Annotated in this window: 216 protein-coding genes, 5 tRNA genes, 5 pseudogenes and 1 riboswitch (2 of these 227 only partly in view); of the genes and pseudogenes, 74 read left to right on the top strand and 152 right to left on the bottom strand. The window is 71.8% G+C overall.

All coding sequences use genetic code 11. The features are described 5' to 3' along the window. Positions 1-304, top strand: the 3' portion of a protein-coding gene (locus tag ACFYXS_RS03370) for an aminotransferase class V-fold PLP-dependent enzyme (RefSeq protein WP_389243253.1). It extends 809 nt beyond the left edge of the window; 304 of the gene's 1,113 nt are visible here — the last part of the coding sequence; its start codon lies off the left edge, out of view; it ends in the stop codon at positions 302-304. Positions 305-321: 17 nt separating this feature from the next. Here the strand turns inward: ACFYXS_RS03370 and ACFYXS_RS03365 are convergent, their stop codons facing one another. Genes ACFYXS_RS03365 through ACFYXS_RS03355 form a run of 3 tightly spaced genes read right to left on the bottom strand, consistent with a single transcriptional unit; the run spans position 322 to position 2,894 of the window. Then, complete coding sequence (locus ACFYXS_RS03365) at positions 322-1,290, bottom strand: ATP-binding cassette domain-containing protein (protein WP_389243251.1); 969 nt, start codon at positions 1,288-1,290, stop codon at positions 322-324. A 7-nt stretch (positions 1,291-1,297) separates the two neighbouring features. After that, positions 1,298-2,101, bottom strand: a complete 804-nt coding sequence (locus ACFYXS_RS03360) for an ABC transporter permease (protein ID WP_389243249.1) — start codon at positions 2,099-2,101, stop codon at positions 1,298-1,300. After that, positions 2,094-2,894, bottom strand: coding sequence for an ABC transporter permease (locus ACFYXS_RS03355; protein ID WP_389243247.1), 801 nt, complete (start codon positions 2,892-2,894; stop codon positions 2,094-2,096). The genes ACFYXS_RS03360 and ACFYXS_RS03355 overlap by 8 nt, the downstream gene beginning before the upstream one ends. A gap of 290 nt (positions 2,895-3,184) precedes the next feature. On the opposite strand from ACFYXS_RS03355, the gene ACFYXS_RS03350 reads away from it, so the two are divergent. Next, positions 3,185-5,431, top strand: a complete 2,247-nt coding sequence (locus ACFYXS_RS03350) for a transglycosylase domain-containing protein (protein ID WP_389243245.1) — start codon at positions 3,185-3,187, stop codon at positions 5,429-5,431. A 24-nt stretch (positions 5,432-5,455) separates the two neighbouring features. Here ACFYXS_RS03350 and ACFYXS_RS03345 read toward each other — a convergent pair whose 3' ends face one another. The 3 genes from ACFYXS_RS03345 to ACFYXS_RS03335 all read right to left on the bottom strand — a co-directional run bounded on the left by ACFYXS_RS03345 (position 5,456) and on the right by ACFYXS_RS03335 (position 6,551). Next, positions 5,456-5,776: a DMT family transporter gene (locus ACFYXS_RS03345; protein WP_389243242.1), complete on the bottom strand. Its 321-nt coding sequence runs from the start codon at positions 5,774-5,776 to the stop codon at positions 5,456-5,458. Positions 5,777-5,810: 34 nt separating this feature from the next. Then, a riboswitch (guanidine-III (ykkC-III) riboswitch) is annotated at positions 5,811-5,872 on the bottom strand. A gap of 6 nt (positions 5,873-5,878) precedes the next feature. Continuing rightward, positions 5,879-6,181, bottom strand: a complete 303-nt coding sequence (locus ACFYXS_RS03340) for a GroES family chaperonin (RefSeq protein WP_389243518.1) — start codon at positions 6,179-6,181, stop codon at positions 5,879-5,881. 46 nt (positions 6,182-6,227) lie between these two features. Then, entirely contained in the window at positions 6,228-6,551 is a 324-nt protein-coding gene (locus ACFYXS_RS03335) for a DUF3618 domain-containing protein (protein WP_389243240.1), read from the bottom strand. A gap of 100 nt (positions 6,552-6,651) precedes the next feature. On the opposite strand from ACFYXS_RS03335, the gene bcp reads away from it, so the two are divergent. Beyond that, complete coding sequence (gene bcp / locus ACFYXS_RS03330) at positions 6,652-7,119, top strand: thioredoxin-dependent thiol peroxidase (RefSeq protein ID WP_389243238.1); 468 nt, start codon at positions 6,652-6,654, stop codon at positions 7,117-7,119. Positions 7,120-7,150: 31 nt separating this feature from the next. On the opposite strand, the gene ACFYXS_RS03325 is transcribed toward bcp, so the two are convergent. From ACFYXS_RS03325 to ACFYXS_RS03265, 13 genes and pseudogenes are all read right to left on the bottom strand, one after another. Beyond that, a complete protein-coding gene (locus tag ACFYXS_RS03325) occupies positions 7,151-7,795 on the bottom strand; it encodes a class F sortase (protein ID WP_389243236.1) in 645 nt (214 codons plus the stop codon). 5 nt (positions 7,796-7,800) lie between these two features. Then, on the bottom strand, positions 7,801-8,757 hold the full coding sequence (locus ACFYXS_RS03320; RefSeq protein ID WP_389243234.1) for a hypothetical protein: 957 nt from the start codon (positions 8,755-8,757) through the stop codon (positions 7,801-7,803). Between the two features lie 109 nt (positions 8,758-8,866). Continuing rightward, the gene (locus tag ACFYXS_RS03315) at positions 8,867-9,646 is read right to left on the bottom strand and encodes an HAD-IIA family hydrolase (RefSeq protein WP_389243232.1); all 780 of its coding nucleotides are present in this window, start codon (positions 9,644-9,646) and stop codon (positions 8,867-8,869) included. A 77-nt stretch (positions 9,647-9,723) separates the two neighbouring features. Further along, a pseudogene (locus tag ACFYXS_RS03310) lies at positions 9,724-10,020 on the bottom strand (nucleotide pyrophosphatase); the annotation flags it as partial. A gap of 55 nt (positions 10,021-10,075) precedes the next feature. After that, on the bottom strand, positions 10,076-11,194 hold the full coding sequence (locus tag ACFYXS_RS03305; protein WP_389243230.1) for a 2-aminoethylphosphonate ABC transporter substrate-binding protein: 1,119 nt from the start codon (positions 11,192-11,194) through the stop codon (positions 10,076-10,078). Further along, the gene (locus tag ACFYXS_RS03300; RefSeq protein ID WP_389243228.1) at positions 11,191-11,988 is read right to left on the bottom strand and encodes an ABC transporter permease subunit; all 798 of its coding nucleotides are present in this window, start codon (positions 11,986-11,988) and stop codon (positions 11,191-11,193) included. Before ACFYXS_RS03300 ends, ACFYXS_RS03305 begins: the two co-directional genes overlap by 4 nt. Next, positions 11,975-12,835 (bottom strand): 2-aminoethylphosphonate ABC transporter permease subunit, encoded by an 861-nt coding sequence (locus ACFYXS_RS03295; RefSeq protein ID WP_389243226.1) that lies wholly within the window; start codon positions 12,833-12,835, stop codon positions 11,975-11,977. The genes ACFYXS_RS03300 and ACFYXS_RS03295 overlap by 14 nt, the downstream gene beginning before the upstream one ends. Then, on the bottom strand, positions 12,828-13,889 hold the full coding sequence (locus ACFYXS_RS03290) for an ABC transporter ATP-binding protein (RefSeq protein ID WP_389243224.1): 1,062 nt from the start codon (positions 13,887-13,889) through the stop codon (positions 12,828-12,830). The genes ACFYXS_RS03295 and ACFYXS_RS03290 overlap by 8 nt, the downstream gene beginning before the upstream one ends. A gap of 1 nt (position 13,890) precedes the next feature. Beyond that, positions 13,891-14,562 carry a phosphonatase-like hydrolase gene (locus ACFYXS_RS03285; protein ID WP_389243222.1) on the bottom strand — a complete coding sequence of 224 codons (672 nt, stop codon included), beginning with the start codon at positions 14,560-14,562 and terminating at the stop codon, positions 13,891-13,893. Between the two features lie 5 nt (positions 14,563-14,567). Next, entirely contained in the window at positions 14,568-15,689 is a 1,122-nt protein-coding gene (locus ACFYXS_RS03280; RefSeq protein WP_389243220.1) for a TIGR03364 family FAD-dependent oxidoreductase, read from the bottom strand. Positions 15,690-15,833: 144 nt separating this feature from the next. Then, a complete protein-coding gene (locus tag ACFYXS_RS03275; RefSeq protein WP_389243215.1) occupies positions 15,834-16,586 on the bottom strand; it encodes a GntR family transcriptional regulator in 753 nt (250 codons plus the stop codon). A 139-nt stretch (positions 16,587-16,725) separates the two neighbouring features. After that, on the bottom strand, positions 16,726-17,736 hold the full coding sequence (locus ACFYXS_RS03270; protein ID WP_389243213.1) for a hypothetical protein: 1,011 nt from the start codon (positions 17,734-17,736) through the stop codon (positions 16,726-16,728). A gap of 105 nt (positions 17,737-17,841) precedes the next feature. Then, positions 17,842-18,960, bottom strand: coding sequence for an ROK family transcriptional regulator (locus ACFYXS_RS03265; protein WP_389243211.1), 1,119 nt, complete (start codon positions 18,958-18,960; stop codon positions 17,842-17,844). 56 nt (positions 18,961-19,016) lie between these two features. Here ACFYXS_RS03265 and ACFYXS_RS03260 point away from each other — a divergent pair, with 56 nt between their 5' ends. Further along, complete coding sequence (locus tag ACFYXS_RS03260; RefSeq protein WP_389243209.1) at positions 19,017-20,087, top strand: Gfo/Idh/MocA family oxidoreductase; 1,071 nt, start codon at positions 19,017-19,019, stop codon at positions 20,085-20,087. 637 nt (positions 20,088-20,724) lie between these two features. Here the strand turns inward: ACFYXS_RS03260 and ACFYXS_RS03255 are convergent. From ACFYXS_RS03255 to ACFYXS_RS03245, 3 genes are all read right to left on the bottom strand, one after another. Then, positions 20,725-21,273 carry a hypothetical protein gene (locus ACFYXS_RS03255; protein ID WP_389243207.1) on the bottom strand — a complete coding sequence of 183 codons (549 nt, stop codon included), beginning with the start codon at positions 21,271-21,273 and terminating at the stop codon, positions 20,725-20,727. 131 nt (positions 21,274-21,404) lie between these two features. Beyond that, positions 21,405-21,770 (bottom strand): STAS domain-containing protein, encoded by a 366-nt coding sequence (locus tag ACFYXS_RS03250; protein WP_389243205.1) that lies wholly within the window; start codon positions 21,768-21,770, stop codon positions 21,405-21,407. 75 nt (positions 21,771-21,845) lie between these two features. Beyond that, positions 21,846-22,583, bottom strand: a complete 738-nt coding sequence (locus ACFYXS_RS03245; RefSeq protein ID WP_389243203.1) for a GAF and ANTAR domain-containing protein — start codon at positions 22,581-22,583, stop codon at positions 21,846-21,848. A 168-nt stretch (positions 22,584-22,751) separates the two neighbouring features. Here ACFYXS_RS03245 and ACFYXS_RS03240 point away from each other — a divergent pair, with 168 nt between their 5' ends. Then, entirely contained in the window at positions 22,752-23,783 is a 1,032-nt protein-coding gene (locus tag ACFYXS_RS03240; RefSeq protein WP_389243201.1) for a glycoside hydrolase family 6 protein, read from the top strand. A 45-nt stretch (positions 23,784-23,828) separates the two neighbouring features. On the opposite strand, the gene ACFYXS_RS03235 is transcribed toward ACFYXS_RS03240, so the two are convergent. From ACFYXS_RS03235 to ACFYXS_RS03210, 6 genes are all read right to left on the bottom strand, one after another. Beyond that, positions 23,829-25,757: a galactose oxidase-like domain-containing protein gene (locus ACFYXS_RS03235; protein WP_389243199.1), complete on the bottom strand. Its 1,929-nt coding sequence runs from the start codon at positions 25,755-25,757 to the stop codon at positions 23,829-23,831. Next, positions 25,754-27,568, bottom strand: coding sequence for a glycosyltransferase family 2 protein (locus ACFYXS_RS03230; RefSeq protein ID WP_389243196.1), 1,815 nt, complete (start codon positions 27,566-27,568; stop codon positions 25,754-25,756). Before ACFYXS_RS03230 ends, ACFYXS_RS03235 begins: the two co-directional genes overlap by 4 nt. 395 nt (positions 27,569-27,963) lie before the next feature. Continuing rightward, positions 27,964-29,037 (bottom strand): PP2C family protein-serine/threonine phosphatase, encoded by a 1,074-nt coding sequence (locus ACFYXS_RS03225; protein ID WP_389243194.1) that lies wholly within the window; start codon positions 29,035-29,037, stop codon positions 27,964-27,966. 125 nt (positions 29,038-29,162) lie between these two features. Continuing rightward, a complete protein-coding gene (locus tag ACFYXS_RS03220; RefSeq protein ID WP_389243192.1) occupies positions 29,163-31,259 on the bottom strand; it encodes a SpoIIE family protein phosphatase in 2,097 nt (698 codons plus the stop codon). Positions 31,260-31,411: 152 nt separating this feature from the next. After that, positions 31,412-31,484, bottom strand: a tRNA-Lys gene (locus ACFYXS_RS03215). Then, entirely contained in the window at positions 31,447-31,683 is a 237-nt protein-coding gene (locus ACFYXS_RS03210; RefSeq protein WP_389243516.1) for a hypothetical protein, read from the bottom strand. The genes ACFYXS_RS03215 and ACFYXS_RS03210 overlap by 38 nt, the downstream gene beginning before the upstream one ends. On the opposite strand from ACFYXS_RS03210, the gene ACFYXS_RS03205 reads away from it, so the two are divergent. The 4 genes from ACFYXS_RS03205 to ACFYXS_RS03190 all read left to right on the top strand — a co-directional run bounded on the left by ACFYXS_RS03205 (position 31,625) and on the right by ACFYXS_RS03190 (position 37,059). Further along, entirely contained in the window at positions 31,625-32,179 is a 555-nt protein-coding gene (locus ACFYXS_RS03205; protein WP_389243190.1) for a hypothetical protein, read from the top strand. The two genes, ACFYXS_RS03210 and ACFYXS_RS03205, sit on opposite strands and share 59 nt — an antisense overlap. A gap of 616 nt (positions 32,180-32,795) precedes the next feature. Then, positions 32,796-32,963: a hypothetical protein gene (locus tag ACFYXS_RS03200; RefSeq protein ID WP_389243188.1), complete on the top strand. Its 168-nt coding sequence runs from the start codon at positions 32,796-32,798 to the stop codon at positions 32,961-32,963. 240 nt (positions 32,964-33,203) lie between these two features. Next, positions 33,204-36,905, top strand: coding sequence for a S8 family serine peptidase (locus ACFYXS_RS03195; protein ID WP_389243186.1), 3,702 nt, complete (start codon positions 33,204-33,206; stop codon positions 36,903-36,905). 81 nt (positions 36,906-36,986) lie between these two features. Then, positions 36,987-37,059: transfer RNA gene (locus tag ACFYXS_RS03190), tRNA-Lys, on the top strand. Between the two features lie 55 nt (positions 37,060-37,114). Here ACFYXS_RS03190 and ACFYXS_RS03185 read toward each other — a convergent pair. The 5 genes from ACFYXS_RS03185 to ehuB all read right to left on the bottom strand — a co-directional run bounded on the left by ACFYXS_RS03185 (position 37,115) and on the right by ehuB (position 41,146). After that, on the bottom strand, positions 37,115-37,870 hold the full coding sequence (locus ACFYXS_RS03185; RefSeq protein ID WP_319661561.1) for an IclR family transcriptional regulator C-terminal domain-containing protein: 756 nt from the start codon (positions 37,868-37,870) through the stop codon (positions 37,115-37,117). A 216-nt stretch (positions 37,871-38,086) separates the two neighbouring features. Next, a complete protein-coding gene (gene ehuA, locus ACFYXS_RS03180; RefSeq protein ID WP_389243184.1) occupies positions 38,087-38,893 on the bottom strand; it encodes an ectoine/hydroxyectoine ABC transporter ATP-binding protein EhuA in 807 nt (268 codons plus the stop codon). Next, positions 38,883-39,518 (bottom strand): ectoine/hydroxyectoine ABC transporter permease subunit EhuD, encoded by a 636-nt coding sequence (gene ehuD / locus ACFYXS_RS03175; RefSeq protein ID WP_389243182.1) that lies wholly within the window; start codon positions 39,516-39,518, stop codon positions 38,883-38,885. Before ehuD ends, ehuA begins: the two co-directional genes overlap by 11 nt. After that, on the bottom strand, positions 39,518-40,216 hold the full coding sequence (ehuC, locus tag ACFYXS_RS03170; RefSeq protein WP_389243514.1) for an ectoine/hydroxyectoine ABC transporter permease subunit EhuC: 699 nt from the start codon (positions 40,214-40,216) through the stop codon (positions 39,518-39,520). Before ehuC ends, ehuD begins: the two co-directional genes overlap by 1 nt. Positions 40,217-40,228: 12 nt before the next feature. Further along, positions 40,229-41,146, bottom strand: coding sequence for an ectoine/hydroxyectoine ABC transporter substrate-binding protein EhuB (ehuB, locus tag ACFYXS_RS03165; protein WP_389243180.1), 918 nt, complete (start codon positions 41,144-41,146; stop codon positions 40,229-40,231). Between the two features lie 142 nt (positions 41,147-41,288). On the opposite strand from ehuB, the gene ACFYXS_RS03160 reads away from it, so the two are divergent. Next, on the top strand, positions 41,289-42,773 hold the full coding sequence (locus ACFYXS_RS03160) for an NAD-dependent succinate-semialdehyde dehydrogenase (RefSeq protein ID WP_389243177.1): 1,485 nt from the start codon (positions 41,289-41,291) through the stop codon (positions 42,771-42,773). Positions 42,774-42,823: 50 nt separating this feature from the next. Here ACFYXS_RS03160 and ACFYXS_RS03155 read toward each other — a convergent pair whose 3' ends face one another. Together ACFYXS_RS03155 and ACFYXS_RS03150 are read right to left on the bottom strand one after the other, a co-directional pair. Beyond that, on the bottom strand, positions 42,824-43,915 hold the full coding sequence (locus ACFYXS_RS03155; RefSeq protein WP_389243175.1) for an LLM class flavin-dependent oxidoreductase: 1,092 nt from the start codon (positions 43,913-43,915) through the stop codon (positions 42,824-42,826). Positions 43,916-43,983: 68 nt separating this feature from the next. Then, positions 43,984-45,816, bottom strand: a complete 1,833-nt coding sequence (locus tag ACFYXS_RS03150) for a putative bifunctional diguanylate cyclase/phosphodiesterase (RefSeq protein WP_389243512.1) — start codon at positions 45,814-45,816, stop codon at positions 43,984-43,986. Between the two features lie 564 nt (positions 45,817-46,380). Between ACFYXS_RS03150 and ACFYXS_RS03145 the strand changes: the two genes are divergently transcribed. Beyond that, on the top strand, positions 46,381-47,541 hold the full coding sequence (locus tag ACFYXS_RS03145; RefSeq protein WP_389243173.1) for a M6 family metalloprotease domain-containing protein: 1,161 nt from the start codon (positions 46,381-46,383) through the stop codon (positions 47,539-47,541). A gap of 3 nt (positions 47,542-47,544) precedes the next feature. Beyond that, complete coding sequence (locus ACFYXS_RS03140) at positions 47,545-48,843, top strand: M6 family metalloprotease domain-containing protein (protein WP_389243171.1); 1,299 nt, start codon at positions 47,545-47,547, stop codon at positions 48,841-48,843. On the opposite strand, the gene ACFYXS_RS03135 is transcribed toward ACFYXS_RS03140, so the two are convergent. From ACFYXS_RS03135 to ACFYXS_RS03105, 7 genes are all read right to left on the bottom strand, one after another. Next, positions 48,844-48,919 (bottom strand) — tRNA-Lys (locus tag ACFYXS_RS03135). A gap of 72 nt (positions 48,920-48,991) precedes the next feature. After that, entirely contained in the window at positions 48,992-49,519 is a 528-nt protein-coding gene (locus tag ACFYXS_RS03130; RefSeq protein WP_389243169.1) for a bifunctional DNA primase/polymerase, read from the bottom strand. Positions 49,520-49,663: 144 nt separating this feature from the next. After that, a complete protein-coding gene (locus ACFYXS_RS03125) occupies positions 49,664-50,032 on the bottom strand; it encodes a hypothetical protein (protein WP_389243167.1) in 369 nt (122 codons plus the stop codon). Positions 50,033-50,119: 87 nt separating this feature from the next. Beyond that, positions 50,120-51,460 carry an AAA family ATPase gene (locus ACFYXS_RS03120; protein ID WP_389243165.1) on the bottom strand — a complete coding sequence of 447 codons (1,341 nt, stop codon included), beginning with the start codon at positions 51,458-51,460 and terminating at the stop codon, positions 50,120-50,122. Continuing rightward, on the bottom strand, positions 51,457-53,019 hold the full coding sequence (locus ACFYXS_RS03115; protein WP_389243163.1) for a hypothetical protein: 1,563 nt from the start codon (positions 53,017-53,019) through the stop codon (positions 51,457-51,459). Before ACFYXS_RS03115 ends, ACFYXS_RS03120 begins: the two co-directional genes overlap by 4 nt. Next, the gene (locus ACFYXS_RS03110; protein WP_389243510.1) at positions 53,010-54,065 is read right to left on the bottom strand and encodes a hypothetical protein; all 1,056 of its coding nucleotides are present in this window, start codon (positions 54,063-54,065) and stop codon (positions 53,010-53,012) included. The genes ACFYXS_RS03115 and ACFYXS_RS03110 overlap by 10 nt, the downstream gene beginning before the upstream one ends. A 115-nt stretch (positions 54,066-54,180) precedes the next feature. Further along, positions 54,181-55,110 carry a phosphatase PAP2 family protein gene (locus tag ACFYXS_RS03105; protein WP_389243161.1) on the bottom strand — a complete coding sequence of 310 codons (930 nt, stop codon included), beginning with the start codon at positions 55,108-55,110 and terminating at the stop codon, positions 54,181-54,183. A gap of 242 nt (positions 55,111-55,352) precedes the next feature. Between ACFYXS_RS03105 and ACFYXS_RS03100 the strand changes: the two genes are divergently transcribed. Beyond that, positions 55,353-56,051, top strand: coding sequence for a TetR/AcrR family transcriptional regulator (locus tag ACFYXS_RS03100; protein ID WP_389243159.1), 699 nt, complete (start codon positions 55,353-55,355; stop codon positions 56,049-56,051). A gap of 97 nt (positions 56,052-56,148) precedes the next feature. Here the strand turns inward: ACFYXS_RS03100 and ACFYXS_RS03095 are convergent, their stop codons facing one another. The 4 genes from ACFYXS_RS03095 to ACFYXS_RS03080 form a co-directional block, all read right to left on the bottom strand. After that, on the bottom strand, positions 56,149-57,642 hold the full coding sequence (locus ACFYXS_RS03095; protein ID WP_389243157.1) for a cellulose binding domain-containing protein: 1,494 nt from the start codon (positions 57,640-57,642) through the stop codon (positions 56,149-56,151). Positions 57,643-58,392: 750 nt separating this feature from the next. After that, a complete protein-coding gene (locus ACFYXS_RS03090; protein ID WP_389243155.1) occupies positions 58,393-59,598 on the bottom strand; it encodes a glycoside hydrolase family 3 N-terminal domain-containing protein in 1,206 nt (401 codons plus the stop codon). A gap of 54 nt (positions 59,599-59,652) precedes the next feature. Continuing rightward, positions 59,653-61,041 carry a sensor histidine kinase gene (locus ACFYXS_RS03085; protein WP_389243153.1) on the bottom strand — a complete coding sequence of 463 codons (1,389 nt, stop codon included), beginning with the start codon at positions 61,039-61,041 and terminating at the stop codon, positions 59,653-59,655. Further along, positions 61,038-61,715: a response regulator transcription factor gene (locus tag ACFYXS_RS03080; RefSeq protein ID WP_319661545.1), complete on the bottom strand. Its 678-nt coding sequence runs from the start codon at positions 61,713-61,715 to the stop codon at positions 61,038-61,040. The genes ACFYXS_RS03085 and ACFYXS_RS03080 overlap by 4 nt, the downstream gene beginning before the upstream one ends. Positions 61,716-61,825: 110 nt before the next feature. Here ACFYXS_RS03080 and ACFYXS_RS03075 point away from each other — a divergent pair, with 110 nt between their 5' ends. Beyond that, on the top strand, positions 61,826-62,392 hold the full coding sequence (locus tag ACFYXS_RS03075) for a hypothetical protein (RefSeq protein WP_389243150.1): 567 nt from the start codon (positions 61,826-61,828) through the stop codon (positions 62,390-62,392). A 22-nt stretch (positions 62,393-62,414) separates the two neighbouring features. On the opposite strand, the gene ACFYXS_RS03070 is transcribed toward ACFYXS_RS03075, so the two are convergent. Together ACFYXS_RS03070 and ACFYXS_RS03065 are read right to left on the bottom strand one after the other, a co-directional pair. Then, positions 62,415-63,269 carry a spermidine synthase gene (locus ACFYXS_RS03070; RefSeq protein WP_389243148.1) on the bottom strand — a complete coding sequence of 285 codons (855 nt, stop codon included), beginning with the start codon at positions 63,267-63,269 and terminating at the stop codon, positions 62,415-62,417. A 30-nt stretch (positions 63,270-63,299) separates the two neighbouring features. Then, entirely contained in the window at positions 63,300-63,770 is a 471-nt protein-coding gene (locus ACFYXS_RS03065) for a hypothetical protein (protein WP_389243146.1), read from the bottom strand. A 155-nt stretch (positions 63,771-63,925) separates the two neighbouring features. Here ACFYXS_RS03065 and ACFYXS_RS03060 point away from each other — a divergent pair, with 155 nt between their 5' ends. Then, positions 63,926-65,269 carry a tetratricopeptide repeat protein gene (locus tag ACFYXS_RS03060; protein WP_389243144.1) on the top strand — a complete coding sequence of 448 codons (1,344 nt, stop codon included), beginning with the start codon at positions 63,926-63,928 and terminating at the stop codon, positions 65,267-65,269. Between the two features lie 8 nt (positions 65,270-65,277). On the opposite strand, the gene ACFYXS_RS03055 is transcribed toward ACFYXS_RS03060, so the two are convergent. The 4 genes from ACFYXS_RS03055 to ACFYXS_RS03040 are packed head-to-tail and all read right to left on the bottom strand — an operon-like array spanning position 65,278 to position 68,885. Next, the gene (locus ACFYXS_RS03055; RefSeq protein WP_389243142.1) at positions 65,278-66,177 is read right to left on the bottom strand and encodes an SUKH-3 domain-containing protein; all 900 of its coding nucleotides are present in this window, start codon (positions 66,175-66,177) and stop codon (positions 65,278-65,280) included. Further along, positions 66,174-66,554 (bottom strand): YwqJ-related putative deaminase, encoded by a 381-nt coding sequence (locus tag ACFYXS_RS03050; RefSeq protein WP_389243140.1) that lies wholly within the window; start codon positions 66,552-66,554, stop codon positions 66,174-66,176. Before ACFYXS_RS03050 ends, ACFYXS_RS03055 begins: the two co-directional genes overlap by 4 nt. Before the next feature lies 1 nt (position 66,555). Beyond that, a complete protein-coding gene (locus ACFYXS_RS03045) occupies positions 66,556-67,059 on the bottom strand; it encodes an SUKH-3 domain-containing protein (protein ID WP_389243138.1) in 504 nt (167 codons plus the stop codon). Then, a complete protein-coding gene (locus ACFYXS_RS03040) occupies positions 67,056-68,885 on the bottom strand; it encodes a YwqJ-related putative deaminase (RefSeq protein WP_389243136.1) in 1,830 nt (609 codons plus the stop codon). Before ACFYXS_RS03040 ends, ACFYXS_RS03045 begins: the two co-directional genes overlap by 4 nt. Before the next feature lie 182 nt (positions 68,886-69,067). Between ACFYXS_RS03040 and ACFYXS_RS03035 the strand changes: the two genes are divergently transcribed. From ACFYXS_RS03035 to ACFYXS_RS03025, 3 genes and pseudogenes are all read left to right on the top strand, one after another. After that, positions 69,068-69,838, top strand: coding sequence for a GNAT family N-acetyltransferase (locus tag ACFYXS_RS03035; protein WP_389243134.1), 771 nt, complete (start codon positions 69,068-69,070; stop codon positions 69,836-69,838). Between the two features lie 51 nt (positions 69,839-69,889). Next, a pseudogene (locus tag ACFYXS_RS03030) lies at positions 69,890-70,704 on the top strand (Scr1 family TA system antitoxin-like transcriptional regulator). Beyond that, positions 70,701-70,922 carry a DUF397 domain-containing protein gene (locus ACFYXS_RS03025; RefSeq protein WP_389243132.1) on the top strand — a complete coding sequence of 74 codons (222 nt, stop codon included), beginning with the start codon at positions 70,701-70,703 and terminating at the stop codon, positions 70,920-70,922. The pseudogene ACFYXS_RS03030 and the gene ACFYXS_RS03025 overlap by 4 nt, the downstream one beginning before the upstream one ends. Before the next feature lie 3 nt (positions 70,923-70,925). On the opposite strand, the gene ACFYXS_RS03020 is transcribed toward ACFYXS_RS03025, so the two are convergent. From ACFYXS_RS03020 to ACFYXS_RS03005, 4 genes are all read right to left on the bottom strand, one after another. Beyond that, positions 70,926-72,395, bottom strand: a complete 1,470-nt coding sequence (locus tag ACFYXS_RS03020) for a GH1 family beta-glucosidase (RefSeq protein WP_389243130.1) — start codon at positions 72,393-72,395, stop codon at positions 70,926-70,928. A 71-nt stretch (positions 72,396-72,466) separates the two neighbouring features. After that, positions 72,467-73,387 (bottom strand): carbohydrate ABC transporter permease, encoded by a 921-nt coding sequence (locus ACFYXS_RS03015; protein ID WP_389243127.1) that lies wholly within the window; start codon positions 73,385-73,387, stop codon positions 72,467-72,469. A 5-nt stretch (positions 73,388-73,392) separates the two neighbouring features. Further along, a complete protein-coding gene (locus ACFYXS_RS03010) occupies positions 73,393-74,424 on the bottom strand; it encodes a carbohydrate ABC transporter permease (RefSeq protein WP_389243125.1) in 1,032 nt (343 codons plus the stop codon). A gap of 4 nt (positions 74,425-74,428) precedes the next feature. Beyond that, complete coding sequence (locus ACFYXS_RS03005; RefSeq protein ID WP_389243123.1) at positions 74,429-75,790, bottom strand: extracellular solute-binding protein; 1,362 nt, start codon at positions 75,788-75,790, stop codon at positions 74,429-74,431. Between the two features lie 157 nt (positions 75,791-75,947). Between ACFYXS_RS03005 and ACFYXS_RS03000 the strand changes: the two genes are divergently transcribed. The 3 genes from ACFYXS_RS03000 (at position 75,948) to ACFYXS_RS02990 (ending at position 77,884) form a co-directional block, all read left to right on the top strand. Further along, on the top strand, positions 75,948-76,976 hold the full coding sequence (locus ACFYXS_RS03000; RefSeq protein WP_389243121.1) for a LacI family DNA-binding transcriptional regulator: 1,029 nt from the start codon (positions 75,948-75,950) through the stop codon (positions 76,974-76,976). Positions 76,977-77,136: 160 nt separating this feature from the next. Further along, positions 77,137-77,325 carry a hypothetical protein gene (locus ACFYXS_RS02995; protein ID WP_360906048.1) on the top strand — a complete coding sequence of 63 codons (189 nt, stop codon included), beginning with the start codon at positions 77,137-77,139 and terminating at the stop codon, positions 77,323-77,325. A 55-nt stretch (positions 77,326-77,380) separates the two neighbouring features. After that, positions 77,381-77,884 carry a pyridoxamine 5'-phosphate oxidase family protein gene (locus ACFYXS_RS02990; RefSeq protein ID WP_389243118.1) on the top strand — a complete coding sequence of 168 codons (504 nt, stop codon included), beginning with the start codon at positions 77,381-77,383 and terminating at the stop codon, positions 77,882-77,884. Between the two features lie 7 nt (positions 77,885-77,891). On the opposite strand, the gene ACFYXS_RS02985 is transcribed toward ACFYXS_RS02990, so the two are convergent. Further along, on the bottom strand, positions 77,892-78,671 hold the full coding sequence (locus tag ACFYXS_RS02985; RefSeq protein WP_389243116.1) for an isocitrate lyase/phosphoenolpyruvate mutase family protein: 780 nt from the start codon (positions 78,669-78,671) through the stop codon (positions 77,892-77,894). Positions 78,672-78,796: 125 nt separating this feature from the next. On the opposite strand from ACFYXS_RS02985, the gene ACFYXS_RS02980 reads away from it, so the two are divergent. From ACFYXS_RS02980 to ACFYXS_RS02970, 3 genes are all read left to right on the top strand, one after another. Next, entirely contained in the window at positions 78,797-79,006 is a 210-nt protein-coding gene (locus tag ACFYXS_RS02980) for a hypothetical protein (RefSeq protein ID WP_389243114.1), read from the top strand. A gap of 126 nt (positions 79,007-79,132) precedes the next feature. Beyond that, positions 79,133-79,927, top strand: coding sequence for an SAM-dependent methyltransferase (locus ACFYXS_RS02975; RefSeq protein WP_389243112.1), 795 nt, complete (start codon positions 79,133-79,135; stop codon positions 79,925-79,927). A gap of 593 nt (positions 79,928-80,520) precedes the next feature. Next, a complete protein-coding gene (locus tag ACFYXS_RS02970; RefSeq protein WP_389243109.1) occupies positions 80,521-80,988 on the top strand; it encodes a hypothetical protein in 468 nt (155 codons plus the stop codon). Here ACFYXS_RS02970 and ACFYXS_RS02965 read toward each other — a convergent pair. The 3 genes from ACFYXS_RS02965 to ACFYXS_RS02955 all read right to left on the bottom strand — a co-directional run bounded on the left by ACFYXS_RS02965 (position 80,929) and on the right by ACFYXS_RS02955 (position 81,758). After that, a complete protein-coding gene (locus tag ACFYXS_RS02965) occupies positions 80,929-81,159 on the bottom strand; it encodes a hypothetical protein (RefSeq protein ID WP_389243106.1) in 231 nt (76 codons plus the stop codon). The two genes, ACFYXS_RS02970 and ACFYXS_RS02965, sit on opposite strands and share 60 nt — an antisense overlap. A 123-nt stretch (positions 81,160-81,282) precedes the next feature. Beyond that, positions 81,283-81,420, bottom strand: coding sequence for a hypothetical protein (locus ACFYXS_RS02960; protein ID WP_389243104.1), 138 nt, complete (start codon positions 81,418-81,420; stop codon positions 81,283-81,285). Continuing rightward, complete coding sequence (locus tag ACFYXS_RS02955) at positions 81,417-81,758, bottom strand: hypothetical protein (RefSeq protein WP_389243102.1); 342 nt, start codon at positions 81,756-81,758, stop codon at positions 81,417-81,419. The genes ACFYXS_RS02960 and ACFYXS_RS02955 overlap by 4 nt, the downstream gene beginning before the upstream one ends. A gap of 145 nt (positions 81,759-81,903) precedes the next feature. Between ACFYXS_RS02955 and ACFYXS_RS02950 the strand changes: the two genes are divergently transcribed. Together ACFYXS_RS02950 and ACFYXS_RS02945 are read left to right on the top strand one after the other, a co-directional pair. Beyond that, on the top strand, positions 81,904-82,656 hold the full coding sequence (locus ACFYXS_RS02950; RefSeq protein WP_389243100.1) for a GntR family transcriptional regulator: 753 nt from the start codon (positions 81,904-81,906) through the stop codon (positions 82,654-82,656). Positions 82,657-82,761: 105 nt separating this feature from the next. Beyond that, complete coding sequence (locus ACFYXS_RS02945) at positions 82,762-83,016, top strand: hypothetical protein (protein ID WP_389243098.1); 255 nt, start codon at positions 82,762-82,764, stop codon at positions 83,014-83,016. 61 nt (positions 83,017-83,077) lie between these two features. Here ACFYXS_RS02945 and ACFYXS_RS02940 read toward each other — a convergent pair whose 3' ends face one another. From ACFYXS_RS02940 to ACFYXS_RS02715, 46 genes are all read right to left on the bottom strand, one after another. Beyond that, positions 83,078-83,581 carry a hypothetical protein gene (locus tag ACFYXS_RS02940; RefSeq protein ID WP_389243096.1) on the bottom strand — a complete coding sequence of 168 codons (504 nt, stop codon included), beginning with the start codon at positions 83,579-83,581 and terminating at the stop codon, positions 83,078-83,080. Positions 83,582-83,676: 95 nt separating this feature from the next. Continuing rightward, positions 83,677-84,468, bottom strand: coding sequence for a peptidoglycan-binding protein (locus ACFYXS_RS02935; protein ID WP_389243094.1), 792 nt, complete (start codon positions 84,466-84,468; stop codon positions 83,677-83,679). Positions 84,469-84,553: 85 nt separating this feature from the next. Then, a complete protein-coding gene (locus ACFYXS_RS02930) occupies positions 84,554-84,871 on the bottom strand; it encodes a hypothetical protein (protein ID WP_389243092.1) in 318 nt (105 codons plus the stop codon). 13 nt (positions 84,872-84,884) lie between these two features. Next, on the bottom strand, positions 84,885-85,106 hold the full coding sequence (locus tag ACFYXS_RS02925) for a hypothetical protein (protein WP_389243090.1): 222 nt from the start codon (positions 85,104-85,106) through the stop codon (positions 84,885-84,887). Continuing rightward, positions 85,106-85,459 (bottom strand): hypothetical protein, encoded by a 354-nt coding sequence (locus tag ACFYXS_RS02920; protein WP_389243088.1) that lies wholly within the window; start codon positions 85,457-85,459, stop codon positions 85,106-85,108. Before ACFYXS_RS02920 ends, ACFYXS_RS02925 begins: the two co-directional genes overlap by 1 nt. Positions 85,460-85,533: 74 nt before the next feature. Next, entirely contained in the window at positions 85,534-86,463 is a 930-nt protein-coding gene (locus tag ACFYXS_RS02915; RefSeq protein ID WP_389243086.1) for a hypothetical protein, read from the bottom strand. Positions 86,464-86,530: 67 nt separating this feature from the next. Further along, positions 86,531-87,163, bottom strand: coding sequence for a hypothetical protein (locus ACFYXS_RS02910; protein WP_389243084.1), 633 nt, complete (start codon positions 87,161-87,163; stop codon positions 86,531-86,533). 9 nt (positions 87,164-87,172) lie between these two features. Next, positions 87,173-88,855: a polysaccharide deacetylase family protein gene (locus ACFYXS_RS02905; protein ID WP_389243082.1), complete on the bottom strand. Its 1,683-nt coding sequence runs from the start codon at positions 88,853-88,855 to the stop codon at positions 87,173-87,175. Positions 88,856-88,883: 28 nt separating this feature from the next. Beyond that, a complete protein-coding gene (locus ACFYXS_RS02900; protein WP_389243080.1) occupies positions 88,884-89,918 on the bottom strand; it encodes a hypothetical protein in 1,035 nt (344 codons plus the stop codon). Positions 89,919-89,936: 18 nt separating this feature from the next. Next, on the bottom strand, positions 89,937-91,109 hold the full coding sequence (locus ACFYXS_RS02895; protein ID WP_389243078.1) for a siphovirus ReqiPepy6 Gp37-like family protein: 1,173 nt from the start codon (positions 91,107-91,109) through the stop codon (positions 89,937-89,939). A gap of 9 nt (positions 91,110-91,118) precedes the next feature. Beyond that, complete coding sequence (locus ACFYXS_RS02890; protein ID WP_389243076.1) at positions 91,119-92,054, bottom strand: phage distal tail protein; 936 nt, start codon at positions 92,052-92,054, stop codon at positions 91,119-91,121. A gap of 21 nt (positions 92,055-92,075) precedes the next feature. After that, the gene (locus ACFYXS_RS02885) at positions 92,076-96,464 is read right to left on the bottom strand and encodes a hypothetical protein (RefSeq protein WP_389243074.1); all 4,389 of its coding nucleotides are present in this window, start codon (positions 96,462-96,464) and stop codon (positions 92,076-92,078) included. A gap of 11 nt (positions 96,465-96,475) precedes the next feature. Next, positions 96,476-96,871 (bottom strand): hypothetical protein, encoded by a 396-nt coding sequence (locus ACFYXS_RS02880; protein WP_389243072.1) that lies wholly within the window; start codon positions 96,869-96,871, stop codon positions 96,476-96,478. 98 nt (positions 96,872-96,969) lie between these two features. Next, on the bottom strand, positions 96,970-97,371 hold the full coding sequence (locus ACFYXS_RS02875; protein ID WP_389243070.1) for a hypothetical protein: 402 nt from the start codon (positions 97,369-97,371) through the stop codon (positions 96,970-96,972). Positions 97,372-97,464: 93 nt separating this feature from the next. Next, entirely contained in the window at positions 97,465-98,040 is a 576-nt protein-coding gene (locus ACFYXS_RS02870) for a hypothetical protein (RefSeq protein WP_389243068.1), read from the bottom strand. A 98-nt stretch (positions 98,041-98,138) separates the two neighbouring features. Next, on the bottom strand, positions 98,139-98,552 hold the full coding sequence (locus ACFYXS_RS02865; protein WP_389243065.1) for a hypothetical protein: 414 nt from the start codon (positions 98,550-98,552) through the stop codon (positions 98,139-98,141). Positions 98,553-98,561: 9 nt separating this feature from the next. Next, complete coding sequence (locus ACFYXS_RS02860; RefSeq protein ID WP_389243063.1) at positions 98,562-98,798, bottom strand: hypothetical protein; 237 nt, start codon at positions 98,796-98,798, stop codon at positions 98,562-98,564. A 4-nt stretch (positions 98,799-98,802) separates the two neighbouring features. Continuing rightward, entirely contained in the window at positions 98,803-99,087 is a 285-nt protein-coding gene (locus tag ACFYXS_RS02855; RefSeq protein WP_389243061.1) for an HK97 gp10 family phage protein, read from the bottom strand. Next, complete coding sequence (locus ACFYXS_RS02850) at positions 99,087-99,404, bottom strand: hypothetical protein (RefSeq protein WP_389243059.1); 318 nt, start codon at positions 99,402-99,404, stop codon at positions 99,087-99,089. The genes ACFYXS_RS02855 and ACFYXS_RS02850 overlap by 1 nt, the downstream gene beginning before the upstream one ends. 27 nt (positions 99,405-99,431) lie before the next feature. After that, positions 99,432-99,821, bottom strand: a complete 390-nt coding sequence (locus ACFYXS_RS02845; RefSeq protein WP_389243057.1) for a hypothetical protein — start codon at positions 99,819-99,821, stop codon at positions 99,432-99,434. Between the two features lie 11 nt (positions 99,822-99,832). Continuing rightward, complete coding sequence (locus ACFYXS_RS02840; protein WP_389243055.1) at positions 99,833-100,168, bottom strand: hypothetical protein; 336 nt, start codon at positions 100,166-100,168, stop codon at positions 99,833-99,835. Positions 100,169-100,183: 15 nt separating this feature from the next. Beyond that, positions 100,184-100,486 (bottom strand): hypothetical protein, encoded by a 303-nt coding sequence (locus tag ACFYXS_RS02835; protein ID WP_389243053.1) that lies wholly within the window; start codon positions 100,484-100,486, stop codon positions 100,184-100,186. 3 nt (positions 100,487-100,489) lie between these two features. Beyond that, a complete protein-coding gene (locus ACFYXS_RS02830; RefSeq protein ID WP_389243051.1) occupies positions 100,490-100,867 on the bottom strand; it encodes a hypothetical protein in 378 nt (125 codons plus the stop codon). A gap of 38 nt (positions 100,868-100,905) precedes the next feature. Then, positions 100,906-101,733 (bottom strand): P22 phage major capsid protein family protein, encoded by an 828-nt coding sequence (locus ACFYXS_RS02825; protein ID WP_389243049.1) that lies wholly within the window; start codon positions 101,731-101,733, stop codon positions 100,906-100,908. Between the two features lie 114 nt (positions 101,734-101,847). After that, positions 101,848-102,558 carry a hypothetical protein gene (locus tag ACFYXS_RS02820; protein WP_389243047.1) on the bottom strand — a complete coding sequence of 237 codons (711 nt, stop codon included), beginning with the start codon at positions 102,556-102,558 and terminating at the stop codon, positions 101,848-101,850. Positions 102,559-102,633: 75 nt separating this feature from the next. Then, positions 102,634-104,172: a phage portal protein gene (locus ACFYXS_RS02815; protein ID WP_389243045.1), complete on the bottom strand. Its 1,539-nt coding sequence runs from the start codon at positions 104,170-104,172 to the stop codon at positions 102,634-102,636. A gap of 26 nt (positions 104,173-104,198) precedes the next feature. After that, positions 104,199-105,473, bottom strand: coding sequence for a PBSX family phage terminase large subunit (locus ACFYXS_RS02810; RefSeq protein WP_389243043.1), 1,275 nt, complete (start codon positions 105,471-105,473; stop codon positions 104,199-104,201). Continuing rightward, positions 105,451-105,960: a hypothetical protein gene (locus ACFYXS_RS02805; protein WP_389243041.1), complete on the bottom strand. Its 510-nt coding sequence runs from the start codon at positions 105,958-105,960 to the stop codon at positions 105,451-105,453. The genes ACFYXS_RS02810 and ACFYXS_RS02805 overlap by 23 nt, the downstream gene beginning before the upstream one ends. 57 nt (positions 105,961-106,017) lie before the next feature. Next, the gene (locus ACFYXS_RS02800) at positions 106,018-106,371 is read right to left on the bottom strand and encodes a hypothetical protein (protein ID WP_389243039.1); all 354 of its coding nucleotides are present in this window, start codon (positions 106,369-106,371) and stop codon (positions 106,018-106,020) included. A gap of 43 nt (positions 106,372-106,414) precedes the next feature. After that, a complete protein-coding gene (locus ACFYXS_RS02795; RefSeq protein WP_389243037.1) occupies positions 106,415-106,639 on the bottom strand; it encodes a hypothetical protein in 225 nt (74 codons plus the stop codon). Between the two features lie 30 nt (positions 106,640-106,669). Beyond that, positions 106,670-106,900, bottom strand: a complete 231-nt coding sequence (locus ACFYXS_RS02790) for a helix-turn-helix domain-containing protein (protein WP_389243035.1) — start codon at positions 106,898-106,900, stop codon at positions 106,670-106,672. A 161-nt stretch (positions 106,901-107,061) separates the two neighbouring features. Beyond that, complete coding sequence (locus ACFYXS_RS02785; protein WP_389243033.1) at positions 107,062-107,286, bottom strand: hypothetical protein; 225 nt, start codon at positions 107,284-107,286, stop codon at positions 107,062-107,064. Continuing rightward, positions 107,283-107,441, bottom strand: a complete 159-nt coding sequence (locus ACFYXS_RS02780; protein WP_389243031.1) for a hypothetical protein — start codon at positions 107,439-107,441, stop codon at positions 107,283-107,285. The genes ACFYXS_RS02785 and ACFYXS_RS02780 overlap by 4 nt, the downstream gene beginning before the upstream one ends. Before the next feature lie 85 nt (positions 107,442-107,526). Further along, entirely contained in the window at positions 107,527-107,688 is a 162-nt protein-coding gene (locus ACFYXS_RS02775; protein ID WP_389243029.1) for a hypothetical protein, read from the bottom strand. Between the two features lie 23 nt (positions 107,689-107,711). Next, on the bottom strand, positions 107,712-108,392 hold the full coding sequence (locus tag ACFYXS_RS02770) for a hypothetical protein (protein ID WP_389243027.1): 681 nt from the start codon (positions 108,390-108,392) through the stop codon (positions 107,712-107,714). Then, positions 108,392-108,937 carry a hypothetical protein gene (locus tag ACFYXS_RS02765; RefSeq protein WP_389243025.1) on the bottom strand — a complete coding sequence of 182 codons (546 nt, stop codon included), beginning with the start codon at positions 108,935-108,937 and terminating at the stop codon, positions 108,392-108,394. The genes ACFYXS_RS02770 and ACFYXS_RS02765 overlap by 1 nt, the downstream gene beginning before the upstream one ends. After that, positions 108,934-109,320 carry a hypothetical protein gene (locus ACFYXS_RS02760; protein WP_389243023.1) on the bottom strand — a complete coding sequence of 129 codons (387 nt, stop codon included), beginning with the start codon at positions 109,318-109,320 and terminating at the stop codon, positions 108,934-108,936. The genes ACFYXS_RS02765 and ACFYXS_RS02760 overlap by 4 nt, the downstream gene beginning before the upstream one ends. A gap of 52 nt (positions 109,321-109,372) precedes the next feature. Continuing rightward, a complete protein-coding gene (locus ACFYXS_RS02755) occupies positions 109,373-110,200 on the bottom strand; it encodes a DUF2637 domain-containing protein (RefSeq protein ID WP_389243021.1) in 828 nt (275 codons plus the stop codon). 132 nt (positions 110,201-110,332) lie between these two features. Next, complete coding sequence (locus ACFYXS_RS02750) at positions 110,333-111,016, bottom strand: hypothetical protein (protein ID WP_389243019.1); 684 nt, start codon at positions 111,014-111,016, stop codon at positions 110,333-110,335. Between the two features lie 2 nt (positions 111,017-111,018). Then, a complete protein-coding gene (locus ACFYXS_RS02745) occupies positions 111,019-111,228 on the bottom strand; it encodes a hypothetical protein (RefSeq protein ID WP_389243017.1) in 210 nt (69 codons plus the stop codon). Further along, complete coding sequence (locus ACFYXS_RS02740) at positions 111,222-111,947, bottom strand: hypothetical protein (protein WP_389243015.1); 726 nt, start codon at positions 111,945-111,947, stop codon at positions 111,222-111,224. Before ACFYXS_RS02740 ends, ACFYXS_RS02745 begins: the two co-directional genes overlap by 7 nt. Beyond that, on the bottom strand, positions 111,944-113,335 hold the full coding sequence (locus ACFYXS_RS02735) for a DNA cytosine methyltransferase (RefSeq protein WP_389243013.1): 1,392 nt from the start codon (positions 113,333-113,335) through the stop codon (positions 111,944-111,946). Before ACFYXS_RS02735 ends, ACFYXS_RS02740 begins: the two co-directional genes overlap by 4 nt. Next, positions 113,332-114,072 (bottom strand): hypothetical protein, encoded by a 741-nt coding sequence (locus ACFYXS_RS02730; RefSeq protein WP_389243011.1) that lies wholly within the window; start codon positions 114,070-114,072, stop codon positions 113,332-113,334. The genes ACFYXS_RS02735 and ACFYXS_RS02730 overlap by 4 nt, the downstream gene beginning before the upstream one ends. Positions 114,073-114,160: 88 nt before the next feature. Then, positions 114,161-114,385, bottom strand: coding sequence for a hypothetical protein (locus ACFYXS_RS02725; RefSeq protein ID WP_389243009.1), 225 nt, complete (start codon positions 114,383-114,385; stop codon positions 114,161-114,163). Then, on the bottom strand, positions 114,382-114,582 hold the full coding sequence (locus ACFYXS_RS02720; RefSeq protein WP_389243007.1) for a hypothetical protein: 201 nt from the start codon (positions 114,580-114,582) through the stop codon (positions 114,382-114,384). Before ACFYXS_RS02720 ends, ACFYXS_RS02725 begins: the two co-directional genes overlap by 4 nt. A 50-nt stretch (positions 114,583-114,632) precedes the next feature. Then, entirely contained in the window at positions 114,633-115,598 is a 966-nt protein-coding gene (locus ACFYXS_RS02715; RefSeq protein WP_389243005.1) for a phage antirepressor KilAC domain-containing protein, read from the bottom strand. Between the two features lie 374 nt (positions 115,599-115,972). Here ACFYXS_RS02715 and ACFYXS_RS02710 point away from each other — a divergent pair, with 374 nt between their 5' ends. The 5 genes from ACFYXS_RS02710 to ACFYXS_RS02690 all read left to right on the top strand — a co-directional run bounded on the left by ACFYXS_RS02710 (position 115,973) and on the right by ACFYXS_RS02690 (position 118,114). Then, positions 115,973-117,139: a hypothetical protein gene (locus ACFYXS_RS02710; protein ID WP_389243003.1), complete on the top strand. Its 1,167-nt coding sequence runs from the start codon at positions 115,973-115,975 to the stop codon at positions 117,137-117,139. Between the two features lie 38 nt (positions 117,140-117,177). Next, positions 117,178-117,381 (top strand): hypothetical protein, encoded by a 204-nt coding sequence (locus tag ACFYXS_RS02705; RefSeq protein ID WP_389243001.1) that lies wholly within the window; start codon positions 117,178-117,180, stop codon positions 117,379-117,381. A gap of 160 nt (positions 117,382-117,541) precedes the next feature. Beyond that, positions 117,542-117,694 (top strand): hypothetical protein, encoded by a 153-nt coding sequence (locus ACFYXS_RS02700; protein WP_389242999.1) that lies wholly within the window; start codon positions 117,542-117,544, stop codon positions 117,692-117,694. Between the two features lie 17 nt (positions 117,695-117,711). Further along, positions 117,712-117,948 (top strand): hypothetical protein, encoded by a 237-nt coding sequence (locus tag ACFYXS_RS02695; protein WP_389242997.1) that lies wholly within the window; start codon positions 117,712-117,714, stop codon positions 117,946-117,948. A gap of 1 nt (position 117,949) precedes the next feature. Further along, positions 117,950-118,114 (top strand): hypothetical protein, encoded by a 165-nt coding sequence (locus ACFYXS_RS02690; protein ID WP_389242995.1) that lies wholly within the window; start codon positions 117,950-117,952, stop codon positions 118,112-118,114. Positions 118,115-118,627: 513 nt separating this feature from the next. Here ACFYXS_RS02690 and ACFYXS_RS02685 read toward each other — a convergent pair. From ACFYXS_RS02685 to ACFYXS_RS02670, 4 genes are all read right to left on the bottom strand, one after another. Next, positions 118,628-119,875: a tyrosine-type recombinase/integrase gene (locus ACFYXS_RS02685; RefSeq protein ID WP_389242992.1), complete on the bottom strand. Its 1,248-nt coding sequence runs from the start codon at positions 119,873-119,875 to the stop codon at positions 118,628-118,630. A gap of 112 nt (positions 119,876-119,987) precedes the next feature. Continuing rightward, positions 119,988-120,060: transfer RNA gene (locus ACFYXS_RS02680), tRNA-His, on the bottom strand. A gap of 91 nt (positions 120,061-120,151) precedes the next feature. After that, positions 120,152-120,763: an oligoribonuclease gene (orn, locus tag ACFYXS_RS02675; RefSeq protein ID WP_389242990.1), complete on the bottom strand. Its 612-nt coding sequence runs from the start codon at positions 120,761-120,763 to the stop codon at positions 120,152-120,154. Positions 120,764-120,768: 5 nt separating this feature from the next. Further along, complete coding sequence (locus tag ACFYXS_RS02670; RefSeq protein WP_389242988.1) at positions 120,769-122,280, bottom strand: helix-turn-helix domain-containing protein; 1,512 nt, start codon at positions 122,278-122,280, stop codon at positions 120,769-120,771. 713 nt (positions 122,281-122,993) lie between these two features. Between ACFYXS_RS02670 and ACFYXS_RS02665 the strand changes: the two genes are divergently transcribed. Both ACFYXS_RS02665 and ACFYXS_RS02660 read left to right on the top strand, forming a co-directional pair. Beyond that, entirely contained in the window at positions 122,994-123,515 is a 522-nt protein-coding gene (locus ACFYXS_RS02665) for a universal stress protein (RefSeq protein ID WP_389242986.1), read from the top strand. A 107-nt stretch (positions 123,516-123,622) separates the two neighbouring features. Then, positions 123,623-124,219, top strand: a complete 597-nt coding sequence (locus ACFYXS_RS02660) for an acetate uptake transporter (protein WP_319661524.1) — start codon at positions 123,623-123,625, stop codon at positions 124,217-124,219. 83 nt (positions 124,220-124,302) lie between these two features. Here the strand turns inward: ACFYXS_RS02660 and glmS are convergent, their stop codons facing one another. The 6 genes from glmS to ACFYXS_RS02630 all read right to left on the bottom strand — a co-directional run bounded on the left by glmS (position 124,303) and on the right by ACFYXS_RS02630 (position 132,291). After that, positions 124,303-126,117: a glutamine--fructose-6-phosphate transaminase (isomerizing) gene (gene glmS / locus ACFYXS_RS02655; RefSeq protein ID WP_389242984.1), complete on the bottom strand. Its 1,815-nt coding sequence runs from the start codon at positions 126,115-126,117 to the stop codon at positions 124,303-124,305. A gap of 55 nt (positions 126,118-126,172) precedes the next feature. Then, the gene (locus ACFYXS_RS02650; protein ID WP_319661522.1) at positions 126,173-126,448 is read right to left on the bottom strand and encodes a hypothetical protein; all 276 of its coding nucleotides are present in this window, start codon (positions 126,446-126,448) and stop codon (positions 126,173-126,175) included. Between the two features lie 72 nt (positions 126,449-126,520). Continuing rightward, positions 126,521-127,687 carry an acyl-CoA dehydrogenase family protein gene (locus tag ACFYXS_RS02645; protein WP_389242981.1) on the bottom strand — a complete coding sequence of 389 codons (1,167 nt, stop codon included), beginning with the start codon at positions 127,685-127,687 and terminating at the stop codon, positions 126,521-126,523. 8 nt (positions 127,688-127,695) lie between these two features. Further along, entirely contained in the window at positions 127,696-128,646 is a 951-nt protein-coding gene (locus ACFYXS_RS02640; protein WP_389242979.1) for a hydroxymethylglutaryl-CoA lyase, read from the bottom strand. Beyond that, on the bottom strand, positions 128,646-130,640 hold the full coding sequence (locus tag ACFYXS_RS02635) for an acetyl/propionyl/methylcrotonyl-CoA carboxylase subunit alpha (protein ID WP_389243508.1): 1,995 nt from the start codon (positions 130,638-130,640) through the stop codon (positions 128,646-128,648). The genes ACFYXS_RS02640 and ACFYXS_RS02635 overlap by 1 nt, the downstream gene beginning before the upstream one ends. 22 nt (positions 130,641-130,662) lie before the next feature. After that, positions 130,663-132,291 (bottom strand): carboxyl transferase domain-containing protein, encoded by a 1,629-nt coding sequence (locus ACFYXS_RS02630; RefSeq protein WP_389242977.1) that lies wholly within the window; start codon positions 132,289-132,291, stop codon positions 130,663-130,665. A gap of 140 nt (positions 132,292-132,431) precedes the next feature. Here ACFYXS_RS02630 and ACFYXS_RS02625 point away from each other — a divergent pair, with 140 nt between their 5' ends. From ACFYXS_RS02625 to tesB, 3 genes are read left to right on the top strand one after another with little or no spacing between them, the layout of a single operon-like run. Then, positions 132,432-133,055, top strand: a complete 624-nt coding sequence (locus ACFYXS_RS02625; RefSeq protein ID WP_319661518.1) for a TetR/AcrR family transcriptional regulator — start codon at positions 132,432-132,434, stop codon at positions 133,053-133,055. 42 nt (positions 133,056-133,097) lie between these two features. Continuing rightward, on the top strand, positions 133,098-134,255 hold the full coding sequence (locus ACFYXS_RS02620; RefSeq protein ID WP_389242974.1) for an acyl-CoA dehydrogenase family protein: 1,158 nt from the start codon (positions 133,098-133,100) through the stop codon (positions 134,253-134,255). Between the two features lie 34 nt (positions 134,256-134,289). Then, positions 134,290-135,174: an acyl-CoA thioesterase II gene (tesB, locus tag ACFYXS_RS02615; RefSeq protein ID WP_389242972.1), complete on the top strand. Its 885-nt coding sequence runs from the start codon at positions 134,290-134,292 to the stop codon at positions 135,172-135,174. 51 nt (positions 135,175-135,225) lie between these two features. On the opposite strand, the gene ACFYXS_RS02610 is transcribed toward tesB, so the two are convergent. Further along, positions 135,226-136,026, bottom strand: a complete 801-nt coding sequence (locus tag ACFYXS_RS02610; RefSeq protein WP_389242970.1) for a phosphatase — start codon at positions 136,024-136,026, stop codon at positions 135,226-135,228. 119 nt (positions 136,027-136,145) lie between these two features. Further along, entirely contained in the window at positions 136,146-137,642 is a 1,497-nt protein-coding gene (locus ACFYXS_RS02605) for a PucR family transcriptional regulator ligand-binding domain-containing protein (RefSeq protein WP_389242968.1), read from the bottom strand. 208 nt (positions 137,643-137,850) lie between these two features. On the opposite strand from ACFYXS_RS02605, the gene speB reads away from it, so the two are divergent. The 4 genes from speB (at position 137,851) to ACFYXS_RS02585 (ending at position 145,993) form a co-directional block, all read left to right on the top strand. Further along, the gene (speB, locus tag ACFYXS_RS02600; RefSeq protein ID WP_389242966.1) at positions 137,851-138,813 is read left to right on the top strand and encodes an agmatinase; all 963 of its coding nucleotides are present in this window, start codon (positions 137,851-137,853) and stop codon (positions 138,811-138,813) included. After that, a complete protein-coding gene (locus tag ACFYXS_RS02595) occupies positions 138,810-140,414 on the top strand; it encodes a thiamine pyrophosphate-binding protein (RefSeq protein ID WP_389242964.1) in 1,605 nt (534 codons plus the stop codon). Before speB ends, ACFYXS_RS02595 begins: the two co-directional genes overlap by 4 nt. 79 nt (positions 140,415-140,493) lie before the next feature. Further along, entirely contained in the window at positions 140,494-144,402 is a 3,909-nt protein-coding gene (locus tag ACFYXS_RS02590) for an ABC transporter ATP-binding protein (RefSeq protein ID WP_389242962.1), read from the top strand. Between the two features lie 169 nt (positions 144,403-144,571). After that, positions 144,572-145,993, top strand: a complete 1,422-nt coding sequence (locus tag ACFYXS_RS02585) for a S28 family serine protease (RefSeq protein ID WP_389242960.1) — start codon at positions 144,572-144,574, stop codon at positions 145,991-145,993. Positions 145,994-146,003: 10 nt separating this feature from the next. Here ACFYXS_RS02585 and ACFYXS_RS02580 read toward each other — a convergent pair whose 3' ends face one another. The 7 genes from ACFYXS_RS02580 to ACFYXS_RS02550 all read right to left on the bottom strand — a co-directional run bounded on the left by ACFYXS_RS02580 (position 146,004) and on the right by ACFYXS_RS02550 (position 153,708). Next, positions 146,004-146,630 carry a hypothetical protein gene (locus tag ACFYXS_RS02580; RefSeq protein ID WP_389242958.1) on the bottom strand — a complete coding sequence of 209 codons (627 nt, stop codon included), beginning with the start codon at positions 146,628-146,630 and terminating at the stop codon, positions 146,004-146,006. Between the two features lie 97 nt (positions 146,631-146,727). Beyond that, positions 146,728-148,524 (bottom strand): glycoside hydrolase family 3 protein, encoded by a 1,797-nt coding sequence (locus ACFYXS_RS02575; protein ID WP_389242955.1) that lies wholly within the window; start codon positions 148,522-148,524, stop codon positions 146,728-146,730. 92 nt (positions 148,525-148,616) lie between these two features. Beyond that, on the bottom strand, positions 148,617-149,588 hold the full coding sequence (locus tag ACFYXS_RS02570; RefSeq protein WP_389242953.1) for a hypothetical protein: 972 nt from the start codon (positions 149,586-149,588) through the stop codon (positions 148,617-148,619). A gap of 64 nt (positions 149,589-149,652) precedes the next feature. Next, complete coding sequence (locus ACFYXS_RS02565) at positions 149,653-150,564, bottom strand: LysR family transcriptional regulator (protein WP_389242951.1); 912 nt, start codon at positions 150,562-150,564, stop codon at positions 149,653-149,655. Between the two features lie 204 nt (positions 150,565-150,768). Then, positions 150,769-151,569, bottom strand: coding sequence for a sugar phosphate isomerase/epimerase family protein (locus tag ACFYXS_RS02560; RefSeq protein WP_389242949.1), 801 nt, complete (start codon positions 151,567-151,569; stop codon positions 150,769-150,771). 10 nt (positions 151,570-151,579) lie between these two features. Beyond that, on the bottom strand, positions 151,580-152,494 hold the full coding sequence (locus tag ACFYXS_RS02555; RefSeq protein ID WP_389242947.1) for a GNAT family N-acetyltransferase: 915 nt from the start codon (positions 152,492-152,494) through the stop codon (positions 151,580-151,582). A gap of 107 nt (positions 152,495-152,601) precedes the next feature. After that, positions 152,602-153,708 (bottom strand): LacI family DNA-binding transcriptional regulator, encoded by a 1,107-nt coding sequence (locus ACFYXS_RS02550; RefSeq protein ID WP_389242945.1) that lies wholly within the window; start codon positions 153,706-153,708, stop codon positions 152,602-152,604. 239 nt (positions 153,709-153,947) lie between these two features. Between ACFYXS_RS02550 and ACFYXS_RS02545 the strand changes: the two are divergent. The 3 genes and pseudogenes from ACFYXS_RS02545 to ACFYXS_RS02535 form a co-directional block, all read left to right on the top strand. Further along, positions 153,948-154,277: pseudogene (locus ACFYXS_RS02545) on the top strand (gfo/Idh/MocA family oxidoreductase); the annotation flags it as partial. Between the two features lie 26 nt (positions 154,278-154,303). Continuing rightward, complete coding sequence (locus ACFYXS_RS02540) at positions 154,304-155,479, top strand: dihydrodipicolinate synthase family protein (protein WP_389242943.1); 1,176 nt, start codon at positions 154,304-154,306, stop codon at positions 155,477-155,479. Positions 155,480-155,481: 2 nt separating this feature from the next. Then, complete coding sequence (locus tag ACFYXS_RS02535) at positions 155,482-156,333, top strand: sugar phosphate isomerase/epimerase family protein (RefSeq protein ID WP_389242941.1); 852 nt, start codon at positions 155,482-155,484, stop codon at positions 156,331-156,333. A 275-nt stretch (positions 156,334-156,608) separates the two neighbouring features. On the opposite strand, the gene ACFYXS_RS02530 is transcribed toward ACFYXS_RS02535, so the two are convergent. The 7 genes and pseudogenes from ACFYXS_RS02530 to ACFYXS_RS02500 all read right to left on the bottom strand — a co-directional run bounded on the left by ACFYXS_RS02530 (position 156,609) and on the right by ACFYXS_RS02500 (position 162,972). Beyond that, complete coding sequence (locus ACFYXS_RS02530) at positions 156,609-157,052, bottom strand: DUF937 domain-containing protein (protein ID WP_389242939.1); 444 nt, start codon at positions 157,050-157,052, stop codon at positions 156,609-156,611. A gap of 66 nt (positions 157,053-157,118) precedes the next feature. Further along, positions 157,119-157,508 carry a D-ribose pyranase gene (gene rbsD, locus ACFYXS_RS02525; protein WP_389242937.1) on the bottom strand — a complete coding sequence of 130 codons (390 nt, stop codon included), beginning with the start codon at positions 157,506-157,508 and terminating at the stop codon, positions 157,119-157,121. Next, positions 157,505-158,407 carry a ribokinase gene (rbsK, locus tag ACFYXS_RS02520; protein WP_389242935.1) on the bottom strand — a complete coding sequence of 301 codons (903 nt, stop codon included), beginning with the start codon at positions 158,405-158,407 and terminating at the stop codon, positions 157,505-157,507. Before rbsK ends, rbsD begins: the two co-directional genes overlap by 4 nt. 43 nt (positions 158,408-158,450) lie before the next feature. After that, a pseudogene (locus tag ACFYXS_RS02515) lies at positions 158,451-159,314 on the bottom strand (D-ribose ABC transporter substrate-binding protein); the annotation flags it as partial. Positions 159,315-159,439: 125 nt separating this feature from the next. Continuing rightward, a pseudogene (locus tag ACFYXS_RS02510) lies at positions 159,440-160,413 on the bottom strand (ABC transporter permease); the annotation flags it as partial. After that, positions 160,403-161,932, bottom strand: a complete 1,530-nt coding sequence (locus tag ACFYXS_RS02505) for a sugar ABC transporter ATP-binding protein (RefSeq protein ID WP_389243506.1) — start codon at positions 161,930-161,932, stop codon at positions 160,403-160,405. The gene ACFYXS_RS02505 and the pseudogene ACFYXS_RS02510, both read right to left, overlap by 11 nt. A 26-nt stretch (positions 161,933-161,958) precedes the next feature. After that, complete coding sequence (locus tag ACFYXS_RS02500) at positions 161,959-162,972, bottom strand: LacI family DNA-binding transcriptional regulator (protein ID WP_389242933.1); 1,014 nt, start codon at positions 162,970-162,972, stop codon at positions 161,959-161,961. A gap of 298 nt (positions 162,973-163,270) precedes the next feature. On the opposite strand from ACFYXS_RS02500, the gene ACFYXS_RS02495 reads away from it, so the two are divergent. The 4 genes from ACFYXS_RS02495 (at position 163,271) to ACFYXS_RS02480 (ending at position 169,102) form a co-directional block, all read left to right on the top strand. Further along, positions 163,271-165,505: an ATP-dependent RecD-like DNA helicase gene (locus ACFYXS_RS02495; RefSeq protein WP_389242930.1), complete on the top strand. Its 2,235-nt coding sequence runs from the start codon at positions 163,271-163,273 to the stop codon at positions 165,503-165,505. A gap of 132 nt (positions 165,506-165,637) precedes the next feature. After that, on the top strand, positions 165,638-166,927 hold the full coding sequence (locus ACFYXS_RS02490; RefSeq protein ID WP_389242928.1) for a citrate synthase: 1,290 nt from the start codon (positions 165,638-165,640) through the stop codon (positions 166,925-166,927). Between the two features lie 458 nt (positions 166,928-167,385). Next, the gene (locus ACFYXS_RS02485) at positions 167,386-168,132 is read left to right on the top strand and encodes an SDR family NAD(P)-dependent oxidoreductase (RefSeq protein ID WP_389243503.1); all 747 of its coding nucleotides are present in this window, start codon (positions 167,386-167,388) and stop codon (positions 168,130-168,132) included. 217 nt (positions 168,133-168,349) lie between these two features. Then, positions 168,350-169,102 carry a DedA family protein gene (locus ACFYXS_RS02480; RefSeq protein ID WP_389242926.1) on the top strand — a complete coding sequence of 251 codons (753 nt, stop codon included), beginning with the start codon at positions 168,350-168,352 and terminating at the stop codon, positions 169,100-169,102. Between the two features lie 48 nt (positions 169,103-169,150). On the opposite strand, the gene ACFYXS_RS02475 is transcribed toward ACFYXS_RS02480, so the two are convergent. After that, entirely contained in the window at positions 169,151-169,801 is a 651-nt protein-coding gene (locus ACFYXS_RS02475) for a TetR/AcrR family transcriptional regulator (RefSeq protein WP_389242924.1), read from the bottom strand. Between the two features lie 170 nt (positions 169,802-169,971). On the opposite strand from ACFYXS_RS02475, the gene ACFYXS_RS02470 reads away from it, so the two are divergent. Next, positions 169,972-172,236 (top strand): MMPL family transporter, encoded by a 2,265-nt coding sequence (locus tag ACFYXS_RS02470; RefSeq protein ID WP_389242922.1) that lies wholly within the window; start codon positions 169,972-169,974, stop codon positions 172,234-172,236. Positions 172,237-172,239: 3 nt separating this feature from the next. Here ACFYXS_RS02470 and ACFYXS_RS02465 read toward each other — a convergent pair whose 3' ends face one another. Further along, a complete protein-coding gene (locus ACFYXS_RS02465; RefSeq protein ID WP_319661490.1) occupies positions 172,240-172,443 on the bottom strand; it encodes a MarR family transcriptional regulator in 204 nt (67 codons plus the stop codon). Positions 172,444-172,642: 199 nt separating this feature from the next. Beyond that, entirely contained in the window at positions 172,643-173,296 is a 654-nt protein-coding gene (locus ACFYXS_RS02460; protein WP_389242919.1) for a TetR/AcrR family transcriptional regulator, read from the bottom strand. Positions 173,297-173,355: 59 nt separating this feature from the next. Here ACFYXS_RS02460 and ACFYXS_RS02455 point away from each other — a divergent pair, with 59 nt between their 5' ends. Next, the gene (locus ACFYXS_RS02455; protein WP_389242917.1) at positions 173,356-175,377 is read left to right on the top strand and encodes a M3 family metallopeptidase; all 2,022 of its coding nucleotides are present in this window, start codon (positions 173,356-173,358) and stop codon (positions 175,375-175,377) included. A gap of 28 nt (positions 175,378-175,405) precedes the next feature. Here the strand turns inward: ACFYXS_RS02455 and ACFYXS_RS02450 are convergent, their stop codons facing one another. After that, on the bottom strand, positions 175,406-175,765 hold the full coding sequence (locus ACFYXS_RS02450; RefSeq protein ID WP_389242915.1) for an ArsR/SmtB family transcription factor: 360 nt from the start codon (positions 175,763-175,765) through the stop codon (positions 175,406-175,408). Positions 175,766-175,774: 9 nt separating this feature from the next. Between ACFYXS_RS02450 and ACFYXS_RS02445 the strand changes: the two genes are divergently transcribed. After that, positions 175,775-176,866, top strand: a complete 1,092-nt coding sequence (locus ACFYXS_RS02445) for a cation diffusion facilitator family transporter (protein WP_389242913.1) — start codon at positions 175,775-175,777, stop codon at positions 176,864-176,866. Between the two features lie 33 nt (positions 176,867-176,899). Here the strand turns inward: ACFYXS_RS02445 and ACFYXS_RS02440 are convergent, their stop codons facing one another. After that, complete coding sequence (locus tag ACFYXS_RS02440; RefSeq protein ID WP_389242911.1) at positions 176,900-177,313, bottom strand: hypothetical protein; 414 nt, start codon at positions 177,311-177,313, stop codon at positions 176,900-176,902. Between the two features lie 197 nt (positions 177,314-177,510). Between ACFYXS_RS02440 and ACFYXS_RS02435 the strand changes: the two genes are divergently transcribed. The 14 genes from ACFYXS_RS02435 (at position 177,511) to ACFYXS_RS02370 (ending at position 195,344) form a co-directional block, all read left to right on the top strand. Further along, positions 177,511-178,029, top strand: coding sequence for an FxLYD domain-containing protein (locus ACFYXS_RS02435; RefSeq protein ID WP_389242909.1), 519 nt, complete (start codon positions 177,511-177,513; stop codon positions 178,027-178,029). Between the two features lie 848 nt (positions 178,030-178,877). Then, positions 178,878-179,333, top strand: coding sequence for a hypothetical protein (locus tag ACFYXS_RS02430; RefSeq protein ID WP_389242906.1), 456 nt, complete (start codon positions 178,878-178,880; stop codon positions 179,331-179,333). Next, a complete protein-coding gene (pstC, locus tag ACFYXS_RS02425) occupies positions 179,330-180,364 on the top strand; it encodes a phosphate ABC transporter permease subunit PstC (RefSeq protein WP_389242904.1) in 1,035 nt (344 codons plus the stop codon). Before ACFYXS_RS02430 ends, pstC begins: the two co-directional genes overlap by 4 nt. A gap of 1 nt (position 180,365) precedes the next feature. After that, positions 180,366-181,574, top strand: a complete 1,209-nt coding sequence (gene pstA, locus ACFYXS_RS02420; protein WP_389242902.1) for a phosphate ABC transporter permease PstA — start codon at positions 180,366-180,368, stop codon at positions 181,572-181,574. Between the two features lie 101 nt (positions 181,575-181,675). Then, positions 181,676-183,355, top strand: coding sequence for a phosphate ABC transporter substrate-binding protein PstS (locus ACFYXS_RS02415; RefSeq protein ID WP_389242900.1), 1,680 nt, complete (start codon positions 181,676-181,678; stop codon positions 183,353-183,355). After that, the gene (locus ACFYXS_RS02410) at positions 183,352-185,904 is read left to right on the top strand and encodes a hypothetical protein (protein ID WP_389242898.1); all 2,553 of its coding nucleotides are present in this window, start codon (positions 183,352-183,354) and stop codon (positions 185,902-185,904) included. Before ACFYXS_RS02415 ends, ACFYXS_RS02410 begins: the two co-directional genes overlap by 4 nt. Positions 185,905-186,003: 99 nt before the next feature. Next, positions 186,004-187,005, top strand: coding sequence for a hypothetical protein (locus ACFYXS_RS02405; protein WP_389242896.1), 1,002 nt, complete (start codon positions 186,004-186,006; stop codon positions 187,003-187,005). A gap of 86 nt (positions 187,006-187,091) precedes the next feature. Continuing rightward, on the top strand, positions 187,092-188,666 hold the full coding sequence (locus ACFYXS_RS02400) for an Ig-like domain repeat protein (protein ID WP_389242894.1): 1,575 nt from the start codon (positions 187,092-187,094) through the stop codon (positions 188,664-188,666). Positions 188,667-188,795: 129 nt separating this feature from the next. Continuing rightward, entirely contained in the window at positions 188,796-190,673 is a 1,878-nt protein-coding gene (locus ACFYXS_RS02395) for a WxL protein peptidoglycan domain-containing protein (protein WP_389242892.1), read from the top strand. A 46-nt stretch (positions 190,674-190,719) separates the two neighbouring features. Next, positions 190,720-191,622: a hypothetical protein gene (locus ACFYXS_RS02390; protein WP_389242890.1), complete on the top strand. Its 903-nt coding sequence runs from the start codon at positions 190,720-190,722 to the stop codon at positions 191,620-191,622. A gap of 14 nt (positions 191,623-191,636) precedes the next feature. Continuing rightward, positions 191,637-192,935 (top strand): Ig-like domain-containing protein, encoded by a 1,299-nt coding sequence (locus ACFYXS_RS02385; protein ID WP_389242888.1) that lies wholly within the window; start codon positions 191,637-191,639, stop codon positions 192,933-192,935. Then, a complete protein-coding gene (locus ACFYXS_RS02380; protein WP_389242886.1) occupies positions 192,932-193,924 on the top strand; it encodes a sortase in 993 nt (330 codons plus the stop codon). Before ACFYXS_RS02385 ends, ACFYXS_RS02380 begins: the two co-directional genes overlap by 4 nt. A gap of 49 nt (positions 193,925-193,973) precedes the next feature. Continuing rightward, positions 193,974-194,765: a phosphate ABC transporter ATP-binding protein gene (locus tag ACFYXS_RS02375; RefSeq protein WP_389243500.1), complete on the top strand. Its 792-nt coding sequence runs from the start codon at positions 193,974-193,976 to the stop codon at positions 194,763-194,765. A gap of 9 nt (positions 194,766-194,774) precedes the next feature. Continuing rightward, positions 194,775-195,344 carry a flavoprotein gene (locus ACFYXS_RS02370; protein WP_389242884.1) on the top strand — a complete coding sequence of 190 codons (570 nt, stop codon included), beginning with the start codon at positions 194,775-194,777 and terminating at the stop codon, positions 195,342-195,344. 34 nt (positions 195,345-195,378) lie between these two features. On the opposite strand, the gene ACFYXS_RS02365 is transcribed toward ACFYXS_RS02370, so the two are convergent. The 3 genes from ACFYXS_RS02365 to ACFYXS_RS02355 all read right to left on the bottom strand — a co-directional run bounded on the left by ACFYXS_RS02365 (position 195,379) and on the right by ACFYXS_RS02355 (position 200,583). Next, on the bottom strand, positions 195,379-196,056 hold the full coding sequence (locus tag ACFYXS_RS02365) for a hypothetical protein (RefSeq protein ID WP_389242882.1): 678 nt from the start codon (positions 196,054-196,056) through the stop codon (positions 195,379-195,381). Positions 196,057-196,145: 89 nt separating this feature from the next. Then, positions 196,146-198,584 carry a SpoIIE family protein phosphatase gene (locus ACFYXS_RS02360; RefSeq protein ID WP_389242880.1) on the bottom strand — a complete coding sequence of 813 codons (2,439 nt, stop codon included), beginning with the start codon at positions 198,582-198,584 and terminating at the stop codon, positions 196,146-196,148. Between the two features lie 367 nt (positions 198,585-198,951). Further along, entirely contained in the window at positions 198,952-200,583 is a 1,632-nt protein-coding gene (locus tag ACFYXS_RS02355; protein WP_389242878.1) for a phytoene desaturase family protein, read from the bottom strand. Positions 200,584-200,922: 339 nt separating this feature from the next. Here ACFYXS_RS02355 and ACFYXS_RS02350 point away from each other — a divergent pair, with 339 nt between their 5' ends. Beyond that, entirely contained in the window at positions 200,923-201,300 is a 378-nt protein-coding gene (locus ACFYXS_RS02350; protein ID WP_389242876.1) for a hypothetical protein, read from the top strand. A 690-nt stretch (positions 201,301-201,990) separates the two neighbouring features. Here ACFYXS_RS02350 and ACFYXS_RS02345 read toward each other — a convergent pair. Together ACFYXS_RS02345 and ACFYXS_RS02340 are read right to left on the bottom strand one after the other, a co-directional pair. After that, on the bottom strand, positions 201,991-202,293 hold the full coding sequence (locus tag ACFYXS_RS02345; protein WP_389242874.1) for a hypothetical protein: 303 nt from the start codon (positions 202,291-202,293) through the stop codon (positions 201,991-201,993). A 1,078-nt stretch (positions 202,294-203,371) separates the two neighbouring features. Then, positions 203,372-203,444: transfer RNA gene (locus ACFYXS_RS02340), tRNA-Arg, on the bottom strand. Between the two features lie 333 nt (positions 203,445-203,777). On the opposite strand from ACFYXS_RS02340, the gene ACFYXS_RS02335 reads away from it, so the two are divergent. The 6 genes from ACFYXS_RS02335 (at position 203,778) to ACFYXS_RS02310 (ending at position 210,471) form a co-directional block, all read left to right on the top strand. Then, positions 203,778-205,412 carry a dynamin family protein gene (locus tag ACFYXS_RS02335; RefSeq protein WP_389243497.1) on the top strand — a complete coding sequence of 545 codons (1,635 nt, stop codon included), beginning with the start codon at positions 203,778-203,780 and terminating at the stop codon, positions 205,410-205,412. 4 nt (positions 205,413-205,416) lie between these two features. Beyond that, on the top strand, positions 205,417-207,063 hold the full coding sequence (locus tag ACFYXS_RS02330) for a GTPase (RefSeq protein ID WP_389242872.1): 1,647 nt from the start codon (positions 205,417-205,419) through the stop codon (positions 207,061-207,063). 117 nt (positions 207,064-207,180) lie between these two features. After that, positions 207,181-207,627: a single-stranded DNA-binding protein gene (gene ssb, locus ACFYXS_RS02325; RefSeq protein ID WP_389242870.1), complete on the top strand. Its 447-nt coding sequence runs from the start codon at positions 207,181-207,183 to the stop codon at positions 207,625-207,627. A 235-nt stretch (positions 207,628-207,862) separates the two neighbouring features. After that, entirely contained in the window at positions 207,863-209,275 is a 1,413-nt protein-coding gene (locus ACFYXS_RS02320; protein WP_389242868.1) for an LAETG motif-containing sortase-dependent surface protein, read from the top strand. Between the two features lie 159 nt (positions 209,276-209,434). Further along, positions 209,435-210,016 (top strand): hypothetical protein, encoded by a 582-nt coding sequence (locus ACFYXS_RS02315; RefSeq protein WP_389242866.1) that lies wholly within the window; start codon positions 209,435-209,437, stop codon positions 210,014-210,016. Between the two features lie 44 nt (positions 210,017-210,060). Next, on the top strand, positions 210,061-210,471 hold the full coding sequence (locus tag ACFYXS_RS02310) for a cytidine deaminase family protein (protein ID WP_389242864.1): 411 nt from the start codon (positions 210,061-210,063) through the stop codon (positions 210,469-210,471). 35 nt (positions 210,472-210,506) lie between these two features. Here the strand turns inward: ACFYXS_RS02310 and ACFYXS_RS02305 are convergent, their stop codons facing one another. Further along, positions 210,507-210,875: a hypothetical protein gene (locus ACFYXS_RS02305; protein ID WP_389242862.1), complete on the bottom strand. Its 369-nt coding sequence runs from the start codon at positions 210,873-210,875 to the stop codon at positions 210,507-210,509. A 257-nt stretch (positions 210,876-211,132) separates the two neighbouring features. On the opposite strand from ACFYXS_RS02305, the gene ettA reads away from it, so the two are divergent. The 3 genes from ettA to ACFYXS_RS02290 are packed head-to-tail and all read left to right on the top strand — an operon-like array spanning position 211,133 to position 213,973. Next, positions 211,133-212,797, top strand: coding sequence for an energy-dependent translational throttle protein EttA (gene ettA, locus ACFYXS_RS02300; RefSeq protein ID WP_389242860.1), 1,665 nt, complete (start codon positions 211,133-211,135; stop codon positions 212,795-212,797). Between the two features lie 7 nt (positions 212,798-212,804). Next, complete coding sequence (locus tag ACFYXS_RS02295; protein WP_389242858.1) at positions 212,805-213,275, top strand: acyl-CoA thioesterase; 471 nt, start codon at positions 212,805-212,807, stop codon at positions 213,273-213,275. After that, positions 213,272-213,973 carry a hypothetical protein gene (locus tag ACFYXS_RS02290; RefSeq protein WP_389242856.1) on the top strand — a complete coding sequence of 234 codons (702 nt, stop codon included), beginning with the start codon at positions 213,272-213,274 and terminating at the stop codon, positions 213,971-213,973. Before ACFYXS_RS02295 ends, ACFYXS_RS02290 begins: the two co-directional genes overlap by 4 nt. A 71-nt stretch (positions 213,974-214,044) precedes the next feature. Here ACFYXS_RS02290 and ACFYXS_RS02285 read toward each other — a convergent pair whose 3' ends face one another. The 9 genes from ACFYXS_RS02285 to ACFYXS_RS02245 all read right to left on the bottom strand — a co-directional run. Continuing rightward, a complete protein-coding gene (locus tag ACFYXS_RS02285; protein ID WP_389242854.1) occupies positions 214,045-214,449 on the bottom strand; it encodes a globin in 405 nt (134 codons plus the stop codon). A gap of 38 nt (positions 214,450-214,487) precedes the next feature. Next, complete coding sequence (locus ACFYXS_RS02280) at positions 214,488-215,396, bottom strand: FHA domain-containing protein (RefSeq protein ID WP_389242852.1); 909 nt, start codon at positions 215,394-215,396, stop codon at positions 214,488-214,490. Between the two features lie 101 nt (positions 215,397-215,497). Further along, complete coding sequence (locus tag ACFYXS_RS02275; protein ID WP_389242850.1) at positions 215,498-216,847, bottom strand: VWA domain-containing protein; 1,350 nt, start codon at positions 216,845-216,847, stop codon at positions 215,498-215,500. A 76-nt stretch (positions 216,848-216,923) separates the two neighbouring features. Then, positions 216,924-218,078, bottom strand: coding sequence for a PP2C family serine/threonine-protein phosphatase (locus ACFYXS_RS02270; protein WP_389242848.1), 1,155 nt, complete (start codon positions 218,076-218,078; stop codon positions 216,924-216,926). Between the two features lie 4 nt (positions 218,079-218,082). Further along, entirely contained in the window at positions 218,083-220,779 is a 2,697-nt protein-coding gene (locus tag ACFYXS_RS02265) for a tetratricopeptide repeat protein (RefSeq protein WP_389242846.1), read from the bottom strand. Further along, on the bottom strand, positions 220,776-222,062 hold the full coding sequence (locus ACFYXS_RS02260; RefSeq protein ID WP_389242844.1) for a hypothetical protein: 1,287 nt from the start codon (positions 222,060-222,062) through the stop codon (positions 220,776-220,778). Before ACFYXS_RS02260 ends, ACFYXS_RS02265 begins: the two co-directional genes overlap by 4 nt. Before the next feature lie 96 nt (positions 222,063-222,158). Then, positions 222,159-223,181 carry a glutamate ABC transporter substrate-binding protein gene (locus tag ACFYXS_RS02255; protein ID WP_389242842.1) on the bottom strand — a complete coding sequence of 341 codons (1,023 nt, stop codon included), beginning with the start codon at positions 223,179-223,181 and terminating at the stop codon, positions 222,159-222,161. Between the two features lie 20 nt (positions 223,182-223,201). Further along, positions 223,202-224,623 (bottom strand): hypothetical protein, encoded by a 1,422-nt coding sequence (locus ACFYXS_RS02250; protein ID WP_389242840.1) that lies wholly within the window; start codon positions 224,621-224,623, stop codon positions 223,202-223,204. Positions 224,624-224,845: 222 nt separating this feature from the next. Next, positions 224,846-224,875 carry the 3' portion of an N-acetylglucosamine kinase gene (locus tag ACFYXS_RS02245; protein ID WP_389242838.1) on the bottom strand. It continues 987 nt past the right edge of the window, so the window shows 30 of its 1,017 coding nt (coding positions 988-1,017); its start codon lies off the right edge, out of view — the gene reads right to left on this strand; its stop codon occupies positions 224,846-224,848.

Below are 224,875 nucleotides of genomic sequence, written 5' to 3'. Positions count from 1 at the left end.
GGAGCTGGTGGAGTCGTCGGGTGTCGCCGCGATCGAGGCGCACGTGGCACGGCGGGTGGACGAGTTGATCGAGGTGGTGCGCGCGGCGGGCGGCGAGGTGCTGTCGCCGGTCGCGCCGGGGGAGCGGGCGGGCATCGTGTCGTTCGCGGTGCCCGGTACGGACCCGGGGCGGATCGCGAAGGCGCTGCACGAGCACGGGGTCACCCCCTCGGTGCGGGCGGACTCGGTGCGGCTGTCGGCGCACGCCTCCACCACGTCGGGCGCGGTGGAGCGGGTGCGGGCGGCGCTGGGCTCGCTGGGCTGAGCCGCGCCCGGGCGGCCTCACACGGGCGCGCCGCCGGTGGCGTACATGCGGGCGATGACGTCCTCGATGACGGGTTCGCGCACCGACAGGTCGACGACGCCGTGCCGGGCGGCGAGCTCCGCGACCAGGGGCGCCGCGCTCGCGGAGGCGGGGAACGCGATCCACTGGCGGGGGCCCTCGACGCGGGCGCAGCGGGCGCCGGGGAGTTCCACGGGCGGCAGTTCGCGTTCGAAGTCGACGACGAGGGTGCGTTCGCTCTCGCCGATCGCGTGGAGTCCGGCGAGCCCGCCGTCGTACATCAGGCGTCCGTGGTCGATGACCATGACGCGGCGGCACAGCTGCTCGATGTCGGTGAGGTCGTGCGTGGTGAGCAGGACGGTGGTGCCCTGCTCGGCGTTGACGCCGCGCAGGAACTCGCGGACCTTGGCCTTGCTGACGACGTCGAGGCCGATGGTGGGCTCGTCGAGGTAGAGCACTTCGGGGTCGTGCAGCAGGGCGGCCGCGATGTCGCCGCGCATGCGCTGGCCGAGGGAGAGCTGCCGCACCGGTACGTCCAGCAGCGGGGCGAGGTCGAGCAGTTCGACGCAGCGGTCGAGGTTGTGGCGGTAGCGGGCCGCGTCGACGCGGTACATGCGGCGGACCAGTTCGTAGGAGTCCCGCAGCGGCAGGTCCCACCACAAGGTGGTGCGCTGGCCGAAGACGACTCCGATGCGCCGGGCCAGGCGGGCGCGTTCGCGGGAGGGGTCGATGCCCGCGACGCGCAGCCGGCCGGCGCTGGGGGTGAGGATGCCGGTGAGCATCTTGATGGTGGTGGACTTCCCGGCGCCGTTGGGGCCGATGTACCCGATCATCTCGCCGGCGGGGACGCTGAAGGTGAGGCCGTCGACGGCGCGCACCTGGTGCCGCTCGCGGCGCAACAGCCCGCTCTTGCGGCGGACGTCGAAGACCTTCTCCACGTGGTCGAGTTCGATGACTGCGGTGGTCATGACGGCATCAGCTCCCGGTGCTCCGGTACGAACGCAGGGCGGTCCGCCACAGGGCGCCGGCGAGCGCGCAGCTCGCCGCGGCGACCAGGGGCGGGGCGAAGTCGGCCCAGCCGGGCAGGCCGAGGGGGTCCGGCCGGCCGAGGATGTGCAGGACGGGCATCCAGTTGACGAAGGCGAGGGGCACGACGAAGGTGACGCCTCGCACGAGGTCCTTGGCGAAGACCGTGGGCGGGTACTGCAGCACGGTGTTGCCGCCGTAGGTGAAGGCGTTCTGCACCTCGGAGGCGTCGCCGGCCCAGAACTGGAAGGCAGCGCCCGCGATGAAGACCGCCGCGAAGATGCCGGCGCCGCTGAGCACGCCCAGGGGCAGCAGGGCGGCCTTCAGCGGGGTCCACGCGATGTCGAGGCGGGTCAGTGCCCAGCCGAGCACGAGCAGCCCCTGGGCGACGCGCCCGATGCGGCGCAGCGCGAACTGGTCGGCGGCGACCTGGGCCAGGACGGGCAGCGGCCGCACCAGCAGGGTGTCCAGCGTGCCGTCGCGGATGCGGCGGCCGAGCCGTTCCATGCTGCCCAGGGCCAGATCGGCCAGGCCCATGGAGGTGCCGGTGGTGCCGTAGAGCAGGGCCACTTCGGGGAGGGTGAACCCGCCGAGGCGGTCGATCTGCGAGAACATCAGCAGGATGACGACGAAGTCCAGCGCGGTCGCGGCGAAGTTGCCGATCGCCGTCATCGCGAAGGAGGCCCGGTAGGCCATGGTCGACCGGATCCACATGCTCACGATCAGCGCGTAACCGCGCAGCGCCTCAGCCACCTTGCACCACCAGCTTGCGGGTGGCCGCGGACTGCAGGAGCCGGCCGGCGCCGAGCAGTGCCACCGCCCAGCCGACCTGGAAGGCCAGGCTGCCGGCGAGTGACACGCCGGTGCTGCGGCCGAGCAGGATGTCGGCGGGCACTTGGAGCAGCGAGGAGAAGGGCAGGGCGCGGGCCACCGCGCCCAGGCCGGTCGGGAACGCGTTGAGCGGCAGCAGCGAGCCGGAGAAGAACAGCGTGGCCAGGGTGACGACGGTGACCACCCCGCTGCCGTCCAGCAGCCAGAAGGCGCTGAGGACCACCAGGTAGCGCAGGGCGAAGCTGACGACCACCCCGAGGAGCACCGACAGCAGGAAGAGTGCCCAGGTGGTGGGGGAGGCGGGCAGGGCGAGGTGGAAGGCGAGGGCGCCGCAGGCCATCGGCACGATGCCGCGGGCGAGGAGCTGGTAGGCGGCCCGGCCGAGGTCGGCGGCGAGCCACCAGGTCTGCAGGTCGGCGGGGCGGTACAGGTCGACGGCGATGTCGCCGGTGCGGATGCGTTCGATGAGTTCGTCCTGGAAGCCGCCGCCGAGCAGGGCGCAGGTGGCGATCAGGGCCTGGCCGGTCCAGACGTACGTCAACGCCATGGACTGGTCGTACCCCCCGAGGTGGGGTCGTTCGTCCCAGAGGGCGATGTAGGTGTAGGCGATGACGAAGCCGAAGACCGTGTTGGTGAAGACACCGGCCACGGTGGCCGTCTTGTAGGTCGCGTGCCGGCGGAAGCCGCTTGCCGCCACGGCGGCGTACAGACGCATCCTGGTGTCACCCCTCCCGTCGTGCCGCTCTCCCGTTCCCGGGCGTGCCACCCGGAGCGGGCGCAAGCGCACGACGCTACCGGCCGCCGTCACGCGCTGCCACGGCTTTTTCACCCCGTGGTGGGGTCCTGGACGTGCTGCAGAGCTGTCACAGCCCTGTCACGGAGGCACGCCATTGAGCCGTTTTGTCCTGAAGGTGCGTGAGTGTCCGCCGGGTCGTACGGCACGATTGACCCAAGATGTTCCGCCGCGGCACAACCCTCGGCGGCCGCGGAGGAGTCAGTACAGACATGAGCAGCAGCAACGCTTCCCCCGGCGGCGGGGGAACCGCGCCGTCCGGAACGAAGCCGAAGCGCACCGGAGTCCGCAGACTGATCCCGGGCTGGAAGACGGTGATCGGCACCTTCCTGCTGGTCGTGCTGGCCTGCGCCGGCGCCTTCATCGTCGGCTACCAGCTGGTGGAGATCCCCAAGGCCAACGCGGGAGCGATCGCCCAGAGCAACGTCTACCTGTACTCCGACGGCAGCCAGCTGGCGCGCGACGGCGAGGTCAACCGGGAGAACGTGGACCTGAGCCAGATCGCCAAGACCGCCCAGTACGCCACGCTGGCCGCCGAGGACCGCAACTTCTACAACGAGTCCGCGGTCAGCCCCAAGGCGATGATCCGCGCGGCCTGGAACACGGTCACCGGCAAGGGCAAGCAGTCCGGCTCGACCATCACCCAGCAGTACGTGAAGAACTACTACCTGAACCAGGACCAGACGGCGATCCGCAAGGCCAAGGAGTTCTTCATCGCGATCAAGCTCGACCGCGAGAAGAGCAAGAGCGAGATCCTCCAGGGCTACCTCAACACCAGCTACTACGGCCGCAACGCCTACGGCATCCAGGCCGCCGCCCAGGCCTACTTCGGCAAGGACGCCGACCAACTCGACACCGCCGAGGGCGCGTACCTGGCCACGCTGCTCAACGCCCCCAGCGAGTACGACGTGGTCGCCCACCCGGAGAACAAGGTCCAGGCGCAGGCCCGCTGGAACTACGTGCTGGACGGCATGGTCAAGGAGGGCTGGCTGAGCGGGACCGAGCGCGCGTCGCTGACCTTCCCGACCCCGCTGAAGGCCAAGCCCGCCACCAGCCTGTCCGGCCAGCGCGGCTACCTGGTCGAGGCCGTCAAGGACTACCTGTCCGACAACCGCATCCTCGACGAGGAGACGCTGCGCTCCGGCGGCTACCGCATCACCACGAGCATCGACCGCAAGAAGGAGGACGCCTTCGTCAAGGCGGCCGAGAACCAGCTCCTGGACAAGCTCGACCCCAAGGCCCACAAGACCGACAGGTACGTGCGGGCCGGCGGCGCCTCCATCGACCCGGCGACCGGGAACGTCGTCGCCATGTACGGCGGCATCGACTACACCAAGCAGTTCGTCAACAACGCGACGCGCCGCGACTACCAGGTCGGCTCCACCTTCAAGCCGTTCATCTTCGCCTCGGCCGTCCAGAACGACTCCACCACACAGAGCGGCCGGCGCATCACGCCGTACACGATCTACGACGGCACCAACAAGCGCGAGGTCGTCGGCCGCAACGGCCGCACCGGCTACGCCCCGGCGAACGAGGACGACGTCTCCTACGGGCCGATCACGGTCACCCGCGCCATGGACCAGTCCGTCAACGCCGTCTACGCCCAGATGGCGCAGGACGTCGGAGCGGACGACGTCAACAGCACGGTGCGCGCGCTCGGTGTCCCCGAGCAGGTCAAGCTGGTCAGCACCCCGGCGATGGCGCTCGGCACCATGGAGGCCAGTCCGCTGGACATGGCCCAGGCGTACGCGACCCTCGCCAACCACGGCCGCTACGTCCCGTACACGATGGTGGTGAAGGTCACCAAGAACGGCGAGGACATGAAGCTGCCCGAGCGGCAGCCCCGGCAGGCGATCACCCGTGAGGCGGCCGACACCACGACCTCGATCCTGCGCTCGGTGGTGCAGGGCGGCACCGCCACCGCCGCCCAGGCGTCCGGCCGTCCCGCCGCGGGCAAGACCGGCACGGCGGAGGAGGACAAGGCCGCCTGGTTCGCCGGCTACACCCCGAACCTGGCGACCGTGGTCGCCGTGATGGGGCAGGACTCGCAGACCGGCGCCCAGAAGCAGCTGTACGGCGCCGCGGGCCTGGAACGGGTCAACGGCGGCGGCTTCCCCACGCAGATCTGGGCGGAGTACACCGCGGGGGCGCTCAAGGGCACTCCGGTGCGCGGCTTCAAACTGCGGCTGGAGCCCGGTGCCTCGGCCCCGCCGGCCACCTCCGCCCCGCCGTCCAGTTCCGCGCCGCCGACCTCCTCCGCGCCTCCGGCCTCGTCGCCGCCGCCGGTCGAGAGCAGCGAGCCGCCGGCCTCCTCGGAACCCCCGCAGTCCCCGTCCGAGCCGCCCGCCAGCACTTCCCCGCCGCCGTCCGAGGGCGGACCGGGCGAGCTGCCGATCGGCGGCCCGGTCGGCGGAGACGACGGCGGGGGCGGGGGCGGGGGCGGGGGCGGCTTCCAGTAGCGGGGCGGGAGCGGGTGGGCGGCCTCAGTGACCGGAGGTCGCCTTCAGCCCGACGACGGCCACCAGCAGCAGGCAGATGAAGAAGATCCGGGCGGCGGTCGCCGGCTCGCCGAGCACCACGATGCCGAGCACCGCCGCCCCGGCCGCGCCGATCCCGACCCACACCCCGTAGGCGGTGCCGATCGGCAGCGTTCTGGCCGCGTACGACAGCAGGAGCATGCTGGCCACGATGCCGGCGCCGGTGCCCAGGCTCGGCCACAGCCGGGTGAAGCCGTCGGTGTACTTCATGCCGACCGACCAGCCGACCTCCAGCAGACCGGCCAGACACAACAGGACCCATGCCACGACAGGCACCTCCATGATCATTGAAGACTCAGGCGGTGCGTCGTCTTTGCATGGGCCCTGGTACGGCGCGTCTCGTCAGGGGACGGGACCGACGGTAGCAAATCAGAGGTAGAGACCGGTGGAGTCCTCCGAGCCCTGCAGCCGCTCGGCGGCCACCGCGTGCAGGTCCCGCTCCCGCATCAGCACGTAGGCCGTGCCGCGCACCTCGACCTCGGCACGGTCGTCCGGGTCGAAGAGCACCCGGTCACCGACCTCCACGGTGCGCACGCTCTGGCCGACCGCGACCACCTCGGCCCAGGCCAGCCGCTTCCCGACGGCCGCCGTGGCGGGGATCAGGATGCCGCCGCCCGAGCGGCGCTCGCCCTCGGGCGTGTCGGAACGGACCAGCACACGGTCGTGCAGCATGCGGATCGGAAGCTTGTCATGCGATGGCGAACTCACAGGTACGACGTTACCGGCGTCGTCTGCGCAGCGAGAGCCCGGCCACCACCGTGACCAGTGCCACCGCCACCACCGCGACCGGCACGATCCGCTCCACGCGTGGCGCGCCCTCCTCCGTCACGAAGTGCCCGCGGACCTCCGTCACACCCCGGTTGACCGCCACGTACGCCCGTCCGGCGGTGCGGTCCACGGCCGACGCGACCTTCGCCTTGGTGTCGGCGGCGATCGTCTTCGGGTGCACGCGCACGGCGATCTCGTCCAGGGTGGCGGCCAGCTCCCGCCGCTTCAGGGCGATGTCCGCCTCGATCTGAGCAGGGCTCCTGCCATCCGACACCGCGCAGCCTCCATCGTCGTCTCGACCGGTACCGTGCAGACAGTCTGTCAGTCCGCCCGTGCCGGCGCCCGTCGGCACCCCGAACCGGAGAACTGCACCCATGAGCGAGCGCCTCCAGCCCGGCGACACCGCACCCGCCTTCACCCTGCCCGACGCCGACGGCAACGAGGTCTCCCTCGCCGACCACGCCGGCCGCAAGGTCATCGTCTACTTCTACCCCCAGGCGCTCACCCCGGGATGCACCAAGCAGGCCTGTGACTTCACCGACAACCTCGACGTGCTCGCCGGCGCGGGCTACGACGTCATCGGCGTCTCGCCCGACAAGCCCGAGAAGCTCGCGAAGTTCCGCGAGAAGGAGTCGCTGAAGGTCACGCTGGTGGCCGACCCCGACAAGTCGGTCCTGACCGCGTACGGCGCCTTCGGCGAGAAGAAGCTGTACGGCAAGGTGGTGACCGGGGTGATCCGCTCCACGGTCGTCGTCGACGAGCAGGGCAAGGTCGAGCACGCCTGGTACAACGTCAAGGCCACCGGGCACGTGGCCAAGCTCATCCGCGACCTGGGCGTCTGACGCCCCGCCGGTGCTGGCCGGCCCCACCGGCTCAGGCCCGGGTGTGCGAGCCGGTCAGCGCCGCGTAGACCACGACGTTGGCCGAGTAGCTCTGGGTGGCGTGGTCGAAGGTGCCGCCGCAGGTGATCAGCCGCAGCTCGGGGCGGACCCCCGAGCCGTACACCCGCTCCGGGCGGAACCCCTCCTTCGGGACGATCTCCACGCCCTCCACGGTGAACTCCGCGACCGAGCCGTCCGAGCGGTTGACCTCCACGAGGGTGCCGGGTGTCACGGTGCTGAGGTTGTAGAACACCGCGGCCCGGGTGCGGGTGTCCACATGGCCGACGATCAGCGCCGCGCCCGCGTCGCCGGGCGCCGGGCCCGCACCGAACCAGCCGGCCACCCCGGGCGAGCTGAACGGCGGCGGGTCGACGGCCCCGTCGGCGGTGAGCCCGCGCGCGACGAGCGGGGCGTCGATGCCGGCCGAGGGGATCTCGATGCTGAGCGGCCGGGCGTGGCCCAGCGGGGTGTGCGCGGCGTAGACCGGGGTGGGGCGCTCGTCCGCGCCGGGCGCGGACGTGGCGGTGACCCCCGGGCCGCCCATGGCGTCCCCGGGGGCCGGGTGGACGTAGCCCTTCAGCCACGCCGCGAAGAGCACGACCGCGGCCGTGGCGGCCGCGACGGTCCGTCCCTGCACCGGGCTCAGTCCCGGCTGCGGCGCCGGTGCATCACCAGGCCCGCCGCCCCCGCCACGGCCAGCACGCCCGCGGCCACGGTGCCCGGCACCCCGGCCGGCTGCGCGGGAGAGGCCGAGTGCCGCGCCACGCCGGCGGCCATCGCACCGCCGCCCGCGGGCACCGGCGCGGACGGGTAGCCGCCGTCCCCGGTCCCGTCGCCGACCTCGACCTCGCCCTCGTGGGACTGGCCGTTGCACTCGATGGAGACCTTGTACGAGCCGGACGCGAGCCCGGAGCGCACCACGGCGGAGGCGTACATGCCGCCGTCCGACGCGGGGGCGAGCCGTACGGGGGCGACGAAGGCGGAGGAGCTGACGGTGCCGGACGCGGCCCGGTCGCAGTCCTGGGTGCGTACGTCGACGTCACCGCCGGGGCCGACGGAGCCGGGGTTGACGCTCACGCCGCCGCCCCCGCCCCCGCCCCCGCCGCCGACGCCACCCCCGCCGCCGCGGCCCTCACCGCCGCCTCCGCCTCCACCGCCACCGCCGCCCCCGCCACCGCCGTCGCGGCCCTCACCGCCGCCACCGCCGTCGCGGCCCTCGTCGCCGTTGTTCCGTCCGCCGTTGTCGCGGCCTCCGTTGTCGTCGCGGCCCCCGTTGTCCCGGCCGCTGTTGTCCCGGCCGCTGTTGTCACGGCCCCCGTTGTCCCGGCCGTTGTCGTCGCGTCCGCCGTCCCCCCGGTCCCCGTTGTTGCGCCCGCCGTTGTCGCGCCCGGTGTCCTGCTTGCCGAAGTCCTGGCGGTCGTCGCTCTGGTCTCCGCCGCCACCGCCCCCGCCGCCCGCGCGCTCCCACAGCCGGCTGGTGGCGTCCCCGCTTCCGGCGGGGCCGTCTTCGGCGACGGCGACGGGACCGCAGATCGCGATCACCGTCACCGCCGCGGCGGCGCACAGGGGAATGCGGGCGGCGTCCATGACAGAGCCCATGATGAAAACCTCCACTCACCCGGGCTCACGTCGTCGGAATCGGTCGGCCCTGGTACTTCGAAGGTCTCTTTTCTGACGGGCCGCCGCATGCGGGGCTGCTCCGGTTGGGTCAGATGAGGTCCACCAGATCGGCGATGGAGTCCACCACCCGGGAGGGCCGGTAGGGGAAGCGGTCGATGTCGGCGGGCTGCGTCAGCCCGGTGAGGACCAGGACCGTCTCCATACCCGCCTCCAGGCCGGCCAGCACGTCGGTGTCCATCCGGTCGCCGATCATCGCGCTGGTCTCGGAGTGCGCCTGGATGGCGTTCAGCCCGGCGCGCATCATCAGCGGATTGGGCTTGCCGACGAAGTAGGGCTCCTTGCCGGTGGCCTTGGTGATCAGAGCCGCGACCGAACCGGTGGCGGGCAGCGCGCCCTCGGCGGAGGGGCCGGTCTCGTCGGGGTTGGTGGCGATGAACCGGGCGCCGCTGTTGATGAGCCGGATGGCCTTGGTCAGCGCCTCGAAGCTGTAGGTGCGGGTCTCGCCCAGCACCACGTAGTCCGGCTCGACGTCGGTCAGGACGTAGCCGATGTCGTGCAGCGCGGTGGTCAGGCCCGCCTCGCCGATGACGTACGCGGTGCCGCCGGGACGCTGGTCGTCCAGGAAGCGGGCGGTGGCCAGCGCGGAGGTCCAGATGTTCTCCACCGGCACGTGCAGGCCCATGCGGGTCAGCCGGGCGTGCAGGTCGCGCGGGGTGTAGATGGAGTTGTTGGTGAGCACCAGGAAGGGCTTCCCGGATTCCCCCAGCCGCTTGAGGAACGCGTCGGCGCCGGGGATCGGGATGCCCTCGTGGATCAGGACTCCGTCCATGTCGGTGAGCCACGATTCGATCGGCTTGCGTTCTGCCATGGGACGGACTCCTGCGGTGTGCCGGTGCTGAGGTGCGGGGGCGCCGTCACGTCGTCGTGCCGACGCCCCCAGCCTAGTCAGGCGGTGGTGACCTCGACCCCGTCGATGACCCAGTACCAGTTGTTCGCCCCGGTGCAGCGGAAGCGGAAGCCCACGCTGGAGGCGCCGGATGGGACGGCGACCGTCACGGACTGGGGTTGCGAGACCACGTCGGAGGTGTAGCTCTCGACGGCGGCGGGGGTGCCGCCGTTGAAGGAGGCCAGGATCTGCGCGGTCTGGGCGCCCTCCTGGCGGTAGAAGGTGGTGAAGGACAGCGTAACGCTGCTGCGGACAGCCGAACGCCCCTGACGGTGCAGGGGCGTTCGGGTGGTGCTGTGCTCGTGCTGCTCGTGCTGCGGGTCCTGCCGCGGGCCGGGCGGATGCGGCAGGTCAGCTGCCGGTCGCGTCCTGCCAGGCCTTGACGTAGGAGTCGAGGTTGGTGTTGATGTCCGCCCAGTCGGGCTGGAAGACCTCGACGCCCTGAAGGATCCCGGCCAGCGCCTTGGCGTTGGCGTCGTCGGCCTTCACATCGGTGCGCGCGGAGAAGCCGCCGCCGATGGAGCTGACCTCCTTCTGCGCCTGCTCGCCGAGCATGAAGTCGAGCAGCTTCTTGCCGTTCTCGGAGTGCGGGGCGCCCTTGACCAGGCCGCCGACGTACGGCAGCGCGAAGGTGCTGGGCTTGCCGCCCTGGACGGCCGGGAACCAGATGCCGAGGTTCGGCATCGACTTGGCCTGCGCGAAGTTCATCTGGACGTCGCCGTTGGCGACCAGGATCTCGCCCTTGTCGACCTTGGGCGCCAGCTTGCCGGTGGACGAGGACGGGCCCACGTTGTTGGCCTGGAGCTTCTTCAGGTACTCCATGGCCTGGTCCTTGCCGCCGAAGTCGTGCATCGCCTTGATGACGACGGCGGTGCCGTCGCCGGCGACGCCCGGCGTGGAGTACTGCAGCTTGTTCTTGTACTTCCCGTCGAGCAGCTCGTCCCAGGTGGTGGGGGCGGTCTTCAGCTGCTGCTTGTTGTAGACGAAGCCGAAGTAGTTGTTGACGACGGAGGTCCAGGTGCCGTCGGAGGACTTGTCGGCGGTGGCGACCTTGTCGGCGCCCTGCGGGGTGTACTTCTCCAGCAGGCCCTTGGCGTCGGCCTGCTGGATGAACGGCGGCAGGGTCACCAGGACGTCGGCCTGGGTGTTGGACTTCTCGCGGACGGCACGCTGCACGACCTCGCCGGAACCGCCCTCGACGTAGCGGACCTTGATGCCGGTCTGCTTCTCGAAGTCCTTGAAGATCCGGTCGTACCAGCCGTCGCCGTTCTCGCCCTTGAGGCCGTCGGCGCTGTAGACGGTGACCTCCTTGGCGTCGGAGGCGGAGGAGTCGCCGCCGCAGGCGGTGAGGGCGCCGCCGAGGACGAGGGAGGAGGCGAGGACGGCGATCGGGGCGCGCAGGGCGCGACGGGGGACGCGGGAGACGCGGGGGACGGAGGACATGGCGGGACTGATCTCCTTGAGGGTCATCGGTAGGAGGCTTTGGTGCGGATGCGGGAGAGAGCGAGCAGGACCAGGAGCGTCGTGCCCATGAGGACCACCGCGAGGGCAGAGCCGGTGAACGGCGAGCCGCGGTCGGTGGCGCTGAAGACCAGGACCGGCAGGGGCAGCCAGTCGGGCGGATAGAGCATCATCGTGGCGCTCAACTCGCCCATGGACAGGGCGAAGCAGAGCCCGGCGGCCGCCCCCAGGGAGGGCAGCAGCAGGGGCAGGCGGACCCGCCACAGCACGTACCAGGGGCGGGCGCCGAGGCTGGCCGCGGCCTGTTCGTAGGCGGGGTCGAGGCGGCCGAGCGCCGCCGTCACCGACTGGTGGGCGAACGCCGTCACCAGGACGGTGTGGGCCAGGATCACGATCCAGCGGGTGCCGTTGAGCAGCAGGGGCGGCTTGCTGAAGGCGACCAGCAGAGCGAGTCCGGCGACCACCGACGGCACCGCGACCGGCAGCATGAACAGCAGGTCCATCACCCGCCGGGCCCGGCGGCCCAGCGCGTGCGCCGACAGCGCCGCCCAGGTGCCCGCGACCAGCGCCAGCGCGCTGGCGGCGGCCGCGGTGAGCAGACTGGTCGTCAGGGCCTGCAGCGACTCGCCGCGCACGGCGGCGTCGTAGTGGTCCAGGGTCGGGCCGGACGGCAGCGCGCCGCTCCAGTGGCCCGCGAAGGACGCGGCCACCAGCACCAGCAGCGGCAGCGCGAACAGCGGCAGGAAGAGCAGGGCGAACAGCACCCACACGGCCCAGCGGCCGCCGCGGCTATGCACCAGCACGTCGGCTCACCGCCCGGTAGATGCCGTACAGCGCCAGCGAGACGGCGACGTTGACGGTGGCGACGACGCAGGCCGCGGGATAGTCGGACTCCAGGATCGCCTTGGTGTAGACGAGCATCGGCAGGGTGGTGACGCCCTTGGCGCCGGTGAAGAGCACGATGCCGAACTCGTTGAGGCACATGACCAGCACCAGGCTCCCGCCGGCCGCCAGCGCCGGCAGCGCGTCGGGGAGGATCACCTGCCGCACGATGCGCGGGGCGCGGGCGCCCAGCGACGAGGCGGCCTCGATCTGCGCGGGGTCCAGCTGCCCGAAGGCGGCCAGCAGGGGGCGCATCACGAAGGGCGTGAAGTACGTGACCTCGGCGAGGATCACGCCCCACGGCGTGGTCAGGAAGGCGAACGGCCCCTCGACGGCGCCGGTGGCATCCGTCCACAGTCCGTTGGCCATGCCCGCCGACCCGTACACGAAGACCAGCGCCAGCGTGATCAGGAAGGACGGGAAGGACAGGAAGACGTCCACGAAGCGGGCGACCGCCCGGGCGCCGGGGAACGGCACGAAGGCGATCACCAGGGCGAGGACGAAGCCCAGCACCAGGCAGCCGGCCGTCGATGCGGCCGCGATCCACACGGTGTTGCCCAGCGCCCGCCGGAACACCTCGGAGCCGAAGACGTCCCCGTACACGGTGAAGGAGTGCCCGCCGGTGTCGGGGGACACCGACTGCCACACCAGCAGCACCAGCGGGTAGAGGAAGGCCGCCGCGAGCACCGCGACCGGCACGCCGGCCCACAGCAGGCGGGTCCCGGGGCGCGTCCCCGGCGTTCGGGTCGGCACAGCCGTCTCAGCCATCGCGGTCACCGCCCCCGGTGCCCGCGGGCAGCAGGACGGCGTCGTCGGGCGCGAAGTGCACGGTGACCGTGTCGCCGGGGGCGGGCGGGTCGCGCAGTTCGCTGACGTCGGCCATCACCTGGTGGCCGGCGGTCTCGACCAGCAGGCGGTGGGTGGCGCCGCGCCACTGGATGCCGGTGACGGTGCCGGGCAGCGGGTTGGGACCCTCGCCGAGGCCCACGGCGTGCGGGCGCACGCACAGCGTGGCCTCGGCGCCGGGGGCCGCGTCGCCGGTGGGGGCGAGCAGGTCGTGGCCGGCGAAGCGGACCGCGCCGTCCTTGCCGACGGTGACCGGCAGCAGGTTGGCGTTGCCGACGAAGGACGCGGTGAACTCGGTGCGCGGGCGCCGGTAGAGCTCCTGCGGGGTGCCGACGTCCTGCAGCCGGGCCCGGTCCATCACCGCGATGCGGTCGGCCAGGGTCAGCGCCTCGATCTGGTCGTGCGTGACGTACAGCATGGAGACGTCGGGCAGTTCGCGGTGCAGGCGCGCCAGTTCGGCCAGCATCCCCGAGCGCAGCTTCGCGTCGAGCGCGGAGAGCGGCTCGTCGAGCAGCAGCACCCGGGGGCGTACGGCCAGGGCGCGGGCGATGGCGACGCGCTGCTGCTGTCCGCCGGACAGCTCACGCGGGTAGCGGCGCGCGAACTCGCCCATGCCGGTGAGCGCCAGGGCCTCGGCGACCCGCTCGGCGGTCTCGGCGCGCGGCACTCCCTGCGCCCGCAGTCCGAAGCCGACGTTCTTGTCGACCCGCATGTGCGGGAACAGGGCGTAGCTCTGCACGACCATGCCGATGCCGCGCTGGTACGGCGGCAGCTTCGTCACGTCGCGGCCGTCGATCCACACCCGGCCGCGGACCGGGCCGACGAAGCCGGCGACGGCGCGCAGCGCGGTGGTCTTGCCCGACCCGGAGGGGCCGAGCAGGGCCATCACCTCGCCGGGTTCGACGGTGAGGTCGAAGGAATCCAGGACGGTGGTGCGGCCGTAGGCCACCGTCACGTCCTCGAACCGTATGCCCATCTCAGAACTCCGCCAGCAGGGCGGGGAGTCCGGCCACCGAGGGCAGGACGTGGGTGGCGCCCGCCTCGCGCAGCGCCTTCTCGTCGTGGGCCCCGGTGAGCACGCCCGCCACGACGGTCGCTCCGGCGCGGACGCCGGAGAGCATGTCGTACGCCGTGTCGCCGGCCACCGCGATCTGCTGGACGGAGTCGGCGGCGCGGGTGCGCAGCAGCGCGGTGAGCACCATGTCCGGGTAGGGACGGCCGCGGCCGCCGGCGTCCGCCGGGCCGAGAGTGAGGTCGGCGATGTCCTGCCAGCCCAGCGCGGACAGGATCGCGTCCTGGGTGGTGCGGGAGAAGCCGGTGGTCAGCACCACGGTGCGGCCCTGCTCGCGCAGGGCGGCGATGGCCTCGGCCGCGCCGGGCAGCGGGGCGCAGGCGCCGGAGTCGACGAGCTCGGCGTAGGCGTGCTCGAACTCGGTGTTCGCGCGCTGCGCCTGCTCCTCGGCGCCGAACAGGGCGCGGAAGACGGAGATCTTGGACTCGCCCATGGTGCGGCGGACGTAGTCCAGGTCGGGCTCGACGCCCAGGCGTTCCGCGGCCCGGACGAAGGCCCGCTCGACCAGGCCGTCGTCGGCGACGGTGGTGCCGGCCATGTCGAGCACGACGAGCGTGAGGGAAGTGCGGTCGGTCATCTTCGTTACCAGCCGATCTCGTTGGCGGTGTCCTCGCCGATGGCGGGGGAGCAGGTCATGCCGCGGCCACCGGGTCCGGTGACCAGCCACACGCCGTCGGCGACGCGCTGGCGGTGCACCACCAGGGACGGGTCGGTGCACTGCGCGTACACCCCGGCCCAGCGCCGGCGCACCCGCGGCAGGGGGCGGCCGAGCAGGGCCTCGGCGGTCGCGGTGAGGTGGTCGTACGGGTCCTCGGTGACGTCGAAGGCGAAGGGCTCGTCGTACTCGTGGGTGTCGCCGATGGTCAGGCCGCCGTCGAGGCGCTGCACCATGAGCAGTTGCATGCGGTGCCCGGCGGCGACCGGCGGCTGCGGCTGGCCGGCGCGCAGCGCGTCGAGCGCGGTGCCGGCGTAGGCGGGGTAGTAGCGGAAGCTGTCGGCGTCGGCGACCGAGGTGGTCAGCGGCTCGTCCAGCGGGTCGGTCTGCGCCATCTGGAGGCGGACGCGGCGCACCGGCAGGGCGGGCCCGGCCAGTTCGCGGACCAGTCCGGTCAAGTGGGCGCCGGTGGCGAGGACGACGGTGTCGCCGTGGTGGGTGTCGCCGTGGTCGTCACGGACGGTGCCGGGCGCGACGTCGCGGACCTCGCGGCCGGGCAGGAAGGTGTAGCGGCCGGTGGCCGCCAGGTGTGCGCGCAGTGCGGGCAGCGCGACCCGGGACTCGACGGCGGCGTCCCGCTCGCACAGCAGGGCGCCGGTGAACTCGCCGCGCAGCGCCGGGTTGCGGTGCCGGACCTCGGCGGCGTCGAGCCACTTCAGTCCGCGCGCGGCGGCGTCGGCGGAGGCGAGGACCTGATCGGCGACGGCGCGTTCGGCCTCGGTGCGCACCACGGTCAGCGAGCCGTTGGCGCGGAAGCCGACGCCGGGCACGAGGCCGCCGATGCGCTGCCACAGCTCGCGGGCGCGCTGCGCGGTCTCCAGTTCGGCGCCGGAGGCCCGGCCGCCGACCCAGACCAGGCCGAAGTTGCGGACGGAGGCGCCGCGGGCCTCGGTCTCCCGTTCCAGGTGGACGACTTCGTGTCCGCGGTCGACGGCGTGCCAGGCGTGAAGGGTGCCGAGTGCTCCTGCACCCACGATCAGGACTCTCATGCGGACCACAGTCGTGCGGCCGGCGGACGCCATCGGGTCCGGTTTCTGAACCGGTCGTGAACGGACCCGCAATCTTGGACTAGACCCGTTATCCTTTCGTGATCTGGAATGCCTCACGAGAGAGGGTGCAAAGGGGTCTCGCGGCTATGTACGGGACAAATGGGTCGTGAAGCTGAAGCGGTCCCCGCGGTACAGCGACCGCACCCGCTCCAGCGGCGCACCCTCGGTGTCCCGGCTGTGCCGGTGCAGCAGCAGCATGGGCAGCGCGGGCGGCGTGCCGATCAGCAGTGCCTCGCGCGGGGTCGCCAGCACCGTCTCGATCCGCTCGTCCGCGTCGCCGAACTCCACGCCCACGTGCTCGCGCAGATAGGCGTAGAACGACGAGTCCGGGTCGAACTCCTCGTCCAGCCGCGGCACGCGCTCCACCGCGACATAGGTGCTCTCCAGGCCCACCCGCTCCTCGTCGGCGAGCAGCACGCGTTCCATGTGCCACACGGTGTCGCCGGTGGCGATGCCCAACTGCCCGGCCAGCACCTCGTCCGCCGCGATCCGGTCGAGCGCGGTGAGGTTACGGCCCGGCACCCGGCCCTGGCGGCGCACCCCCTCGGTGTAGCTCGCCAGCGACAGCGGCTGCTCCAGCTTGGGTCCCGCGACCACCGTGGCCCGGCCGCGCCGCCGCAGCCGTCCCTGGATCAGCAGTTCGCGCAGCGCCTGCCGCACCGTCTCCCGGGCCACACCGAAGCGGGCGGCGAGCTCCCGTTCGGTCGGCAGCGGCACCCCCTCGCCGAGCTCGCCGAGCAGCTCCTCCAGGCGCGTCTTGACGACGAAGTACTTGGGGAGCCGGCCGTGCTCGGGGATGCCGGCGCGGGTCGGCGCGCCCGCCTGGGTGTCGTTCACATCGTGAATCCTCGCAGATCGGAGCGGGGAGGGCGGTCGCCGGTGCGCGGCGCGGGGGATGGCCGGGGACGCCGCGCCGGACACCGTTCACCTGCCGATCACCCACCGGTGGGCGGGAGTTCGCGGCCGGTGTCCCCCTTCACCTCCGGCGGCCGACCCGCAGGGCGATCCCGCCCGCCAGCATCAGGGCCCCGGCGCCCATCAGCAGCAGGGCCGGTGCCGGGTCCTGGACCGGACCGGTGTCGGCCAGGCCGGGCGGGGGAGTGGGAGTGGGAGTGCGCGGTGCGGCCGGGGCGGCGGGTGTCTCCGGAACGCCGCTGCCCCCGAAGTCCTGCGGGCCCGCTTCCCCCTCGTCGCCCTTGCCGGGGACCCGACCGCCGCCGGGGCCGGCGTCCGGGCCCGTGCTGCCGTCCCCGCGGGGGTGTTCGCCGGGCCGGCCGCCGGGACGTTCGCCGGGGTGTTGGCCAGGACGTTCGCCGGGGTGGCCGCCGCCGCCCGTGCCGGGGGCCGTTCCTGTGCCGTCCGGTACGCGGCCGCCGGCGCTCTCCCGGGGTGTCCCGTCCGGCACCGGCGCGCCGGGCGCCTCCCCCGGGGTCGTCGGCGGCAGGACGCCGGAGGCGTCCCCCGGCGGCGCGACAGTGAAGCGGTACGGCGCGGACTCGCCGACCCAGTCGCCGTCCGCGCCGCGCCGCTGCACGACGGTGGCCGTGGCCGCGACCGGCCCGGGCGGCGCGTCCGGGGTGAAGCGCAGCCGGAGCGCGACACGCACCGTGCGGTGCGCGGGCAGGACCGCGCCGGGTTCGTGCTCGGCCACCACCGCGACGTTCTCGTCGTTGTCCGTGTGCGCCACCGGCACCGGCCGCCAGCGCGGCGCGGACCGCGCGTCGGCCCCCTTCGCCCCACCGGTCGTGAACTCGCGGTACTCCAACCGGATCTGGCGTGCCGTCAGTTTGCGGTCGCGGTCGACGAAGACGATGACGGGATGCACGTCCCGCCGCGCCCGCCGGGTGGTGTTCTCGAGTTCCACCCGGAACTCCCGCGCCGCGGCGCCCGCCACGAAGGCCCGCGGGCCCTCTTGCAGCCGTGCGCGCACGGGGAACGGCTCACCGGTCGCCTGGGCCGAGGTCAGCGCGACCGAGGCCGCTGTCATGGCAAGAGCGCATCGCCACCTCATGGGCAGCGAAGTTCTCACGTTCGTAAGGTCATATGTCCCGAGCGACGCGGGGTGGACCCCGACGGCTACCCGTACGGGCGGTCAGCCGCCCGCCGTCTGGCCGAACAGCGGGGCCAGCGCGAGCAGCGCCGCACCCCGGGCGACGGCGCGCGCGCCGTCAGGGACGAGGGAGACGGGCACGGTACGGCCCGCCGACCGCGTCGTACGGGCGTCCATGGCGGCGGCGACCTCCCGCCGGAACAGCTCGGGTCGCGCCAGCACGGTGCGCCCGCCGAGGACGACCCGGTCGATGTCCAACAGCGAGACCAGGTTCGCCGCGCCGAGCCCGAGGACCCGGGCCGCCCCGGCGTGGTCGCCCCGGCCGACCGCGGCCAGGCACAGCGCCTCCAGGCAGCCGAGGTTGCCGCAGGCGCACCGCGGTCCGTCGAGGGCGACCGCCTGGTGCCCGAACTCCCCGGCGCCGGTCCGGGCGCCGCGGTGCAGCGTGCCGCCGAGGACCAGGCCCGCGCCGAGTCCGCTGCCCAGGTGCAGATACCCGAAGGAGTCCCCGGTGCCGGTGCGGTCCGGCGGCGACAGCACGGACAGGGCGGCGGCGTTGGTGTCCTTGTCCAGGACGACGGGCAGCCCCAGGCGGTCGGCGAGCGCGTCGCGCAGCGGGTAGCCGTCCCAGGCGGGGAAGCCGGTGATCCGCAGCAGCGCGCCGGTCCCGTGGTCCAGCGGGCCGGGGGAGGCGACCCCGGCGCCCAGCACCGCGCCGCTCGCGCCGGGGGTGTCCGCGACGGTCGCGCGCACCAGGTCCGCGACGGCGTGCAGCACCCCGGCCGCGGGCCGCCCGAGGTCCAGGGGCGCGGTGCGGGCGTCGGTGGTCTCGCCCGCCAGGTCGGCCAGGAGCACGGTGACCTCGTCGCGGTCCAGGTGCACCCCGACCGCGTACCGGGCGCGGCGGGCCAGCCGGAGCAGGGTGCGCGGCTTGCCGCCGGTGGGGGCGCCGCGACCGGCTTCGTCGACCAGGCCGTCCGTGCGCAGCCGCGCCACGATCTTGCTGACCGCCTGCGGGGTGAGGCCGGTGCGCTCGGCGAGCTCCAGCCGGCTGATCCCCTCGCCGTCCGCGACGGTCGCGGTGCGCAGCAGCCCGAGCACCAACGCGGTGTTGTGGCTGCGCAGCGCGGGCAGGTTGGCTCCGGCGGTTCCGTTGTTCACCTGCCCATTGTCGGGCACGCTTGCGCTTTCGCAACAGCGTTGCTTAAGTGGGGCGCATGGCTTCCGCACCCCTTCGCGTCGCACTGGTCGGCTACGGCCTGGCCGGCTCGGTCTTCCACGCCCCGCTGATCGCCGCCACCGACGGCCTCGTCCTCGACACCGTCGTCACTGGCGACCCCGAGCGCCAGGCGCAGGTCCGCGCCGCGTACCCGGACGTCCGCGTCGCCTCCGCGGCGGACGAGCTGTGGAAGCGGGTGGACGAGCTGGACCTGGTGGTCCTGGCCTCGCCGAACAAGACCCACGTCCCGCTCGCCACGGCCGCGCTGGAGGCGGGGCTGCCGGTCGTCGTCGACAAGCCGCTGGCCGCCACCGCGGCGGAGGCGGACGAGCTCGCCGCCCTCGCCGCGGAGCGCGGCCTGCTGCTCTCGGTCTTCCAGAACCGCCGCTGGGACAACGACTTCCTCACCCTGCGCGGGCTGCTGGAGCGGGGCGAGCTCGGCGAGGTGTGGCGCTTCGAGTCCCGCTTCGAGCGGTGGCGGCCGAACCTGAAGGGCGGCTGGCGCGAGTCCGGCGACCCCGCGGAGATCGGCGGTCTGCTCTACGACCTCGGCAGCCACCTGGTGGACCAGGCGCTGACCCTCTTCGGCCCGGCCGTGAGCGTGTACGCGGAGCGGGACGTGCGCCGCGCCGGCGCACAGGCCGACGACGACACCTTCGTGGCCCTCACCCACGCCGGCGGGGTCCGCTCCCACCTGTGGATGACCGCCACCACCGCCCAGCTCGGCCCGCGCTTCCGGGTGCTCGGCAGCACCGCCGGCTGGGTCAAGCACGGCCTCGACCCGCAGGAGGCCGACCTGCGCGAGGGCGCCCGCCCCGCCCCCGGCGCCGCGTGGGGCACCGAACCGGAGTCCGCCTGGGGCCTGTTGGGCGCCGGCGACGACGTCCGCCCCGAGCCGACGCTGCCCGGCGCCTACCCCGCGTACTACGCGGCCGTCGCCGCCGCCCTGCGCGACGGCACCGAGCCGCCGGTCACCGCGGCCCAGGCCGCCGCGACGCTCGCGGTACTGGAGGCCGCCGCAGTCTCCGCCCGCGAGGGCCGCACGGTGCCGCTGGCGCCCCGCGCCTGACCCCTCCCCGATCGCCCGGCCCGCGGCGCGCTCCCCTCACCGCCGCCGGCCGGGCGCGGTCCTGCACGGCCCGAGCAGCCGTGATGCCTTCCGCCCGCGAGTGCTGCACGGTCCAGCTCGCGCTCCGCGCCCCCCGATCGCCCGGCCTACGGGAGCGGTCCGGGCGTCGGCGGCGGCATGTGCCCCGAGCCAGGCACTGCCGGGTGACCAGCCCGCGTACGACGCGGTTGTCGCCGCAGCTCCGCGTGAGGGGGCCGGACCTCCGGCCCGGTCGCCCGAGCAGCCGTGATGCCGGCGGCCGAGGCCGCTTCCGCCCGCGAGTGCTGCACGGTGCCGCTGGGCGCTGCGCGCCTGACAGGTCCGCGTACGACACGGCCGTCGGGCGTCGGCCTGGGCGACGGCATCGGGCGCCACCGGTCATCGCGGCCCGGGCAGCCGTGATGCACGTTGCTGGAGGCTGTCGTCCCGCCGGCGACGGCGTGCGCCCCGAGCCGGCGCCGCCTGGTGGCCACCCCGCGTACGTGTGTGTGCCGGCACCGGGCCCCCGCGCACCGCGGGCCCGGCCGCGTGACGCCGACCCCTCCCCGATCGCCCGGCCCGCGGCGCGCTCCCCTCACCGCCGCCGGCCGGGCGCTCCTCACCCTCGGGTGCCCGGACCGCGGGAGTGGTCCGGCACGTCCGGGGGAGGGCGGTGGGCCGGCGGGGGTTCGCCGGGCTCGGGCAGCCGGGCGCGGAAGCGGACGAGCACGGCGCCGTCCGCGGTGTGGTGCACCTGGACGCCGTCCAGCGGCTCCTCGTCGTCGGTGCCCGCCAGTTGACGGCACAGACGGGTGGTCTCGGAGGAGGAGGGCGGTTCCGGCGGCGCCCCGCCGTTGCGCGTGGGCGGCTGGTCGTAGCCGGTGTCGGTGACGCACACCGAGCAGTGCCCGTCCTCCACGCCGAGCGTGACGCGGAAGCGCCGCGCCTGGCCGTGCGTGACGACGTAGTCGCAGGCCACCAGCACGGCCTGGGAGATCCGGGCGCCGGACGCGCCGCTGGAGAGGATCTCCAGCGCGGCACGGCTCATGCGCGCGGCGAGCGCGTCGCTGCCCGGTGCGCGGCGCAGCGAGCACGTCCAGGAGACGTCGAGGGCGGATCTCTTCGGATCGGACAGGGACAGTCGTGAGGAGGCCGCGAGCTTGGCCATGGCCGGACCACGTCCTGTGGGCGTAGGAGGCTGCTCTGCCGGCGACCGGGGTCCTGGGCCGCCCTGTCAGGCTAGAACAGCCGATCCGGGCCCTGCCAGGGCGCGTTGGGGGCGCGCGGGCGGGGCACGGCTCAGGCCGTGGGATCCGGCCAGTCGGGCAGGATGGTGAAGTACTGGGTCAGCCGTGTCGCCCGCAGTGTCCGCAGTGTGAAGTCGTCCCGGCACACCAGCCGTACGCGCCCCTGCTGCTGCTCCGCGCGACGGCGTGCGCGCACCAGCGCGGACAGCCCGCTGCAGTCGATGAAGTCGACCGGCCGAAGGTCCACCACGATGTCGGGGCGGTCCGTCCCGGTGAGCAGGTCCAGCGCGGCCGACACCCGTGGCGCGGTCAGCACGTCCACCTCGCCGTCGAGCGTGACCACCGTGCTGTCGCCCTCCGCGCGGCGGCGGACGGAGGCGATGGACGGGGTGCTCGTCAGGAGGGAGGTCTCGGACATGGGTACCACCCTAGAGCAGACGGTCCATCACATAACTCATTCAGGCCATCACTTGACAATCAGTGACCGATTGTGTCAGGTCGCGCCGTCCCGCAGCCGGTCGGTGTCGAAGCTGCCGGACACCACGCCGGCCGCCAGCTCGGCCATCCGCAGCCGGTGGCTGCGCGCGTACCGGCGCAGCGCTCCGAAGGCCTCGTCGACCCCCACACCCCACCGCTCCGCGAGCATTCCCTTGGCCTGCTCGACCGCCACCCTGCTGTCCAGCGCCCCCTGCAACTGCTCGGCCAGTAACTCCTGTTCGCGACGGGACCGGCGCTGCAGCACCCCGACGGCCGCCGCGTCCGCCAGCGCGCGGGCCAGCTCCACGTCCCCCGCGGGCGGCTCCCCGGGGCCCGCGCGCAGCACGCCCAGCGCGCCGATCACCTCCGGCCCCCGGCGCAGTGGCACGGCGTACGCCGCGTGCAGGCCGGCCTCCCGCGCCCTGGGCGCGAAACGCGGCCACAGCTCGTCGCAGCGCGCCAGGTCGGGCACGTCTATCGTGGCCGCGCAGCGGTAGCAGTCCAGGCACGGCCCCTCCTCGTGGAGGGCGGGCAGCAGTTCCGGGACGGCTCCGGCGGCGGCCGCGCGCAGATCGCCGTCCGGGCCGGCCAGCAGCAGCCCCGCCGCGCGGGCGTCCAGCAGTTCCACGCAGGCCGCGGCCAGCCGGCCGAGGTGGGCGTCCACGTCGAAGTCCCCGCCGAGGGTGTCGGCGAGCCCGACGAGGACCTCGGCGAGCCGCCGTTCGCGCGGGATGCGGTGCGGGTGTTCGGTCACGTCGTGCTCCAGCCATCGTCGGCCACGGCTCCGCCGGGATTCTGCCACGCCGGCGAACCGCGGCATTCGACGGGAAAACGGCAACTGACCCGTTCTGACAGTGCTTTGACGGATCGGTATGTCAGGATTGACGCAGACCGGTCCCGTCCGCCATCCAAGGGGGAGTGGATGTACGGCACCTCCACCGGCCCGTTGCGCAAGGCCGCCCGTGCGGCGTCGGTCGCCGCCGTGCTCGCGGTGGCCCTCGGGGGCTGTTCCCGCGGCGACGACACCGCGCATTCCGGGCGGGACAAGGTCGTACGCAAGAGCACCCCCATGGCCGGCGCCCCCTTCTGGGTCAACCCGGACACCGCCGCCGCCCGCCAGGCAGGCCAGTGGCGCGAGGACGGCCGCGACGCGGACGCCGCGCTGCTGGAGCGGATCGCGGAGCGGCCGGTCGCCGAGTGGATCGGCCCCGACGACCCGCGTGGTCAGGCCGAGGGTCTGACGCGGGCCGCCGCGGAGGCCGGGCGCACCCCCGTCCTGGTCCTCTACAACATCCCGCACCGCGACTGCGGCCAGTACTCCAGCGGCGGCGCCGCCGACGCGGACGCCTACCGGACCTGGGTGGACCAGGTCGCCTCCGGCATCGGCGACCGCGAGGCGCTGGTCGTCCTGGAGCCCGACGCGCTCACCCACCTCGTCGACGGCTGCACCTCCGGCCGCTTCGCGCAGGAGCGCTACGCCCTGCTCGGCCATGCCGTCGACATCCTGGGCGACCTGCCGCACACCGCCGTCTACCTGGACGCGGGCAACGCCGGCTGGGTGCGTGACCCCGCGCGGCTGGTGGATCCGTTGCGGCGGGCCGGCATCGAGCGGGCCGACGGCTTCGCCCTCAACACCTCGAACTTCTACACCACCGAGGAGAACACGGCGTACGGCACGCGGTTGTCGGAGCGGCTCGACGGCGAGCACTTCGTCATCGACACCAGCCGCAACGGCCGCGGCCCGCTCCAGGGCGGCCACGACGAGGCCTGGTGCAACCCGCCCGGCCGGGGTCTGGGCACCCCGCCGACCACCGACACCGGGAACGAACTGGTCGACGCCTACCTGTGGATCAAGCGCCCCGGCGACTCCGACGGCACCTGCAAGGGCGGTCCCAGGGCCGGCCAGTGGTGGCCCGAGTACGCGCTGGGACTGGCCCGGCGCGCGGCGTCCTGAGACACCGCGCGCCGGGCCCCGCCCGCCCCCGAAGGGGAGAAGCGGCTAGGACACCTTGACCCAGCGGGCCACGGAGGGCGTGCCCTCCTCGTCGGTGACCACGACCATGTACCAGCCCGGCGGCACCAGCGACGGGTCCTGCGGCACGGTCAGCCGCACCGACCCCTTGCCGCGCTCGATGTCCAGCGCGATCGACCGCTGCTCGGTGTCGGTGGCGTGGGTGACCGCGCTCGGCCGGATCAGCCGCGCGTTGTCGATGTGGTCGGCGTACTGGGTGGGGAACGACATCGAGCCGCCGCGCTCCACCGTCCGCGGTCCCTCGCCCAGCGAGGGCTTGGAGTCCCGGTAGAGATAGGGCGGCGTGTAGATCTCGACGCGCTGCTCGAAGAAGCCCGGCGTGGTGTCGGCCTTGTCCCCGAACAGCGGGTTGGAGCCGAAGACCGCCACCCGGCCGTCGGGCAGCAGCAGCGCCTCGGCGTGGTAGTCGCGTCCCACGGCCGGGTCGGCGGCGTCCCGGAAGACGTCGCGCACCGGGTCGTAGATCTGCGCCCTGAGGATGTCGCTGCCGCCGCGCCCCCGGTAGTCGCGGGAGCCGCCGGTGGTGAAGACGGTGTCGTCCGGCAGCAGCACGCTGTTGAGGTAGCGCGTGGGTTCGGGCAGGTCGGGGCCGTCGGTGTAGGCCGGACCGACCGCGTTCAGGTCCACCACGGCGGTGCGCGCGGTCGAGGAGCGGGACTCGCCGACCCCGCCGCCGCCCAGCACCATCACCTTCTGGTCCTGCGCGGGCGCCAGCAGCACCGAGCTCGCCGTCTCCAGGTCCTTGGCGTCGCGGAGCCCGGGCACCGCCGTGAAGCGGTTGGTCCGCAGGTCCCACACGCCCGGCACGCGGCCCTCGTCGGCCGGGCCGTAGCCGGCGTTGGCGCCCGAGTAGAAGATCTTCTCGCCCTGCATGAGGAAGAGCGCCGGGTAGGTCGGGAAGTAGCGCGTGGTGGTGTACGTCCACTTCCGCGTCCTGGGGTCGTAGATCTCGTTCTTCCCGGGGACGACCTGGCCGATGTCGTCGAGGCCGGAGACCGACAGCACCCGTCCGTCGGCGAGCGTGACCAAGGTGGGGTACCAGCGGGCCTCGTTCATCGGGTCGACCGGGATGTAGCGCTCGGCGACCGGGTCGAACTCGTAGGCCTCCTTGATCCCCTGGAAGTCCTTTTTGTCCAGGCCGAGCTTGGTGGCCAGGCCGTAGAGGTTGTTCCGGTCCCGGCCCTCCAGGCCCCGGATCTCGTACTGGGCGGCGGTGTTGACGATCCCCGCCTCGCCCTTGACCAGCGACTGGACGAAGACCCGGACCTCGGCCGCGGTGACCGTGACCTTGCCGCTCCTCTTGTCGACGGTCTTCTTCGCCCGCGGGACGGTGACCGGGAACTCCGAGCGGAAGGTGCGGCCGTTCTCGTTGTTGACGAAGACCGTGCCCTGGGGGAACGTCCGGGGCGTGTCCGGGTTCTCGTTCTTGATCAGCATGGCGCCGCCCGCCCGGTCCACGGCCTCCTTGAGCTTCTCGTAGCGGGCCGTGCCGCCGGCCACCAGCAGCCGGCCGTCCGGCAACTGGGTGTGGCCGGCGCAGAACATGTCCTTGGGGGTGTCGATCTCCTTGAAGGTGTTCTTCACCGGGTCCCACAGGACGCTCTTGAACGACTTGGCCTCGAAGTTCGTCTCGTCGTTGCCGGAACCCGCGATGAGCAGCACTTTCCCGGTGTGCAGCAGCGCGGCGTGGATGGCGTTGATCCGGTACTTCTTCGGGACGTCGAGCTGCTCCCAGTGGCCGTAGGCGGCCTTGTACTCCGGCTGGTCGATCTTGTAGTCGTGGTAGGTCGCCGCGGTCCAGCTGTAGAGCGCGGGCGCGTTCATCCCGGCCAGGACGCTCACGGCGGTGCTCCCGACGGCGATCTTCCGCAGTCTGCGGCTCGGTCGGTAGGTCATCGGGCGGCGCTCCTGGTACGGGCGGACGACAGCCACCAGACGGCGATCGGCGCGACCGCGAGCAGCAGCGCCAGCACCGCCCAGGTGCGCATCGCGACGTGGGTGTGGCCGTTGAAGAAGCTCGCGACCAGCGACCCGCCGAACACGAGCGTCCACAGGATGTGGGTGCGGAAGGTCGACAGCAGCCGGTCCGGGCTGGCCGAGTCGCCCTTGGGCGTGACCACGAAGCGGCTCTTGCGGCGCAGCACGGCGTCGATCAGCGAGCGGGCGTAGATCGGCGCCGACAGCGCCGACATCACCATGCCGGCCGCCCCCGAGGAGCCCTCGGGCTCGTGCGGGCTGACGTTGTGCCGCCGGTTCCAGACGTACAGGCCGATCTGCAGGGCCGCGGCGTCGCTGTAGAGCATCATCCAGACCTCGGAGTCGATCTGGACGCCGGACGCCCCGAGCCCCAGGAACAGGGCGCAGCTGAGGCCGCCCAGCATCCAGTTGACCGCCGTCATCGGGTAGTAGACGACCATCAGCGTGTAGTTGAGCAGTCGGCCCGGGGACAGGGTGAAGGGCATCTTCCAGAACTGCTTGATGAGCGTCTCGTACGTGCCGCGGCTCCAGCGCAGCTGCTGGGTGAAGAAGTCGGTCCAGGACGACGGTCCCTCCCCGACGGCGAGCACGTCCGGGGTGTAGACCGAACGCCAGGCGCGGCCGGTGGCCGGATTGCGCCGGCGGTGCAGCTCCAGGCCGGTCGCCATGTCCTCGGTGATCGAGTCGTACAGACCGCCGATGCCCTTGATGGCGCTGATCCGCACCGCGTTGTTGGTGCCCACGAACATCGGGGCGCCGTAGCGGTTGCCGGCCCGCTGGATGAGGGCGTGGAAGAGGAACTGCTGGCTCTCGGCGGCCTTGGTCACGGCGGAGTCGTAGTTGCCGTACACCTGCGGGCCGACGACGAAGGCGACGTCGGGGTCGCGGAAGTAGCCGAGCATCCGCTCCAGGAAGTTGGGGAGCGGGACGTGGTCGGTGTCGACCGAGGCGAAGAACGTGTAGTCGTCGCCGTGCGCGTCCAGCCAGGCGTTGTAGTTGCCGTGCTTGGTTCTCGCGCGGAAGGAGCCGGTGGGCCGGTTCCACTTCTCGACGTCCTTGCGGGAGAAGTGGTGCACCCCCAGCCGGTCGCACAGCCGCCGGACCTCGGGGTCGTCCCCCTCGTCCAGCAGCCACACGTCCAGCGTGCCGCGGTGGCGGAGCCGGATCGCGGCCTCCAGGGTCGCCCGCACCATCTCCAGGGGCTCCTTGCCCGGGACGAAGGTGGTCAGGAAGGCGACCTTGGTGCCTTCCTCGGGGACCACGGGCACCGGGTCGCGGGCGACGAGCGTCGCGTGCGCGTTGGACGTCACGTTGATCAGCCGGAAGAGCTCGATCAGGCCGATGGATATCAGCATCACCGTGTCGCAGGCCGTCATCCAGCCGGGCGCGTTCGCCCGGCGGGTCCAGTGGGCCGGCTGCAGCAGCCACGTGAGCAGCACCGCGGAGAGCACCGGAGCCGCGCCGAGCAGCAGCGCCGCGCGTATCCGGTGGGGCTCCTCCGCGAGCAGGCTGCGGTAGCGCACCCGGTACGGGACACCGGGCTCCGGTTCGGTGAGCGGGCCGGCGAGTCTGCTGTAGTGCTCGTAGTCGTACCGGGGTGCCACCGCGCCGGGCCGCGGCCGGACCGGGCCGGGGCGGGTCTGGTGCGGTATGACCGGTACGGCGCCGGGCGCGCCGGCGTCAGGGTGGTCGGTGGTGTACTGCTGGGCGCCGGTCGGTGTCGGCGGCATGGGAATGCTCCCCCCGAAGCATCTGCGCCGCTCGCGCGGCGATGGTGTCCCGGGCGTTGCGGCCCCCCGCCCCCCGGGGTGTACACGCGTGTGCGGTCCGCCCGGTCGGACGACGCCGGCTTCGGCTCGTCGGCGACCGGACCGCGCTGGGTCACGCCGGTGGCCCACCCCCCTTGCCGGGGCCGTCTCCCCTTGGCCCCGCTCGGTCAAAGGCGCCGAAACGGATCCCTCTCTTCCCGTTTCGGGAGGATAGATTCCGTTTGGCGCTTACATGTCCTGCGCGCACAGCCTTCCCGAATGCCCGTCTTGATCGCAAGGCGGGAAACGAGTTGTTAACCGGCCAAATGAGCGATTTGGGACGTCTGTTCGGTCATTCGCTCGGGCAGGGGTGTCGTTCAGGAGCGGGCGAGCAGCATGAGCACGGCGTCGTCGGAGAGGCTGCCGCCGGTGTGCCGCAGCAGGTCCGCGTAGAGCCGTTCGACGGCGGCGTCGAGGTCGTCGGCCGACCCGGCGGCCAGCAGCGCCGCGCGCTCGGCCAGCGGGTAGAACGAGCCGTCCACGGCGCTGCGCGCCTCGATCACCCCGTCCGTGCACAGCACCAGGACGTCGTCGGCGCCGAGCGCCTCCTGCCACGGCCGGGGCGGCGCCCCCGACGCGAACTGGGACAGCCCGAGCGGCACCCACGGATCGGGCGGGTCGAGCGAGACGACCGTGCCGTCCGGGGCGACCCGCAACGGGGGCACATGCCCGTAGTGCAGCAGCCCCACCTGTCCCGGGTCGTTGAACTGCAGGAACAGCGCCGTGGTGAACTCACCCGGCGACATGTGCCGCGCCACGCTCGCGTCCACCCGCTGCGCGACCCGGGTCAGCTCCTCCTCGTCGTACGCCGCCTCCCGGAAGGAGCCCAGCGTCACCGACGCCGTCTGCACCGCGTCCAGCCCCTTGCCCCGCACGTCGCCGATGAGCGCGCGCACGCCGTGCGGCGTCTCCATCACCGTGTACAGGTCGCCGCCGATCTGCGCGGTGTCGGCCGCCGAGACGTAGCGCACCGCCAGCCGCAGGTCGCCCACCACCGGCCCGGGCGGCAGCAGCAGCGCGCGCTGGGCGGCCTCGGCGACCGAGTGGACGGCGGCGAACACCCGCCGGCCCTGCTCGTAGCGCCACGCGATGTAGGTGCCGAAGAACGAGACCACGACGTAGGCGATGAGCTGCCCCCACAGCAGGGTGGCGGTGTCCGGCAGCCGCACCTCGTCGTACGGGAGCAGCGCCAGCTGCGCGACGAGTCCGGCCGCGCCGATGCCCAGGGTGCGCCGCCAGGTCGTGGAGACGCTCGCCAGCGCGGGCGCCATGACCATCAGCGGCGCGAGGTAGATCTGCGGGCCGCTCAGCCAGTCGCTCAGCGAGATCCCGATGATCAGCAGCAGTGGCAGCAGCATCCCGCTGCCGACCGGTACGACCGAATCGAGCACCCGCAGGGCGGGTCCGCCGGTATAGGGCCTTCTCCGTCGTGGCGACCTCACCTTTCGAACATAGACAGACAAGGCGGGCAGTGGGAAACCCGGACGCGACCGCCGGGTCGCCACGGGGTCCGTCGCTACGCCCCCGCGGCGGCGGGACCCATCCGCGCCAGCAGCAGGGCGACGTCGTCGTCCGCCGACTGCTGGAGGGCGCCCAGCACCAGGTCGCAGGTCTCGTCCAGGGTCTGGTGGCGGGTCTTGAGCTTGAGGACGCGCATCAGCGCCCGCAGGCCCACGTCGAGGGACTGCCGGCGGTCCTCCACCAGCCCGTCGGTGAACAGCGCGAGCACCGTCCCCTCGGTGAGCTCCCGCTCCACCATGCGGAAGCCGATCCCGCCGACGCCCAGCGGTACGCCGTTCGGGATGTCGATCAGTTCGGCGCGACCGCCGGGTGGCACCAGCACCGGCGGCAGGTGCCCGGCGGTGGAGAACTGGCAGCGGCCGGTCCCCGGGTCGCACACCGCGTACACGCAGGTGGCGATGAAGTCCCCCTCGGCGCTGCCGATGATGTCGTCCAGGTGCCGCAGCAGCTCGTCGGGGGCCAGGTCGAGCTGGGCGAAGGCCCGGGTGGCGGTGCGCAGCTGCCCCATGATCGCGGCGGCGCGCAGCCCCTTGCCCATCACGTCGCCGACGATCAGGCCCACCTTGCCGTCCTTCAGCGGCAGCACGTCGAACCAGTCCCCGCCGACCTCGCGGACCGCGGGTATGTAGCGGGTGGCCATCTCCATCCCGTCCACCGTCGGCGGGTCGTGCGGCAGCAGGCTCCGCTGGAGGGTGAGGGCGGCCAGCCGCTCGCCCGCGTACAGCCGCGCGTTGTCGATGGAGATCGCGGCCCGGGCGGCGAGCTCCACGGCCAGGGTGCGGTCCTGGTCGTCGAAGGCCTTCTGGTTGCGGGTGCGGTAGAGGCCGATCACGCCGAGCACCTCGCCGCGCGCGATCAGCGGCGCGGCCAGGTACGAGTGCACCCCGGCCCGCCGCAGCAGCGCGGCGGCCCGGTCGTCCCGGGCGATCCGGCGCAGCATGCGGCTGCTCACCCGGTGCACCACCACCGGCTGCCCCTCCCGCACCGCCCGGGTGATCAGCCGGTCGGTCGGGTACGAGGCCGGCTCGCCCACCGGGTCGACGGCCCCGATCGCCTCGCCCGGGTCGGCCGCGGCGATCGCCAGGGCCCGGAAGTCCGCGGTCTCGCCGGAGGCCACCCGGGACACCGTCTCGCCGCGCATCACCGAGTCCAGCACGTCGACGGTGGCGATGTCGGCGAGCATCGGCACCACGACCGAGGCCAGCTCCCGCGCGGTCTGCTGCAGGTCCAAGGTGGTGCCGATGCGGGTGCCCGCCTCGGCGATCACCGCCAGCCGGCCGCGGGCGGCCGCGATCTCCTCCGCGGCGTGGTGCCGCTCGGTGAAGTCCGCCACCGAGGTGGCCAGGCCCAGCACCCGCCCGGTGGGGTCCTCGATCCGGTAGTACGAGATCGACCACGCGTGGTCCCGCCCCAGGTCGGCGTACGTGCGGCCGACCGTCTCCAGGTCCAGCAGCGGCTCCCCGGTCTCCAGGACGCTCCGCATCGCCGTCTCGATGCCCACGGCGTCGATTCCCGGTGAGACCTCGCGCACCGTGCGCCCCAGCATCGACGCGGCCGACAGGCCGTACATGCCCTCCAGGGCCTCGTTGACCCGCACGATGCGCAGCTCGGTGTCGAAGACCGCCAGCCCGATGGGTGACTGGTCGACCAGGCTGCTCGACAGCCCCATGTCCGTCTCGACCCGGCGGACGGTGCCCAGGTCGGCGCCCAGCCCCAGGGCGAAGATCCCGCCGTCCTCGTCCAGCATGCGCATATTGCGGAACTCGATGTCACGGACCGTGCCGTCGGCGTGCACGATCGGGAACACGCCCTGCCACACCGCACCCGCCCTGACCTGCTTGAACAGCTCGGTGACCAGCTCCAGCCTGGCGGGTTCCACCATGAGCAGCCCGGCGTTCTGGCCCAGCGCGTCGGCCGCGCTGTAGCCGAACAGCCGCTCGGCCTCGGGGCTCCACAGGACGATCCGGCCGTGCCGGTCGAGGACCATCGCCGCGACCCCGAGAAGGTCGAGCAGGCCCCCGGGCGTGGGGGTCCCGGGGCGTGGCCGGGCCTCCCTGTCCGTACCGGGCGGCGTTGCGTCGTGTGCGTGCATGGCCTCCTCGTACGCCCCGGCAGGGCCCCGCTGGAGCCCCTACCTCGTCGCTACGGCATATTTTCGCACCGAGTCCCCAAGGATGCCGCCTGTTGGCCGGGGGGCCGACGAACGAAGGCGTCCCTCCCGGAGGAGGAACGCCTTCGTGTCTGTGCGCCGCCAGGGACTCGAACCCCGAACCCGCTGATTAAGAGTCAGCTGCTCTGCCAGTTGAGCTAGCGGCGCTCACCGACAGAGAGGATCCTACCTGACCACCGGGGGTGCCCCCGACCACGTCGTCCAGCAGCGTCGGGTCGTCGTCCAGCCACCCGAGGCGGACCATTTTCACGCCGGCCTGGAAGCGGCTGTCGGCCCCTATCTGCTGCATGAGCTCCGCCACGATCCGCCGTACCGTCCGGTCGGACAGGCCCAGCTTCCGGCCGATCGCCTCGTCCGTCAGGCCGGAGGCCAGCAGCCGTACGACCTCCCGGTGCCGGGCGGCGGGCGCGGCGCCCACGTCGTCGGTGAACAGGTCCGACGCGGACGCCCAGCAGTGCTCGAACATCTGCCGCAGCACCCCGACCATCGCGGGGCTGCGCAGCACCATGGCGGAGCCGCCGGCGCGGTCGTCCCTGGCGTCCGGTCCGAACTGCGGCACGATCGCCAGGGTGTGGTCGACGATGATCAGCTTCATGGGCAGCGTGGCGGCGGTCCGCACCTCGCCACCGTCGTTGACCATGGTTCGCAGATGGGCCCGGACGTGCGGCACCGCCGCCGCGGTGGCCAGGTGGATGGAGCGCATCGCGATGCCCCGGCTGAGCGCCTCCCGGTTGCGGTCGTCCGCCTCGAAGAGGTGGTCCTCGGGCAGCGCGCTGGGATGCATGGAGAGGATCTCGGTCGTGACGGTGCTGGCCGCTTCGTCCAGGATCGCGGCGATCTGAGCCGGCTGGGCCGCCACCTCGATGCGGGCCTCGGCGAGTTGGCGCATGTGCACCGGCTGAAACTCGGCCGCCAGTTGACTCAGTGCGGTATGGGTGTCGGTGATGGTGTTCACCATCTCCTCGGTCCGGCGCCGGCTGCCCTCGATGAGCTGCGCCATCGCGGTCGCGGGGGAGTGCACCGACCAGCCGCTGCGCGCGGACGAGAAGGGTGCGGCCAGGCCCAGCGATGCCAAGGAGTGCAGTGCGGCGTCGAGTTCGCTTTGTGACCAGCCAGTGAGCGTACAGACGCTTTCTGGTGTCCAGTCGGCGTCGGCGAGCGCCAGAGCGTAGAGTTCCTGCGCCCGGGCGCGCAGAAGGTCGTCGGTCACTGCTCGCACCCCCAATGCTTCACGTCACCCCCGGCTTCGATCAGGTTAAGGGTCGCCGCTCGCGTATGGACCCATCGGGGGCCATCCGGTCCCATGTGTCCGCATAGGGCCATGTCCGAATCCGGAACGTGAAAAGTGAAGACCACCGGCTCGGCGTCCGACAGAATTCAGTCAGTCGTACGGTTCCCCCAAGCCGGCGCAGCACCCCCAAGCACCACCCCAGCTCACACTCCCAGGACAGGCCTGCCATGACATCGATTCGCCGCAACGCCCTTCGGTTCCTTCTGGGCGTCGTTGCCTCCATCACGATGGGGCTCATCGGCGCAACGGCAGCATCGGCGCAGCCTGCTCCAGACGGTGACATCGCCTGGTCGGCGCAGAACACCGGCCCTCACGCGAACGACATCGCCTGGTAGCACCCTGGGCCGTCCCACAAAGACAACACCCCCCAGCACCACCCCCCCAAAAAAACGCACCACCATCCCCCCAAGAGCCACACCCCTCCCCCCACGCTGATGGGCCCGGCATACCTCCCCCCTCTTGCCGGGCCCTTCAGCATGTCCGGAAACAGGGCGGCGGCGGGTATCCGCCACGGCGGATTCACGCCGCGACGAAGCGGTGCGTGACCGGTTGCCCCACCGGTAGACCTCCTGTGCATGACATACGCCCATCCCCCAAGTGCCCGTGGCCCGCGTCCCGTTCGGGCTGCTCGTCATGCCGTCGTGACCGCGACCGCCACCGCGTGCGCGCTCGTCGGCGGCGCCCTCCTGCTGCCCGGCGCCGTCGCGGCGGCCGCCCCGGTGCGGGACGCGGCGCCGGCCGCGCCCGCCGCGTCGCCCGCCGCGGCGCACGACCTCACGCTCGTCACCGGTGACGTGGTGCACTTCACCGACCGTCCCGGCACCGTGCAGGACACCGTCACCGTGGACCGCCCCGAGGGTGCGACGGGGGGCGTGCAGATCCAGCAGAGCGGCGACCACGTCTTCGTGGTCCCGGACGAGGCCGGGGCGCTGCTGGCCGCCGGGAAGCTGGACCGGCGGCTGTTCGACGTGACCACCCTGACCGGGATGGGCTACGACGACGCCCGCACCGGCGGCGTACCGCTGATCGCGACCTATCGCGCCGGTGTGACCGCCCCCGCGGGCAGCACGGTCGCGCGGCGCCTGCCCAGCATCGACGGCGCCGCGCTTCGCGCCGACAAGGCCAGGGCGCGCACCTTCTGGCGGGACGTCACCGGGGCCGCGCCGAGGGCGAGATCGCTGGACGGGGGCATCGCCGGGCTGTGGCTGGACGGGAGGGTCGGCGCCGACCTCGCGGAGTCCGTGCCGCAGATCAACGCGCCCCAGGCGTGGGCGGAGGGCTACGACGGCACGGGCCGCACGGTGGCCGTCCTGGACACCGGCGTCGACGACACCCACCCGGACCTCCGGGGCCGCATAGCCGCCGAGCGGAGCTTCGTGCCGGACCAGGCGGTCGCCGACGGCAACGGGCACGGCACCCATGTGGCCTCCACCGTGGCCGGAAACGGTGCGACGTACCGCGGTGTGGCACCCGGCGCCCGGCTGCTCGTCGGCAAGGTGCTCTCCGACGCGGGCTACGGCGAGGACTCCTGGATCATCGCCGGCATGGAGTGGGCGAAGGCCCAGGGCGCGGACGTGGTCAGCATGAGCCTCGGCTCCGACGTGCCGGACGACGGAACCGCGCCCATGGCGCGGGCGGTTGACGCCCTGTCGGCAGACGGGGGCCCGCTCTTCGTCATCGCGGCGGGCAACGCCTACTCCGGCTTCACCATCGGGGCGCCCGGTTCGGCCGCCTCCGCGCTGACCGTCGCCTCCGTCACCAAGTCCGACGAGCGCTCGGACTTCTCCAGCATGGGCCCGCTGACCGGCAGTTACGGCCTCAAGCCGGACATCTCCGCGCCCGGCTCCGACATCACGGCGGCCAAGCCCGGCGGTGGCTACCAGACGATGTCCGGCACCTCGATGGCCACCCCGCACGTCGCGGGCGCCGCCGCCGTCCTCAAGCAGCGGCACCCCGGGTGGAGTGCGGCGCAGCTCAAGGACGCGCTGATGAGCACGTCGGAGCGGCTCACCGACTACACCCCGTACGAGCAGGGCACCGGCCGCGTCGACGTCCTGAACGCCGTGGACAGCGCGGTGCAGGCCACCGGATCGGTCGCGACCGCCTTCTACGACTGGCCGCACGGCGCGGACGACCCGGCCGCCACCCGTACGGTCACCTACCGCAACAGCGGGACGAAGGACGTCACCCTGGACCTGGCGACCGACACCGACGCGGCGGCGTACACGCTGTCCGCGCGGTCCGTCACGGTCCCGGCGGGCGGCAGCGCCGAGGTGACGCTGCGCCTGGACCCGTCGTCGGTGGCACCGGCGACCACCTTCTCCGGGCAGGTCCTCGCCACCGACCACGCCACCGGCGCGCTCGCCGCGCATACGGGCTTCGCCCTGGTCAAGGAGCGGGAACTCTACGACTACACCGTCGAGTTGAAGGACCGGGAGGGGAAGCCCGCCTCCGGCTGGGTGTACCTGGGCGCCGAGAACGACAGCTACCAGTACCCGTACGCCGTCGACGGCGAGCGCACCCTGCGGCTGCCGCCGGGCGCGTACACCGCGTACACCTACCTGGACGTCCCCGGTGACCGGCCGGACTCGCTCGGCCTGGCCTTCCTCTCCGCGCCCCGCACGGTGCTGGACCGCCCGGTCACCGTCGCCCTCGACGCGAGCCGGGCCCGGAAGGTCAGCGCGTCCGTGCCGAAGGACACCGCCGACTCGCAGCGCCAGACGGACTTCGCGGTCGTCTCCGCGGACGGCGGCGTCATCCGCAGCGGCTACCAGGTGCCCCTGAAGTACGACAGCCTGTGGGCCCAGCCGACCGGCAAGGTCACCGGCGCCACCATGACCTTCTCGACCCGCTGGCGGCTCCGCGAGAAGCAGATCGCCGTCGGTTCCGTGGACGACGTGCTCGTCCAGCCGGGCAGCACGCCGGACGAGGGCACACGTCGCCTCGGCACCGTGTACGCCGGCCACGGCGCCGCCGCCGACTACGCGGGTCTGGACGCCAGGGGCCGGGCCGTGGTCGTGGACCGCTCGGACGCGGTCGCCCCGGTGGACCGGGCGGCGAACGCCGCGGCCGCGGGCGCGGCGCTGCTGATCGTCGTCAACGACGGCGACGGGCGGCTCAACGAGGTCTACGGCGACGACGCCGGGCTGCCGGTGGTCTCCGTCATGCGCGGCGACCGCGACCGCGTGCTGGCCCGGAAGCTCACCGTCACCCAGCGCGCCCAGCCCCGCTGGATCTACGACCTGGTCTCCCAGCACGACGGCGCCGTCCCGGACCGCTCGCTGGCCTACACCCCCGACCCCGACCGCGACCTGGCCCGCGTGGACGCCGTCTACTACGGCGGGGCGAAGACCTCCGGCGGCGGGTTCCGCTACAACATCCCCGCCTACGGCCCCGGTTTCGGCTTCTCCGAGCGCGAGAGCTACCCGTCGGAGCGCACCGAGTGGCTGACCCCGCTGCGCGGCGCCGCCTTCTGGTACGAGGACCACTCCGTCCTCGGCCCGCAGGACGAGGTCCTGCAGGAGATGCGCAGCGGCGACGACCGCGTCGCGGCCGGCCGCCACTACCGCACGCAGTGGTTCGCGCCCGTCCAGCGCCCGCGCCTCGGCCAGGGCTTCTGGGGCCCGAGCCGGGACGTCAACGGGTACCTGCAGTTCAACATCACGCCCTGGACGGACTCGGGCGCGGGGCACTCCGGCTCCATGCCCGCCGACGAGTACGACACCGGCTCCATCGCGCTGTACCAGGGCGACACCCTGCTGCGGAAGTCCGCGGGCCGGGCGCTGTCCCTCTTCGACCCGGCGCCTGCCGAGGTGCTCCCGTACCGCCTGGTCCTGGACGCATCCCGCGACGCCGGCCGCTGGCGCACCTCGGTGCGCAGCCACACCGAGTGGGGCTTCCGCTCCGGTGCGGTGCCCGACGACGGCACCACCTGGCAGCAGGACATCCCGCTGCTGCAGCTGGACTACGACGTCGCCACCGACCGCGCCGGTGACGTCAGGGCCGGCGGCCGGGTCGCCCTCGGCCTGTCCGCCGCCACCCAGGAGTGGCTGGAGAGGGTGACGCACGCCACCTCGGCGTCCCTGTCGGTGTCCTACGACGACGGGAGGACCTGGCAGCCCGCGGCCCTGCACCGTGTCGCGGGAGCGGGCCGCTGGACGGCGGAGCTGCGCACCCCGCGCGACCCGGGGGGCTTCGTCTCGCTGCGCGCCACCGCCTCCGACGGCAGGGGCGGCACGGTCGACCAGGAGATCGACCGGGCCTTCGGGCTCCGCTAGGCCCCGCCCGGCCGGTACCCGGGGTCGGGGGGGGTGGTCATGACCACCCCCTCCGACCCCGTATGATTGTCCCGTTCGCGCGCGCCGCTAGCTCAACTGGCAGAGCAGCTGACTCTTAATCAGCGGGTTCGGGGTTCGAGTCCCTGGCGGCGCACAGCACAAGGGCGCCCCTCCTCCGGGAGGGGCGCCCTTCTGTGTTCCGTGCGGTGTCAGAGGGCGAGCGAGAGCAGCACGGGGGCCGCGCGCTCGTTGAGGGTGTCGGCGGCGCCCTTGAGGCGGTGGGCCTGGTTGACGGGCAGGGAGAGCGCGAGGCAGCCGACCGTCGCCCCGATGGTCACCGGGATGGCGGCGCAGACCGTGCCGATCGCGTACTCCTGCAGGTCGAGGGTGGGCGCGCTGGCCGGCTGGCTCTCCAGCTTGGTCAGCAGCACCTTCTCGCTGATCGTGGTCTTCGAGGTCAGCCGCACGATCTTGTGCCGCGACAGGTGGTCGCGGCGGCCGTCGTGGTCGAGCTGGGTGAGCAGGCACTTGCCGACCGCGCTGGCGTGCGCGGCGGAGCGGAAGTCGACCCACTCGTTGACCTTGGGCGCGGCGGGGCCGTCGGCGAAGTCGACGATCTTGACCTCGCCGTCGTCGTACCGGCTGAAGTAGACCGCCGCGCCGACCTCGTCGCGCAGCGCCATCAGTACGTTCTTGATCTTCTCGGCGAGCGCCGTGTCACGGCTGGCGCTGCCCAGCAGGACGAGCGATTCACCGACCGCGTACCCACCACCGGGCAGGGCGTTGAGATAGCGCTCCCGATTGAGCATGGCGAGCAGTTGCGATAGATATCCGATGGGCACGCCGATTTCGCGGGCGAGCTGCTCGGCGCTGACGCCGTGCCGGTGCTTGTCCACGGTCTCCAGCACGCGCAGCGCGTGCTGGACGGCGTAGACCGGCGCGACCTGTCGGTGCTCAAGCGCCACGGTGTCCCCCTACAGGTGTGACCGTTTGCGTCCTTGCTGTGGCTGCTGGTCACGGCCACCGCGCACGACGGACGGGACCCGGCAGCCGGGCCGCATTCCACGATAGCCTCAAAGCGGTTTCGAGTAGAGCCCGTTGAAGCTTTGTCTGAACGCCTTCGGACGTATATGCAGGAACGCGCCACTCTGGCATATGCCCAGGGCACGGCCCACTTTCCGTCAGAGCACCGCACCGAGGAATTCCCGGGTCCTGCGGTGCTCCGGGGAGCCGAAAATGCGCTCCGGCGTACCCGACTCCACCACCTTCCCGCCGTCGAACATCAGCACGCGGTCGGAGACGTCCCGGGCGAACCCCATCTCGTGCGTGACGCACAGCAGCGTGATGTCCGTGCTGCGGGCGATGTCCCGCAGTACGTCCAGTACTCCGGCCACCAGTTCGGGGTCGAGCGCCGAGGTCACCTCGTCCAGCAGCAGGATGTCCGGCCGCATCGCGAGCGCGCGGGCGATGGCCACCCGCTGCTGCTGGCCGCCGGAGAGCCGGGTGGGATGCGCGTCCTGCTTGTCGGCCAGGCCGACCAGTTCCAGCAGCTCGCGGCCGCGTTCTGCGGCCTCGTCGCGGTCCATGCCCAGCACGTGCACCGGGGCCTCGGTGACGTTCTCCAGCACCTTCATGTTGGGGAAGAGGTTGAAGTGCTGGAAGACCATGCCGATCCTGCGCCGTGCGGTGCGCAGGTGCTTCTCGTCCGCAGGCACCGGCCGGCCGCCGCGGCCCGGCATGTGCGAGAAGGGCTCGCCGTCCACCTGGATGACGCCCTCGGTGACCCGCTCCAGGGTCATCAGCAGCCGCAGGATGGTGGTCTTGCCGCTGCCGCTCGGGCCGATCAGCGTAACCCGCTCGCCGCGGCGGACCTCCAGGTCGAGGTGGTCCAGCACGGTGTGGTCCCCGTAGCGCTTGACCACCTGGTCGAAGCGGACGGCCGGGGCCACGGAGGTCTTGGCGGGGTGGTGGGTCTCGTCAGTGAGCAAGGCGTTTCTCCAGCTTCCGCATGAGGATCGAGGTGGGGGTGCTCGCGACCAGGAAGATCGCGGCGGCCAGGGTGAAGGCCTCCAGGTAGGCGAAGTGGTCGCTGCCGAAGGTGTTGGCCTCGTGCACCATCTCGTCGACGGTGATCACCGACAGGAACGGCGTCTCCTTGAACATCGAGATCACGTAGTTGCCCAGGGCCGGCACGATCCTCCGCACCGCCTGCGGCAGCACCACCGCGAACCAGGTACGCGTCCGGGGCAGCGACAGCGCTTTGGCGGCCTCCCACTGGCCCCGCGGCACCGCGTCGATGCCCGCCCGGTAGACCTCGGAGGTGTACGTCGCGTAGTGCACGCCGAGCACGGTGATCCCGATGACCAGCGGTTGCAGCGCGGGCAGCAGCACCCAGGCGGCGAAGAGCTGGATCATCACCGGTGTCGACCGCACGAACTCCACGACCGCGCGCAGCGGCACCGTGACCCAGGGGCCCGCCGTGCGCCGCAGCACCGCGATGCCGAGGCCCAGCACGATCGCCAGCAGCGAGCCGAGCACGGTCGCCAGCAGCGTCACCTCGAAGCCGCGCAGGATCAGCGGCAGGCCCTCGCGGACCGTCTCCCAGTTCCACATCAGGCACGACCTCCCGCCGGCTGCCCGAGGCGCGCCTTGGCCACGGACTCCAGGGCGTTCATGGCCAGCGTCAGGACGTAGGCCAGGACGAAGTAGACGACGAGCAGCAGCAGGTACACCGTGGCGGTGTCACCGGTGGTCGAACGGACCTGGTCCATCTGGAAGGTGATGTCGGAGATGGTGATGAGCGACATCAGCGGGGTGCACTTCAGCAGCTGGATCAGCAGGTTGTTGAACGGCGGGATCATCTGCGGCCACGCCTGCGGCAGGACCACCAGCCGCATCCGCTGCCACGGCGTCATGTTCAGCGCGACGGCCGCCTCCGCCTGGGCCCTGGGCACCGCGTCGATCGCCCCGCGCACCACCTCGGAGCCGTACGCCCCGTAGTTGAGCCCGAACGCCACGACCGCGCAGGCCAGCGGCGCGAGCTTGAAGCCCAGGATCGGCAGCGCGAAGAACAGCCAGAACAGCTGCACGTACAAGGAGGTGCCGCGGAAGAACTCCACGACGACCCGGGACACCCCGCGCACAAGGCCCCGGCGCGAGCGCGCCATGAAGCCCAGGACGAAGGCGAGCACCAGCGCGGTCAGCGCCCCCAGGACGGTGGCCTGCACGGTGACCCACAGGCCGGCGCCGATGCTCGGCAGCGACCGCGTGACCTCCGTCAGGACGGACAGGGACTCACTTGCCTCGGTGATCACAGGCGGGCCTCACGCCTTGCACAGCTGGGCGGTCCGCAGGTTCGCCGGTGGCACCTCCGCCCGGGTGAAGCCGTACCGGCCGATCAGGGAGGTGTAGTGGTCCGGGTCGGAAGTGATCTTCTTCAGCTGGCCGTTGAACGCGTCGCGCAGCCCCGTCGCGTCCGTCCGGAACACCGCGCCGCCCGGGCTGTACTGCTTCTTGCCGCCGACCACGGGAAGGAAGGGGTCCAGCACCTCGACGGCCGCGTCCTTGTTGGTCCTGGCCAGCCAGCGCAGCGAGATGCCGGTCAGCGCGAAGGCGTCGATCCGCCCGGCGAGCAGCGCGTCCACCCCGTCCTGCTGCTTGGCCAGCGCCTTCACCCGGGACGCGGGGACCCCCGCGGCGTCCGCGTAGCCCGCCTCGACGGCCGCCGTCAGCACACCCACCGTGGCCTGTTCGCGGGCGCAGGAGACCAGGTCGCCCAGGTGCTTCGGGTTGCCCTTGCGGACCATCAGCGAGGTCGGCGAGACGAACTCGGGCTCGGAGAAGATCACCTTGCGGCAGCGGTCCGGGGTGATGGCCATCCCCGCGCTCACCACGTCGAAGCGGTCGGCGCTCAGCCCGGGTATGAGCGCCCCGAAGTCGGTGAGGGTGGGGCGCAGTTCCGGCACCCCCAGGGCCTTGAAGATCTCCCGGTGCAGGGTCGGGGCCTCGCCCGCCAGGCTGCCGCCGTCCTGGTAGCCGTACGGGGCCTCGCCGGCGAAGCCCACCCGCACGTACCCCTGCTTCCTCAGCTTCGCCAGCAGGTCCTCGTCCCCGACGGGCGCGCCCGTCCCCACCTGCGTGCGGCTGCACGCCGACAGCAGCCCGGGGACCATCGCCAGGCCGCCCGCGGCCGCGGTGCGGGTGAGGAACCCCCGCCGGGTACTGTCGCTGCGCTCCGTCATGTGCCAGACCTCCGGTAGTTCGTCTCCGTGCGGTGCGCCGACCACACGAGGGCCGCGCCTACCCCGGCGTACGGGAGGCATTCATGCGAATGTGGAGGGGTATCCGACTGCCCGGACCGTCCGCGAGAGGCAGGGAGCGGTGATGAGCGACAGCACCGGCATGAACGGCAAGCGCGAGCAACTGGTCGTGGAACGGGTGCCGAAGGGGCTGCTGATCGGCGGCCGGTGGCGGCCCGCGAAGGACGGCCGGGAGTACGAGGTGGAGGACCCCTCGACCGCGCAACCGCTGTGCGCGGTGCCCGACGCCGGCGCCGAGGACGCGCGCGCGGCGATGGACGCGGCCGCCGCCGCGCAGGCCGGCTGGGCGGCCACCGCGCCGCGCGAGCGCGGGGAGATCCTTCGGCGCGCGTACGAGCTCATCGTCGAACGGCAGAACGACCTCGCGCTGCTGATGACCCTGGAGATGGGCAAGCCGGTCGCCGAGTCCCGCGGCGAGATCCTCTACGCCGCCGAGTTCTTCCGCTGGTTCGCCGAGGAGGCGGTCCGCGTCGACGGCGGCTGGGCGACCGCTCCGGACGGCAACGGCCGGATCTGGGTGATGCGGCAGCCGGTGGGACCGGCCCTGCTGATCACCCCGTGGAACTTCCCGATGGCCATGGGCACCCGCAAGATCGGGCCCGCCGTCGCCGCGGGCTGCACGATGATCGTCAAGCCGGCGCACCAGACGCCGCTGTCGATGCTCGCCCTCGCCGAGATCCTCGGCCAGGCCGGACTGCCCGACGGTGTCCTCAACGTGCTGACCACCTCGCGGCCGGGCGAGGTGTCCACCCCGCTGCTGGAGGACCCGCGGCTGCGCAAGCTCTCCTTCACCGGCTCGACGGGCGTCGGGCAGAAGCTGATCGGGCAGAGCGCCAAGGGCGTGCTGCGCACCTCCATGGAGCTCGGCGGCAACGCGCCGCTCGTCGTCTGCCAGGACGCGGACCTGGAGAAGGCGGTGGAGGGCGCCGCGATCGCCAAGATGCGCAACATCGGCGAGGCGTGCACCGCCGCCAACCGCGTGTACGTGCACCAGGACCTGGCCGAGGCGTTCACCGGGCGGCTGGCCGAGAAGCTGGGCTCCATGGTGGTCGGCCGGGGCACCGAACCCGGCGCCCAGGTCGGCCCGCTCATCGACGGCGCCGGACTCGGCAAGGTGGACCGCCTGGTGCGCGACGCCGTCGCCAGTGGGGCCAGGGTCATCACCGGCGGCGCGCCGCTCGCCGACCGGCCGGGCTATTTCTACCCGCCGACCGTGCTGGCCGACGTCCCCGCCGACGCGGCGATGCTCCGCGAGGAGATCTTCGGGCCCGTGGCGCCCGTCGTCACCTTCACCGATGACGACGAGGCGATCCGGCTGGCCAACGACACCGTCTTCGGCCTCGTCTCCTATGTCTTCACCGAGAGCCTGCGGCGCGGCATCCGCTACGCCGAGGAACTGGAGACGGGCATGCTCGGCCTCAACAAGGGCGTGGTGTCCACCCCCGCGGCGCCCTTCGGCGGCGTGAAGCAGTCCGGGATCGGGCGCGAGGGCGGTTTCGTCGGCATCGACGAGTACCTGGAGATCAAGTACGTCGCCGTCGACGTGTGAGGCGGGCCGGGGCCGACGCCCCCGGCCGGCCCGTGCTGTCCGGCCGCGGATCAGGCCGTGGGCAGCCCGTACGCGTCGGCGACCAGCTCGTACGAGCGCAGGCGCGCCTGCGGGCTGTGCGTGTTGGCCGTGAGCATCAGCTCGTCCGCCCCGGTGCGCTCCACCAGCGCGTTCAGCCCGTCACGGACCTGCTCGGCCGTGCCGTGGACGATGTTGACCAGCCAGGAGTCGACGAACTCCCGCTCGGCGGGGCTGAACTCGTAGGCCTCGGCCTCCTCGGGGGTCGGGACGAGCCCGGGGCGTCCCGTACGCAGCCGCAGCATCGACAGGGCCCCGGTGAGCACCTGGCGGCCGGCCTCCTTCTCGTCGTCCGCCGCGAGTGCGGCGACGCCGATGACGGAGTACGGCTTGTCCAGGACGGCGGAGGGCCGGAAGGACTCGCGGTACAGCTCCAGGGCCGGGACGGTGTTCGCCGCCGAGAAGTGGTGAGCGAAGGCGAAGGGCAGGCCGAGGGCGCCGGCCAGCCGGGCGCTGAAGCCGCTGGAGCCGAGCAGCCACACCGTGGGACGCGCGGCCGACTGGACACCGCCGGGGGCGGTGCCCTGCACGGGACCGGGAATGGCGTGGATGCGGGCGTAGGGGTGACCGGCCGGGAAGTCGTCGTCCAGGAACCGCACCAGCTCGGCGAGCTGCTGAGGGAAGTCGTCGGCGCTCTCGTTGAGCCGGTCGCTGCGGCGCAGCGCGGCGGCGGTCGCGCCGTCGGTGCCCGGCGCACGCCCGAGCCCGAGGTCGACACGGCCCGGGGCGAGCGCCTCCAGCGTGCCGAACTGCTCCGCGATGACCAGCGGCGCGTGGTTGGGCAGCATGACGCCGCCCGATCCCAGGCGGATGCGCTCGGTGTGCGCGGCGAGATGGGCGAGGATCACGGCGGGGGAGGACGAGGCGACCCCGGGCATGGAGTGGTGTTCGGCGACCCAGTAGCGCTGGTATCCCCGGGCCTCGGCGAGCCGGGCCAGCTCGACGCCGGTGCGCAGCGCGTCGCCCGCGGTCAGGCCCGCGCCGACGGTCGCCAGGTCGAGCACGGACAGGGGCACGGGTGCGGTGCCGAGGGTGGTGCCTCGTACGGGGTCGTTCGTCTCCACTGCGGTCCGTCGCCTCCTGGGCCGGTCGGTGCTGCGTACGGGCAGCGACAACCGGAGAGCGACTCCGCTTATTCCCCCGGCTCTCCCGGCTCTCCTGGTTCCGTCGCATCCCGCGGGGTCCCGGGCGCCAGGTCCCCGGTGCCGTCCCGCCGCAGCTCGGCGATCCGCTCCGGGGGAACCGGCCGCGAGTACAGCCAGCCCTGCCCGGTGTCGCAGCCGATCCGCCGCAGCCGCTCGGCCTGCTCGGCGTTCTCCACGCACTCGGCGGTCACGGTCAGCCCGAGCCGGTGGGCGAGCTGGACCAGGGCCTCGACGATCGTCTCGTCGGCCGGGTTCGGGTGCAGGGTGTCGCGGAAGCCGCGGACGAAGGTGCCATCGAGCTTCAGCGCGGAGACCGGCAGCCGGCTCAGGTAGGCGAGGTTGGAGTAACCGGTGCCGAAGTCGTCGATGGCGATGTGCACCCCCATCTCGTGCAGGGCGTGCAGCGCCTGCAGCGGACGGCCCGCCGAGCCCATCACCGCCGACTCGGTCAGCTCCAGTTGCAGCAGCTCGGGCGGCAGCCCGGTGTCGTCCAGGATCTCGGCCACGTCCGCGACCAGGTCGGAGTCCCAGACCTGGCGCACCGCCACATTGACGCTGACGAAGATCGGGTCGTCCGGGTGGTCCTTCTGCCACTGCCGCGCCTGGCGGCACGCCTCGGCGAGCACCCAGCGGCCGAGCTGGACGATCGAGCCGTTCTCCTCGGCCAGCGGGATGAACCGGTTCGGCCCGAGCAGCCCGAAGTGCGGGTGCTCCCAGCGCACCAGGGCCTCGACCCCGCGCAGGCTGCCGCTGCCCAGCTCGACCAGCGGCTGGTACTCCAGCACGAACTCCCCGCGCTCCACCGCCTGCCGCAGCGTGCTGGACAGCGCCTGCTTGGTCATGCGGTGCGCGTTGCGCTCGGGGTCGAACAGCGTCCAGCGCGCCTTGCCGTCCGCCTTCGCCCAGTACAGCGTGGTGTCGGCGGCCTGCATGATGCCGGTGGCCGTGGTCCCCGACGCCTCGCGTTCGACCACGCCGATGCTCGCGGAGACGGCCAGCCGATGACCGGACAGGTCGAACGGGCGTTGCAGCGCGCTCAGTACGGACTCGGCGAGCGCGGTGGCCTGCCCGGTGCCGGTGGAGTCCTCGACGAGGACCGCGAACTCGTCGCCGCCGAGCCGGGCGACGAGCGTGCCGCTGCGGCCGAGCCGCGCCGCGCAGTCGGTCAGCCGCTCGGCGACGGCCTTGAGCAGCCGGTCGCCGGTCCGGTGGCCGAGGGTGTCGTTGATGGCCTTGAAGCCGTCCAGGTCGAGGTAGCACAGGCCGATGCGGCCGGTCCGGCTGCCGGCGCCCTCCAGCGCGGTGGCCAGGCGTTCGAAGAACAGCTGGCGGTTGGGGAGTTTCGTGACCGGGTCGTGCATGCGCAGGTGCCGCAGCTGCTCGCGCAGTTCGTGGCGCTCGCCCAGGTCCTCCACCGAGAGCAGCACCCCGCCGGGGACGGGCACCACGACGACCTCGGCCCACACGGTGCGGCCGTCCGGCCCGCGGACCGGACGAGTGCGGCGCAACTCCTCGCGACGGCCGGTGAGTACCGCCTCGTACTCGGCGTACTCCGTGCTCTCCGGGGCCTCGGTGTCGGTGGACTCCATGGGATCGGCGGGCACGGCGGCCGGGTCGGGTTCCGCGCCGCCGGGCGGCGCCGCCGGATCGCCCTGGGTGGTCCGCGCGGCCGGCGGACGGCCGTCGGGACCGCCGTTCCCCGCGAGGCCGACGAGCTCCGCAGCGGTGAGCGCGGTGAGCCGCACCGGGTCGGCGCCCAGCAGTTGACCGAGCGCCGGATTGGCCTCGCGGACCCGCCCGTCGGGGCCGATCAGCGCCATGGGCAGCCGTGCCACGTTGAAGGCGGCACGGTAGTCGTGGACCTCCGAGACCGACCGTTCCGGGGCCGGAGGATGACATTGAGTGACTGTGGGGGCCGTCATCTCGGGGTCGAGGTCGGGGCCTCCCGAGGGTCCGCCCATCGCTGACTCCCGTATTGCTGTCGTCTCGCACACATGGTCGTGGAGGGATCGAATGACCGCCAAGAGGCGGTGTTCATCCTGGAAATGTGCCGATCATAGAGGTTTTCCGAATGGCGCGGCCACCGCCGTAGCGGTGATTCTCGGCGTTCGGGGTGTGGCGTTGGTCATTTCTCGCCGCGTCGTGAATTGAATTGATCGTTTTTCGTCACTCATTACGCACTGTAGTGATCGGACGGTAACCCAGGCGGCGCAGCACAAGGGGGCGAAACACCGCAAAACATAGCAGCGTGATGTGGGTGTCCCGACACCGTCCGGGAGGTCCACGTGCCGCTGCCAGGGCTACCCATACGTGCGCATCGGCGTGTTCGCAGGGGTGAATCCCCGCGCGCCGCCCGTCGCGTGCTGCGGGCCGCGGTCGCGGCGATGAGCGTTTTCGCCGCCGTCGTGGCCTGGACCCTGGTCACCGGACCCTCCGCGGGCGGTGCCGGCGGCGAGGTGTGCGTCCTGCCGCGCGGCACCGCCCACCACTCCGAGGGCGTGTCGTCCTGGGACCCCACCTACCCGCGGCCCCGGGCGGACGTCGACGCCGTGATGGTCTTCCTGTCGTTCCCGGACGCCCGGCCCAGCCTCACCCCGGACGAGCTGGCGAAGGACCACTTCCCGGCCACCGCGCAGTACTTCGCACGCGCTTCCTACGGCGCCTTCCGGCTGCGGCCGCACGTCGTGCCGGTCTGGCTGCGCATGCCGCTGCCCTCCACCGCGTACTCGATAGCACGCGACTGGGGCGCCCCCGTGCGCTCGCGCTTCCTCAGCGACGCGGTGGCGGCCGCCGACCCGCGCGTGGACTTCCGCCGCTACGAGGTCGTCTACCTCGTCGCCGACCCCGACGCCCCGGGCGTCGACCCGGACGCCACCAAGGTGGTCAGCCTCGGCTCGCCGCTGCACGCCGACGGCATCGAACTGCGCCGCTTCGTCACCGTCTTCGAGAGCCACCCGCCGGACGTCAACGTCCTCGCGCACGAGACCGGGCACGCCTTCGACCTGCCCGACCTGTACTACCGCCCGCCGGCCGGCAGCCATGCCGACTGGGACACGCACGTCGGGGACTGGGACATCATGGGCAGTCAGTTCGGACTGGCACCGGATCTGTTCGCCTGGCACAAGTGGAAGCTCGGCTGGCTGCGCTCCTCGCAGGTCCACTGCGTCGTCGACAGCGGCACGCACACCTACCGGATCACCCCGGTCGAACGGCCGGGCGGCACCAAGCTCCTCGTGGTACCCGCCGGTCTGAAGTCCGTCGTCGCCGTCGAGGTCCGCGCCGCGACCGGAAACGACCGGCTGACCTGCACCGAGGGCGTCCTGATGTACCGGGTGCGCGCCGACGTCCAGTCCGGCGACGGCCCCGTGGACGTCATCGACGGCCACCCGCGCACCTCCGGCTGCTCGCAGGTCTCGGTCTACCCGCCGCTCGCCGACGCCCCCTTCCGCGCGGGCCAGGAGTACGAGGTCGGCTCCGACTCGCGGATCGACGTCGTCGCCCGCCACCAGGACGGTTCCTGGACCGTCCGGGTCACGCAGGGCTAGGCGGTGCGCGGATCGCGGGCGCTGGCCGTCGCGGCCTGCGTGATGCTCTTCGCGGCGGGCAGCAGCGCCGTCACCAAGAGCGGTACGGCCGCCGGCCTGCCGCCCGCCGACCGGCCCTGCGCCCTGCGGGCGGCGCCGGGCACGGCCATGTCGGAGGGGTTCACCGACGGCGGGCACGACTTCGCCACCGCCACCGGCGACGTGCGCGCCCTCACCCTCATGGTCGACTTCCCCGACAAGCCCGCCCCGTATGCCGCGAAGGAGCGCTACCGCGAGTTCTTCCCCGCCGTGCGGCAGTGGTTCCACCGGGCCTCGTACGGCAGGCTGCGCTACGACTCCACGGCGGTGCTCCACTGGATCCGCATGCCCCGTCCCTTCACCGCGTACGGAATAGGGCGCGGCTACGGCTGGAACGCGCACACCGCCATGATGCGCGACCTGCTGAAGGTCGCCGACAAGAAGATCGACTTCTCCGGTTACAGCCTGGTCAACGTCCTGGTCACGCCCAACGCGGGCCCGCCCGCCGACCAGGCCGTGCTCTCCGTCACCTGGACCGGTGCCTCCGCCGCCACCACCGACGACGGCGCCCACCTGGACCGGGTGTCCCTGATATACGGTCACGACCAGTCGGGCGCGCGCGTGCTCAGCCACGAGAACGGCCACGCCTTCGGACTGCCCGACCTGTACGCCGTCGACCGCTTCGGCCGCACCGACGACCTGGCCGGCCAGTGGGACAGCATGTCGCTGGACTGGGGGCTGCAGGGCGACCTGTTCGCCTGGCACAAGTGGCGCCTGGGCTGGCTCGACGACGCCCAGATCCTCTGCGTCCGCGACGCCGCGTCGCACCTGGTGCGGCTGTCCCCGGTCGAGGTTTCCGGCGGCCGCAAGGCGGCGGTCATCCCGCTCGGGCGTACCAGCGCCTACGTGGTCGAGGCCCGCGCCGCCCGCGGCAACGACACCGAGGCCTGCCGTGAGGGCGTCCTCGTCTACCGGGTCCGCACCGACGTCGACTCCGGCCACGGCCCCGTCACCGTCCGCGACGCCCACCCGGCCACCTCGGCCTGCGAGTACAGCAGCGCCTCGTTCAACTCCCTCAACGACGCGCCCTTCCGGCCGGGCGAGCACTTCGCCGACCCCGCCTCCGGCCTCACCGTCGAGGTGCTCGCCCACGACCCGGCCGACGACGGCTGGACGGTGCGGATCACCAACCGCCACCCGTGGCGGACGGAGAAGGGGGGTGCCGAGCGCGCTGTCGCGCACACGACGACGGGCGCCCTCCGGAGGGAGGACGCCCGTCGATGATGGTGCGCCGCCAGGGACTCGAACCCCGAACCCGCTGATTAAGAGTCAGCTGCTCTGCCAGTTGAGCTAGCGGCGCTCGCTCACGTCGTAGAGATTAGCATCCGCTTGCGGGCGGGTGAAAATCGATATTCGGCGGCGGGCCGGCCGGTCAGCGGGCCGCCCGGACGCAGGCCCGCAGCACCTCGGCGGCCCCCGGGAGCCAGGGGCGGTGGGTGTCGGGGGCGACGAGCCAGCGGGAGCGGGCGGTGGAGCACTCGGCGTAGGGCGGGGGGAGGGCCACCGAGTCGCCCTCGCCGTGGCAGAGCAGGGGCGGCACGGGTCTGCCCCACTCCTCCCAGGACAGCAGTGAGGGGAGCCGCTGCGCGGCGCCCGGCGCGACGAGCAGCAGGATGCGCCCGCGGCACTCGGCGGCGGGACCGGAGCCGGGGCCCGCGGACCACAGCTGCTCCAGGACACGGCGGCCGAAGAGCGCGGGCAGGTTCACCACGTCGAAGGCTGTGCCGCAGGGCAGCACCGTGGGGGCCGTCGGCCGGGCGGACCACAGTGCCCGGACGCTGCGCGGGAAGGAGCTGGCGGAGGCCAGCCATTCGGCTCCGTCGGGGGTCACGTACTGCGCATGCCGGTACGCGGCGGAGCCTGCCGCGTCGGGTACGCCTGAGGAAGCAGAATCGATCATGCCCCCCGGCCATGTATGCCACTGCCCATCACTCATGACATATACAACTACCGTGCGTGAACGTTTCGTTACGCCAATCCGGTAGAAGGGGGGACACGCGGGCCGGGGGTCGGGTACCGTGCCCCGGCCGCATATATGCGTGCGTTACGAGCCGCTCGAACCGCCCTGCAGCAGGCCCTGGCCGAACTCGATCATCCGCTTGGCGTAGTCCTCCGACCAGCCCGCCTGCTCGGCGATCGCCGCCGGCACCAGCCGGTCGAAGCGCTTGGGGTCGGCGAGCTGCGCCGCGGCCATGGCCTGGAACTCGGTGGCGCGGTCCGCGGCGGCCCGGAACGCCAGGGCCAGCTCGGTGGAGCGCGCCAGCAGCTCTCTGGGGTCCTCCATGGACTCCAGGTCGAAGAAGTGCTCGTCGTCCTCGGCGATCGCCGCGGGTTCGAAGAGCAGCTGGGCGGGTTTCAGCCGAGGGGCGGGCGGCTTGCCCGCCGCGCTGTGAGCCGACTGCGGCTCGGACATGTACGTACCTCCAGGATCGTCAGCGCCTTCTATTGTCCCGCCTCGCGCAAGAGGACCTCGGCGAGGCGGGGACGGGGCGGGGACGCGTCAGGGATGCCAGGTCACACGGTGTTCGGCGAGGTGGGAGAGGACCGCGTGATGGGCCTCCCAGCCGTCCGGGAACTTCACCGTCACCCCGAGCTGCACCGGCTCCGTCGAGGGGTGCTCGTCCAGCAGCTCCGGCACGCCCGCCCGGCACACCACCACGCACGCGTGGCGGTGCCGCGAGGCCAGCACGCACAGCCGGCCGGTCTCCAGATGGAAGGCCGTGGCGTCGGGGCGCCCCGACAGCGGGTGCAGTACCACGGTGACGTCGAACTCCCGGCCCTGCAGCCGGTTCGCCGTGTCCACCGTCACACCCCGGACCCCGAGGTCGGCCAGCGCCGCCCGGACCGCCGCCGCCTGGTCGCGGTGCGCGGTGCCCACCGCGATCCGGTCCGGGCCGACCGGTGCGGTGCCGCGTTCGGAGTGCGCCACCCCGCCCCGGTCCAGCAGCCGCCGGGTCACCAGCGCGACCGCGCGCACCGCCTCCGGATCCGTGCGCGGCGTGCGGCGGGCCGGCAGCTCCAGCAGGCCCCAGCCGGCCAGCGCCGCTTCGTCCAGCACGCGGTCGGGTCCGGAGCCGTCACCGGGAACGCCGAAGGTCAGCCGCCGCTCACCGTGCTCGGTGCCGCTGCGGAACGGGGTGTACGGGTAGAAGGCGCCGGAGATCAGCGGTGCCGCCGAGGCGGGCAGCCGCCACGACACCGGCAGCCGGTGCTGCGGCAGCCCCGGGTTGTGGGCCAGCAGGGTGACCACCGCGCTCGCCGAGGGGTCGTAGCTCAGCCCCGCCCACTGCTCGGAGCCGACCACGCTGAACGGGTCCAGCTGCCCGGGGTCGCCCACGAACAGCGCCCGCTGGAACAGCCCGGCCACCTGGAGCAGCGCGTCCGAGCGCATCTGGTACGCCTCGTCGACGATGGCGTGCCGCCACGGCTCGACGTCCTTGGAGGCCGCGGTGAAGGCCCACTTCGCGGCGGTGGCGATCACCACCTTCGCGCCGGTCAGGTCGGCGGCCTTGGTCGATTTCAGCACCGACGCGTGCCGGTCCAGCGAGGGGTCCGGCGGCGAGTCGCTGCCGTGCAGCCGGCCGACGGGCAGGCCGGGGTCGGCCGTGGCCAGACGGTCCACGAGGTCGTCGACCTGGGCGTTGGTCTGGGCGACCACCATCAGGGACTCGCCCGCCGCGACCAGCTCCTGGGCGGCGCGCACCACCAGCGTGGACTTGCCCGCGCCGGGCGGGGAGTCCACGACCACGCCGCGGTGCGTGCCGTGCAGGGTGTCGTGCAGGATCCGCTCGGTCGCGGCGCCGGCGGCCCGGGCCGCCTCGCTCACCGGGCTCGGGCTCACAAATAGTCCTCTGCGGTCGCGGGGTCGGCGCTCTCGGCGAGCGCGGCTGCGGTGGTGGTGCCGGTGGCGGCAGCTGCGGTGCCGGCGGCGGTCGCGGCGCCCGGGGGGCCGCCGTGGGTCCACGGGGTGTCCTCCGGGTCCGGCAGTCCCGCGCCGCCGCGCGGAGCGTGCTCGAACAGCGTCCAGCACGCGGCGTCACCGGCCTCCGGCACGGTCCCGGGGTCGGGGACCTTGGACCGGCCCATGCCGTTCACCACCCGCAGGAGCACGGTGCCCGGCCCGGCCCACTCCACGAACTGCGCCTGCTGCGTGCGGCCGTCCGGCAGGGCGCGGTAGACCTTGGCGTCCGGGTCGAGATGCGGCCGGTCCTCGGTGGCCACGGTCACCAGCGGGCGCGGCTTGGGGATCCTGCCCTCGCTCATCGCCATCCGCACGTCCACCACCTCGCCCGCGAAGGCCTGGCCGGCCAGCCGCCGTCCGGCCATCTCCAGCGGGTCGTCCAGCGCCTCCTGCGCCTCCAGCCGGACCTGCGCGGTCTCCCGCCCTGCCAGCTTCTGCGCCGCGGAGACCGCGTCGTCGCGGCGCGGCTGCGGCGGCTCCCCGGCCCGTACCCGGTCCCGGTGCGAGGTGTACGACCAGCGGTCGCGCTTCCACCGCTCCTCGACGTGGGCGCCCGCGGGGAGTTCGCGCAGCAGGTCGAGGGAGCGCCAGATCGCGTCCCAGGTGGGACGCATCTGCCCGGCGAGCAGCGCGGCGATCTCGTCCGCCGCGCCGGGGATGCCCGCGTCGAAGCGGGCCGTGGCGGGCGCGAGCACCGCGTTGTCGAACACGGGGTCCGTGGCGGGGCCGGCCGGCGGGCACTCCAGCAGTCCGTCGGTGCCGCGCACGCTCTCCGCGCGCCGCGCCGCCTCGGCGCCCGGCACGTCCTGCGGTGGGTCGATCCAGGCCAGCAGGGCGCCGAGGTGCTGGTCCTCCAGATTGCTCTGGCCGGTGGCCCAGTGCCGGGTCAGCAGTTCGGTCGCGGGCAGCAGCAGTGAGGAGCCGGGGGTGCGGGCGCGCTCCCCGTAGTGCGTCAGCCACCGGCCGAGCAGCGGCACCCGCGCGGGCACCGGGTGCGGCTCGTCCGGGTCGTCCTCGGCGGTGCGGCGGAAGCGGGTGGAGCGGCCGAGCAGCCGGACGTACTCCACGGCGGCGGTATTGGCCACCAGCAGCTGGGGCGCGTCGGTGCAGACCTCCGACTCCTCCCGGTTGCGGGTGGCGGGCTCGGTCTCGGTGTCGTCGGCGAAGCTCTCCAGGTAGGGCAGCACGATCTGGGCGAGTTCGGCGAGGAAGGCGAAGCGCAGGTCGCGGTCGCGCGGCTGCGGAACCGTCAGCAGCCGGGGTTCGGTGCGCGCGGAGCCGACGAGCGCGCCGAGGGGGGCGCCGACCTCGCCGGCGGTGGTGAGCAGGACCAGGACCAGCGGCCGGTCCGACAGATGGCGGTGCCGCACGGTCGCGAGCGGGGTCGCCCGCCCGGTGGCCATCGCCTCCGCCCTGGCCAGCACGGAGATCAGCGACATCCCAGCGCCTCCGCACGGAGCGCGGCGGCCCGTCGCAGGGCGGCCACCGCGGGGTCGTCGGGCACGGCGGTTCCGTCGGGTGCGTCACCTTCGGCGGCCTCGCCGCCGAGCGCGGCCGCCAGCACCTGCTCGACATCGGTGAGCGAGCCGAGTTCGGCGCGGACCCCGCGGCCCAGCGCCTCCACGGCGCCGCAGGCCCGCGCCTGCTCGCGGCAGTGGAAGGACAGCTCGCAGCTGGCCAGGCACTCGGGTGCGTACGCCGCCGGCAGCAGGTCCACCGCGGCGCGCAGCTCCGGCCCGGGCCGGGTGGGTGTGCGCCGGTCGTCGGCGAGCTGCAGGTCGAAGGTGGTGCCCTCGGGCAGGGTGTCGGCGATCTCCTCGATCCGGGTGAGCCGGGCGAGCTGCCGCCGGGTGACCGACAACTGCTTGCGGACGTCGACGACCTCGGCGACCGGGAGGTTGGAGAAGTCCTTGGGGCAGACCAGCAGCACGCGGTGGTCCGGGGCGCCGAAACCGAGCCGTTCCAGGGCCAGGACGTAGACCGCGGCCTGCCGGGCGGCGGCGCCGACCTTCACCGCGTCCGCCGAACCGTCCAGGATCGGGAAGGACTTGACCTCGATCACCGTCCACGACCCGTCGGGGCGCACGGCGATCGCGTCGGGCTCCAGGTAGACCGGGGAGTCGGCGACCTCGAGGGCCAGCAGCGGATGGTCCAGCACCGTCCAACGGGCCGCGGCGGTGGCCTCCTTGAGCGCGAGGCGGGTGCGCTCCACGCGGCCCTCGGGGCCGGGCGCGGTCAGGTCGGGCAGCGTGACCTCGGTGTCCTCCGGCGCGCCCAGCAGGCGCAGCAGCTCGGCGCAGCCGTTCCCCTTGACCCGGGCCTCGAAGGCGTGGCCGCGGATGAACGCGAACTGCGACTGCCCGAACGGCGCCGGATTGCCCAGCACGCCGGCCACCGCCGCCTTGTCCACCCCCGCGGCGTCCAGCAGCGCGCGGCGCCGGCAGCCCGGGTTCGCCGCCAGCGCCGCCAGGGCCCGCGCGTCCATCGGGCGCGCCGTGGTTCCCGGGCCGCGCAGCCCCGCCAACCGCTCTCGCAGATCGTGCGTAGTGCTCACCCGCGCAAGTCTCGCACTCCCCACCGACAACGGGGGCCACCGCGGTTCAGCCGTGGGACTCCCGGGCCGGTGGCCGGGCCCCGCGCTGGGCCGGGACGGCCGGCTTCGCGGTCTGCCGTCCGGTCGGGCGCTCGGCCAGGGCGGCGTCCCGCGAGGAGGCGACGACGGGGGAGGAGACGTGCCGCGGCGGGCCGGCGAACCGTGCGGTGACCGCGCCCCGCAGGCCGTCCACGGCGCGCAGGAACGGCCGCGTGAGCAGGAGGCCGAGGCCCATCACCGCCGCGCCGGCGACCGCGTCGAAGAAGTAGTGGTTGGCGGTGCCCATCACGACGAGGGCCGTGCCGAGCGGGTACGCGATGCCCAGCGCGCGCACGAACCGGGTGCGCCCGTAGCGCCAGAGCACGACGCCGCACCACAGGGACCAGCCGACGTGCAGGCTGGGCATGGCCGCGTACTGGTTGGTGAGCCCGCCGAGCCCGCGCGGGGCGCTCGCGTCGCCGCCCCACCAGCCGTAGGAGCCGTACTGCGCCATGGTGTCGACGAAGCCGTGCCGCCCGGCCAGCAGCCGCGGCGGGGCGGTGGGTGCCAGGGTGAAGCCGATCAGCCCGATGAGGGTGGAGGTCATGAGCCAGGTGCGGGCGAAGCGGTAGACGGTCGGGCGCCGCCGCCAGAGCCAGATCAGCACGGTGGGGGTGACCAGGTAGTGCAGGGAGGCGTACCAGAAGTCGGCGGGAATGCCGAGCGCCCGGTAACGGCTGAAGAGGGTGTTGAGCCAGCGTTCGGGGTCCAGGGTGAGTGTGGTCTCCAGGTGGAGGATGGTGATGCCGTGGTCCACCGCTCGCCCCACGTCCCCGCGTACCAGGAGGCGTCCCGTCGTGTAGAGGCCGTACACCACCGCGATCAGCGGCAGCTCGGTCCACCAGCGCAGGCCGCCCCTGTAGGTGGCGGCCCGCGGCGCGGTGGTGGTCATGGTCATCGGGCCGTTCTCCCCGTCCTCTCCCTGTGAGAGCTCATGCGGACTACCGTACGACGTACGCTAGGCAACCTGAACACCACCCCCGCCTATTCCGGTAACTCCTGGTTCGTCCGAGGTTCAACAGTGTGTGCTCGTGAACGCGTGCGAAAAGACGCCGCACGACCGTCATGGGTTGCCCGTGAACGCGGGAGAATCAAGGAAACCGCTCCCCGACCGCTCCCATGACCGGACACACATCCCTCATGACTGTCACCCCGCCGGCCCGCTCCCCACGGCGCCGCGTCCCCCGCAACACACTCAACCCCGACCGCATCCTCGACGCGGCTGTCGCGCTTCTCGACCGTGACGGGCCCGAGGCCTTCACCATGCGCGCGCTCGCCCAGGAACTGGGCGTGGGCACGATGGCCGTCTACTCGCACTTCAAGGGAAAGGAGGAACTCAACGACGCCGTCAACGAGCGGCTGCTCGGTGAGATCGAGATTCCCCCGGACGCCGGCGCGCCCCGCGAGCAGCTTATTGAACTCTGTGTGGGGGTGTACCGACTTTTCAGTGAACATCCCGCAGCGCTGCAGTTGTTGGCGAGCCGTCCGCTGCGCGGCGACGAGGCGCTGAGCGTCATCGACCGGATGCTCTGCCTGCTGCGCGGCGCGGGCCTGGAACCCGCCGCGGCCGCGGCCGGACAGGTCGCGCTCATGCAGTACACGGTGGGCTCGGCCATGTGGGCCGTGCGCCGCAAGCGGGCCGAGTGCGACGCGGAGGTGAATCTCCGCGAGAAGATCCGTGAGCGCCTCGCCGAACTCCCGCCGGAGCGCTATCCGTCGCTGACCGGTCTCGCCCCCGAGCTCAGCGCCGCGCAGGACTCGGGCCGCACGCAGTACGAGGTCGGCCTGGCCGCGCTGCTCGACGGCCTGCTGAACGGGTCCGCGCACCCCCGCACATGAGAAGAGCGCCCCGGCCGGGGCGGTGGTGAACTGCCGGCCGGGGCGCTCGTGTGGGGGGATCGGGAGATGGCTGGTGGGGTGGAGCGGGCCCGCGGGCTCAGCGGTTGTAGGCGGCGAACGCCTTCGAGAACGCGCTCGCGTCCTGGACGATCGAACTGCAGGTCGCGTCGGCGGAGTTCTTGGCACCGCCGGGGCACTGCTTGTCACGGGTCGCGGACCACATCGACAGCCAGCCCAGGCCCTTGGACTTGGCGAAGGCCACCAACTGCGAGGCGTCGTCGACCCGGAAGACCTCGGTGCTGACGTCGTTCACGCCGATCATCGGGGTCACGGCGACGGCCTTCCAGGCGGCCGCGTCCGACAGCCCGAGCACGCTCTTGATCTGCGCCTGGGTCGCGGTGGCGGCGTCGATGGCGTAACCGCCCATGTCGCCGCTGAAGGAGGCGCCGTAGTCCATCGCCATGATGTTGACGGCGGCGACGCGCACCCCGTTGGCCTTGGCGTCGGCGAGCAGGTTGACGCCGTCCTGGGTGAGACCGGTCGGCATGACGGGCAGGGTGTAGGAGACGTCCAGGCCGCTGTGGGACGCCTGGAGCTGCGCGATGGCCTTGGCGCGCTTGGAGTTGGCGGTGGCGTTGGCGATGGCGCCGCCCTCGATGTCGAAGTCCACCTGGGTGAGCTTGAAGGTGTCGACGACCTTGCCGTACGCGGCGGCGAGCGCCGCGGGGGAGGAGCAGGTGGTCGCCAGCTCGGAGCCGGACGCGCCGCCGAAGGAGACGCGCACGTCGCCGCCGGCCTTGCGCAGGTCGCCGATCTGCGCGTCCGCGGCGACGTCGGTGACGCCGCCCCACTTGGGGGTGCAGCCGCCGCCGTCGGTGACGAACGCCAGGTTGTACTGCTTCACACCGGTCGACCGGGAGTGCGCGAGCAGGTCGAAGGCCGGGTAGAGCGAGGTGTCGACGTACGGCGCGAAACCGGCGGTCGCGCCGGAGGCCGGGGGCACGGTCGCGGTGGCCGTCGGCGTCGCGGTGCGGGTCGGTGTCGCCGTCGGGGTCGGCGTGGCCGTCGCGGTACGGGTGGGGGAGGGCGTGGCCGTCGGGGCGACCGTCGGAGTGGCGGTCGCGGTGGGACGGCCGCTGGGGGTGGCGGTCGCGCCGTCGTCCACCGAGCACTTCACGCCGTTGATACGGCAGTTGACGGGGTTGCCCGCCGTCGCGGAGGACTTCGTCACGAAGCCCACCTGCGCCGCCTGCCCGGCGGCGATGTCCTTGTTCCAGTTCGCGGGCCGCACGGTCACGTGCTGACCGGCCGCCGTCCAGGTCGCGTTCCACAGCGAGCTGATGCTGGTGCCCGCCGGGAGGTCGAACGTCAGCGTCCAGTCGGACAGCGTCGAGCCCGAGGAGTTGCTGATCTCGTACTGGCCGGTGTAACCCGTGGTCCAGTCGCTGGTCTTGCTGTACGCGGCACCGACGGTGGCGGCCTGCGCCGACCCCGCGAGAGCGAAGGCGCCGGCCGCGACGACCGCGCCCGCGGTGAGGCCCCCGAGCAGGGCGACCTTGCGCGTGGGGCGACGGCGATGTGAGTTCCTCATGAACCGGCACGCTAGCGAGGGGCATTCGGACAAATGACCTGAGCTGGGCGTGCGTTCGATTTCTTATGACGCGCTTAAGGTCCGGCTAAGGGCGGCCTGAGGCCGAGGGAGCGCGGTTCGGGGTCTGTGGTCGGCTGCTCGACGTGGATCGCGAGTGCCCTGATCATGGGTCGAAGGCGCGTGGCGTTCCGCCGCGAACCGCGGCGGTCCGCACGAGTGGCGTGGGTACAGGAGGCCGCGATGGTCGGGGTCGAGGACGTCATGGCCTTCCTCGTCGACCACAGGGCCCCTGGTGTCACTCCGGGGTACGTCTCGGAGCAGCTGCTCTCCCTGTCGTGGATCATCGACGCCAAGGACGTCGCCCGCATCGTCGAAGTGGGAAAGCAGTGGCTGAGGTCGGACGACTCCTTCCGAGTGGCCGTCGCGATCGGTCTGGAGAACGAGACCTGCCTTGCTGACTCTGGGAGGAGATCGCCGCGTTGGCCGGGCCTCGCAAGGAGAGGTTTCCCTCGATGGCGGTCGATGTGGACGCATGGATGGCGAGAGCCGAGCCGGCGTACCAGAAGCTCAAGGGGGGCACCTTCTTCGAGCGCGGCGAGGAAGACGCCTGAGATCAGCGCGGAGCCGGTCCGGGACTGCCTCGCGACCGGCATCGGCTTGTCCCGCGCCGCCGCGAAGTGTGGCTCCGGCCGGTGCCGCGTGGGGGACGGCCCTGCCGAGGTGACCGGCGGGGCCGCGGGAAGGGGCGCGTCAGGTCGTGCAGCGCAGCGCGCCCGCGGCCTGCTTGGCGGTCAGGATGCGGCGGGCGCTGTTCTGGACCAGGGTGCGCACCTTCGGGTCGTGGCGCATGGCGTAGCGGATGCCCTCGGCCATCGTGGGGATGCCCTTGGGCGTGACGGTGAGGGTGAGGTCGCCGCCGGCGCGGAGGAAGGTCAGGGCGCGCTGGCTGAGCGTCACGGACTGGGCGGACTTCGCCTGCCCGAGGTCGTCGGAGATGATGACGCCCTTGAAGCCCAGGTCGTGGCGGAGCATCTGGTTGACGATCAGCGAGGAGAACGCGGCCTTGTGCTGGGGGTCGATCCGCTTGTACGTCGCCAGCGAGACCATCACCAGGCCGGTGCCGGCGGAGATGCCCGCACGGAACGGGGCGATGTTGCTGCCCGTGCGGGTCAGCGTGGTGTCCGTCACTGAGGCGGTCGTGTCGGTGTTGCCGCGCACGCTGCCGAGGCCCGGGAAGTGCTTGGGCGTGGTCAGCACGCCGGCCGACTTCGAGCCCTGCACGTATGCCGTGACGTGCGGGGACACCACGGTGGACGTCGAGCCGAACTGGCGTCCGTAGCGGCCGATGGGGATGTTCGCCGTGCCGATCGAGGTGGGCACGATGTCGGCGACCGGCGCCAGGTTCACGTTCACGCCCGCGCTCTTGAGCTGCTTCGCCCAGCCCTGCGCGCGCGTGCGCAGCGTGGCGGTGGACCACGTGCCCTGCGTCTTGCCGCTGGGGATGGTGGAGAAGCCGGTGCCCTTGAGGACCTGCACCTGGCCGCCCTCCTGGTCGGTGGAGACCAGCAGGCCGACCCGCTGCCCCGCCACCGTCTCCCCGAGCGACTTCTGCAGGCTGTCGACCAGGGTCCGGGTCTTCTTGACGCCGGCCGTGCTGCGGCCCGCGAGGAACACCGACCCGACCGCGTACTTGCGCATCGCGTCCAGGTCCGCCTTCGGCGGCGTGTTCAGCTTGGCCGCGCCCATGAAGAGCTGGCCCACGCGCTGGGTGTCGTTCATGCCCGCCAGGACCCGGTCCACGCAGGACACCTTCGGGGCGGCGGGGGTGGCCGCCGCGCGCGCGGTGGCGACCATGGACTCCTGGGCGGACGGCGTCCCCTGGCAGCCGGCGGCGGTCAGCGTCATGGCCAGCAGGGCGAGGGACACGCGGCGCGGCGTGAACAGGTACGAAGTCACCCTCGCAGCGAATAGGACGAACATGTCTGTGTCAATCGGAGCGGGACACCGGGGTCAGGCCTCCGAGCGCGCCGGGGGCCGTCTGCCGCGGCGGCGGCGGACCACGCGGTGGGTGCGCTTGCCGCCGGAGGCGTAAGGCCGCAGGGCGATCCAGACGCGGATCTCGGCGCCGCCCAGCATCGAGGAGCCGATGCGGACGTCGCCGCCGGTGGCCTCCGCGAGGCGGCGCACGATGTCCAGGCCGAGTCCCGTCGAGCCGTCGCCGCCCGCGCCCTGCCCGCGGCGCATCGCGGCCGAGGGGTCGTTGATACCGGGGCCCGCGTCGGAGACGAGGACGATCACCGCGTCCTCGCCGCTGTGCACGTCCACCGCGAAGGCGGTGCCCTCCGGGGTGTGGCGGAAGACGTTGCCGAGCATGGCGTCGAGCGAGGCGACCAGGTCGGCGCGGGCCACCGGGACGCGCACGGGGCGGTCGACGCCGGCCGTGCGGGCCTCGCGGCCCTGGTCCTCGGCGAGCGCCGACCAGAAGGCCATCCGCTCGCGGATCACCGCGGCCGCGTCGCAGCCCACCGCCACCGGCTTGTCCTGGGCCTGCTGGGCGCGGGCGGTGCGGATGATCTGGTCGACCTCGCGCTCGAGCTGGGCCACCGCGTGCCGGGTCTGCTCGCCGGCCGGGCCGTCGCCGAGGGACGCCGCGTTGAGCCGCAGCACGGTCAGCGGGGTGCGCAGCCGGTGCGAGAGGTCGGCGGCCAGTTCCCGTTCGTTGGCGAGCAGTTGCACGACCTGGTCGGCCATGGCGTTGAACGCGATCGCGGCCGACCGCAGTTCGGGCGGGCCGTCCTCCGGGACGCGTACCGTCAGGTCCCCGCGGCCGAGGCCGTTGGCCGCGTCCGCGAGCCGCTTGGCCGGGCCCACCATCCGGGTGCCCAGCCGGTCCGCGACCGCCACCGCCCCGATGATCAGGCCCACGCCGACGGCCGCGAGCACCGCCCACGCGGTGGTGACCCCGCGGGTCACCTCGCCGTCCGGGACGAAGACCTCCACCACCGCCACGGAACCGGAGCCGACGGCGGTCGGCTGCAGCAGCGCGTACCCGCCGGGCACCGGCACCGTGGCCGCCCGGCCCAGTTGGGAGGCCCGTTCCAGCTCGGAGTCCGGCGCGTGCGAGCGGCCGATCCGTACCCCGTCCGTGCCCTCCGTGGCCGGCACGCTCACCGCGATCCGGCCGTCCGCGCCCGCCTGGGTGGAGGCGACGGCGCGTTCGAGCTGCGCGCGGTCCGTGGTGATCGCCAGGGCCGGGCCTATGGCGGCGGCCTGGCGTTCGGCGTTGCCGATGGCCCGGTCGCGCGCCATCTCCTTGACCGTCAGGGCGAGTGGCACGGCGAAGGCCACCACGACCATCGCCGTGACCGCCACGCAGACCTTGACCAGGGCCCATCTCACCGCGGCGGCTCCAGTTTCACGCCCACCCCGCGCAGGGTGTGCAGGTACCGGGGGCGGGCCGCGGTCTCGCCCAGTTTCCGCCGCAGCCAGGACAGATGGACGTCGATGGTCTGGTCGTCGCCGTACGACTGCTGCCAGACCTCCGACAGCAGTTCGCGCCGCGCCACCACCACACCCGGCCGGGCCGCCAGGAAGGACAGCAGGTCGAACTCACGCCGCGTCAGGTCCAGCGGCGCGCCGTCGAGGACGGCCTGCCGGCGCAGCACGTCGATCTGCAGCCCGCCCACCCGCATCACCTCCGCGGCCTCGCGGGCGCGCGAGCGGCGCAGCACGGCGGCCATGCGGGCCGACAGGTGCTCGACGGAGAACGGCTTGATCAGGTAGTCGTCGGCACCGGCGTTGAGCAGGCGCACGATCTCCGACTCGTCGTCCCGGGCGGTCGCGATGATCACCGGCACGTCCGTGATGCCGCGCAGCATCTTGAGCGCCTCGGCGCCGTCCAGGTCCGGCAGGCCGAGGTCCAGGATCACCACGTCGAAGCCGACCTGCGCCACCTCGCGCAGCGCCTCCAGGGCCGTGCCCACGCTCCGCACGGAGTGCGCGGCGTCGGTGAGGTGCCGGATGAGGGCGGAGCGCACGAACTGGTCGTCCTCCACGACGAGCACACTTGCCATGGCCCGCAACTTAGCCCATCCGGGGGACGCTCCGGGTGGGTCCGAGCACGTCCGGGCCGCGTGCGCAACCCTCAACTCCGCGGAGGGGGCGCGTCCGGCAGTATGGGCGCATGCGAAGAGGACTGGCGCACGCCGGAGCGTGGACGCTCGCGACGAGCGCCGCCGTCGCGATGTCGTGGTTCGGCGTCCACCACGTACTGGCGGGCACGGCGTACGACCCGCCGCGCGCGCTGCCCCTCGCGGAGCCGGCGGCAGCGTCGGCGCCTCCGCCCACGCCGTCGTCCTCGCCGTCGTCCACCGCCGTCGACCGCCCGCGGACCCCGACCGGCAGGGCGACCACCACGGATCCGGCGACGTCGCCCGCCGCGAAGCCGTCGGCCTCGGCCCCCGCCCGGCCCCCGGGCACCCCGACGCCCGCGGCCTCCGCCGCCGGTGCGACCGGCGACGTCCACAGCTACACGGTCGAGGGCGGCCGCGTCGTCCTGGACCTGGGCGCCGACTCGGCCACCCTGGTCTCCGCGACGCCCGAGGCCGGTTGGGAGATGAAGGTCTGGAACCAGTCCGCGTCCGCCTGGATCCGCGTCGACTTCACCTCGGGCGGCACGACGTCCTCGCTGTTCTGCACCTGGAACGGGCATCCGCCGACCGTCGAGACGTACAAGGCCGGCGGCCAGTAGGGCGGCGGACGCCGTAACGCCGTTACCGGAACACGGACTCCGGGGGAGCCGGTGAGGCCGTCGCCGTCCGGTCCGTGACCGGAACCGCGCCGCCCGCGAAGGCGTCCAGCTCCCGGCCGTGCTCCACCCGCCCCGGGTGCGGGTCCGAGGCCACCCGGCGGGTGAACTCCGCGACGGGCAGCTCCCCGTCGCCCGCCACCAGGATCACGTTCCCGAACCGCCGCCCGCGCAGCACCGCGGGATCCGCCGCCAGGCAGGCGTGCGGGAAGCAGGCCCTGACGGTGGCGATCTGACCGCGCAGGAACTCCAGCCGGCCGCCGTCGGCCGCGTTCGCCGCGTACAGCCCGCCGGGCGCCAGCGCGCGGCGCACCTCGGCGAGGAACTCGGTACTGGTGAGATGGGCCGGGGTGCGGGCCCCGCTGAAGACGTCCGCGACGACCAGGTCCGCCCAGCCCTCGGGTACCTTGGCCAGTCCCGCCCGGGCGTCGCCGCCGCGCACCTTGATCCGCCAGGTGCGGTCCCAGGGCAGCTCGCGCCGGACGAACTCCACCAGCGCGGTGTCCACCTCCACGACCTGCTGGGTCGAACGCGGCCGGGTGGCGGCCGTGTAGCGGGCCAGGGTCAGCGCGCCGCCGCCGAGGTGCAGCACCTTGAGCGGGCGGCCGGGCGGCGCGGCGAGGTCGATGACGTGGCCCAGCCGGCGCTGGTACGCGAAGTCCAGATGGGCCGGGTCGTCCAGGTCCACGTGCGACTGGGGGGCGCCGTCGATCAGCAGCGAGCGGCCGCGCGGCCGGTCCCGGTCCGGCACGAGCTCGGCGAGACCTCCGCCGACCTGCTCGCGTATGCCTTCCGGGTCCTTCGTCCTGCGCTGCGCCATGCACCCAGTATGGGCGCGGCCCGCCGCAGGTCAGAACCGGTCGGCGAGCTCGATCATCCGGGCCGCCTCGCCCAGTGCGGCGCGCAGCACGGCCGGGTCCGTGACCGGGGCGTCGTGGTGCGGCGGCACCAGCCAGTCGGTGCCCGTGACCGGCGGCTCACGCAGTTCCCCCGGGATCGCGAAGCCGCGTCCCGAGGTCTGGGTGCAGGCGCTGCCCGGCACGTCCCAGCCCGCCGCCGTGCCCGGCGGCACGAGGAAGCCGAGGCTGTCGCCCGAGCTGTCGTGCAGCACGGGCCCCAGACCCGGCACGGGGCCGGTCCGCAGGCGCAGGATGTCCACGGCTTCCAGTCCCTGCCGGGCCGGGACGGTCACCAGGTCCCATGGCTCGTCCAACAAGGCGGGTCCTCCTAGGAGTCGGACGCACGGTTGGTTGCCTGTTGTCCAACGCGCGTACGGCGTCAACGGCAACGCCCGCGTGACGCCGGGAGGGTGGCGTTTCATGGCGGATGGAGGGTGAGATATCCCTTTTGTAGGCAAACCGTCGCTCTACCCCTCCCGGTACCGAGTACGGTCGTCGCGCCGCTACGCTCCGCTGCCACCCGGCAGCGCACCGCGACAAGCACCGCTCCGCACCGACCGCTCCCGGGAGTCCGACGATGCCCTCGTCACCTTCCACCCCCACCACACCCAACGCCGCCTTCCGGCTGCTGCGCGCGGACCGGTCGCCCGGCGAGTTCGCCGCCGCCGTCCGCCGCGCGGCCCGGGAGATCGGCGAGCAGGTCAGCTGCGACGCCCGCTACATCGGACGCGTGGAATCGGGGGAGATCCGATGTCCCAACTACGCGTACGAACGGGTCTTCCGGCACATGTTCCCCGGCCTCGGCCTCGCCGACCTGGGCTTCGAGCCCCGCGAGTCCGTACGCGGCCGGCGCGCCGCCTGCCCCCCGGCACCGCCGCTCCCGATGGCGGCCACCCCCCGCGAGCCCGAAACCGATGAGGAGAGCGACGTGCTGCGTCGCGCGTTCATGACCGGCGGCCCGGCCGCCATCGCCACCACCCTGGTGCTGGGGCCGCCGGCCGCGGCGGAGCCGGTGCACAGGGTCGGCAGATCCCAGGTCCGCGCCGTGCAGGACGCCGTCCGCGAGATCCGGCTGCACGACGACCGGCACGGCGCCGGCGCGCTCTACCGCCAGGCCGGCCACTCCCTCGGCGCCGCCTACCGCCTGCTGGACGAGGGCAGTTACGGCCAGGCCGTCGCCGACGACCTGCACGCCGGCGCCGGTGAACTCGCGATCTCCGTCGGCTGGCTCGCCCATGACTCCGGCCGCCACGCCGAGGCCCGCTCCTACTACGGCGAGGCCCTCGCCACCGCCCGCATGGCCGGCGACCACGCGCTGGAGGCGCACGCCTTCTGCAACGCCTCGTTCCTCGCCCGCGACGCCGGTCGCCCCCGCGAGGCCGTGCGCGCGGCGCAGGCCGCCCAGGAGGCCGCCCGCACCCTCGGCTCCCCCCGGCTGCTCTCCCTGCTGGCGCTGCGCGAGGCCGGCGGCCGGGCCGGACTCGGCGACCGCTCCGGCTGCGAACGCGCCCTGCTGCGCGCGCAGTCGCTCTTCGGCCGCGGCACCCGCGACGCCGACCCGCAGTGGATGACCTTCTACGGCGAGGCCGAACTCGCCGGTCTGGAGGCCCAGTCCTGGGCCGCCCTCGGCGAGCACCACCGCGCCGCCGAGCACGCCCGCCGCGCCGTCGGGCTCCAGGCCCCCCACTTCACGCGCAACATCGCGCTCTACACCGCGGAACTCGCCAACAACCTGGCGTGCGCGCACCGGGTCGACGAGGCCGCCGCCACCGGCGTCCGCGTCCTGGACCTGTTGGGCCGCGTCCAGTCGCCGCGCGTACGGGGCATGCTCGCCTCCGCCGCCCAGACCCTCCAGCCGTACGCCCGCCGCCCGGACGTCGCCGGCTTCCTGCGCCGGCAGGTGGAGTCGCGCTCGGCGTGAGAGCCGCGCTACGCGGAGAACCCTCCGCCGAGAAAGCCCTCCGCCTCGGAAACGGCCGCGCCCAGCCCAGGGACGTCCACCGCCGGCCCCCGCCGGATGAGCCCGACGCGGAGGATGCCCGCGGTGCCGCACGTCACCCGGCAGATGAACGGCGAGGGCGGCCCCACGAGCACAAGGCCGAGGTCGTCCCCGCCGACCGCGTCGGGTGGGATCTGCTCGATGAGCAGCGTCGCGTTGTCCTCCAGTGAACGCGCGCGGAGGTCGACGTCGCGTCGCAGTGCGGGAATGCGTAGCGAAGTGGCCGACAGCACAGCGTGCTTGTGCAGGATCCATGCCATGGTCATGGCCGCCCGCACCCAGTCCGTCGCGAGGTCGCCGGTCCGGAGCCCGGGCCCGCTGCAGGACCACAGCTCGGTCTCCCGGGTCGCCCACGTGCCGTCGTCGCCGACCCGCTGCGGCGCACGGCCCTCCACGAGGTTCCGCAGGCCCTCGGCCGCGGTCTCCCCCAGAAACCACCAGCCGCCGTGATCGACGCAGAAGAGTCTGCCCGCGTCGTCGACGGCGAGGAGACCGTCGCCGCTGACCTGTCCGAAGGGGAAGACCTTGGCCCCGACGCGTTCCCCGTGCATGCGGAACGCACGGATGGCGAAGCGTCCGGCGCGCGGGTCGACGGTGAAGCCCCGGGGGGCCACCTCGGCTCCGGGCGCGGCGGCGGCCGAGGGTGCGGCCGACGTCCCGCAGTACCGCCGGAGGGCCTCGTCGGCGGCCGGGAAGAACTCCCACCCCAGGCCGTCGGCGGGGCTGACCGTCGTGACCGTCTCGAGGACCCACGAGGGGGCCAGACGCGCCGGATCGCCCGCGGAGGTCCGGATCGCGGTGTCCGTCGGGTGTTCTCCCTGAAGGGTCACGGCCCGAGGAACCTGATTCCCAGCTCGTTCAGCAGCGCCTCACAGGCCGGGCAGGGGACGGTCTTGCGCCCGTGCTCGGGATCGCCCGGTTCGCGGATCAGCTTGGACACCATCGCGGAGCCGCCGAAGTGTGCCGCCGCCTCCTGGAGCGTCGTGGTGAGTCCGTCGGTCCTTCGTGCGTCCAGAAGCCACAATTGGTCGGAGACCAGGGCCGATTCGGCGCAGTGGCCGAGGAAGGGCGCCCGCATCCCGACGGGAAGCCCGTGGAGGAATCGCGTCACGGCCGGGTGCAGATCGGGGGTCCCGTCACCGCGCAGGTTCGTCTGGCTCACCACGGTTCCCTGGACGAGCAGCGACGAGGCCACACCGGGTACCACGTCAGACAAAGTAGTCCTCCGCATCGCGCAACTGCCGTCCGCCGAGTCGCCATGCGAAAGCCTCGAACGCGTCGTCGCCGAGGAAGTAGGCGCCGGTCGCGTGGAGGTAGAAGAAGCGCCCCGAATCGTCGACGAGCACGATGCCGCCCTCCGACGTCTCGTACCCGACGGGGAACACGGCCTGACCGATGTTCCCGGCGAGTTCGGCGAAGTCCTCGGCATCTCCGCGGTAGCCGACGTCGGGCTTGATCACCATGGCGATCTCCGGCGCGGCCGGATAGGGGAGCGTCAGCAGGCCGAAGGAATTGACGAAACGCAGGGCGTTCTCCACGCGGGTGAGCGGGAATCCCTGTTCCTCCGCGTTCCGCATTCTGAAAGCGACGTGTTCCTGGATCTGGTCCGCGACGTTCCGGCCCGGGAACCATCCGTGCTGCGCGAGCCAGCTCTCCACTTCGGCCCGCGAGATGTCTGAAGGCATGTCGTCCTCTGGCGTGTCCGACGTCACTGGTGTGCGTGTACCCCGAGTACGGGGAGCGCCCGGGCGCAGGAGCGGCACGGAGGCTTGTAGTCGCCGTGGGCCATCTCCACGTTGCCGTCCTTGTCGGTGAGGTCTCCGATCTGCCGCGAATGGATCATACTTCCCGCCAGTGCGTCGCGTGCGTCGTCCACCGTGCGGATCGACCGGCCGGTCGGGTCCAGTTGATGGAGTCTGTCCGAGATCAGCGCCACTTCGGCGCATTTGCCGTGACCGGCGCCGGTGAACGGCCGCTCCGCAGCATCGCTCTCCGCCTTGATGTCGTCGTAGACCTTCTGGACGACGGGGTGGGTGTCGGGGACCTTCTGCCCGTGCCGCCCCGTGGCGCTGGTGTGGGACGTGACGACGCCGTTGTGCAGCAGGCTGCCCGCGCACCCGGTCTTGATGTAGTCGCCGCCACCGGTCTGATGGTGCTTGGGAAGGGCGCTGTTGTTGGCGTCGTCGGCGAGGGACCGGGATTCGTTCTCCAGGACCGTGATCTGGTCCTCCGGGCTGAGGTGGGTCACGTCGACGGCGTCCCGGCGATGGCATTTCATCTTTCCGGCGCTCTTGCCGTGCCAGTCGGGCTGCGGGTTGATCGGGACGCCCGACGGCTGACCGCCTCCCTGGCCGGGGCCTCCGCCGCCCGGACGCCTGGGACCTCCGCCACCGGGTCCTCCCGGGCCGCCGCTGCCGGATCCGGTGCCGGGGGAGTAACCGGCCGCGGGCGAGGACGATCCGCCGTGCTTCCTGCCGATGCCCTTCAACTGATCCGCGATCTTGTCGTCGTTGTCGCGGTGGTTGCGGTGCATCTGCTTCAGGCCCTTGCGCATGTCGTCGCGCACGTGGCCGACGGCCTTCTCCGCGGCCTCGCCGATGCCGTCCACGATCTTCGTGGCGATCGGCATGACGTGCTCGGCGATCTCGCCCCGGCCGCCGGTGCGGCTCTTGGCGTCACGGACCCGGCCCAGGTGCCCCCTGGACCTGCCGCGCATGGAGCCGGTGATGCCGTCGAGCTGGGTGTCGATCCGGTCGAAACTGTCACCGTCGCTCTGGAAGTGCCCGCTGCTGCCGGCGTCTCCGTCACCTGTACCGCCGCCGCCGCCACCTCCCCCGCCTCCGGCGCTGGCCAGGGTGAAGCTGCCGGCCTGCTCCTTGGCACCGTCGACACCCTCGCCGAAGCCCTCCTTGCCGGCGGTGGCGGTCCTGCCGAGGTCGACGCCCTTCTGGAGGCCGAGCGCGTTCGAACCGATCTGGATGACCAGGTCGGCGGCCATCGACTCCAGTGCCGCGTACACCGGCGCCGTGGCCATGGACATCAGCTGGTCGACGACCTGGTCGACGACCTCGCGGAAGATCTTCTTGACGATCATCCTGGTCGCCTGGGTCGCGGCGGCCCCCGCGAAGCTCGACAACCCGAGCGTGAAGGGCGCGGAGGCGATGGTCGAGGCGATCTCCACGGCCAGGATGCCCAGTTGGACGATGGCGGCGCCCTTGGCGACCTCGATGGCTGTCGCCACGCCGTCGAGCGCGACGGCACCCATGCGTGCGGCGTCGCCGAGATTGGCCAGATGCGTGCCCTTGACCTTGCCCCAGTGCGCCTCGAAGGCGTCCATCGCGGCGCCCGCGTTCGCCCCCAGCAACTCCTGCACGGCGCTGTGGGCGTCCATGGAGCCGCCGTCGATGTCGGTGGCGAAGTCCCGCAGCGACGTGGCCATCTCGCGGTAGTCGTCCTCGTCCACGTTCGGCCAGGCGACGCCTATGAGATCGAGTACGTAGGCCAACTCGTCGGGCAGGACAACGCCCACTGCGGACACCCCCGTGTCTGTACTGACCTTGGGCAGCACATGTATTGACGGCCAGTGAGCATATCGGGTTCCGCAACCGGGCCGATTTCGGCGGAACGTGATCAATCGCTGCCGTCGTGCACGGCGTCGCCTTGCCCCGGCAGTTGCATCGCCATCGCCCGTGACCCCGGCGCCCCGCCTAGGCTGCTCCCATGCCAGGACCGGAACTGCGGCAGATCCGCGCCTTCGTCACCGCCTTCGCCCGCCGCCAGGCGGCCCGCACCGTCGAGCTGCCCGGCGGCTTCGCCGTGCTCGACGACGCCTTCGCGTTCTCCCACGGCAACAACCGGGTGCTCGTCGACGGGATCGACGGAACGGTCGACCCGGAGGCGCTGCCCGTCCTCGCCGACGAGGCGCTGGCCCACCTGAAGCACCGCGCGATCACCGTGCTCGACGACGCGACCGGCACCGCCTGCGCCGGGCCGCTGATCCGCGCCGGGTACTTCCACTCCGCCGAGCTCGTCATGCTGCACACCGGCCCGGTACCGGACGGCGGCGGGGCGGAGGAAGTCGACCTCGACGCCTTCCGCGTCCCCCTCGCCCGGCGCTGGCGCGGCTTCCTCCCGCAGGCCGACGACGACGCCGTCCGCCAGCTCGTGGACCGCCGCGAGACCCGGCGCCGCGGGGCGGACGTCGTCGGCTTCATCGGCGCCCGTACAGCCGAGGGCGACGTCGCGTCCTGGGCCGACCTCTACATGGACCCCGCGTCCGGCATCGCCCAGATCGAGGACCTGATCACGTCCGAGGACCACCTCGGCCGCGGCTACGCCGACGCCGTCCTGTCCACCGCCCTGCGGCGTGCCGTCGGCGCGGGCTGCGCCACGCGCTTCCTCATCGCCGACGCGGACGACTGGCCGCGGTACTGGTACGGCCGCCGCGGTTTCACCGTCATCGGTCGTTTCCACAGCTTCGGGCGCGACTGACAGTGCCTTTCCGTACCCTGTCGATCACGGAGTGTGCGGGGGTGTGTGCGGATGAACGGCGAGGCGACCCAGCCGCCGATGGCGTGGCGGTACTGCGGCAACCAGGTCAAGCTCTGGCGTGAGCAGGCGGGCGTCACGCGCGAGCGGTTGCCGACGAGGCGGGCTACGGCGTCGAGACGGTGCGCTCCATGGAGCTCGGCCGCCGCCGCCCCATGCTGCGCCTGCTTCAGGTGGCGGACCACCTGTGCGGCGCGGGCGGCAAGCTCCTGGCGGCCCAGGAGTTCCTGAAACCGGAGAAGTTCCCGGAACGCACGCGGGAGTTCATGCAGGCGGAGGCCGAGGCCATCGCAGTGTACGGATACGAGCCCCTGCTGATTCCAGGCCTGCTGCAGACCGAGGCCTACGCCCGCGCGTTGATCGGCAACAGCTGTCCGCCTCTCGACGACGAGACCATCGACGAACGTGTCACGGCTCGCCTGACCCGTCAGGAGAGGCTTCGGCAGAAGCCGACTGTGCTGTTCGGCTTCGTCATTTACGAGGCCGCGCTCCGTACAGGGGTCGGCGGTTCCGACGTCATGAGGGGCCAATTGCGTCACCTTCTGGACGTCGGTGCCCTGCGCAACGTCGCCGTCCAAGTGTTGCCCGTCGACCGCGCTGCCTATCCCGCGCTCAGCGGTTCGCTGGTACTGCTGGAGACGGAGGAGCACGAGCACTACGCGTACGTGGAGGGCCAGGAGACCAGCGCGCTGTACTCGGAGCCCGCACGGGTCAGCACGCTTTCCCAACGCCATGGCATCATCCGCATGCAGGCCCTCGGGGTCGAGGAGTCGGCGCACTTCATCGGGCGAGTGGCGGAGGCGATATGAGCGCACGGTTGGTGTGGTTCAAGTCCAGCTACAGCGACGACCAGGGTGGGAACTGCGTCGAGGTCGCCCCCACGCCGCACGCCGTGCACGTCCGGGACTCCAAGGACCCGCAGGGGCCCGCGCTCACGTTCACGCCCGCCGCCTGGGCGGCGTTCGTCGGCGCCGTGGCGACGGGGCGCGGCGGTTCCTCCGGGATCGAACCGGCGCGCCCCGTCTGACGGTCAGGTCGTCGTGGGCAGCGCCGGGAGGCATCCCGTGCGCACGACGCCTGCGTACCAGTGGGCGCTGGACTTGGGGGTGCGCGCCTGCGTGGCGTAGTCCACGTGCACCGCGCCGAAGCGCTTGCCGTAGCCGTAGGCCCACTCGAAGTTGTCCATGAGGGACCACAGGAAGTAGCCGCGCACGTCGGCGCCGTTCGCGATGGCCTTGAGCACGGCGTCGAGGTGGCCGTGGAGGTAGGCGATCCGCTCGGGGTCGTCCACGGTGCCGTCCGGGCCGACGGCGTCCTCGTAGGCGGCCCCGTTCTCGGTGATGAGCAGCGCGAGCCCGGGGTGCTCGCGCGAGACGCGGGCGAGCAGGTCGTACAGGCCGGTCGGGTCGACGGACCAGCCCATGGCGGTGCGCTCGCCGGGGGGCTGGTGGAAGGTGACGTCGTCCGCGCCGGGCCACGGGGAGTGCTCGCCCGTGCCGTGGCCATGGCCGTCGTTGCGCGGGCCGTCGGGGGCGGCGCCGGCGGAGACGAGGGTGGGTGTGTAGTAGTTGACGCCGAGCCTGTCGATCGGGTGGCGGCCGATCGCCGCGAGGTCGCCGTCCTGGACGAAGGACCAGTCGGTCAGCCGCCGTGTGTCGGCGATGAGGTCCCGCGGGTACGCGCCGTCGAGGAGGGGGCCGGTGAAGACCCGGTTGCCGACGGCGTCGATGCGCCGGGCGGCGTCGAGGTCGGCGGCGGACCGGGTGCGGGCCCGGACATGGTGCAGGTTGAGCGTGATGGACAGCTGCGCGCGGGCCGGTAGCACCGAGCGCAGGACCTCCGCGGCGCGCCCGTGGGCCAGGTTGAGGTGGTGGGCGGCGCGCAGGGCGGCGACCGGGTCGGTGCGGCCGGGGGCGTGGACGCCGGAGGCGTAGCCGAGGAAGGCGCTGCACCAGGGCTCGTTGAGGGTGGTCCACATCTGCACGCGGTCGCCGAGGGCGTCGCCGACGATGCGCGCGTACTCGCCGAAGCGGTCCGCGGTGTCGCGGACGGGCCAGCCGCCGGCGTCCTCGAGGTCCTGGGGGAGGTCCCAGTGGTAGAGGGTGACGAAGGGCTGGATGCCGTGCTCCAGCAGCTCGTCGGTCAGGGCGCGGTAGAAGTCCAGGCCGCGTTCGACCGCGGGCCCGCGGCCGGTGGGCTGCACCCGCGACCAGGAGACGGAGAAGCGGTAGGCGCCCAGGCCGAGGTCGGCCATGAGGCGTACGTCGTCGCGGAAGCGGTGGTAGTGGTCCGCGGCCACGTCGCCCGTGTGCCCCCCGAACACCTTGCCCGGGGTATGGCTGAAGGTGTCCCAGATCGACGGGGTGCGCCCGTCCTCGGCCGCCGCGCCCTCGATCTGGTACGAGGCGGTGGCCGCTCCCCACAGGAAGCCGGGCGGGAACCGGCGGGCGTTTTCGGCGGTGGTGCCGCTCGCGGCGGGGCGGGTGCCGGACGCTGTCATTCGGGAGCGCTCCCTTCGGAACGAGTGGACAAGAGCCGAGGAGTGAGGAGGTGCGGCAGGCCGGGGGAGGCTCAGCCCTTGACGGCGCCCTGCATGATGCCGCCCACGATCTGCTTGCCGAAGACCACGAAGACCAGCAGCAGCGGCAGCGTGCCCAGCAGCGCGCCGGCCATGATCACCGACTCGTCGGGGATGTAGCCGCGGCCCAGGCTGGTCAGTGCCACCTGCACGGTGGGGTTCTCCTGGGTGAGCGCGATGATCGGCCAGAAGAAGTCGTTCCAGGCCATGACGAAGGTCAGCATGCCCAGCACCGCCATCGCGGGGCGGGCGGCCGGGAAGACCACGTGCCAGACGATCCGCAGACTGCTGGCGCCGTCGACCCGCGCGGCCTCGATGAGCTCGGTCGGCAGTGCCTGCGAGAGGTACTGCCGCATGAAGAAGACACCGAAGGCGCTGACGAAGGTCGGCAGGATGACCGCCTGGAGGTGGTTGGTCCAGTCGAGGTCGGCGATCCACAGGAAGAGCGGTACGACGCTGAGCTGCGGCGGCACCATCATGGTGCCGATGGTCAGCATCAGCAGGAACGTCTTCAGGCGGAACTGCAGCTTGGCGAAGGCGAAACCGGCGATCGTCGAGAACAGCACCGTGCCGATGGTGATGCAGCCCGCCACGACGACGGTGTTGAGCAGCGCCGTGCTCAGGTTGGCGTCCGTCCACGCGGTCTGCAGGTTCTTGAAGAGGTGGGACCCGAACCAGAACGGCGGCGGGGTCTGCGCCAGGCGCGTGTTGGTGCGGGAGGCCGCGATCGCCGTCCACACCAGGGGGAAGAGGGATATCGCGGTGAAGACGATCAGCACGGCGTAGGTGAACGGCCCGCCGTGCATCTGCCGTCCGGCCTTGGGCGCGCCGGATGCGCGGCGCCCCGCCTTGCGGGACGTGCCCGGCGTAGCGGCCGTCCCCCGCTGCGTCGGACGGGTCGGGACGGTGGTCATCGGCGTCACCCCTCCTGGCTCTTGCGCAGCCGGCGGGCGACCAGCCCGTTGACGGCGGCGATCAGCAGCAGGAGCAGGAACATCGCCCAGGCGATGGCCGAGGCCCGGCCGAGGTGGTAGTTCGTCCAGCCCTGCTCGTACAGGTACAGGCCCAGCGTCTGGAACTGGTGGGAGGCGCCGCCCTTTTCGCCGCCGGGGCCGCCGAAGAGGAACGGCTCGCCGAACAGCTGGGTCGCCCCGATGGTGGAGACCACGATCGTGAAGAGGATCGTGGGCCGCAGCATCGGGACCGTCACATGGCGGAACTGCTGCCAGCGCGAGGCCCCGTCCAGCGCCGCGGACTCGTACAGGTCGTGCGGTACGGACTGCATCGCGGCGAGGTAGATCAGGGTGTTGTAGCCGGTCCAGCGCCAGATCACGATCGAGGAGACGGCGATCTGGGAGGACCAGGTGCCGGCCCGCCAGTCGATGTGGTGGGTGAACCCGATGTGCTCCAGCGCCCAGTTGATCATGCCGTAGTCGGTGCCGAACATCAGCGTGAAGACCAGCGTCGCGGCGGCCACGGACGTGGCGTACGGGGTGAGCATCGCGACCCGGAAGAAGTTCGAGCCGCGCAGCCGGTAGTTGAGCAGGTGGGCCAGGCCCAGCGCCAGCAGCAGCTGCGGGACGGTCGAGATGACCCCGATGGTGAACGTGTTCCTCAGGGCGTTCCAGAAGAACTCGTCCTCCAGGAGGCGGGTGTAGTTGTGGAAGCCCACGAACTCCCGCTGGTCCAGGTTGGTCAGTTCCACCCGGTAGAAGGAGGACCAGCCGGTGTAGATCAGCGGGAAGAGCCCGAAGGCGGCGAAGAACAGGAAGAACGGGGAGACGAAGGCGTACGGCATCGCCTTGACGTCCCACCGGTAGCGGCGGCTGCGCCGGCGGTTGCGCCGCTCGTCACGGGCGTCGCGCGGACGGCCGGAGCCGTCGCGCGGGGCCGCGCCCCCCTGGATGGGGGGCGCGGTCACTGCGGTGGTGCCGGAGGTGTCCGAGGTCATGCGGTCACTGGTCCAGCGCGTTGTCGATTTCCTTCTCGGCAGCCGCCCAGCCCTGCTCGGGGGACTTGCCCTGCTGCTCGACCTGGAGGATGCCGACGTCGGTGATCGCGGTGTAGATCTGCTGGTCCTTCGGGCCGATCACCAGGGTCGGGATGCCCTTGGCCGCGTCGGCGAAGATCGTGCCGATCGGGGCGTCGTCGAAGTACGCGTGCTTGGCGTCCTTGACCTCGGGCAGGTCGTAGGCGCCGGGCGCGCTCGGGAAGCTCGCCTGCTTGGCGAAGACCTTGGCCTGCTGCTCGGGGGCGGTCAGCCAGGCGGCCAGCTTGATGGCCTCCTCCTTGTTCTTGCCGGCCGAGGGGACGCCGACGAAGGAGCCGCCCCAGTTGGCGGGCTTCGGTGCGGCGGCGACGTCCCAGTTGCCCTTGCCCGCGTCGCCGGACTTCTCCTGGATGTAGCCGAGCATCCACGACGGGCAGGGCAGGGAGGCGAAGCGCGCGTTGGCGAAGCCCTGGTCCCAGGCCTTGTCGAAGAGCTTCAGCTTGGCGGTCATCTTGCCGGTGGCCGCCTCCATGGCGAGGTTCCAGGCGTCCTTGACGGCCGGGCTGGTCTTGTAGATGACCTTGCCGCTGCTGTCGTAGTAGCGCTCGGAGGCACCGTTGCTGACCGCCTGGTAGAGGCCGGCCGCGGAGTCCAGGAAGGTCGTGCCCTTGGGGGCCTTCGCTGTGTACTTCTTGCCCGTGTCGATGTACTTCTGCCAGTCGCCGGCCCACAGCTTGCCGACCGCATCACGGTCGGTGGGCAGCCCTGCCTTCTGGAACAGGTCCTTGCGGTAGCAGATCGCCATCGGGCCGATGTCGGTGCCGAGGCCCACGGTCTTGCCGTCGGTGGTGGTGGCCTGCGCCCACTTCCAGTCGAGGTAGTTCGACTTCTCGACGCCGGCCGCCTTGGAGAGGTCCTCGAACTTCGCCGCCTGGGTGGTGACGATCTCGTTGATGTTGCCGACCTCGATGGCCTGGATGTCGCTCAGGCCGCTGCCCGCGGCGAGGTGGGTGAGGAGCTGCGGGTAGTAGGCGTCGTTCCGCTCGATCACGTTCTCCTTGATCGTGATCCCCGGGTGCGCCTTCTCGTACTCCTCGTACAGGCCGGCCTGCTTGTAGCCGAAGACACCGAAGGTGCCGACGGTGAGTGTGAGTTTGCTCTGGTCCGCGCCCTTGTCCGTGCCCTGGGTCGTGCCTCCGCCGCCCGCCGCGTCGTCGCTGTCCTTGGAACAGCCGGAGAGCAGACTCACTCCCAGTGCGGCCACAGCGGTCAGTGCGACGGCTGCGGTACGGCCTCGTGGCCGGTTCGACTTCCTTGTCGTGCGCATTCGGGTCCTCCGAGTACGTGCGGGAAGTGAAGGTGTTCGCTAGAGTGGGAGCGCTCCCATATGCTGTGTGTTGAAGAGTCTCGATTCCCCGATGAGGTGTCAAGGGAGCGGACGCTCTAAGTTGGCGCAGTTACCACCTCGTGATTGGGAGGCCGCAATGGTGATGGGCGGACGGCGCAGTGGCAGACCGACGCTGGAGGAGGTCGCCGCGCGCGCCGGTGTGGGGCGTGGCACGGTCTCCCGGGTGATCAACGGGTCACCCCGGGTCAGCGAGCACACCAAGGCCGCCGTCGAGGCCGCCATCGCCGAGCTGGGCTTCGTGCCCAACCGCGCGGCCCGGGCCCTGGCGGGCAACCGCACCGACGCCATCGCGCTGGTCATCCCCGAGGCGGAGACCCGGCTCTTCGCCGAGCCGTACTTCTCCGACATCATCCGCGGCGTCGGCGCGGAACTGGCCGACACCGACATGCAGCTGCTGCTCACGCTGCTGCGGACCCCCAAGGAGCGGCACCGCTTCGCCGAGTACCTGGGCGCCCACCGGGTGGACGGCGTCCTGCTGGTCTCGGTCCACGAGAACGACCCGCTGCCCGATCTCCTGGAGCAGCTGGAGATGCCCACGGTGCTCAGCGGCCGCCGCTCCGACTCGGAGTCGGTCGCCTACGTCGACTCCGACAACGTCGGCGGTGCCCGCTCCGCGGTGGCGCACCTGCTCGGCCGTGGCTGCCAGGCGGTCGCCACCATCACCGGGCCGCTGGACATGTACGTCGCCCGCTGCCGCCTCGACGGCTACCACCAGGCGATCGGGGACGCCGGACTGGTCGTGGACGAGGCCCTGATCGCCCGGGGCGACTTCACCGAGGAGGGCGGCCGCGCCGCGATGCGCGCCCTGCTGGAGCGGCGGCCGGACGTCGACGCCGTCTTCGCCGCCTCCGACGTCATGGCGAGCGGCGCGCTGCAAGTGCTGCGCGAGCGCGGCCGCCGGGTGCCGGACGACGTGGCGCTGATCGGCTTCGACGACTCCGCCGTGGCCCGGCACACCGACCCGCCGCTGACGAGCGTGCGTCAGCCCATCGAGGAGATGGGCCGCACGATGGCCCGGGTGCTGCTGGAGGAGATCGGAGCCGCCACCGGGACCCGGCGGCACGTCGTCCTCGCCACGGAGCTGGTGCGCCGCGAATCGGCGTGAGCCACGGGCCGGGGCCCGTACCCGGTCCGGGCCCCGGCGTCCCGAGGCCCGCGGCCGGCGGAGTGACCCCCGCCACAGTGAGAAGGGTCACGGTGTGATATCGCCCCGCGGGGGGCTCGGCCGGGGCTCGCTGTCGGACCCGGCCGATAACATCACGGGTATGTCACCGACCGTTCTGGACCGTCGATCCGTCGAGGCCGCCAACGAAGCAATACGGCGGTACGTGGCGGGCCGGCGTACCTGGTCGCGCGCCGAACTGGCCGAGCTGGACCGCCTGCGGGCGATCTGGCAGGCCGCCCGTCAGGGCCACGGCCGCGGCCGCACGCAGGGCCGCAAGGGCGAGGAGTAGGACCTCCCCGGCAATGCCGACACAAGATGTCGGGTATGCCGGGGAGCATCGTCGTATGACGACACGCTGGGCGGACCTCGAGGCGGCGGAACCCGGCCTCGCCGAGGCCGTGACCACACGATTCAGCCCCTACAAACACCATGTGCTCGCCACGTTGCGGGCCGACGGCTCCCCGCGGGTGACCGGCATCGAGGCCGAGTTCCGGCTGGGGGAGCTGTGGTTCGGCATGATGCCGAACTCGCGCAAGGCCCTCGATCTCCGCCGCGACCCGCGGTTCTCGCTCCATGTGAACCCCGGTCCCGGCACCTCCATGGACGGCGGCGACATCCGGATCAGCGGCCGCGCCGTCGAGGTCACCGACCCCGCGGCCCTCGCCCGCTTCACCGGCGAGGTGACCGTGCCGGAGGGCCCGTTCCACCTCTTCGCCGCCGACCTGACCGAGGTCGTGCGGACGTACGTCGACGACCCCGACATCGTGCTGGAGGTCTGGCGGCCGGGCCTCCCCGTGCGCACCCTGCGGCGCGGCAACGACGAAGGGCCTCCGCGCGAGGTGGGCTGAGCCCCGGTCAGCCCGGCCCGAAGGGACTGCCGCCGTCGCGCACGATCGCGACCAGGTCCCCGAGGTGCCGCAGGGCCGCGGTGTGGAGCTGGTGGCCGTAGCTGATCCGGGCGACCCCCAGCTCCGCCAGCCGGGGCGTCGCGGGACCGCCCGGCCGGGCCAGGACGTTGACGGGTCGTCCGCCGGCGGCCGCGACCATCGCGGCCGTGGTCTCCTCGTCCAACGGGCCGAACGGGTACACGCAGTCCGCGCCCGCCTCCAGGTACAGCCGCACCCGCCGGGCGGCCTCCGCGGCCCGCTCCCGCGCCGGTGCCTCCGCCCGCACCAGGACGTCGGTGCGGGCGTTGACCACCAGGTCCGGATCGGCCGCGCGGACGGCGGCGAGGAAGTCGGCCTGCTCCCCGGCCTCCACCAGGCGGCCCGTGCGCGGATCGGTGTCCTCCAGGTTGCAGCCGACCGCCCCGGTGGCGGCCAGCCGTTCGGCGAACTCCGCGGGGCCGAGCCCGTAGCCCCGCTCCATGTCCGCGGTCACCGGGACCCCGACCGCCCGCACGACGCGCGCGACCGCGGCCAGCATGTCCGCCAGTGGCACCATCTCCCCGTCCGGGTGGCCCAGGGACGCCGCCACGGGCGCGCTGCCGGTGGCGACGGCGGGGAAGCCCGCCTCGGCCACCACGCGCGCCGAGGCGGCGTCCCAGACGTTGGGCAGGATCAGCGGCCGGCCGGGGACGTGCAGCGCGCGCAGGCGGGCGGCGAGCCGCGCGGGTGAGGAGTCTGCGGTGGTCATGAACCCACCGTAAGCAGGCCGCGGGCCGGTCGCCCGGTCCATTCGCGGGCCGTCGCGGCGGGCCACTCGGCCGGGCGGGCGGAGCGGCGGGTGCGCCCGGGGCGGGTCTGCCGCAAGCTGGAAGGGTGACCGACACCCCCATCGTCGTCTCCCCCGTCCACGAGGGGGACCCGCCGTTCCGCATCGTGCAGATCGGCGGCGAGACCGTGGGCATCGCCCACGACCTCCTCGATGTCGTCCGCCTCGCCCACGAAGCCGGCATCGCCCACGTGGATCTCGACGACCCGGCGGTCGTGCGCTGGGTCCGCGGTGCCAAGTACCACTGGAAGCCCTGAGCGGCGCCCTCTCACGCCGTACCGCACGATGATCAACCGGGGCCGTGCTCCGTGATGTTGATGTGCGAAGCTGTCGTCTGCCGTCCGCGGGCCGGGAGCCGGGACGGCCGTCGAGAGGAGCGCAGCGTGAGACAGGACGGCTTCCGCGCCGAGGAGATAGACACCGGCAGGCCACACCCTGCGCGGATCTACGACTACCTGCTGGGCGGCAAGGACAACTACGAGGTGGACCGCCACGCGGGCGACGAACTCGCCGCCGCGGCACCCGAGGTGAGGATCGGCGTGCAGGCCAACCGCGGCTTCCTGCAGCGCGCGGTCCGGTACGTCGTCGGCAGCGGCGTCCGCCAGATCCTCGACATCGGCACCGGGCTTCCCACCTCGCCGAACGTGCACGAGATCGCGCAGGAGACCGCCCCGGACGTGCGCATCGCGTACGTCGACAACGACCCGATCGTGAACACCTACGCCGGCACGCTGCTCAGCCGCCCCGGCGCCACCAGCGTCGTGCTGGCCGACCTGCGCGACCCGCGGTCCGTCGTGGACCACCCCGACGTCCGCAAGGTCATCGACTTCGACGAGCCGGTCGCCCTGCTCCTCGTGGCCGTCCTGCACTTCATCACCGACGCGGAGAAGCCCGGCGAGGTCGTCGCCACCCTGCGCGACGCGCTTCCGGCCGGCAGCTTCCTGGTGCTCTCGCACGCCACGGGCGACTTCGCCGACCGCAGCGCGGCCCAGGCCGTCTACAACAACGCCACGGCCTCCCTGAACCTGCGCTCCCGCGCCGAGGTCGAGAACTTCTTCGACGGCTTCGAGCCGGTCGAGCCCGGCCTGGTCCAGGTCCCCTTCTGGCGCCCGGACACCGAGCCGTCCCCGCGCTCCGGCGAGATCGGCTTCTACGGCGGCGTGGCCCGCAAGGCGTAGTCCCCGGTCCCGGCACGGGAGGGGCCACGCGGCGGCCGCGGGCGCGCACGAGCGCCCGGGCCTCCCGGTCCCTCCCGCCCGGGCCCCACCGCTTCCGTGCCGGGCTTCGGGCTTCGGGCTCACCAAAAGGGCCCCTGCACTGTGTCTCCACAGTGCAGGGGCCCTCATGTCAGGGTGAGTGACGGGACTCGAACCCAATTCTTTACGGAGGCTTGACCTGGGGCGACACCCTGACGCGGGCATCTGAGCTGCACTGCACGTCGTCTCAATGACGTTCGATGCCGCTCGTGTGGCCACGCGTGTGGCCATGGCCACCCCACCGAGAGCACGATCACTCGGGTCGTGAAGGAGCCCCGGACGCCTCTGCGGACCGGGGCTCAGCGCTGCCCCATCGGACCCCGGCCGGAGCCGGGGAGGGCAGTCGTCCAGGATAGTCGGTGGAATTTAAAATGCATCGACTTCAGGATTGTTGGAGTGGACTGAGCGGGCTGGAGATGAACCACTCCTAGGATTCCTGTATGTCCTATGAGACCCCCTCAGGAATCCCTCCTCGACCCGCTCGCCCTCCTCGGCGGTACGGCCCCTGGAAGGCGATGTCCGCGCGTAAGAAGATGGCCTTAGCGGCCCTGTGTGCCATCGTGCTCGGTGCCGGTGGCGCAGTCGTCAACGCCCAGGTCAGCAAGGGTGACATGGCTGTCGTCGCCCCCAAGGAAAGTGGGGAGAGCGTCACGAACATGGCCAGCCATGCTCTCCAGGGATGTGCCGATAGCTGGAATCTCGGAAACGACAACAAGGCCAGCGTCGGATCAATTGCGACGGCAGCACAAAATGCCGGGAGCGCATCCGCCTACGTCAATGTGGCATTCAGTGCTGCATTCCCGGATCTGTGCATGATCACGGTCGCCAACCCGGCGACTTCGTCCGCCCAGCAGTACGTCCAGGAGCCGGGGAACGCGTGGTCCATCGCCCCCGACTGGAGGGGGGCGGTCAGTCAGCTCGACTCATCCGGCCTCACGTGGAACGGGCGGATGGGTCAGGACGGAACGATCGTCATCCTCTGACGGGCTCGGGGCGCCGTCGGTCGCCGACCACTCGAAGACGAGGGCGTCGATCCTCCGGAGGAAGGTCGTGTGGCCACCGGCGCCCTGGGCGATCTCGATCAGCTCGCCCAGGAACCGGTACGCCTCCTCGTCAGTCAGCTCGCGGAGCCACGGGAACGCCGTGCTCTCCATGGGTGCCTTCCTCTGTTGGGGTAGCCCAGCGGCCCGTCCACTCCAGGGCCACGCCGTGCTGATCGCAGTAGGCGCCTTCGTCGTCCTCGATCGGAAACTCGTGGTCGCCCTTGGCGCACCTGGTCATCGCGTCTCCCGCAGGGCCTGGCGGATCGCGTCGCCCTCGGGGCAGGAGCCCGGGAAACAGTCCGGGTGCTCCGCCAGGTGTTCCAGCAGCTCGATGTACACCCGCTGCCGCTCGGTCGCTTCGGTGGTGCTCACTGGTCCTCCGAGATGAGCTGAGCCCAGACCCCGCACCCGTCGGCGTTCACGCCGTAGAGGTTCGCGAAGCCGCTGACGATGGTGACGCCGGGGCCATAGGAGTCCAGGAGGGTCAGCACGACCGAGCCGGCTGCCGTTATGAGCGTCCGGGCTCCGGCCGTGCTGAGCGTCATCGCGACCACGGGGCTCCCCGCGCTGAGGACGCTGAGGAACAGCTCGTTCGCGACCTGCGGAGCGTCCGGGTGCGTCAGGCGTAAGGCCACCCACTGGCGGACCGAGGGGGCCTGAGCGGCCGTCGCCTCGAACTCCAGGCTCCACGAATGTCCTGTCTCGGGCATGTAAGTCCCCCGACTCCATGGCTCTGTGTGCAACAGATACGCGCTTTGTGATGCTCACATTGGCGGGTGGGGTTGACGGAGGTCAAGTGCGTGGGGGTAGTTTCTGTGCGCAGAAAGCGCTGATCACTCGAAACGGTGGTGTGGGGTGGAAGAGCCCGGGTACTTGCGGATCGCGGCCGACCTGCGGAGGCGGATCACGGACGGGGAGTTCCAGATCGGCGATCAGATCCCGACCCTCCCGGCGCTCGCGACGGAGTACGACACGTCACAGACGACGATCCGCAACTCCCTTGCCGTGCTGAAGAACGAGGGCTTGGTCGAGACCCAGGCCCGTGCGGGGACCCGGGTCCGGGAGCGTCCGCCGATCCACCGGATGCCTGCCGACCGGTACCGCAACAGGACCGGGGCGCCCTCGACTCCGTACACGCGGGACCAGAACATCGGCTGGTCCGAGTACCGCTTGGACAAGATGTTCGAGACGGTGGAGGCCACGCCGGAACTCGCGGCCCTCTTCGGGTCCGAGGTGGGGGAGCGCCTGTTGGCCAGGCACTTCGTTTTCAACGACAACGGCAACCCGTCCCAGATGAGCACCTCGTACGTGCGCCTGGAGGACGTGGAGGGGACCCCGGTCGCCGACCCGATCCATGAGCCGTGGCCGGGCGGGACGAGGGCTCAGATGGCCTCCCTGGGCATCCGGGTCGTGGAGGTCACCGAGTCCTTCACCTGCGGCATGCCGACCGACCAGGAGGCCAAGACGCTCCGGATCGGCTCCGGCGTCCCGGTGATCCGCCTGACCCGGCGCCACATCGCCGAGGACGGCAGGGTCGTGGAGGCCGCCCACATTGTGAGGCGAGGCGACTCGACCGTGGTTGAGTTCTCGATCAAGCTGGACGACTGACCGCTGACCGGTCTGAACTGCGGCTTGAGCAAAACGCCTTGGGGATCAGGAGGGCCGTCGATACGCTGGCCGCTCCAATCGAGCCTGTATGACCTGGAGGTCTGTATGGCTGATCAGCCCGTCTTGGCGCACTTCACCGGAGATGTCGTCCTTCCCGACGGCAGGAAGATCCGCGTCAGCGCGTACCCCGACGGCAGCATCCGGTTCCGCGTGGATGGCCTTCCGTACGTCTTGACCGAGGCGTACCTCACCGGCAACCCCGAGAAGAACCAGGCGATCCTGAAGATCTCGCCCGGCAAGCAGGGCAGCAACGCCACATACAACTACGTGGAAGAGCTGGAGAAGAAGAACGGCAGCTAGAACGCAAAAAGCGCCCCCGCCCTCCGCATGGGAGGTTGGGGGCTTAACCAGTGCGTCGGGGCTACGCCTGGTGGCCCTCGTCCTCTAGGGCTGTCCGTGCCGCCTTGGCGAAGTCGTCCAAGGAGCCTTCGATCTGGCGCCTGTAGTCCCAGGGGCGATTGGTAGTGCTGTGCTGGACCTCGTTCCTCATAGTTCTGACCGCATTGGCGAACTGGGCTGCCGCCTGCACCACAGTGTCTGGCCCCACAATGGCGACGGCCGCTCGACGTCTGCGGATCTTCTTCTGCATGGGCTCGTAGTTCTTTGCGTAGTCGTTCCAGTCCTTCGCGTGGAGGGTGTCCACCAACTCCTGGCCAACCTCGATGAACTCCGCGTATGCCTGTGAGCGGGGGCCGCGCCTCTCCTGGAGGCTCTCGAAACGCCGTTGCCGAGACGCCTCCGACTCCTGGACCTTGAGCTGGAGGCGAGCCGTCCGGAGCCCGAAGAGTCCCGTCCCGACGGCCGTCAGCCCCGTAAGACCGCCACCGATGGCCGCACCGAGGACGGCCGCAAGTCCCGCATCCACACCGGGATTCTTATCAGGGAAACGAAAAGAGCGCCCCCGATCTCCGCGAGGGAGACCGGGGGCTCTCGTGTGTCCGCCAGAGACACGTAGGGGGATCAGCTCTTGGGGACCTTCAGCGCGGCCCAGCTCGCGGGGCCCGGAGGCCAGGTCGCGGCCTTGCCGGTGTAGCCCAGGTGTCGCTGCCACGCCTCGTAGCTCGCGACGTCTCCGGAACCGATGGTGTCCTTCTTGGTGCTGCTCTTGTACCGGTTGCAGCCGACGGCCACGAGGCGGTCGTGCATGCGCGCGACGATCGGGCTCTTGCGGCCGACCTTGAACCACGAAGCCCCGGGGAAGGGCTCGTAGGTCTTCACGGGGTGGGCGACCGGGACGGCCGGCTCGCCCTCGGGGCGGGGAGCGCCCTCCTTCACCCAGGCGTACAGCGGGCCGCCGGGGCAGTTGGTGGCGTAGCCGTCGCGGTGCCCGAGGATCTCGTCCCCGGCACCGTGCTGCCGGAGCAGCTCTATGCCGTCGCGGAGCGCGGAGAGCATCTCGTCCGTGGGCTCCGTGAGGCCCTTGCTGCCGATCAGGCCCACGATCGCGTAGTGCGCGACGTTCAGCGGCTGATCGCCGTTGGCGCCCGTGCGCTTGCCCAGGCCACGGCCCTCCAGGAGGTACCCGTGGGGGCACGCCGCGAAGTTGTACGCGACGTCGATCCAGTTCTCGCGGGGGTCGGCAAGGTGGGCCTTGCGTATCGCCTTCCACTCGGCGATGCACAGGTCATGGTCGGTGAGGAGGTCCTTGGAGACCTCGGTCCCCTCGTAGTGGACCTTGACGCCTCGGGTGGTGGCCTGGGCCGTGGCGGCCGAGGGGCCCCATCCGAGCTGGGTTCTGGTGACGAGCTTCATGGAGCGGCTCCAGGGGTCTGGCGGGCATGAAGAAGCCCCTCCGGTGCCGTTACGCGTTACCCGGAGGGGCGGTCGGAGAAAGGGCTCAGGAGGCCGTGGGCGGCTTCTCGGGGTGCCGCCGGAGGTACCGGAGGTAGGAGAAGAAGCGGACCAGGAGGAGCCCGTCGATGGCCGCAAGAAGGCCGATCGAGAGCGCCGCGTCCCACCACGCGTCAATGGGGCGGGTGCCGCGGATTCCGAGCAGGATCAGGGAGCGGGCGTACCAGAGGCCGACGATGATGACCCACCAGGAGGCGTTGATCTCGACGGTCCGGAAGAAGCGCCGGGGGCGGTGGAGGGCCAGGAAGCCGAGCGATGCGGCGAGGCCGACGCCCAGCAGGACGTACAGGGTCAGGATGTACACGGGGCCTCCTTGTTCAGCCGTCGGTGAGCCGGCCGAGGACGATGCCCTCGATGAAGTCGCTGTAGGCGTTGGAGCGGTTGTGGGCACGGAGCCGCTCGGCGACTTCGTGGCTCTCACGGAGCTTGGCCTCGACCTGGAACGTCCGGGCCTGGGCCTCCAGGAGGGACTGTTCGGCGTCCTTCAGGGCCGCTGTCGACTCCGGGGACGGGTGACTACGCCGGGGAAAGAGCCGCATCACACCGCTCCCCTCGGGGCCGGGGCGGTCTGGGGACGGTGGCCCAGCTCTTCGAGCAGCCGGATCATCGCCCGGCCCTGCTCTGTCGCGACCTCGGCACTGGCCTGTGCGGCGGAGAGCTGCTGACGCGTCGCCTGGTGGGCCACGCGCTCGGTCTCGAACGCGTCGCGCCACTTGTCTCTGTCGGCCGTGAGGTTCGTCATCACGTACTTCGGCACGATGATGCCCATCAGCAGGAGGACGACGATGACCCCGACGCTCCCGTACTGGGCGAACTGCCCGATCATCTTGCCGACGTCGGGACCGCCCGCCTCCTCGGCTGCGGCTATGACCGCGTGCAGGTCAGGGAACAACGAGGTCCTCCTTGCGGGTCTGGGCATGCAAAAGCCCCGGCTGGTGGGCCGGGGCTTGCATGAGGTGGTGCGGACTACTCCGCGCGCTGCTCGGGGACTTCATCGGGCATGAGGGTGGGGCCGTAGCTGAACGACATGGAGACTGGCATTCCCATGCCGTCGATCTCGACGCCGGATGCCTTGATCTCCTCGTAGTTGTCCAGCTCCAGGCGGCAAATCTTGCAGAGGTACGTGGTGGGGACCAGCGTCACCCCGGTGTTGGACTGAGTCGTCGGGCTCATCATCACCGATGCCAGACCGGTGCACGCGGGGCACCTCACCGAAGCGACCATGATGGTGATCTCTGTGCCGTCCGGCAGGGTCATAGGGCCGATCTCCATCCCCTGACCGGGCTGGGGCGCCCCGAGCACCAGATCCCGGGCGCCTTCCGGCAACCCCTCGAACCGTTGGTTGAAACGGTGACGAGCCTGGCGGATTCGAAGGTGGATCTCACGGGTTACCTGACTCTCCCGTTCATTCAGGCCCATACGCACCGCGGATGCCCAGGTTCCCCAGAAGCGTTGGGACGACTGGCCGAGGTGGCCGAGGATCTGTTCGACCGCTCGCGCGAACGTGGGCAGCAGGAACTTCGCTTCGTCGCTCCCGGTCGTGTGAGCGACACCGTTCCGGATGTCGATCAGCTCATCCAGTTGCGCGTCAGCCGGGAGGACCTGCATCTTCCGCAGTCGAGCCAGGGCGTCCTTGGCGCCGATGGTGCGGACCTTGTCCCTTGCCAGCTCCAGATTGCCACCGAAGTGCAGCAGCATGTCCGTGTTGTTGTTGCGCATCTCGACCAGGTACAGAGGATTCATCCTGACCAGAGCGGCCTTGGCGAGGCGCTCAACGGCTACTCCGGCATGGAGCGCGAACTCGTCGTACTCGCGCTGGGCATGGTCGTCCATGGCCTTCTGAAGGGCTCTGCGGGCGCCGTCAAAGAGCCTCGTGTACGAGAGCGATTCGTCCATGAGGGGACGTTACTGGCGCTTGTCCCACCGGGGCGACCGATTACCCCAAGGATTCCTGGGGGCCGGCTCAGCTCAGGGCGGCCCAGAAGGCGATGACGCCCGTCTGGGAGTTGCTCGCCGGGGTGATGGACGAGGGCAGGGCCGTAAGCCCGGTGGTCGTCCCGTTGACCGCCCAGCGGTACGTGGCGGCCGTCTGGTTGAAGACGTTGGCCGCTGCCGTCTGCCCGCCGCCGCGCATCAGGACCGGAGGGGTGGCCGCGTTGAACATCAAGGCCATCCAGACGTACCCGGCGGAGACGGCCTGGGCCGCGTCCAGGGTGGCGTTCTGGACGCCGTTCCCGGTCTTGCCGTCGATGTTCACCGAGGACAGCAGGGTCCCGGCCGTGCTGTAGAGGCCCGCGAAGCTCTGGCCGGCTGTCGGCGTGGTGGGCCCGGTGGTCTGGTCCCACCAGACCTTCGTGATCGTCGTCGCCGTCCGAATCGGCATCCGGGCCAGGTAGACGAAGCCGTTCGCCGCGTTCGACGTGCCCGTGGTGATCGCCGGGTCCGTCGTCCAGGCGATGGCGCCGTGGTCGGTCGGGAGCTGGATGTTCGGCTGGGCCATGGGCGTGCCCGCCACCGTGAGCCCGCCGACGGCCAAGCTCTTGGAGGTGGTCAGCACGCCACCCTGGTACTTCAGGTCGATGTCCTTGAGCGCCATGACGCCTCCTTACGAGAAGAGCCGGTAGACGTCGGACGCCGGAACCACGGGGATGCCCCGGGAGGCGATGGCCGCCATCACCATCTGGAAGTCGGACTGGGAGCACTCGGTCGAGACCGTGGCCGTACCGGCGGTGATCTTGTGGAACACGAGGATCAACCAGCCGCCGTTGAGCTGGCACTTGTCCAGCAGGCCGCCCGTCGCCACGAGGTTGGTCGGGTTGTTCGCGCCCGACTGGGTGGAGCTGATCGAGGACACGGCGCGGACCCGCATGGGCATCCCGGCCGGGAAGGTCTCGGTGGGGAAGCCGCTCTGGAAAAGGATGGTTCGGCCGGTGCTGAAGTACCGGTTGGCGATCGAGTCGATGCCCACGCCGTCGGTGGTCTTCTGGTACTCGCCACCCGGGTAGGCGATCGACTCGCCCCGGAAGCCGTTGCGGACCAGCCACTCCTTGCCGTGGCGGATGTCGTCGTCGACCTCGGCCGCCGTGTACGAGGTGTACCGGTTGTTGTGGACCGTGCCCGAGTACGAGTGGAGCCCGACCTCCCAGCCGCTGAAGTCCTGAAGGACGCGGTTCTGCTCGGTGGTCATGACGCTCGCCGTTCCGAGGTTCTCCACGATCACGTAGTTCGTGCCCTGGAACCCGTAGGCATCCATGGCCGGGCGGGCCAGGTCGTAGATGGACGAGGCCCCATCGTCGAAGACGACCGAGACCACGCCGTTCGGGAAGGTCGTGCTCGTGGCGTCGATGATCTCCACGGCCTGGACGTCCAAGGTGTAGGCGGCCCCGGTCGTGCCGATCGCCTGGACGACCATGTCCGTGAAGCCCGTGGTGGTGCTCGGGACTCCAGTGGAGCTGATCGAGTAAGAGCCCGAGGCCGAGTTCAGCGAGGACCACCCGAAGGTCAGCGTGATCCACTCGTTGTTCGAGCCGAGCTGGGTCGTGGCCGAGATCTCCCAGAGGCGCCACTTGAAGTTGTTCGCCAGGCTGGAGGTGCCGACGAAGAAGTTGAGGTGCCCGATCTTGGTGATGTCGTCGATCCGGCAGATCAGGCGGATCGCCTTGTCCGTCAGGTCGAAGGAGGACATCCCGTACTTGCGCAGGTTCGCGTTGCCCAGCGCGGTGTCCGTGGTGATGGACGCGCACTGGGTGCCCCGCACGAAGGCCGCGGTGTTGTTCAGGTTCGAACTGGCCGCCCCACTAGCAGTCCACCCGTGACCGGTCTGGAACTGGTGGGAGAGGCTCGCAGGCCGCCAGGCCGGAGTGTTCCGGCTCGGGGCAATGACGCCGTACGGACCCACGGGACCGCTGAGCCGGCCGGACACCGACAGGTTCCCCGTGATGGTGCCGCCGGAGCGGAGGTCCGCCGCGATGTCGAGCTTGTTCGTCTGGAGATCCGTAATCGAAGCCCCGAGGTCGGACGCCTGCATCAGGACTCGGCCGCCGTCGAAGCCGAAGTCCAGGTAGAGGTTCGTCACGCCGTCCGGACCGTAGAACCCGATCATCGAGTACGAGTCGGACGTCACGCTGGCGATCGGGTTGGACGAGAGGTCGAGCAGGTCGGTGATCTGGGTACCGCCGACTCGGGCGTCCCAGGTGGTACCGGTCGCGCCGGGCTCCAGGACCAGCGAGGTCCCGGACTGGGACATGGTGACGTCGGCGGGGGAGAGACCGAAGAGATGACGGGCCATGGCCCCTCCTTCGTTGTGCGGGTCGGGGTCAGGCGATCTCGTACGAGCCGGTGATCGTGATCACGTCGCCCGTACGCAGGTTGAACGGCGCGTTGGTCCACACGTTCGTGGTGTTGATGTGGCCGAGGCCCGGCGTGGAGTCGACGGTGTTGGACAGCGGGAGCCGGATGCGCGAGATGCGGTTCGTGCCCTCGCTCGGGAAGACCATGGCGAGACCGAGCGCCGTGCCCTCGTTGTTGGCCGAGGTGATGTTCGTGTCGAACAGGTCCCGGGTGGAGCCCTGCGTCGCGAAGGGCAGGGTCACGCCGATCGGGAGATCGTCGTACGCGCCGGGATTGCCGCCGACCGTGAGCTGGATCTTGAGCCAGCAGATGTTCCCGGCCAGCATCTTGTACCGGCCGATGTTGCTGGTCCCGGTGCCCCAGTTGATCGTGGCGCCTGCCTGGTTGCTCCAGACCGGGGTGTACGGCTTGGCGGCCGGGTCCTCGGCCAGCCCCAGCAGTCGCCAGGCGGTGCCGTCGCCGACGTAGATCTTGTTGCCGTTGTCGACGTGGAACTGTCCCCGCACCGGAGGACGGCGGTACGTGGAGCTGCCGAAGACCACAGGACGGCCCAGGAACCACCGGACGTCCGTGACCCCCGCCGGGGGCACGACAGACGCTCCAGCGGCCACCGTGACCCGCGCGAGGGGCACCTCCCAGGTCCCGTTGAGGGTCTGGGTCAGCGTCGGGAAGGACGTGCCTCCGGTCTTGTACTTCACCGTGGTGGAATCCGCGGAGGGGTCCCGCCGGAGGACGATCAGGTCGTTGCGGGCCGAGGCCCCACCGGAGTTCGTGGGGACGCTGACGTTCAGCGCCGCGCTGTTCTGGTAGTAGGTCCCCTGGACCCACGCCTCACCGGCCGCGACGGAGACCGTGGAGGCGTTGGAGGCCGTGACCTTCAGCTCCGTGCCCGTCTCGCTGGTGGCGAAGACGCCGTCCACCTGTGCCATGCGGAAGTAACTGGACCATCCGTCCTCGTTGGGGACGGGCGACGAACCGAAGGGGAAGCTGCTCTCCGCCATCGGGATCTCCTTCGGAGGTCAGGACGGCTTGCGCGTTTCCGCGCGCCTCATCCGGTTGAAGAGTTGCTTGAAGTACGCCGTGTACGCGGCGTCGGGGTCGTTCTTGTCGGTGGCGTCCGGGGACCCGATAGCCGCCTTGGCGACGTAGCCGTCCTGGGCGCTGAACCCGATCTCGACCTCGCGGACCACGTCGGAGAGGAAGTCGTCCCGGACCTGGCACGAGACCTTGTCGCCGACCGTGTAGTCCCGCCCGAACTGGAGGAACGGGGTGTCGATCGGGGTGATCGAGAGCGCGACCTGAGCCGCTCCGGCGGTCAGCGCTTCGTCGGCCGCCTGGTCCATCTGGGCATCCCGGTCCGCCACGGTGCTGTCGACGTCGGTCTTGTCCACGAACTGCTCGATCCACGGCCCGGGGAAGGCAGGGTCCGCGCGGGTGTAGTCCTTCACCACGCGGGCGGTGGTCTCGCCTCCGGCCACCACGATGGCCTTGGTGCAGGTCGGGGCGGTGACGGAGTAGGAGGCGCTGGTGAGATTGCCCAGCGCGAAGGAGAACTTGGCGGTGGCCGAGAGGTCGGCCGGCTCGTAGACCTGGAACTGGAGGTTGCTGCCGACCTGGACGATCCGGAAGCCCAGTCCCGCCGTCTTGCCGATGTCCTGGAGGACGGTCAGGAGGTTGTCGAACTGGTTGACCTGCTTGGTGATGGTCGGCCCGTGGAGGCCGTCAGAGGCCAGGGTCAGGTTCGAGATCTTCCGGGCCGCCTGGGCGCCAGGGCCGATGTTCAGGTTCACCAGGGCCCGCATGGCCGTTTCGGCCACCACGGCGGAGATCTTGTACACCGGGTCGGTCTGGGCGTTGGCCGCTGCCGTGGGCTTCGGCCAGCAGGCGGTCCCCGCCAGGAGGGCCATGTCGTCGACCCCGTTGACCGTCAGGGTCCCGCGTCCCTGTCCGGAGTCCCAGTTGGGCTCCCGGATCGGGCCGGACATCAGCACCTTGGAGCCCCGCCGGATCACCAGGCCGTTGCCGGGGAGCAGCAAGGCCGCCTTGGCGGAGTCCGCCGCGATGCTGAGCACGAAGGTCCCGACGTCATTGAAGCGGGGCTTCAGCGTCAGCGAGGTGAAGTCGCTGACGACTCCGAGGAGGTTCAGGCTCTGGTCCCGGACCTGGACGGTCACAGCGTCGGGGAACGGCATCTCCACCCCCTACGCGGTCAAGAAGCGGGGCTGGTAGTCGACCTGGACCACGGTCGCGCTCGTGGTGCCGACCAGGGTCAGGGAGACGGCGTTCTCTCCGGGCTCCAGGGCCCACAGGTCGGGTGCCGTACCCAGGTGGCTCCACCAGTTCGTGGAGCCGTTCAGGACGGCCGTCTGGAGCCGTTCGCGGCAGTCGACGACCAGGACGTCCGAGGAGCCGAGAGAGGCCGTCACGGAGAAGCTCAGGCCCGTCGTGGTGTTGCTGATGACCGCCGACGTCGCGGGGCCGTGGATCGTCCAGATCGGGAAGCTCCGGGCGTCGCCGGGGTTCTCGATCGTGGTCGCTCCGAGGACCTGGGAGTCCTGGACCTCCACCGGGAACGACACCGGGAAGAAGTCCCCGCTTGCCCCGGTGGAGAACGTCCGCATGACGTGATCTCCCAGCCAGTACGGGCTGGGGCAGGAGAAGTTCAGGCCCATGACCTGCCAGTGCAGGCCGGAGGACTCCTTGCCGAAGTCGCCCTCCAGGCCCGAGACGTAATACGCCTCGATCGACCGCGAGGTGCCATCGGCCTCCGCGACGGTCAGCATCCCGAGGCCCAGGGAGGGGTTCAGGCTCGCCCCGAAGGACCGCTTGCGGGCCAGGAAGCTGGACCGGTCGGGCCCGAAGACCCCGATGGGCAGGAAGATCGCCCGCGCCTGAGCCCGTTGGCCCCGCAGGGCGTTGCCGTCGATCTGCGGGGACTCATCGGTGTAGAAGTCGAAGGCGGGCAAGTCCAGGCCCTGGATGCCGGGCTGGAGGAGCCAGCCGTTCTCCCAGTCGGACAGGAGCGTCGTACGCCCCCGTCGGTCCGTCCAGGAGAGGCTGGGCACCTCCAGAGGGCCCAGGGGCGGGGGATTGTTCCCGACCGGCAGAGTCCCGGAGGGGGGTACGAAGATGGGCATGTCTACCCCTCCGGGTCCCGGTCAGAAGGTGATCCGTGCTCGGTTCAGCGCGCGGTACTTGGCCAAGCTGCTGTTCATCGCCTGCTCGGTCGGCTGATCCGTGACGTTGTTGACGAAGGTGACGCTCTGGACTCGCTCCTCGGGAGCGGCCGGACTGGCCTGGACTCCTGCACGAGCGGCAGCGGCCATGCGCATCGACTCCTGGTGCGAGAAGACCTGAGCCGGCCGCTTGAAACGGACCAGCTCCGGGCCGTCCTCGCCCACCCATGCGGTCTCGCCCGCACGGGGGAAGCCGCCCTTGGCGTATCCGCCCGCCCGGTCGTAAGCCCGGGAGAGCGAGCCGTACGCCCCGAGGGCGTAGCGCATCGAGCTGTAGACGTTGGCCAGCGGGTCCACCGAGACCCCGTACGAGAACGGCCCCTTGTTCTTGAGCGCGCCCGCGTAGGAGCGGAAGGTCGGGCCGATGACCTGCATCAGGCCGACCGACGGGTGGCCCGCGATCCAGTTGCTGTCCCAGCGGTTGACGATCGTCGGGTTGCCGCCGGATTCCTGCTGCATACGCCGGAGCGTGCTGCTGAGCAGGCTGGCCGGCTGTCCGACCATCTTCAGCGCCTGGAGCACCACGGAGGACCACTGCTTCACGCCCGCGCTGGGCTTGTACCCGGCGATGGACGCGGAGCCCGGGATCTCCCCGGCGGCCTCCTTGCCCTTGATGAAGTCGACCACCTTGGTGGCGAGCTGCACCGGCACGACCTTGACCATGTCGGCCCAGGTCGGGCTGCTCAGGTTCGGCACCTTCAGCGGGCCGAGCAGGGCCTTGAGGGCCTTCTCGGCGAGGTCGGCAAGGCCACCGCGGGCCCAGTCGACTCCCTTGCCGAGGAGGTCTCCGACCTTGTCCGTCACCGGGTTGTGCGTCAGCTTGTCCCAGGCGCTGCCGAGGATGCCGCCACCCCAGAACTGCTGGTGCGGGAGCCCCTGTGCGAGCAGTGCCCGGACACCCTCGACGCCGCCCTGACGGGCCGCCGCGTTCAGTGCGTGGATGCCGCCCGAGCCCACGGCCCGGGTGACCTCCGGCCGCATGATGGACTCGCCACCGGAGAGATCGAGCAGACCACCCGTCGGCGAGTAGAAGCGGTGGACGTCCCGGCCGGGGGTGTATCCCGGCAGGATGCCGCCCGTCGCGAAGCCCTTGGGGAGCTTCATCGGGCTGATCTCGCCGATGCCCGGGAGCTTGGCCGCCGTGGCGTTCCAGACCTTCCGGAGGCCGTTGTTGAAGACGGTCTCGACCAAGAACTTCACGGGCTTCTTGGCGATGTCCTGGAGCTTGTCCCAGGCGGTCCGGATGCCGTCGACCGCGCTCCGGAAGAAGCCGATGACGCGGTCCTTGAAGTCGCTGACCTTGCCCTCGACCGTCCTCCGCATGGAGGTGACCCGGTCGGAGACGCCGTTCCAGAGGCTGTTCCACCGGTCGGTGACCCAGCGCTTGCCCTGGTCGAACCAGTCCCTGACCTTCTTGATCAGGCCCGGGATTGTGACGACCGCGACCTTGTCGTACAGCCACTTGACCTTGTCGGCGATCCACTCGGTGACGTGCTTGACCCCGTCGATGAACGGCTGGAGCTTGCGCCCCATGTCCTTGACGAAGTCGATCAGGCCCTGGAGGGCCGGGACCACGATCTTCTTGATCGCCCAGGTGGCCAGCCGGACCAGCAGATCCACGAGCTGGAGGAGCGGCGGGAGCAGCGGCAGGACCGCCGGGAGCAGCGCGGTGATGAACTGCGTTGCCAGCAGCATGATTTGCGGCAGCAACGGGGCCAAGGCCAGCAGGATCTGACCAAGGGACTTGCCCACCTGGACCATGAGGTCCGCCCACATGGGCATGTAGGGGAGCAGCTCTTGGACGATCTTCAGGAACTGATCCGCGTACTGCGAGACCAGCTCCGTCAGGACCTCGCCCAGGCCCTCCAGGATCGGCGTCAGCGTCTTGCCCACCGTGTCGGCGAAGAGCGCGAAGACCGGGGCGAGCTTCTCGATCAGGTCGCCGATGATCTTGAAGATCGGACCCAGTGGCTTGAGCGCCGTGGCGATGAGCTGACCCAGCACCGGGAGGAGCGGGGAGATCGCCACCAGGATCTGGCCGATGGCGTCCGCGAGGATCACCAGGACCGGACCGAGCGCGTCAATCACGGGCTTCAGGGCGTCCCCGAGGGCCTTGACCAGTACCTCGACCGGGGGACCGAGCTTCTCGAAGATCTGCCCCACGAACTTCAGGGCCGTACCGAGCAGCGGGGCCACGGTCTTGGCCAGCGTGCCCATGACGCTGAACAGCGCCTTCAGGCCCGCCTGCACCTCGGGACTCGAAGTGATCTTCGAGATCTCCTCGGTGATGATCTTGAGCATCCCGATCGTGCCGCCGCCGGTGTCGGCACCGGCCATGAAGATGTCGCCCAGGATCGAGAAGACGTTCTTGCCGATGTCCATGAGGTCGCCCAGCAGGGAGACCGCCATGTCGATGGCCTTGGTCATGGCGCCCGACTCGAACGCCTTGCCCAGTCTGTCCGTCACCTTCGTGATGGCCCCGCCAAGCCCGGTGGTGATCTTCTGGAAGGCGGGCTGGGCCGCTACGGCGATCTGGCCGAAGGCGGTGACGATCTGTCCCGGCGCCTTCTGGAGCGGCTTCAGGGACTGTGTGGCCCCGTCCAGGATCTTCTTGAGCATCCCGGTCTTCGCGAGGTTGTCGACGGCCTCCAGGGCGCTCTTGCCCATCCGGTTGAGGACGCCTGCTGTGCCCTCCAGGCCACCCCGCAGGATCGGGATGACCCGGGAGCCGACATCACTGAGCCGGCCGCCGATCCCCGAGAACAGACGGTCCTGGACACCGAGCTGCATGCCGTCCCAGGCGGGCTTGAGGCCCTTGACCGCGTTAACGAATCCCTGGGCGTTCGGGCTGAGCTTGGAGAAGTTCTCCGAGAGCTTGGCCGTCTGGGCCGCAGAGGCCGCCTGAGCGTCAGCGAGGGCCCGTGAGGCGTCCGCCACGGACCGCTTGGCATCAGCGACCCGACGGGCTCCCTCGACCTGTGCTGAGGTCACCGCGGCCTCGGCATCCTCCACGGCCCGCCGCTTGTCGGCGACGTTCTGATCCGCCTTGGCGAGCCGCTCCTTGGCCGAGCGGACCTGGTCGGTCCCCTCGATCCCAGCCTTGTTGGCCTTCTTGGTGTCCTTTTCGAGGCGCTGGGTCTCGACCTGCTGTTCCTTCAGGCCCTGGTTGGCCTGGTCGAGCCGGAGCTTCGCCTCCTGGCGGTCCAGCTCGCTGGCCTTCGGGTTGGCCAGAGTCTTGTTCAGGTCCTCCTGGGCCTCCTTGACCCGGAGGATCGCCTCCTCCTCATCGAGCTTGGCGCCCGAGAGCTGGAGGTTCATGTCCTGGAGGGCCCGGCGGCCGTCCTCGTACGCCTGGGTCAGGTCCTGCTGGGCCTGCTTGGCGTCCTTCTGGGCGTCGGTCAGGTCCCGTTGGGCATTCGCCACGGCTTCCTGGGCCTGAGCGACCTGCTCGGCCGCCTGCTTCTGGGCATCTCCGACGGCCCGCTCAGCATCTGCCAGACCCCGCCGGGCCTGCTCGACCTGACGGGTCCCTGAAGCCGCTCCAGAGGCCCCTGAGGACGCCGAACCGAACGCCTCCTTGAAGGCGTCCCCGAGCCCGGCCGTGCCCAGCTTGATGGCCCCGAAGGCCGAGCCGAGCATGGCGACGGCGGGGAGCGCGAGGGCAGCAGCCGGAGCGATGGCCGCGACGACGCTGACAAGGGAGCCGACCACCGGAGCGACGGACCCCAGCATGGCGACCTTGGAGGCCAGGCCCGCCACGGCACCACCGGCCGAACCAGCCGCTCCCGTGATCCGGGAGATCAGCGAGGACGCCTGGGCGGCCTGGGAGCCGTTGACGTTCGTGTGGATCGTCGCGGAGCGGTTCCGGGCCAGTTCGGCCAGGTGGGCCGCTGCTGCCGTGGTGTCCGCGTCGGCATTGATGATGACCGTGCGGGTCCGCGTCAGGACGTCCAGATCGGCCGTCACGGCCCTGTAGGCGTTCCGGTCGATGACGGGGCGGATGGTGACGTCCCGCAGGCTGTTCATGCCCCGCAGTTCGACGTCCAGCGCGTCCCGGATCGCCTCGCCGTACCGCCTGCCGATGACACGGCCCTTGGAGGTGGCGGACGCCTCCGCAGCATCCATGGAACGGCGGAGGGCTTCGTCGACCCCCGAGAAGTCGAGAGCCCGGACCAGGGACTGGGACAGGGTCTTGCCCAGATCCCGGCCCAGACGATCCACACCGGGGGTCAGGGCCGCGTCGGCCCGAGGGATGAAGTCCGAGACGTCCGGGACGATCGAAGCGACGACAGATCCAACGACGGTGGACATCGCACCTCGATTCAGTTGTCCGGCCCGGCGGCCGGCTCAGGGGCCAGCGGGTTCCGGGGCCTGTTCGCAATCCGCTCGTGGAGCAGGCGCTCCATATCGGGGTCCGGCGGGGGAGGCCGGGTCGCCTGGAGATAGGTCCTCATGAGCCTGTCGAGCGCCTCGTCCGCCTCGATCTGGGCCAGGGAGCGCAGGTCCGGCAGCGGCCAAGGGGAGGACCGGGGCGGCCTGCCCTGCAAGTGGGAGGCCCAGAGGATCTGGATCATCTGCTGCATCAGGCTCAGCGAGCTGGCCTGCATGTAATCGCGCTCGGTCCACCGCCGACGGGCCAGGTCGTTGGACTGGGCGGCCATCGTCATGGAGTCGGATGGCAGCGCGAGGACGAACTCCCACAGCTCCAGCCAGGACATGGTCCCGGTGCCGGAGTCGTTGCGGTGGAACTCGTTGAGGGACCGCCCCGGGAAGTACCGGGCGATGTCCGCTCGCAGGTCGGAGGGGTGCTCCTCGATCAGTTCGAGGAGCTGCCGGACTTTCCCTCGTCCATGCCGCCCTCGTCCTCGCTCGTGATCAGCTCCATGATGTCCTGGAAGTCGCCGACGGTCAGGGTCGTGGCGAGCTGGTCGAAGAGCGCCTTGTCGTTGGCCGTCTGGCGGAGGACGGCGACGGTGCGCTCGATGCCGGACATCGCCTGGTCGTCGTCGACCGTGCCGTCCTCCTTGACGAGCGCACGGAGGCTGGTGAGCTGCTTCATCAGCGGCAGCGGCCACCAGGTCTGGCGCAGGAGCCGGACCACCTGCTCGTCGCCCTGCTCGTCCTCGAACTCGATCTCGACGTACTTGTCGCCCTCGGCCTCCAGACGCTGGGCGCGGATGGTCTCCAGCTTGAGGCGCTTGCGGTTCGGCTTGCTCATGGTCTTGCTCCTGCTCTCGCGGGTCTTCGCGGGTCGAGCACTGGTCGGGGCGCAGACCCGCGAAAAGGTCGCCCCGACCAGTGGTCAGAGGGATCAGGCCGGAAGGGCGACCTGTCCGAACATGCGGGTGATGGAGGAACCGCCGCTCGCGGCCGACAGCGTGGAGAACGTCAGGTCGAAGCCCGAGATCGAGTCGGTCTTGTACGGGCGGTCGCCCTTCTGGGAGACCTCGGCACGGGCGATGACGAAGCGGGTCGGCCGGGCCTTCTGGTCGATCATGTCCATCCCGATCGCGTAGTACTGCGGCTCGGGGGTCTGCGGGTCGTTGAAGGCCAGGAACTGGGTCCCGCCGCTGCCCGAAGAGGTCATGTCGGCGATGTCCACGGAGTAGTACAACGCCAACGTCCAGGCGTTGGTCTGCTCCAGGTTGATCTTGAACTGGGTCGCCCGACTGGTGACGATGGTGAGCACGGGCTCGGTCTCGCCCCACGCCTCGAAGGTCTGCCGGTTCTCGTTGAGGGTCTCGGTCAGACCGTCCTGGGTGCCGTACCCGAGGTCCACCCAGCCGGTGCCCCACGGGCTGTACGGGTCGGTGGGAGCGGTGGTGCCGACGGGGGCGACGACGAACGCGCCCTTGGTGGCAACCCTCAGCTCATTGCTGTCAGACATGAAGTCTCCTGAAGGTGAGTTCGCCTGGACGAAGATGGGCATCGCCCCTCCGTGCGGGCTGGAAGTGGAGCCTGGAGGGGCCCAGGCGAATTCGCGGGTCAGGCGGGTTGGACCCGGAGGCCGGCTGTGTAGCCGATGCGCGTGACCTCGGTGTTGGGCTCCTCGGGCCGGATGGTCGGCCCGATCTCCTCCCAGGTCCGCAGGACGGTGCCGTCGTCCCGGGTGGTGCCCTGCATGTCCTCGATCGCGGCCCGGAGCAGCGCCATGGCGTCGGTCGCCTCCACGCGGGAGGGCGCGAAAACATCCAGGGAGATGCGGGCGTCGTCGAACTGCCGTCGGCCGCCGAAGGACTCGCCGGTACGTGCACCACCGATGCGGGCGACCCAGACGAACGGCAGGGCGTCCGTGAAGTCCTGACCGCCAGGCCGCTTCGTGGCGGCCTGGTAGCCGAGGACGTCCAGGATCTGGTTGATGACCATCGTCTCGACGTCCGGGAAGACCAGAGCGGTCACCGCGGCCTCCTACTCGGTCGCCGGGGCGTCCTGGGTCTCGGCCTTGCGGGAGCGCTTGGTGGGCTCTGGAGCGGCCTGTACGGGCTCGACGACCTCGGGGAGGCGCCCGAGCCTCAGGACGGGCTCAGCGCCCTCCAGGTGGCCGATCCCGGCCCTCACGAGGTCCTTGACGGCCTCGTCCGGGACGTCCACGACGTCGCCGGGCTGTTGGCCCTGGTAGGCGAAGGCGAGCTTGAGCTTGGCCATGGGATCAGTCCCTTGCTGCATCGAGTGCGGTGGCGATGGTGTGGTGGGCGGGTCGGTTCCCGTCACCGAGTTCGAGCGCCTCCGCGTAATCGACGTCGGAGACCACGAGGACCTCCCCGTCGGGCCCGTCCTCGGCATGGATGGAGTCCCGGTAGCGCCCCGTCTGCACGGGAGCGGTCGACCGAGCGGCCTGCACCACGCGGCCGGCTCGCTCGTGAAGGTCTCGCTGGACGAAGTCCTCGTGGACGAGGGCCTCGATCGCGACCTTGTCCGGCTTGAAGGCGCCCATCAGCCCGTCACCAGCCGCAGCACGACCCGGATGTGGTCGAGCTGGGCGAGAGGCCCGGCTCCACGCTGGACCTGGGGCTTGCCCTGGACCTTGTACTCGATGCCGTCGACCTCGGCCCGGTCGACCGCCGTGACAACGGCCTCGGGCGGGAGGAAGACCTCCAGGTCCGTGCTGATCTGGTCGCTCTGCTGCTCGCTCTCGGAGGAGCTGAGCTGCTGCACGCGACCTCGGTAGGTCGTTCGCTCGGCGAAGGGCCAGTTGGGGACCAGGTTGTTCTGGCGGTCCCTCGTGGCATCGGGCCGGGTCAGGATCGTCACGTCGTCAGTGGGGAGGAGCAGCACGGCTCACCCCCACACGATCGGGAAGACGGGCAGGAGCCCCTTCACCTGGAGCAGGTCCAGCAGGTCCTGGGAGACCCGAGGCGTTCCGGGACCGACGACCGACAGGGCCCGGGTGATGGTCTGGTTGCCCAGCGACATCTGGGAGACGTTGGCGTTGGCCCCCGTCTCATCCCCGAGAGCAGCGATGTACTGGGCCTGGATGCAGACGGCCTCCCGGAAGACCGCCGCGAGCGCGGGGTCCGTGGGGAGGCCGTCGGAGTCGGTCTTGTACACCGCTCCCGTGAGGATCTGGTCGAGCTTTGTGGAGGCCCGGCTCAGCAGTCGGGCCGCATTCGCCGGGACCGGATCGGGGTCCAGGTACTCCGTGAACTCCTCGACCGTGGCGTACGCCATGACGCCTCCCGTCAGAGAGTCAGGCAGGCGACCGTGACGCTCGTGACCGACGACAGGTCGACGAACACGTTGTCCTTGCCGTCCGGCTGGTCGTAGGCGTCCGAGAACGGCCCGAAGAACTTGTCCGCACCGGCGGCCACCGTGGCGGTGGGAGCGGTGACGGCCTGACCCTCGACCGTGGCCCCGATCTTCAGGGTCACGGTGACCGAGGCGCCCGAGGCGTTCTTGACGTGCAGGAGCTGCTTGCCGCTGTTCTTGAACGAGACGCCCGCCGCGTCCGGGGTGACGTAGGTCGGGGCGAGGCCCGTGGTGGCGAACCTCTGGGGAGTGAGCGCGGTACGCGCCATGGTGGTCCTCCTGGACTACTCGGCGCCGTGGTAGCGCTCGATCAGGGCCTCCCGCGTGGCCTCTTCGGCCTCCTGCGGGTCGAGCCCCTGGTGGACTGCCCAGGCCACCCAGTCGGCCTTCGAGGAGCCCTTGTTGGGCTTCTTCGGGACCTCGTGGGTGACGTCGGGCTGGTCGGCCGGCTCAGTGAGCGGCGACCCGTCGGGGTTGACCCGGACGAGCCGCCCCTCCTTCTCGTCCCGGGCGTGCTGCTCACGGAGCGGGAGGTCCATCTCCCACACGTGGCCGCCCTCACCGAGGAAGAACGCGGTCTCGGCCATCGCTCAGATCCCCCGGGGGACCTTGAAGACGGTGATGGTCCCGGCGTGGCTCGGCTCGATGTCGATGTTGAGCTTGCCGCCCGCCTGCTGGAAGCGGGAGCTGGACAGCGGCCCGATCCAGGTCACACCGGTGTTGGCCGCGACGGAGGCGGTCAGGTCGCCCTGGCCACCACGCCACGCCGGAGGGTTGGAGCCGCCCGCCTTGATGGTCACGGTGTGGGCCGAGGAGTGGGTGTTGGTCACCCGGATGACCAGCTCCTCGGCGTGGACCGAGGCGAGGCTGATCTCGTGGTCGTTGGTGGCGTCCAGCGCGGTCCCGGCCGGGTCGGCCAGGGAGCCGTTGCCCACCAGGTTGGAGAAGGGCACGTTGGTGCGGGCCATGGTGATTACCTCTCAGAGGGTTCGGTGACGGTGGGCTGTCAGACCCGGGAGGCGGTCAGGACGGCCAGAGCGTCCGGGCGGATGACCTTGGCGCCGTAGAGGTGCAGGCCACGCACCGCCGACGCGAAGGTGGTCTCCAGGCGGAGGGTCTCCATCTCGGTGACCTGGTCCACGAAGGAGATGGCGCCGTTGACGCCCGCCGTGACGGCGTAGTTGTTCGCGCTGATGATCGGGACGGCGTTGCTCAGCAGGATGTTGAACCCGGCGGCGCGTCCGACCTGGCCGTTGAGCAGAGGCTCGGTCGAGCCGGACTTCTCCGCGTTGATGAAGTTCGGGCTCTTGAGCAGCAGGCCGTGGTACCAGGGCGGGACCACGGTGTACCGGCCGTTGGTCTCCACGTTGGCCTCGTCCAGCTTGACCTTGAGGTCGACCAGGGCGTTGTACGCGGCGTCGCCCGAGGTGATCGAAGTCGAGCTGATGACGTTCGCGGACTGGGCCTGGGTGTACATCCCGGCCACGAAGGTGTCGACCTTCTCCGCCATCTTCCAGGAGGCGGCGTCGGTGCGCTTGGCCATCTCGTCGCCCGCCTGGGCCTTGTCGACGTCGTCCACCTTGAAGGCGAAGTAGTCGCTCTGGTCGACCTTGAGGGCCATCTCGGCGTCGGCCAGGTCCTCGTACGTGATGGTGTCGCCGGTGTTGTAGGTCCGGACGGTGACGTCACCGAGCATCTTGATGTGCACGGTGTCACCGAGCTTCTTGATCTCGCCCTCGTAGTCGTGGTTCACGATCTGCGGGCCCGCGTAGACGAGCGCCTTGCGGAGGGAGACGAGGGCCTGGGCGGACCAGACCTCGGGCTTGAAAACCACGGTGATCTCCTAGTGGTCTCAGAGGGTATGGACGCGGCCTTGTGCACCTCGTGCGTCAGCCGGGGAATGACGAGGCCGTGTCCGCGAGGTCCGCTCGGGCCTGCGCGCGTCTCGTCAGGAGTTGAGGTAGTCCTTCAGGAGGCCGTCCTCGCGGGCCTTGACCAGCGCCTCGGGGGAGAGCGCCTTGACCTCGGCAGCGGTGAGCTGGCGCTTGCCGGGGCTCCCGTTGTTCATGTCGAAGCCGCCCTTGCCGGGCACCGGGGGAGCCGTCTGGGCCTTCAGCCGCGGGTTGCCCTCGACGGCCTTCTTGATGGCCGCCTCGACGTTCGCGGCGAAGGTGTCGGCCGAGGGGTCGAGCTTGCCGATGGCCTTGGAGAAGGAGGCGGAGTCGAGCAGCGCCTCAGCGTCGCCACCGTGCTTCCCGGCGGTCTGGAAGACCGCGAGCTTCACCGTGGCTTCTCGGGCCGTCTTGTCGCTCTCCTGGGCCTTCTGGGCGATCTGCTCGGGGGTGAGCTGCTTCTCCTCGCCACCACCGAAGAGCTTCGTGAAGTTGTCCATGAAGCCGGAGAACTTGGTCTCCATCTCGGTGCGCTTGGTGCGCTCCTGCTCCACCTCGGTGCGCAGGTTCTCGACCAGGCGCGCGGCCTTGGCGGGGTCGAACTCGCCCTCGAACTTGGGGGCCTTACCGGTGCCGCCGTCACCCTGACCTCCTGAGCCGGCCGGAGGGCCTGCCGGGGGCTGCTGCGGGTTCTGGGTCTCCGGGGCCTTGCCCGGGTCTCCTGCGCCCTGCTGCGGGTTCTGCTGCGGCTCGGTGGGGGTGCTCATGACGTCGTCCTCCTTGTGACGCTCGCCGAAGAGCCCGGCCACGCCTTGGCGACCGGGCTTCAGGGGTTGCGGGGGTTACTGCGGAGCAGGGGGCTCGAAGGCGGGCCTTGCCGCCGGGAGGGATGCCTGCTCTTCGGCCTGAATGGCCGTGATCTCCTCGTCCACCTGCTTCTTGGTCCAGGTGGGATGGAGCGTCTGCACGCGGAGGCGGAGGCTCATGGCCTTGGCCGAGACGAGGATCGTCAGCGTCTCCGCGAGGTCCTTCAGGGACGGCTGGACGGCGTCGGGGAACGCCACGTCGATCCCGGCCTCCGGGGCCGATGCGTGGCCGAATACCTCGCGGTCGATGCCCAGGAGGGCCTGGAAGAGGCTCTGGAGGGCCGGACGCCAGTACAGGATCTTCTGGTCCCGCGTGTTGAGGCTCTGCTCCTTGCGGGCCTGGGTCTCGTACGCGGTCTGGTCGGGGCCCTCGCCCTTGATGCCGAAGCTCTGCACCGAGTAGCCCGCGCTACGGACGATGTCCTCGAACAGCGCACTGAGCGCGGTCAGGTGCTCGTCGACCGCCAGGGTGAACTGGGAGACCGTGATGTCGGCTTCGAGGCCCATCACGCCCACGTAGACCTCGCGGTCCAGGTTGACCCGGGCGCCCTGTCCGGGGCCGTCGGTCTCCAACATCGCCTGGGGCACGTGGATGCGGGGCTTTTTGAGCCGAAGCTCGCGCTGGAGGCCCGTGTGCCATTCGTCGTACTCGTCCATGAGCCCTTCGAGCCCGGCGATGTCCGGGCGCCCCAGGTTCGCGGCGCACCGGATGCCGTACCAGCACCGGTTGGGCTTGACGTTCGGCACGTAGGCGGCCGTCATCCAGGGGATGTTCGTGAGGATGACGCCCTGCTCGCCGTGCAGCTCCGCGAGGTGCGCCGTGCCCTCGAAGGCGGACAGCGGGATGCGGTCGCCCAGCTCGGTGGGGGAGCCCTCGTACAGGCCGTAGGAGATCGAGCCGACCTCGTGGCACTCCAGGAGCCGGATGGTGGAGTCGTCGTCCTGGTGGAGCACGGTCCAGAAGGTCACGCCCGTGAGGCGGTCCCAGGACCAGGTGGGGACGGCGTTCTCCGGCCGTTCCGGGAAGAGCCAGGGACGGTCCGAGGCCGAGTTGTCCCAGACGACCTTCAGGTAGACGCCACCAAGGGCCGCACACAGTTCCGCGGCCTGCCGGAGGGACGCGTGCATGCCGTCCGTCTGGAAGGCGTCCAGCTCCTTCTGGGTGGCGCTGTCCGTCGCGGTGAACTTGGGCATCTCGCCAAAGAGCAGGTTGGCGCTCAGCTCGGCGATGTCGGCGGCCACCGGGGCGTGGAGCTTGGTCCGCAGGGTCCCGGGCTCCAGCGGGGAGCCCCAGAAGGTCCTGGCCACCGTGCTGGGGCCCGAGGCACCGTACGCCTTGTCGCTCGCGAAGAACGTCTGGGCCGTCGGTGTCGTGGCTGAGCCGGCCGAGCTGTAGACCGACGTCAGCGCGTCCGGGTCCCCGCTGTACCAGGCATTCCACTCGGTGAGCTTGCGGGCCACCGGGTCCAGCTCGGGCGGGGGCCAGAGGATCTTTCCACCAGCAGGCAGAGGCATCCGGGGTCACCCCCGTTCCTCTGTCGTCAGGCGGCCCGTCGGAGCTGGTGCTGCCAGAGCAGGCGCGTGGTTCGGAGGGCGTAGCGCAGGGCGTCCACGCCGTGGTCGTTCTGCTTGAGCGGGGCGTCGTGGCCGTCCAGGGCGGCCTTCGGGTCCCAGGTGTAGGAGTCCATCTCCTTGAGCAGCTCCCGGCACGAGCGGTGAATCCGGAGCTGGTCGTTCGCCAGGAGGTTCGAGACCAGGCGGATGCCGTTGATGACCTCGTTGTCGGCTGCCGTGGGGTTCAGGCCGTCCTGGAGGAGCTGGCTCTTGAAGCTCGCGGCGCTCGGGTCGACGACGACGTACTGAGGCCGTACGCGCCCGTGGCGGGGCACGTTGTCCAGCCACTGCACGATCCGCCGGGACGCCTCCGCCTGGGTCAGGGAGAGGCTCGCGGAGCCCTTGGCGTACCTGTGCTCGGAGACGACGTAGAGCCGTCGGTCATCGGCCAGGCCCACCAGGACCGCGTGGGTCGGGTTCGTGGCGCCGTAGTCGATCCCCACCGAGACCCACTTGCGGATCATCGGGAGGATGTCGACGACCTGAGTGGTGCTGTCGAACATGTCGTAGATCGCGCCCTGGGCGGCGACCCACTGACCGAGGACGAAGCGCTTGTAGAACAGTCCCGCGTTGCTCGCCTTGATGTGGGCGACGTACTCGGGGTCCAGGTGGACGTTGTCGTCCAGGACGAACGGGAAGACCTTCATGGACGCCCGCTGGATCGGGTCGTCGATGAACTTGGCCTTGAGCCAGTGGGTGGGGCTGTCGGGGTTCGTGGAGGCGTAGATCCGCGCTCCGGGGGCCCGCATGCGGGTCAGGAGCATGTCCCAGAAGTTCTCCGGGAGGAGCGTGGCCTCGTCCACGTACGCCCCGGCGCAGGTCATGCCTCGGATCTTGTTCTCGGCCTTGATGTCGTTCGCGCCGATGACGTGGACGAGTCGGCCGAAGATGCGGGCGGACGTGGCTCCGGGGGTGTAGTCGATCTGGTCCGCGAGTTCCCCGAAGATTTCGGGGTTCATCAGCGGCTGGAGGACGTTCCGGTACAGCGAGTCCCTGGTCTTGCCGATCATGACCAGCTCGCCCGTGGTGCTCGCCAAGGGGACGAACATCATCCAGGCCCAGGCCGAGGCGATGGTCTTCCCGGAGGAGACCGCGCCCTCCCAGAGGTTGATCCTCCGGTTGGCCGCCGCGATGCTCAGGATCTGCTTTGGGGAGAAGCGCTCCAGCAGGAACTGGGTACTACGAGCCGTACTCGTCGGCATCGTCGCCCCCAAGCTCCCGGGCGGCCGTCGTCATGGCCTCCCCGAGCGTTCTCAGGAGTCCCTGGGCCTCTTCCCGCCCGGAGTCCCCGGTGAGCTTCTCGGCGGCCATCAGGGCCTGTACGGCAGCCGCGGTGAGGTCCTTGGTCTCCCGGGCCGGGGGCTCGTCCACGAACTGCGCGTGGATCTCCCCGGAGTTGCTCGCGGCCGTCAGGAGGTAGCGGCTGCTCGTCCGGTCCATCTGCCGGAAGAAGTGATCCATCAGGACCTGTCGAGCGCGCTGACGCTGCTCCGTCAGATCGACCTGACGGGCCTCGGTCGCTGCCCTCGTGGCGGAGCGATCGAAGGACAGCCCGAGGCGCTCAGCCCATCGGCTGATGGTCACCTGCGGCCGGCTCATGGCCTCCGCGATGGCGTTGCGGGAGAGGCCGTCAGCGTGGAGCTGACGCAAGCGGTCCTGCTCGTCCTCGGTGAACGGATTCCTGGCCATGGAGCCCCCTCTCGCGTACGCGCGGGTGACACATGGACCGGTCCGTCATGACGGGCGTCAGGAGATGAAGTCTCGCTCCAGGTTCTCCGGCAGCGGGACCAGCTCGGTGAGCTTGAAGGCCGCCATGACGCCAGCGTCCGAGAAGAAGACGCCCATGGAGCCATCGCGGAGGCGACAGACGGTGTGGAGGTAGTTCAGAGCGTTGTCGACGGTGAAGTCCTTGAACGCCTCGGTACCCGGGTGCTGCATCTGCACGGACCGGAGAGCGGCCTTCACACGAGCCGTGGACTCGTCCCCCTGGCGATGAGCGTCCCAGTTCTCCTGGGCCCACTTGACCAGCTCAGTTCGCTGAGGCTCCGAGGCAGTTCCGTCCGTCTGGAGTACTTGCATGGTGATGGTGGGGGTGGCCATGAGGCCCTCCAAGGATTCGCGGGTCAGGTGGTGATGACGCCCGTCAGCGCCGTGCGTCGTTGAAGGACTTCTGGGCCGTGTCGATGGCCTCTTCCTCGTCCCCGCCCTCGTTGAGGGTCCGCTCGTACAGCCGCACGGCGTCAGCGAAGTCGCACAGCTCTCCGACGGTGATCCGCATCGGGGCCTCGGAGGGATCGCTCTCGCGGGGGTCCGTCATGGTCGCGAGGTCCGCCCACAAGGCGAGCAAGTTGACGTCAGCGATGGCCACGGGCCCTCCGATGGGTTCCGGATCTTAAGTTCAGGCGGCGATGGCGAGGGACCGCGTAGCGGAGGCCCGCGTCATCCCCTTGGAGCGCGTCGCGGCTTCCGCTCGGGCGACGTCACCGAGTCGGAAGAGGTACCGGCCCTGGGCGTTCAGCCCGCCGGGCTCCAGGTGGCCCCTGCGGACCCAGCTCCGGAGCGTCTGGATGTGGACGCCCGCGAAGAGCGCCGCCTCCTGTGCCGTCATCCAGTCCTCGTCACCCGTCATGACGCCCTCCAGGAAACGCGAAAGGCCCCGAACTCCTCCAGGGGAGTCGGGGCCTTTCACCAGGCATAGTGGTGCTGCTGACACGGAGTATGCACCTACATCATTTGAAGATGCAAGAGCTTCTCGTGACGGCCTCTGACGGGGTGCCTGACGCCCGTCGATCAGTTGCCGTGAAGGCGATCGAGAAAGCTATCCGCGTATGCCTGGAGATGCTGGAAGGCCCCCTCCGGGTACGGGTGCTTCTCGGCGAGTTCCCGTAGCCGGATGCCGTAGGCGTTGATCCACCCCACGTAGGCCCCGAACTCCTTCTCCTGGGCGGCCGTCAGCTCCTGCTCGATCGTCCGGTAGTCCTCCAGGTACTGGGCCTCGCTCTGCTCCTCGGTCATGACGCCGCCCGCTGTCCCTGCTGCTGCCCGTCCTGCTCCCGGGCCGGCTGCTCCTGCGGCGGGTAGTGGCCCCCGCGCTCCGCGTCGTACACGGTCTCGAAGCGGGAGTCCGGACGGCTCTCGGGGGCGGTGCTCATGTTCTTGTTCAGTGCCATGATGCTGGTCCTGTCTTCGTCAAGGGGATGGGTGAACCGGGGCGGTCGGGATGCTTGGCGGCTGTCGACCGCCCCGGGGCTTGAGCTACTCCGGCGGGTTCGCCTTGACCTCGGCGACGAAGGCCGCCGTCTCCTCCTCGGTCAGGACTCCCTGGCGGATCGCCTCGGAGGCGGAGAGGCAGATCGTCCGGGCGTACTCGGGATTGCCCTCGGCCATCGCCTGCTGGTACTGCGCGAGGTAGTTCATGGGTCCTCTTCTCTCGTTGCTGATCAGTTCTTCGGGGGCTGCACCACGGTGTGGCGACTGGGACCGTCCTCGGGATGAAGCACGACCGCAGCCCCTCCCCCGATGTCTTCCTTGCGGTACGTAGTAGCTGTAGCTGTAGCCGCGTTGACCTGCGGATCTACACCGCTACCGGGGGTCCCGGAAGGGGCGGGGGAGGGGCTCCCCGGGATGTCCTTCCGGTGGACCCCCACGGCCACCCCGACACCCGGCACCCGGACGGAGTGGCGCGTGGGGACGCCCGCGGCCTTCAGGAGCGCCTTCACCTCCGGGACCGACCACTGGCGCCCCGGGATCTCCTTCTGGAGCTGTGCGGCGACGGCCGAGAGGTGGACTCCCTTGCGGTCTCCGGTCAGCTCCCAGAGCAGCTCCACGAGGTCGTCGGGGTGGAGGTCGGGAGCGTCCTTGCCCTGCTCTCCCTGAGCCGGCCGCCCGGCCCTCCAGGCCGCGATGAACCAGACGATGGCGAAGAGCCACATGAACGATCGGGAGGCCGCAAGGAAGGTCCAGACGATGCCCACGGGGAAGCCGAGGAAGAGCACGCGGACCACGAAGTCCGAGACCTTCTCCCCGGCCTTGAGCCACGTGGCAACGCCCCGGGCCATGCCCCACCCGAGGACGCTGCTCCCCCGGGCGAGGCGCTCCATGACGGCTCGGAACTTCTCCATCACATGACCCCTGTGACCTTGTCCCCGGCCCAGTTGAAGACCGTGACGACGGCGGAGGCGGCCACCCCGGAGAACCCGGCGCTCAGGCCGAGCATGACGCCGCAGATGACGCCCGAGACGACCCGGCCATGGAAGAGCTTGCCGCCGCTCCGCCAGACCGCGATCAAGCCGATGACGTAGACGACCAAGGCCGCGCACCCGCCCGGGGTCAGGGCGTTGTGGCCGGAGCGCGTCACGGACGGCGTGCTGGAGCCCGTGACGGCCGTCAGCGACCAGTCCCCGAGGAGGTTGCCCGCGCTCAGGAGCATCGTGGCTCCGGTGCCCAGGACGCCTCCGGCGGCCGTGACGCACAGCATCCCGAGGGCCACCGAGGACAGGAGCGGGATCAAGGTCTTCGGGTCCCGTCCGCCTCCTCCACCAGCAGCGGGGCCCACCTTCGGGCCGCCTCCCCCGGTCCGCCACCAGCGCGAGAGGTGCCAGGCCAGGATGGACAGGCCGATTGTGACGCCGCCCAGGGTGACCGTGGCGGTCGTGACGGTGATCATCGGCCACCGCCCGTCATGATGTCGACGACGCTGGAGAAGACGGGCAGGGCCAGGAAGCCCCCGAGGACGGCGATCCAGAGCAGGGTCCGGCTGAAGAAGCCCCGGTGGTGGGCGAAGCGGACCAGTGCGATCACCAGTCCGGCCCCGGCCATGAACCAGGCGCCCTCGATGCTCTGCTCGCGCTGGACGTCGTGGAGCGCGGAGGCCCAGATGTTCGCCGGGATGAAGGCCGCCGTGGCGGCTCCGAGGTTCTTGCCGATCTTCATCCAGGAGAAGTCCCAGCGGGACTCCTCGGTGTGGGTCAGGTGGACGTGGATCTCGGGCTCGGTCCAGGCGGCGTACCCGGACGGCTCGGGCGGGTCAGGGGTCTTGTTGTCGGTCATGGCGTCCTCCGGCGATGTGGAGCGCGTGCGCAATCAGGTCTGTGGGGGCCGCTCAGGCGGCCATGGCCTCGGGGAGGTCCCGGAGGTGGGGCTCTGCGGCCTCGACTCGCTTCCGGGCCTCGCGGGCAGTTCCCTCGGAGCAGGGGAGGTTGGCGTCAGCGAGGGCCCGGACCATGTGACGGGTCAGCGGGCGGCAGTTGCCGAGTGCGTCGTACAGGCCCCGGATCACGGCGTCGATCTGCTCTCGCTGGGTCGGGGGACCCTCGGGCTCCTCCGGCTCCATGACGGGCGTCACGGGCTCCTCGACCTCGGGGGCCTGGACAGGCTCCTGGAGGCCCTGGAGGGGCTCCGGCTCCTCGGCCTCCACCGGGGGCGTCACGGGCGCTACTGACGGCACTGGCGGAGCCGTCAGGACGCTCTGACGCGAGACGAGGTAGTCGTGGACCTGGCGCATCAGGACGCCGAACGCGAGCAGGGCGGCCACGGGCGGGACGGCGGCCACGATGTAGTCGAGCGGGTCGTCACTGACGCCCACCCCGGCGACGTTCAGGCCGATCGAGCCCAGTGAGCCGGCCGCCGTCAAGGTGATGGCTGCCCAGTCCACTCGGTGCATCAAGGAGGCCCGGAGGATAAGCAGTTCGCCGATGCCGATGAAGGCGTCCACGGTGGCTGGCCAGGCCCAGGCCCGCTCGCCGTGCAGGCGGTGAGCGGTGGCCAAGTCGTGAAGAGCTTCGAAGCTCAACCAGAACGAGACGACGGTCAAGGCGGTCGTCAACGCGGCGGCACCAGCGGTCAGCCACACCTGGGTGGCCCCGTTGGCGCGTAAAGTCTTCTGCCCGCCCTGGCCCGAGGGCAGGACGGTACGGTTTTCATCAGCCATGGCGAGTTGCCCCTCGCTGTGGTTAGGGGACCGGGCTCTTGCTTGGCGGCTGGCCCGGTCCCCGCTGCGGTTTTCGGTTATGTGCCCAACAGATTAGCGGTCCCCGCTGACGGGCGTCAGGGGTTGACGCCGTCATGTGCCCAACAGCTCCTGGAGACCCCGGACTCGGTCCTTGATCAGACGGTCGTAGTCGTGGTCGTCGAACTTGACCGCCGGGCAGTCCCGGCACTGGGCCGCCCACCCGCTGGCCTCGACCTTCATCAGTCGCTGCTCACCGCACGAGGGGCAGAGGACGCCCAGGATCGCGACCCGCCTCGGCTCCGTCAGCGTGATCCGCTTCGTGGCCGTCAGCAGCTCCTGGATCTCCTCGAAGAAGTCCGGGACCCAGTCCTGTTGGGAGATCCAGTCCAAGTGGTCCGTCAGCCGCCGCGTCATGGACGTCACGTCCCGCCTGACGGTCATCAGTCCCTCGGTGTACCGGGCCGACAATCCGCGCTCGTAGCTCACCGCCTCGCACCACCCCTCCAGGACCGCCGCGAAGGGCGTCGGGCCCACCTGGTCGCGCCCGTCAGTGACGCTCTGACGGGCTGCCGGACCGAGCATGTTCAGGGTGTCCTCGCGCCCCGGGAGAGGGGCGTGGAGACGCTTCCCGCCCCGTCCGTCGCCGGGCCCTCCCTGACGCGGCTGACGGCTCGCGAGGAGGTACGCGTACTGCTCGGGCAACTGGGCGAGGACGCCGCGGATTCGGCTGAAGCACTGGGGGCAGGTCCTCGACTCCTGCGGCGTTCCGCAGATGAAGCACTCGTAGATGCTCATGTTCACGGGGTCACTCCCATCTCGATCAGTCGGAGCTTGAGGGCGTACTCGCCCCGGGTGGCCCCCTCGGTGATCTCGGGGGCCTGGGAGAGGAGCTGGTGGATGCGCTCCTCGTCTCCCTCGCTGGCCTCGTGGATCAGCCCGAGGAGGACCCCGAGGTCCATGACGGCCTCGGGGTCCTTCGTCAGGGCGTCCGCCAGGGCGGTCAGCACAGGGCCTTCTCGCGCCACGTCAGGGCGTACTTCAGGCAGTTGGACTCGGACTTGTGGCTCGGCCCGCAGCCGGGCTTGTGGCGGCCCGAGTAGCTCCAGGCCATCGAGTCCGCTGACGTCAGGTGCTGCCGGTAGGCCCTCAGGCCCTGGAGCTTGACCCCGAAGCCGTGGAGCCGGATGCCGTCGGCCGCCAGGGTCTCGACGACCGCCCCGATCTCCCGGGTGCCCTGCCGTCGGCAGACCGAGCCGATGCCCACCGTGGGCTCCGCGAGGAGGTCGACGCCCCTCGCGACGTACTCGTCCACACAGAGCCGGTAGTCGCTGAGGGTCCAGCCCTGGATCACCGGGACGATCGGGAGGTCCGGGGCCATGTCCCGGAGCCGCTCGAAGTTCTCGACCGTCCGGCGCTGGTGGTCCGCCACGGTGAGCCCGGTCCGCCGGAGCATGAACGGCTCGACCATCCAGTCCTGAGGAGCTGCCCAGGCGAGGTTGCCTATCTCGTCCCGGTACCGCCGCACGGCCCGGATGTAGTCGGCCGGCTCGGTGGTCCAGCCGCCGTACATCGACAGCTCGGTGAAGCCGCCGGAGTCGAGTGCCCAGTCTGTGCGGGCCCTCGGGAGGGTCCGGCGCTTGGTGAGACGGCGGTGGGAGACGAAGAGCGGAACCTCCGTCGTGGCCAGCCAGGAGGGGATGTGGGTCCCCAAAAAGAAGACCGTCACGCCGCCACCGCCGGTTCGAGGGACTCCCCGGTGACGGCCTCCACCACGGCGCTCATCAGGATCTCGGAGGCCGGAGGAGTCACCGCGTTGCCCAAGAGCCTCGTCGACTCACGCTTGTTGCCGAGGATCTCGTGATCCGGGTCGAAGCTCATGGCCCGAGCGATCTCGGGGACCTGGAGCATGCGGAGCGTGCAGTCCTCCACGCGGGCCTGCTGCTCCACGAGGGCGAAGCGGTCGACGGTGCTCAGCGCCCCGAGCGGAACGTCCACGGTCTTGGCCCGCCCCGTGGAGTAGTAGGGCACCACTAAGGCGTGGTGGAACCCTCCGGCCGTCACGGTGGCCAGCGGGTCCGATAGCGGCCTGTGCTTGCTGTTCCCGCCCCGAAGCTCCGCGACGAACGCCGGGGTGAAGAGCACGGCGCTCTCCCGGCGGGTCGTCTGGGTCCTGCCGGGCTCGTCCAGGGGCTTGGCGAGCTTCCCGTCCCTGCCCTCGGTCGGGATCATCATCGGCCGGGCGTACCGCTTGAGGCCGTCCTCGATCCGCTGGAGGGTCTTGGCGGCCAGCGGCTTGACCCTGTCGCCGATGCGCTGCCCCGGATTGGTCCAGTCGACAGCCGTGGACGCCGGGAGGGCCTTGGGCTCCACCACGAGGGCGCAGCCGGGCTCCGGGCACAGGAAGTAGTACTGGCTCCTGAACCTGCCCCAGGGCTCGCCCTTCTTCTTGAAGAACTGGCGGCCCCGCACGGTGCCGTGCTCGGAGCACGTGGCGAACGGCCTGGTCCACTTCTCCACGTCGATCTTCCGGCCGACGCTCTTGTGGACGTACAGGAAGTACACGCGGTCCCGGCTCTGCGGGCTCCACAGGGCCTTCCGGGCGTGCGCGTGGGCACTGTTAAGGAAGACCGGGATCAGGTCGTAGCCGAGGGCCTCCATGGCCTTCCGCCAGGCCGGGAAGAGCACCCAGCGGCAGACGTCCACCACGTTCTCGGTGACGCCTCCGAGGACCGGACGTCCCCGGTTGATCATCGCCTCCAAGTAGCGCGGGACGTCCCACATGGTCGCCCTCGAACGGGCCCCCGCCTCAGTGGGCAGGACATTGCCCTCCCAGTCGGGGATCTGGTCGTCCTGGGCCTGCTTCTTGCCCTGGGCGATCGAGTGGTTCGTACAACTCGGCGAACTCCACAGCAGGTCAACCGAGGGGTACGTACGGAAGTCGACCTGGGAGAGGTCCGCGCAGCGGTGCTCGGCCTTGGGGAAGTGGAGCTGGTGGGTCTTGACCGCAAGATCCCAGTGGTTGGCCGCCAAGCGCAGCTCCACCCCGGGGACCTTGATGACCCCCGAGGCGGAACCGCCCGCACCGGCAAAGAAGTCGGCAGCGGTCAGGGTCACTGGCCATCCCCCTTGACGTCCAGAGAGGGACCGCGGCGGGCCTTGCGGAGCGCCTCCTCCTCGGTCAGGTCGGTGTGGAAGAGGTCCTCCAGGGCGTTCCCGCCGGTGGGCTGACCGTCCGTGCCGTACGTCGGGACGTCCTTGAGCTGCTCGCCGAAGTTCTTCACGAAGGCATGGCTGAAGGCGTCCACGGTGTTCATGAAGAACTCCTGGCCCCACGGAGAGCAGGACAGGAGCCACGGGAGTCGGTCCGAGGAGACGAGCCAGTCCCCGGCCGTCGACCACTGGGCTCCACTGCTGTCGGGCTTGGCCTCGGGGTCGTCCATGATCAGGTCAAGCTGGAGGTCGACGTAACCGCGCAGCCCCTCGTACCCGAGCCGGCCGTCTCCGCGCTCCTCGTCCGCCCGGCGCTGGTCGACGATGTCCCACTGGTACTGCCTCTCGGCCCACTCATGTGCCTTCGGCAGGGACCACCCCAGCTCCTCCGCGCACTCGCTGAGCAGGACGTACTTGGCGTCGTCGCTCTCGAAGTGGACGGGCACGCACCCGAAGCCCGCGAGGTCGAACGTCATGCCGAAGACGGGCCTCAGGGGCGTGTGGCGGACAAAGGCGTCGATCCGCTTGAGCATCCGGACGCCCTGCTCGGTGGGGCCTTCGTTGCAGAGGTGATCGTCGTGGCGGTCCAGGACCACTCCGACGAAGCGCATCAGGTTGGCGGTCGTCAGGTCGTAGATCATCGGGCGCTCCGCTTCCAGCGGCGCACGACCGCGATGATGAGGCCGAGGCAGATCCCTGCGGCGATGGCGTGGAGCGCGAGGGTGATGATCATGCGCCGTTCTCCTGCTTGAAGATGTCGACGGAGGCCCAGAACGCCTCCAGTGCTGCGGCCTTCTCGTCGCCGTGCAGCTCCACGAGGGAGCCGTCCTCCTGGCGCTCGAAGACCCGGATGGGGCGGCTGACGACGGACTCGATCACGCCGTCCGAGTGGACCCGGATCTCCTCGATCTGCTCCGGGCCGTTCGTGACGATCAGGCCGTCCAGGGCGCTCATGACGTCTCCTCGGAGACCCAGACGCCGTTGACCCGGCGGATCAGGCCCTTGGCCTCCAGGGCCGTCATGGCCCGCATGACGGTGCCCCTGGCCATGCCCAGCACCTCGGCCACCGGCCTCACGGCCTGGGGGTCCGAGACGGCCCGGAGGTACGCCCAGACGGCCTTGGAGGTGTGCTCCAGCTCGGTGTCCGTCATGACCGCGTGGACTTCGTCAGCGGCCAGGGGAGCAGTGCTCAGGCGCGTCATCAGGCACCTCGCCGGATCATCGAAACGATCTCGGCCTCGGTGGGGGCCGGAGCGATGATCCGGGGTGCGGCGGCCGGCTGGGCCTTGGCCGCCTCCTTGTCGAGCTTCTGGCGGATGGCCTCACGGCCCATCGGGGTGATGCGCATGGTCGCGTGCCAGCAGTCCGGCCGGGTGTTGTGGGGGTACTTCTCCTCGCCCAGGACCAGGTAGTCCGTCCGGTGGGCGTAAGGGGTGTACTGGGTGCTTCCGCACTCCCGGAGCTTCTGGAAGGCCCACCGCCACTCGTGGATGATCCGGCGGCGCAACTCGCCCTCCATGACCTTCCGCTCGGGCGTGGACAGCTCCTTGGCCACCTCGCCGACAGTCCGGTTGGCGCCATGCTGGATCAGGTCGTCGTAGACCTCGGCCTTCGGCGTCAGCTCCTGGACCACGGCAGTGGCGGAGGCCAGCTCGGCCTTCAGGCTCTCGGCCCGGTCGTGCTCGTCAGCCGCGAACCGCAGAGCCTCGGAGAGGGTCTGCGGGATCTGGAACTGCGGAGCGGCGTGCTGGGCCTCCTCGACGTCCAGGAGGTACGTCCGGATCTGCCGGGACACCTCGGACTTCGTGAGGAGCTGGCCGATGTTGAGCACGGCCTTGCGGGTGAAGAGGGCGAGGGACCGGGCCATCGGGCTCAGCCCCAGATTTGCGGGTCCCCCGAAGGGACTCGCAAACTCGGTCAGCTCCGCACCGCGCAGAACTCGGTATCCGCGCTCCTCCAGCTCCGCTCGGTTGTCCTCGACAACCGACTTGATGGTCTCCACCGGCACCTCGAAGTAGGTGGCCACCATCTGGGTGGTGACGTGGAAGCCGTTCGGCAGGGTAACGAGGGCCTTGACCTTGTCGAGCACGTCCGTGCGCTCGATGGTCTGGTCTCGCAAGGAGCGGGACTCGATGAGTACCAGCTCGTTCGTGGGGCCGCTTTGCATTGGCGGTATCCCTCCGACTCAACACACGGAGGCCATCCCCGTGTGGGGAACTGCCTCCGGAGGAGTCGTTTCGCCAAAATGGCGGTCAATCGCTTGGTGCGATGCGACAACAATAGCACTTGCTGGGTTACGGATGGGCCCTTCGCTCAATATGGAAACGCTCCAACAATCCTGTGTGCGAAGGATTGTTGGAGCCCTGTAGAAGTTGGCCAAGGTGCTATACGCGTGCGTATCCTGACCCCCAGACACGACAAAGCCTCTGGGCTGCGTAACCCAGAGGCGGTGTCAGGGAATTTAAATTCCCGGTTGGTCCAGGAGGCTCCTACACCTCCGAGACCGGCAGCTCCACCCACGTCCAAGCACGAGGAGCCACCGTGAAGTTGTCCTCTGATTCTAGCGTCCAGGACGCTGCGGGTCGAATCACTCTCCAGGAATTCCCGGAGGGCCTCCCCGCGATTCTCTCGGTCCTGCTGGACCACCCCGAGGCCACTCCGGAGTGCCGGATCGCCTTCTCCCTCCTGTCCGGTCCCGTCCGGGGCATCCGGGCCCTGTCCATCGCCTCGGGCCTTCACCAGGAGCAGGTCTGGGAGATCACGGCCGGGTACGACGGCGGCCTGTCCCCTCACGGTCTCGTCCGGACCATCGAGCGCGGGACCTCCTGGACCTCCGAGGGCCGGGAGAAGGGCTCGTACGCCCTCGCCGAATCGGTGCGGCTACCGCACACCAAGAGCACTACCTATAAGAACCCCCCTACCCCCCTGGGGGAGGAGACCCTGAAGGGTCTGAAGGACCTTGGTACTTACCGTGTGCGGTACGCGCACCGATTCTCCGAGCAGGCCGTGATGGACCTGGCGAACCCGGCCCTGGACCTCTGGAGGGGACGGGACAAGGGCGAGCTGGGCGGGGAGGGCTGGCGGGTCGGGGTCCTCCTGGGCTTCTCCACCGTGGACCTGTCCGCCAAGGAGTGGGCCGAGCTGGCCGGAGGGACCGACAAGGCCAAGCGCCTGGCCAAGAAGCTGGAGAAGCACGGGGTCCTCGCCCGGACCGGGAAGGCCCGAGCGACCCGGTACGCCCTGGACTGGTCAATCCAGCTCCGGATGGTGGAGGAGAACGCGGAGGACCTGATGTCCCGGGTGAAGAAGCTCCAGAACGACCACGCCAAGGAGCAGCGGCGCATCCAGCGGCCCCTGACGGCTGACGAGCTGGAGGTCCGTCGGAGGGCCAAGAGCCCGGCCCAGTACGCCGCGTACCTCCAGGACGCCCTGGACGAGGCGGAGAGCCCCGAGCACCGGAAGGACCTGGGGAAGCTCCTCCACGTCTTCGCCGGGGCCACGGAGGCCGACTGGAGGCGCTGGATGGAGCTGGACGAGCAGCCGGAGCCCGGCATCGTCCCGGACACTGTGGCGGGATTTGCGACTCCGCCGAACGGAGTCGCAAACGCCCGGCCGGCTCGGGAGGCCGCGGTGGTCCAGGAGGACCCGGAACTCCTCGCGAGGGTCGCGGAGATGCGGAAGCGCATCGTGGCCTGGTCCTACGCGTGACCTCCCGATGGCGTCAGGAGGCCCTGGAACGGCACGGGTTGACCGAGACCCCCGACGGTCTCGACGTGACGCTCCGGGGCTACCAGAGGGCCATGCGGAGGGCCTTGGAGCTGAGGGCCGAGGGGAACGAGGAGGCGGCCCGGATGCTCTCCCTGGCGGCCGATGACCCGGCCCGCTGGGAGTACGCGAGATGTGTCCAGCTTGAGGGGTACTGGGCAGAGATCCACGAGTCAGGAATTTAAATTCCGAGCCCTCTCCTAGGATTGTTGGGGAGTTCGACAGGCCGGGGAAATCCGGTACGCTGAAAGCTCACAGGCCCGCTCCGGAGGAATCCGGGGACGGGCCTTCCGGCTTCTCTGGAGCCGGACGATTTTAAATTCTGTTTGGAGGAGGGGGAGTCCCATGGCCAGCACCTGTTCGACCTGCGATGACGGACGCTACGACTGCCCGCCGGTGTGCCCGTTCATCCCGCCCGGCGGAACGACCGAACAGGCCATGGCGGACCTCGCGGTGGATTACGAGCCCGAGCCGTTCGACGGCGACGGCCGTCTGTAATTCGGAGGGGGACATCAATGTCTGAGTGGAACCAGAAAGCCCTGTACGCGACCGACGACGGCGACCGGGTGACCCTGCTGGAGCTGGACGGTCAGTGGGCCATCTCGTGGTCCTCGGAGCACCCCCGGCCGGACACCCAGGTCGTGGAATACGGACCGCACGGCGGGAAGGCCGTCCAGGTCTTCATCGACAGTCGTGAGGGCAAGACCCTGACCTTCGACTCCCGCGAGCAGTGGCAGAACGGAAGTGTCTGACGTGGAGCAGCTCTACGAAGTCACGGTCTTCTCCAACGACTTCGAGTTCAACCGCACGAACGGCGTCGTCTCGATCTCTTCCCAGCTCACCCAGGAGGCCGCGGTGGCCCTGGTGGAGCGCGAGAACGAGAAGGGCCGCTACTGCAAGATGGAGCCGATGTTGTGAGCGGCCAGTACGTGTGCGGCGAGTGCGGCGAGGCCGCCCAGAACGTTCCGCCCCTGCGGTGGACCCCGGCGTACGGGCCGGCTCCCGAGTGGAGTCACATGGATGGAGAGTGCCTGTGCCCTGTCCCGGGGACTCTCCACGACGGCAGCACGGGCATGGTCCCGGGCCAGCCGGAGCCCGTGTGATGGAGACGCCGAACCTGCACACCTACGAGGAGGCCGCCGCGATACTGCGGCAGCCCTCCGACCGGTGGCTCCGGCGGAACCTCTCGAAGCTCCCGCATGTAAAGGTCGGCCGCCAAGTCCTGTTCACGGACGAGGACCTGGAGTCGATCCTCAAGATCTGCCGAGTCCGCTCGGCTCCTGCGTCCGTCCCGGAAGCTCCCCCCGCTCCGGTACCGACGGGGCCCCTCCCCGGGCTTGTCCCCTCCCGGGCACGGCGCCGTCGCTGACGGACACGACGAAGCCCCTGACCGTTGCTCGCTCACGGTCAGGGGCTTCGTGCTGCTCGGGGTCAGGACGCGATGCGCAGGGCCGGACGTTCGCCCGTCATGGCGGCCTCGACAGCGGCGGCCACCTCGTCATCGAGCTGCTGCACCAGGTGCCCGTACCGGTCCACGGTCGTGGTGATGGACTCGTGGCCCAGGCGGGCCTGGATGGCGGGCAGGGGGACGTTGGCCGCGATCAGCCAGGAGACGTGGGTGTGCCGGAGGTCGTGGGGCCGGGGCTTCTTCGTGAGGCCGCTGTCCTGGGCCAGGGAGACCGCCGGGGTCCACCGGCGGTGGAAGAAGTTCCCGTGGCGCCACGGGTTGCCCCAGGCCGTGGTGAAGACGAAGTCCTCGGCACGCTTCCCGGCGATGTTGCGCTCCAGGATCTCCACCAGGGCGGGGGAGAGGACGACCGAGCGGCGGGACTTCTTCGTCTTGGGCTTGCCGAGCAGGAAGGTGTTGTCCTCCTGGCGCTTCCAGGCCCGCTGGACCCGGAGGACCTTGTGGGCTCCCCGGATGGTGATGTCGCGGACCTGGAGGGCGGAGATCTCGCCCCAGCGCAGCCCGGTGCCCACCATGATGTCGATCAGGTCCACGGCGTCGCCCTTGCAGATCTTGCCCATGGCCTCGCGGACGATCGTGAACTCCTCCCGCTCCAGGAAGACCATCTCGTCCACGATCCCGTCGTCCGTGCGGGGGAGGCGGGTACGGGAGCAGGGGTTCGCGGCCCTCAGGGCCGGCTGGGCCTCGACCGCGCTCTGGAAGATGCCGTACAGGAGGCCGTGGAGGTTCGCGATGGTCTTCGGGCTCACCGGCTTGCGGACCCACGCCTCCTTGTTCTTCTTGTCGCGCTCCCCGGACTCCAGGGCGTTGACCCACCGGCGGATGTGGTCGGGCCCGATGGCCTCGGGGGAGCAGACGTCCTTGTCCCCGAACCAGGGGAGGAAGTGCCTCTTGATGTCGCGGCGGTAGTCGTGCCGGGTGCGGACCTCGACGCCGGTGAGGGTCTCCACGAAGTGTTCGGCCCACGTGGCGAAGGTGATGACCTTCTTGCCCTCGTCGCCCTCGCCCGGCTGGACGAAGCCCTCGCCCTTGACCCACCCGGGAGGCCAGTGCTGATTGTGTGCGTCCACGAGGGCCTGGAACTGCTTGGCCTCCGGCTCGGAGTCGAAGACCTCCGCCTGAGGGGCGCCGTCACGGGCGCCGCCCTCGCGCCAACGAACCTGATGTGCGGTGCTGCCGTCCTTGCGGACGCGCTTACGGATGCTCGCCATGTGGGGACCGTAGGGCCCTTCTCAAGATCCCGGGTGGCCACTGGTGTGGCCACCGAGGAAACGAAAGAGGCCGCTGACCGGCTTTCCGCTGGTCAGCGGCCTCTTTTCAGAGGGTGAGTGACGGGACTCGAACCCGCGGCATCCTGGACCACAACCAGGTGCTCTACCAGCTGAGCTACACCCACCATGACCGGCGCTTGTGTTTCCTTCGCACCGGCCGAGGAAAAGTGTACAGGGTCCGGGAGGGTGCTCGCGCCTACGTTTCCCGCGGGTCGGTCACTTCGCCGTTTCCGCAGGCAGGACGTGCTTCGCGGCGATGGCGCGGGCGGTGTCCGTGTCGGGTCCCGGCTGGGGGACGAAGACGGCCTCGCGGTAGTAGCGCAGCTCCGCGATGGACTCGCGGATGTCGGCGAGCGCGCGGTGGTTGCCGTTCTTCTCGGGGCTGGCGAAGTAGGCCCGCGGGTACCAGCGGCGGGCCAGCTCCTTGATCGAGGAGACGTCCACGATCCGGTAGTGCATGAACTGCTCGAGCGTCTGCATGTCGCGGGCGAGGAAGCCCCGATCGGTGGAGACGGAGTTGCCGCACAGCGGCGCCTTGCGGGGCTCCTTCACGTACTGGCGCACGTAGTCCAGGACGAGCTTCTCGGCCTCCTCCAGCGTCACGCCGCCGTCGAGCTCCTCCAGCAGCCCGGAGGCGGTGTGCATCGTGCGGACGATGTCGGGCATGCTCTCCAGCGCCTCCGCGGGGGGACGGATGACGATGTCGACCCCCTCCCCGAGCACATTGAGCTCAGAGTCGGTGACGAGTGCCGCCACCTCGATCAGAGCGTCCTGGGCCAGGGAGAGCCCGGTCATCTCGCAGTCGATCCACACCATCCGGTCGTTCATACGTCTCACCCTACGGGGCGATCCCGCGGAGCAGGCATAGCCGCGTTCCGACCGCGTCCGTCCCGGCCGTCGCGAGGGCGCCGCAGCGGGTGCGTCTCGCGGGCGTCGAAGCGGCTGCCGGCCTGTTCGGGTATGCGGGCGTACGTGTCGGGCTCCTGCTTGAGGATCCCGCTGCCGGCCGTCGGGCCGCCCTGGCCGGGGATGGGGAGCACCCCGGCGGTGCGCTCGGCCCCCTGCGGGGAGCCGCGGCGCGGCGCGGGCACGGGGCCGCCGGACGGCTCGTGGCCGCGCGGGTCCTTGGCGGCCGCGGGTGCGTCGGGCTCCTCGTGGGGGCGCCGGGCGCGGAAGGCGGCACGGTAGGAGGCGGGGGAGGAGCCGAGCTGCCGGCGGAAGTGGCCGCGCAGCGCGACGGGGGAGCGGAAGCCGCAGCGGGCCGCGACCTCGTCGACGGAGTAGTCGGAGGTCTCCAGCAGGCGCTGCGCCTGCAGGACGCGCTGGGTGATCAGCCACTGCAGGGGGGCGCTGCCGGTCAAGGTGCGGAAGCGGCGGTCGAACGTGCGGCGGCTCATGTAGGCGCGCGCGGCGAGGGTCTCCACGTCGAACTGCTCGTGCAGGTGCTCCAGGGCCCACGCGACGACCTCGGCGAGGGGATCGCCCCCGATCTCCTCCGGTAAAGAGCGGTCCAGGTGCCGTGGCTGGCCGCCCCAGTCGCCCCGGCGCGGCGGTACGACCAGCCGGCGGGCCAGCGCGTTGGCCGCCTCGCTGCCGTGGTCGCTGCGGACCACGTGCAGGCACAGGTCGATGCCCGCGGCGGTGCCGGCGCTGGTGAGCACGTCGCCGTCGTCGACGAACAGTTCACGGGGATCGACGTGGACCGACGGGTAGCGCTTGGCCAGCGTCGGCGCATACATCCAGTGCGTGGTGGCGGGGCGGCCGTCCAGCAGCCCGGCGGCGGCGAGCACGAAGGCGCCCGTGCACAGGCCGATGATGCGCGCGCCCTCCTCGTGGGCGCGGCGCAGGGCGTCCAGCGCCTCGGGGGGCGGCGGTTGGGAGATGGAGCGCCAGGCGGGAACGACGACCGTCCCGGCCCGCGACAGCGCCTCCAGCCCGTAGGGCGCGGACAGTTCGAGGCCGCCGGTGGTGCGCAGCGGACCGTCCTCGCCGGCGCAGACCAGCAGTCGGTAGCGGGGCACCCCGGCGTCCTGCCGGTCGATGCCGAACACCGACAGGGGAATCGAGCTCTCGAAGATCGGGCCGCCGCTGAACAGCATGACGGCCACGACTTCCTGACGGCGTCGCGCCGACAGCTTGCGGGGCGCGCGTCCGGCCGCCGCGGCGGCGGACGGGCCGGCCGCGGAGGCGGCCGTCGCGGCGGGAACCCCCGGGATGTTCGGGAGGCCGTGGGCGCCCGAGTGCCCCGGGGCAACGGAAGCCCCCGACGGCACGGACAGTGCGGTGGACATGCCGGCGGCCGACTGGATCTCCGCCATGGTGCCGGTCCTGGACTCCTGGTTCATGGAGCTGGGGCCCCCCTCGGTCGACTCGTCCTCTCGGTCCTGCACGGATCCCCCGCCGTTGTCTCTCAAGATCGAATCTACTGGGTCAGTTGCATCCGCAATGGCAAGTTCATCACCTGCCGGTATGTCGACATGACCACGTGGCGTGAAGCATTCGATCACGAAGCGTTCCGCTCGTGAAGTGTGCCTCGCAGCGGTGGACGGGCGCACAAGGGCTGTGCGCCCCCTCATTCCGGTTCCCCACCGGTGGTAGGGCGGTTGGCGGTGGTGTGTCCCAAGTGGCCTTTGCCACAGTGAAGTTGGCTGAAAATGAGGGGAATCACTGCGCGCGCCCCAGGTCAGCGCCCCGTCGTGCGCCCCCCGGGTGGCCGATGAACGAGTGCGCCCCCAGGCCCCGAACGGGCCCTGAGGACGATTCCGGATATGGCCGGTGGCGGACAGGCCGGGACGGGGCCGGGAGGGGCGACTTGTCCGGTTGGCGACGTGGCGTTGCGCTCGGCGCCGCGCTCCGGCATTCTCCTGGAAACTCCGGGGTAAGGGGACGCTGTGAGGGTCCGCGCACCTCTGTGCAGTGGACCGGGGCCGCCGTACTCTGGAGTCAGCGGGAAGGGCAGCCCCTTATCGGTCGAAATCCGGCCGGTCCCGCGGCCCCCGCACTGTTGTTGTCCGCCCACTCGGTGCCACCGGCGCCGACCTTGCCGAGAAACCGCATCATGGCCGGTTACGAGCTCCCCGAGCCCGCCGACGGAAAGCCGCTCGCCGAATCGGCGGCGGTACCCCAGGCGGACTCCGAGCCGCGCGCTGCCTGCGACCCCGCCTTCAGGCACGGGGTGGTGGTCGGCTTCGACGGCTCCATGTCCAGCGAGCGGGCGCTCGCGTACGCCATCGGCATGGCACGCCGGTCGGGTTCCGCGCTGATCATCGTGCACGTGGCCAACCGCCTGCCGGCCACCGTGTGGGCCGGCTGCGAGCCGCCCGTCTTCGTCGACGTCCCCGACCACCGCACCGAGGTCCTCGGCCTCGAACTCGCCTGCGCCGACCACCTGTCGGAGGTGCCGTGGATCCTCGTCGAGCGCGGCGGGGACATCTGCCACGAGCTGGAGGAGGTCGGCCGGGAGTACGAGGCCGACGCCATCGTGGTGGGCGGGACGCACGGGATCATCGGAAAGATCTTCGGCTCGGTCGCCGGACGGCTCGCCCGGCGTGCGCAGCGGCCTGTCGTGGTCATTCCATAACGATTCGGCGCCAGTTGCCGTGAATGTCGGCTCCGAGGGATTGCTTGTGCCCTTGTGAAGGGTATTTCACCTGCAGTTTCTTCCCTCGAACACGAAGGGGGCCGGCGGTGGACAACGACGTCTCCACGGCACGTACAGCGGGAGCCGGTGCAGCGGCTCTGGGATATCTGGCACTCGGCCTGACACTGATCGCCTTCGGGCTGTTCAGCACGGGCGTCATCGACAACGCCGCGGCGGCGGACGCCGCACGGCTCGCGCTCTTTGTCGGCGGCATCACCCAATTCGTCGCCGGCATGTGGGAGTTCTACGGCGGCAACGGCTTCACGGGCACCGCATTCGCCTCGCTGGGCGCCTTCTGGGTGACCTGGTCGGGCGGATCCGGCGCGGGTGCGAGCAAGGAGGTCGTCGGGCTGTTCATGCTCCTGTGGGCGCTGCTGGCACTCACCCTCACGATGGCGGCCTGGCAGATGGGCGGCGTGGCGCAGGCGGCCTTCGGGCTGCTGACCGTCTCCGCCGCACTGTCCGGCATCGCCGCCCTGGCCTCCAACGGCGGACTCGGCAAGGTGGCCGGCTGGGTCGGCCTGGCGGCCGGCGTGGTCGCCTGGTACGGCGGTACGGCACTGCTCACCAACGCCGCATGGGGCCGCCGGGCCCTGGCGGACGGCTGGCGGCTGGGCGTCCCGCACCGCGGGCACGCGGCCTGATCCACCGGTACGGACCGGCCCCCCGCGCCGCAGGGCGTGGGGGGCCGGTCCGTGTGCGCGGGGGCGCCGTGTGCGCGGGGGCGCTACTCCACGGTGACCGACTTCGCGAGGTTGCGCGGCTTGTCGATGTCCCGGCCCAGCGCCAGCGCCGAGTGGTACGCCAGCAGTTGCAGCGGGATGCCCATCAGCACCGGGTCGAGTTCCGGCTCGTTGCGCGGGACGACGATGGTGTGGTCGGCCTTCGCCTCCACCTGGTGCGCCACCGCCAGGATGCGGCCGCTGCGGGCCTTGATCTCCTCCAGCGTCGCCCGGTTCTTGTCCACCAGCTCGTCGTCCGGGACGATCGCCACGGTCGGCACCGACGGCTCGATGAGCGCCAGCGGGCCGTGCTTGAGCTCGGAGGCCGGGTAGGCCTCCGCGTGCACGTAGGAGACCTCCTTGAGCTTCAGCGATGCCTCACGGGCGACCGGGTAGCCGCGCACGCGGCCGACGAACATCATGCTCTTGGCGTCCGCGTACTCCGCCGCCAGCTTCTTGATCTCGTCCTCGCCGGCCAGGACCTCCTCGATCTGGCCCGGCAGCTTCCGCAGGCCCTCGATGATCCGCCTGCCGTCCGCGACGGACAGGTCGCGGATCCGGCCGAGGTGCAGGGCGAGCAGCGCGAAGGCGACGGCGGTGTTGGTGAAGCACTTGGTGGACACCACGCACACCTCGGGGCCCGCGTGCACGTACATGCCGCCGTCGGTCTCCCGGGCGATGGCGCTGCCGACCACGTTGACCACGCCCAGGACGCGGGCGCCCTTGCGCTTGAGCTCCTGGACGGCCGCGAGGGTGTCGTAGGTCTCGCCGGACTGGCTGACCGCGATGTAGAGCGTGTCCGGGTCGACCACCGGGTTGCGGTAGCGGAACTCCGAGGCCGGCTCGGCGTCGGCCGGGATGCGGGCCAGCTCCTCGATCATCTGGGCGCCGATCTGGCCCGCGTGGAACGCCGAGCCGCAGCCGAGGATCTTCACCCGGCGCACCGCCCGCGCCTCGCGGGCGTCGAGGTTCAGCCCGCCCAGGTGGACGGTGGAGAAGCGGTCGTCGATCCGGCCGCGCAGCACGCGGTCCACCGCGTCCGGCTGCTCGGCGATCTCCTTGTGCATGTACGTGTCGTGGCCGCCGAGGTCGTAGTTCTCGGCCTCCCACTCGATGGTGGTCGGCTCGGGCGACGTGCGGCTGCCGGCCGTGGTGTAGGTGCGGTAGTCGCCGGCCTTCAGGGTGGCCATCTCGCCGTCGTCCAGGGTGACGACCTGGCGGGTGTGGCGGACCAGGGCGGCGACGTCGGAGGCGACGAGCATCTCGTTCTCGCCGATGCCGAGCACGACCGGGGAGCCGTTGCGGGCGACGACGATGCGGTCCGGGAAGTCGGCGTGCAGCACGGCGATGCCGTACGTGCCCTCGATGCGCGACAGGGCCTGCTGGACCCGCTCCTCCAGCGTCGCCGCGTCGGAGCGCGCGATGAGGTGCGCCAGCACCTCGGTGTCGGTCTCGGAGGCGAAGACGACGCCGTCGGCGGTCAGCTTGGCGCGCAGCTCGTCGGCGTTGTCGACGATGCCGTTGTGGACGACCGCGACCTTGCCCTCGGTGTCCAGGTGGGGGTGGGCGTTCTCGTCGCTGGGGGCGCCGTGGGTGGCCCAGCGGGTGTGGGCGATGCCCGTGGTGCCCGCGAAGCGCTTGGGGACGCGGGCCTCCAGCTCACGGACCCGGCCCTTGGCCTTGACGGCCTTCAGGCCGCCGGCCTTGCCGGTGATCACTATGCCCGCCGAGTCGTACCCGCGGTACTCCAGCCGTTGCAGGCCTTCCAGCAGCAGCGGCGCGACATCACGCCTGCCGATGTATCCGACGATTCCGCACATGTTTGTTGTCCCTCCCGATCGTGGGGCGGCCCGAACGCCGTGGAGCGCCCGCGGGTCAGCCGTAGACGATGCGGCGCAGCTGCCGCAGCGAGAACTCCGGTGGGGCCACCGCGCGGTGCGGCAGCTCGGCGGTGATCCGTTCGAAGATCTCCGCGTTCTGCAGCCCCTTGGACTGCAGTTCGCGATGGCGCCGCCGTACGAAGTCCTCGGCCGTCTCGTCGAAGTACGCCAGGACGTCGAGGACCACCCGGGCGGCCTCGCCGCGGCTCATCGGCGTGGTCCGCACCAGGTGGTCCACCAGGTCGTCATGGGGCGTCCGGCGTTCGAGCACCGCTCGATACTGCGGGAGGGGTGGGAGGGTTTGCAAGAATCCTGCCCGATATCGGGCAGGCGCTGGGGAAAACTACGCCGGAAGGCCGAGCTCGCGCGCGATGAGGATGCGCTGGACCTCGCTGGTGCCCTCGCCGATCTCCAGGATCTTGGAGTCCCGCCACATACGGGCGACCGGGTACTCGTTCATGAAGCCGTAGCCGCCGTGGATCTGCGTGGCCTCCCGGGCATTGGTGACCGCGCTCTCGGAGGAGAAGAGCTTGGCCATCGCCGCCTCCTTCTTGACCGGCTCCCCGGCCACCAGCCGGGAGGCCGCGTCCCGCCAGGCGAGCCGCGCGGTGTGGGCGCGCATCTCCATGTCGGCGATCTTGAACTGGATCGCCTGGTTGGTGCCGATCGGGCGGCCGAAGGCGACCCGCTCCTTGGCGTACGCCAGCGACTCGTCCACGCAGCCCTGGGCCAGACCGGTGGCCAGCGCCGAGATCGCGATCCGGCCCTCGTCCAGCGTGCGCAGGAACTGCGCGTAGCCCCGGCCCCGCTCGCCCAGCAGGTTGGCGGCGGGCACCCGACAGGCGGCGAAGGACAGCTCACGGGTGTCCGAGGCGTTCCAGCCGACCTTGCTGTACTTCTTGGACACCGTGAAGCCGGGCGTGCCGGACGGCACGATGATCGAGGAGATCTCCGGGCGGCCGTCCTCGCCGCGTCCGGTGACCGCGGTGACCGTGACCAGGGCGGTGATGTCCGTGCCCGAGTTGGTGATGAAGCACTTGGTGCCGTTGATCACCCACTCGCCGGTGGCCTCGTCCAGGCGCGCGGTGGTGCGCGTGCCGCCCGCGTCGGAGCCGCACTCCGGCTCGGTCAGGCCGAAGGCGCCCAGCTGCTCGCCCGCGGTCAGCCGGGGCAGCCAGATCCGCTTCTGCTCCTCGGTTCCGTAGCGGAAGATCGGCATGGCGCCGAGGGAGACACCGGCCTCCAGGGTGATCGCCACCGAGGAGTCCACCCGGGCCAGTTCCTCCAGGGCCAGGCAGAGGGCGAAGTAGTCGCCGCCCATGCCGCCGTACTCCTCGGGGAAGGGCAGCCCGAACAGGCCCATGCGGCCCATCTCGCGGACGATCTCGTAGGGGAACTCGTCCTGCTCGTAGAACTCGCCGATCTTGGGAGCTACGACGTCGTGCGCGAACTCCTCGACCGTGCGGCGGAGTTCCTCGTACTCGGCGGGGAGCCGGTGGGCGGTCGTCATGACAGTGATCACTCCTGGTGGGAGAGGGCGCGGACGGTACGGGACGGGCTGGGTCGGCCCAATTGCCGGGCCATCCACACGCTGGTGGCGGTGAGACGGCCGAGGTCGACGCCGGTCTCGATGCCGAGGCCGTCGAGCATCCAGACCAGGTCTTCGGTGGCGAGATTGCCGGTGGCGCTCTTGGCGTACGGGCAGCCGCCGAGACCGCCCGCGGAGGCGTCGACGACGCCGACGCCCTGCCGGAGGGCGGCCAGGGTGTTGGACAGCGCCTGGCCGTACGTGTCGTGGAAGTGCACGGCGAGCCGGTCGACGGGCACGCCGAGGCCGGTCAGGGCGTCCAGCAGGGCCACCACATGGCCCGGGGTCGCCACCCCGATCGTGTCGCCGAGGCTCAGCTCGTCGCACCCCAGGTCGTACAGGCGGCGGGCGGCGGAGGCGACCTGGTCGACCGGCACCGCGCCCTCCCAGGGGTCGCCGAAGCACATCGACAGATAGCCGCGCACCCGCGCCCCCGCCTCGCGGGCACGGGTCACCACCGGCGCGAACATCTCCAGGGACTCGTCCACCGTGCGGTTGAGGTTGGCCTTGGCGAAGGACTCCGTGGCGCTGCCGAAGACGGCGACCTCGCGTACGCCCAGGGCGAGCGCCCGCTCCAGGCCGCGGTCGTTGGGCACCAGCACCGGCAGCCGCACCCCCTCGCCGAGGTCGTCCAGCAGGGGCATCAGCTGCTCGGCGTCGGCCAGTTGGGGCACCCACTTGGGGTGCACGAAGCTCGTCGCCTCGATGGTCGTCAGCCCGGCGTCGGCCAGGCGGTGCACGAACTCCGCCTTCACCTCGGTCGGCACGGTGGTCTTCTCGTTCTGCAGCCCGTCGCGCGCGCCGACCTCGTGGATGCGCACCCGGCCCGGGAGCCCGTCCAGGGGCACGGACATCGGCAGTCCAAGGCGTTCGCCGGCCATCACTCGGCCTCCTCGTGGTGCGGGGTGACGACGGCGAGCACCTGGTCCATGGCGACCGTGCTGCCCGGGCTCACGTCGATCTCGGTGACCGTGCCGTCGTGCGGGGCGGTGATGACGTGCTCCATCTTCATCGCCTCGACCACCAGCAGGCTCTGGCCCGCGGTGACCTCGTCGCCCTTGGCGACCTTGACCACGGTCACCGTGCCGGGCATGGGCGCGGCGAGGGTGTCCACCCCGCCGGCGCCCGCGCCGCCGCGCAGCGCCGCCTCGACGGGGTCGTACGCCTGGACGTGCCAGCCGTCGCCGTCGCGGCCGAGCCACTCGCCGGCGTGGTCCAAGGCGTGGGTGACGCCGTCCCACTCCACGGTGATCCGCGGGCCGCTCCCGGCGACCAGCCGGGCCCGCACGGCGGGGGCGTCACCGACGCGCACCTCGGCGTCGCCCGCCCGGCCGCGCACGTGCAGCGCGACCGGCTCGCGTCCCGCCACGCGCAGCCAGTGCGGCGTCCACGCCGGCTCGCCGCCCAGCCGCCAGCCGCTCGGCACGGAGAACGGGTCGGTCCAGGCCTGCGCCGCCGGCTCCAGGGCGGCGTGCCGCAGCAGCGCCGCCGCCGCGTAGACCTCCGCGGACACCTCGGACGGCACGAGCCCGGCCAGCTCGCGGTCGATCAGCCCGGTGTCCAGCTCGCCGGAGATGACCTGGGGGTGCGCCAGCAGGCGCCGCAGGAAACCGGTGTTGGTCTCCAGGCCCAGCACGCTCGTCCCGGCGAGCGCCGCCCGCAGCCGGCGGAGCGCGGTGGCGCGGTCCGGGCCGTACGCGATGACCTTGGCCAGCATCGGGTCGTAGGACGTGCCGATCTCGCTGCCCGTGGTCAGACCGGAGTCGACGCGGACGCCCTCGCCCGCGGGCTCGGCCAGCGCCAGCACCGTGCCGGCCGAGGGCAGGAAGCCCCGCGAGGGGACCTCCGCGCAGATCCGTGCCTCGACGGCGTGGCCGCTGAGCGCGATGTCCTCCTGGGCGAGGGGCAGCCGTTCGCCGGCCGCGATCCGCACCTGCCACTCCACCAGGTCCAGCCCGGTGACGAGTTCGGTGACCGGGTGCTCGACCTGGAGCCGGGTGTTCATCTCCATGAAGCAGTACGCGGCCGGGTCGGCGCCCGGGACGATGAACTCCACCGTGCCCGCGCCGACGTAACCGCAGGACAGCGCCGCCTGTACGGCGGCCGCGCCCATGGCGGCCCGGGTCCGCTCGTCCAGCAGGACGGAGGGGGCCTCCTCGATCACCTTCTGGTGGCGGCGCTGCAACGAGCACTCGCGTTCGCCGAGGTGGACGACATGGCCGTGGCCGTCGGCGAGCACCTGGATCTCGATGTGCCGGGGGCGGTCGATCCACCGCTCCACCAGCAGCGTGTCGTCGCCGAAGGAACCGCGGGCCTCGCGCCGGGCGGCCGCGATCTCCTCGGCGAGCAGCGCCTCGTCGCGCACCAGGCGCATGCCCTTGCCGCCGCCGCCCGCCGACGGCTTGAGCAGCACGGGGGTGCCGATCTCCAGCGCGGCGGCCGTCAGTTGGGCGTCGGTCAGTCCGCTGCCGCTGCTGCCGGGCACCACCGGCACCCCGGCCGCCTGGACGGTCTCCTTGGCCCGGATCTTGTCGCCCATCAGCTCGATCGCGCGGGCGGGCGGGCCGATGAAGACGAGCCCGGCGTCCTCGCAGGCACGGGCGAAGGCGGCGTTCTCGGCGAGGAACCCGTAGCCGGGGTGGACGGCCTGGGCCCCGGTGCGGGCGGCCGCCTCCAGCAGCCGCTCGGCGGACAGGTAGCTCTCGGCGGCGGCCGCCGGGCCGATGCGCACGGCGGTGTCGGCCTCGCGCACATGGCGGGCGTCGGCGTCCGCGTCGCTGAAGACGGCGACCGAACGCACCCCGAGCCGCCGCAGGGTGCGGATGACCCGGACCGCGATCTCGCCGCGGTTGGCGACCAGGACGGTGTCGAACATCTGCGGAGTCACGGTCGTCCCCCTACATCCGGAAGACGCCGTAGCCCGGCGCCTCGGGATCGCGTTGCGGAATGGGCGCGTTGGCGCAGGCGGTGAGGGCGAGCCCGAGCACCTGGCGGGTCTGGAGCGGGTCGATGACGCCGTCGTCCCACAGCCGGGCCGTCGCGTAGTACGCGTTGCCCTGCTCCTCGTACTGCGCGCGGATCGGGGACTTGAAGGTCTCCTCGTCCTCTTGCGCCCAGGTGTCGCCCGCCGCCTCGATCTGGTCCCGCTTGACGGTGGCCAGCACGGAGGCCGCCTGCTCGCCGCCCATGACGGAGATCTTGGCGTTGGGCCACATCCACAGGAAGCGCGGTGAATACGCGCGCCCGCACATCGAGTAGTTGCCCGCGCCGTAGGAGCCGCCGATGACGACGGTGAGCTTGGGCACCCGGGTGGTGGCGACCGCGGTCACCATCTTGGCGCCGTGCTTGGCGATGCCGCCGGCCTCGTACTGCCGGCCCACCATGAAGCCGGAGATGTTCTGGAGGAAGAGCAGCGGGATGCCGCGCTGGTCGCACAGCTCGATGAAGTGCGCGCCCTTCTGGGCGGATTCGGAGAACAGGATGCCGTTGTTGGCGACGATGCCGACCGGGTGGCCGTGGATGCGGGCGAAGCCGGTCACCAGCGTCGTGCCGTACTCGGACTTGAACTCGGAGAAGCGGCTGCCGTCGGTGATGCGGGCGATCACCTCGCGGACGTCGTAGGGGGTGCGCGAGTCGACCGGGACCGCGCCGTACAGGCCCGCGGGGTCGACGGCGGGCTCCTCGACGGGCGCGACCGTCCAGGGCAGCGCGCCGCGGGCGGGCAGGGTAGCCACGATGTTCCGCACGATGCGCAGGGCGTGGGCGTCGTCCTCGGCCAGGTGGTCGGTGACGCCGGAGACACGGGAGTGGACCTCGCCGCCGCCCAGCTCCTCGGCGGTCACGACCTCGCCGGTGGCGGCCTTCACCAGGGGCGGTCCGCCCAGGAAGATCGTGCCCTGGCCGCGGACGATGACCGCCTCGTCGCTCATCGCGGGCACATAGGCGCCGCCGGCCGTGCACGAGCCGAGCACGGCGGCGATCTGCGGGATGCCGCGCGCGGACATGGTGGCCTGGTTGAAGAAGATCCGGCCGAAGTGGTCGCGGTCGGGGAAGACCTCGTCCTGCTTCGGAAGGAAGGCGCCGCCGGAGTCCACCAGGTAGAGGCAGGGGAGCCGGTTGTCGAGGGCGATCTCCTGCGCGCGCAGGTGCTTCTTGACCGTCATCGGGTAGTACGTGCCGCCCTTGACCGTGGCGTCGTTGGCGACGATCACGACCTCGCGGCCGGAGACCCGGCCGATCCCGGCGACGACGCCGGCGGCCGGGGCCTGCCCGTCGTACATCCCGTCGGCGGCCAGCGGCGCCAGCTCCAGGAAGGGCGATCCGGGGTCGAGCAGTCCGTCCACGCGGTCGCGGGGGAGCAGCTTGCCGCGCGCGGTGTGCCGGGCGCGTGCCTTCTCCCCGCCGCCGAGGGCGGCCGCGGCGAGCTTCTCGCGCAGTTGCGCGGACAGCTCTGCGTGCGCCTTGACGTTGGCGTGAAAGGCCTCGCCCGCCGGATCCGCGGCGCTGGCGAGGACGGGTGCTTCCATGTCGCGGGCCCCCGGGTGTTAGCGGTCGTTAACTGTGATGTCCCCTACGTTAGCGGTCGTTAACACCACTGTCTAGAATATGAGGACGACGAGATCGCGGGGGGCGGCCGAACGCCGGACGCCGCCCGGAAAGGTGCGGTGTGGAGCCCACGAGGACGGCCGCGAGGGCGGCGAGCGGCAGACGCGACCAGATCCTGCAGGAGGCCGCGCGGCTCTTCGCCGAACGCGGGTTCCACGGCGTCGGTGTGGACGAGATAGGGGCCGCCTGCGGCATCAGCGGCCCGGGCCTGTACCGGCACTTCGCGGGCAAGGACGCGATGCTGGCCGAGCTGCTCGTCGGCATCAGCGGCCGGCTGCACGCGGCCGGCCGGATGCGCGTCGCCGAGGCGGGCGACCCCGCGGCCGCGCTGGACGCCCTGGTCCAGGGCCATATCGACTTCGCCCTGGACGACCGGGCGCTGATCATCCTGCACGACCGGGAGCTGGACCGGCTGCGCGAGTCCGACCGCAAGCTGGTGCGCCAGCTGCAGCGCCAGTACGTCGAGCAGTGGGTCACGGTCGTGCGCCAGGTGCACCCCGGGGCCGCGGAGGCCGAGGCGCGGGCCGCCGTGCACGCCGTCTTCGGCCTGCTCAATTCCACGCCCCACCTCGGCCCGCACGGCGGGCTCCCGGGCCGGGCGGCGACCGCCGTGCTGCTGCACCGGCTGGCCCTGGGCGCCTTTGCGGCTCTGGACAGTCCACGCGACCGGGAAGTAACTTACTGAGCGCTTGCTTATTCATCGCTCGGTCTGCAGAGGAGGCGCCAAGTGCGTCGCACGGTATTCAACGAGGACCACGAGGCGTTCCGGGAGACCGTCCGGGACTTCATCGCCCGCGAGGTCGTCCCGGTCTACTCCCAGTGGGAGGAGGCCGGCTACCCGCCCCGCGAGTTCTACAACCGCCTCGGCGAGCTGGGCGTCTTCGGCATCGAGGTGCCGGAGGAGTACGGCGGCGCCGGCGTCACGAGCTGGAAGTTCAGCGCCGTGGTGACCGAGGAGACCGCCCGCGCCGGCGTCAGCTTCGGCAGCAGCGGCGTGCACACCGGCCTGGTGCTCCCGTACCTCCTCGAGTTCGCCAACGAGGAGCAGAAGAAGCGCTGGCTGCCGGACTTCATCAGCGGCGACATGATGACGGCCATCGCCATGACCGAGCCGGGCACCGGCTCCGACCTGGCCGGCATGACCACCAACGCCAAGCTCTCCGAGGACGGCACCCACTACGTCCTCAACGGCGCCAAGACCTTCATCACCGGCGGTGTCGTCGCCGACCGCGTGCTCGTGGTCTGCCGCACCGCGCCCGCCACCCCGGAGGACCGCCGCGGCGGTCTGTCGATCCTCGTCGTCGACACCAAGAGCGAGGGCTACGCGGTCGGCCGCAAGCTGGAGAAGATCGGCCTGCGCACCTCCGACACCGCGGAGCTGTCCTTCACCGACGTCAAGGTGCCCGTCGAGGACCTGCTCGGCGAGGAGGGCAAGGCCTTCTCCTACCTGACCCACAACCTGCCGGTCGAGCGCCTCGCCATCGCCGTGGGCTCCTACGCGCAGGCCGACGCCGCCGTCCGCTTCGCCACCCAGTACGTGCGCGACCGCAAGGTCTTCGGCAAGGCCGTCGCCGAGTTCCAGAACACCAAGTTCGTGCTCGCCGAGTGCGCCTCGGACGTGGACGCCATGCAGGCCGTCGTCGACCGCGCTCTGGAGGCCCACGAGCAGGGCGACTTCACCGCCGCCGACGCCGCCCGTGCCAAGCTGTTCTGCACCGAGACGGCGGCCAAGGTCATCGACCGCTGCCTCCAGCTGCACGGCGGCTACGGGTACATGCTGGAGTACCCGATCGCCCGCCTGTACGCGGACAACCGCGTGCACCGCATCTACGGCGGCACCAGCGAGGTCATGAAGTCGATCATCGCCAAGTCGATGGGCCTGTGACCGAGCGGTCCGCCGCCCGGCCCGAGAGAGCACTGTGACCAACGCAAGTCTGCAGTCCCTGCTCGATCTGCTCGACCTCGAGCGGATCGAGCAGGACATCTTCCGCGGCGCCAGCCGCTGGGCCGTCGTCCCGCGCGTCTTCGGCGGCCAGGTCGCCGCCCAGGCGCTGGTGGCGGCCGGGCGCACCGTGCCCGAGGGCCGCGACGCCCACTCCCTGCACGCGTACTTCCTGCGCATGGGCGATCCCGGCGCGCCGATCGTCTACCAGGTCGACCGCATACGCGACGGCCGCTCCTTCACCACCCGGCGGGTCGTGGCGGTGCAGCACGGGCAGCCGATCTTCCACCTCTCCGCGTCCTTCCAGACGCACGAGGAGGGCCTGGAGCACCAGGAGCCGATGCCGGCCGCCCCGGACCCGGAGACCCTGCCCACCGGCGAGGAACTGCTGCGGTCGCACGCCGACCGCTTCCCCGACCCCACGGTGGTGGACCGCCTCCTGGAGGCGCGTGCCGCCGTCGACCTGCGCTACGTGGACGAGCCGCCGTTCCTCGCCCACGAGCGCGGCCCGCGCGAGGCCCGCTCCCAGGTGTGGTTCCGCACCAACGGCAAGCTCGCGGACGACCCGCTGCTGCACGTCTGCCTGGCCACCTATGTGTCGGACATGACGCTGCTGGACTCCGTGCTCCTGGCGCACGGACGCGGCGGCTGGGCGCTCGGCGACGTGGTGGGCGCGAGCCTGGACCACGCCATGTGGTTCCACCGGCCGTTCCGCGCGGACGAGTGGCTGCTCTACGACCAGCAGAGCCCGTCCGCCTCCGGCGGTCGCGGGCTCGGCACGGCCCGCATCTACACCCAGGACGGACGGCTGGCCGTCTCCGTCATCCAGGAGGGCCTCGTCCGGATCCCGCGCACGCCCTAGCCCCGCCGCGATGCCCCGCGCACCGCACCGCGGGGCATCGCCGGGCCTGCGTCAGGCCGGGCGGTTGAGGCCCGCGGCGTCCAGCAGGTAGGCCGTCATCGGGTCGTAGAAGCGCGGGTCGGTGACGTGGTCGTCGAGCGGGACGGTGACGGACACGGTGCCCTCGGCCTCGGCGAGGAAGAGCGCCGGGTCGTTGCAGTCGGCGAAGCCGATCGCGGTGATGCCGCGCTGCCCGGCGCATCCCGCCCAGCCGTGGTCCGCGACGACCAGGTCGGGCAGCGGCAGGTCCTGCGCGGCCAGCGCGTCGAGGACCGCCGCCATGGGGGCGGGGGAGTGGGTGTGCCACAGGGTGGCGCCGCGCTCCAGCATCGTCACGTCGCAGAACTGGAAGACCCCGCCCTCCTCCGTGGACAGGCCGCCGGGGACGGCCATCACCTCGCAGCCGGCGGCGCGCAGCGCGGCGGCCAGCGTGCGGTGGACGTCCAGCAGGCCGCCGGGGTGGCCGGTGGCGAACAGCACGCGCTGCCCGTCCTCCACGGCCTTGCAGAGCACGCGGGCGGCCCGCTCCAGCGCGCTGATCGTGAGCTCCGGGTCGATCGTGTCCTGTCCGATGCGGTACTCCGGGTCGGCCACGACGCCGCAGCGCTCCGCCATGACCGCGAGCACCGCCTCCTCGTCCGTCCACCGGTCGCCGAGTTCCAGGCCGAGCCAGTAGTGGCGGTCGCCCGCGGCGAGCCGGCCGTAGTGGGAGCGGTTGTTCTCGCGGGGGGTGGCGACGTCGCCCGCTATGCGCGTGGCGACGAGGTGGTCGGCGAGTTCCTGGCGGGAGGGCACGGTGACATGGGGCAGCATGCCCTCATTCTCCCGTGCCGTCGAAGGTCCGTGCGGCCGGGATGCGATCGACGCCGAGGCGTGACCTCCTGCCGGGGCGTCAGGAATCCGGGCACGCGGGCCGCCCCCGGGCGGTCGGTTCACAGCCAGCGCAGCGCGAACCACAGCTCCATGCGCACGTCCGGGTCGTCCGGATCGACGTCCAGCGCGGTGGCGACGCGGCCGATCCGCTGCCGCACGGTGTTGCGGTGTACGCCCAGGGCGACGGAGGTGCGGTCCCAGCTGCCGTGCAGCCCGATCCAGGTGCGCAGCGTCTCGACCAGGGCGGGGGAGCCTGCGATGGGCGCCAGCACCTCGCGCGCCCGCACCCTGGCGTCGTCCGGGGCGACCAGGTCCGCCATCCCGCCGTCCGCGCCCCGGTGCCGCACCAGCGCGCTGCGGCCCGCGACGGCCCTCCGTGCCGCACCAGCCGCCTGGCGGTCGCCTTCGTCCAGCGCGGCGGCGGGTACCGGGGCGCTCACCCCGAGCGTCCATCCGGGCTGCGCCGCGACCTCCCGGTCAGCGGGCAGCACCAGCCGCACCGCCTCGTCCCCTGGATCCAGCAGGGCGGTGCCCAGGGCCGAGCCGAGTGCGGCGGCCGCGGCCGGGCCGGCGGGGGCGCCGCGGCGCAGGGCGTGCACGACGAGCCACGGCCCGTCCGATCCCAGTAGGGGAGCGGCCTCCTCCGCTGCCGCTCCGAGCAGCAGGCGCACCAGCGCGGCCGACCGTGCGGCCTCCGCCGTCCCCAGATGCGGCCCGGTGAGCAGGGACAGGAGGACGGCGGCCACATTGGCCACCGAGTGGTCGGCCGGGTCGGGGTGCGAGGCGGCCAGGACGAGCGCCGGCCGCTCCCCGGGGCCTCCGCCGGCCAGGGCGTAGGCGGACAGCCGTGTCGCGCCGTGCGTGTCGGTGGCCGACGACGGCGGACGGGCGGAGGCGGCGGGACCGACCACGCGGGCCAGCCGGTGGGCCGCCTCGCGGATTCCCGCGTCCGGCGCGGTGCCGGCCGCGTACACCTCCGAGCCGTCGGGTGCGACGAGCGCCGCCCAGACATCGAGCCGCCGGGCCAGCCGGCGCAGGACGGCCGGGACGGGGTCGGGGCGGGCGGCCGCCGCGGCGAGTGCCTGCTGCGCCTCGGTCACATGCCGCAGCTCACGGGTCCGCGCCTCGCCCATGGCCTGCCAGACGGCACGGGCCACGGCCGTGAACGGGGTGCGCGGCGGCACCTCCACCAGCGGCAGCCCGTGGCGGTCGCAGGCCTCGACCAGTGCCGCCGGGGTCCGGTCGTGCACCGGGGCGAGGCCGAAGCCGAGCGCGGCGGCGCCGGCCTCCACGGTGCGTGCCACGTAGCGGTCCAGATAGGGCCCGGCGTCGGCCGCGGCGGTGAAGTGCACCCCGGCGGTGAGCAGCAGTTCGCCGCCGAGGAGATAGGGGACGGGGTCCTCCATCTCGCTGGTGTGCACCCACTGGACGCGTACGTCCGCCTGTGCCGCCCGCGGCCCGGCCACCTGGCGCAGTCCGAGGTCGGGCAGGGCCAGCAGCGCGGACAGCGGGATCTGGGGGGTGGGCGGCACGAGATCCTGCCGCGGGGACGTCATGTGCGTTCCCTCCATTCGGACCGACCCATGTGGAGGAAACGTACACTTCAGGGCGCCGTCGCGGCCACCTAGTGTCGCCACGGGCGGATGGCGGCCGGGCCGGCGGTGTGCGGCAGGTTCCCGCCCAGGGCAGTGAACGGACCCTTGCGGTCGGATCATTGACAAAGCGACCAGAACGCACCATGCGGATGAAAGCAGGCAGTCACTCATGAGCAGCAGCGAACCGCGCGGTCCCATCGACTCCTCCCGTACCCCGCGTTACGCCGGGCCCGCCACCTTCGCGCGGCTGCCGCGCCTCGACGAGGTCGGCAGCACCGACGTCGCGGTGGTCGGCGTCCCCTTCGACGCGGGTGTGTCCTACCGCCCCGGCGCCCGCTTCGGCGGCAACGCGATCCGCGAGGCCTCGCGCCTCCTGCGCCCCTACAACCCGGCGCAGGACGCCTCGCCCTTCGCGCTCGCCCAGGTCGCGGACGCCGGGGACATCGCCGCCAATCCGTTCGACATCAACGAGGCGGTCGAGACCATCCAGGCCGCCGCCGACGACCTGCTCGACAGCGGCGCCCGCCTGATGACCCTCGGCGGCGACCACACCATCTCCCTGCCGCTGCTGCGCGCCATGGCCCGCAAGCACGGCCCCGTGGCGCTGCTGCACTTCGACGCCCACCTCGACACGTGGGACACCTACTTCGGCGCCGAGTACACCCACGGCACGCCCTTCCGCCGGGCCGTCGAGGAGGGCATCCTCGACACCTCCGCGCTCTCCCACGTCGGCACACGCGGCCCGCTCTACGGCAAGCAGGACCTGACCGACGACGAGAAGATGGGCTTCGGCATCGTCACCTCCGCCGACGTCTACCGGCGCGGTGCCGACGAGGTCGCCCAGCAGCTGCGCGAGCGCATCGGCGACCGCCCGCTCTACATCTCCATCGACATCGACGTCCTGGACCCCGCGCACGCCCCCGGCACCGGCACCCCCGAGGCCGGCGGCATCACCTCCCGCGAGCTGCTGGAGATCCTGCGCGGTCTGGCGTCCTGCCGGCTGATCTCCGCCGACGTCGTCGAGGTCGCCCCCGCGTACGACCACGCCGAGATCACCAGCGTCGCCGCCTCCCACACCGCCTACGAGCTCACCACGATCATGACCCGGCAGATCGCGGCGGCCCGCGCGTGAGCCACCGGAACGGCGGCGACCTGGTCACCGAGTCCCTGGCGGCGCTCGGCGCGACCACCGTCTTCGGCCTGCCCGGGCAGCACGCGCTCGGCGCCTTCGACGCCCTGCGGCGCTCGGAGCTGGAGTACGTCGGCCTGCGCGTGGAGAACAACGCGGGCTTCGCGGCCGACGCGTACGCCCGTGTCACCGGCCGACCCGCCCCGCTGCTGGTCTCCACCGGACCCGGCTCGCTGATGACGCTCGCCGCGCTCCAGGAGTCGGCCGCGGCGTCCGTGCCGGTCGTGGCCGTCGGCAGCCAGGTGCCGGTCGCCGGTCTCGGCGGGGGCCGCCACGGCTATCTGCACGAACTGACCGACCAGAAGGCGTCGTTCCGGGACATCGTCAAGTCCGTGCACACCGTGCGTACCGCCTCCCAGATCCCCTCGGCCCTCGCCGCGGCCTGGGAGTCGGCGCTCACCGCGCCCTGCGGGCCGGTGTGGGTGGAGATCCCGCAGGACGTGCTGCTCGCCCCGGTCACGGTCCCGCCGGTCGCGGCACTGGCGGTCGGTCCCCGGCCGCCGCGGCCGCGCCCGGAGCTGATCGCGGAGGCGGCCGCGCTGCTGTCGCGCGCCGAACGGCCCGTCGTCCTGGCCGGCGGCGGTGTGGTCCGCTCCGGTGCGCAGGCCGAACTCCGCGCGCTCGCCGAGACGCTGGACGCCCCCGTGGCCTGCACCTTCGGCGGCAAGGGCGGCTTCCCCTGGGAGCACCCGCTGTCGCTGCGCAGCTGGCTGGAGGACCGGCACACCACCGACTTCCTGGAGGACGCCGATGTCCTGCTGGTCGTCGGCTCCGGGCTCGGTGAACTCTCCTCGAACTACCACACGTTCCGCCCGCGCGGCCGGGTGATCCAGATCGAGGCCGACCTCGGCAAGCTGGAATCCAACCACCCGGCCCTCGGCATCCACGCCGACGCCCGCCTCGCCCTGGGCGCCCTCGCCGAGGCGGCCGGCGAGCGGCGCGACCCGACGGCGGCACCGGCGGTGGCCGGGGTGCTGGAGCGGGTCCGGGCGCGCCTGGGCGGTCAGGACCTCGGACTGGAACAGCGCGTGCTGGCCGCCGTGCGTGACGCCCTCCCCGAGGACGCGCCCAGCTTCTGGGACATGACGATCCTGGCCTACTGGGCCTGGTCCGCGTGGCCCGGCGCGATGCACTCCGCCCAGGGCGCCGGCGGCCTCGGCTACGGCTTCCCCTCCGCACTGGGCGCGGCCGCCGCGGACCGCACCCGGCCGGTGCTGGCCGTCTCGGGCGACGGCGGCGCCATGTACTCGATCGCCGAACTCGCCACGGCCCGGCAGTACGGCCTGCCCGTGACCTGGCTCATCGTGGACGACGGCGGCTACGGCATCCTCCGTGAGTACATGACCGACGCCTTCGGCGAGGCCACCGCGACCGAACTCGCCCGGCCCGACTTCGTCGCCCTGGCCGAGTCCTTCGGCGTCCCCGGCGTCCGTACCACCCCGGAGCGGCTGCGGGAGGACCTCGCCGCCGCGCTGGCCGCCCCCGGGCCCTCGGTGGTGGTCCTCCCGGCACTGCTGCGGATGTTCGCGCCGACGCACCTGTAGGCGGAGCCGATCACGGGGCCCTGCTCCCGGCGGGGACCCGACCGCTGTCGGACCTTCGACGTAGCTTTGTTTCGGGAGGATGAAATCCGCACATCGGGGCGTTGTGATCCTCCGGCGGAGAAGTACCGACGAGAGGACCGTGGTGGCGGCGAAGGACGACGAGGGACAGAGCGGCGGAGCCGGGCCGGGATGGTTGCGCCGGCTGACGGGTTACACCTGGCGGTACCGGCGGAACGTCCTGCTCGCACTCGGCTCGTCGCTCGGCGGCATGGGGGTGATGGCCCTGGTGCCGCTCGTGCCCAAGATCATCATCGACGATGTGATCGTCAAGCACGACAAGCCGCTGGCGCCCTGGGCGGCCGTGCTGATAGCCGCCGCCGTCGTGGTGTACGTGCTGACCTTCGTGCGGCGCTTCTACGGCGGCCGGCTCGCCCTCGACGTGCAGCACGACATGCGCACGGAGATGTTCCACTCGCTCACCCGCCTCGACGGCGTGCGCCAGGACGAGCTCAACACCGGCCAGGTCGTCGGCCGGGCCACCAGTGACCTCCAGCTGATCCAGGGCCTGCTCTTCATGGCCCCGATGATGATCGGCAACGTCCTGCTGTTCGTGATGTCGCTCGTCGTCATGCTCGTGCTCTCGCCCCTGCTGACGGTGATCGCCCTGGCCGTCGCCCCCGCCCTGTGGTTCCTGGCCGACCGCAGCCGCAGGACGCTCTTCCCCGCCACCTGGTACGCCCAGGGGCAGGCGGCGGCGGTCGCCGGCATCGTGGACGGCTCGGTCACGGGCGTCCGCGTGGTCAAGGGCTTCGGCCAGGAGCAGCAGGAGATGTCCAAGATGCGCGCGGTCAGCGAGCGGCTGTTCGCCGGCCGGCTGCGCACGATCCGGCTCACCGCGCGCTACAGCCCGGCGCTGCAGGCCGTTCCCTCGCTCGGCCAGGTCGGCATGCTCGCGCTCGGCGGATGGATGGCGGTGCGCGGCCAGATCACGCTCGGTACCTTCGTGGCCTTCTCCACCTATCTCGCGCAGCTCACCGGCCCGGTGCGGATGCTCACGGTGATGCTCACCGTCGGCCAGCAGGCCCGGGCCGGCGTCGAGCGCGTCACCGAACTCATCGACACCCGGCCCAGCCTGCGGGAGGGCTCCGGGGAGCTGCCCCGCGAGGCCGCGGCCACCGTCGAGTTCGACCACGTCAGCTTCGGCTACGACCCGGCCCGCCCGGTGCTGGACGACTTCTCCCTCAGCGTCGCCCCCGGCGAGACCGTGGCGGTGGTCGGCGCCTCGGGCAGCGGCAAGTCCACCGTCTCGCTGCTGCTGCCGCGCTTCTACGACGTCACCGGCGGCGCGGTGCGCGTCGGCGGTGAGGACGTGCGCGAGCTGACCTTCGACTCGCTGCGCGACGCCATAGGCCTCGTGCCCGAGGACAGCTTCCTGTTCTCCGACACCGTGCGCGCCAACATCGCCTACGGCCACCCCGACGCCTCCGACGAGCAGGTACTCGCCGCGACCCGGCACGCCCAGGCTCACGGATTCATCTCGGCCCTGCCCCAGGGCTACGACACCGTGGTCGGCGAACAGGGCCTGACCCTGTCCGGCGGCCAGCGCCAGCGCGTGGCGCTGGCCCGCGCGATCCTGACCGACCCCCGGCTGCTCGTACTGGACGACGCGACCTCGGCGGTCGACGCCCGCGTCGAGGCCGAGATCCACGACGCCCTGCGCGAGGTCATGGCGGGCCGCACCACCCTGCTGATCGCGCACCGCCGGTCCACCCTCGCGCTCGCCGACCGCATCGCCGTCCTGGAGGCCGGCCGGCTGGTCGACATCGGCACACACGAGGAACTGCAGGACCGCTGCGCGCTGTACCGGCGGCTGCTGACCGACCCCGACGAACTCGGCGCCGACGTCGTGACCCACGACCCGGCCGGCGAGATCGCCGCCGCCGCGCCCCAGTGGCCGGGCGAGGGCGCGATCACCGGCCTGCTCGACCGCCCCGCCGCCCCGGCCGCGCCGCCGGCCGGCGGCGTCACCCCGGAGTTGTGGCCCGAGGACCGGCGCCACCGCGACGAGACCACCGACCGCAGGGGCGCGGCGCCCGCCGGGGCCGCCGCCCGCGGCGGCCCCGGCAGCATGGCCTCCGCCATGGCCGGCATGCCCGCCACACCCGAACTCCTCGCCCAGGTCGCCGCGCTGCCGCCCGCCGACGACGTCCCGGACATCGACGAGAAGGCCGCCGCGGACCTCGACAAGGACTTCGGCCTGCGCAGCATGCTGCGCGGCTTCCGCGGCCCGCTGCTGTTCAGCCTGCTGCTGGTCGCCGTGGACGCGCTCTCCGGACTGCTGCTGCCCGTCCTGATCCGGCACGGCATCGACTCCGGCGTCCGGCAGGCCGCGCTCGGCGCGGTCTGGGCGGCCTCGCTGCTCGGCCTCGCCGTCGTCGCCGCGCAGTGGGCCGCGCAGTACGGTTCGACGCGCCTCACCGGCCGCACCGGCGAGCGGGTGCTCTACACGCTCCGCGTGAAGATCTTCGCGCATCTGCACCGCCTCGGGCTCGACTACTATGAGCGCGAGCTGAGCGGCCGGATCATGACCCGGATGACCACCGACGTCGACGCGCTGTCGACGTTCCTGCAGACCGGCCTGGTCACCGCGCTGGTCAGCCTGCTCACCTTCGCCGGCATCTTCGTCGCGCTCCTGGCCATCGACGTCGAGCTGGCCCTGATCGTCTTCGCCACGCTGCCCGTGCTGCTGGTGGCCACCTGGGTGTTCCGCCGCAGGTCGGTCAAGGCGTACGAACTGGCACGCGAGCGGGTCAGCGTCGTCAACGCCGACCTGCAGGAGCACGTCGCCGGGCTCCGGGTCGTGCAGGCCTTCCGCGGCGAGCGCGGCGGAGCGAAGCGGTTCGCGGGCCGCAGCGACGCCTACCGCCAGGCGCGGGTGCGCGGCCAGTGGCTGATCTCTGTGTACTTCCCCTTCGTGCAGCTGCTGTCCAGCGTGGCCGCCGCCCTGGTGCTGATCGTGGGTGCGCACCGGATCGGCGCGGGCACTCTGACCGCCGGTGCCCTGGTGGCGTATCTGCTCTACATCGACCTGTTCTTCTCCCCGGTGCAGCAGCTCTCCCAGGTCTTCGACGGCTACCAGCAGGCCTCGGTGTCCCTGGGCCGCATCCGCGAGCTGCTGCGCACCCCGACGACGACCCCGCCCGCCCGGGCACCGCGCGAGGTGGGCCGGCTGCGCGGCGAGATCGTCTTCCGCGACGTGCGCTTCCGCTACGCCGAGGACGCGGCCGAGGCGCTGGCCGGTGTGGAGCTGCGGATCCCGGCCGGGCAGACGGTCGCCTTCGTCGGCGAGACCGGCGCGGGCAAGTCCACCCTGGTCAAGATGGTCGCCCGGTTCTACGACCCCACCTCGGGCGCGGTGCTCGTCGACGGGCAGGACATCCGCGAACTCGACCTGACCGGCTACCGGCAGCGGCTCGGCGTCGTCCCGCAGGAGGCGTACCTCTTCGAGGGCACGGTCCGCGACGCCATCGCCTACGGGCGCATGGACGCCACCGACGCCGAGGTGGAGGCCGCCGCGCGCGCCGTCGGCGCCCACGAGATGATCGCCACGCTCGACGGCGGCTATCTGCACACCGTCTCCGAACGCGGGCGCAACCTCTCTGCCGGACAGCGTCAGCTGATCGCCCTGGCCCGCGCCGAACTGGTCGACCCGGACGTGCTGCTGCTCGACGAGGCGACCGCCGCCCTGGACCTGGCCACCGAGGCCCTGGTCAACCAGGCCGCCGACCGGCTCGCGGTGCGCCGCACCACCTTGGTGGTGGCCCACCGGCTGACCACCGCGGCCCGCGCCGACCGGGTCGTCGTCATGGACCACGGCCGGGTCGTCGAGGACGGCACGCACGAGCAACTCCTGGCCGCCGACGGCCGGTACGCCGCGCTGTGGCGCACCTTCGTCGGCGAGGACGAGAGCAGCGAGGCCGTGGCCTGATCCCTGCGCGGGCGGCCCGCAACGGTCGTCGCCGGCCTCCGCCCGCCCGTACGAACGCGGCCCGGACCCCTGGGGTCCGGGCCGCGTTCGGCTGTCAACGCCCCCTGGTGGCAGGCGAGTTCCCCCTCATAGGTTCACGGGGACGCCCGTCGACCCCGAAGGAGGGGGCATGCGCAACGCGCTCAGATGGCTGCTCGCGCTCATGCTGCTCATCGGCACCGTCGGTGGCGGAGTCGCCACCGCGACCGCCGACGAGCCCGGCATCCCCGACATCAAGGACCGCATCCTGGCGATACCCGGGATGAGCCTCATCGAGGAGAAGCCGGTCACCGGCTACCGCTTCCTCGTCCTGAACTACACCCAGCCGGTCGACCACCGGCATCCGTCCAGGGGCACCTTCCAGCAGCGGATCACCGTGCTGCACAAGTCCGAGGACCGGCCGACCGTCTTCTACACCTCCGGCTACGGCCTCTCCACGACACCCTCGCGCCGCGAGCCCACGCAGATCGTCGACGGCAACCAGGTCTCCATGGAGTACCGGTTCTTCACCCCGTCCCGTCCCGAGCCCGCCGACTGGTCCACGCTCGACATCTGGCAGGCCGCCAGCGACCAGCACCGCATCTACCGCGCTCTGCGGACCGTCTACTCCCGGCACTGGCTCGCCACCGGCGCCAGCAAGGGCGGGATGACGGCCACCTACTACCGCCGCTTCTACCCGCACGACATGGCCGGCACGGTCGCCTACGTCGCCCCCAACGACGTGGTCGACGACGAGGACTCGGCGTACACCCGCTTCTTCCGGACGGTGGGCACCGCCGACTGCCGGGCCCGCCTGAACGCCGTACAGCGCGAGGCGCTGGTCCGCCGCGACGAGATCGTCGCCCGCTACCAGACGTACGCCGACGGCAACGGCCTGACGTTCACCACCGTGGGCAGCGCGGACAAGGCTTACGAGAACGTCGTCCTCGACCTGGTGTGGGCGTTCTGGCAGTACCACCTGGCGTCCGAGTGCGCGGACGTCCCCGCGCCGACCGCGTCCACCGACGCGATCTACTCCTTCGTCGACACGATCTCCGGCTTCGACTTCTACACCGACCAGGGGCTGGAGTACTACACGCCGTACTACTACCAGGCCGGCACCCAGCTCGGCGCGCCCACCTTCGCCACCCCGCACCTGAAGGGCCTGCTGCGCTACCCGGGCATCTACCAGCCGCGCTCGTACGTGCCGCGGTCCATCCCGATGCGCTTCCAGCCCCACGCCATGCGCGACGTCGACCGCTGGGTGCGGCAGCACGCCGACCGCATGCTCTTCGTCTACGGGCAGAACGACCCCTGGGGCGCCGAGCCCTTCCGCCCGGGCAGGGGCACGCACGACGCGTACGTGATGTGGGCGCCCGGCGCGAACCACGGCGCGGTGATCGGCGCACTGGGCGCGGCCGACAAGGCGAAGGCCACCGCCGAGGTGCTCCAGTGGGCCGGGGTCGCCCCCGCCGCCGTCACGGCGGACCCCGGCAGGGCGAAGCCGCTGGCGGCGTACGACGCGCGGCTCGACCGGCGCACCGGCGCCGAGAACGGCACGCTGCGGCCCTGACCGGCGCGCGTCACAGCCGGCGGGCGCACCCCACGCCCGCCGGCCCGCCGCCCACCCGGACGTACAGCACCGTGTCCTTCGGGCAGGCGGCACGGGTGGAGGCCAGCCGGACGACCCGGTACTGCGGCTTGTGCGCCCCGGAGCCGTCGCAGTTGGTCTCCTTCACCTCGCCGTGCCGTGAGGTGTACACGCAGTCGCCCGCGATGGTGTGCGGTCCGCCGCCCTCGCCCGGGTCGCCGGGGTGAGGGGCCATCAGATTGCGCATGCAGGCGTAGCCCTGCGGCTGGGCGGCGCTGACGGTCAGGAGGAAGTCGGTGGTCGCCGGGCAGCGGTCGCCGGGCCGTGCGGCGTCCTTCGGCGACGGCGACGGCGAGGCGGGCAGCAGCCCGTACAGACGGGTGACCACCCGGGCCAGTGCGGCCGGGTCGTCGCAGGGGATCTCGCGGTAGGAGCCGACCGGGTCGCTGGTCGCGCACTCGTCCTGGGCGAGGAAGACCCCGTCCTGCGTGGTCGGCGTGGTGCTCGGGCCCGCGGCGCTGCTGCCGGTTCCGCCGGGGCTCGGCGTGCAGGACGCCAGCAGTACGGCGAGCAGCCATGCCGCGCCCAGCAGTTGCCCCGAGATCGTCTGAATGCGCACGGCGGCCCCCCACCACTTCCCCCGGGCGACGTGCCCCCTTTGGGGAGGATAGGGGGTCGGGCCCGGTTCCGGGAGGGGCCGCCGTGCGCGCTCCATCTCAGTACCCCAGACCCCACCCCACGGGATAGAGGTCGCGCGTCGGTTCGTCAGTCTGGGGTACTGCCACCGGCAGTTTCCCGCCCGGCCGCACGCGGCCCGCCAGGACCCGTGCCGCCGCCCGCATGGACACGTCCGTCCACCCGTAGGTGGCGAGCGCCGCCGCCGTGCCGTCCAGCCGTGCGATGTCGTACGGGTTGCGGATCGCGATCTGCACCACCGGCACACCGGTGGCGGCCAGCGCCCGCACCAGGGCGATCTGCCGGTCCGTGGCGGCGCTGACGTTGTACGTGGCCACGACCACCGCGTCGGTGCCGCGCGCCGCGGCCACCGCCGCGTCGATCGCCGCCTGGCCGGGCGCGGTTCCGGTGGACAGCGCCTGGGCCTGGTGCCCGAGCGCGGTGAGCGCGGCCGCCAGCACGGCGGTGGGCGGCCCTCCGGTGCCCGACGGTGCCGCCGGATCGGCGCCGACGACCAGCAGGCGGCGCCGGGCGGGGAGCGGCAGCGTGCCGTTGTTGGCCAGCAGCGTGACCGTGCCGTCGGTGATCCTGTCCGCGGCGGCGAGGTGGGCGCGGGTGCCGACGACCCGGTCCACGCCGCGGTGGGTGACGTAGGGGTGGTCCAGCAGGCCCCTGCGCTCCTTGAGGGTCAGGATGCGCACCAGCGACCGGTCGATGCGCTCCTCGGTCAGCTCGCCGGAGCGCACCGCGGCCAGCACGCCCTGCCACGCGGTCTCCAGCAGCGGCGGGTTGAGCAGTTGGTCGACGCCCGCCTTGAGGGCGAGCACGGGGACGCGGTCGTCCCCGTACTTCTGGCGCACGCCCTCCATGCCGAGGGCGTCGGTGACGACCACACCGTCGTAGCCCATCTCCTCGCGGAGGATGCCGGTGAGGATCGGCCGGGACAGCGTCGCGGGATCGCCGGAGTCGTCGAGCGCCGGCACCAGGATGTGCGCGGTCATGATGGAGTCGATGCCGGCGGCGACGGCGGCCCGGAACGGCGGCGCGTCCAGGCGCCGCCACTCCTCCAGGGAGTGCGTGATGACCGGCAGTTCGAAGTGGCTGTCGGTGCCGGTGTCGCCGTGCCCGGGGAAGTGCTTGGCGGTGGCGACGACCCCGGCCCCCTGGTAGCCCGCCACCTGGGCGGCAACGAGCGAGGCGACTGCCTTGGGGTCGGCGCCGAAGGACCGCACGCCGATGACCGGGTTGGCGGGGTTGACGTTGACGTCGGCGACGGGCGCGTAGTCCTGGTTGATGCCCATGGCCGCCAGTTCGGCTCCCGCGACGGCGGCGGCGGCGCGGGCGTCGCGCACGCTCCCGGCGGCGCCGAGCGCCATCCCGCCGGGGAAGAGCGTGGCGGGCGAGCCGACGCGGGTGACCGCGCCGTGCTCCTGGTCGGTGGAGATCAGCAGGGGGATGCGCGAGGCGCGCTGGATGCCGTTGGACAGATCGGCGATCTGGTGCGGGTCACGGGTGTTGTGGGCCCACGCGAAGTAGATGATGCCGCCGACGTGGTACTTGGCGATGAGCTCGGCGGCGTTGGAGACACCGATCTCGTCCTGGTTGGCCGCCACGTCGGCGGGGTCGGGCGCGGTGGCCGAATGGCCGTACACCCGCATCACGAAGAGCTGACCGATCTTCTCCTCGATGCTCATCCGGTCGATGATCGCGCGGACGCGTCTGCGGTCGTGTGCCGCGGCCGCGCTCGCGGTGCCCGGGACGCCGACGGCGAGGGCGGTGGAGGCGGCCGCGGCGGCGCCGAGGACGGCACGGCGGGACGGACGGGGAGGGCTGTGCATGACGGACTCCTTCCGGCAGGAGGAGGCGGGACATGTCGAAGGCGGGGCTGAAAGAAACCTTCAAGCAGACACGCTTATCCGGAAAGTTATTGTCAGTCAATGAGGCGGGCACGCTCCGGCACCAAGGACGACGCCACCGCAAGGACCGCCGTCCAGTGCTGCGCCTGGATGCAGCGGATGGTCTCGTCCCCGGTCGTGGCCGCGGAGACCCCCTGACGGCTGATCATCAGCCAGGCGTCGGTGGGCCGGCAGCCGGTCAGCAGAAAGGCGAAGCGCCGCTCGCCCGGCCGGGACGGGCGCGCCGCCAACTGCTTGCGCACGGTCTTGGCGTCCTTGGGGGACAGCGTGGCGAGGAAGGCGTCGAGCTGACGGCCCGAGGTCACCTCGGCGTTCCGCGCGCCGCGCGCGGGCTCCCCGCCGTCCAGCCGGCCGAAGGCCACGGTCCTGCCCGGTCCTGCCGGGTCGGGTTGCGGGTCCTGTTCCTGGGCGAAGCGCGGATGCGCGGGCATCCGGTCGCGGGGCACCTCGAAGACGGTGACGACCTGATGGGCCGCGAAGCACTCGCCCGGCGGAGGCGGCTGGTCGATCCCGAGCACCAGCCGGTCGCCGCCGCGGAAGAGCAGCGCGTCCTTTGCGGCGCTGCAACCGGTCGTGCGGTTCCAGGCGACCAGCACGTTCCGCGAGAAGTCCGTGGCGGCGGCCCGCTTGGCGATCTCGGCACCCACCGCGGGATCGGACGAGGCGAACCAGCCCGGGAAGCGGGACAGGTCGCGTTCGTCGTTCAGCACCGTGTGGAGCGCCGGGGCCCGGACTGCCGAGGAGAAGTACACCCGGCGCGAGGCGATCCCGCCCTGACGCGGCGTCGAGGGCGAGACCGTGACGGACGGGGAGGCGGGGGGCTTGGGATCGGACGTCGGCGAGACGATGCCGGACGACGCGGGGCCGCCACCGGTGCTGTCGGAGGGGGGCGCACCGGTGGCGGACTGCTGCCGGCCGCAGGCGGCGGAGAGGGTTGTCAGCGACGCAGCCAGCAGCGTGACCGACACCGCCTTGCGGAGACTCATCAGCAGCACGTGGCTTGGACGGGACGCTGCCCGGAACGGTTCCCTGCGGGTGGAGGACATCCGCCTATGGTCGGGCACCCACCTGCGGGTAGTGGGCCCGCAACACGCGGACCGTCTCACTGATGGCCGGACGTCGTGACGCGCCCGTGCGCCACAAGGCGTACAGCCGCCGCACCGGCGCCGGCTCCAGCGGCATCACGGCCACGCCCGCGGGCACCGGGCCGCGCCCGAGCCGGGGCACGAGCGCGATCCCCAGTCCGGCGGCCACCAGTTCCAGCTGCGTCTGGTACTCGGCGACCTGGAAGGCGAGATCGGGCTCGCTGCCCAGTTCCCGCAGGGTCCGCACCAGCCATTCGTGGCAGACGTGCCCCGGCGGCTGGCAGATCCACCGCTGGTCGGTCAGGTCCTCGCGCGCCAGGGGGCCCCGCGCCGCCAGCGGATGCCCGGCGGGTACCAGGATGTCGCAGTGGTCCTCGCCGATCACCACCCGCTCCAGCCCCTCGGGGGCGGGCAGGGGCGCGATGTCCCAGTCGTGCACCACGGCCAGGTCGACGACACCGCGCGCGACCAGGTCGACGGCCCGGTGCGCGCCCTCCTCCAGCATCCGCAGCTCCAGCGACGGGTGGGCGGCGGCCAGTTCGGCGAGCACACCGGGCATCAGCCCGCGCGCGGCGGTGGGGAAGGCCACCGCCGTCAGCCGCCCGGTCGGTTTGCCGCGCCGCTCCTCCAGCGCGACCTCCGCCCGCTCGACGATGGCCATCAGCTCCTGGGCCGTCTCGGCCAGCAACTGTGCCGCCTCGGTCAGCGCCACCCCGCGGCCCTGCCGTTCCAGCAGTGTGGTGCGGGTCTCCCGCTCCAGCTTGGTGATCTGCTGCGAGACCGCGGAGGCGGTGTAGCCGAGCGCGGTCGCCGCCGCGCCGACGGAGCCGTGCACATGCACCGCGTGCAGTGCCCGCAGCCGGGCCAGGTCCAGCATCCGTCCACCTCGTCGTTCAGGGATTCTGCATCGGAACGCGCAGCGACCGGCGCATTCGCTGAAGAGTCGCTGGTGCCGAAGGATACGGCGGACGGTGCCGGGACGGTGTGACCAGCGCCTCCCGTCCGGGTCGCCCGGACCGCGGCGGCGGGTGGATCAGGCGGCGGGTGGATCAGACAGCGGGCTGATCAGGCGGCGGGTTGATCAGGCCGACTCGCCGAGCAGCCCCAGCAGATGGGAGCGGCCCCGGGACAGCAGCTCCGGAAGCGCCCGCACCTGCGGGTACCAGCGGCGCTCGTACTCCCAGCACAGCCAGCCGTCCCAGCCGGCCCGGCTGAGCACCTCGATCGTCCCGGCGAGCGGCACCGCGCCGCGGCCGAGCGGCACCGGCGTGGTGTCCTGCGCCGAGGAGACGTCCTTGACCTGCACGTAGCCCAGGTACGGCGCCAGCACCGGGTAGGTGTACTCCGGCTGCTCCCCGCCGAGCCACGGGTGCAGCACGTCCCAGAGGGCGCCCGTGCTGTGATGGCCCACGAGCCCGAGGACCCGGGCCACGTCCGCGCCGGTGCGGTGCGAGTCGTGGGTCTCCAGCAGCAGGCGCACGCCCAGGTCCGCCGCCTCCGGTGCCACGGCGGCCAGGCGGCGGGCCGCGCGGGTGTCCGCCACGTCCGGGGCCGACCCGTTTTCCGCGCCCGGGAACACCCGCAGGTGCGGTGCCCCGAGCCCGGCGGCGAGCCGCACGTGGTCGCGCAGCCCGCGCAGCACGGGTTCGTCCTCGCCCGGCGCGGCCACCTGCACATAGGAGGCGACCGCGACGATCGCGACCCCCGAGGAGCGGAACTCCTCGCGCACCGAGGCCCGCTCGCGCTCCGTCAGGCCGGCGTGCACCGGCTCGTCGTGGCCGGCCCGCAGCTCCACGCCGTGCCAGCCGTGCTCGGCCGCCAGCCGGGCCACGTCCGCCATGGGCAGCCCGGGCACGCCGAGGGTCGAGAACGCGAGCTTCACATTCCGGACGTTACAGCACCAGTCGCCAGTCCTGCCCGACGAGATCCTTGCCGAAGCTGTGGTGCGGCTTCTGCCCCACCAGCTCGAATCCGGCCGCCTGGTAGATCCGGCGGGCCGAGGTCAGCACGTCGTTCGTCCACAGCACCAGCTCGCGCCGGCCGGTGTCGCGGGCGAACAGCACGCAGGCGTCGACCAGGGCCCGGCCGATGCCGTGGCCGCGGGCCGCCGGGTCCACCAGCAGCAGGCGCAGCCGGGCCGTGCCGGGATCGTCGTCGCGCACGCAGAAGACGCAGCCGGCCCGTTCGCCGTCCAGTTCGGCGATCCACGCGCGCTCGTGGCCGTCGGCGACGATCCGGGCGACGAGCGTCTCGTACGTGGCGTTCCACCCGAACTCCTCGGCGTAGACCTCCGCGTTGCGCTGCACCACCCAGCCCAGGTCGCCCGGGCGCAGCCCGCGCAGCCGGACCCGCTCCGCTTCCGGTGCAGGTGCGGACGCGGGCGCGGAGGCGCCGCCGAGGACCTCGCGGACCGTGCGCATGGCGCCGGTCAGCCGCTCGCGGTCGCGCGCGGCCAGGCCGCCCACCATGGACGAGACCGCGTCCCGCGAGCGTTCCTCCAGCAGCCCGGCCGCCGCGCGGCCGTCCGGTGTCAGGTCCACCCGCTGCCGCCGGGCGTCCCGCTCCGAGGGCGTCCGGGTCACCAGGCCGCGCTGCTCGAAGGCCGCGAGCATGCGGCTGAGCTGCCCCGCGTCCACCGACAGCGCCGCCCGCAGGTCGGCGGCGTCGAGCCCGTCGGCGTGGGCGAGTTCGTACAGGACGCGAGCCTCGGTGAGGGTGTACGGGGTGTGCAGATGGCGGCTGTAGTCCAGCGCCCCGATGAGATTGGTGTAGAAGCGGTTGAACGCCCTGATCTCCTGAACGGTCACGGTGCCGGTGCCTCTCCCGGGAAATATCTTTGACTCAGTCAAAGGTATTCCGCCGTGCGGCACTTTGCCAGGGGTGCGGGGTCTGCCGTCGTGTGCGCTCCGGGCCGCTACGCGTCCTGCCGCGGCGGCGCGGTCGAGGCCCGCACCATGAGCTCGGTGCGGACCGTCGCGAGCCCTCCGGGCGGCGGGGACTGACGCCCCATCACCAGGCGCCCGGCGCGGGCCCCGGCCTCCTGGAGCGGGATCCGCACGGTGGTGAGGGCGGGGGAGGCGTCGGCGCTGAAGGGCAGGTCGTCGTAGCCGGCCACGGAGACGTCCTCCGGGATGCGCAGCCCGCGCTCGCGCAGGGCGGCGCAGACGCCCAGCGCGACGCTGTCGTTGGCGGCGAGGACCGCGGTCAGACGCGGCTCGCGGCGCAGCAGTTCGTGGGCTGCGTCGTAGCCCGAGGAGCGGTCGTAGTAGCCGTGCACCGTGAGGCGTTCGAGGTCCGCGGCGGGGGCGGTGAGGCCGGCCCGTGCGAGGGCAGCGCGGTGGCCCTCCAGCCGGTGCCGGGTGGTGGTCCGGTCCGCGGGGCCCGCGACATAGCCGATGGTGCGGTGGCCCAGGGCGAGCAGGTGCTCGGTGAGCCGCTGGGCGCCGCCGCGGTTGTCGAAGGCCACGGTCACCACGGCGTCGCCCGCGGCGCCCTGGAGGTCGGCGAGTTCGGGCAGCGGTGGCCGGCCGCACAGGACGATCCGCGTGCCGGAGGCGGCGAGCCGGGAGAGCCGGCCGGCGACGGCGGCGGAGTGCTCGCCGCCCTCCACGGCGCCGCCGGTGAGCACCACCCCGGCCGCGCGCTGCCGTTCCAGCAGGGTGAGGTAGTTGAGCTCCGCCTCGGGTGAGCCCCCGGTGTTGCAGACGACGGCGAGCTTCCCGGCGCCCGCGGGCATCGCCCCGGGGGTGTCGGGGCCGCCGCTGATCTCACCCTGCACGGCGCTGGCGATCAGCCCGAAGAAGGGGTCGGCGACGTCGTTGACGAGCACGCCGACCAGGTCGGAGGTGGCGGCGGCGAGCGCGCGGGCGTGGCCGTTGACGACGTAGTCCAGGTCGTCCACGGCCCGCAGCACGCGCTCGCGGGTGTTCCCGGCGACCGGGTAGTTGCCGTTCAGCACGCGCGACACGGTTGCGGCGGACACTCCGGCCTGCGCCGCGACGTCGGCCAGGGTCACTGCCATGCTTCTGCTTCCTCCGGGTCGGTGGTGCTCCGGGGCCGTCGGCCCGTGGCGGCACATGCTCTCATCCCGGAGCCGCGCGGGGAGCGGGTCCGGCCCGGTCCGCAGGCCAGTAAGCGCTATCTGTCGGAAGGTGGTGCTTCTTGTCGATTGTCGTGGCGATGGCTAGCGTGAGGGGCGAGGAAGCGCTTGCTGTCGCTTGGTGCCCCCTCGGCGGCCCGCCGCCGGAGAGAGGAACTCCCGTGACCCGCAGGACCGTGCGGATCGCCATGGACGGCGTCACCGGCCGCATGGGCTGCCGCCGGCACCTCGTGCGCTCGATCCTCGCCCTGCGAGAGCGGGGCGGCCTCGACCTCGGTGACGGCACCGTGCTGTGGCCGGAACCCGTCCTCGTCGGCCACCGCGAGGACGCGCCGCGGGGCATCGCCGGCCGGCACGGCCCGGACCCCGCCGTGGTCTCCACCGACCTGGACGCGGTGCTCGCCGACCCCACTGCCGACATCTCCTTCGACGCCCAGGTCACCGCCGCCCGGCGCGCCGAACCGGCCCTGAAGTCCTCGGCCCAGGGCCGCCGTCCCGACGTACCGGAGCTGATGCTGTGACGACCATCCACCTGCCCGACGCCTCGGGGGAGTTGCGGCCGTACGAGCCGCGCACCGCGCCCGCCGCCCACTTCTCCGTCCCGGCCGACGCCGCCCCGTCGCGCAGCCGCACGGTGTACGCGGCGGCGCACGTCGTCGCGGACCCCTTCCGCACCGCCCCCGGTCTGCCGGCGGCCGTCGACTGGGACGCGACCCTCGCCTTCCGCCGCCACCTGTGGTCCCACGGGCTCGGGGTGGCGGAGGCGATGGACACCGCGCAGCGCGGCTCGGGCCTGGACTGGGCGGCCGCGGCCGAGTTGGTCCGCCGCTCCTGCGCCGAGGCCCGGGCCGCCGGCGGCCGCATCCTGTGCGGCGTCGGCACCGACCAGCTTCCCGTGACCGAGATCGGCTACCCCTACGGCCTGGACGACGTCCGCAGGGCCTACGAGGAGCAGCTCGCGCTCGTCGAGGACGCCGGCGGGCAGCCGGTACTGATGGCCTCCCGCGCCCTCGCCGCGGTCGCCAAGGGCCCCGAGGACTATCTGGAGGTGTACGGCCCCGTCCTGCGGCAGGCCGCGCACCCCGTCGTCCTGCACTGGCTCGGGCCGATGTTCGACCCGGCGCTGGAGGGCTACTGGGGCAGCACCGACCTGGACGCCGCCACCCACACCCTCCTGGAACTGATCGCGGCGCACCCCGGCAAGGTCGACGGCGTCAAGATCTCGCTGCTCGACGCGGAGCGCGAGATCGGGCTGCGCCGCCTCCTCCCGGACGGCGTGCGCTGCTACACCGGCGACGACTTCCACTACCCCGAGCTGATCGCCGGTGACGACCAGGGCTACAGCCACGCCCTCCTCGGCATCCTCGACCCGCTCGCGCCCGTGGCCGCCCACGCGCTCCGCGCGCTGGACGCCGGTGATCCGGCCGCCTTCCGCTCCCTGCTCGACCCGACGGTCGAGCTGTCCCGGCACCTGTTCGGGCCGCCCACCCGGCACTACAAGACCGGCGTCGTCCTGCTTGCCTGGCTGGCCGGCCACCAGTCCCACTTCACGATGCTCGACGGTTCCCACTCGGCACGCTCCCTCCCCCATCTGGCCCGCGCGTACGAACTGGCCGACCGCATCGGCCTGTTCCCGGACCCGGCGCTCGCCGCGTCCCGCATGCGGAACCTCCTCTCCGTGTACGGAGTGTGACAGTGGGTACTGACAACCGGACCCCGGACGACCTCGCGCGGCTCAGCGTCAACCAGGAGACCGTGCGCCAACTCGCCCTCCCCGAACTGGCCGAGCACCTGACCGCGCGCGGCGTGCCGGGCGTCGGCCTGTGGCGGGGACCGGTCGGGGAGTACGGCGTGGAGGCCGCCGCGAAGCTCGTCCGCGACGCGGGGCTCACGGTCACCTCGCTCTGCCGCGGCGGCTTCTTCACCGCCTCCGACCCGGAGGGGCGGGCCGCCGCGCTCGCCGACAACCGCGCGGCGGTGGACGAGGCCGCGACCCTGGGCACCGGCACGCTCGTGCTGGTCTCCGGCGGCCTCCCGGCCGGCGAGCGGGACCTCGTCGCGGCCCGCGAGCGCGTCGCCGACGCCGTGGCCGAACTCGCCCCGTACGCGGGTGGGCGCGGCGTCCGGCTCGCGATCGAGCCGCTGCACCCGATGTTCGCCTCGGACCGCTGCGTCGTCTCGACCCTCGCGCAGGCCCTGGACATCGCCGAGCGCTTCCCCGTCGAGCAGGTGGGGGTCGTCGTGGACACCTACCACCTGTGGTGGGACGACCTCGCCGGCCGGGACATCGCGCGGGCGGGGGAGGGCGGCCGCATCGCCTGCTTCCAGGTCGCCGACTGGATCACGCCGCTGCCCGAGGGGGTGCTGCTGGGCCGCGGGCAGCTCGGCGACGGCTGTGTCGATCTGCGGGGGTTCCGCGAACGGGTGGACGCGACCGGATTCACCGGACCCGTCGAGGTCGAGATCTTCAACCCGGCCCTGTGGGCCCGTGACGGCGGGGACGTACTGGACGAAACCATCGCAAGATACCGCGCGCATGTGCGGTGAACCGGGCTCCGGGGGCCGTTCCGGGGGCGGTCGGAAAACTTTGAAATTTCTTCCTGAGGGCGTGCAACCATCCCCGGGGTTCGCGGGTCTATGTAGCGTCAAGACCCTGAGGGGGGCCTCGTAGGGTCTTGAGTGAGGGGGAGGCGCGGTGTCCGGAGGGGGCTCGGGATGCCACGCAGAGGGAGGGGAACGCTTAAGGGGTCCGGCTGAGCCGGACCCCTTACGCCGTTCCAGGGGCCTTCCGGCGCCGCGTTCCGCAGGTCGCCCGAGGGGGGTCAGCGCTTCTCGCGCGCCCGCCGGGCCAGTACCGCCGCGACCACCGGAATGATCGACTCCAGTGCCCCGGCGACCGCCTGCTCCGGCAGCCCGGTCCGCTTGGCCACCGCCCGCGCCGCCGGCGCGGCGACCTTGGTCAGGACCGCCACGAGGGCCCCGCCGCCGTTGCCGCCCTGCGCGCCGCCCCGCACCCCGGCGAAGCCGGCGGCCGCGGCGGGCAGCGGCTCGGTCTCGTTCGCCGCCTGCTCCATGGCCTGGCAGAGCTCGGCCGTACCGCCGGGGGTCACCGCGTCGTCGGTCAGCACACCGGTGAGCGAGGCCACGGAACCGCCCACGACCTGCAGCGTCTCGTCGGCGTCGGTACCGAGCAGCGCGGCGATCCCGCGGAGCCGGTCCTCGCCCAGCTCCTCCAGCACCTCGTCCTTCAGCGGTCGATCGCTCATGCTCCGGACGTTAGTTGCGAAACGCCCGCTCGGCCCGCCGACCGCATCCGGACGGATGTACCCCTCTCAGAAGGGGACACCGCAGCGCAGGATGACGTTCGCGTAGGGGCGCGCCTCCCCGGTGCGGACGACGAGCCGGGCCCGGTGGGTGAGGGCCTTGAAGTCCTCGTGGGAGACCAGTTCCAGGTCCGGGAACGCGCCCTCGAGCTGCGCGGTGACCTCGGGGTTGTGGTCGCGCACCTCCTTGGCGGCGACGGCGCCCTCGATCACCAGCTCGTCCCGCAGCCCCTCGAGCACCTCGGCGAACGAGGGCGTCCCGGCGCGGAAGGCGAGATCGACGACGACGGGTCCCGGCGGTATCGGCAGGCCCGCGTCACAGACGACCACGAGATCGGTGTGACCGAGCGCGGCGAGCGCGCCCGCCAGGTGGCGGTTGAGGATTCCGGACTTCTTCACAGCTGTTCCGTCTCGTCGAGGGTGGGGAAGGACTCCTGCGCACCCGCCTTGGTGACGGCCACGGCCCCGACCCGCACCGCGAACCGCACGGCGGTCTCCAGGTCGTCGCCGGCGCCCAGCCGCCAGGCCAGCGCCCCGGTGAACGCGTCACCGGCCCCCGTGGTGTCGACGGCCTCCACGCGCACACTGGGCACGTGCACCGCGCCGTCGGCGGTCGCCGCCAGGGCGCCGCCGGCGCCCAGGGTGACGACCACCGAGCGCGGCCCGAGGGCGAGCAGCCCCCGCGCCCAGTCCTCCGGAGCGGCCCCGGCGTCCTCGCCCAGCAGGAAGCGCGCCTCGTGCTCGTTGACCACGAGCGGATCGCAGCCCTCCAGCACCTTGGGCGGCAGCGGCGCCGGCGGCGACGGGTTGAGCACCACCCTTGTGCCGGCCTCCGTGGCCGCCGCGACGACGGCGGCCACGGTCGCGGCCGGGATCTCCAGCTGGAGCGACACCACGGGGGCGGCGGCCAGCAGCTCGTGCGCCCCCGCCACATCGGCCGTCCCCAGGCGCCCGTTGGCGCCCGGCGAGACGACGATGCTGTTGTCGCCCGAGGGGTCCACCGTGATCAGCGCGACCCCGGTGGGGGTGTCGCCGATCAGGATGCCGGAGGTGTCGACGCCGGCCGATCTCAGCGACCCGGTCAGCAGGCGCCCGTGCGCGTCGTCGCCGACCCGCGCCAGCAGTGCCGTGCGCGCGCCCAGGCGGGCCGCGGCGACGGCCTGGTTGGCGCCCTTGCCACCCGGGTGGGTGGCCAGGTCGGAGCCGAGGACGGTCTCGCCCGCCGCGGGGCGGCGGTCGACGTGGATCACCAGGTCGGCGTTGGCCGACCCTACGACCAGCAGGTCGTAGCCGTGCATCTTTGTGTTCCCTTCGCGGATTCGGCCGTGGCGGTGCGTCGCGTCAGGACGTGAAGTCCGCGACGTTCTGCTCCGTGACGACCTTGACCGGCACCTTCACCAGGGTCGGGAGCTTTTCGCCCTTGGCGGCCTTCACGGCGTTCTGCACGGCCAGCCTGCCCAGTTCGCTGGGCTGCTGCGCCACGGACGCGGTGAGCGTGCCCGCCTTGACCGCGGTCAGGCCGTCGGGGGTGCCGTCGAAGCCGACCACCTTGACGGTCTTGCCGGCCTTGGAGCCGAGCGCCTTGATGGCGCCGAGGGCCATCTCGTCGTTCTCGGCGAAGACGCCGGTCACGTCGGAGTGCGCCTGCAGCAGGTTGGTCATGACGTCCAGGCCCTTGGTGCGGTCGAAGTCGGCGGCCTGCTCGGCAACCACCTTGATGCCGGGGTAGGCCTTGATGCCCTCGTCGAAGCCCTGGCCGCGCTCGTTGGCGGCGGAGGTGCCCGCGGTGCCCTGGAGGACGACGACGGTGCCCTTGCCGCCCAGGGACTCGGCCAGCGTCTTGGCGGCGAGGCGCCCGCCCTCGACGTTGTCGGAGGCGACGGTGGTCGCGACGTCGGCCTTGTTGACGCCGCGGTCGGCGGCGACGACGGGGATGTTCGCCTTGTTGGCGGCCTTCACGGAGGGGCCGGCCGCGTCGGAGTCCACCGGGTTGACGATGATCGCCTTCACGTTCTGACTGGTGAAGTTCTGCAGCTGGTTCGCCTGCTGCGACGCGTCGTTCTGCGCGTCGGTCACGGTCAGGTTCACGCCCTCCTTCTTCGCCTCGGCCTGGGCGCCGGACTTGAGCTGGACGAAGAAGGGGTTGTTGAGGGTGGAGACCGACAGGCCGACCTTCGTGCCGGAGGACGAGCCGGAGCCGGAGTTGCAGGCGGCGGCGGTGAGGGCGAGGGCGCTGACGGCGACTGCGGTGACCGTGATCTTCTTGATACGCATCGGTGGTTCCTTGCGGGTGTGATGAGGCTGATGAGCGGAGGGGCGGCGCGTGGCGTCAGCCACGGCGGCGCAGGGTGTCCAGGAGGACCGCCAGGGCAATGACGACGCCGATCACGACCTGCTGCCAGAAGGCGGAGACCGACAGCAGGTTGAGGCCGTTGCGCAGCACGGCGAGTATCAGCGCGCCGATCAGGGTTCCGGAGGCCTTGCCGACGCCGCCGGAGAGGCTGGCGCCGCCGATGACGACCGCGGCGATGGCGTCCAGTTCGTAGCCGTAGGCCGCCTGCGGCTGCGCCGAGGCGAGCCGGGAGGCCAGGACGATGCCCGCGACGGCCGCGAAGAGGCCGGACAGGCCGTAGATGATGAGCTTCTGCCGCTTGACGCGGATGCCGGAGAGGCGGGCCGCCTCCTCGTTGCCGCCGATCGCGTACATGGCGCGGCCCATGTAGGTGCGGCCCAGGATCACGGCCGTTGCGACGCCCGCGACGATCATCACCAGGACGGGCACCGGCAGCCAGCCGCCGATGGTGTCCCCCAGGTGGGAGACGGAGTCCGGGAAGGCGATCGGGCTGCCCTGGGAGATGACCAGGGTCAGGCCGCGGCCGATGGAGAGCATCGCCAGGGTGGCGATGAAGGGCGGCAGCTTGCCGAAGGAGACCAGCAGACCGCTCAGCAGACCGCTGGCGACACCGGTGGCCACGGAGAGCACGACCGCAAGCCACACCGGCAGGCCCGCGGAGCTCGCGCTCCAGGCCAGCACCGTCGCCGAGAGCGCCGCGACGGAGCCGACCGACAGGTCGATGCCGGCCGCGACGATCACAAAGGTGGAGCCGAAGGCGAGGATCGCCACGACGGCCGCCTGGACGCCGACATTGAGCAGGTTCTGCGTGCTCAGGAAGTCGCCCGACATGAACGACAGTGCCACGAGCAGGACGACCAGGGCGCTGAGGGCGCCGTTGTTGAGGAGCACGCGGCGTGCCGCGGCGACGCCGCCCGTGTCCGTAGTCTTCTTGAGCGTGTCAGTGGCCACGGGAGCCCTCCACATCCTTCTTCGTCGCAGTGGTGTTGCCGTTGTCGTTGTCCGCGGTGCCCGCGCCCACGGCCAGGGCCATGACGGAGTCCTGGGTCGCCTGGTCCGCGGGGAGTTCGCCGGCGATCCGGCCCTGGGACATCACCAGGACGCGGTCGCTCATGCCCAGTACTTCAGGGAGGTCGCTGGAGATCATCAGCACGGCGTGGCCGGAGGCCGTGAGCTGGTTGACGAGCTGGTAGATCTCGACCTTGGCGCCGACGTCGATGCCCCGGGTGGGCTCGTCGAGGATCAGCACCTTGGTGTCGGCCAGCAGCCACTTGCCGATGACGACCTTCTGCTGGTTGCCGCCGGACAGGGTGCGGACGTGCTGCTGGAGGCCGGCCATACGCACCTTGAGCTGCCCCGAGATGCGGTCGGCGTCCTTGCGCTGGCCCGCCCTGTCGATGAAACCGGCGCGGGTGGCGCGGCCGAGGGTGACCAGGCCCAGGTTCTCCTGGACGCTGGCGTCCAGCACCAGGCCCTGGCCCTTGCGGTCCTCGGGCACCAGGCCGATGCCCGCGTCCATGGCGGCGTTGACGTCGTGCCGGCGCAGCCGCTTCCCGAGCACCTCGACGCTGCCGGAGTCGTAGGGGTCGGCGCCGAAGACCGCGCGCACGACCTCGGTGCGCCCGGCGCCGACGAGCCCGGCCAGGCCCACCACCTCGCCGGCCCGCACCTCGAAGCTCACGTCCTGGAAGACGCCGCCGCGGGTGAGGCCCTCGACCCGCAGCAGGGGCGCGCCGGCGTCGGAGCGCTCGCGCGGGTACTGCTGGTCGATGCTGCGTCCGACCATGAGCCGGACCAGCTCGTCCTCGGGGGTGGCGGCGGGGACCTGGGCGACGCTGCGCCCGTCGCGCAGGACCGTCACACGGTCGCCGAGCGCGGCGATCTCCTCCAGGTGGTGGGTGATGAAGACGATGCCGACGCCGTCCGTGCGCAGCTGGCGGACGATGGCGAAGAGCTTCTCGACCTCCTCGCTGGTGAGGACCGCGGTCGGCTCGTCCATGATCAGCACCCGGGCGTCCAGGCTGAGTGCCTTGGCGATCTCCACCATCTGCAGGCGTGCGATGCCCAGTTCCCCCACCGGGGTGCGCGGGTCGACGTCCACCCCGACGCGCTCCAGCAGCGCGGCGGCGTCGGCGTTCATCTTCTTGCGGTCCAGCAGGCCGAAGCGGCGCGGCTGGCGGCCCAGGAAGATGTTCTCCGCCACGCTGAACGTGGGGACGAGGTTGAACTCCTGGTAGATGGTGGCGATGCCGAGTCGTTCGGCGTCCTGTGCGCCGTGGATGCGCACCTCCTGCCCGTCCACCAGCAGGCGCCCCCCGTCCGGGCGGTTGGCGCCGGACAGCATCTTGATGAGCGTGCTCTTGCCCGCGCCGTTCTCGCCGAGCAGGACATGCACTTCGCCGCCGTGCAGGTCGAAATCGACGCCGTCGAGGGCGACCACGCCGGGGAAGACCTTGCGGACTCCCTCCATGCGGAGGATCTCGGGGCTGGTCGTGCTCAACGGGGGCTCCCTTCGGACGCGCCGCTGGAGCGGCGCACTACGAGGCGGGCGGAGACGGTGACCGACGGCGCGGGCCGGCCCTCCACCCGGTCGATCAGCGAGCGCACGGCCGCCCGGCCGAGCTCGCCCGTGGGCTGGGATATCGCCGTGATCGGCGGGTCGGTGTGGAGGAACCACGGGATGTCGTCGAACGCGGCGAGCGCGATGTCCTCCGGCACCCGAAGGCCGCGGGCGCGGATCTCGTCCATGGCGCCGAGGGCCATCAGGTTGTCCGCGGCGAAGACCGCGTCCGGCGGGACCGGCAGGTCCAGGAAGCGGGCGGTGGCCCGGCGGCCGCTGTCCGCTTGGAAGTCGCCCTGCCCGATGTAGTCGTCGGGCAGGGCGAGGCCGAATGCCTCGAGCGCGTCGCGGAAGGCCTGCACGCGCTCGCGGCCGGTGGTGGTGGCGGCCGGGCCCGAGATGATCGCCAGCCTCCGGTGCCCGAGGGCGTGCAGGTGGGCGACCAGGTCGCGGACCGCTTCGCAGCCGTCCGTGCGGACCACGGGCACGTCGTTGCCGATGCCGGGGATCCACCGGTCGACGAAGACCATGGGGGTGCCGGCGAGCACCGCGTCCATGATCAGCGGCGAGCCGCCGTCCGTGGGGCTGACCAGCAGGCCGTCGATCCGGCGGTCGAGGAGCGTGCGGATGTGGTGGTCCTGCTGTTCCGGCCGCTCGTCGGCGTTGCCGATGATCACGCTGTAGCCGAGCGCCCGGGCCTCGTCCTCGACGGAGCGGGCGAGTTCGGTGAAGAACGGGTTCAGCACGTCGCTGATGACCAGTCCGAGCGTCCGCGTCTGGTCGGTGCGCAGCGACCGGGCCACCCCGTTGGGGCGGTAGCCGAGCTCGGCCACGGCCTCGAGCACCCGGGTGCGGGTGTCCGGGCGGACCGCGGGGTGGTCGTTGAGCACGCGGGACACCGTCGCGACGGATACGCCGGCGCGGGATGCCACGTCCTTGATGCTCGCCACGTCCCACCTCCTCGTGGAATCGATTACAAGGAGGATTGGAATCGATTACATGCGCCAGAACAAGACCACGAAACCGGATCGTTACATTCCAGGCCCTGGTCCGGGCGGAGTTGTCCACAGGCCCGGCCGTGCTGTCGGCGCGGGACGGTACCTTCGGAACACAGCTTCGGATCACATCGCCGGACGGGGGAGGAGGCCCGTGGAATGGGGGAATCGGGGGCCTTCCGTGCGGGCCGCGTCCAGGTCCGGGACCCGCTCCGCGCGGGACGTCGGCGCGGGTCTCGCGGGGGGTGGTGAGGTGGGGCAGTCGCAAGAGTCACAACGCCCGGCGCTCGCCGAGGTGACCGGCGTCCTGGAACGCATCACGTACGCCAACGAGGAGAACGGCTACACGGTCGCCCGCGTCGACACCGGTCGCGGCGGCGGCGATCTGCTCACCGTGGTCGGCTCCCTGCTCGGCGCCCAGCCCGGGGAGTCACTGCGCATGCAGGGCCGCTGGGGCTCCCACCCGCAGTACGGCCGCCAGTTCACGGTGGAGAACTACACGACGGTGCTGCCCGCCACGATCCAGGGCATCCGCCGCTACCTCGGCTCCGGCCTCATCAAGGGCATCGGCCCGCGGATCGCCGAGCGGATCGTGGAGCACTTCGGCACCGGCACGCTGGACGTCATCGAGCGCGAGCCGGCCCGCCTGGTGGAGGTCCCCGGCCTGGGCCCCAAGCGGACCCGGCTGATCGGCGCCGCATGGGAGGAGCAGAAGGCCATCAAGGAGGTCATGGTCTTCCTCCAGAGCGTCGAGGTGTCCACCTCCATCGCGGTGCGGATCTACAAGGAGTACGGGGACGCCTCGATCTCCGTGGTGAAGAACCAGCCGTACCGGCTCGCCGCCGACGTGTGGGGCATCGGCTTCCTCACCGCGGACCGCATCGCCCGCGCGGTGGGCATCCCGCACGACAGCCCGGAGCGGGTGAAGGCCGGGCTGCAGTACGCGCTGTCCCAGGCCACCGACAACGGGAACTGCTTCCTGCCGGAGGAGCAGTTGCTCTCCGACGCCGTGAAGCTGCTCCAGGTCGACACCGGGCTGGTCATCGACTGCCTGGCCGAGCTGGCTGCGGAGGAGGGCGTGGTGATCGAGCCCGTACCCGGCCCGGACAGCGAGGAGCCCGTGCGCGCCGTCTACCTGGTGCCCTTCCACCGGGCCGAGATCTCGCTGGCGGGCGCGCTGCTGCGGCTGCTGCGCGGCCCCGAGGACCGGATGCCCGCCTTCCGCGACGTGGACTGGGACAAGGCGCTGGCCTGGCTCGCCGAGCGCACCGGCGCCGACCTGGCCCCCGAGCAGCAGCAGGCGGTGCGCCTGGCGCTGACCGAGAAGGTGGCGGTGCTGACCGGCGGGCCGGGCTGCGGCAAGTCGTTCACCGTCCGCTCCGTGGTGGCCCTTGCGCAGGCCAAGAAGGCCAAGGTCGTGCTGGCCGCGCCGACCGGGCGGGCCGCGAAGCGGCTGGCCGAGCTGACCGGGGCCGAGGCGTCCACCGTGCACCGGCTGCTGGAGCTCAAGCCCGGCGGCGACGCCGCGTACGACCGGGACCGGCCGCTGGACGCCGATCTCGTGGTCGTCGACGAGGCCTCCATGCTGGACCTGCTGCTGGCCAACAAGCTGGTCAAGGCCGTGCCGCCGGGTGCGCACCTGCTCTTCGTCGGCGATGTCGACCAGCTGCCCAGCGTCGGCGCCGGCGAGGTGCTGCGCGACCTGCTGGACGAGCGGGGCCCGGTCCCCTCGGTACGGCTGACCAGGATCTTCCGACAGGCCCAGGAGTCCGGGGTGGTGACCAACGCGCACCGGATCAATTCCGGCGTCCCGCCGCTCACCCAGGGGCTCGACGACTTCTTCCTCTTCGTGGAGGACGACGGCGAGGAGACGGCCCGGCTCACCGTGGACGTGGCCGCCCACCGCATCCCGCGCCGCTTCGGCCTCGACCCGCGCCGTGACGTCCAGGTGCTGGCCCCGATGCACCGCGGACCGGCCGGCGCGGGGGTCCTCAACGGACTGCTCCAGCAGGCGGTGACCCCGGCCCGCCCCGACCTGCCCGAGCGCCGCTTCGGCGGCCGCACCTTCCGGGTCGGCGACAAGGTCACCCAGATCAGGAACAACTACGACAAGGGCGCGAACGGCGTCTTCAACGGCACCGTGGGGGTGGTCACCTCCCTGGACGCCGTGGAACAGCGGCTCACCGTCCTGACCGACGAGGACGAGGAGATCCCCTACGACTTCGACGAACTCGACGAACTCGCCCACGCCTACGCGGTGACCATCCACCGTTCGCAGGGGAGCGAGTATCCCGCCGTAGTGATCCCGGTCACCACCGGAGCGTGGATGATGCTGCAGCGGAACCTGCTCTACACGGCCGTTACCCGGGCGAAACGCCTGGTCGTGCTCGTGGGCTCACGCAAGGCCATCGGGCAGGCGGTCCGCACCGTCTCCGCAGGCAGGCGCTTCACAGCACTCGACCACCGGCTGTCCCGGGCGGCAAAATAGGCACTGGGTGCCACCTTTCGGTCCTATGGCCGACCCCGAGTGCACGTGGCCACGCCAAATGGGGGACAGTAGGGGTAGGTCAGGGCACCTCGAAACCTCGAAGAAGAGGCACGACGTCGGTGAGGGAATGACGTGAGCGACAACTCTGTAGTACTGCGGTACGGGGACAGCGAGTACAGCTACCCGGTGATCGAGGGCACCGTTGGGGACAACGGCTTCGACATCGGCAAGCTCCGCGCCAATACCGGCCTGGTCACCCTGGACAGCGGCTACGGCAACACCGCGGCCTACAAGTCCGCGATCACCTACCTCGACGGCGAACAGGGCATTCTCCGCTACCGCGGTTACCCCATCGAGCAGGTCGCCGAGCGTGGCAGCTTCCTGGAGACCGCGTACCTCCTCATCAACGGTGAGCTCCCGACCGTTGACGAGCTCGCCGGCTTCCGGGGCGACATCACGCAGCACACGCTGCTGCACGAGGACGTGAAACGGTTCTTCCAGGGCTTCCCGCGCGACGCCCACCCGATGGCCATGCTGTCCTCCGTGGTCAGCGCGCTGTCGACGTTCTACCAGGACAGCCACAACCCGTTCGACGAGAAGCAGCGCTACCTCTCGACGATCCGGCTCATCGCGAAGCTGCCGACGATCGCCGCGTACGCGTACAAGAAGTCGATCGGCCACCCCTTCGTCTACCCGCGCAACGATCTCGGCTACGTCGAGAACTTCCTGCGCATGACGTTCGCGGTCCCCGCCGAGGAGTACGAGCTCAACCCGGTCGTCGTCGACGCCCTGGACAAGCTGCTGATCCTGCACGCGGACCACGAGCAGAACTGCTCCACCTCCACCGTGCGCCTGGTCGGCTCCTCGCAGGCCAACCTCTTCGCGTCGATCTCCGCGGGCATCAACGCCCTGTGGGGCCCCCTGCACGGCGGCGCCAACCAGAGCGTGCTGGAGATGCTGGAGGCCATCCAGGCCGACGGCGGTGACGTGGACGCCTTCATCCGCAAGGTGAAGAACAAGGAGGACGGCGTCCGCCTCATGGGCTTCGGCCACCGGGTCTACAAGAGCTTCGATCCCCGGGCGAAGATCATCAAGGCCGCGGCGCACGACGTCCTGTCCGCGCTGGGCAAGTCCGACGAGCTGCTGGACATCGCCCTGAAGCTCGAGGAGCACGCGCTCAGCGACGACTACTTCGTCTCGCGCAACCTCTACCCGAACGTGGACTTCTACACCGGCCTGATCTACCGGGCCATGGGCTTCCCGTCCACGATGTTCACCGTGCTCTTCGCGCTCGGCCGGCTCCCCGGCTGGATCGCGCAGTGGCACGAGATGATCACCGAGCCGGGTTCCCGCATCGGCCGCCCGCGTCAGGTCTACACGGGCGTCGTCGAGCGCGAGTACGTGCCGGTCGAGAGCCGCTGATCCCGCGCCTCCGGTGTCCCGCTCCGGCGGGGCGCCGGGGCACGCCGGAGCAAAGAGAAACGCCCCGCGCCGAATCCCCCCACGGGTTCGACACGGGGCGCTCCCGTTTCCCGGAGCGGATCCCCCCACGGGTCCGTACCGGGCGTTCTTTGGGTGCGCTCGCCCCACCGGAGCGCGCCACCCGGGAGGGCCGCTCAAAGCTCTCCGGGCAGTGCGTCCAGGCGTGACGACCGGGCTGTCCCCCAAAGACAACCCGCTCATCATCTCACCGAGTCCGCCGGGAGCCCGGTGTCTTCTCGGGGTTAGACCCCCCTGTAAACCAAAAGGTTACGTTTCAGCCAGTGTGATCTAGGTCTCGTCTACGTCTTTCTACGTCATCCGCATCAGAAACGACCCCCGTGTCGGTCGCGCGGACCCCGTCCCGTAACGTGCTGTCCCACCTTGAGGGGCGGAGCGTGATGTCGCAGCAGGCGAGTGTGGGCCGGAACGTCGTGGTGACCGGCGGGGGAACGGGCATCGGCCGGTCGGTGACGACGAGGTTCGCGGAGGCGGGTGACCACGTGACGATCGTGGGCCGCCGGCGCGAGGTGCTGCGGGCCACCGCCGAGGAACTGCGCACGGAGCACGGCCTCGACGTCACCCCGGTCGCCTGCGACCTCGCCGACCCCGACGACGTCGAGGCGGCCCTCGCCCGACTGCCGCGGCGCGTGGACGTGCTGGTCAACAACGCGGGCAGCCGGGAACTGGCGATCGGCGCCGGCCCGCACGGCGTCCTGGCCCGCTGGCGCGGCGACTTCGAGCGCAATGTGCTGACCGCGGTCCTGGTGACCGAATCCCTGCGGGACCGGCTGCCCGAGGGCGGCCGGGTGATCACCGTGACCTCGGTGGCCGCGCTGCGCGGCGGGGGCTCCTACGGCGCCTCCAAGGCCGCCCTGCACGCCTGGAACCACTCCCTGGCCGCCCAACTCGGCCCGCGCGGCGTGACCTGCAACATCGTCGCCCCGGGCACGGTGGCGGGCACCGAGTTCTTCGGCGCGCGGCTGGACGCCGCCGAGCTGACCCGGCGGGCCGGGCGCACCCTCGTCGGCCGCGTGGGGCGCCCCGACGACGTCGCCGCGGCGGTGGTCTTCCTGGCCTCCCAGGAGGCCGGTTTCATCACCGGCGAGATCCTCCAGTGCAACGGCGGCGAACTGCTCGGACGCTGAGCCCGGCGCGCCGGTCTACTCCCCTGGTCGGACCGGGACGCGGCACCCCCTCCCTGAGGATGACGCGGCCCCCGGAAAACCCCGGGAACGCCCCCGATCCCGGTGAAACCGGGTTGCCCCCGCCCGAACGCTGCTGCCAGCGTGGAACCGGGACGGGGCGGGGTCACACCGGGGCCGGGGCGGGAAGAGGGGCGGCCGTATGGACGTTTCACGCTTTATGTCAGCCCTTGACTTCACCGCAGGTCTCGAGGGATACCTGCGCGACGGCCACGTGCTGTGGGCCTACGGGGTGCTCGCGGCCACGACCGCGCCCCCGCTGGTGCCCAACTCGGCGCTGCTCGTGACCGGCGGAGTGCTGGCGGCCCAGGGGCGGCTGGACATCGGGCTGGTGCTGCTGGTGGTCGCGGGCAGCGCGCTGCTCGGCGACATGGTGATCCACCGGACCGGCCGGGCGGTGAGCGGCAGCGTTCTGACGCGCCTGTACCGCAAGCCCCGGCGCCGGGCGCTGCTGGAGTGGGCGAGCGTCCGCATAGAGCGCCACGGTGTGCCCTTCGTGATCGGCGTGCGGTTCCTGCCCAGCGGGCGGGTGATCGGCGGGCTGGCCGCGGGGATCGTCCGCTACCCGGCGCGGCGCTACGCGATCGGCGCGGGCGTGGCCGAAGGGGTGTGGGCGACCTACTCCGTGGGGCTGGGCTACTTCGGCGGCCTGGCCATGTCCAACTCCCTGTACGCGGTGGGGCTCGGCCTCGGCGTCTCCTTGTTCGTGGCGGGGGTCGGCAGCCTGGCGCAGGTGGTGTCCGGGCGCCGGGCGGCCGCCGAGAGCGCCGTGGCCGCCGGGCGGGTGGTGGCGTCCGGAGGGACGGTCCCTCCCGCCCCGCGCGTCGGCGACGAGGAGGGACGCGACACGGACGACGGGCGCGGCGGCGGGACCGGGCCGGGCGCGGGGCGCCGGGGCACGGTCAGCTCCTGAGTGGCCGGCTCTCCTGTGACCGCGGGGATCCGGGCGCGGCCCGGGTGTTCAGCCGGCCGCGGGGGCCGGGCTGCCGCCGGGCTCATGGGCGGCCGCCACCCCGGTTGCGGCGGCGGCCGCCGTCACGTCGACCGGTCCGGTGCCGACGCGTGGGGCGAGGTAGCCGAACAGGGCGTTCTTCAGTTCGCCGGTGTAGGCGTCCCGCTCCACGCCCTCGTGCCCGACGACCAGGGCGAGGCCGGCCTTGAACAGCCCGAAGGCCATGGCCGCCACCTGCGTCCGCTCCGCCGGGGACAGGTCCGGGGCGCGCAGGCCGAGCAGCGTCTCGACCCGCTCCACCAGGGAGCTGTGCAGGGCGTCGTGCTCCGAGGTGACCGATCCCGGGATGTCGCTGTCGTGGACCAGGGCGAGGAAGGCCGGGTTCTCGCAGTTGAAGTCGATCATCGGATCGACGATCACATCGAGCATCTCGCGCAGCGGCAGCGAGGCGTTCTCCGGCGTGAACAGCTCGCCGTGGGCCTCGCGCATCCGCAGGTTGAGGGTGCTGCCCAGTTCGATGGCGATGGCTTCCTTGTTGGGGAAGAACTGGTAGAGCGTGCCGGGCGACACACCCGCCTCACGCGCGATGGCGTTCGTGCTCGCCGCGGTGTAGCCCACCGTGCGGAAGACGTCCGCCGCGGCGTCCAGCAGCTGTGCCACGCGCCGTTCCCCGCGCGCCTGACGACGGCGCGGTCTCTGCTCCTCGGGCACGTGTCATCCCCAATCACTGTTGACAAACGCGAGTGGCCGCTCGCATTCTGAAGAAACGCGAGTGATCGCTCGTGTTGGCCAGTTTACGGCTGCTCTTCATGGGAGGGGACACCTCTGTCATGTCCGATGTCAACCGCGGGCGCCCGCCAGGGGTCTGGACCCGGGTGACCACTGCCCGGCCGAGGCTCGCCCTGCTCCTCGCGTTGCTGTTCACCGCTCTCGCCGTGGTCGCGGGCAGCGGGGTCGCCGAGCGGCTGCACAGCGGCGGCTGGGAAGCGCCCGGTTCCGAGTCGTCGTACGCCAACGCGGCACTGCAGAAGTACTTCCCGGACTCCCAGCCCAATCTGATCCTCCTCGTCGACAGCCGCGGGGCCGGGGTGGACTCCCCGGCCGTGGCCGCCGAGGGCCGTGAACTCGGCCGTCGGCTCGCCGCGGACAAGGACGTCAGCGGTGTCACCTCCTACTGGACCACCGCCGCGCCCGCCCTGCGCGCCGAGGACGGCGGCGAGGCGATGATCGCCGCCCGCATCGCCGGTGACGACGACGCGATCGCCGGGACCGTCGAGCGCCTCGCCCCCGAGTACCGCGGGGCGCACGGCCCGGTGGAGGTCAGGGTCGGCGGTCTCGCCGCCTTCCGGCAGGAACTGCAGAGCACCATCCAGGACGACCTGGCCCGCGCCGAGGTCATCGCACTGCCGGTGACCCTGCTGCTGCTCGTCATGGTCTTCGGCAGCGCCGTGGCCGCGATGCTGCCGCTCGTCGTCGGCATCGTCGCGATCCTGGGCACCAACGCCGTGCTGCGCGGCATCACGGCCTTCACGGACGTCTCGATCTTCGCCCAGAACCTGACCACCGCCCTGGGGCTCGGACTGGCCATCGACTACGCGCTGTTCATCGTGCGGCGCTTCCGCGAGGAACTGGACGCCGGCGCCGACCCGCGGGCCGCGGTGGGCGCGACGCTCCGCACGGCGGGCCGCACGGTGCTCTTCTCGGCGCTCACCGTGGCCGCCGCGCTGTCCGCGATGTTCCTGTTCCCCCAGTACTTCCTGCGCTCGTTCGCCTACGCGGGCATCGCGGTGGTGCTGCTGGCGGCGGGTGCCGCCCTGGTGATCCTGCCGGCGGCGCTGGTGCTGCTGGGCAACCGGGTCAACGCGCTCGACCTGCGCAGGATCCTGCCGCGCCGGCGGGCCGCGCGAGAGCCCGGCGCCGGGTACGCACGGCTGGCCACCCTGGTGATGCGCCGGGCGCCGCTCTTCGCGGTCGGCACGATCGCGGGCCTGGTGCTGCTCGGAGTCCCCTTCCTGCAGGTGCAGTTCGGCACGGCCGACGACCGCCAGCTGCCGGCGACCGCCGAGGCGCATGTGGTGCAGCAGCACATACGTGACGACTTCCCGGGCAACCCCGGCGACGAGATCACCGTGCTCGCCGAGGGCAACCCGACGGCGGCCCAGCTCGGTGCCTACAGCAGCAGGCTGTCCGAACTGCCCGGGGTGGTGGTCGTCGACGGCCCCGCCGGGCAGTACGCGTCCGGCGAGCGCAGTGCGGCGCCCGGCCCGGCCGAGGCGGCCCGCGCGGCCGGCGGGGCGGCGTATCTGACGGTGCTGCCCAGGACGGAGGCGGTGGACGCGGCGAGCCAGGACCTGGTGGACAGGATCAGGGCGGTCGACGCCCCGTTCACGACCTCGGCGACCGGCACGGCCGCCCAACTGGTGGACACCAAGGGCGTCATCGCCGACCGACTGCCCTGGGCGGCCGGGATGATCGCCGCAGTCACCTTGCTGCTGGTCTTCCTGCTCACCGGCTCCGTCGTCATCCCCCTGCAGGCGGTGCTGCTCAACGCGCTCAGCCTGACCGCCATGTTCGGTGCGGTGGTGTGGGTCTTCCAGGACGGCCACCTGTCGGGGCTGCTGGACTTCACCGCGACCGGGAGCATCGAGACCACCCTGCCGGTGCTGATGTTCTGCGTGGCCTTCGGGCTGTCGATGGACTACGGCGTCTTCCTCCTGTCGCGCATCAAGGAGGAGTACGACCGCACCGGTGACCACCGGTCGTCCGTGGTCTTCGGGGTGCGCCGCACCGGCGGGCTCATCACCGCGGCCGCGGTGATCCTGGCGGTGGTGATGGTGGCGATCGGCACCTCCCGGGTCGCCAACACCAAGATGCTGGGCCTCGGGATCGCGCTGGCCGTGCTGATGGACGCGATGGTGGTCCGCACACTGCTCGTGCCCGCCGTGATGCGGCTGACGGGACGGGCGACATGGTGGGCCCCGGGACCGCTGAAGCGGCTGCACGGCCGCTTCGGACTGAGCGACGGGGAGGGGCCGGGCGGGGCCCCGGCGCGGGAGGAGCCCGCGCGGGGCCCGGAGCCCGCCCGTACCGGCTGAGGGTCAGCCGAGCTCCCGGCGGCCTCTGTTGCCCGGCCGCCGGGAGCTCCACAGGCGGATGGTGTCCGCGTACCAGAAGGGCTTGCCGGCCTCCACGACGTCGGGCGGCGGCAGGTGCCCGTGTTTCCGGTACGAGCGCACCGTGTCGACCTGGACCCCGATGTGAGCGGCGATCTCGGCGTACGACCAGAGGGTCCGATCCGTCATCTCACACACACCTCCTCGCGATGGCTTCGAGCGGTCAGCCTCGCCGGGTCAACGACATGGGATGACAGGTGAATGGGCCTGTTGATCACCTGTTACGGGAAGCCCGCGTAACGGTGACAAACCTGGCAGAGGGGGTGATGATCGGACAGCCGTCCGGCGGACGGGGACGGAACGGCGTACGAGGGTGCCTCGGTCCGCCTCAGTCCCCGAACCGCGCGGGCAGGGGCGGCGGTTGCGCCGAGGCGGCGGCGCGCAGCCGCGCGAGGATCGCGGTGCCCGCCTTGGTGTACGCGGAGGCGTCGTCGAAGAGCACCGACTGCAGATTGCCCGACTCCATCAGGGCGATGAGCTCGAAGGCCAGCAGCGGCACATCGAGATCCGCTCGCAACTGCCCCGTCCGGCGGGCCTTCTCCACGGTGATCTCGACATAGGTGATCCACTCCAGGCGCGCGTCGGCGACCAGGTCGTGCACCGGGCCGGTCCGCGCGTCGAACTCGGCCGCGACGGCGAGGAAGAAGCAGCCGCCGGGGAACACCCGGCTCCGGGAGTACTCCAGCCACGCCTCGCAGAGCCGCCACACCCGGGCGATGCCGGCGGGCAGTTCGCGCGGCGGCCGCACCACATGGTCGACGTACAGCTCGCGGGCCGCGCGCACGGTGGCCAGCTGCAGTTCCTCCTTGGAACCGAAGAGGGCGAACACCCCGCTCTTGCTCAGTCCCAGTTCGGCCGCCAGCCGGCCCAGGGACAGCCCTTCCAGACCCTCGACCGAGGCGAGGGCCGTGGTGCGGCTCAGGACCAGGCGGCGCGTCTCGTTGCCGCGCCGGAGCCGGTTGTCCGTACGGGGGGCTGTCACCCGGCCATCCTACGAAAGGCCACGTCCGCCCGGAATGCGGCGGGCGTAGGGTCGGTCGTGTGACCTCGACGAATCCCTTCCTCAGTCCGAGCACGCTCCCCTACGAGCTGCCGCCGTTCGCCGACATCCGGGACGAGCACTACCTGCCCGCCTTCGAGCGCGGCATGGCCGAGCAGCTCGCCGAGGTGCGGGCCGTCGCGGCGGACCCGGAGCCGCCGGGCTTCGAGAACACGATCGTCGCCCTGGAGCGCTCCGGCGACCTGCTGAGCCGCGTCTCGAACGTCTTCTTCAACCGCACCGCGGCCGACACCAGCGAGACCGTGCAGGAGATCGAGGCGCGCGTCAACACCGAGCTCGCCGCGCACGCCGACGCCATCCACCTCGACCCGGATCTCTTCGCCCGCGTCAAGGCGCTCCATGACACCCGGCACGAACTGGGCCTGGACGCGCCGTCCTTGCGGCTGCTGGAGCGCTACCACACCCGCTTCGTCCGGGCCGGGGCCGAACTCACCGAGGAGGGCCGCGAGCGGCTGCGCGAGCTGAACGCCGAGATCGCCGAGGCCTCGACCGCCTTCGAGCAGAACCTCTTCGCGGACACCAAGGGCGCCGCGATCGTCCTGGACAGCGCGGAGGAACTCGCCGGCCTGTCCGCGGACGCCGTTGCCTCGGCCGCGGCCAACGCCACCGCCCTCGGCCACGACGGCCGCTATGTGCTGAGCCTGAAGAACTTCTCCAACCAGACCGAACTGGCCTCCCTGGACGACCGCGCCCTGCGCCGCAGGCTCCTGGAGGCCTCCCTGGGCCGCGGTCTCACGAGCAACCGCGCCCTGGTGGTGAAGCTCGCCCGGCTGCGCGCCGACCGCGCCGCGCTGCTGGGCTACCCCTCGCACGCCGCGTACGTCGTCGCCGACCAGACCGCCGGCACGACCGAGGCGGTCACGACCCTGCTGTCGCGGCTGGCCCCGGCCGCCGTCGCCAACGCCGAGCGGGAGGCCGCCGCGCTGACCGCCGCCTCCGGCCTGACGGACTTCGCCGCCTGGGACTGGGCGTACTGGTCGGAGAAGGTCCGCAAGGCCGAGTACGACATCGACGCCGCCGAGATGCGCCCGTACTTCGAGCTCGACCGGGTGCTGAAGGACGGCGTCTTCCACGCCGCGGGCCAGGTGTACGGGCTGGGCTTCACCGAGCGCCCCGACCTGGGCGGCTACCACCCCGACGTACGGGTCTTCGAGGTCTCCGACGCCGACGGTACCCCCCTCGGCCTCTACCTCGGCGACTTCTTCGCCCGCGCCTCCAAGCGCGGCGGCGCCTGGATGAACAGCCTGGTCAAGCAGTCGCACCTGTTCGGCCGCAAGCCCGTGGTCGTCAACAACCTCAACATCGCCAAGCCCGCGCCCGGCGAGCCGGCGCTGCTCACCTTCGACGAGGTCCACACCCTCTTCCACGAGTTCGGCCACGCCCTGCACGGTCTGCTCTCCGACGTCGAGCACCCCTTCTTCTCGGGCACCGCCGTTCCGCGCGACTTCGTCGAATACCCCTCCCAGGTCAACGAGATGTGGGCAACCTGGCCGCAGGTGCTGGCCCACTACGCGCGCCACCACGAGACCGGTGCGCCGATGCCCGCCGACCTGGTGGCCCGGATGGAGGCCGCCGAGCGCTTCGGGCAGGGCTACCGGACGGTGGAGTACCTGTCGGCGGCCGTGCTCGACTGGGCCTGGCACTCCCTCCCGGCCGGCCACGACCCGGGCGACGCCGAGGAGTTCGAGGCGGCCGCGCTGAAGGAGGCCGGGCTCGCGCTGCCGGCGATCCCGCCGCGCTACCGCAGCACCTACTTCGCGCACATCTTCGCCCACGGATACAGCGCCGGTTACTACTCCTACATCTGGAGCGAGGTGCTGGACGCCGACACCGTCGAGTGGTTCAAGGAGAACGGCGGCATGCGGCGCGAGAACGGTGACACCTTCCGGCGCGAACTGCTCTCGCGCGGCGGCAGCGTCGACCCGCTCACGGCCTTCGAGAACTTCCGCGGACGGGCGCCGGAGATCGCGCCGCTGCTGACCCGCCGCGGCCTGGCCGGCTGAGGGGACACCGGGGCGGGACACCGCTGGGTCAGTCGTGCGGCCGGGCCCCGCTGAGGCGGTGGTCGGCGAGGTTCAGCGCCTCGTCGACCACCCGGCGGAGATGTCCGTCTGCGAGCCCGTAGACCATGCGGCGGCCCTCCTTGCGCACGGTCACCAGCCCGGCCAGCCGCAGTTTCGCCAGGTGCTGGCTGACGGCCGGGCGGGCCGCGCCGCACAGTTCGGTCAGCGTGCCGACGTCGGCCTCCCGCTGCCCCAGGGCGTGCAGGAGGCGGAGCCGGGTGCGGTCGGCGAGCAGCCCGAGCGTCTCGGCGGCGAGGGCGTACTGCTCGGCGCCCGGGTCTCGCGGGTGCGCATCCTGTGCAGGTGATAGGTGCATGCGTGCGCTCATACGCACATAATGGCAGGCATGGACGAGCACCGGCACCCCCACCCGCACGGCGGTCACGGTCAGGCGCACGACCACGGCCGCGACCACAGTCACCATCACGACCGCGACCACGACTGCGACCACGACCGCGCGCACCCCCGCACCCCTATCCGCCCCCACTCCCACGCCGCGGCGGACAAGCTCGACCGCGCCCTCGAAGGCTCCGCCGAGGGCCTCCGCGCCCTGTGGATCTCCCTTGCGGTCCTCGGGGCCACCGCCGCCGCACAGGCGGCCGTCGTCGTGCTGTCCGGATCGGTCGCCCTGCTCGGCGACACCGTGCACAACGCCGCCGACGCGCTGACCGCCCTCCCGCTGGGCCTGGCGTTCCTGCTCGGGCGCCGCGCCGCCACCCGGCGCTTCACCTACGGCTACGGCCGGGCCGAGGACCTGGCGGGGATCGTCATCGTCGCCACCATCGCGGCGTCCGCAGTCGTCACCGGGTACCAGGCGGTCGACCGCCTGCTGGACCCGCGGGACGTCTCCCATCTGCCGGCCGTCGCCGCCGCCGGGCTGGCCGGTTTCGCCGGCAACGAATGGGTGGCCCGCTATCGCATCCGCACCGGGCGAAGGATCGGTTCCGCCGCGCTCGTCGCGGACGGGCTGCACGCCCGCACCGACGGCTTCGCGTCGCTCGCCGTGCTGCTCGGCGCGGGCGGCGCGGCACTCGGCTGGCGCGCGGCCGACCCGGTCGTCGGGCTGCTCATCGGCGCGGCCATCGTGCTCGTGCTCCGCGACGCGGCCCGCGAGGTGTTCGGCCGCCTCATGGACGCCGTGGATCCCGCCCTCGTGGACGCCGCCGAGCGTGCGCTGCGCGACCGGCCCGGTGTGCTGGACGTCGCCGAACTGCGGCTGCGCTGGATCGGGCACCGGTTGCGGGCGGAAGTCGCCGTCGTCGTGGACGGTTCGCTCGACCTGCGCGCGGCCCATCAGGTCGCCGTGGACGCGGAGCACGCGCTGCTGCACGCGGTTCCCCGGCTGGGCGCCGCCCTCGTCCACCCCGATCCGGCTCCGGCGGCCGGCCTCCCCGATCCGCACGCCGTCCTGGCCCATCACGGGGTGTGAGCCGGGTCGGCCGGGTCGGCCCGGTCGGCCCGGTCAGCTCGGCTCCGCGCCGGGGCCGGCCGCCCGCCGGACCCGTTCGCGCAGTTCCCGCAGCCGGTCGGCGGGGGCGCCCAGCCCGTTGAGACGCAGCCGGGCGGTCTCCGTGCCGGTGTCGGCATTGGCGGTGAAGGCCAGATTGAGTGCCTGACGCACCATCCAGTGGTCGTACGTCAGCAGCCGTACGGCCTCGTCCCGGGCGTCCGCGTCCTCGCCGCCGACGGGCAGGTCCCGCAGCCGCTGGGCGATGTCCTGCAGCACCGCCGCCTGCCGGCTGCCGGCGCGGGCCACTTCGGTGGGCACCGGGCCCGGCTCGCCGCACGCCGCCACCACGCGGTCGGCCTCCGGCTGGGCGGCCGCCGCCTCGTCCAAGAGCGCGGCGAGCGCCGCCAGTTGCTCGTACGAGGACATGGCTCCTCCGGTCCGGCGTCGCATCGCCACGGGCCCCCAGTGTGCCCCGGTAGGACGTCTGACGGTGAGTTGGTGTGGACCAGGGGAATGATCTGTACCGGATCGGTCACGGCAACATCACGGACCGCTCGCATGTCTGCGCGGACTGTGAGGGGAGTGTCACGGTGTCCCCCACACCCAAGCCTCAGGGGGCTCCTGTGACACAGTCGTCGCACACGCAACCACCGGGTTCGCACCCGTCCCAAGAACCCGGCTGGGTTCAGCCGCCCAAGAAGTCGGGCGCCGGGAAGATTCTCGGCTTCGGCGTCGTCGCCATCCTCGTCGTGATCGGCGGCAGCGTCGCGTTCGCCCTGCGCACCGGCGACGGCTCGAGCCCCGGCGACAAGGCCCCGGCGGTGAGCACCGCCCCGACGCACGCCGCCGTCGTGGAGGAGCAGTTCAAGGACGATGTGAAGGTCGCCTCCTGCGGGCTGGCGGACTTCACCAAGTGGCCGAGTGCCGAGGTGACCATCACCAACCACGGTGACCGGAGCGCCGACTACCAGGTGCGCGTGGCCTTCACCGACGAGACGGGGACCCGGATCGCCCAGGGCGTCGCCACGACCACGGGACTGGCCGCCGGGGCATCCGTGAAGGAGACCGCACAGGGCTCCGCGGCGGCGGCGGGCGAGATCACCTGCAAGGTGACCGAAGTGGGCCGCACCGCCGCGAACTGACGCGGCGCGGGAGGAACGGCCCGGGGGGCCGTTTCGTACCGCCCTTTCCCGTGGCCGGCGACTCCGGTTCGCACGACGTACCCGCGGCCGGGGGCCGCGGGTGTCTCTCGCGGACGGTCCGCCGACGGTTTTCGGACGGACCGGCCCGGCGGTACCGAACCCCGGCCGGGACGGCCGGCCGCCCGGGTCCGGACATGCGCCCGTCCACCGTGTGAACGCTCCACGGTGGCCGGAGAACTGGGGAGAAACGTCCTCTGAACAGGTTCCGCTCGCGCGCTCCGCGGCCGGCCGTGAATGGCGGGAACCCGCGCTTCTGTCCTCAACTACGCGCGTCCGAAGGACTGTTGACGATCGTTCTCGCGCAAGTGCTGCTCGATGTGTACCGCTTCTGCGTGAGGCCGACTGCGTCCGACCGCGGCTGGAAAAGCGGAGCGTCACCGCCGCCTTGATCATCATCACCTTGCGTGGATCTGCACGCCTCGTTCATCTTCCATCCGTTCGGCGTTCCCTCCTCCTTGAACACAACCCCCTCATGTGCCGCGACTGTCAGGACCGCTTGGGGATGTATTTCGGCCTGTTGCGCGAAAAACAAAATGGGGAGGGAGGTCGGCCTTATGGTCCGGCCGCGCGTTCTGTACATGTTGGCCCAGGGGGATGGCAGGTACCTGCCAGGGGTGCAGCATGTGCGTTCGGGGAATCCGGGGGATCCGGACCTCTCCCCGGAGGGGTCGCCGCGTACCGCGAGACCCGAGAGACCCGAAAGACCTGAAAGATCCGCACGATCCGACCGGCAGGACCGCCACGACCGGGCCGACCGGCAGGAGCGGTCCGAGGACCGGCCCGCCGCCGTGGGCTGGCGCCTGGTCGGCGCCAACAACCGTGAACTGGGGCGCAGCGCCCGCGTGTACGCCTCCCTGGCCGAGTGTCAGGCCGCCGTGCTCCGGCTCCGCGAGAACATCGGACAGGTCCGCGCGCAGCTGGCCATGGCCGATGCCGGCAGCACCTGGACGTGGCGGGTCGCGCTCGGCGGCAAGGACGTCGCCGTCTCCGGCCGCACCTACCAGCGCCAGCGCGAGTGCCAGCAGAACCTGGGCCTGTTCCTGGCCGCCGTGACGGTCGCGGAGATGACCGAGGGGACGGCCCACCGGCCGCGGTTGCGCGGTCTGCGGGCCGCAGCTCAGCCGGGGTCTACGCGAGAAGACTCCGACGACGGCCGCGGCGCGCACGACGCCCGCGGCGCCCGGGGCCCGCGGGACACCACACCGCCGCCCACCGGGCTGCGGGCCGGGGCGGCGGTCCGATGACCCTCGCGATCCCCGGGGTCGGCGGTCCCTCCGGACCCGGTCCCGACCGCACGGACGACGCTCCCCGTGACATCCGCGGCAGTGTCGAGCCCACCGACCTCGCCTTCCGCCTCGCGGCACGGGGGAGCGGCGCCGCGGTGCTCGTCATCATGCTGCTGGTCGGCGTCTTCCTCACCTACCGGGCGTGGCAGGCGCTGAGCGTCGCCGGCTTCTCGTTCCTCACCACGGCGGCCTGGGAACCCGATTCCCACCACTTCGGCATCGCGGCCGTGCTCACCGGCACGGTGCTGATCGGCGTGGTGGCGATCGCCTTCGCGCTGCCGCTGGCGGTGGGCACGGCGCTGTACATCTCCGAGTACGCGCCGCGCCGCCTGAAGCGCACGCTCGTCAGCCTCGTGGACCTCATGGCGGCGGTGCCGAGTGTGGTGTACGGGCTGTGGGGCGCCTTCTTCCTCCAGGCCCACGTCGTCGGACTGTCCCGGTGGCTGGCCACGTACTTCGGCTGGCTGCCGTTCTTCAAGGTCGCGGGGACCGATCCCGACGACCCGCTGGCGACCTCCACGGTCTACACGTCCTCCACCTTCATCGCGGGGATGGTCGTGGCGCTCATGGTGACGCCGATCGCCTGCTCGGTGATGCGGGAGGCCTTCTCCCAGGCACCGGTGGGCGAGCGCGAGGGCGCCTACGCGCTCGGCGCGACCAAGTGGGGCATGGTGCGCACCGTCGTCCTGCCCTTCGGGCTCGGTGGGGTCATCGGCGGCACGATGCTCGGCCTCGGCCGGGCGCTGGGCGAGACGATCGCGGTGTACATGATCATCTCCCCGGTCTTCGCGATCCAGCCGCACATCCTGCAGAACGGCGCCAACTCCGTCTCCGCCCTGATCGCCCTGCGCTACGGCTCGGCGAGCACCTTCGGCATGTCGGCCCTGATGGCCGCCGGCCTCGCACTGTTCCTCATGACGCTGGTCGTCAACTTCATCGCCTCCTCGATCGTGGCGCGCAGTCGCTCCGGCGCGGGGGTGGAGGCCTGAGATGAGTGACCTCCTCACCAAGGAGCGGACGGCCCCGGCCGCCCGCCCCGACGAGCCCGAGATCCGGCGCAACACCTCCGGTGTGCACCTGATCGACCTGCTGGCACTGGGCGGGGCACTGGCCGGCGCGGTGGCCCTGACCGCGCTGCTGTTCTTCTGGGTCGCGCCGTTCAACTCCCTGCTCGGCTTCGTGGTCGTCGCCTACGTGTGCTTCCTCGGCCTCTACGCCGTGCTGGTCTCCTTCGACCAGAACGCAGCGGCGGTACGGGACCGGGTGGCGGCGGTGGTGTGGCAGAGCCTGGCCATGCTGCTCCTGGTCGCGCTGGTCTTCGTGGTCTTCTACACGCTGTGGCGCGGCCACCGGGCGCTGGTGCACCTGAACTTCTTCACCCAGGACCTGTCGGAGACCGGTCCGCTCCAGCCGCTCACCCAGGGCGGTGTGCTGCACGCCATCGTCGGCACCCTGGAGCACATCACGATCGCCCTGGCCATCACGGTTCCGCTCGGCCTGTCCTGCGCGGTGTTCCTCAACGAGGTGCCCGGCGGCTACGCCCGGTTCGTGCGCACCATCGTGGAGGCGATGACGGCCCTGCCGTCGATCGTGGCCGGCCTGTTCATCTACGCCACCGTCATCCTCATCATCGGCCTGGAGAAGTCCGGCTTCGCCGCCGCGCTCGCGCTGAGCGTGATGATGCTCCCGATCATCATCCGCGCCGCCGACGTGGTCATCCGGCTGGTGCCGAGCTCGCTGCGCGAGGCGTCGTACGCGCTCGGGGCAGGCCAGTGGCGCACGGTGTGGACCGTGGTGCTGCCCACCGCGCGGTCCGGTCTCACCACCGCGGTGATCCTCGGCACCGCCCGCGGCATCGGCGAGACCTCGCCGGTGCTGCTGACCGCCGGGTTCACCGCCAGCCTCAACACCAACCCGCTGAAGGACGCGCAGATCTCGCTGCCGCTGGCGACCTTCTCGCTCGTCGGGTCGCCCCAGCCGAACCTGATCGCCCGCGGGTTCGGTTCCGCGGCGCTGCTGATGGCCCTGGTCCTCTTCCTCTTCCTGCTGGCCCGTGCCATCGGCGGACGCGGCCCGGGCGAGCTGAGCCGCGGTCAGCAGCACCGGCGGGTGCTGGCCTCCCACCGGGACGTGGTGCGCATGAGCGCCCGCAGGCCGCCGGCCCCGGCGCCTGCCGCTCCCGACCCGGCCGACTCGTGACACCCCGCCGCCGTCCAGACCGCACCACCCGTACCGATCAGGAGCCGCCCGTCATGTCCGGAGCCCGTCCGGCACCGCCCGCACGTTCCCGTTCCCGAGCCGTGAGACTGCTCGCGCTGCTGGCCGCCTTGCTGTTCACGGCCGTGCTGCCGACGCCGGACACCGCCTCCGCCGCCACGTACGTCCCGATCTCGGGCGCCGGGTCCACCTGGAGCCAGAACGCGCTCGACCAGTGGCGGGCCAACGTCAAGCAGTACGGCATGACGGTGAACTACAACGGCACCGGTTCCTCCGACGGCCGCAACCAGTACCGCAACGGCACGGTGGACTACGGCGTCTCCGAGATCCCCTACGGCATCGAGGACTCGGGCGTCATCGACCCGCCGCCCACGCGCAAGTACGCCTATATGCCGATCGTGGCGGGCGGCACCTCCTTCATGTACAACCTCAAGATCGGCGGCAAGCGGGTCACCAACCTGCGGCTGTCCGGCGACGTCATCACCAAGATCTTCACCGGCGTCATCAAGACCTGGAACGACCCGGCGATCAAGGCGGACAACCCCGCCCTGGCCAAGGCCCTGCCCGCGCTCCCCGTCGTCCCGGTGGTCCGCTCGGACGGCTCCGGCACCACCGCGCAGTTCACGACGTGGATGTCCAAGCGGTACGGCTCGCTCTGGGACGACTACTGCCGCAAGGCCGGCCGCAGCACCCCCTGCGGTCAGACCTCCAACTTCCCGCTCGTGCCGGGCAGCCGTTCGGTCGCCCAGGCCGGCTCCAACGGCGTCTCCGGCTACGTCGCCCAGGCGGGCAACGTCGGCACGATCACCTACGTCGAGTACTCGTACGCCGTCTACACCACCGGCTTCCCCGTGGTGAAGGTGCTCAACTCGGCGGGCTACTACGTCGAGCCGAAGGCGACCAACGTCGCGGTGGCGCTGCTCCAGGCGAAGATCAGGCCGGACCTCACGCAGCAGCTCGACCAGGTCTACACCGACGGTGACAAGCGCACCTATCCGCTGTCGAGCTACAGCTACATGATCATTCCGACCGAGCTGGAGTACAAGTTCAACGCCCAGAAGGGCAAGACGCTCGGGGCCTTCGCGTACTACTTCCTCTGCCAGGGCCAGCAGAGCGTCGCCGACCTCGGCTACTCGCCGCTGCCCATCAACCTCGTCAAGGCCGGTCTGGAGCAGGTCGCCAAGATCCCCGGCGTCAACGTCGAGTCGATCAACATCAAGAAATGCAACAACCCCACCTTCTCCACCAACGGCACCAACACCCTCGCCAAGACCGCCCCGTACCCGCCCGCCTGTGACAAGAAGGGCGCCACACAGTGCGCCACCGGCACCGGCGGCGCGAAGACCCCGACCAACGTCGGGGGTTCCGGTGGCAGTGGCGCGTCGGGCGGCTCGGGCGGCAGCGGCGGCGGAAGCGGTACCGGCGGCAGTGGCTCGTCGGGCGGCAGCGGCGCCACCGGGGGCACGTCCGGGGCCGGCGGCGGTGACACGGGCGGCGCCACCGGTGCGGGCGGCACGACGGGCGGAGGCAGCGCCTCGCCCTCGGTCGACCCCGACACCGGTCAGGTGATCGACAACGGCGCGGCCGCGGCCGACGGCGGCAACGGCGGCAACGGCGCGTTCCCGGTGCCCGTGACGACCGCGAGCAACATCAGCGGCGGCACCCAGACGACCCTGATGGTCCTGGCAGCCGTGCTGCTGGTGGCCCTCACGATCGTGCCGCCGCTGCTCACCTCCCGCCTCGGCCGCAAGGGGCGGTCATGAGGGGCTTCCGCCGGCCGCTGGCCGGTCTGTTCGCCGTCCTCGCCCTGGCGCTCACCGGGGCCGCGGCCCCGGCCTCCGTTCCCATGGCCGCCTCCGGGTCCGGATCGCAGGTCACGGTCAGCGGCCACGACACCTTCGCCGACCTGAAGGTGACGGTCAGTCAGACGAAGAGCCTGGTCAACCAGGTGATCAAGGTGTCCTGGACGGACGCCACCCCGACGATCTCGGACACCAACTACGCGGCCGACTACCTGCAGCTCATGCAGTGCTGGGGCGACGCGTCCACCGGCCCGGACCCCGAGCAGTGCCAGTTCGGCGGCACCTCCGCGCTCGGCGCGGGGGCGGGCAGCCAGGGAGCCGGCGCGTACACCAACACCCGCCAGCTCAACTACGGCGCACTGCTCAAGGACTCCGCGCAGGTACTGCCGCCGCCGACCGAATCGGGCAACTACTACGTCCCCTTCCACTCGGTGACCGGCGACGCGAGCCAGCCCGGGAACTGGAACGACTTCTACGACGTCAGCACCTCGAACGAGGTCCCCTACGCCCGCAGTGGCCCGAACGGCACGGGCGAGGTCTACTTCGAGGTCCAGACCGCGCTGGAGGCCCCCGGCCTCGGCTGCGGTGAGGTCCCCGAAGGCCACACCGCCGTCACCGGCCGCAGCTGCTGGCTGGTCGTCGTGCCGCGCGGCGAGACCGAGGTGAACGGCAGCGGGTACCGCGATCAGCCGAGCGGCTTGCTGCAGTCCTCGCCGCTCAGCGCGACCAACTGGAAGCAGCGCATCGTCGTCCCGCTGCAGTTCGAGGCCATCGGCAGCTTCTGCCCGATCGGCGCCGACGAGCGCGGCACGCTCGGCAACGAGGCCGTCGCCGAGGCGGTCGTGCGCTGGCAGCCCACGCTGTGCCAGAGCGGCTCCAAGACCATCTACGGCTACGCGCAGATCACCGACGACACGGCGCGCGCCAAGCTGGTGTCCGGCAAGCCCGGCATGGTCTTCCTCAACCGTCCGCCGACCGCCGACCAGGTCCCGGAGGACCAGCGCCCGGTGTACGCGCCGGTGGCGCTGTCGGGTCTGACCTTCGGCTACTTCATCGAGAGCCAGGCGGGCACCAGTGCCCCCGCGGAGGTCAAGGCCCGCAACGGAACCCGGCTCACCTCGCTGAACCTCACCCCCCGGCTGGTCGCCAAACTCCTCACCGAGTCCTACCAGAACGGCAACTCGCGCCTGGCGGACAGCACCAAGAACAACCCCGTCAACATGGCCCTCGACCCGGAGTTCCAGAAGTACAACCCCGACTACGCCGGACTCGACTTCGGTGGCGCGTTCGGCGACGCCCTCGTCGCCGAGCCGCTGTCCGACGCCACGTGGCAGTTGTGGAACTGGGTGGAGCAGGACCCGGCAGCCCGGGAGTTCCTGGACGGCACCGCCGACAACACCGGCGCCCACGGCGACCCCGGCTTCTCCGGGATGACCGTCAACCCGCACTACAAGGGCATCGAGCTGCCCATCAACGACTTCCCCAAGAGCGATCCGTACTGCCAGGAGTTCGCGGATCACGCGGACAACCCCCTGTGCATCCAGGACAAGCACCCCTACGCCACCGACATGCACGCCGGTGCCCGCGCCGCCGCGCGCGGTGAGACCCTGGCCCGCACGACCTGGGACAAGACCACCAATCCGCCGGCCTACAAGAAGGACTTCCCGCAGCCGACGGGGCAGCGGGCCGTTCTCGCGGTGACCGACACCGCGACCGCGCACCGCTACGGGCTGGTGACCGCCACCCTGCAGAATGCCGCGGGCCGCTTCGTGGCACCGACCACCGAGTCCCTCCTGGCGGCGCAGAAGGCCATGAAGCCCAGCGGTGTCGCCGGCGTGCTGGAGAACGACCCCGCCACGAAGGACGCGGCGGCCTACCCGGTCCCGCTCCTCAGCTACGCGGCCACCGTGCCCGAGAAGCTCGGGAAGACGGAAGGCCGGGAGTACGCCGACCTGCTGCGGTACGCGGTCGGCTCGGGCCAGCGCCCCGGCGTCTCCGCCGGCACCCTGCCCGACGGGTACGCCCCGCTGCCGCAGGCCCTGCGCTCGCAGACCCTGCAGGTCGCCTCCGCGATCGTCTCCAGGTCGGGCGTCACGACCCCCGATCCTGGCAGCGGCGACGGCGGCTCCACGGGCGGCGGTGACGGCGGCTCCACGGGCGGCGACGGCGGCAGCGGTGGCGGTGGCGGTGACGGTGGCGGTGACGGTGGCGTCGGCGTACCGGCTCCGCCCGTCGAGAGCCCCACTCCGCCCGCGTCGCCGACCCCCTCGGCGCCCGCGCCCTCCGGCGCCTCTCCCTCGGCCACTCCGGTGGCCGCCGGCAGCGCGCTGCCGCCCACACCCGAATGGGCGCTCGGCGCTCCGCGCTTCGCCCTCCTGATCGCCCTCGTGGCCGGCCTCATTGCGGCCGTCTGCGGCCCCCTGCTGCCGAGAGTGGCACCTGGGGTCGTGGCCGGTCTCCGGGACCTGTTCGCGAGGGGCGGCCCGAACCCGCCCCAGGGAAAGGGGTGATGCCCGCACTCAACTCATCGACAGGTCCGCGCCAACGAACTGTCTGAACCATTGCGCCGGGCACCACCCGGCAAAAGCCTAGCCGAGAGGTAATTCCCAGTGAACATCCGAAAGATCGTCATCGCGGCCGTCGGTGCTGCGGGGCTTCTCACCGGCACCGTCTGCGGCAGTGTCGCTGTCGCCGACCCGTCCGGCGCGCCGGCCTTCCGCCAGCTGTCCGGCGTGGGCTCCGACACCACCCAGGACGTGATGAACGGCATCGCCAACGTCGTCACGATCAACGGTGTCAAGGTCATCGGCTCCTACAACGCGACCGGTTCCGCGAAGATCACCCCCAAGGACCCGACCGCCTCGCCGGCCTGCACCAACATGGACCGTCCGAACGGTTCCGGCGCCGGCCGTGCCGCCCTGCTGACCTCCCTGCAGGCGGGCAACGGCTGCCTGGACTTCGCGCGCTCCTCCAGCCTCACGCTGACCGCCGCGACCCCGGGTCTGACCTACGTGCCGTTCGCCGTGGACGGTGTCAGCTACGCGATCACCCCCAGCAGCACCGTGCCCCGCAAGCTCGCCCTGGCCGACATCAAGGCGATCTACCACTGCGACGCGGCCTACGTGGGCACCGGCCCGAACTACAAGCTGACGGCGCTCCTGCCGCAGGCCGGTTCGGGCACCCGCTCCTTCTGGGAGTCCCAGGTCGGCATCACCGAGGCCGACGTCGTCGCCGGCGTCTACCCCTGCATCAAGGACACCAAGAACGGTGCCCCGGTGCAGGAGCACGACGGTCGTGTGCTCGACGACAAGTCGATCGTCCCGTTCTCCATCGCCCAGTACAACTCGCAGTCGTCGCAGACCGTCGCCGACCTGCGCGGCCGGGCGATCCTGGGCACCATCGACGGCCTCGCGCCCAACGTGCTCAACACCAACTTCGGCGTGAAGCGCGATGTCTACAACGTCATCCCGACCAGCAAGATCGGCACGGCGCCCTGGAGCACCGTGTTCGTCGGGTCGAACTCGCTCGTCTGCCAGCAGACCGGCGTGATCAACACCTACGGCTTCGCGGCCAACGCGAACTGCGGTGACACGAGCAAGCAGACCCCCTGACGCGGTCGTTGCACCTCATCACCTCATGGATGTCTGAACCATCGCTTTCGCCACTTTCTCATCCTTCCCAGAGGGAGAGCACGACTGTGTTGAAGAACAAGTTCTCGCGAGCCCTGGCGGGTGGTCTCGCGGGCACGGTGGCCGTCCTGACGGCCGGGCTGCTGGTAGCCCCCGCGGCGCACGCCGACGAGATCGGTACCGCCGTGGCCAACCCCGCGCGCGGCGCCGACACCCAGAGCATGGACTTCACGATGAGCGGTCCCTGCCCGGACCCCTCGACCAACATCCTCGTCTACGTCCAGGGCGCCGGTTTCCCGGACGAGGGCCAGAACGTCGTCGGCAACTCCCCGTTCGAGACGTACAACTCGACGGAGAACGGCGGGCTCATCATCCCGCTGACCGAGACGATGCGTGACTACGCCAACGAGGCGGGCTTCAGCACGCTTCAGGGCAAGTACACGTTCACCGTCACCTGCCGCAAGGCGTTCGGTGACACCATCTACGGCGAGTTCAAGTCGTCGATCTGGTTCACGTCCAACACCACGTACCAGAGCACCGACCCGGACGTGAAGACGGCCACGAGCACCGCTCTCGCCGTGTCCCCGAACAGCCCGGTCACCGCCGGCACCCCGGTCACCCTGACCGCGACCGTCGGCCCGGCCGGCGTGGCGGGCGAGGTGCAGTTCAAGGACAAGGGCGTCGCCATCGGCACCCCGAAGTCCGTGACGGGCGGCACCGCGACCCTCACCACGAGCAGCCTGTCCTCGGGCAGCCACTCGCTGACGGCCGAGTTCACCCCGTCCGACACGGCCTACGCCGCGTCGCAGTCCTCCGCGGTCGACTACCAGGTGAACGCCGCCCCGGCGACGTCCACCACCACCGCGCTGGCGGTCTCCCCGTCCGGCACGGCGCCGCAGTTCAGCCCGGTCAAGCTGAGCGCCACGGTGACGCCCGCCGCCGCGGCCGGTTCGGTGAAGTTCCAGGACACCGTCGCCGGCAACACCTCCACGCTGGCCACGGTGCCGGTCAACGGTGGTGAGGCCTCCTTCACCACCAGCAGCCTGCCCAAGGGCGACCACGCCTTCTCGGCGACCTTCGTCCCGGCCAACACGGACGACTACCTCGGTTCGGACTCCGGCGCGATCCCGTACGTGATCGGTGCCTTCAGCGGTGTCTCCGCCTCCGAGGACATCACCACCACCGTCGAGGCCGGCGCGCTGGCCATCAGCGTGGACAACCCGCACGTCACGCTGCCCTCGCCGGTGCTCAACGCCAACGGCGACCTGCTCACCACCGCGGGCAAGATCAACCCGGTCACCCTGACCGACACCCGCGCCGGCAACCCGGGCTGGTCCGCCAGCGGCCAGGTGACCGACTTCTCCGACGGCGGCACCCACGCCATCAACGGCCAGAACCTCGGCTGGACCCCGAACGTCATCGACCACTCCCCGGCGCAGTCCGTCACTGCCGGCACCGCGGTCGACCCGGCGCACGGTGCCGAGCCCACGGACGCGGGCACGGCGGGTCTGAAGTCCTCCCGCTCGCTGGCCATCGGCACCGGTCTCGGCACGGCGCACTTCGGGGCGGACCTCGCCCTGAACGCCCCGACCTCGACCGTGGCCGGTACCTACACCGCGACCCTCACGCTGACGGCCATCTGAGCCGCCGGCAGGTCATGGGGCGGTCCCGCTCGCGGGGCCGCCCCGGGCCGGGGCGGGCAGCGATGCCCGTCCCGGCTTCCGGCCGCCCCCACTCCTCCCGTACTGCCGCGCCCGAACGGACGACCTGACATGATCACTCGTTCCGCCCGCCGGCTGGCCGCCGCCCTGGCCGCCTGCCTTTTCGCCGTCCTCCCGGCCGCCGAAGCCGCTTCGGCCGCCCCCGCACAGCCGTCGTCCGCACGGCCGGCCGCGGATCCCCACGGGCGCACCACCTTCGGCGTCCAGCCTTCGTCCGCGAAGAAGCCCGACGCCCGTCCGAACTTCTCGTACGGCGTGACCCCGGGCGCCGCCGTGCGCGACTACCTCGCCGTCTGGAACTACGGCAACGAGCCGCTCACGGTGAGCGTGTACGCCGCCGACGCCATCAACACCGCCGAGGGCGGCTTCGACCTGCTCGCGGGCGGCGCCAAGTCCAAGGACGCCGGCGCGTGGGTGAAGGTCGCCAAGGACCGCGTGACCATTCCGCGCCGTTCGAAGGTCATCGTGCCCTTCACCCTGACCGTCCCGGCCACCGTGACCCCGGGCGACCACGTCGCCGGCATCGTCGCGTCGCTGGCGGGGGTCCGCACCGACAAGAAGGGCGACCGGGTCAAGGTCGACCAGCGCGTCGGCGCCCGCGTCTACGTCCGGGTGGCCGGCGACCTCAAGCCGCAGCTGACCGTGGAGGACGTGCACACCAGCTACCACGGCACAGCGAACCCCTTCGGCGCCGGCTCCGCCACCATCACGTACACCGTGCGCAACATCGGCAACGTGCGGCTGGGTGCCCGTCAGATCGTCCGGGTCCGCGACCTCTTCGGCGGCACCGCCAAGATCACCGGTGTCCACGACATGGCCGAGCTGCTGCCCGGCACCTCGCTCCGGTTCACCGCCAAGGCCACCGGCGTGCTGCCCACGGTGCGCGACACCGCGACCGTGCAGGTCGACCCGGTCTCCGTGCGCGGCGACATCAAGCACCCCGTGCTGCCCCGCGTGACCCGCACCCAGGGCTTCTGGGCCGTGCCGTGGATCTGGGTGGCCGTCCTGCTGGCCGCCGCCGGCGCCGTCCTGGTCGTCTGGATCCGCCGGCGCCGCCGCCGTCCGGGCCCGACCGCCGTGGCCCGGGGACCGGTGAGCACCAAGTCCAAGCGGACGCCCGCGGCGAAGGCCGCCGCCCCGGTCGCCATGGTGCTGGCCGCGATGGTGAGCTGGGCGGGCGCGCCGAGTGCCGCCGCGGCCGCGCCCGGCGGCCTGTCGGTCTCGCCGCCCCGCGGCGCCGCCACGCAGCCGATCACGCTCACCGCCGCCGCCCCCTGCCCGGCGGCCGCCACGTACGTCATCGTCCGCGTGCACGGAGCCGGCTTCCCCAAGGAAGGCCAGAACGTCGTCGGCAACGCCCCGCTCACCACGTATCCGCAGGGGGTCGGCGGCGGTCTGGTGATCCCGCTCACCTTCACCATGCAGGACTACGCCGCCACGGCCGGCTTCCGCGCGCTGCACGGCACTTACACCTTCACGGCGACCTGCCTCAAGGCGCCCTTCGACGAGAAGGGCCTGCGGGACTTCACCGGGTCGCTGCGCTTCGTCTCCCAGGACACCTACCGCGACGGCACGCAGGCCAAGCCCGAGAACCCGGCCGCGGGCACGCCCGGCGGCGGCCAGGAGGTGCAGGGCATGCAGGGCGGCGTGGGCCAGGGCGGTCCGTCCGCCCCCGTAGGCCGGCCCGCCGGCCAGAGCGCGGGCCTGCCGAGCGGCGCGCCGGCCGGCTCCGCGGCGTCGAACGCCCAGGGCGGCAGCTCCGGCACCGCGCCGCTGGTCGTCGCGGCCGACACCTCCGGCTCCCACTCCGCGCTCGTCGCCTGGTCGCTCGCCGGCTTCGTCGTCGCCTTCCTGGTGGTCGCCGCCGGTGCGACCCAGTGGGTGCGTGGCCGCAAGGGCCGTGCCGCCGCTGCCGGTTCGGACGACTGAGCACCCGCCACCACACCAGACGCCCTACGCAAGAGGAGAGAAGATCATGTCCATCAGAAGCCTGTCCCGGCCGGCAGCGGCCGGCCTCGGGGCCCTGGCGCTCGCGTGGGGCGCGGTGGGGCTGTTCGGCGCCACCGCCGCGCACGCCGAGGTCCTGGGAACGATGACGGTGACCCCGGACCACGGGTTCGACACCAGCGGCATCGCCCTGACCACCCCCGGCCTCTGCCCGGCGCCCGCGGACTTCATCATCGTCTCGGTGAAGGGCGCCGGCTTCCCCGCCGAGGGCCAGAACGTCGTGGGCAACTCGCCGACGAGCACCTACAACCAGACGCCCGAAGGCGGCTTCGAGGTGCCCCTGATCGAGACGATGCGCGACTACGCCAACGAGGCGGGTTTCACCACGCTGCAGGGCAAGTACACCTTCACCGTGACCTGCCAGAGGGCCTTCGGCGACACCACCTACGGCGACTTCACCGGGTCGGTCTGGTTCACGTCCAACACCACGTACCAGTCCACCGACCCGGCCCTCCCGAGCACGACGCCGTCCACGACGCCCAGCACCACACCGAGCACGACGCCGTCCACGACGCCCAGCACCACGCCGACGGACACGGGGACTCCGACCGACACCGGTGAGCCCACGGACACCGGCGAGCCGACGGACACCGGTGAGCCCACCGACACCACCACCCCGACCGACGATTCCGTGGACGGCGGCACGACGGACGGCGGTTCCACGGACGGCGGTTCCACCGACGGCGGCACCGAGGGCATCTCCACCAACGTGAACGGCGGCAGTTCGGGCGGCGGTTCCCTCGCGGCCACCGGCGCCGACGCGGCCGTCCTCGGCGGCACCGCCGCCGCCCTGGTGGCGGCCGGATTCGCCGCGGTGCGCATCGCGCGCCGGCGCGGACTGCTCACCTTCCACGACACCCCGAACGACTGAGGCCGGAGACGACCATGATGTCCACCACCGCACGCCGCTGCCTGTCGGCCGGCGTCGCCTCCCTGCTCGCCGCCGGCGCGCTGGCCCTCGGCACCCCGGGTGCCAGTGCCGAGGTCCTGGGGACGATGACCGTCACCCCGGCCACCGGCAGCGACACCCAGGGCATGTCCCTGATCACCCCGGCCCCGTGCCCCGACCCCGCGACCAACATCATCGTCACGGTGAAGGGCGCCGGCTTCCCCGCCGAGGGCCAGAACGTCGTGGGCAACTCGGAGATCGGCATCTACAACCCGGTGCAGGGCGCCGGCTTCGAGGTGCCCCTGACCGAGACGATGCGCGACTACGCCAGCGAGGCGGGTTTCACCACGCTGCAGGGCCGCTACGACTTCACCCTCACCTGCCGCAAGCCCTTCGGTGACACCACCTACGGAGACTTCACCGCGCCGATCTGGTTCACCTCCAACACCACGTACCAGAGCACTCAGCCCCAGGTCGCCACCACGACCACCCTGGCCGCCTCCCCGGCCGGCCCGGTCGTCGAGGGCTCCGCCGTGAAGCTCACCGCCACCGTCGCCCCGGCCGGGGCCGCCGGTTCCGTGCGCTTCCTCGACGGCGCGACGCAGATCGGCTCCCCGGTCACCGTGACCTCCGGCACGGCGTCCCTGAGCACCAGTGCCCTCAAAGTGGGCACCCACGCGCTGAAGGCCGTCTTCACCCCCGCCGACTCGGCGGCGTACGGGGCGTCCACCTCGGCGGCCCGGTCCTTCGTCGTCAAGATCAAGCCTCCGGCGCTCGTGACGGCCGCCAAGGTGACGGGCAGCGTCAAGGTCGCCTCGACCGTGACCTGTTCCGTGAGCTTCCGCGGCGCCACCGCGGTGACCTACGCCTGGCTGCGCGACGGCAGGACGTACAGCGGAAAGACCGCCAGGACGCTGGGCCTGGCCGCCACGGACTACAAGCACAAGATCGCCTGCCGTCCGACCGCGGCCAACAGCACCGGCAAGCTCACGGTCACCAGCCCCGCGGTGACCGTGGCCGTCGGCCCGGCCCTGCAGGCCGCCGTCAAGCCCTCGGTCTCGGGCACGGCCAAGGTGGGCAAGCGCGTCACCGCCAAGGTCGGCACCTGGAAGCCCTCGGGCACCTCCTACAGCTACGTCTGGCGGCGCGACGGCCACACCATCAAGGGCGCCACGCACTCCACGTACGTCCTCACCAAGTCCGACCGCAAGCACCTGGTGTCCGTCGTGGTCACCGCGAGGCGGTCCGGCTACACCAACGGCACGGCCGTCTCCAAGGCGGTGAGAGTGGGATGACCCCACCCGGCACCCCGGCCCCGGTCGCCGAACTCGGCGACCGGCCCGCCGCCCCCTCGGGGTACGGCGGGCCGTGGGGCCGACCCCCTGTGCCGGAGGCTGAGTCCGAGGCCGGCCGGGTGCGCACGACGCGCCCGGCCGGCCCCGGGCTGCGCGTGGCAGGCGCCGCGCTCAGCATCCTCGCGGCACTGCTCCTCGGTTTCGTCGCCGACGTCGGCCTGCTCGGCCACGTGCGGCACGCCCGCGACCGGCAGGTCGACTACGCCGACCTGCGCGGCGAGCTCGCCAACGGTGTCGCCCCGGTCGGCGCGGCGCCGCAGGAGGGCGTCACGTCGCTCGCCCCCGGCGTGGCGTTCGCCGTGCTGGAGATCCCGAAGCTGAACCTGCGCGAGGTCGTCGACGAGGGCACCACGGCCCGCACCCTGTCCCGCGGGCTGGGCCACCGTCGCGACACGCCCCTGCCCGGCCAGGCCGGGGTCAGCGTCGTCATGGGCCGGCAGGGCATGTACGGCGGGCCCTTCCGCGACCTGGACCAGGTACATGAGGGCTGGACCCTCAAGGTCACCACCGGCCAGGGCACCCACACCTACCGGGTGATCGACGTCCGCCGCGGCGGCGACCCCCAGCCGCAGCCCGTGGCCCAGGGAGGCGGCCGCCTCACCCTGATCACGGCCGACGGCACGCCCTTCATGCCGTGGGGCATCCTGCGGGTCGACGCCGACCTCGTCTCGCCCGCCCAGCCCGCCTCGGCACCCGCCGTCGCCACGGCCGCCCTGCCGGACGACGAGAAGCCCATGGCCGTCCAGCGGTCGGCCTGGCTGCCCCTGGTGCTGTGGGGCCAGGCCCTCGTGGGCGCGGCGGCCCTGCTCGCCTGGGCCCACGCCCGCTGGGGACGGCGGCACGCCTGGGTCGTGGGTGTTCCCGTGCTCGGCGTGCTCGGCCTCCTCGTCGCGGACAACGCCGCGCTGCTCCTGCCCAACCTGATGTGAGGACCGATCCGTGACCGAGACCACCATCCCGCTCCCGCCGATCCCGGGGATCCCCGAGGACGCGTCCGGCGCCACTCTCGAAGCCCGCCGCGTCTCCTGCTGGTTCGGCGACCACAAGGTCCTCGAACAGGTCTCCCTGACCATGCCCGCCGGGCAGGTGACCGCGCTCATCGGCCCGTCCGGCTGCGGCAAGTCGACCTTCCTGCGCACCCTGAACCGCATGCACGAACTGGTCCCGTCCGCGTCGCTGGCCGGCGAGGTCCTGCTGGACGGCGAGGACATCTACGCCGCCGGCCGCCGCCTCACCGAGGCCCGCCGCCGGATCGGGATGGTCTTCCAGAAGCCCAACCCGTTCCCGGCGATGTCCATCTACGACAACGTCACCGCGGGCCTGAAGCTCACCGGGCTGCGCGTGCGCAGCGACGCCAGGGACGACCTGGTCGAGGAGTGCCTGACCAAGGCGGGTCTGTGGAAGGAGGTACGGGCCCGGCTCCGGCAGCCCGGCGGCGCGCTGTCCGGCGGCCAGCAGCAGCGTCTGTGCATCGCCCGGTCACTGGCCGTGCGCCCCAGGGTCCTGCTGATGGACGAGCCCTGCTCGGCGCTCGACCCGACCTCCACCCGGCGCATCGAGGAGACGATCCGCGAACTGGCCGACGAGGTCACCATCGTCATCGTCACCCACAACATGCAGCAGGCCGCCCGCGTCTCCGACCAGTGCGCCTTCTTCCTTGCCGAACAGGGCACCCCCGGCGGCATCGTGGAGCACGGCCTGACCACGACGATGTTCTCCACGCCCACCGATCCGCGCACCGCGGACTACGTGGAGGGTCGCTTCGGGTAGGGGAAGGCCATGCCTCCTCAACCGGTCCGTGGAGTCCTCGCCGTCGTCGGCTCGGCCGCCGGCGGCGTCGAGTCCCTGTGCGACGGCCTCGTCCTGCCCGCCCTTGCCCGCGGCTGGCGGGTGGCGGTCACCCTCACGCCCGCCGCCGCCCGCTGGCTGCGCCCCCTCGGCGAGATCGACCGCCTGGAGCGCGCCACGGGCCTGCCGGTGCGCGACGCGCCACGGCTGCCCACCGAGCCCCGGCCGCACCCGGACGCCGACTGCCATGTCGTGGCTCCCGCGACCGCCAACACCGTCGCCAAACTCGCCCTCGGCATCGGCGACAACCAGGCCCTCACCCAGACCTGCGAGGCCCTCGGCATCCCCGGGGTCCCGGTCGTCGTCCTGCCCGCGGTCAACGCCGCCCACGCCCGGCACCCCGCCTGGCGCCGCCACCTCGCCGCGCTCCGTGAGGCCGGCGTCCACCTCGTCGACGACCCGGCCGCCCACCCGCTCCCCGAGCCCCGCGCGTCCGCCACCGCCCCCGAACTCCCCTGGGCCGCCGTACTGGACACCCTGGACCGCGTCACCGGGGCGTGAGGCGTGGGCGGCGGCCCCGCCGCCCGGCCGGGGTTCACAGGTCGAGCCGCTCCCAGGGCAGGCCGGTCTTCCACGAGGCGTCACCCGCGGCGAAGCCCAGGACCGCCGCGACCACCGCTTCGCGATCCCGTACGACACACCGCTCATGGCGGTCCGGCGCGCCGTCGCGGTGCTCGACGGCGAACTCGTCGTCTCCCACACCGGCCGCGGGGCCCAGGCCGACCTGGACGAAGCGCCCGTCGCCCTCGTCCAGGACCAGGTACCAGTTGTCGTCGGACAGGTTCCGCACGGCACGTTCGAGAACGTCCCGGTCCGGGTCGGCCACCGGCAGCCCCGCGCACAACTCCAGGTCGAGCGGCCGAGGACCGCGCAGGGCCCGCGGCAGTCGCACCACCTCCGCCTGCGGATCGAAGCACACCAGCCCGTGCCGGTCGGCCAGTTCGCGCACGCGCGGTGCGACCTCCCCGGCACGCGACCAGCTCATCGCCATGATCACGTGACTGTTCCCGACGTGCGGCCCGGAGGCCCAGGGCGACGCCTCGTCGGCGTCCGACTCGGGGAACTCGGCGGTCAGTTCCCGATGGAAGGCGCCGACCTCCGGCGCCCCGGCCACACCCGTGTGATCGCCTTCGCACAGCCGCGCGTACTTCTCCGCGGCCGCGGCCGACGACACCCGCACGGGTTCGTGCCACACCGCAAGATCGAAGCTCATCAGGCCCCCCGACATTCCTCGCCGTCCCCGGACGCCCGCATGATACGGACACCCGCCGCACCGCGGCGTCCCGGGCGGGCAGGAACGCTTCAGCCGCCGTGGAGGTCCGCCTCGGCCCAGACGACCTTGCCGCCCGACACCGAACGCGTGCCCCAGCGGCGGGACATCTGGGCGACCAGGAAGAGGCCGCGGCCGTTCTCGTCGACGCTGCGCGCGCGACGCAGATGCGGGGAGCACACGTCGGTGTCGAACACCTCGCAGGTCAGGACGGAGTGGTGGATCAGGCGCAGACCGATCGCGCCGGTGCTGTGGCGGACGGCGTTGGTGACCAGTTCGCTGACGATCAGCTTCGTGGGCTCCTCGAGACCCCCCAGGCCCCAGGCGTCCAGCTGACGGGCCGCCATGTTCCGGGCGCTGCGCACGGCGGTCTCGTCGCTGGGCAGCGTCCAGGAGGCGACCTGGGCCGGGTGGAGCGAACGAGTGCGGACCAGGAGCAGAGTGACGTCGTCGCACGGCGCCTGACCCGGGAAGGACTCCGTCGCGAGGTCGCAGAGCTCTTCGAGGGACCGGCCCGGTTGCGCGAGGGACGCGCCCAGGCGGTGCATCCCCTCGTCGATGTCGTGGCCGCGGGTCTCGATCAGGCCGTCGGTGTACAGCGCGAGCAGGCTCCCCTCGGGCAGTTCCAGCTCCACGGACTCGAAGGGGACTCCCAGCCCGATGCCCAGCGGGGTACCGGAGGGCAGGTCGGGGAAGGTGATCCGGCCCCGCGGGTCGACGATCGCGGGCGGGGGGTGCCCGGCCCGTGCCATGGCGCACCGGCGGGTGGCCGGGTCGTAGACGGCGTACAGGCAGGTGGCGCCCACGGGGGCGGGCGTCTCGTCGTCGTCCTCCTCGGCCAGGCGCTGGACCGTGTCGTCGAGGTGGGTCAGCAGGTCGTCGGGCGGCAGGTCCATGTGGGCGAGCGTCTGCACGGCGGTGCGGAGCCTGCCCATGGCCGCGGCGGCGTGCAGGCCGTGCCCGACCACGTCGCCGACGACCAGGGCGACCCGGGCGCCGGACAGCGGGATCACGTCGAACCAGTCGCCGCCGACACCGTGGTCCATGTCGGCGGGCAGGTAGCGCGAGGCGGTGTCGACGGCCGTGCCGCCGGTCAACCGGCGGGGGAGCAGGTTGCGTTGGAGTGCGAGGGCGGCCGTGTGCTCGCGGGCGTACTGCCGCGCGTTGTCCAGCGACACCGCGGCGCGGGCGACGAGTTCCTCCGCCAGCAGCCGGTCGGCCTCCTGGAACGGCATCGGATCCTCCATGCGGAGGAACAGCACCATGCCGAGCACGGTGCGCCGCGCACGGATGGGCACGATCATCAGCGAGTGCATGCCGTGCTCGTGGACCTTCCGCGCCAGTGCCGGGACCTTGTCGATCCAAATGCCAGGAGCGGTGTCCAGGATCGGTTCCAGATGGGGCTTCCCGGTCGACAGGACCTCGCTGAAGGGCGAGTCGGGCGGTACGGGGACCGGCTCGCCGCGCACCCACGGGGACTCCGGGGTCCCTCGGTGGATCGAGGCCAGGCCGGCCCGCCGGAACACCGGCAGCCGCTCGCCCACCGGACCGACGCGGACCGGGGGCCCCTCGCCGAAGGGGACCGACTGCTCCAGGTCGACCGCGACGTAGTCGGCGAGCAGGGGCACCGCGAGCTCGGCCAGTTCCTGGCTGGTCTGCATCACGTCCAGCGTGCTGCCGAGGCGCGTACCGGCCTCGCCGAGGACGGCCAGCCGCTCGCGCACCCGCCGGCCCTCGGCGACGTCGACGCTGATGACGCACACGCCCACCGGTTCGCCGTCGGCGCCCTGCAGGCACTGGAACGAGGCCGCGAACGGGTGCTCGCGGCCCAGGGTCGTCGGCAGCCACGTCCGGTACTCGTGGACCTTGGTCGTGCCGCTCCGGAGCACCTGCCGCATCACCGCCTCGAGCGCCTCCGACTTGGCCCCGGGCAGCGCGTCGGCGAACCGGCATCCGAGCCGTCGCTCCAGGGAGATGCCGTCGTGGCTCTCCATCACCTCGTTCGCCCACGTGCACCGCAACTCGGGATCACGCACGACGATGCCGATCGGCGCACGGGTGAGGAGCGGACCCCGCACCGATCCGTACGCCGCCTCCCCGGACAGCGCCCCGACGTCGCCCACCGAGGCGAGCCAGCGTGTCGTCCCGTCCTCCCCCCGCAGCTTCGAGAACCGCAGGCCGACGTCGAGCGTCCGGTCGTGCCGGTCGCGCACCGTCGTCGTGCCCGACCAGCCGTCGCGGGTCCTGCACTCCTCGACGAACTCCGACACTGTCGGCGCCTCCCCGAAGGTGGGCAGGACGAGTGCGGCGGAACGGCCCACGGCCTCCGCCGCCGGGTACCCGACCAGGTGCTCGGCGGCCCGCGTCCAGGCGACCACCGTTCCCCGCTCGTCGAGCATCGCGATGGCCGAGTCGGATATCCCGGACGTGTCCGTGTGGTCACTGAGAGTCAGCAGGTCGGTGCTGGTCATCGGACTTCTTCCTCGGGCGGGTCGGGCGCCTGCGGCGGGCTGGATATGTCGCTTTTCGCATCAATTACGGGTTCGACCGGGCAGGCTCCCGATCTGTGACAGGGCGCCCCAGGAGACGCGGGGGCCCGCGCGCGAACTCCGGTTGCCCGGCCTCGCCCGGTGGTGCCGGGATACGTGGCGGCCGGCGCGGGGGAGGTGCCCGTGGCGACTTTGCGGGCGCCTCTTTCAGCACCGGGTGCGCGCCGAGGTGTTCGGCAGGGTCACGGCGTTCTCCGCCCCTGCGCGTGCGCGTGCTCAGTCGGCCGGTCGGCGGGACAGGGGAAAGCGGCCCGCCGCGAACGTCCCGCCGGGCCGGGGGCGGCGGCTGCTACGGATGCCGACCTTTCCGCGCCGCCCACGACCTCCCGCGCAGACGGGCGTCGTTGAGCACGCGGCGGGCCGCGAGCCGGCCGGACGTGGCGTTGTTGCCCGCGCCGGGCCATGTCGAGGCGCCGGTCAGGTACAGGCCGGGGACGCACGTGCGGTAGCCGCTGTGCCCGGACATCGGCCGGAAGACGAAGTTCTGCGACAGGTGGTGGCTGCCGCTCGCACTGTCACCGCCGACCAGGTTCGGATCGGCCGCTTCGAGGTCCTCGGGGCTGTGGGCGGTGGCGCCGATGATCCGCGACCGGCTGCCGGGCGCGTAGTCCTCCAGCTTGGCCAGTACCCGGTCGGTCATCGGCCCGACCGCTTCGGACCAGCGGGTCTGCGCGATCGTCCCTGCCGCGTCCCCGCGGATCACCGAGGGCACCATGCGGATCTGGATCCACACGACATGGCGTCCCGCCGGGGCCCGGGTCGGGTCGATCGCGGAGGTCTGCCCCACGACCAGCAGCGGATCGGCGGGCAGGAGCCCCGCCAGGGACTCGGTGTAGGTACGCGCCAGATCATCCACGTACGGTGCCACGTGCACATACCCGAATCGGGCCAGTTCGGTGCCCGCCGCCCAGGGCAGCGGCCCGTCAAGCGCGAGGTGCAGCATCATGGTGCCGGGGCCGTACTGGTAGCGGGACGCCGCGCGACGCACCCGCGCGGGCAGCCGCTCGGATTCCAGCAGCCGCTCGTACAGGGCCGTGGGCCCGACATCGGCGATCACGGCACGCCGCGCGGTCAGCGTGCCGCCGTCGGCGCAGCGCACACCGGCCGCCCGGCCGTCGTCGCACAGGACGCGGTCCACCTCGGTACCGGTGCGGACCTCGCCGCCGTGCTCGGCCAGCAGCGCGGCGAGCGCCAGCGGCAGGCGCCGCGCGCCACCCTCGACGACGGACATGCCGTTCTCCATGTCCGCGAACATCTCCAGCAGTGGGAACATCGCACCGCCCGCCACGTCCGGCCCGAAGTCCAGGTGCATGCCCCAGCAGGCGGCCATGGCCCTCGCCTCCCGGGTGGCGAACCACGTCCCGCCCAGTTCCCGGGTGCTCATCAACAGCGTGTGGACGAGTTCCGTCGCACCCCGCAGCCCGCGGTGGCGCAGCAGTTCCAGCACCTGCCGCACGGCCGCGCCCGACGGCAGGGCACTGCCGTACACGCCGAACAGGTACGGCGCGTACTGCTGGTACACCTCGTAGAGACCGGCGAAGCCTTCGGCGTCGCCAGGGTCGTGCGCCGCCAACTGCCCCAGGGTGCGCTCGTAGTCGGAGGAGACCCGCACGCTCAGCCCGTCCGGGAAGACGTTGGCGTAGGGCTGGTCCGTGGTGCGGAACCTCAGCCCGTGGCGGGACAGACCGGGGGCGAAGTCGGCGTACGCCTGGGAGCCGAGGAAGAGGTTCTGGTTGGTGGAGTACAGGTCGTGCGTGAACCCGGGCACCGTGGCCTCACCGCTCGCGACGGCGCCGCCCACCGCGGCGTTGCGCTCCAGCACGCCCACCGACCACCCCGCGCGCGCCAGGTACAGGGCCGCCACCAGCCCGTTGTGGCCGCCGCCGATGACGACCGCGTCGTAGGAGCCTGCTGTGGTCATGTCCTGAGCCCCTGCCGCTCGACGCCGGCTCTTCGCTGCTCCCGCCTCCGGAGTCCCTCCCTTCCCATGCTCCTCCCGTCGCCACGGGACGCAACACCGTGCCCGCGCGCCCCGGGTGCGACGACGTCGCGGGTGCACTCACCCGTGACGGGGCCGATCCGGCGCCGGGCCGGCGCGCCCGGCGAGGGCGGACCGGCGGCCGTCGCGCCGCGCGACGCGCATCGGGCGGGCAAAGGCCGCGGAGACGTTCTGCGTGCGACCGAGCCGGCGTTGATCCGCCTCCTGGCGTGCTCTGCCGGCCCGTTACGATCACGGCCCACCCGCACACAAGGAGGCGCCGTGAAGGTCACTCCCGAGCCGCACGGGCGCGCGACCCGTGGCTGCACGGCTGCCCTCGTTTTCGGCTGTGCCGCGCTCGTGGTGTTGATCAGCTTCATGGGGACCACCGAGATGGAGCGTTTCCCAGGGCTGCGGGAGAACCGCGGGCCACTGATCGTCTACCTGCTGGGATTCGCGGCCTTGGTGACCGTCGGCGGACTGGCGCTCTCCGGATGGCGGTCCCGCGGGGGATGGGCCGCTGTCGCCTGCCTCGGTGCGCTCATGGCGCTGCGGATGTGGACGCTCGCGCCCGCGCTCCACTGCTGGTCGTACGACAGCGTGGGGCGCAACGACGACGGTTCGTACTCCTGCCTGAACCGCGGCGACATGCGTGTCTGAAGGGGCGTCCCGACCCGACCCGACCGGATCCCGCCGCCGTCCGGCAACGTCGATGCCCCGCGCCGATGTCGGCTTCAATGCCGTCGTGGATCCTCTGAAGGCCGCTGACACCATCCTCGGTGGCTTCGCGCTTGCCGTACCTGTCGCCCGCGAACCTTGGCAGGACGCCGACTTCCTGCCCGCACAGATCGTCACGATCAGTCGTTGCCTGCTGCCTGATGCGACTCCCGGCCCCGAGTTCCACGACGGGTACGTCGATCGGGCGGACGCCGAAGAGATCCACGAGTGGAACAAGGAGAGTTACGACAGCGCGGGGGAGGTCCTGGCGTGGACGGAGTCCCGCCCGACCGAAGAGGCTCCTGAGCGGGTGCCCTGGACGGTCGTGACCACAGGTGCCGCCCTCGTTGATGTCGGTGGCGGCCGCTGGAGCGCGGTCCTGTGTCGTGAGGTTCGAGGCAGCGTCACTTGCGCGCAGGCAAAGGGTCCTTGCCCACCTCGTGCGCGCGCCCCGCCCGGCGAGTGCCGGGCGGGGCGCGGTCGGGGGCGATCATGGGAACAGCCGCACAGGGGTGGCTGCTCCGCCGCTTCTCCCGGCTCGAAGGAAGAGGGGAGAGTCAGTACCGCGGGAACCGTCGGCCTGATTGCTCATGTCGCTGCCCCGTGGCCTTGCCAGGCGGCGCTGACCCGCTTTCAGTCGTCGCCGCCGTAGCCGTTCCACTCGTCGTCGTCGTGGCCGTGGCCCCAACTGCCGCCGTCGTGGTCGTGGTCGCCGCCCCAGCCGTCGTGGCCGTGGCCCCAGCCGTCGTGGTCGTGACCCCAACCGTCGTGGCCGTGGCCCCAGCCGCCGCCGTCGTGGTCGTGGTCGTGACCCCAGCCGTCGTGGTCGTGACCCCAACCGCCACCGTCGTGACCGTGGCCCCAGTCGTTACCGCCGTCGTCGTGGCACGGCGCCTTGAAGCACTCGATGTCGCCGACACGAGGCGCAGAATTCACCGGCGCGGAGGCGGACGCCATGCCCGCGCCCCCACCAACGAGGAGAACGCTTGCGAACGCCGCGACTACGGCCTTGCGTGCGAGGTTGTCCCTGGTCATTTGGCTTGACCTTCCTTGGACATATTGTCCTGCTCATGACATAAGTCGCCTCAGGGGGGCGGTATCTACGCGCTGATGCGGTGTGCACCCGTAAGGCCGGTGAGTTCCGACTCGCTACGCCAACTCCCCTATGTGCGGACCACTCCTGCACTTATGGCGCCTTTAAGTTTGACCCTAGCGAGCGGCGTGCAGTGTGTCCACTTATCACCTAATACGCGTATTTGATGCCTCAACTGCCGTGGGGCCACGCCGATGACCAGCGGAAATGGGCGAGTGCGTTTCGGTGCCTGCGGCAATCATCAGAGCAGTCGAGCAACACTGACGGGGCAACGCGGATCGGTGCGATCCCACTCGGCGAGTGGCTCGCCGTCGGCGGGTCCGCACGCCCTGCTCGTGCGCGGACGTGGGCGCCGGCGTGGCCGTCGGTGGAGCCGGGTTCCCGGCAGCCGGCCTGGCCCGGAGCGATGCCCGTGGATGACCTCACCGCTGCGTGCGATCGACGGCGAGCGGGACGGGTCGCTGCGGACGGGCAACCCCTTGGAAGCGGCAACGACCGCGATTCTCCTTGCGTAGGGTGCGGACCCCGAACGCCCGTCGCGGGACGGACTGATGCCCGTGGCTGTCCGCCTTTTGGGGCGTGCATCGCTCGGCGTCGCGCTGATCGCCGACGCTCTGGCGCCGCCCTTCGAACGGTCTGGACGACACACGTGTCGTACCGCGCCGGTGTTGCGGCTCCCGTCGACTCAAAGATCATCAGGGATTGATCGAGGCCGGCGGAGACCCGCGATTCGGACGAGGACCGCGGGGACGCCGCGGAATTTCGACACGTATTCGACAGAGCCACCCGCGAAAACCCGGTGACAGCCGGACAGTGTCGGACCGCTCTCGTGATCACCGGGGGAGTCCCCGCGCCGCGGCGCTCGCGCCGGCAGGCGTCCGCCCAGCAAAAAGCCCCTCCCTGGGGGAGGGGCGCAAGACGTGCCCCCGGCAGGACTCGAACCTGCGGCCAAGCGCTTAGAAGGCGCCTGCTCTATCCACTGAGCTACGGGGGCCGGACGATGGCCGCGACCGAACCCGCCCCTTGGTGTCGACGGTATCCGTGACCTTGCCGGGGACAAGGATAGGGCGCGGCTGATGTGCGGCCGGTTGCTTCGCCTTCATGACACGTTGTGTAGGTTCGGTGAAGCGGTCTGATAATCGCAGGCAGGTGCGAATGTCGCACCACTTTTGACGCACCAGTCGGCGGCTGTTGTGCACTCGTTATGCCGCTGTCTCTCGGTGCTCACCTGTCCCGTTGGGACCCTCTTGCGGGCCGAAAGGCGTGAAGTACGCGAAATACGCTTCAAAAACCCACCAAAATGGGGCATTCTGCGTGTGTGGCGATCTTGGACACGAGGCCCGAGCTGCTGGACGTGCTCTCTGCGATGCGCGACCGCGTTGACGCCGCGCGCTTTCCCCTCCCGATTCCCGGGGCGGATCGGGCCCGCCGTACGCGCCGGGAGCTGCTGGCGCAACTCGACGACTACCTGGTGCCCAGACTCAGGGCGCCGGAGGCGCCGTTGCTGGCGGTGGTCGGCGGTTCGACGGGCGCGGGGAAGTCGACGCTGGTCAACTCACTCATCGGGCGGCGGGTGAGCGACGCGGGAGTCCTGCGGCCGACGACACGGACACCGGTACTGGTGTGCCATCCCGAGGACCGGGCGTGGTTCGCCGATCCACGGGTGCTGCCGGGGCTGGCACGGGCGTGGGCGCCCCGGCCGCGGGCGGCGAGCGACGCGGACGACGGCGGCCGTGAGACGGACGACGACCCCGGTGCCTCCGACGGCCCTTTGTGGCTGCGGCTGGAGACCGACGACACCTTGCCGCGCGGACTGGCGCTGCTCGACGCGCCGGACATCGACTCCCTCGTCGTGCGCAACCGCGAACTCGCCGCCGAGCTGCTCTGCGCCGCCGACATCTGGATCCTGGTGACGACCGCGGCCCGCTACGCCGACGCGGTCCCGTGGCATCTGCTGCGCACCGCCAAGGAGTACGACGTCACCCTGGCCACCGTGCTGGACCGGGTGCCGCACCAGATCCTCGACGACGTCTCCGACCATTACGCCGCGCTGCTGGACCGGGCCGGCCTCGGGGACGTACCGCGGTTCACCGTGCCGGAGCTGCCGGAGTCGGCGGGCGGCGGCGGGCTATTGCCGCACACCGCCGTGGCCGCGCTCGGCAGCTGGCTCGCGCACTGCGCGGAGGACCCGGCCGCGCGGCACCAGGCGGCCCGGCGCACCGCGTCCGGCGTGCTCGGCTCGCTCGACAGCCGGCTGCCGGAACTCGCGGGCGCGTCCGCCGCCCAGCACGCGGCGGCGACGCGCCTGGCCCGGTACGTGGACGACGCGTACGACGCGGCACAGGACGCCTTCGACGAGGCCGTGACCTCGGGGGCCGCGCTCTCCGGCGAGGCGCTGGCGTGCTGGCGCGGTTACCCGGACTGCGGTTCCGGGGCCCTGCAGAGCGCGCTCGCGGAGGGACTGGCGGTCCTGCTGCGCACCCGGATCACCGCCGCCGACGAACGCATCCTGGACGACTGGCGGCGCGACCGCGCGGGCAGCGCCCCGCTGGAGGCGGCCACCCGTATGCCCGCCGACGAGGACCTCGACGACCGCATCGAGGAGGCGGTCGCCGACTGGAGCTGGAACCTGAGCAGGATCGCGTACGAGGCCGTGAGTTCCGCGCCCGAGGACGTGGACCCCGAGGACGCCGCCGCGCTGCTCGGCGTCGCCCTGCTCGGCGGCCGCGCGGGCGTCCCCGCCGGCGAACGGCTCGCCACGCTGGGCGGCGCACTGGCCGCACTGCGGGCCGGCGACCGGGCGCGCGAGGCGCTGGACCGGATCGTCGGGGAACTGCTGGACGCCGAACGCGAGCGCCGCGTGCGGCCGGTGGACGCCCTGGACGTCACGGCCGGCCAGCAGGCATCGCTCATCGCGGAGCTCTCCGTGATGCAGAAGTCGTACGGACTGTGGGAGAGGTGAGCGGGTGCTCGCGGAGCGGGTGGACGCGCTGTCGGAACTGCTGGGGCTGTCGCGCACGCGCGTGAGCCCGGAGGCCCTGGACGGGGCCGGGGAGCTCCTGGAACGGGTCGGCGACCGGCGCAGGCTGTCGGCGGACCACACCGTGGTGGCACTCGCCGGAGCGACGGGCAGCGGGAAGTCGTCGCTGTTCAACGCGCTGACCGGGCTGGAGCTCGCGCGGGTCGGCGTCCGCCGGCCCACCACCTCCGAGCCGGTGGCGTGCGCCTGGGACCCGCGGGGCGCGGCCGGGCTGCTGGACCGGCTCGGCATCCCGCCGCGGCACCGGCACGCCCGGCACAGCGTGCTCGACGGGGAGCACCTGGCGGGAGAGGCGGGCCAGGACCACGGAGTGCCGGGCGGTCTCGGCGGGCTCGTTCTCCTCGACCTGCCCGACCACGACTCGGCGGCGCTGACCCACCGCGACCAGGTGGACCGGCTGCTCACCCTGGTCGACGTCGTCGTGTGGGTGCTGGACCCGGAGAAGTACGCGGACGCGTCCGTGCACGAGCGCTATCTGCGGCCGCTCGCCGGGCACGCCGACGTGACCCTCGTCGTCCTGAACCAGACCGACCGGCTGCCGGGCGACTCCGCGGAACTCGTCCTGGACGACCTGCGGCGCCTGCTGGACGAGGACGGTCTCGCGGTCGGCGAGCACGGCGAGGACGGCGCCATGGTGCTGGCCACCTCCGCGCTGAGCGGTGACGGCGTGCCCGAACTGCGGTCGGCGATCGGGCAGATCGTGGCCGAGCGCGCCGCGGCGGGCCGGCGGCTGTCGGCGGACGTGGACGGGCTCGCCGAACGGCTGCGCCCGCTGTACGTCGCCGAGGGCGCGACGGGCCTGACGGACGCGGCACGCGAGGACTTCGCGATCCGGCTCGCGCAGGCGGTCGGCGCCGCGGCCGCCGGACGGACCGCGGAACGGGAGTGGATCCGGGCCGCCGGCGAGGCGTGCGGGACACCGTGGGGACGGCTGCCGGGCCTCCTTCGCGGCGGCGTGCGCGCCTCGGCGGGGGAGGGACCGCACGATGTGGCGCCGGCCGGGCGGCGGCCCGCGCTCGCGGCGTCCCGGGCGGTCGTGGAGGAGGCGGTGCGCATGGTGGCGGCGGACGCGGCCGTCGGGCTGCCCGCCCCGTGGGCACAGGCGGTGCGCGAGGCGGCCCGGCGCGGCGGCGACGCCCTGCCGGAGGCGCTGGACGCGGCGGCGGAGCGCGCCGAGCCGGGCGAGCCGGGACGGCCGGGCTGGTGGTCGGCGGTCGGCACGGCGCAGTGGCTGCTGGCGCTGCTGGTGATGGCGGGCACGCTGTGCGGTGCCGCGGCGGCGGCGGGCGCCGTGGGCACGCCGTGGTGGCTGTCGTTGGTGCTGCTGGGTGCCGGGGCGGGTGGCGGGCCCGCACTGGCCCGGGCGGGGCGCTTCGCGGCGCGCGGTCCGGCCCGGCGGCACGGCCAGGCGGCGGAACGACGGCTGGCGGACGCGGCGGCCGACTGCGGCAGGGCCCGCGTGCTGGAGCCGGTCGCGGCGGAGCTGCTGCGCTACCGGGAGGTGCGCGAGCAGTACGGAGTTCTGGCCGGTCGCCACTTCCGGGTGACGGAGTTGTCCACAACCGGGCAGTAATCCACAGGTTGAATCCGATTTCTCCACGACCGTCGTCGGCGGGGCACGATGGTTTTGTCGCGAGGACGGCGGTGAAAGGGCCGCCGGCGACGGCACGGAAACAAGGGGGAATCGGTTGTGAGCGAGACACTGGTCACCGTCGTCGGGAATGTCGCGACCCGGCCGGAATTCAGGAAGACGCCGACAGGTGTGCCGGTCGCCCGGTTCCGGCTGGCCACCACGGCACGCCGCTGGGACCGCGAGCGCGGCGGCTGGTCGGACGGCCACACCAGTTTCTACACGGTGTGGGCGTGGCGGTCGCTCGGCGAACATGTGGTGGCCTCGGTGGGAGTGGGCGAACCACTGCTGGTCCAGGGGCGGCTGAGGGTGCGTGAGGAAGAACGCGACGGGCAGCGCTGGATCTCGGCCGACATCGACGCGGTCGCCGCGGGTCACGACCTGACGCGGGGGACGTCGGCGTTCCGCCGTGTGGCCCTGCCCCGGCCGGAATTGACGGTTCCGCAGCCGGCGCCCGAGAGCCGGGAGTCCGTGTCGGCCGACCCCGCGGTCGCCCTGTCCGGATAATCCGGACAGCGGATATTTCGTTCCTCGTGAACGGGCGAGGATTTATCGACAAATTCGTTCTCACACGTACGCGCCGGTAACGATTGCGATTCGAATTCCCGGGCCGCCGTGAATCCTGATGGCTTTGATACGTGCGGTTCCTAGGATTCTTCGGGTACCCCGGCGTTCCACGGGGGATCCACAGCTGTCGGCGAGGCACGTGCCCCACGACCGGCCTCGCCCGGAGGGGAATTTCATGTTCACTGTACGGAGGCGGGGAGCTGCCCGTCTTGCCGCCGCGATAGTGGCCTCCGGCCTCATTGCGGTCGGTTCCATGGCCGGCGCCGGGTCCGCTGCGGCGGACGACGCGACCCCCACCGCGGGCGCCAAGGCCACGCTCGGCAACCTGAAGACGTTCGACAAGGCCGTCATCCACGACAACGGCAAGGACGAGAAGGTCTCCGCCGGTCTCTTCGAGATGACCGTCGATGGTGGCGGCACCATCCAGACGTACTGCATCGACATCCACAACCCCACCCAGGGCAAGGCCGGCTACAAGGAGGTCTCCTGGGACCAGTCGAGCCTGCACAACAACACGAACGCGGGCAAGATCAACTGGATCCTGCAGCACTCGTACCCGCAGGTGAACGACCTGGCGGCGCTCAAGTCCGCGGCGAACCTCAGCGGTGACCTCACCCCGCAGCTCGCCGCCGCCGGCACGCAGGTCGCCATCTGGCGCTTCTCGGACAACGCCGACGTGGACGCGGTGAACCCCGTCGCGGAGGAGCTGGCCGCGTACCTGGGCAAGAACGCGCAGACCCTCGACGAGCCGGCGGCCTCGCTGACCCTCGACCCGCCGGCCGTCTCCGGCAAGGCCGGTGACCTGCTCGGTCCGATCACCGTCCACACCAACGCCGCGAGCGTCACGGTGAGCCCCGCGCCGAGCACCCCCGAAGGCGTGAAGATCACCGACAAGGACGGCCAGGAGGTCAGCACCGCCAAGGACGGCGACGCGCTGTACTTCGACGTCGCGGCCGGCACCCCGGACGGCTCCACGTCCCTGACGGCCTCGGCCAACACCAAGCTCCCGGTCGGCCGTGCCTTCACCGGCATCGACACCACCACGCAGGTGCAGATCCTCGCGGGTTCCAGCGACAGCACCGTCACCGCGTCGGCGACCGGCACCTGGGCCGCCAAGGGCCCGATCCCGGCGGTCTCCGCCGAGGTCGACTGCGACAAGAACGGCGTCGACGTCACCGCCACCAACGAGGGCGACCAGCCGTTCACTTTCTCGCTGTCCGGCAAGGAGTACACGATCGAGGCCGGCAAGTCCGAGACCGTGACCGTGCCGGTGGACGAGGACCAGTCGTACAAGATCACCATCTCGGGTCCGAACGGCTTCGAGAAGACCTTCGAGGGTGTGCTCGACTGCGACACCGCCGGCTCCGGCGGCACCACCACCCCGTCCTCCTCGCCCAGCCCGGCCTCGGCCGGCGGCTCCAGCGAGGGCACCTCTGACACCGGCTCCACCACGGGCGGCGACCTCGCCGAGACCGGCTCCAGCAGCGCCACCCCGGTGATCGCCGGCATCGCGATCGCGCTGGTCGTGATCGGCGGCGCCGCGGTCTTCTTCCTCCGCAAGAAGAAGCCGGCTGCTCCCGCCGAGTGAACTGACTGACCGGCTCCGGCCGTAGTCCCACCCCCAGGGGGCGGAGGTCAACGACTTCCGCCCCCTGGGCATTTCCCCGAGTCGTCCTGGAACCCTCCCCCCCCGGGCGCGGCGTCCGTAGTCTTCGGTACGGCGGGACGAGAGCGAGGGACGGGCACCATGGGCGAGGGACACAGACGGCGGCGGTGGGCCACGTCGGGGATCGTCGGGGCCGCGGTCCTGGCCGGGGCGCTCTGGTACACCCAGCAGGAGGCTCCGGCGGCGCCACGCGTCGACCCGGCGCTCGAACGGGCCGTGCTTCCCGTCGTGGACCGCTACCTGCTCACGGACTCCCTGGGCCCGCTCGGCGGTGACGACCCTCCTGAGGAGAACGGGGTCGCGCCGCGCGGCTTCTGCACCGAGCACATCGTCGAGATCCGGCCCACGGGCGCCGGTCTGCGGGTCGGCCTGGCGGCCTGGTGCGGGCACTTCGCACGGCACGGCAGCGGGGGCGTGTCGATGCTCGACGGCGGAATCATGGCAGGGGTGCTGACGGTCTCCCCGGCCACGGCGCCGGCCCGGGTGAGCGACGTCTCCTGGGAGCCCGACGGCGATTCCTCCGCCTGGGCGGCGGCGCGGTTCTCCCCCGGAGGCGCCGCCGAGGCCGAACGCCTCACCGGCGACGCCGCCGCGAACCTGACCGACCCCGAGACCAAGGCCCGCGCCGCGTTCGGGCTGCCCGCGAGCGCCGCCCCGCGCTGACCATCCCGGTGGCCCCGGGACGGCGGCGCAGATACCTTCCCTGCGTGATCACTGTGCCGAACGACGAACTGATCGCCGCCGCGCAGGCCGTGCTCCACCCGCACCGGGTGGGCGACCGGCTGTTCGGCGACGTGGGCTGCACGCTGGTCACCGAAGCCGGCAACCTCTATTCGGGCGTCTGCATCGACACGGGGTCCGGCACCGGGTTCTGCGCGGAGCACGCCGCCATCGCCGCCATGGTCACCGCCCGCGAGTACCGGATCGCCAAGGTCGTCGCCGTATGGCGCAACGACGAGGGCGCCTTGCACGTGCTGCCCCCGTGCGGCCGGTGCCGGGAGTTCATGCGCCAGATCGCCCCGGAGAACCTGGAGACCGAAGTGGTCCTCGGACGCACCAGGACAGCCAGGCTCCGCGACCTCCTCCCCGCCCACGAGTGGCCCGACCCGCTGGACTGAGCGGTGACTGCTGGGCCGGACCGAGCGGCTCGACGTCAGGAGCCCGCGTTGCCTTGTTCGGCCTGTGCCCTGCGGACCGCGGCGAGGTGCCTTGCCTGCCGCCTCGTCAGCAACTCGTCCACGGGTTCGAGAACTCGATCCCATGCGGTTTCGGTTTCTGCCGGCCGGCCCTGAGTCCGTGCGTAGTTCTGAGCAGCGGTGATCGCTCTGTCATAGAGGGAGTGATCTGCCGGGACGGCGATCGAACGCTCGCGGCGCAGCCATGCGATCAGCCACGGCGTGTCCCGGGACCAATGCGGGTTCGCCGAGGAGCGCACGCGCAGATATCCGAGTTGATCCCACCATCGGCGGCCGTGCCACTTGCGTGAATCCGCTGACGGCAGGGCGGGGGGCAGGTCCTTCACCGGACCCATGGTGCCTGGTGGCGACGTCCGGGACGACGGGTTTCTTCGTTGACGCCGTACGTCGCCGGACTCCGTCCGTGCCGGGCAGCGGGGGCATCGAGTGGCCGATGCGGCGACCGAGGGTGGCAGATCGACCACCTGGGCTGCCCGGGAGTCCGCAGGTCACACGGCCCCCGCGGTACTCGTTTCCGTAGAGGGGTAGCGGTCAGGCAAGATGGGGTGTATCTGCCCACACATCGATTGCCGGACGGTTTCTCTTGGCTGAGTACATCTACACCATGCGCAAGACGCGCAAGGCGCATGGCGACAAGGTGATCCTCGACGACGTCACCCTGAGCTTCCTGCCCGGCGCGAAGATCGGTGTCGTGGGCCCGAACGGCGCCGGTAAGTCCACGGTGCTCAAGATCATGGCCGGTCTGGAGCAGCCGTCCAACGGTGACGCGTTCCTCTCGCCCGGTTACAGCGTCGGCATCCTGCTGCAGGAGCCCCCGCTGGACGAGTCCAAGACCGTGCTGGAGAACGTCCAGGACGGCGTGGGCCCGGTCAAGGCCAAGCTGGACCGCTTCAACGAGATCGCCGAGCTGATGGCGACCGACTACTCCGACGCGCTGCTCGACGAGATGGGCAAGCTGCAGGAGGAGCTGGACCACGCCAACGCCTGGGACCTGGACGCCCAGCTGGAGCAGGCGATGGACGCCCTCGGCTGCCCGCCCGGCGACTGGGCGGTGACCAACCTCTCCGGTGGTGAGAAGCGCCGCGTCGCGCTCTGCAAGCTGCTGCTGGAGGCCCCCGACCTGCTGCTGCTCGACGAGCCCACCAACCACCTGGACGCCGAGTCCGTGCAGTGGCTGGAGCAGCACCTGGCCAAGTACGCGGGCACCGTCGTGGCGATCACCCACGACCGGTACTTCCTGGACAACGTCGCCGAGTGGATCCTCGAGCTCGACCGCGGCCGCGCGTTCCCCTACCAGGGCAACTACTCCACGTACCTGGAGACCAAGCAGTCCCGTCTCAAGGTCGAGGGCCAGAAGGACGCCAAGCGCGCCAAGCGGCTCAAGGAAGAGCTGGAGTGGGTCCGCTCCAACGCCAAGGGCCGGCAGGCCAAGTCCAAGGCGCGTCTGGCCCGCTACGAGGAGATGGCCGCCGAAGCCGAGAAGATGCGCAAGCTCGACTTCGAGGAGATCCAGATCCCGCCGGGCCCCCGCCTGGGCAGCATCGTGGTCGAGGTCAGCAACCTCTCCAAGGCGTTCGGTGAGAAGGTCCTCATCGACGACCTCTCCTTCACCCTGCCGCGCAACGGCATCGTCGGCGTCATCGGCCCCAACGGCGCCGGCAAGACCACGCTGTTCAAGATGATCCAGGGCCTGGAGGCCCCGGACTCCGGTTCGATCAAGGTCGGCGACACGGTCAAGATCTCGTACGTCGACCAGAGCCGCGCCAACATCGACCCCAAGAAGACCCTCTGGGCGGTCGTGTCGGACGAGCTGGACTACATCAACGTCGGCCAGGTCGAGATGCCGTCCCGCGCCTACGTCAGCGCCTTCGGCTTCAAGGGCCCGGACCAGCAGAAGCCGGCCGGCGTGCTGTCCGGCGGTGAGCGCAACCGCCTCAACCTGGCGCTCACCCTCAAGCAGGGCGGCAACCTGCTGCTCCTCGACGAGCCGACCAACGACCTCGACGTCGAGACCCTGTCCTCGCTGGAGAACGCGCTGCTGGACTTCCCCGGCTGCGCCGTGGTCGTCTCCCACGACCGCTGGTTCCTGGACCGGGTGGCCACCCACATCCTCGCCTACGAGGGCGAGTCCAAGTGGTTCTGGTTCGAGGGCAACTACGAGTCCTACGAGAAGAACAAGGTCGAGCGGCTCGGCCCGGACGCGGCCCGTCCGCACCGCGCCACGTACAAGAAGCTCACCCGGGGCTGATCGCCTGATGGCCCGTCATATCTACCCCTGCCCGATGCGCTGGTCGGACATGGACGCCTTCGGGCACGTCAACAACGTCGTCTTCCTCCGTTACTTGGAGGAGGCGCGTGTCGACTTCATGTTCCGGCTGGCGCCCGGGGAGGGCAGCGCGTCGTTCACGGGCGGTTCGGTCATCGCCCGCCACGAGATCGACTACCTGCGCCCGCTGGTCCACCGGCACGAGCCGGTGACCGTCGAGACGTGGGTGACCAAGGTGGGGGCGGCCTCGATGACCGTCGCGTACGAGATCAAGGACGGGGAGACCGTCTACGTGCGGGCCTCCACGATCGTCGTCCCCTACAACCTCGAGCAGGGGCGGCCGCGGCGGATCACCGCCGAGGAGCGCGCGTTCCTCGAGGAGTACTACGACGATTCCGCCGGCGGTTCCGCCAGTGCCGACGCCCCGGGCGCCGGCAAGGAGGAGGCCGCGGCCGCATGACGGCATCGCTGCTGCTCGCCGAGGCCAGGGAGACGGAGGGTTTCGCCGTCTTCCTGGCCCGGCTGCTGCGCTGGGACAAGGCCGCGGTCGTCAGGCTGCAGGCGTTCGGGGCGGTGCTCGCGGTCTTCGGCCAGCCGCCCTTCGGGGGCGGCGTACTGGCCGTGCGCACGGCGGAACTCGCCGAGGCGCACGAGCTGGACGCCACCGTCTCCGCCGGGCAGTTGCTCGACGGCCTCGACGAGGAGGCGGGCACGGTCGCCGTGCCGGCCGCCGTCACCGGCCCCGCGTGGGCCGGGTTGCTGCCGCCGCGCGGCGGGTGGCGGCGGGTGGAGGGACTGCCCTCGCCGGACGACGTGCGGGCGGTGGCCGCCGCGGCGGTGACGGAGTTCCGCACCCGCAGCGAGGCCCTGACGCCCGAGCACCGCACCCGGGCGGAGCTCGACGCGCTGGCGGACGACATCTGGTCCCGGCAGCTCGGTGTGACCGGTTTGCCGTTGCGGGCGGTGCACGCCGCCCACGCCCTCGGATTCCTGCGCCCGGTGCGTGCCACCGTCCCGGCCCCGCGCGCGGCGGTCGGGGACGGGGAAACGGCGATGGACCTGCTGGCCGCGGGGTCGTGGCTGCGGCTGCGCACGTCGTACGGCTCGGTCGCCGTGCGCCGCGGCAGCGGTCTGGGGCTGTCGGTCAGCCCCGTCTGATCACGGGGCCGGCGGGCCGCGGGTCGCCGGGCTGCCGGGCCGTTGGACCCGAACGCCCGCGGCGGGGTCCGTCAGCCGGGCGAGTTCACCATCGACGCGGCCGCGTACACCAGGTAGTCCCACAGCTGACGCTCGTGGTCCGGCTCCAGGGCCAGCTCGTCCACCGCGTCGCGCATGTGGCGCAGCCACGCGTCGTGCGCCTCCTGGTCGACCTGGAAGGGCGCGTGCCGCATCCGCAGCCGGGGGTGGCCGCGGTTCTCGCTGTAGGTGCGCGGGCCGCCCCAGTACTGCATGAGGAAGAGCACCAGCCGTTCCTCGGCGGGGCCCAGGTCCTCCTCGGGGTACATCGCGCGCAGGGCCGGGTCCTGCGCGACGCCCTCGTAGAAGCGGTGGACGAGCCGCCGGAAGGTCGGCTCGCCGCCCACCGCCTCGTAGAACGTCTGCTGGTCGAGTGTGCCCCGCGGGATCTCAGTCACGCGTCCCATGGTCTCAGACGACCCGGTGGAGCCGGGAGTCAGTCGCGCACGATCGTGATCGTCGTCCAGGCGCCCACGTGGACGCGGTCCCCGTCGCCCAGCGGGACGGGTACGAAGGGCTTGATCGGGTCCTCGCCGCCGTTGACCGTGGTGCCGTTGGTGGAGTCCTGGTCGACCACCGACCAGCTGCCGTCCGGCTGCTGCACGAGCACGGCGTGCTTGTGGGAGACACCCGGGTCCTCGGGAGCCCGTGCCAGGTCGATGTCGGGAGCCTCACCGGTGCTGTGACGGCGGCGTCCGATGGCGATCTGCGGGCCCGTGAGCGGCAGGCGCTGCTCGGGGGAGTACGAGGGGAAGTACAGGCCCGTGGCCTCAGGGCCGCTACGGGCCATCATCGCCGTGAAGTACTCCCGGTCGGCGCCGATCACGGCGGTCCAGGTGCCGGGGCCCGCCGGTGCGGCCTCGGGCTCGTACGCGGACGGCGGGGTGAGCAGGAAGTCGCCCGAGCCGGCGGTGACCGACTCCGGCTCCAGCGGCTCGGCCGGCCGGTTCACCTGCGACGGACGGGTCAGGGACGACTCGTACCGCTGGTACGGCGGCATGCCGGGCTGGGAGGCCGGGAACGGCGGTGCCGAGGTGCCGCCGGCCGGCGACTGCGGGACGAAGGTCGTGCCCGCGTGGGTGACGAAGTTGTAGCGGCACTCCTCGCAGAACTGGGCGTAGCCCTCGCGCGGGGTCCCGCAGTGGGGGCACGGTTCCACGGCCGCCGTGGCGTCCGGGTCGTAGGCCCGGCCGCCGTAGCCGCGGCCCGGGTCGTATCCGGTACCGGCACCGGCACCGGGGTGGTAGCCGGGGTCGTAGCCGCCCGAGTAAGGCGGTGGGGGCGGCGGCGGTGGGTAGGAGGAGGCGGGTGGGGCGGAGGTGGCCGCCGGTGAGGTCATGCGCATCCCGCACACCTCGCACCAGTCGTCCGTCGCGGACTCATGACCGTTCGGGCAAGTCGACATGTCGTTTTCTCTCCCCCTCCGCCCCGTTTTACCCCACCACGCTACTTCTTGACGCGGACAGTCTTCGTCGAACGCGTCTCCAAGGTCATCTCGTCGGCGTCCGCGACCCTGGCCTTCAGCCGCACAGTACCCGTCACCGCGTCGACCACGTCCACCACCTTGGCGAGCAGCTTGGCGGTGTCCTCGTTGCCCGAGGCGCTGGCCAGCTGCACCGCGCGGCCCAGCTTGGCGGTCGCGGAGTCGAAGTCGCCCTGCTTGCGGGCCTCCAGGCCCTGCTGGATGACCTGGGCCAGCTCCGCCTGGCCGGTGTAGTGGGCGACCTGCGGGTTGATCCGCGTCGAGGCCACCATGTCGTCGGTCCACACCGCCCGCACCAGGCCCTGCCCGAGCACCTGCGGTGTGCCGTCCGGCTGCGGCTGGACGAGCGAGATCCGGGCCGCCAGCATCTCCTGGCCCACTCCGGCCGTCGGCACGACCACGTTGACGTGGTAGTCGCGGGACTCGTCGCCCCAGGAGCCGGTCGGGTAGTCGCCGGCCCGGGGGCCGGCCTCGGCGCGCCGGGCGGTGAGGTCCTCGACGGTGGGGGCCACCTGCTTGACGTACTGGATCTCCGCGCCCTGCGGGGTCCACACGCGCAGGACCACGTCCGCGACCTCCTTGCCCATGGCCGCCTCCATCATCTGCCGGAAGTCCGCCTCCAGGCCGGAGGGGTCGGCGACGATGTCGACGGTGCCGAGCAGCGCCGAGGCGATGCCGGTCAGCTCCTTGACCTCCCAGTCGGTGCCGACACCGCGCGCGTCGCAGGTGAAGCGGCCCGCGCAGGCGTCGAGGGCGGCGCGCAGGTCCTCCGGCTTCTCGTGCTCGTTGCGGCCGTCGGTCAGCAGGATGCCGTGCCGTATCGACACGTCCGCGGTGGACAGCAGCCGGTCGGCCAGCCGCAGCCAGGTGCCGATCGCGGTGCCGCCGCCCGCGCTGAGCCGGCGCAGCGCCTGCTTGGCCTGGTGACGGGTGGTGGGATCGGCCACGGCCAGGCCGCCGTCGGCCGGGTAGACCTCCTTGGCCTGGTGGGTGCCAGCCACCACCGCGAAGGCGACCCCGTCCCGGATGGTGTCGATGGCCGCGGCCGTCGCGTCGCGGGCGCTGCGCATCTTGGTCGGCGGGTAGTCCATCGAGCCCGAGCAGTCCACCATGATCACCACGGCCGCTCCGGGACGGGTGCCCGGCAGGTCGGCGGGGGCCTGGCTGGCCAGCGGCAGCCCACCCGAGGTGCCACCGCCCGTCGAGGTCACGGTGACGATCGCGTTGACCTCGCGGCCGCCTTCCGGGAGGAACTCGTTCTGGTAGATGTCGACGGAGAACTGCGGCACGTTGGACTTGGAGAAGTTGGCCATCGGGTGCGCTCCTAGCGCTTGTCAACCAAGAAGCAGGATCAACGAGTTGAGGAGTGATGGAGAGGAGGATCGGAGGTCAGGCCACCGGGAAGGGCAGCACAGCCACGGTGATGTTGTCGTGTCCTCCGCCGTCGATGGCGACGCCGACGAGAGTGCGGGCGCAGTGCAGCGGCCGGGCGCGGGCGTCACCGGGCATCACCGAGGCGAGCTCGGCGGCCGACTCCGCGTAGTTCCACAGTCCGTCGGTGCACACCACCACTACACCCGGTCCGTCCGGCTCGAAGGAAGCGGTGTGCGGGTCCAGTTCGACCGCGTCCGCGCCGAGCCAGCCGGTGATGGCGTGGGCCCGTTCGTCCGCGTAGGCCTCGGCCTGCGTCATCAGGCCGAGCGAGACCATGCGCTCGGCCCAGGAGTCGTCCTCGGTCAGCCGGGCGGCGGGGACCGAGCGGTCGTCGGGGATCCAGTAGGCGCGGCTGTCGCCGATCCAGCCGACGGTGAAGGTCTTGCCGGAGGTGACCGCGCTGACGCAGGTGCAGGCAGGCGCGTTGTGGTGCCGCCGGCTCTCCTCCTCGGGCGTCTCGGCGGCCAGGTCGGCGACGGCCTGCGCGGCCACCAGCAGGGCCTCGCGCATCGCCTCCTCGGGCCGCACGCCGCGCGACAGCGAGGGCACCAGCGCCTTCACCGCCGCTTCCGCCGCGGTCTCCGAGGCGTCGTCGGGACGGTACGCGGAGGAGACGCCGTCGCACACCACGGCGACGACCGACGGGGTGCCGTCCGGCAGCGTGGTCGTCGACAGCGCGAAGGCGTCCTCGTTGCGGTGGTGCCGCAGACCCCGGTCGGTGACCGCGGCCACCCCGCCGAGCTCCACTTCCTGGTGGTCGCGCGGGCGCGGCTGGGCGTGGCCGCAGTGCTCGCAGTAACCGTCGGCGTCGATGGTGCCCACCTCACAGGCCACGCAGTGCGATCGGGGAGCCGGCTCGGCGCCGGGCTGCTCGATCCGGGGGTCGGCGATCCGGGCCTGGGTCAGCCCCGACGTGCCGAGCCCGAAGGCGAGCGTGTCGGACTCCCCGGCCGGCGGGGCGAGTTCGTACGCCTCCGGCTCCGCGGGCGGCGCGAGCGTGTAGCCCTCCGGCCGCCGGGGGGCGGCCAGATCGGCGCCGCAGGCGTCGCAGAACTTGTCGGAGGGCTCCAGAGGCTCGGCGCACTCCGGGCAAACGGTCGTCTGGGGCATGGCGTTACACCCACGTCCGGGGGCGGAAGCGGTTGGCCCGCTCCACCAGTTCGATCCTTGTCCGGCCCTGCTCGGCGAGGCGGGCCAGCACCCGGTAGGACTGCTCCAGGCCGAAGCGCAGGCCGCGTTCGTCGAGGTCCCGGCCCAGCAGCGCCGGCGCGGCGGCCACGGCGGCGGCCCCGGCCGGCGCGCCGCCCTGCTGTCCGGCGAGCACCCAGTCCAGGGCCGTGCCCAGCACCTCCGTGGACAACTGCTCGCGCAGCCGGGTGTCGAGGCCCAGCCGCTGCAGGTCCTCGACCTGCTGCGCGGCGGCCCGCAGGTCGCCGAGCAGCGCCTCCTGCGGTGGGCGGTCGCGCAACCGCGCCCGTACCGCGGCCACCCGCGCCGCGGTGTAGTGGATGGACGCCTCGGGCACCGACTCCAGCGCCGCGACGGCCCCCGCGCGGTCACCGGCGGCCAGTTGGACCCGGGCGAGGCCGAAGGCGGCGCTGACGTAGCTGTGGTCCGTGCTCCACACCAGGCGGTAGTACTCGGCGGCGTTGTCCAGCTGTCCCAGCACCTCGGCACAGATGCCGAGCGCCAGCTTCGGCGCCGGCTCGCCGGGGAAGGCGTCGTAGACCGCGTCGAAGGCGAGGGCGGCGGTCTCGTGGTCGCCGGTGGCGAGCGCGGCCAGGCCGCGGTGCCACACCACCCGCCAGTCGTCGCCGTGTTCGTCCTGGAGCGCGGCCAGCGCCTCGGCGGCCGAGCGCGCGTCCGCGGTGTCGAGCCAGGCGCGCACCAGGCGCAGCCGCAGCTCCGTGGACTCCGTGGGCGCCGCCTGCAGGGCCGCCACCAGCTCCGCGGGCGCGGCGGCCGCCATGCCCGCGAGGAAACCGGCGTTGGGGTCGGCCGAGTCGACGTGCGGCACCGGCAGCGCCAGGGCGGCGGCCCGTACGTCGAGCCGTGTGACCGTCGGACCGGCATGGCCGGCAGGCCCGCCAGGACCGGTCAGGGGTGCCGGGGCGGACCCGGTGCGCTGTGCCGGGACGGCGTACGGAGCGCCCGCCACCGTCGGGCTGTAGGTGCCGTTCGCCGGTGGCAGGGCGGGCATCGGGGGAGCAGCGGCCAGTGCGGGGGCGGCCGCGGGGGCACCGCCGTTCGCCCTGCCGCCCGCCCGGCCCTTCGTCCGGCCGCCGCCGAGCGAGGAGGCGTCGCCGTCCGAGGGCGCCAGCAACTCGGTGTCCACCACGCGCAGCTCGGGCCCGAACAGCGTCGACAGCGCGGGCCGCGGCGTCCCGGTGCCCATGGCGACGACCTCGCGCAGCACACCCAGCAGCTGGTCGCCCATCTCCTCCGCCGAGGCGAAGCGGCGCCCCGGGTCGGGGTCGGTGGCCCGCACCAGCAGCCGGTAGAAGGACTCGTAGCGCGAGAAGACCTCGATGTTGCCGGGGTCGGGCAGGCTGTCGACGAAGACGTTCGTGTAGCCCTGGAAGTCGAAGGTGAGCACCGCCAGGGTGCGCGCGACCGTGTAGAGGTCGGAAGCGACGGACGGGCCGACCTCCGGCACCTCGGGTGCCTGGTAGCCGACGGTGCCGTAGATCGCGCTGTCGTTGTCGTCCATGCGGCGCACCGCGCCCATGTCGATGAGTTCGAGCCGGTCCTCGGTCTGGATGGCGTTGTCGACCTTGAAGTCGCAGTAGAGCAGATTGCGGCTGTGCAGGTGGCCGAGCGCGTCCAGCGCCTCTATGGCGTAGGCGATCGCCTGGTCGACGGGCAGCGGTTCGCGCCTGCCGTCGGCGGAGCGGCGCTCGTTGGCGATCTCCTTGAGCGACTTGCCGCCGACGTACTCCATCACGATGTAGCCGTCGAGGCTGCCCGTGCGAGGGTCGAGGTGTTCGACGAAGTTGTAGATCCGCACGATGTTGGGGTGCTCGATCTCGGCCAGGAAGCGCCGTTCGGAGACCGCCGCCGCCAGCGCGTCCTCGTCGCCGGTGTCCAGCAGGCCCTTGAGCACCACCCAGCGGTCGCTGACCGCCCGGTCCACCGCCAGGTAGATCCAGCCCAGTCCGCCGTGGGCGAGGCAGCCCACCACCTCGTACTGGCCGTGCACCACGTCGCCCGCCTGGAGCTTGGGCGTGAACGAGTACGGGTGCCCGCACTTGGTGCAGAAGCCGTCCGTGCGCCCGGGGCGGTCGCCGCGGCTGCGCCCGACCGGCGCACCGCAGTCGCCCTTGCTGCAGAACCGCTTCCTTTCGGGCACCTGCGGGTCCTGCAGGACCGACGCGGCGGGGTCGGGCCGCGGGATCGGCGGAACGGCCACCAGCCCCGCGCCGAGCTTGCTGCGGGTCGGGCCGCTGGTGCCGGAGCGCGAACTGCGCACCGACACCGGGGTGCCGCCGACGGTGCTGCCGCTGAGAGAGCGGGACAGCCGTCCGGACACCGAGCGGCGGGAGGAGCGGGAGGTGCCCGTCGAGCGGGCGGAACGCGAGGAGGGGGCGGACCCCGACGAGGCGGCCGATGCCGATCCGGACGCCGGTCCCGATCCGGTTCCCGTGCTCGTGCCGGACGCGGTGCCGGATCCTGCACCCGAGGCGCTTGCCGGGCCCTTGCCGGCTCCGCCGCCCCCCGCCGTCACCGGCGCGAGGCCGCAGGTGTCACAGAACAGCTCTCCGCCGCCGACGTCTTCGATCGTCCCGTCGCAGCCCGGACGCTGGCACTTCATCGCCCATCCCCCTTGTGATCGGCAGGTCCCGCCTGCCCCGGTACCAGCATGTCGGACACCGCACGCTGATAGCGCAGCACCGCGCTCTCGGCGGCGCGCAGATCGCACGGCGCACTCCACAGAAGACGCCGCGCGTGGTCGTACCGCTCCATCAGCAGCGGATCCTCCGCCAAACCGTGACGTGCCACCTTCGCCCGGTAGGCGTCCAGCCGTCCGCGCAGCTCCGCGCGGACCGCCAAGGGCGCGGTGACCGCGGTCAGCGACTCGCGGGCGCGCAGCAACTCGTCGTCGGCGCGCTGCTCCAGACCGTCCAGCAGCGGGGACAGCCGGTGCCACTGCCCGGTCCTGCGGAACTCCACGGCGGCGGTCAACTGGTCGTGCAGGGCGACCGGCGCGCCGCTCACCGCGGGGACCTCCGACGCGGCGATCTTGGAGAGCACCTCCACGCGGGCGCTGCGCGCCTCGGTGAGCGTCCGGTCGGCGCGCGACAGCACGTCCCGCAGCCGCATCATCCGGTGGTCGGCGTCGTCCCGTACGTGCAGGACGGCCTCGACCTCGCGGCGTATGTCCTCCAGGGCGCGGCCCGCCCGGTCGTAGCGCCCGGTGTCGGGGCGCCCGGCGGTCCAGAACAGCAGCGGGTCGGAGACGACCTGGCCGCGCAGCGCCGCCAGTGACGTCAGCAGTTCCTGCAGGTCGTCACCGGAGGGGTGGGTGCCCGGGCGCACCCCGACCGACTCGGCGAGCGAACGGACCCGCTGGGCCTCGGCGGCCAGCAGGTCGATGCGCGCCGGCAGCGCCGACCACACCGCGTCGACGGCCGAGACGACGTCCAGCACCTGCGCGTACCGGTCGTTCATCCGCGCCAGCAGCTGTTCCAGGCTGAGCCGTTCGCTCAGCCTGGCGGGTCCGGTCAGACCGCGGGCGGCCTCCGGGACCGCGCCGCCGGAGACCGTGATGCCGGAACCGCGCAGCAGTTCCGTCAGGTCCCGCAACTCGCTCTGGGTGGGCCAGCGGCGCCGCGAACGCAGTGCGCGGGCACTGGTGAGTGCGTCGGTGTACGCGTCGAAGTGCGCCCACAGCAAGGACAGGGCCTGCTCGGCGGCGGCCCAGCGCTCCTTGGTGGCGCCGGTGAGCGCCGCCCCCTCCAGCAGCCTGCGGCCGGAGTGGTCCTGGAGCGCGAGCAGGGACGACTCGATCGCCTCCCGCTCGTCACCGAGCCGCGCCAGGGCACGGTCGACGTCCTCGCGGCTCATCGCCGGTCCGGATGGTCCCGCGAGCGCCATCGCACCTACTTCCTTCTCCGCCGGTCCCCGTGTCTGCGTCAGCTGTCGGCCAGTTCCCCGTCGGTCGTGGGACGCCCGCGCGGGCGCCAGTCTGCTTCAGTCCCGGTACAGCGGTTCCGGCGGGCCCTCGATGCCGGGGAGATCCGCTTCCAGCCAGGTACGGTACGCCTGCATCCACCGGCTGTCCGGGCCGCCACTGCGGTAGTCCTCCAGCACTTTGTTGACCCGGCGCACCAGGTCGGTGTCCTTCTCGTTCATGGCCACGCCGTAGTACTCCGTCGTGACGGGCTTCCCCACCAGGCGCACCGCCGGGTCCTGGGCGGCCTGCCCCGCGGCGAGCGCGTTGTCGGTGAACACGGCGTCGGCCTCGCCCAGTTGCAGCTTCACCAGACAGTCCAGCTGGTTGGGGACGAGGACGATCCGCGGCCGCAGCCGGTCCTTCTCCTCCTCCAGTTTCGCCTCGCCGGTGGTCCCCTGGGCGGTGCAGATCCGCTTGCCGGTGATGGATCCGTCGAAGCCCTTGATGCCGGAGCCCTGCCGGGGGACGAGCAGTTGCTGCCCCGCCTCGAAGTAGGCCGTGGAGAAGGCGATGTGCTTCTCCTTGATCCGCTCGCAGGTGATGCTGACCGTGCGCACCAGCACGTCCACGTCGCCGTTGTTGACGGCCTCGAAGCGCTTGGCGGTCGGCACCGTCTTGTACACGATCGCGTCGTCGTCCCCGAGGATGTCCTCGGCGATCGCCTTGGCCAGGTCGATGTCGAAGCCGATGATCTTGCGGCTGACCGGGTCGCGGTAACTCCAGCGGTAGCCGTTCTGGTCGACGCCGACGACGAGCTTGCCGCGCTCCTTGATCCGTTCGACGGCCGGCCCGCTCTCCCCGGACGGCCGCAGGCTCGCCTCCGGGTGGCCGCCGCAGTCGTCGTCGGCGGCCTGCTGCCCGGCCTGCTCCGCGTCGGCGGGCGTCGCCGAGTGCGTGGTGGTCGCCGCCCGCTCCGCCTCCGCCCGCTCGGTCGCCCTGAAGTGCAGCGGCAACGCCGTGCCGGCCACCGCCAGCACGCACAGCCCGGCCATCGCGGCCACGCCTCCCCAGCCCCGCATGCCCTGCCCCCCGCGTGTCATCCGCGGCCTCCCTCCGCCGCTCATCGGTACTCCGACAACCGGCGCCCGATGCCGAGCACCGCACCCGCCGCACCGAGCACCGCCAGGAGCGCGGCGCCGGCACCCAGTCCGTTCAGCGCGCCACGGCCGTCCTCGGCGGCCTGCTCGAACTCGTCCTGCTCGTGGGCGACGGCCTTGGCCAGGCTGCTGTCGACCCCGTCGAAACAGACGCCCGTGTACTCCTTCGCCTGCTCGCCGTTCTCGTAACTCCCGCCGATCGTCTGGGCCACCGCGTCCAGATAGCTGCCGGCGTCGTCCTTCGCGCGGGCCTGGAGGTTCAGGCTCCACCAGGCCTTGGCGTCCTTCATCGCGGTGGTGATGCTGTCGCGGCTCTCGGTGTCGTCCGCCAGTTGCAGCGCCCGGGCGAGCAGGCCGGTCTTCCCGTCGGCCTTGGTGCCGGCCATGTCCTGGATCTGCTGGAGGTAGGCGGTGTTGTACGCGTCACCGCTGCCACGGGCCACCAGTGTCAGGTTCTCGTTGCTGCGGGCCTGCAGGGACTCGATCCGCGCCTCGTTGAGGACCTGCAGCGACCGGGCCCCGTGCGCGTACGAGTCGTCCAGCCGGGCGCGTGCCGTTCCGTGCCCGGCCACCAGCCACAGCAGCACGGCGACGGTGGCGGCGGTCCCCGCCAACAGGCCGACGTTGAACACCCGGTGGGTGCGCCGGTACGAGCGCCGCTGCGCCCAGAGCAGGGCCACCAGCGCGACTCCGCCCAGCGCCCAGGCGCCCCACGGCAGTGCCTGGGCGTCGTCGTAGTCACGGCCGAGCCGGGCCGTCTCGATCGTCCACAGTTCCTTGGCGTCGGGCAGGATCTGCTCGTTCATCAGGTCGTTGGCGCGGCGCAGATACGCCCCGCCGACGGGGAAGCCCTGCCGGTTGTTGGAACGGGCCCGCTCGATCAGGCCGGTGTACTCCGAGAGCCGCTGGTTGAGCCGCTCCAGCCGGTCGCGCGAACCGGGCGAACCCTCCGAGCTCGCCGCCGCCTGCGTGATGCTCCGCGAGGCGACGTCGATGTCCTTGTCGTAGCGCTCGGTGACGCCCGCGGGCTCCACGCCGCCGGCGAGGAAGCCGTCGGAGGCGGTGGCGCCGGCGTCGGCCAGGGACCGGTAGATGTCCGCCGCGCGCGCACTGAGCGGCTCGCTGTGGTGGATCACGTCGTCGGCCGCGGTCGCGCGCTCGGTGATCTGCCAGGCCGTCACCGCCCCGAACGCCACGACCAGCACCACGAGCAGGGCTCCGATCACCCGCAGCCGGCCCGGCTCGGTGGTCGCGGCCGTGCGCCACGCGCGCAACTGGTGGACCCACGCCCACGACCGCGCGTCCCCGGGCGCGCCGGAGTCGTGCCCCGGCGCATCGCCCGGCACCCTCACGGTCGGCGGCTCCGTGTTCGTCGGCGTCCGCATCCGCCAGCCCTCCCCCCGACTCGATCCCCGCGCACGCGCGCCGAGCCCATGACCAGCAGTATGGCCGCCGGCGCCGACATCCACCCGTGAATTGGGTGGATCTTGCCGCCGGTTCCGCCCGTTCCGCCCCGGTCGATGCCCCCCGTCCGGCCCGTTCGCGCGTTCCCTCTCGCAGCTCACCACGCACGCGGGTGCGTGTTCGGTTCCCGGCGTGCGCGTGGGCTACGGCACCGGCGCCACCGGCTCGTAGTG

Origin of the sequence: Streptomyces sp. NPDC002574 (assembly GCF_042889545.1) — a bacterium.
GTDB lineage: Bacteria > Actinomycetota > Actinomycetes > Streptomycetales > Streptomycetaceae > Actinacidiphila.
This window is presented reverse-complemented; position numbering and strand designations above follow the sequence as displayed.

Bases quoted from the DNA above. Each gene is read 5' to 3' on its own strand.
- ACFYXS_RS03365 (WP_389243251.1), bottom strand. From the start codon at position 1,290: ATGACCACCGCAGTCATCGAACTCGACCACGTGGAGAAGGTCTTCGAC.
- ACFYXS_RS03355 (WP_389243247.1), bottom strand. From the start codon at position 2,894: ATGCGTCTGTACGCCGCCGTGGCGGCAAGCGGCTTCCGCCGGCACGCG.
- ACFYXS_RS03350 (WP_389243245.1), top strand. From the start codon at position 3,185: ATGAGCAGCAGCAACGCTTCCCCCGGCGGCGGGGGAACCGCGCCGTCC.
- ACFYXS_RS03340 (WP_389243518.1), bottom strand. From the start codon at position 6,181: ATGCTGCACGACCGTGTGCTGGTCCGTTCCGACACGCCCGAGGGCGAG.
- bcp (WP_389243238.1), top strand. From the start codon at position 6,652: ATGAGCGAGCGCCTCCAGCCCGGCGACACCGCACCCGCCTTCACCCTG.
- ACFYXS_RS03320 (WP_389243234.1), bottom strand. From the start codon at position 8,757: ATGGGCTCTGTCATGGACGCCGCCCGCATTCCCCTGTGCGCCGCCGCG.
- ACFYXS_RS03315 (WP_389243232.1), bottom strand. From the start codon at position 9,646: ATGGCAGAACGCAAGCCGATCGAATCGTGGCTCACCGACATGGACGGA.
- ACFYXS_RS03305 (WP_389243230.1), bottom strand. From the start codon at position 11,194: ATGACCCTCAAGGAGATCAGTCCCGCCATGTCCTCCGTCCCCCGCGTC.
- ACFYXS_RS03295 (WP_389243226.1), bottom strand. From the start codon at position 12,835: ATGGCTGAGACGGCTGTGCCGACCCGAACGCCGGGGACGCGCCCCGGG.
- ACFYXS_RS03290 (WP_389243224.1), bottom strand. From the start codon at position 13,889: ATGGGCATACGGTTCGAGGACGTGACGGTGGCCTACGGCCGCACCACC.
- ACFYXS_RS03285 (WP_389243222.1), bottom strand. From the start codon at position 14,562: ATGACCGACCGCACTTCCCTCACGCTCGTCGTGCTCGACATGGCCGGC.
- ACFYXS_RS03280 (WP_389243220.1), bottom strand. From the start codon at position 15,689: ATGAGAGTCCTGATCGTGGGTGCAGGAGCACTCGGCACCCTTCACGCC.
- ACFYXS_RS03270 (WP_389243213.1), bottom strand. From the start codon at position 17,736: ATGACAGCGGCCTCGGTCGCGCTGACCTCGGCCCAGGCGACCGGTGAG.
- ACFYXS_RS03260 (WP_389243209.1), top strand. From the start codon at position 19,017: ATGGCTTCCGCACCCCTTCGCGTCGCACTGGTCGGCTACGGCCTGGCC.
- ACFYXS_RS03255 (WP_389243207.1), bottom strand. From the start codon at position 21,273: ATGGCCAAGCTCGCGGCCTCCTCACGACTGTCCCTGTCCGATCCGAAG.
- ACFYXS_RS03250 (WP_389243205.1), bottom strand. From the start codon at position 21,770: ATGTCCGAGACCTCCCTCCTGACGAGCACCCCGTCCATCGCCTCCGTC.
- ACFYXS_RS03240 (WP_389243201.1), top strand. From the start codon at position 22,752: ATGTACGGCACCTCCACCGGCCCGTTGCGCAAGGCCGCCCGTGCGGCG.
- ACFYXS_RS03235 (WP_389243199.1), bottom strand. From the start codon at position 25,757: ATGACCTACCGACCGAGCCGCAGACTGCGGAAGATCGCCGTCGGGAGC.
- ACFYXS_RS03230 (WP_389243196.1), bottom strand. From the start codon at position 27,568: ATGCCGCCGACACCGACCGGCGCCCAGCAGTACACCACCGACCACCCT.
- ACFYXS_RS03220 (WP_389243192.1), bottom strand. From the start codon at position 31,259: ATGCACGCACACGACGCAACGCCGCCCGGTACGGACAGGGAGGCCCGG.
- ACFYXS_RS03205 (WP_389243190.1), top strand. From the start codon at position 31,625: ATGAGCTCCGCCACGATCCGCCGTACCGTCCGGTCGGACAGGCCCAGC.
- ACFYXS_RS03200 (WP_389243188.1), top strand. From the start codon at position 32,796: ATGACATCGATTCGCCGCAACGCCCTTCGGTTCCTTCTGGGCGTCGTT.
- ACFYXS_RS03195 (WP_389243186.1), top strand. From the start codon at position 33,204: ATGACATACGCCCATCCCCCAAGTGCCCGTGGCCCGCGTCCCGTTCGG.
- ehuD (WP_389243182.1), bottom strand. From the start codon at position 39,518: ATGTGGAACTGGGAGACGGTCCGCGAGGGCCTGCCGCTGATCCTGCGC.
- ehuB (WP_389243180.1), bottom strand. From the start codon at position 41,146: ATGACGGAGCGCAGCGACAGTACCCGGCGGGGGTTCCTCACCCGCACC.
- ACFYXS_RS03160 (WP_389243177.1), top strand. From the start codon at position 41,289: ATGAGCGACAGCACCGGCATGAACGGCAAGCGCGAGCAACTGGTCGTG.
- ACFYXS_RS03150 (WP_389243512.1), bottom strand. From the start codon at position 45,816: ATGGCGCTGATCGGCCCCGACGGGCGGGTCCGCGAGGCCAATCCGGCG.
- ACFYXS_RS03145 (WP_389243173.1), top strand. From the start codon at position 46,381: ATGAGCGTTTTCGCCGCCGTCGTGGCCTGGACCCTGGTCACCGGACCC.
- ACFYXS_RS03130 (WP_389243169.1), bottom strand. From the start codon at position 49,519: ATGATCGATTCTGCTTCCTCAGGCGTACCCGACGCGGCAGGCTCCGCC.
- ACFYXS_RS03125 (WP_389243167.1), bottom strand. From the start codon at position 50,032: ATGTCCGAGCCGCAGTCGGCTCACAGCGCGGCGGGCAAGCCGCCCGCC.
- ACFYXS_RS03115 (WP_389243163.1), bottom strand. From the start codon at position 53,019: ATGTCGCTGATCTCCGTGCTGGCCAGGGCGGAGGCGATGGCCACCGGG.
- ACFYXS_RS03110 (WP_389243510.1), bottom strand. From the start codon at position 54,065: ATGGACGCGCGGGCCCTGGCGGCGCTGGCGGCGAACCCGGGCTGCCGG.
- ACFYXS_RS03105 (WP_389243161.1), bottom strand. From the start codon at position 55,110: ATGACCATGACCACCACCGCGCCGCGGGCCGCCACCTACAGGGGCGGC.
- ACFYXS_RS03100 (WP_389243159.1), top strand. From the start codon at position 55,353: ATGACTGTCACCCCGCCGGCCCGCTCCCCACGGCGCCGCGTCCCCCGC.
- ACFYXS_RS03095 (WP_389243157.1), bottom strand. From the start codon at position 57,642: ATGAGGAACTCACATCGCCGTCGCCCCACGCGCAAGGTCGCCCTGCTC.
- ACFYXS_RS03080 (WP_319661545.1), bottom strand. From the start codon at position 61,715: ATGGCAAGTGTGCTCGTCGTGGAGGACGACCAGTTCGTGCGCTCCGCC.
- ACFYXS_RS03075 (WP_389243150.1), top strand. From the start codon at position 61,826: ATGCGAAGAGGACTGGCGCACGCCGGAGCGTGGACGCTCGCGACGAGC.
- ACFYXS_RS03070 (WP_389243148.1), bottom strand. From the start codon at position 63,269: ATGGCGCAGCGCAGGACGAAGGACCCGGAAGGCATACGCGAGCAGGTC.
- ACFYXS_RS03065 (WP_389243146.1), bottom strand. From the start codon at position 63,770: ATGAAACGCCACCCTCCCGGCGTCACGCGGGCGTTGCCGTTGACGCCG.
- ACFYXS_RS03060 (WP_389243144.1), top strand. From the start codon at position 63,926: ATGCCCTCGTCACCTTCCACCCCCACCACACCCAACGCCGCCTTCCGG.
- ACFYXS_RS03035 (WP_389243134.1), top strand. From the start codon at position 69,068: ATGCCAGGACCGGAACTGCGGCAGATCCGCGCCTTCGTCACCGCCTTC.
- ACFYXS_RS03025 (WP_389243132.1), top strand. From the start codon at position 70,701: ATGAGCGCACGGTTGGTGTGGTTCAAGTCCAGCTACAGCGACGACCAG.
- ACFYXS_RS03020 (WP_389243130.1), bottom strand. From the start codon at position 72,395: ATGACAGCGTCCGGCACCCGCCCCGCCGCGAGCGGCACCACCGCCGAA.
- ACFYXS_RS03015 (WP_389243127.1), bottom strand. From the start codon at position 73,387: ATGACCACCGTCCCGACCCGTCCGACGCAGCGGGGGACGGCCGCTACG.
- ACFYXS_RS03010 (WP_389243125.1), bottom strand. From the start codon at position 74,424: ATGACCTCGGACACCTCCGGCACCACCGCAGTGACCGCGCCCCCCATC.
- ACFYXS_RS03005 (WP_389243123.1), bottom strand. From the start codon at position 75,790: ATGCGCACGACAAGGAAGTCGAACCGGCCACGAGGCCGTACCGCAGCC.
- ACFYXS_RS03000 (WP_389243121.1), top strand. From the start codon at position 75,948: ATGGTGATGGGCGGACGGCGCAGTGGCAGACCGACGCTGGAGGAGGTC.
- ACFYXS_RS02995 (WP_360906048.1), top strand. From the start codon at position 77,137: ATGTCACCGACCGTTCTGGACCGTCGATCCGTCGAGGCCGCCAACGAA.
- ACFYXS_RS02990 (WP_389243118.1), top strand. From the start codon at position 77,381: ATGACGACACGCTGGGCGGACCTCGAGGCGGCGGAACCCGGCCTCGCC.
- ACFYXS_RS02985 (WP_389243116.1), bottom strand. From the start codon at position 78,671: ATGACCACCGCAGACTCCTCACCCGCGCGGCTCGCCGCCCGCCTGCGC.
- ACFYXS_RS02970 (WP_389243109.1), top strand. From the start codon at position 80,521: ATGTCCGCGCGTAAGAAGATGGCCTTAGCGGCCCTGTGTGCCATCGTG.
- ACFYXS_RS02965 (WP_389243106.1), bottom strand. From the start codon at position 81,159: ATGGAGAGCACGGCGTTCCCGTGGCTCCGCGAGCTGACTGACGAGGAG.
- ACFYXS_RS02955 (WP_389243102.1), bottom strand. From the start codon at position 81,758: ATGCCCGAGACAGGACATTCGTGGAGCCTGGAGTTCGAGGCGACGGCC.
- ACFYXS_RS02945 (WP_389243098.1), top strand. From the start codon at position 82,762: ATGGCTGATCAGCCCGTCTTGGCGCACTTCACCGGAGATGTCGTCCTT.
- ACFYXS_RS02935 (WP_389243094.1), bottom strand. From the start codon at position 84,468: ATGAAGCTCGTCACCAGAACCCAGCTCGGATGGGGCCCCTCGGCCGCC.
- ACFYXS_RS02925 (WP_389243090.1), bottom strand. From the start codon at position 85,106: ATGCGGCTCTTTCCCCGGCGTAGTCACCCGTCCCCGGAGTCGACAGCG.
- ACFYXS_RS02915 (WP_389243086.1), bottom strand. From the start codon at position 86,463: ATGGACGAATCGCTCTCGTACACGAGGCTCTTTGACGGCGCCCGCAGA.
- ACFYXS_RS02910 (WP_389243084.1), bottom strand. From the start codon at position 87,163: ATGGCGCTCAAGGACATCGACCTGAAGTACCAGGGTGGCGTGCTGACC.
- ACFYXS_RS02905 (WP_389243082.1), bottom strand. From the start codon at position 88,855: ATGGCCCGTCATCTCTTCGGTCTCTCCCCCGCCGACGTCACCATGTCC.
- ACFYXS_RS02900 (WP_389243080.1), bottom strand. From the start codon at position 89,918: ATGGCGGAGAGCAGCTTCCCCTTCGGTTCGTCGCCCGTCCCCAACGAG.
- ACFYXS_RS02895 (WP_389243078.1), bottom strand. From the start codon at position 91,109: ATGCCGTTCCCCGACGCTGTGACCGTCCAGGTCCGGGACCAGAGCCTG.
- ACFYXS_RS02890 (WP_389243076.1), bottom strand. From the start codon at position 92,054: ATGCCCATCTTCGTACCCCCCTCCGGGACTCTGCCGGTCGGGAACAAT.
- ACFYXS_RS02885 (WP_389243074.1), bottom strand. From the start codon at position 96,464: ATGTCCACCGTCGTTGGATCTGTCGTCGCTTCGATCGTCCCGGACGTC.
- ACFYXS_RS02880 (WP_389243072.1), bottom strand. From the start codon at position 96,871: ATGTCCTGGCTGGAGCTGTGGGAGTTCGTCCTCGCGCTGCCATCCGAC.
- ACFYXS_RS02875 (WP_389243070.1), bottom strand. From the start codon at position 97,371: ATGAGCAAGCCGAACCGCAAGCGCCTCAAGCTGGAGACCATCCGCGCC.
- ACFYXS_RS02870 (WP_389243068.1), bottom strand. From the start codon at position 98,040: ATGTCTGACAGCAATGAGCTGAGGGTTGCCACCAAGGGCGCGTTCGTC.
- ACFYXS_RS02860 (WP_389243063.1), bottom strand. From the start codon at position 98,798: ATGGCCAAGCTCAAGCTCGCCTTCGCCTACCAGGGCCAACAGCCCGGC.
- ACFYXS_RS02855 (WP_389243061.1), bottom strand. From the start codon at position 99,087: ATGGGCGCCTTCAAGCCGGACAAGGTCGCGATCGAGGCCCTCGTCCAC.
- ACFYXS_RS02845 (WP_389243057.1), bottom strand. From the start codon at position 99,821: ATGGCGTACGCCACGGTCGAGGAGTTCACGGAGTACCTGGACCCCGAT.
- ACFYXS_RS02840 (WP_389243055.1), bottom strand. From the start codon at position 100,168: ATGGCGCGTACCGCGCTCACTCCCCAGAGGTTCGCCACCACGGGCCTC.
- ACFYXS_RS02835 (WP_389243053.1), bottom strand. From the start codon at position 100,486: ATGGCCGAGACCGCGTTCTTCCTCGGTGAGGGCGGCCACGTGTGGGAG.
- ACFYXS_RS02830 (WP_389243051.1), bottom strand. From the start codon at position 100,867: ATGGCCCGCACCAACGTGCCCTTCTCCAACCTGGTGGGCAACGGCTCC.
- ACFYXS_RS02820 (WP_389243047.1), bottom strand. From the start codon at position 102,558: ATGAGCACCCCCACCGAGCCGCAGCAGAACCCGCAGCAGGGCGCAGGA.
- ACFYXS_RS02815 (WP_389243045.1), bottom strand. From the start codon at position 104,172: ATGCCTCTGCCTGCTGGTGGAAAGATCCTCTGGCCCCCGCCCGAGCTG.
- ACFYXS_RS02810 (WP_389243043.1), bottom strand. From the start codon at position 105,473: ATGCCGACGAGTACGGCTCGTAGTACCCAGTTCCTGCTGGAGCGCTTC.
- ACFYXS_RS02805 (WP_389243041.1), bottom strand. From the start codon at position 105,960: ATGGCCAGGAATCCGTTCACCGAGGACGAGCAGGACCGCTTGCGTCAG.
- ACFYXS_RS02800 (WP_389243039.1), bottom strand. From the start codon at position 106,371: ATGGCCACCCCCACCATCACCATGCAAGTACTCCAGACGGACGGAACT.
- ACFYXS_RS02790 (WP_389243035.1), bottom strand. From the start codon at position 106,900: ATGACGGGTGACGAGGACTGGATGACGGCACAGGAGGCGGCGCTCTTC.
- ACFYXS_RS02785 (WP_389243033.1), bottom strand. From the start codon at position 107,286: ATGACCGAGGAGCAGAGCGAGGCCCAGTACCTGGAGGACTACCGGACG.
- ACFYXS_RS02780 (WP_389243031.1), bottom strand. From the start codon at position 107,441: ATGGCACTGAACAAGAACATGAGCACCGCCCCCGAGAGCCGTCCGGAC.
- ACFYXS_RS02775 (WP_389243029.1), bottom strand. From the start codon at position 107,688: ATGAACTACCTCGCGCAGTACCAGCAGGCGATGGCCGAGGGCAATCCC.
- ACFYXS_RS02770 (WP_389243027.1), bottom strand. From the start codon at position 108,392: ATGGAGAAGTTCCGAGCCGTCATGGAGCGCCTCGCCCGGGGGAGCAGC.
- ACFYXS_RS02765 (WP_389243025.1), bottom strand. From the start codon at position 108,937: ATGATCACCGTCACGACCGCCACGGTCACCCTGGGCGGCGTCACAATC.
- ACFYXS_RS02760 (WP_389243023.1), bottom strand. From the start codon at position 109,320: ATGACCGACAACAAGACCCCTGACCCGCCCGAGCCGTCCGGGTACGCC.
- ACFYXS_RS02755 (WP_389243021.1), bottom strand. From the start codon at position 110,200: ATGGCTGATGAAAACCGTACCGTCCTGCCCTCGGGCCAGGGCGGGCAG.
- ACFYXS_RS02750 (WP_389243019.1), bottom strand. From the start codon at position 111,016: ATGAGCATCTACGAGTGCTTCATCTGCGGAACGCCGCAGGAGTCGAGG.
- ACFYXS_RS02730 (WP_389243011.1), bottom strand. From the start codon at position 114,072: ATGATCTACGACCTGACGACCGCCAACCTGATGCGCTTCGTCGGAGTG.
- ACFYXS_RS02725 (WP_389243009.1), bottom strand. From the start codon at position 114,385: ATGAGCGCCCTGGACGGCCTGATCGTCACGAACGGCCCGGAGCAGATC.
- ACFYXS_RS02720 (WP_389243007.1), bottom strand. From the start codon at position 114,582: ATGACGGACACCGAGCTGGAGCACACCTCCAAGGCCGTCTGGGCGTAC.
- ACFYXS_RS02715 (WP_389243005.1), bottom strand. From the start codon at position 115,598: ATGCAAAGCGGCCCCACGAACGAGCTGGTACTCATCGAGTCCCGCTCC.
- ACFYXS_RS02700 (WP_389242999.1), top strand. From the start codon at position 117,542: ATGGCCAGCACCTGTTCGACCTGCGATGACGGACGCTACGACTGCCCG.
- ACFYXS_RS02695 (WP_389242997.1), top strand. From the start codon at position 117,712: ATGTCTGAGTGGAACCAGAAAGCCCTGTACGCGACCGACGACGGCGAC.
- ACFYXS_RS02685 (WP_389242992.1), bottom strand. From the start codon at position 119,875: ATGGCGAGCATCCGTAAGCGCGTCCGCAAGGACGGCAGCACCGCACAT.
- orn (WP_389242990.1), bottom strand. From the start codon at position 120,763: ATGAACGACCGGATGGTGTGGATCGACTGCGAGATGACCGGGCTCTCC.
- ACFYXS_RS02670 (WP_389242988.1), bottom strand. From the start codon at position 122,280: ATGAACCAGGAGTCCAGGACCGGCACCATGGCGGAGATCCAGTCGGCC.
- ACFYXS_RS02665 (WP_389242986.1), top strand. From the start codon at position 122,994: ATGGCCGGTTACGAGCTCCCCGAGCCCGCCGACGGAAAGCCGCTCGCC.
- glmS (WP_389242984.1), bottom strand. From the start codon at position 126,117: ATGTGCGGAATCGTCGGATACATCGGCAGGCGTGATGTCGCGCCGCTG.
- ACFYXS_RS02645 (WP_389242981.1), bottom strand. From the start codon at position 127,687: ATGACGACCGCCCACCGGCTCCCCGCCGAGTACGAGGAACTCCGCCGC.
- ACFYXS_RS02640 (WP_389242979.1), bottom strand. From the start codon at position 128,646: ATGGCCGGCGAACGCCTTGGACTGCCGATGTCCGTGCCCCTGGACGGG.
- ACFYXS_RS02635 (WP_389243508.1), bottom strand. From the start codon at position 130,640: ATGTTCGACACCGTCCTGGTCGCCAACCGCGGCGAGATCGCGGTCCGG.
- ACFYXS_RS02630 (WP_389242977.1), bottom strand. From the start codon at position 132,291: ATGGAAGCACCCGTCCTCGCCAGCGCCGCGGATCCGGCGGGCGAGGCC.
- ACFYXS_RS02610 (WP_389242970.1), bottom strand. From the start codon at position 136,026: ATGCTGCCCCATGTCACCGTGCCCTCCCGCCAGGAACTCGCCGACCAC.
- ACFYXS_RS02605 (WP_389242968.1), bottom strand. From the start codon at position 137,642: ATGACGTCCCCGCGGCAGGATCTCGTGCCGCCCACCCCCCAGATCCCG.
- speB (WP_389242966.1), top strand. From the start codon at position 137,851: ATGAGCAGCAGCGAACCGCGCGGTCCCATCGACTCCTCCCGTACCCCG.
- ACFYXS_RS02590 (WP_389242962.1), top strand. From the start codon at position 140,494: ATGAAATCCGCACATCGGGGCGTTGTGATCCTCCGGCGGAGAAGTACC.
- ACFYXS_RS02585 (WP_389242960.1), top strand. From the start codon at position 144,572: ATGCGCAACGCGCTCAGATGGCTGCTCGCGCTCATGCTGCTCATCGGC.
- ACFYXS_RS02575 (WP_389242955.1), bottom strand. From the start codon at position 148,524: ATGCACAGCCCTCCCCGTCCGTCCCGCCGTGCCGTCCTCGGCGCCGCC.
- ACFYXS_RS02570 (WP_389242953.1), bottom strand. From the start codon at position 149,588: ATGAGTCTCCGCAAGGCGGTGTCGGTCACGCTGCTGGCTGCGTCGCTG.
- ACFYXS_RS02565 (WP_389242951.1), bottom strand. From the start codon at position 150,564: ATGCTGGACCTGGCCCGGCTGCGGGCACTGCACGCGGTGCATGTGCAC.
- ACFYXS_RS02550 (WP_389242945.1), bottom strand. From the start codon at position 153,708: ATGGCAGTGACCCTGGCCGACGTCGCGGCGCAGGCCGGAGTGTCCGCC.
- ACFYXS_RS02530 (WP_389242939.1), bottom strand. From the start codon at position 157,052: ATGAGCGATCGACCGCTGAAGGACGAGGTGCTGGAGGAGCTGGGCGAG.
- rbsK (WP_389242935.1), bottom strand. From the start codon at position 158,407: ATGCACGGCTACGACCTGCTGGTCGTAGGGTCGGCCAACGCCGACCTG.
- ACFYXS_RS02505 (WP_389243506.1), bottom strand. From the start codon at position 161,932: ATGGAGGGAGTCCGCAAGGTCTTCCCCGGCGTGGTCGCCCTCGACGGC.
- ACFYXS_RS02485 (WP_389243503.1), top strand. From the start codon at position 167,386: ATGTCGCAGCAGGCGAGTGTGGGCCGGAACGTCGTGGTGACCGGCGGG.
- ACFYXS_RS02480 (WP_389242926.1), top strand. From the start codon at position 168,350: ATGTCAGCCCTTGACTTCACCGCAGGTCTCGAGGGATACCTGCGCGAC.
- ACFYXS_RS02470 (WP_389242922.1), top strand. From the start codon at position 169,972: ATGTCCGATGTCAACCGCGGGCGCCCGCCAGGGGTCTGGACCCGGGTG.
- ACFYXS_RS02465 (WP_319661490.1), bottom strand. From the start codon at position 172,443: ATGACGGATCGGACCCTCTGGTCGTACGCCGAGATCGCCGCTCACATC.
- ACFYXS_RS02450 (WP_389242915.1), bottom strand. From the start codon at position 175,765: ATGAGCGCACGCATGCACCTATCACCTGCACAGGATGCGCACCCGCGA.
- ACFYXS_RS02445 (WP_389242913.1), top strand. From the start codon at position 175,775: ATGGCAGGCATGGACGAGCACCGGCACCCCCACCCGCACGGCGGTCAC.
- ACFYXS_RS02440 (WP_389242911.1), bottom strand. From the start codon at position 177,313: ATGTCCTCGTACGAGCAACTGGCGGCGCTCGCCGCGCTCTTGGACGAG.
- pstC (WP_389242904.1), top strand. From the start codon at position 179,330: ATGACCCTCGCGATCCCCGGGGTCGGCGGTCCCTCCGGACCCGGTCCC.
- pstA (WP_389242902.1), top strand. From the start codon at position 180,366: ATGAGTGACCTCCTCACCAAGGAGCGGACGGCCCCGGCCGCCCGCCCC.
- ACFYXS_RS02410 (WP_389242898.1), top strand. From the start codon at position 183,352: ATGAGGGGCTTCCGCCGGCCGCTGGCCGGTCTGTTCGCCGTCCTCGCC.
- ACFYXS_RS02395 (WP_389242892.1), top strand. From the start codon at position 188,796: ATGATCACTCGTTCCGCCCGCCGGCTGGCCGCCGCCCTGGCCGCCTGC.
- ACFYXS_RS02390 (WP_389242890.1), top strand. From the start codon at position 190,720: ATGTCCATCAGAAGCCTGTCCCGGCCGGCAGCGGCCGGCCTCGGGGCC.
- ACFYXS_RS02385 (WP_389242888.1), top strand. From the start codon at position 191,637: ATGATGTCCACCACCGCACGCCGCTGCCTGTCGGCCGGCGTCGCCTCC.
- ACFYXS_RS02380 (WP_389242886.1), top strand. From the start codon at position 192,932: ATGACCCCACCCGGCACCCCGGCCCCGGTCGCCGAACTCGGCGACCGG.
- ACFYXS_RS02370 (WP_389242884.1), top strand. From the start codon at position 194,775: ATGCCTCCTCAACCGGTCCGTGGAGTCCTCGCCGTCGTCGGCTCGGCC.
- ACFYXS_RS02365 (WP_389242882.1), bottom strand. From the start codon at position 196,056: ATGAGCTTCGATCTTGCGGTGTGGCACGAACCCGTGCGGGTGTCGTCG.
- ACFYXS_RS02360 (WP_389242880.1), bottom strand. From the start codon at position 198,584: ATGACCAGCACCGACCTGCTGACTCTCAGTGACCACACGGACACGTCC.
- ACFYXS_RS02355 (WP_389242878.1), bottom strand. From the start codon at position 200,583: ATGACCACAGCAGGCTCCTACGACGCGGTCGTCATCGGCGGCGGCCAC.
- ACFYXS_RS02320 (WP_389242868.1), top strand. From the start codon at position 207,863: ATGTTCACTGTACGGAGGCGGGGAGCTGCCCGTCTTGCCGCCGCGATA.
- ACFYXS_RS02315 (WP_389242866.1), top strand. From the start codon at position 209,435: ATGGGCGAGGGACACAGACGGCGGCGGTGGGCCACGTCGGGGATCGTC.
- ACFYXS_RS02295 (WP_389242858.1), top strand. From the start codon at position 212,805: ATGGCCCGTCATATCTACCCCTGCCCGATGCGCTGGTCGGACATGGAC.
- ACFYXS_RS02290 (WP_389242856.1), top strand. From the start codon at position 213,272: ATGACGGCATCGCTGCTGCTCGCCGAGGCCAGGGAGACGGAGGGTTTC.
- ACFYXS_RS02280 (WP_389242852.1), bottom strand. From the start codon at position 215,396: ATGCGCATGACCTCACCGGCGGCCACCTCCGCCCCACCCGCCTCCTCC.
- ACFYXS_RS02275 (WP_389242850.1), bottom strand. From the start codon at position 216,847: ATGGCCAACTTCTCCAAGTCCAACGTGCCGCAGTTCTCCGTCGACATC.
- ACFYXS_RS02270 (WP_389242848.1), bottom strand. From the start codon at position 218,078: ATGCCCCAGACGACCGTTTGCCCGGAGTGCGCCGAGCCTCTGGAGCCC.
- ACFYXS_RS02265 (WP_389242846.1), bottom strand. From the start codon at position 220,779: ATGAAGTGCCAGCGTCCGGGCTGCGACGGGACGATCGAAGACGTCGGC.
- ACFYXS_RS02260 (WP_389242844.1), bottom strand. From the start codon at position 222,062: ATGGCGCTCGCGGGACCATCCGGACCGGCGATGAGCCGCGAGGACGTC.
- ACFYXS_RS02255 (WP_389242842.1), bottom strand. From the start codon at position 223,181: ATGACACGCGGGGGGCAGGGCATGCGGGGCTGGGGAGGCGTGGCCGCG.
- ACFYXS_RS02250 (WP_389242840.1), bottom strand. From the start codon at position 224,623: ATGCGGACGCCGACGAACACGGAGCCGCCGACCGTGAGGGTGCCGGGC.